The organism is Archangium minus, assembly GCF_044360475.1.
GTDB classification, from domain to species: domain Bacteria; phylum Myxococcota; class Myxococcia; order Myxococcales; family Myxococcaceae; genus Archangium; species Archangium minus.
This window is the reverse complement of the sequence record NZ_CP043494.1, coordinates 7,119,602-7,347,925: the sequence shown is the minus strand read 5'-3', so window position 1 is coordinate 7,347,925 and position 228,324 is coordinate 7,119,602. Positions and strand designations below refer to the sequence as shown.

Genomic DNA, 228,324 nt, shown 5'->3' with positions numbered 1-228,324 from the left:
ATGCATCAGCGGCAGGGAGCCCAGTGCGCGGATCCACGCGTCCGGGCTTGGGGCCTTCGGCAACTCGGGGCCGACCGCGACGCCCTGGTCGATCATGGCCTGGATGATGGGATAGTCGCCCGGTGCGAAGATGGCTCCCATGCCCATGCGCAGCGTCAGCAGATCGCTGACGAGGATTGGGCGGTGGGCGGGGATGGTGTCATCCACCGGGCCGTCGAGGCGCTTGAGCACCTTGCGGTTGGCGAGCTCGGGCAACAGCCGGTCCACCGGCTCGTCGAGGCGGAGCTTTCCGTCCTCCACCAGCATCATCGTCGCGGCCCCCGCGACCGGCTTGGTCAGCGAGGCGATCCGGAAGAGGGTATCGCGCTGCATCGGGGCCGCGCCGCCGAAGGTCAGCAGGCCATACGCGTCCGCGTGCACCTCATCGCCCCGGCTGAGCAGCGTGACGAGGCCCGGCAGTTCGCCGCGTTCGACATGAGCGGCCATGATCGAGCGCATGCGGTCGAGCCCTTCCTGGGAAAACCCATCCTCGGCCACCGCGTCCCTCTTTCCCGACCGGGTGCAACCCCACACAACCGACGCCCCGAGCGCCGCGGCGCCCATGAGTACGCTCCGGCGGCCGACCCTCGCGTGCGCCGCATCATTCTCATGATGTTGCATCGTCCGCTCCTCTTCCATGTCAGCGGTTACGAACTACAAGGGGTTGCAGGCCAGGAGCGCTACGTGCGCTTACCTGCCGAATAGATGGCGAACACACCGCCCTGCGGATCCATGCACTGGGCGATGCGGTCTCCGCCGGGGACGTCCATCGGGCCGTTGAGCACCTTTCCGCCCTTTTCCGGGATGCGCCTGGCGGTCTCGTCGGCGTTCTTCACGTTGATGTAGTGCAGCCAGTGAGCAGGGGCCTTCATGATGTTGGCGGCATTCGACATCCCGCCCATCGACTGCTTGGGGTCGGTGCCGAACATGAAGTACTCGCCGAACTGGGGGCCCATGTTCATGGACGAGGTGGCCTTCCAGCCAAAGAGCGCGGAGTAGAATTTCCAGGCGCTCTGCCAATCGGTGGTGTTGAGTTCGGCCCAGCTGAAGTTGCCGGGCAGCTCGCGAGGAGCGAGCTCGCCTTCGCGGGGCATCGGCTTGAAGACGGCGAACACGGCCCCCTGCGGATCCGCGAGGACGGCGAAGCGGCCGACGGTGGGGATGTTGGAGGGAGGAGACATCACCTTGCCGCCCAGCTTCTGCGCCTCCTGCGCGGTGGCATCGACGTTGTCGGCGTGGATGTAGCCCATCCAGTGCTGCGGAACGCCAGCACGCTTCATCTCGTCAGGCAGCGCCATGATGCCCCCGACGCCTTTGTCGCCGGCTTTCAGGAGCTCGTAGTCGCCACCCGGAAACTTCTCGGTCTTCCAGCCGATGATGTCCGAATAGAAAGCCTTTGCACCGGCGAGGTCGGAGCACATCAGGTCGTACCAAATGAATCGGCTCATCGCGTTCCTCCAAAGAGGTGGAAAGCGTCTCTCTCTTACACGAGAGGTCGCTGCAAGCTGAACGATTCGAATGCGTTCGGCTCAGCACGGTGTCTGAGCTCAGACGAGCGCTGCGCTTCTTGCGTCACTTCGATTACACCTCCCCCTGCCTTGGAGGGCCATTGCGCTCTTGCACCCTGTGTCGGCTATGTACAGGCCATAGATGAAGCGAGAGTCTGCTCTCGAACGGCTCTCTCATCCAAACGTGCTGATTCGGGCTCTGACCACCAGGCGTATCGTCCCCGCTCCCTCTTGCCGCGGAACGGGGTACGAAACCCATGCTTGGATTCGAGACCATCGGAAATGCCACCCTCATTGCCATTGACGGCAAGCCCATATTGGCTACGGATCCGTGGATCAGCGACGCGGCCTACTTCGGGAGCTGGGGGCTGAGCTACTCCATTCCACCGGAGCAGCTCAACCACATCCAGGAGTGTGAATACGTCTGGTTCTCGCACGGTCATCCGGACCACCTGAACGGCGACTCCCTGCCCGCGCTCTCCGGCAAGAAGATCCTCATCGGCGATCATGTGGGCGGCCGGATCCACAAGGAGCTGACGGCCCAGGGCTTCAACGTGACCATCCTCGCGGAGCGGACCTGGACGCGCATCTCCGACAACATCGAAGTGATGTGCCTGACGGACTACTTCCAGGACTCCATCTTGCTGGTGAAGCTTGGCAAGCGGCTCGTCATCAACCTCAATGATGCGGTCGATCGCGGCTGGGGTGCGGAGGTGGCGCGGGTGGCCTCCCAGTACGAGGGGAACTTCCTCCTGAAGCTGAGCGGCTACGGCGACGCGGACATGATCAACCTGTTCGACGAGGACGGGGAACGCATCGAGCCCTGGGCCGCGAAGAAGTACCCGGTGGGCCGGACGCTGATCGCCCCCATGCGCCGGTACAATGCGCGGTTCTTCATTCCCTTCAGCTCATTCCACTGCTACCGCCGCCAGGACAGTCTCTGGGGGGAGGCCTACACCACCCCCATCAACGCCTACGCCGAGGGCTTCGAGCTGCCTGGCTCCGAGGTGTTGCCGGCCTTCGTTCGGGTGGATTGTGAGACGGGCGAGGTGACCGAGCTCCGACCGCCCCCCGCCGACAGGAGCCCCCGCGATCCCAAGGCGTTCGGCGACGACTGGAGCGAGCCGCTCGACAAGGAAGATCGTAAGAAGCTCGTCGCCTACTTCAAGAACAAAGAGGTCCTGGCGAGCAAGCTCGACTTCGTGCGCTTGAGAGTGGGTGGGAGCGAGCTCACCATCGATCTGAACAACAAGCGCTCGAAGTACGGTGTCACCTTCGAGGTTCCGCGGGGCTCGTTGATGACCGCGGTCGAGTACGAGATCTTCGACGACCTGTTGATCGGCAACTTCATGAAGACCACGCTGCACGGGCTCGACAGCCTGTACCCGTGGTTCACGCCGATCGTCGCCAAGTACGCCGACAACGGGCGCGCGTATTCGAAGGCCGAGGTCCTGGAGTACTTCACCGAGTACCTCCGGCGGCAGCCCAAGAGCTTCCTGCTGCACCAGCTCGAGAACCAGGCGACCGGCTTGTTCCGGGCGATGGTCCCCAAGGATGCGAAGTTCTATGGGGCGGCGAAGCGGTTCTACTACGTCCTCAAGGGCAGCCCGCCGCCGCTCGATGTGTAGCGGCTCCTTGCCAGGCGCAGTGAGGCGAGTCACGGAGCGTTGAGGGAAACCGTGCGCCAGCTCGCGATGGCCTGTGTCAGTGTTTTGAGCAGGCCACCACGACCCACACCTGGGAGGCGCACCGTGTCATCACACTCGGACCTCGAAGTCTCGTCACTCCATTGCTACCGCCGCCTCATTGGAGCCGTGGGGCTCCTCCTGCTGGGCGCCTGCGGTGGCTCCGATGCCAATCCCCAGGCGTCCGGCTCTGAGGATCTCGGAGTCTCCCGTGCGGCGCTGGCCACGACCGTCACGGTCGATACCGCGTCGAACGCGGGCCCCGTCAACCCGTTCTCCTGGGCCGTTGGCGCCCCGGACAAGTACGTGGGGCACTGGCCCGGAAACGCCGTCCTCAAGCAGCGAATCAGCGACGCGAAGGTGAAGCTCGTCCGCGTTGGCGTCACGCAGTGGGGCCTGTACAACGGGCAGGACGTCTACCCGGCCCACAACACGTGGAACTGGGCAACCCTCGACGCGCTGCTGAACACCATCTGGGACGCAGGGGCTGAGCCGCTCATCGTCGTGTGCGGCTTCCCCGGAGGCGTCAACAAGACGCTCAACGCGGACAAGGTCATCCTCTCCGCCGACTGGGCCGAGTACGGCACCTTCATGGCGGGCCTCGTGCAGCGCTACAACGTCGACCAGGCGCTGGGGGCCTCGAAGCGCGTCCGGTACTTCGAGATGTGGAACGAGGCCACCAACGAGTGGGACGGGAAGTTCGCGTCGAAGGAGGACTACAACACCTTCTTCACCACCGTCGCCTCGGCCATGCGCGCCAAGGATGCGACGCTCAAGCTCATCGGTCCGGCGGACTCGCACTCGGGAGATTTGGACAAGGGGCCCGCCGAGAGCTGGCTGTCCAACGCAGCGAAGAACCTGGAAGCGAACCTGGACATCCTGAGCTGGCACAACTACGGCCCCCATGCCAGCGACACGGCGACGGATGCCCAGCGCATGGCCTGGACGCCGCCGAACTACCGGGACGACGTTATCAAGGTGAAGAACGGCGGCCTTAACGGCGTCCTCACCGGCCCCTCGGGCAAGAAGTTCGGTGCGGCCATCACCGAGTACAACATCGCCCAGGGGGACTTCGCTGCCTTCAATGCGAAGTACCACAGCGAGGTCAACGCGACGTGGACGGCCAGCGCCATCATCAACGCGATGAAGGCAAACATCGACATCTTCAGCTTCTACAACCTCGCCGAGGCCGGACAGAACCACCTGGGCCTGCTGAACACCACGGACTTCGCGCCGCACAAGCCGTACTTCACGCTGTTCCTCTTCGGCAACTACACGGGCGACCAGAAGCTGACCACCACCGGCGGAACGGCGAACCTCGAGGCCTTCGCCAGCCGGGCCACGGCGACGGGAAGGACGTTCGTCACCGTGGTGAACAAGGACACGGCGGGGAATGCGTATGACGTCACCGTCTCGCTCGCCGGAAGCTCCAGTGCCACGGGCACCGTGAATGTGCGCACGGTCAACGCGGCGACGACGGCGAACCCCACGGCGTACACGACGGTTCCGTATGCGGGCTCCGCCTTCACCTACACCGTGCCGCCGTACCATGTCGTGTCGTTCGAGGTCATCCCCGCCACGGGAGGGAGCGTGCTGTTCCAGTCCGGCTTCGAGAGCGCCGACATCCAGCCGACGTGGCTGGACACGATGGAGGCCAGCCAGAACGTCACCGCCAATACGTGGGCGACGCAGGTGGAGTGCTCGCCCCGTCAGGAGTCACCGCACACGGGCCTTGCCGTGCTCATGTACTCGGGCAAGGACACCAGCGCGACGGTGTCCTACGCCAATGCCCGCGTCTTCGACGTGAACATCCCCATCACCGCCGCCACGAAGCTGAGCTACTGGATTCACCCCCAGCAGGACAACGCCCGGTATGTCGCGGTGGACTTCGTCTGCACCGACGGCTCGACGCTCCGGGACAGCGGCGCCACGGACCTCAATGGCTTCAGCATGCACGCCCATGCGGGCCACGGCGGGGCGATTCCGCTCAACACCTGGACGCAGATCCGCAGCAACGTGGGCCAGTGGCTGAGCGGGAAGACCCTCGACCGCATCCTCGTGAGCTACGACCGGCCCGCCAGCACGGGGGACTACCGGGGGTACATCGACGACATCGTCATCACCAACGGCGCCCTGCCATAGGTCCCTGGGCGAGCCACCCGCACTGATGCTCGCCGTGAAACGCGGGAGACGGACCGTAACTCCTGGACACGCGGCCGCATGTCGCGCTTGCGAGTGGCGGGGAATTGGAGCACGAGGGGCTGGCCGTGATCGTCCGTCCCCGCCCTGGCTTCCTCCGTCTGCTGTTCGTCGTGCGCGGTACCATCCTGCCTCGCGTGCTGCCGCACGTGCTGGTCATCGCGGGGCTCTCCTGCCTCGTCGTCTGGACGCTCCAGCGGGGGCTCCTGCGGCTGCCCGTCACCTCGCCCGCGCCCCTGTCCCTGCTCGGCATCGCCCTGTCCATCTTCCTCGGGTTCCGGAACAACGCCTGCTACGACCGCTGGTGGGAGGCCCGGAAGCAGTGGGGCGCGCTGCTCATCGAGCTGCGTGCGTTCACCCACACGGCCATCGCGCTGCTGGATGACGGGCGCGCGGAGCTGCCCGTCGTGGGACGCGAGACGGCGCGGCGGCTCGTTTACCGCAACATCGCCTTCGCGCACGCGCTCGCCGCGCACCTGCGGGGGCATGACGCCCGGGCGGACATCTCCCGCTTCGTGTCCGAGCCGGAGTGCTCCCGCGTGCTCACCAGCGGGAACCGGCCCAACGCGCTGCTGCGCGAGCAGGAGCGGGAGCTGGCCACGCTGCGGCGGGAGGGCCGGCTCTCCGACATCACCTGGGGCGCGCTGAGCGGGCGGGTGCACGGGTTGATGAGCGTTTTCGCGGCCTGCGAGCGCATCCGCACCACCCCGGTGCCATTCGCATACACCGTGCTGCTCCACCGCACCGCGTACATCTTCTGCCTGCTGCTGCCCTTTGGCCTCGCCGAGGCACTGGGCTGGTTCACACCGGTGCTCGCGGCCATGATTGCCTATACGTTCTTCGGCCTGGACCGGCTGAGCGACGAGCTGGAGGAGCCCTTCGGGGATGCCCCCAATGACTTGCCCCTGCTCGCGCTCGCTCGCACGGGGGAAATCAACCTGCTGGAGGCCCTGGGCGAGCCCCAGCCCGAGCCGCTGCGCCCCCGGGACTTCATCCTCGAGTAGGAGTCCGGCTCAGGGCCCCGCGTCGGGCCAGTCCGCCACGCACACCCCCTGCCGGCAGCGGGGTGGACCGTGTCAGGGAGTTGGCGCGCTCGTCGAGTGCGTATGCCCCACTTCCCAGCAGCGCCTGCGCCACCAGGGCGAGGAGGAGGAACGCGACGTACTCCCAGCCACCACCCGAGTTGGTGAACATCCACCCGTTGGCGAGGTGAGGCTTGAGCGCGCCGAGCATCACCGGCACCAGCCCGAGCGCCACCCACCGCGTGCGGAAGCCCGCCACCAACGCGAGCCCGCCGAGCAGCTCCGCGAGGAACACGGGCCACGCCGTCCACCCGGGGAAGCCGTGGGCCTCGAAGAATTGCGCGGTACCCGCGAACGTGAAGATGAAGGCCTTGGCCCCCGCGTGCGCGAGGAACACCGCGCCCAGCGCCACGCGCAGCACGGTGGGCCCCACGTCGCGGGCGGCGGGAGAGGACTGGACGGACTCGATGCGGCTCATGACGGCGACTCCTTGAACGGGAGGGGATGCGTTCCCCTCACACGCTCTATGGAATGCCTTCCGCATCGGCCCGCCGGAAGGCGTGCGCCGAGAACGAATCGTTCTGCGTGCCGGACAATCACCCCCAGCGCGCGGAGCGGAACTCCGCGGCCAGCACGTCGAGCAGGGCGCGCAGGCGCGGGGCGGGAGTCCGGCCGGCCGCATGGATGGCGTGGATGCCCACGGGTCGGGGCGCGAAGTCGTCGAGCACGGTGACGAGCCGCCCCGAGCGCAGGTCCTCGTCCACCATGAAGCGCGGCAGCATGGCGAGGCCGATGCCCTGGGCCACGGCCTCGCGAAGCATGGTGCCATTGCCGGTGGACAGCGAGCCGGACACCGGCACGCGGATGCGGCCCTGTGGGCCATAGAAGCGCCACTCGTCCTCGGCGCGCAGGTGCGTGTAGCGCAGGCAGTCGTGGTGGAGCAGGTCCTCGGGCCGCTCCGGAGTGCCCCGGTGCTTCAGGTACACGGGCGCCGCGCACACGTGCAGCGATGTGGTGGCCAGCTTGCGCGCCACGAGGTTGGAGTCGCGCAGGCGCGTGATCCGGATGGCCACGTCCACGCGCTCCTCGACGAGGTCCACCAGCCGGTCGCTCAGCACGAGCTCCACGTGGGTGTCCGGGTGCGTGGTGAGGAAGCGGGCCATGGGCCCGGCGAGGTACATCTGCGCGAAGCTCACGGGCGCGTTGATGCGCAGCGTGCCCCGACCCGCGTCGGTCGCCCCGCGCGTGGCGGCCCCGGCCTCCTGGAGCATCCGCGCGCAATGCGCGTACACGCCCAGGCCCGCGTCGGTGACGGTGAGCTTGCGCGTGGTGCGGATGAGCAGCGGTTCGCCCACGCGGGCTTCCAGTCGGGCTACCCGCGCGCTGACCACGGACTTGGACACGCCGAGCGCCTGGGCCGCCTGGGTGATCGAGCGATGCTCGACGACGCGCGCGAAGCACGCGAGGCCGAGCAGGTCATCGAAGAGGGGTTCGCTCACCCGTGGGAGGCTGCCACGGCGATGTATAGGAAGGACAGCCCTGTGCAGCGGGCTGTTCGAACTCGGAGAGGCTCAGTTGCGATTCCAGATGCCGGGACCACGGATCAGGCAAGCAAGGGCGCCGCGACTCTGCTGAGATGGACCCTGATGGCATCATCGAAGGTCGGTAATAGTGGCGGAGAGATCCAGTGAGCGTCGCAACCATCGAAGAAGGTCCCTTGCTGGGTCCGAGCTTCTTCCTTTCCCGGACGGCGCTCCGTGCGCTCGCGCTGGCCCATCGTGGCTCCTACGGCGCCGCACGGCCCTATCCTCACGTCGTCATCGACGGCTTCCTGGGAGAGCGGCTTGCGTCCGGACTGGCAGCGGTCTTCCCGGGCGCCTCCGAGGCCGACTGGAAGCGACGGGATCACCAGGAACAGGCCGCGCGCCTGGGACAGCTTCAGCGCAAGGCGTTCGAAGGTGTGCACGGAGCGCTCCGACACCTGCTCTCGGAGTTCTCGAGCATGTCGTTCCTCGATTTCCTGGAGACCCTCACCGGAGTCCAGGGGCTCATCGCGGATCCGCATTTCCGGGGCGCCGGGCTGCACCTCACGCTGCGGGGGGGCCATCTCGCGCTTCACGCGGACTTCAACCGCGATCGCTTCCGTGCGCTCACGCGGCGGCTCACCGTCCTCTACTACTTGAACCCTGGCTGGGAACCCGCCTGGGGCGGCGACCTCGAGCTGTGGAATGCCGACCTCTCCAGGTGCGAGACCCGAATCGCTCCGCTGCTCGATCGGCTGGTCGTGATGGCTCATGGCGATGACTACTGGCATGGCCACCCATCCCCGCTGGAGTGTCCCGAGGGGCGCGGTCGAGCCGCGGTCGCGGCCTATTTCTACACGGCGGAAGTGTCTCCGGACGCGCCGGAGGCCCACAGTGCCATCTGGGCGACAGTGCGTTGACTGGCCGAGTACGGGCCGATCCGCGCTGACCGTTGAGCCGAGCTGACACGCCAGCAGCCCACTGACACGTCAAGCTGACATGTCAGTGAGTCCTCCACCTGGTGCCACGGGTGAATCCAAGGCGTCCCTTCCTCTGAGCGATGGATTGGGGAGGGGTGGCACGACAGATGCTAGCAGCCGCTGGCTGTCGCCTCTCCAACACCCCACTGAGAGCCGACAAGGTGCAACCATGACCGCGGCGCCAGTCAAACAACCCTTTGAATTGCCAGACTTCTATGTCCCCTGGCCGGCGCGCCTGAATCCCTCTCTCGAGGGGGCCCGGGTGCACTCCAAGGCGTGGGCGCGTGAGATGGGGATCCTGGATCCGCCCAAGGACGGGAAGACCCCCGATGTCTGGGATGAGGTGAAGTTCGATGCCATGGATTACGCGCTGCTCTGTGCGTACACCCATCCCGAAGCGCCCGGCCCGGAGCTCGACCTGGTGACGGACTGGTATGTCTGGGTTTTCTACTTCGATGATCACTTCCTCGAGGTCTACAAGCGCTCCAAGGATCTGACGGGCGCGAAGGCATACCTCGACAGGCTTCCCGCGTTCATGCCCGTCGAGCTCTCCGTCTCCCCACCGACGCCCACCAATCCGGTGGAGCGGGGCCTGGCCGACTTGTGGGCTCGCACGGTGCCGAGCAAATCCGTGGAGTGGCGGCGCCGGTTCTTCGAGAGCACCAAGAATCTGCTCGATGAATCGATGTGGGAGCTGGCCAACATCAGCGAGCGCCGTGTCGCCAACCCCATCGAGTACATCGAGATGCGCCGCAAGGTGGGTGGGGCCCCCTGGTCGGCGGATCTCGTGGAGCACGCTGTCTTCGCGGAGATCCCCGCCCGCATCGCCGACTCCCGTCCGATGCGTGTCCTCAAGGACACGTTCTCCGATGGGGTGCACCTGCGCAACGACCTGTTCTCCTACGAGCGGGAGATCCTGGAGGAGGGCGAGCTCTCCAACTGCGTCCTGGTCCTCGAGCGCTTCCTGAATGTCGATACGCAGCGCGCAGCCGATCTGACCAACGAGATCCTCACGTCCCGGCTCCAGCAGTTCGAGAACACCGCCCTGACCGAACTGCCGTCCCTCTTCGAGGAGTACGGCCTCAACCCGGTCGAGCGGATGCACGTCCTCTCCTATATCCGAGGACTCCAGGACTGGCAGTCCGGCGGCCACGAGTGGCACATGCGCTCGAGCCGCTACATGAACAAGGCGGCCGGGAGAGCGGGGCACTCGTTGGGAGGTCTTCCCCTCGGCCCCACGGGTCTGGGGACCTCGGCGGCTCGGCTCCACCTGTCGCCTGGCGCCCTGGGGTTGGGACGGTTCAAGAGCTACACCCACGTTCCCTATACGGCCGTGGGTCCGGTCAAGCTGCCCCCGTTCTACATGCCGTACTCGACACGGCAGAACGCCCACCTGGACGCCGCGCGGCGCAGCTCCAAGGAATGGGCGCGCCAGATGGGAATGCTGGACACCCTGCCTGGCCTGCCAGGCGTCTACATCTGGGATGACCACACGTTCGATGTCGCCGACGTGGCCCTGTGCGGTGCGTTGATCCACCCGGCGGCCTCTGGTCCTCAGCTGGATCTCACTGCCGGCTGGCTCGTCTGGGGAACCTACGCCGACGACTACTTCCCGGCGCTCTACGGTCATAGCCGCGATATGGCGGGCGCGAAGGTGTTCAACGCGAGGCTGACGGCGTTCATGCCGGATGACCCGGCCACGCTCACCACCGTCCCCACCAATCCGGTGGAGCGGGGCCTGGCCGACCTGTGGGCTCGCACAGCGGGCCCCCTGTCCGCCGATGCGCGCAATCAGTTCCGCCGGGCCATCCAGGACATGACGGAGAGCTGGTTGTGGGAGCTCGCCAATCAAATCCAGAACCGGATTCCGGACCCGGTCGACTATGTGGAGATGCGCCGCAAGACGTTTGGATCGGATCTCACGATGAGCTTGTCGCGGCTGGCCCAGGGCCACGGACTCCCGCGCGAGCTCTTCCGGACCCGGACGATGCGTGCGCTTGAGAACTCCGCCGCTGACTACGCCTGCCTCACCAACGACGTCTTCTCCTACCAGAAGGAGATCGAGTTCGAGGGGGAGCTCCACAACGGCGTGCTGGTCGTTCAGCGCTTCCTTGAGCTCGACAAGCAGCGGGGCGTCGAGGTCGTCAACGATCTGATGACCGCGCGGATGCGCCAGTTCGAGCACATCGTCGCCACCGAGCTGCCGGCCCTCATCACCCACTGGGGTTTGGATGGGAAGGCCCAGGAGCGGCTGCGCGCCTACGTCGAGCAGCTCCAGCAATGGATGGCCGGCGTGCTCATCTGGCACCAGACGGTGGACCGCTACAAGGAATTCGAGTTGCGCAAGAGCCGGACGCCCGGGCGGTACATGCACCAGCTCAGGGGGCCCACCGGGCTGGGCACGTCGGCGGCGCGCATCGCGTCGCTGCTGTCAGGTGGCAACCGGCCCGTGCCGGCTGGCCGTGAAAAGGATCCTGTTCTTCTGACTGAAGGAAAGAGGTGAGTGTCATGGCGAATATCGAGAAGCTGATTGAGGAAGCCAGGAAGCAGCAGATGAGCCTCGGGACGGAAGCGGCGCGCCAGCTGGCGACGACGACCAAGTCCGCCCCGCAGATGCAGGGAATCTCCACCCGGTGGTTGCTCAAGCTGCTGCCCTGGGTGCAGGTCAACGGCGGCGTGTTCCGTCTCAACCGGCGCTTGAGCTACAACGTGGGCGATGGCCGCGTGTCCTTCACCAGCACTGGCGCGCGGGTGCAGGTCATCCCCCAGGAGCTCCGTGAGCTGCCGCTGCTGCGCGGCTTCGATGACCCCGAGGTGCTGCTCGCCCTGGCCAACCGCTTCGAACAGAAGGAGTACAAGGTCGGTGAGGTCATCACCCAGGCCGGCCAGGAGGCCGACTCGATCGTCCTCATCGCTCACGGCAAGGTGAACAAGATCGGCACCAGCAAGTATGGCGAGCAGACGGTGCTCGAGGTGCTGGCCGATGGCGACCACTACAGCTACGAGGTGCTGCTGGAGTCGAATGACCAGTGGAAGTTCACGACCAAGGCCGTCACCCCGGTCACCGTGCTGGTCCTCCAGCAGTCCGCGTTCGAGGCGGTGCTCGCCCAGTCCCCGACGCTGCAGAAGCACATCGAGGACTTCAAGGCGCTCGCCAAGAAGAAGAAGGACCCGTCGGGCCAGGCGGACATCGAGCTGGCCGCCGGACACCACGGCGAGCCCGTGCTGCCGGGCACCTACGTGGACTACGAGACGTCGCCCCGCGAGTACGAGCTGAGCGTGGCGCAGACGGTGCTGCAGATCCACACGCGCGTCGCCGACCTGTTCAACGACCCGATGAACCAGACCCAGGAGCAGCTGCGTCTGACCGTCGAGGCGCTGAAGGAGCGCAAGGAGCACGAGCTCGTCAACAACCGTGAGTACGGCCTGCTGCACAACGCCGATCTCAAGCAGCGCATCCACACCCGCAGCGGTCCCCCGACGCCGGATGACATGGACGAGCTGCTGGCCACCGTGTGGAAGGATCCGTCCTTCTTCCTGGCCCACCCGCGTGCCATCGCCGCGTTCGGGCAGGAGTGCAACCGCCGCGGGATCTACCCGGGCAGCGTTGACGTGAACGGTCGCGCCGTCACCGCCTGGCGCGGCATCCCCATCTTCCCCTGCAACAAGATTCCCATCAGCGAGACGCGGACCAGCTCCATCATGCTGATGCGCACGGGCGCGGAGAACCAGGGCGTCATCGGCCTGCACCAGGCCGGCATCCCCGACGAGATCGAGCCCAGCCTGAACGTTCGCTACATGGGCATCAACGACAAGGCCATCATTTCCTACCTCGTCAGCACCTACTTCTCCGCGGCGGTCCTCATCCCCGACGCGCTCGGCATCCTCGAGAACGTGGAGATCGGCCGCGTCTAGCACGTGGGCGGTTGAGGCAGTCCAGACCTAGCTGAGGCACAGCTCATGGCGAATACGATGAACACGGGCAGCGGTGGTGGTGGTGGTGAAGTAGAACAGCGGCAGATGAGCCTGGGGACGGACGCGGCCCGTCAGTTGGCGACGACGACCAAGTCGCGGCCGCAGATGTTGGGAATCACCCCCCGGTGGCTGCTGCGCATGCTGCCCTGGGTCGAGGTGCCGGGTGGCGTGTACCGCGTCAACCGTCGCCTGACGTACTCCGTGGGTGATGGGCGCCTCAGCTTCTCCAACGTTGGCGCCCGGATAGAGGTCATTCCCCAGGAGCTGCGGGAGCTGCCGCTGCTGCGCGAGGTCGAGGACGTCGAGGTGTTGTCCGCCCTGGCATCGCGGTTCGTCCAGCGGGAGTTCAAGCCGGGCGAGCGGATCGTCGAGGCGGGCCAGCCCGCCGAGCATGTGATCCTGCTCGCCCACGGCAGGGCCCAGAAGGTGGGCCGCGGCCAGTATGGCGACGAGGTCCTGCTCGAGGTGCTCGCCGATGGCGATCACTTCGGGGACATGTCGGTGGTGGAGTCGAACGACCGGTGGAAGTTCACGGTCAAGGCGCTCACCCCGTGCACGGTGATGATGCTGCCGCAGCGGGTGTTCGAGGAGCTGATCAAACAGTCCGCGGTGCTGTCCGCTCACATCGATCGGATCAAGGAGCGGTTGAGCAAGCCTCAGGACAAGGCGGGACAGGCCGCCATCCAGCTCGCGGCGGGACACCACGGCGAGCCGGAGCTGCCGGGGACCTTCGTCGACTACGAGCTCAAGCCCCGCGAGTATGAGCTGAGCCTGGCGCAGACCCTGCTCAAGGTGCATACCCGCGTGGCGGACGTGTTCAACGGCCCGATGAACCAGGTCGGGGAGCAGGTCCGGTTGACCATCGAGGCCCTGCGCGAGCGGCAGGAAGACGAGATGATCAACAACCGGGACTTCGGGCTGCTGCACAACGCGGACCTCAAGCAGCGCATCCACGCGCGCAGCGGGCCGCCCACGCCCGACGACCTGGACGAGCTGCTCAGCCGACGCAAGAAGTCGCGGTTCTTCCTGGCCCATCCCCGCGCCATCGCCGCGTTTGGTCAGGAGTGCACCCGCCGCGGGATCTACCCGTCCGTCGTCGAGGTGGAGGGCAGGAAGTTCATCGGCTGGCGCAACGTCCCCATCCTTCCCTGCGACAAGCTTCCCATCTCCGACGACCTCACGACCTCCATCCTCGTGCTCCGGACCGGGAAGGACGATCAAGGAGTCGTCGGTCTGCGGCAGACCGGCATCCCGGATGAGGTCGAGCCCGGTCTCTCCGTGCGGCACATGGGCGTCAACGAGAAGGCCATCTCCTCGTATCTCGTCAGCACCTACTACTCCGCGGCTGTGCTCATCCCCGACGCGCTCGGAGTCCTGGAGAACATCCAGCTCGGGCGCTGACGGACTCGCATGCGACTCATGCTTCGCCGCCCCGCCTGATGGCGGGTGGGGTGAGCTCCCACGCTCCGTCGTGCCAGAAGTGGGTGGACAGTACGTTCTCCACCTCTGGCTCCTCGATTCCATCGGACAGTGGCAGCCCGAGCGTCTCGGCGAAGGCGAGGTCGTAGTCGAGGAACACGGACTGCAGGGGTTGTGGGCAGGACTCCGGGTACACCTTGAAGGGCACCAGCGTGTCGTCGTCGGAGATGGCGAGCAGCTGCCGCGCGAGGACCAGCCCTCGGGTATCCCTCGCGTAGAGGACGCGCTTGTTGACGTCGAGCACCACTGCCGCCGCCGAGTAATCACAGAGGCCATTGAGGCCCAGGCAGCTTCCCACGTGCGTTCCCAGCCGGAGCGCCTCCAGCGTGTCCTGCTCGAGCGACAGCGTGACCTCGCCCATCCCTGGCACCTCGCGGCGCAGCATCAGGCCTTCGAGCCATTTCGCTTGTTCGACTCGCGGGTGCCGCTCGAACCAGGCGCGTGAGACGGGGTGCCGCACGATGAAGTCCCGCTCTCCCTCGAAGTAGCGGGCCAGCAGCCGGCGCAGCGCACGCCGGTTGTGATGGACGAGGTTCGCCATCTGCAAGGCGTGGCGGACGCGTGTATCCCGGGTGTCGGCTCGCATCCGGCCTCGCAGCCGCTCCATCACACTCCGGGCGAGCACCTGGAGCCGGAGGCGCGTCCGTTGCGCTGAGGCTATGCGCAGGGCCCGCGCCCACTGGCCGGGGGAGAGCTCCCGATTATTCTCCAACGCGAGCCGCGCCTTTCTCGGCAACGGGCTCTCCACTCCGTCCACGCAGTGCTCCCGCAGCAGGGCGGCCATCCGCGCGGGAGGCAGTTGAAAGGGATCCTCGCGCACCAGCGGGTGCCGGGCGAACTCCGTCAGCAACGGCAGGGCCTCATGCTTCCACAGCGTGCCCAGCAGCCGCGCAGTCCTCGCGAGCGTCTCGGGACACGACTCGAAGGCGTCGAGCACCATGCGCACGTCGTGCTCCACCAGCCACTCCATCCCCATCCCCGCCAGGATGGCCAGGTCCTCCCGGGCGCAGCAGTCGTCGAAGCGTAGGAAGCCGCGCTCGGGCGCCGCCAGGAAGCGTTCCCGCACCTGCGCGTCCGGGTGTTTCACCAATGCCTCGAGCACGTAGGAGAGCCGGTTCTCCCGGGAGAAGGGCGGTCTGCAGATGCGTTCAGCCAGGACCAGGGTGCTGGTCACCAGGTACGCGGGGATCTCCCACGGCGTCTCCCCGAGCGCCACCAGGCGGCACATCATCTCGACGCACCGCTGCTGATGGCTGGCCGGTGTATGGCTCAGCCGCAGAAGCAGCGGCGGCAGGAGGCGACGGGCCACACTCCACCAGCGCAGGCGCACCGGGCGCTCCACCGTGTCGTCCCACCCCAACGTGTTCAGCAGCTTCACCAGCGCGTAGGCGGCCGCCGGGGTCAGGCTCGTCCAGGGTGTGGAGGAGAGGACCTCGGCGAAGCCCGGCAGCTCTCCGCACAGGGACCACAACGAGGCCAGCTCCGAGTGCCCGGACGTCTCCGGCAACAGGTGGACGAAGAGCGCGCCAAGGCACTCCTCCGGCACGGGGCCCGAGGCCGAGGGCAACCGTGTTCCCAGCGAATCCTTCAGGCCATGCGCGGCCAGCAGCCGGAAGCCGCTCAGCAGGTAGTCACTGGAGAGGTTCGCCGCGAGGCCCCGCAGGTAGTCCACCCGCCAGGAGGCCCGATGCGAGGCGAAGGGTTCAAACTGGAGGTCATAGCCTTCCGCGCTGAACGGGCGCAGGTCCGCCTTCACGAGCGCCGTGAGCAGCTCCCCCTGCGCCTCGGGCACGAGCCGCGCGGCCACCTCCAACCAGGAGAGTCCATGCTCTGGGCCCCAGCGATTCAACAGTCGCGCCGCCGCCGTCAGCACGCCCGGGTGGGTGTCGATCGCCAGCCTTCCGCGCAGCGCCAGCAACCGGTTGAAGCCTCGTTCCGGGCCCCGGGCCAGGAGGAAACCGAGCCGGATGAAGCTGGCGGGCAGCTCGGCTCCACGGGTCTCCAGCAGACCATGGTGGTAGGCCAGGGCCACGTCGGCCCGGGCGGGTGAGGCCAGCGCCAGGGCCACGCGCTCCAGCCGCTCCCGCGAGTGTCCTTGCGCCTCGAGCTGGCGAAGCGCCTGCGCCACGTGGGGACGCAGCGGCTCAAGCAAGGCTCCCAGGGTACGCCGGTGCAGGAGGTGGGGACGGAGGTCGAACACGGTGGGCCGCGGACGTTTCGGCGGCTGGTACAGGGTGCCTCGATACCCACGGGGATGGGCCGCCGTCCTCCGGTGAGGGGAGGGTGGTGGCTCTAACCAGGGGTGCTCCAAGCCACGCGGGGGCGTCCCATCTCCGGGCACAGTGGCCAGGAGAACCTGGAGAAGGCGCGTGAGCGTTTCCGCGGTTGCCCCATGGGCCTGGGACAGACCCTCCCACGCGCTCAGCAGGGATGCTCGTTCGGGGACCTCTCTCTCGGAGAGAGTGTGCAATGGCAGCCGGAGCAATCCGGCGTCCTCCCCCTTCTCGGAGAGGGCGAGCGCCATGAGCCCCTCGGGCTCTCGCAGAACGCACACCACCCGGACTTGAGACACGTTTCGCCACCTCGGTGGCAGCTACCCTACGCCCTCAACGTGCGGCGGAGAAGCCGCCGTGGAACGTGACGGGGATGGCGTGGTCGAAGTGGACGGTCGCCACGGGGCCGTCCTCGAGGTGCTGCCCGTCCAACACCGCGACGTAGGAATGGTCGCTCGTGCTGTCGTAGACGAGGTCGAGCACGAAGGCGTCGTCCTCCGCCTCCCCGCGCGGTACGAGCACGGGCTCGCTCGGCACATGCCCGGCCGGCACGGCCCACTCCGCGGAGTCCCCGCGCTCGAGTCCGATGCGCGTAATCCCCGGGTACTTCCGGTCCGTGCCACGGCGCTCGGTCTGCGCGAAGAGGGTGCCGTAACGCGCTCCGTGCATCCGCGGGTGCAGCTGCGGGAAATCGCAGGGGACGTCGAAGAGCTTCGTCTCGCGCGTCTTGCCTGTGCTCATGTCGAGGTGCAGGCGCGTCAGCAGCGGGGGTGGTCCGCTCTCTTCGAGCTCGCCGATGTCGCTGAGCGAGAACTCGGGGTAACGGCACAGGTCGACGCACGGACCGTCGCCTTCCTCGAAGGCGTTCGCGAAGTGCCAGGTCCAGAAGGCATCGAGCTCGAAGGTTCGTGGCGACTGGATGTCGTCCAGGGGGACGACGATGAGCCGTGCTCCGAGCTCGGGCTTCCACTGGAAGAGCTTCGTGAAGTCTGCGAGGCCGAGCATCGCGCGCAGGAGGTTCAGCTTCACTGGCCCCACGAAGAGGATGAGGTGCCGCTCGGTCGCGATGAAGTCGTGCATCATGCTCTGCCAGGGTGCTTCGATGGTGCCGAGCTTCGACGCGCCCCCCTCGTCGGGCAGGGCGTAGAGGTCGATGAGCATCTTCGGGCCGTAACGCACGCCGAAGTTGAAGGTTGTACGAAGCGAGGCGACGCGGTGCGGGTGCGCGGAGAAGGCGCCTGAAACCACGTCCAGGTCGGTGGCCTCGAGCGTGTTCAGCGTGCCCGGATCCATCTCCTGCAACAGTCCGCCCTCCATGAGCGCGAAGAGCCGGTCCTGCCACAAGAAGGTCGAGGTGTTCCCGGTGCTCTTCGCCGAGTTCTTGCGAGCGGCGCGCATGCGATCGAGCCACGAGGCCGCCGAGTTGTAGAGGAACCGCCCCGCGGCCTCCTCCTCGCGGTAGCCGGCGCTCTCGACGATTCGGCAGGCGCCCTGCGCGCCACCGCCGTCGAAGCGCACCGCCGTGATCGCCCCGTCCGCCTCGAAGGCGTGCGAGAGGCTTGCTCCGAAGCGCTCGAAGAGGCCCGGTCCGGCACGGAAGAGCGTGCCCCGGAGCGACTCGGGGAGCCGTCCCTCGACCCGCAGCGGCTCGAAGCCGTGGGGGCGAGAGACGGACCGCAACAGGGGGCTGACGGCGTTCTTGCTGCTCATCGACTGCACCTCGGAAGGGTGGACCTGCGCCGGAGTTCTAAGTAAGTTAATCTCACTTACTTTGCAACGAGCTTCGTTTCCGTTTCAATCTAGTGACGCCCCATGACCCGAAAGACGCAAACGCGCCCCTACCACCACGGAGACCTTAAGCGCGCACTGGTGGAGGCGAGCATCGAGCTCATCCAGGAGGAAGGCGTGGACGCGCTCACCGTGGCCGAGGTGGGCCGCCGCGTCGGCGTGTCCTCCGCCGCCCCCTACAAGCACTTCGCGGATCGCCAGGCGCTGTTGCGTGCGATCGCCGAGGAAGGGAACCGGCGGCTCGCTGAGGCGCTCGTCGCGGCGGCGGGGGAGAGCAGCGACCCGCGTGAGGCGTTCCGTCGCTCGGGAGTGGCCTACATTCGCTGGGCGGCGGAGAACCCGGCCCTCTACCGCATCGCGACGGATCCCGCGAACATCGACTACACGTCGACCACGTCGGAAGCCGAGGCACCGGAGGCACTCAAGGGCTCGATGGAGACGTTCTGGCCGGAGCTGGCGGCGCTGGTCCGCTCGGGTGCGGCCCTCCCCGCTGCGCATCCGCTGGTGGAGCAGTTGCGAGGTCGCGCCTTGGCACAGGGGGTGGCCAGTCTCTTCGTGAGTGGAGTCTTCGCCTCGCTGGGCATCACCACCTCGGACGCGGAGCGGATTGCCCGGGCGGTGACAGGGGAAGATGTCCCGGCCACGTCGCGCCGGAGCAAATCCTCGCGCAGCGGCTGAGCCTGGGGCGCACGCCGGATTGTGCCTGGGCGTCGCCGGGTGATAGGTCGGGGCCACTGCCATGCCTGCACCCGGCCCCCTGCTCGCATCCATCTTCGGCCTGTACCTGCTCGCGGTCATCTCTCCCGGGCCCAACACGTTCATCGTCACGCGCCTGGCGCTGTCCGCCTCGCGCCGGCACGCGGCCTGGGCCGTGCTGGGGATTGCCCTGGGGAACGCGGTGTGGCTCTGCGTCATCCTGGGGGGGGTCGCCGTGCTCTTGCAGCAGCTCCCGGGAGGGATGCGCGCCGTGCGCTACGTGGGCGGGCTGTACCTGCTCTACCTGGGCGTGAAGGGGTGGCGAGCCGCGCGTACGGTCTCACAGGCTTCCGGGGCTGCTCCGGCCGTGGCTCCGGAGAGGGTATCCGTGGAGCGGGCGCTGACGGGGGAGGAAGAGCGGCCGTTTCGCAGCGGGCTGTTCGCCAGCCTGTCCAATCCGAACACGATGCCGTTCTACCTGAGCATCCTCGCTCCCACGGTGGCGCCGGGCATCCCTTTGTGGGTACGCGTGGCGGCAGGGGCGGGCATCGTGACGATCGCCATGGCGTGGTACGGGACGCTGGGGTGGGGCCTGTCCACCGGGCACGTGCGGCGGGCGTACACCCGGCGGGAGTCGCTCATCCGCCGGGTGCTCGCATTGGTGCTGGTGGCCTACGGGATTCGGCTGCTGGTTTTGGGGTAGGGCGGGGCCGACGACCTGGAGGCGTCCAGCTCTCCGAGCCAGCGGTCCCGCGTGCAGACCACCAGCCACCGAGGGTAGCCGCTCCGTCACGTAGAGCCGCTCCACCGAGGGCAGATGTGTCTGCGACGTTTGGACATGGTTAGGAGATGTGCCGAGCCACCTCCAGGCGAGGGCTCTCCGGACTTGTGACCAGATTCACAGGTCAACGGTGAACCCGCACACCGCGCTACCCGGCTACGAGCGGTATACCTGCGCTCACCACGACTGAACGATTTCGTAACAGGAGACGCGCCGTGGATGAAGTTCCCTCAATGCCCAGGAGGAGGGCAGGGATCGACTTCTACTGCACGCTCAGCCAGGAACTTCGTGGACAATCCAATCGCTGGAGGACTTCCCTTTGCAAATCTTCAGGGGTTTCTGCACCGAGTCATCGGGTACCAGTCCGCCGCTCGCAAGAGAGTCCCCATCCCGACTATGCTTCCGATGCGGAGAACCTGTCGCGCAGCGCGTTCCTATGAGGGCCTGTCCCCATGCACGGTGACTACGAGACGGAGATCTGGATTGCCCTTGAGGAGGGTGTTCTCACCCGGCAGGAGGCGGACTCTGTGCGAGAAGAGGCCCACCGCCTGGAACGCAGCCCCCTCGATCTCCTCCGGGAGCGCGGCCGAATCACGGAGGAGACCCTTGCCCCGCTGCGGCGGCGAGCCTCGGATCCAGAAGAGCGGCACGCCAGATTTGTTGAGGAATCCCCCCGCGAGCAGGCCAATGACAGACAGGCGCCCCCCGTGGCGCAGGTCTCCCCTCTGGATGAGACGGCCTCCCTGGTGCCGGCCAACGCAAGCCCCCAACCCGAGCCACCACCGGGGAAGGGTGCGGATGGCTCGGCGTTCCCGGTCCCAGGATGGGACCGGTACCAGCACGTGCGGTTCCTCGGTCAGGGTGGCATGGGGCGAGTGTTCCTCGCCTATGACCCCAGGCTGCGCCGCCAGGTGGCCCTCAAGTTTGTCCGAGACGACCACCCCGAGCTTACCCACCGCTTCCTCTCCGAGGCCCGCGCCCAGGCCAAGGTGAACCACGAGCGCGTCTGCAAGGTGTATGAGGTCGGCCAGGTCGACGGAAAGGTCTTCATCGCCATGCAGTACGTGGACGGCCGGCCCCTGAGCGCTTTCGTGCACGAACTCACCGTCGAGCGGAAGGCCCTGGTGCTCCGGGAGACAGCCCTGGGCGTGCACGAAGCCCACCGCGCTGGCCTCATCCATCGCGATATCAAGCCCTCCAACATCATGGTGGAGCGCGGAGAGGACGGTGTCCCCAGGCCCTACGTCATGGACTTCGGACTGGCGCGCGATTGGAACGAGGGCGTGACGGTCACTGGTACCGTGCTGGGGACTCCCCACTACATGGCCCCCGAGCAGGCCCGTGGAGAAGTCTCCCGGCTGGATCGCCGGGCGGATGTCTACAGCCTGGGTGCTACGTTCTACGCCCTCCTTACCGGACAACCCCCCATCCAGGGCGGCAACGGCTTGGAGGTGCTCAACAACCTCGCGACCGTGGATCCGCAGCCGCTGCGTGCTCTGAACCAGAACATCCCGCCTGATGTGGAGGCCATCACTCTCAAGTGCCTGGAGAAGGAGCCCTTTGCCCGCTACGACTCGGCACGAGCCTTGGCAGAGGACCTGGACCGTTTTCTCGCGGGCGAGCCCGTGTTGGCGCGCACGGGCCCTGGGTACCGGTTGCGTAAGCTGCTGCGCAAGCACCGGCTGTTCCTCTCCATGGCCACCGCAACGCTCCTCGCCGTGGCAGTGGCCGTAGGCTGGGTTGCTTTGGTCCGCCGCGAGGCCTCCGAGCGCGAGCGCCTCGCTCGTCGCTTCACCGAAAAGGTGGAGCGCATTGAGTCTATAGCCCGCTTCTCAGCACTTTCCCCTCTCCACGATGTGAGGGAGGATCGCCAAGCCATCCAGGCACGCATGGAGGAGTTGAAGGCGGAGATTCGTCAGGGTGGCGAGCAGGCGCTGGGACCGGGGCACTACGCGCTGGGGCGTGGCGCTCTTGCCCTCGGAGATATCGATAAGGCCCGTGAGCACCTTGAGTTTGCATGGCAGAAAGGCTTCCACGAGCCAAGGGTCGCCTACGCGATTGCCCTTGTCATGGGGCAACTTTATCAACAGCAACGCCTGGAGGTGGCGCCGAGCGACGACGGCAAAATGCTGGAGGTGGCAGGGAGCGACCACAGCAAGGTGCCGGAGTTCCTGCTGCGGGACATCGAGCAGCGTTATCGAGACCCGGCGCTCGCGTACCTCAAACAAAGTCAGGGAGTAGAGGCTCCCTCGGCCGAATACGTCGCGGCACTTGTCGCTTTCCATGAGGGCCGCCTCGATGATGCCTTGGCGCAACTGGACGCAATGAGCGGCAAGCTGCCCTGGTTTTACGAGGCCCCAATGCTGCGCGGGGACATCCTCTTGGCCCGGGTCTACAAGCACGAGAGAAACGTCGATGAGAAAAAGGCCGATTTGGATGCTGGAAGGAAAGCCTACGCCGCCGCCATTACCATCGCCGAAAGCGTCCCCGCTGTGCATCTTGCCTTGGCGCGCCTCGAACGCGTCGAGATGGACAGGCAGCGCTCCCTTCGGGGAGACGTGATGCCTTCCTATACCCGGGCCCATGATGCGCTCATGAGGTGTCTCGCCGTTGCTCCTGACGATTACATGTGCTGGGTGGAGTTGGCTCGTCTGCACGCCCATCTGGCCCGAGGCCAATTCGACCAAGCCAGTGATGTGCAGGCCAGTGACGTGGAAGGGGCCCTCAAGAAGGCTATGGAGGTCGCCGAGCGCGCATTGGCCTTCGCTCCGGCACGGCGCGAGGCCCGGATGGTCCTGGCGAACTGCACCTTGCTGCTGGCAATCCGCCGCCTGTCTAGTGGAGGGGATCCGCGCGAGCAACTTCGCAAAGCCGCCGACCTGTTAGAGAGTGTTCGCCCGGAGGATCGGAACCCTTCATTCCACTACTTGTTCGGTGCGGTCTTCATGAACTGGGCCGACTACGAGGAGCGCATCGGCGAGAACTCGCTGGGTCTCTGGGGCAGGGAGATCCAAGAGTTACAGGCGCTTCTTGCCATCAATGATCTCTCGGCAGCTGACTGGGTCAGCCTCGGTAGGGCTTACCTCGCCCGAGCGTCCAACCGCCGCAACTCCGAGCCGGAGCGTGATCTTGAGCAGGCCATGTCCGCGTCCGACAAGGTTCGGCGCCTCGATTCCAAGAATTTTTATGCGTATCTCATAATGGGTGAGGTCTACGAGCAGCGGGCCCGCCGGCTGCGCAATCGTGGTGGGGATCCCACGCCAGACCTGATGCGTGCTCTGGAGCAGTACCGGCAGGGTTTAGCCAATGTTCCCGAAGCAGCGACATGGATGCACAGCAGCATGGCGTGGGCACTCTTGGAACTGGCGCGGGGGGCCAGGGAGCGGGGAGGAAACCCATTCCCTGTGCTGGACGAAGCCCGAGCGTCCATCGAATTAACCATGAGCGGCTGGCCGAGGTCTGGCGCGCCCTACGCTATGCTTGGGACTTTGCTCGCCCAGCGAGCTCGCTACCTGCGTGCTCGTGGAGAAGACCCGGGACCGAGTGTGCGCGAGGCCGAGGATATCGTGAAACGTGGCTTCGAACGGCAGCCGGACCTCGCCGACTTTTCGGTCATTCTAGGCTCGGTCCATGTCATCCGAGCAGGCTTCAACGTGGACTGCGGGCGAGCACCCGGACCAGACCTCGCACACGCCGAGGAGGAACTCCGCCGAGGACTGGCGCAGAGTTCTCTCGTGCGGCTGCGGATGTTCAACCTTCAGGACGTATGGCTCCAACTCGGCGAGGTTCAGACGCTCCGCGCCAAGTGGCAAGCACAAAATGGAAAGGCCCGGGCCGAGGACTTCGACGAGGCGAGGAAGTCTTATGAAAAGGCGATCGAGCTGGCACCGGATGAGTTGGAATACTCCCTACGGCTTGGCCAGCTCTACTCCACGTGGGCCACCTGGCAGAAGCAAGCGGGAGGGGTGCACGATTTGATGTTGAAGCGTGGGCTTGAGCTGGTTGACCGGATATTGAAAGTCCGGCCTGACTGGGTTGAGGCCCAGGAGCTTCGGGTCAGTCTGCTCCAGGCCAGCCAGTAAAAAAGGCCCTGGAGCGGCTCGCGCCAACTCCAGGGCCTTCGTCATGCAAGCGCTACTGTCCCCGGGTTCACTGCGCCGGGGCGGGCGCGATGGGCTCCGCCGGGGGCTCCTCGTGCGAGCGCTTAGCCTCACCCCGCAGCCGCTGCATCAGCACGTACAGGCCGGGGATGAAGACGAAGTTGACGATGGTGGACACGAGCATGCCTCCGAAGACGGCCGTGCCCAGCGAGTTGCGCGCGGCGGCGCCAGCGCCCTTCGCCAGCATCAGCGGCACCACGCCCAGGAGGAACGCGATGGACGTCATCAGGATGGGCCGCAGGCGCACCTCGGCGGCCTCCACCACCGCGTCCACGGCGCTCTTGCCGCCCTCACGCAGCTGCTCGGCGAACTCCACGATGAGGATGGCGTTCTTGCTCGCCAGACCCACCAGCATCACCAGTCCGACCTGGCAGAAGACGTCGTTGGCGAAGCCTCGTGCCATCTGAAGTCCCAAGGCGCCCATGACGGCCAGCGGCACCGACAGGATGATGACGAAGGGCAGGGTGAAGCTCTCGTACTGGGCCGCGAGCACCAGATAGACGAACAGCAGGCCCAGGGCGAAGATGATCATCGTCTGGCCGCCGCTCTCCTTCTGCTCGAGGCTGATGCCCGTCCACTCCGAGCTCATGCCCTGGGGGAGCACTTGCGAGGCGATCTGCTCCATGGCCTCCAGCGCTTGACCGGAGGACACACCCGGCGCGGCCTGGCCGTTGATCTCCGCGGCGCGGAAGAGGTTGTAGTGCCGGATGACCTGGGCGGACGCGGTGGGCGTCACCTTCACCAGCGACTCCAGGGGAATCATCGAGCCGCCGTCGCTGCGCACGTAGAAGGCCCCGATGTCCTGCGGTGTGTCACGGTACTGCTGCTCGGCCTGGACATAGACGCGGTAGGTGCGGTTCGCGTAGTTGAAGTCGTTGACGTACTGGCTGCCCATGTAGAGCTGCATCGTGCCGAACACCTGCTCGATGGGGATGCCCAGCGCCTTGGCCTTCTGGCGATCCACCTCGACGTCCAGCAGCGGCGTGTCCGCGTTGAAGGTGGAGTAGACGCCGCGCAACCGGCTCTCCTGGTTGCTGTTGGCCACCACCTCCTGGACGGCCGACGCCACCTCGTCCAGAGAGCGGCTCCCCGCGATGTCCTCGACGATGAACTGGAAGCCACCCACGCTGCCCACGCCCCGGATGGCGGGGGGCTGCAGCGGCATTACCCGGGCGCCACCAATGGCACCGAGCGGTCCGCGCAGCCGCTCCACCATCGCCGCCACGGACTGCTCCGGCCGGGTTCGCTCCTCCCACGGCTTGAGGGGCGTGAAGACGGTGGCGTAGTTGGGCCCGGTTCCCTGGAAGGAGAACCCGCCGATGGCGAACATGGTGACCACCTCAGGCTGGGCCTTCAGCACCTGCTCTATCTGGGTGAGCACCTTCTCCGTCTGCGTGAGCGACATGCCCTCGGGTCCCTGCACGGAGATGATGAGGTAGCCCTGGTCCTCGTCGGGGATGAAGCCGGTGGGCGCCGCGCGGAAGAGCAGCACCGTTCCACCGATGCACAGGAGGAAGGCCCCGAGGATCACCAGGGGGTACTTCAGCAGCGTGCGCAGTCCCCGCCCGTAGGTGTCCTTCGTCCAATCGAGCGCCCGGTCCATCCAGCGGAAGAAGATCCACTTCTCTCCGTGGTGGTGCTTGAGCAGCCGCGCGCTCAGGGCCGGCGTCAGGGTGAGGGCGCAGAAGGTGGACAGGGCCACCGACGCGGCGATGGTCAGCGCGAACTGGCGGTAGATGGAGCCCGTGGTCCCAGGGAAGAGCGCCACGGGGATGAACACCGCCACCAGCACGATGGAGATGGCTACCACCGCGCCGGCCACTTCCTTCATGCCCTCACGCGCCGCCTGCATGGCCGTCAGGTGCTTCTCCACCATCAAGCGCTCGATGTTCTCGATGACCACGATGGCGTCGTCCACCACGAGACCCGTGGCCAGTGTCAGGCCGAACAAGGTGAGCGTGTTGATGGAGAAGCCCATCAAATAGACGAAGGCGAAGGTACCCACCAGCGAGACGGGCAGGGTGATGGCGGTGATGAGCACGCTGCGCCAGCCGTGCAGGAACAGGAAGATGACGAGGATGACCAGCGCGATGGCTTCGATCAGCGTCCGCACCACCTCGTTGACGGAGGCGCGCACCGCGAGCGTGGTGTCGTTGCCCAGCGCGTACTCGAGCCCTGGCGGGAACTGCTTGGCGAGCCGGTCCATCTCCTTGATGACGCCGTCACGCACGTCGAGCGCGTTGGCGGTGGGCAGCTGCATGATGGCGAGGCCCACGCCCGTCTTTCCATTGAAGCGAAGCAGCGTTCCGTAGTTCTCCGCGCCGAGCTCCACACGGCCCACGTCCTTCACGCGCACGCTCTTTCCGTCGTTGTTGCGCATCAGGACGATCTCCCCGAACTCCTCGGGCTCGACGAGACGGCCGCGCGCGCGCACGGCGATCTGGTAGGGCTGCTCGGTGCTCGAGGGGGGCTGACCCACCTGGCCCGCGGCTACCTGGAGGTTCTGCTCCTGCAGCGCTCGCACCACGTCCTGGGGGGTGAGGTTGCGGCGCGCGAGCTCGGTGGGGTTGAGCCACAGGCGCATGGAGAACTTGCGCTCGCCGAAGATGCGCACGTCACCCACGCCGCGCACGCGCTTGATGGCGTCCTTCAGGTTCACGTCAGCGTAGTTGCTGAGGAACTGCGCGTCGTAGCGGTTGTCCGGGCTGGACAGGCCGAGCGTCAGCAGCATCTGGCTGGAGGCCTTGTTGACGACGATGCCCGTCTGGTTCACCTGCGAGGGCAGGCGCGCGGCGGCACGGCTCACGCGGTTCTGCACGTCCACGGCGGCCACTTCGATGTCGCGCGTGGGCTCGAAGGTGACGGTGATCTGGCTCGTACCGTCGTTGCTGCTGGTGGAGGTGATGTAGCGCATGCCCTCCACGCCGTTGAGCTCCTGCTCAAGCGGGATGGTGACGGCGCTCTCCACGACCTCGGCGCTCGCGCCCACGTAGGTGCCGGTGACGGTCACCTGGGGCGGCGCGAGGTCCGGGTACTGGGCAATGGGGAGGGTGGGAATGGCGATCAGCCCCACCAGCGTCAGCAAGATGGAGCAGACGGCCGCGAAGACGGGTCTGCGGATGAAGAAATCGACGAACACGGCGTTGGCGCCCTCATTCTCTGTGCTGTGGCGGGCGCCCAACCCCTCCCCGGGGCGCCCGGTGCTGCCAATGGCTAACGGCTACCCCCGGCGGCTCCACCGCCAGCGGTGCCCGCCGCCGCTCCTGCCTGAGCGGGCGCGGAAACGGACGAGCCCTTCACCTTCACCGGCGCCCCATCACGCAGCGCCTGCAGCGACGTGACGGCCACCTGCTCGCCCTCCTTGAGCCCGCCCTCCACCACGTAGGCCATCTCTCCGAGCGCCCCGAGCTTGATGGGACGGCGCTCCACCACCGACTGCCCACCCTTGTCCGTCACCACCAGGGCGAAGGGCTGGCCGCTCTGGCGCACCACCGCGAGCGCGGGGAGCTGCAGCGCGTTGCGCGTGGAGTAGACGAGGCGCGCGCGCACCAGCTCGCTGGGGCGCAGGCCCACGGTGTTGCGGAAGGCGGCCTTGACCTCGACCAGCTGGGTGCGCGGATCCGCCTGGGGCGCGATGAAGAAGACGGGGCTGGTGATGAGCACCTTCCCGTCCGCGTCGAGCACCTCGAGCGGCGTCTCCGGACGCAGCGTGCGGGCGCGCTCCGAGGGCACCGACACGCTCACCTCGAGCACGTCGGCCTGGGCAATGCTGGTCAGCGGCGTGGAGGCGCTCACGAAGTCACCCAGGCGTACCAACACGTCGCCCACGGTGCCGGCGAAGGGGGCGCGCACCGAGTGGAACTGCAGCTGCACCTCGCGCTGGGCCTCCGCGGCGGCGGCGGCGCGCGTGGATGCCTCAAGGGCATCCACCTGGGCTCGCGACTGCTCCAGCTCCTGAGCGCTCGCCAGACCCTCCTTGTAGAGGGACTCGATACGGGCCAGCGTGCGGCGCGCCTGCTCCAGGTTCACCTGCGCGGACGTGCGCTGGGCCTTGGCGCTCTCGAGCGCCGCGGTCTCCTCGCGCGAGTCCACGTCGAGGAGCGGAGCTCCCGCCTCCACCTTCTGGCCCGGGCGCACGTGGATGCGGCGCACGTAGCCACCCACCTGGGGCAGCACGGTGACGCTCTGACGCGACATCAGCGTCCCGAGGTACTCGCCCGTATCACGCACCTCGCCGGGGGCGAGCTGCACCACCTCGATCTCACGAGGAGGCGGAGGCCCCTTGGCCGCCGGCTTGCTCCCACAACCCGAGGCGCCCGCCACCAGCGCGGCGCCCCACAGTCCCACCACAATCGCCTTCAGGGGGCGTACCCTCTTTACCAGTCGCACCGGGCCTCCGTCAGAAATGCGTCCAGGCGCGCCTGGACGAGCTCAAATTCACGCAGCGCCAACGACAGCTCCGCCTGTCGCAGGGCGGCACCGCTCTGGACCAACTCGAGGCTGCTGCCGCGGCCCACCTCGAAGGCGCGGCGGGTGAGTTGGTCGGTCTTCGCGGCCAGATCCAGGGAGGAGGCCGCCGTCTTCACCAGCGACTCGGCCACGCTCACGTTGCGCTGGGCACGGGCCACCTCCACCGTCACATCGCGCCGGGTCCGCTCGAGCGTCTCGGCCGCCTGCTGCTCGATGCCCGCGCGCTCGCGCACCAGCCCTCCTCGAAGGCCTCCCTCCCAGATGGGCACCGACAGGACGGCGGCGATGCTCCAGGTGGAGAACCGCCCGGGACCGGGCTCGGTGGTGAGGGCATTGAGGGAGCTGTTGAGGCCGAGCGTGGGCAGGTAGCCGGCGGACGCCTGGCGCCTGCTTTCGCGGGCCGACTCCAGCTGGGTGCGCGCGGACTCCAGGTCCGGCCGCTCGCTCAGGGCCTTCAGCGGCGTGCAGGTGGCGCGTGTCTGGTCCACCAGTCCCTGGAGGTTGAAGGAGGGATTCACACCGACCTCCTCGGGATGGCCCAGCGCCAGCCCCAGGGCCTCGCGAGCGCGGTGCAGCTGCTCGTCACCGGAGACGAGCGACTGCCGGGCGATCTCGACGTCCTGTCTCACGCGCACCACGTCCAGTTGGGTCCCCGCGCCCAGCTCGAAGGAGCGCTGGGCGAGCGCGGCGCGCTCGAGGGCCCGGCGCAGGCCCACGCGGTTGATCTCCGCGGCCCGCTCGGCCGCCACGGTGGCCACCAGCGTCCGCGCCAGCGACAGGGTGAGGCGGCGCTGGACGTCATAGAGGTTCGCCCGGGCGCTGTCCTCAGCCGCGGAGGCCGACGACAGCCCGCGCCAGGCGCCGAAGTCCACGATCGACTGCGACAGCGACACGGCCCCGCTGGCCAGCGGCACGGTGGGCTGGCGGGCGGCACCGGGCTGCGCCATGACCGGGGCTCCCGTGAGGCCCACGGGGTTGTCGGGATTGAGCAGGTCGTAGGCGACACCCGCCGACACGCGGGCGTTGGGCAGGAGCACCGACAGGGCCTGGCGCCACCGGCCCTCAGCGCGCTGGACGTTGGCCTCCGCGGTACGGAGATCCGTGGAGCGCTCGCGCACCAGCCCGAGCGCCTCCTCCCAGGTCCCCACCTGCTTGGAGGCGGCGGGAGCGGGAACAAGCATCGGATCCTCCACGTGTGGCTGGAAGGGGGCCGGTGCCGGCACGAGCGGATCCTGGTCGGCCAGGGCAGGGGCCCCGGCGAGCGACAGGAGGAGGAGGGCGAGACGGTGGGTCATAAACAGGTAGGACCAGGAGAATCAGGAGTGACGCGTTTGCTAACCGGCTGCCCCCCGGTCCGGCCAGCTTATTAAGTGTGATTGACAACCGTTGTCAAACGCAACCATTGTTACGTGGAATGACCCTTCCTGCGCAAGTGGCTTCTGTGCGGCGCGCCATCCGACGGCTGATGACTCGTCGTCTCAGCGAGCGGACGAGCCGGCCCTTCTCACAACTCTTGGCCCTCAAAGTTATTGCCGAAGAGGACCTGCTAACCCAGGCGGCGCTCGCCGAGCATCTGTTGATGGATGCGCCAGCGGTGAGCCGGTTGGTGGACCGGTTGGAAAATGACGGGCTGGTGAAACGCTGCGCGGGGGAGAACCGGCGCTGCGTGCGGCTGCAGGCGACCGAAGCCGCCAAGGCTGAGGTAGCGGTGCTGCGCGAAGCGGCGCAGTGGGTGGACAACGAGGCGGGCCGCTACCTGACTCCCGCTGAGATGCAGGAGCTCAATCGCCTGCTGGAGAAGCTGAGGAACGGGCTAACGCAGAGCCATGAAGCCCCCGAGGGGGCTTGCGTCGAGCCGGTGGAGGCGCCGCGCTAGTTGGGCTGGAGCCCCGTGGTCGCGCCCGTCAGGTGCAGCGGCTCGAAGGTCTGCGTAGGCGCGAAGGCGATGACGCGCAGCAGCTTGTCGCCCGTCTTGTAGAGCGAGACCTCGAACAGGGATGGCCTGCCGTTACGTGTCGCGCTTCCGGTGAGGGTGGCGACGCTCGGCGCCTCGAGCGCGGTTCCATTGTCGGAGGTGTCGGTTTCTTGGAAGTCGGGGTACTGCGCCTTCAGATGGCTCAGCTCCAGCTCCCTCGCCTCCTGGAGATCCGCCGCCTGCACCTCGCTCCAGCTCCGCACGGACACCGTGAGGTGGCCGCCAAGTTCCGGTTGGGAGAGCCACAGGTCGATGTGCGCCTCCGAGAGCCGGGACACCTCCGCTTTGCGGCGAAACCAGCCCTCCGAGGGCACACGCAACGTGTAGGGGTACCGGGCTCCGACGATCGATTCACCCTCGTGGAGCAGACGCCCCTCGAGGTCCGGTCGCAGGGCGATCTTCAGTCGCTCGCTGAGGGACTGGGTGGCGGCGAGTCGAGTGAACCCGATGACCTCGACGCCCACGCCGAGCAGCACGGCGGTGAGTCCGGCGCCGGCCAGGAAGGACGAGGGATTGCCCCAGACGAGCACCAACACGCCGCAGGTGAAGGCGACCACGACGAGCGTGAAGAGGTACTGCGCCTGGTACAGGCTCATGCCTCCGAAGAGGAACATGCCGACAACCAGCCGCACGAAGGCGAGGGTGCGGAACCGGGTGCTGCCCTGGAGGAAGCTGACGCCGAGCAGGGTGTCGAGCCCCACGCCGACGAGCGTGCCCGCGAGCTGCGCCGCCCGGAGCGAGGCATCCGATGAGAATGCCGGCAGGAACAGGAACTCAAACAGGTGGAGCACCGCGTTCAGCAGCAGGATGCCGCCCCCCAGCGCAAGCGCGGAGCTCTTTTTAGTGGAAGGTTCGGCCTGGGGCGTGGGCTCGAAGGTGGGCGTGTTGACCGTGGCCGGAGTGGGCTCCAGGGACGGGATGTACTCCACGGTAGGCACGTACTCCGGAGCGCGAGCGGCCGGGGAGGGCACGCTGACATTGACCGGAGCGACGCGGGCGACGGGAGCCACGGGAGCGCTTGGGACGGCGGCGACGGCAGCGGTTTCGCGTCCGGCGGCGGAGGTTCGTCCGCAGCGTGGACAGAGCGCTTGAGCCCTCGGCCGATGCTTGAGGCCGCAGTGAGGGCAGTTGATCCAGGTGGCGTCCACGGTGTCCCCTCCCTGGGCGTCCTCGTTCTCGCGGTGGGTTGGCGGGGGGTGCCGACACCCGTCTTTTAACAGAGTGCGCTACCCCAGGGGTAGATGCCCCCCTGTCGGTGGGGATGTCCGCCCGCGGACTGGGGACTACGCCGCGTCGAAGTACACGCCACGCACCCAGCGCGAACCGGTGAACGCTGTGCGCGCGTGGAGCATGCGCCAGTTGTCGTAGACGAGGAAGTCCCCGGCCCCCAGGTGGAAGCGGTACTGGTGGCGCTCGTCCCGCACAAGTCGTGCGAAGCGGTTGTACGCGCGATACCACGCCTCCATCTCGGAGAAGGGCCGGCGGTGGGGGGCGAGGGTGAAGTAGCTGTAGCGGATGCGAAAGCCGCCGGGCGCGTCGAAGTCGAGCAAGGGAGAGACGAGCACGCGCTCGAAGGACTTCTGCTTGCGGTGGAAGGTCACCGGCACCGTGCGCAGCAGGTCGAAGGCCGGCCGGTCGATGTCGGCAAGGTGGTGGGCCGCGGCGAGTGCGTCCACCACGGCGTTGTCGCCGCCCGTGTCCGCCGGACGCTGGCAGTGCAAGAGCTGGTAGCGCGGCGGCCGTTCGAGGAAGGGCTGGTCCGTGTGGAGCTGGATGGCGCTGTCGGTGTACCCGAGCTGGTCGGTGTTGCGGTTGGTCGTGTTGTCGGTGCGCAGATCCTCGATGCGTCCGAAGTGGGTCTCAATGACGGAGAGCCCCTCGCGAGTGAAGGTCTCGATGAGGGCTTCCGTGTCCGTGCCGAAGCCGCGAACGATCAGGGCTCCGGTGTGCTCGAGCGTGCGCAGCGCCAGACGCCCCGGTGGCTCGTCCGCGCGTGCGAAGTCCACCGTGATGGAATCGACATCGGAGGGAGGCACGGGCGCCGCGGCTCGGTCGGCCGCGTAGGCGTGGGTACGAAGCCAGTTCGCCTCGTAGCGGCTCACCTTCCCATCCGCGCGGTCGCCCCAGTCGATGTCGAGCGCGGTCGCATCCTCGGAGATGCGCACGAGACGAGGACGCAGCTCGAGCGGCAGCTCGGAGGAGCAGACGATGCGCTCCCGGGTGATGGGATGTCGATCCAGCTCGGAGTTGTGCCGCAGCCAGAACCAGTGGAAGTCGGCGTGGTGGGGGGCCTTCGCCGCGGTGAAGTGGACGCGCAAGAAGTCGTCGTACGACTCAAGTCGAGCAATGGTCATGGTTGGGGATGGAGCGGGTTCGAGCGCGCGCGCCGCTAACAACACTCGCCGCGGCAACAGAGGCCGCAGGCGGTCGTCAGGGCGCTGGCACACGTGGAACGCATCGTGAAATCAGGTTAACGGCGGGTGGGCCGACGCGTCAACCCGCGCTCCTCACTTATCCAATTCCCCCAGTTGAATCTGGAGCGCCCGGATGGAGATCTGGATCTCCCAGATGGACAGCGCCAGGGACCCGAGCATCAGCAGCAGGCTGCCGATGAAGACATACTCTCCGGCCCGCTGCATTCCCGCGAAGAGCAGGAGCATGCACACGACGCAGAGGAACAGGCTGGTGACCCCCAGGAACTGCATGTCGCGGATGATCCGGACCCGGACCTTCAGATTCTCAATCTGAGGCAGGAGCACCGGATCCGGGTTGGCCTTGTACTGCGCGAACATGTTCCGGATCAGCGCGGCAATGGCGAGAAAGCGGTTGGTATAGGCGAGCAGGAGCAGCGAGATCGTTGGAAAGAGGAGCCCGGGAGTGGTGAGCGTCAATTCCATTCGTTGACCTGGCGGTCCATTCAACTCTGTCCGCTGAAGATGGCGACAGCGCGCGTGAAGCCGGCCGAGCCATTCTTGATCTTATAGGGGAAGCAGGAGACGGTGTAGCCGAAGGGCGGCAGCAGGTCGAGGTTGGTGAGCTTCTCCATCTGCCCGTAGCCGATGTCGCGGCCGGCCTTGTGGCCTTCCCAGATGATCGACGCGTCGCCGGTCTTCGCGAAGCGCTCCCGCGTGTACTTGAACGGCGCATCCCAGCTCCAGGCGTCCGTGCCGACCACGCGCACGCCTCGCTCCAGCAGGTAGAGGGTGGCCTCGCGACCCATGCCGCAGCCAGCGTCCAGATAGCCGGGCTTGCCGTAGAGCACGGCCGCGGAGGTGTTCACGAGCACGATGTCGAGGGGCTGGAGCGTATAGCCGATGCGCTTCAGCTCCGCCTCGACCTCCGCGGCCGTGACGACATGGCCGTTGGGCCTGTCTCGGAAGTCGAGCTTCACGCCTGGACGGAAGCACCAGTCGAGTGGCAGCGCTTCGATGCCATAGGCCGGCTTGCCCCCGTCCGTGGTCGAGGCATAGTGCCAGGGCGCGTCCATGTGCGTGCCGTTGTGCGCGACGAGCTTCATCCGCTCGCCCGCCCACCCCTCACGCGCTGGCAGATCGTTGGGGTTGAGGCCCGGGAACATCGTGGCCATCTCCTGCGCGCCCTCCGCATGATCCGAGTACTCGATGTGCGGCAGGAGCATGGGCGGATCCGTGTACGCGTTGTTCTCGAGCGTGACGGAGAGATCGACGAAGCGCAGTCCCTGGGTGTTCATGTCCTGGCCTTTCATGCAGGTGGCTCGCTTCCGAGCCGTATCAGTCCAGGAGGATCACGCACTTCTGCCGCGTGAGGGAACGCGGTTTTCGAGATACCAGGCATCGGCGGCGCCGATGGGTGGAATCGATACAACCGACTTCTCGGACTCCCGGCGACGGTTTATGGAGATCCGTCATGAAGCTGGGAACGCTCAAGAATGGAACCCGGGACGGTCAGTTGGTCGTCGTTTCGCGCGACCTGCTCCGGGCGGTGCACGCTCGTTCCATCGTGTCCACGATGCAGGATGCCATCGAGAACTGGGCGGAGGTTGAGCCCTCCCTGCGAGCGCTCTACGACGCGCTGAACGCCGGGACCGCGCACGACGCGTTTGACTTCGACCCGACGGCCGCGGCGGCTCCTCTGCCTCGGGCCTACCAGTGGTGCGACGGCTCGGCCTTCCTGAACCATGGCCGGCTCATGGAGAAGGCCTTCGGCATCGCCCCTGTCCCCGACTTCGAGACCGTCCCCTTGATGTACCAGGGCGCATCGGACGACTTCCTCGGGCCCCGGGACGATGTTCCGCTTCCGAGCGAGGCCCACGGCATCGACTTCGAGGGCGAGTTCGCCATCATGGTGGACGATGTGCCCATGGGCTGCACGGCCGAACAGGCCGCGGGTCACATCAAGCTGCTGCTCCAGGTGAACGATGTCAGCCTTCGCGCTTTCACCCCTGTCGAGATGAAGAAGGGCTTTGGCTTTCTCCACGCCAAGCCCTCGTCCAGCTTCGCGCCCGTCGCCGTCACGCCCGATGAGCTCGGGAGCGCCTGGAAGGAGGGACGCGTGCATCTGTCCTTGCATGTTCGCTGGAACGGCAAGGGGTTCGGGCACCCGAATGGCAGGGAGATGAACTTCAACTTCCACCAGCTCATCGCGCATGCCGCGGCGACTCGCCGGCTTCGGGCTGGGACGGTGATTGGCTCGGGGACGGTCTCGAACGCCGATTCCAGCGTTGGCTCCGCCTGCATCGCGGAGCGCCGGGCGCTGGAGATGATCGCGCACGGGAAGCCGAGCTCTGGGTTCATGCGTTTCGGTGACACCGTGCGCATGGAGGTCCTCGACGCCGACGGCCGCAGTGTCTTTGGCGCGATCGACCAGAAGGTGGTCTCCGCTTCACCCTGAGCAGGGCCGTTTCAGGCGCCCTGGCGAGCTTCCTGCTCGGCCACACACGCGTGGAAGAGCTCGCGCATCCAGCTCAGGCTTGGGTCGCCCTCGAAATAGTGGCTCCACTGAACCATTTCGATCAGGGGAGGGAAATCGATCGGTGATGGCAGGATGCGCAGCGGCAGGAGTCGCGCATAGAGCCTGGCCAGGCGGGAATGCATCGTCGCGACCAGGTCTGTGCCGACGAGCAGGTGGGGCACGGAGCAGAAGCTAGGGACGGTCACCTCGACCCGGCGCTCGTGTCCAAAACGCTCCAGGAACTGCTGATCAGCGGACGGCGCGTGCCTGCTGAGCATGACGCCGATATGTCCCAACTCCAGGTACTGCTCGAGCGATAGGGCGTCGCCGACCCGGGTATTGCCAGTCCAGACGACACAGCAGTAGCTCTCCTCGAAGAGGACTTCCTTGGGATGGACGTCCAGGGCGTGCGTGTCTGGCGTGATGACGAAGTCGAGCTCCCCCCGTTGAAGGGCCTCTCCCGTGGAGAGTCCAGGGGGAATGAGCTCCAGCGAAATCCCTGGCGCCACTCGCTTGAGCCGACGCACGACATCCGCGAGCAATACCTCTGTGATGTAATCGGAGGTGACGATCCTGAACGTGCGCTGGGCCGACGCCGGGTCGAAGCTGGGCTTCGCCTCGACCGCGGACTGGATGCGCAACAAGATGTCCCGGACCTTGTGAGCAAGGCTCTCCGCCCGGGGGGTCGGCACCATCTGGCGCCCGACCTGCACCAGGAGCTCGTCGCCGAAGAACTCGCGCAGCCGCCCGAGCGCGCCGCTCATGGCGGATTGGCTCAAATGTAGCCGAGCAGCCGCCCGAGAGACATTCCGCTCTTCGAGCAGGACGTCGAGGGCCACCAGCAGGTTCAAGTCCAGGTTCTGGAACCTCATGGCTCCATCATGCATCGACGGGAGCGATACATCGTATTGGGAAATACGGCTTCTCCGATATCTCGGACCTTCTTAAGTAGTGCTCAGGACCCCCCATGTTTCGATACTTCCCCAAGAACTACGTCTGGAACCTGTCCGTCGACCTCGCGATCGAGATGGGCGCGCGCATCGGCGAGATCGAGGAGATGTGTGCACCGCTGCTCGCCGCTTCGGAACAGCCTGACGCCGAAGGCACACGCGCCTTCATGCGGAGCTGGGTCGCGATGGGCGACAAGCTGCGTGCGCTGGCGGAGGACGATGAACGCGCCGGCCGGCTGATCTCTGCTGGCGACAAGCTGCAGCGCGCTTCGATGTACTACCTCACCGCCGAGCGCATGCAGGGCCATGGCAACCCCGAGCGCGCGTCGCTGTACGCCCGCGTGCTGGAGACCTTCAAGAAGGGCACGGCGCTGTCACATGCCAACTGCGAACGGGTGGAGATCCCGTACGAGGGAAAGCACCTCGCGGGCCTCTACGTCCGCGCCGAAGGCGTGAGTGGTCGCCAGCCCATCCTGGTGCAGGTGAACGGCTTGGACAGCACCAAGGAGATGAAATACTTCGTGGGCTTGCCTCGCTGGTTGGCGCAGCGTGGTGTGGCCTCGCTGGTGATCGACCAGCCCGGCTCCGGCGAGGCGCTCCGCCTGCACGACCTGAAGGCTGTGTACGACAGCGAACGCTGGGCCAGCAAGGTGGTCGACTGGCTGGAGACCCGTGAAGACATCGATGCCAGGCGCATCGGTCTCGAAGGTGTGTCACTCGGTGGCTACTTCTGCCCGCGGGCGGTGGCCTTCGAGTCGCGGTTTGCGATGGGCGTGGTCTGGGGTGCCAACCATGACTGGCGCGACGTGCAGAAGAAGCGGCTGCAGAAGGAAGGCAGCTTCCCGGTGCCACACTACTGGGAACACGTGCGCTGGGTCTGGGGCGCCAAGGACATGGATGACTTCATGCGCATCGCCGAGAACGTGCACCTCGACGGCGTGCTCGACCGCATCCGCGTGCCCTTCCTCGTGACCCATGGCGAGAAGGACTCGCAGATCCCCCTGAAGTGGGCCGAGCGCACCTACGAGCAGTTGGTCAACAGCCCGAAGCGAGAGCTCAAGGTGTTCACCGCGCGCGAAGGCGGCGTGCAGCACAGCAGCTTCGACAACAGCGCCAACGCCGGCGCCTTCATCGCTGACTGGGTCGCCGAAACCCTGGGCGGCCGCACGGCCTGATCCATTCCATCCACAAGGAGCCCCTCATGAACATCATTGGACCTGACGCCCTGATCTTCGGCGTCGACGACGTGGCCGCGTGCTGCCAGTACCTGCAGGACTACGGCCTGCGTGGCGTGGACGTGAACGAGCAGGGTGGGCGCTTCGAGGCCCTCGATGGCACGCACATCGTCATCAGGCACCGCGACGATCCCAGTCTGCCGCCCGCCATGGGCACCGCCAGCCAACTGCGTGAAACCGTCTACGGCGTGGCAGACAGCGCCACCCTGGAGAGCATTGCCAACGAGCTCGGCCGTGACCGGGAGGTGCGCCGTGATGCCCATGGCCGCCTGCACACGGTGGACGACCTGGGTTTCGCTCTGGCCTTCCAAGTCACGGTGCGGAGACCACTGGCGCTGGCCGGCGAAACCGTCAACGCCCCCGGCAGTGCCGCGCAGCGCCCGGTGAACGCGCTCGGTGTGGACCCGACCCGCGAGGCGTTGCCGCGTACCTTGTCGCACGTGGTGTATTTCGTGCCCGACGCCGCCAAGGCCGAGGCCTTCTACGTCAAGCGACTCGGCTTTGTCTGTACCGACCGCTTCACCGGCGTGGGCCCGTTTCTGCGTCCGGCCGGCACGAGCGACCACCACACGCTGTTCATGATCCAGACCCCGCCGCAGATGAAGGGGGTCGAGCACTTCACCTTCCACATGGGCGGTCCGACCGAGGTGATGCAGGCCGGTACTCGCTTCGTCGAGAAGGGCTATCAGTCGTTCTGGGGCCCGGGCCGGCACCGCTTCGGCTCCAACTGGTTCTGGTACTTCAACAGCCCGCTCGGCTGCCATGTGGAGTACGACGCCGACATGGACCAGCACGACCAGCGCTGGACCGCACGCGAAGCGCCGATGAGCGCCGACGCCTCGCAGCTGTTCCTCTTCCAGCACCGTGCCAGGTGGGCACCGGGCAGCCCGCCGCCGGCCGGCGCTTCCGGTAAGCACTGACACCTCTGGCCATGAGTCGCGTGGTCTTCCTGTGCCGGCTCGATGAACTGCCCGACGGGCAGTCGCGCGGTTTCGATCCGCTGGGGACCGGCAACGACACGCTGCTGGTGGTGCGCCAGGGCCGCGACCTGCACGCCTGGCGCAATGACTGTCCGCACCAGGCTGGCACGGTCATGGCCTGGCGCAAGGACGCCTACCTCAACCGTGACGGCAACCGCATCGTCTGCCATGCCCACGGCGCGCAGTTCGATATCGCCACCGGCGTCTGCACACTCGGACCCTGCCTGGGACAGGCACTGACCCGAGTGCCCCTGTTGCTGGACTCCGCTGATCACGTCCATGCCGTGATCGACGGCTGATTCCAAGCCGTTTCAACTGACATCTGGAGGAATGACAATGGGCGAGCAGGCTCGCTTTGCAATCGGTACATTCGCGGTCGCGGGAAGCCCCTCCTTTCCCGGCCTCGTCATTGACGAACAGGTCGTTGCGCTCGCGGCGCTCGAGCCACTTGCCGCCAGTCTCGGCCAGCCCCTCGTTGGCACCGCCTCCGTCCAGGAGCTCCTCCAGGAGTGGCCGCGCAACTTCGCGACGCTGAGCCGGATCGCGGAGCTGATCCGCAAGGGTGGGGCGCCTCGGGTGGCCTCGCTCCTGGTTCCAGCCAACAGGCTTCAGGTCCGAGCACCGATTCCTCAGCCGCGGCAGATCTATTGCTCCGGGGCGAACTACCGCAAGCACGTCATCGATCTCATCATCGACCAGAAGAGCCACCTCACGGAGAAGATGTCCGCCGAGGAGCGCCGGGCCCACGGTGAGAAGCTCATGGACGAGCGCGCGGCGAAGGGAAAGCCGTTCGTCTTCTTCAAGGCTTCGTCCGCGGTGGTGGGCCCCTACGACTCCGTCGTGTTGCCCCGTGACGTGAGTCAGCCTGACTGGGAACTCGAGCTGGGTGTGGTGATCGGCCGGCCAGCCCGGCGCGTGCCCCGCGCGGAGGCGCTCGATTACGTCGCCGGCTACGTGGTCGTGAACGACATCACCAGCCGCGAGCTTGTCTACCGCCCGGACGCTCCGCAGATGGGGATGGATTGGATGGCCAGCAAGAGCTCGCCGACCTTCCTGCCCATGGGTCCCTACCTCGTGCCCGCCACCTTCGTGGGCAACCCGCAGGACCTGCGCGTCACGCTCAAGCTCAATGGTGAGACGATGCAGGACGAGAGCACGGCCGACATGATCTTCGATGTCGCGCGCCTCATCGAGTTCATCTCGTCCTACGTCCAACTGCTGCCGGGAGACGTGATCTGCACGGGCTCTCCCGCTGGCAATGGCACCCACCACAACCGCTTCCTGCGCCCGGGGGATGTGATGGAGGGTTCCATCACCGGGCTCGGCACCCAGCGCAATCCCTGCATCGCGGAGGAGGGGTAACTCATGCCAAACGTTGGTACCAACCGGCGGCTCGTGGTGGACCTCCACTGCCACGCCATGAGTCTCGACGTGGAGCGGCTGGTCGCGGACCGGCCAGAGAAGAAGGCAGAGCCTCAGCTTCAGCTCCGAGCCCAAGGTGAGGCATCCACGGTGCACAACGCCACCGTCATGCTTCCCCAGGCGATGCCCAAGCTGACGTCGATCGAGCTCCGCCTGCGGGACATGGACGCCATGGGCGTGGACGTCCAGGTGGTCAGCCCTTCACCCAACCAGTACTACTACTGGGCGGATGAGGAGCTCGCCCGCGAGGTCGTGCGGGTCCAGAACGAGCACATCGCCGCCCTGGCGGACAGCCACCCGCGCCGTATCGTCGGGCTCGGCACGCTCGCGCTGCAGCACCCCAGGCTCGCCGTCGAGCAACTGGAGCACGCCGTCCGTCGCCTCGGGCTGCGCGGCGTCGAGGTGTCCTCGGCGGTGAACGGGCTCGAGCTGTCCGACAGCAGCCTGGAGTCGGTCTGGGCCAAGGCGGAGGAGCTCGGCTGTCTCGTCTTCCTGCACCCGTTGGGGACGTCGCTGGGGGCGCGCCTGGACCGCTACTACCTGTGCAACACCGTGGGTCAGCCGGTCGAGACCACGGTGGCGCTCTCGCACCTCATCTTCGGCGGGGTGCTCGATCGGTACCCGGGGCTCAAGCTCTGCGCGGCGCACGGGGGAGGTTACCTGCCGCACTACCTGGGCCGCTCCGACCACGCGTTCCGAGTCCGCCCCGAAGCTGGCCATCTCAAACGCCAGCCCTCCGAGTACCTGAAGCGCATCTGGTTCGACACCGTCGTTCATGACCCTGGGGTCCTGCAGCGCCTCATCGACGTCGTCGGGGCCTCGCAGGTGGTGATTGGTACCGACTATCCCTTCGACATGGGCGCCTACGACGTTCAGGGCCTGGTGGATGCCGTGCCGGGTCTGAGCGATGCGGAGCGCGCCCGGATCCTCGGCCTCAATGCGGCCGACCTGCTGGGCCTGAAGCCCACGCCGTCAACCTGAAGAGCCAAGGAGACATCCAAGATGACCCGTGTACGCAAGGTATTGATTGTCGGTGGTGGAATCGGCGGACTCTCGTTGGCCTCGGGCTTGCGAAACCGTGGCATCGAAGTCGACCTCGTCGAGGTCAAGAAGGAGTGGACCGTCTACGGCGTTGGCATCATCCAGCAATGCAACGTCATCCGGGCCATGGCCCAGCTGGGGCTGGCCGACCGCTTTCTCGGCGCAGGATTCGCGTATGAGAATGTTGGGCTCTACACGGCGGAGGGTCACCTTCTGCAGATGCTGCCCGGGGTGCGCGCGGCGGGGCCGGAGTACCCGGCCAACCTGGGCATCTCCCGGCTGGCCCTTCATCAGGTGCTCAGCTCCACGGCCGCGGAGAGGGGGACCTCCATCCGCCTGGGCCTCACCGTCGAGCACCTGGCGCAAGACCCCGAGGGCGTGTCGGTCACGTTCACCGATGGCACGCAGGGCCGGTATGACCTCGTCGTGGGTGCCGATGGGCTCTTCTCCAAGGTCCGGAGCATGGTCTTCGGGAAGGAGCTGAAGCCGCGCTTCACGGGACAGGCCGTCTTCCGCCACAACTTCCCGCGTCCGCCCGAGATCGACCATCTGGCGGCCTTCTATGGGCGTCATCACAACGCCGGGCTCTGCCCCCTTTCCAAGGACCTGATGTACCTGTTCGTGACCTCCTCGGAGCCCGGGAACCCGTGGATGCCAGAGGTCCGGCTCGCGGAGCTCATGAGGGATCGCATGAAGGAGTTCGGCGGGATCATCGGCCGGTTGCGAGACCAGATCACCGACCCGAAGCAGGTTGTCTACAAGCCCATGGAGGTGATCTTCGTCCCCGAGCCCTGGTACCGGGGCAGGGTGGTGTTGATCGGTGATGCCGTGCATGCGACGACGCCGCACCTCGGGCAGGGGGCGGGCATGGCCATCGAGGACGCCGTGGTGCTCTCGGAGCTGCTCGAGGAGGAGGCTCCGGTGGAGGCGCTCTTGTCCCGCTTCATGCAGCGGCGCTACGAGCGCTGCAAGTTCATCGTCGAGAGCTCGATCCAGATCGGTGATTGGGAGATGCAGGGCGCGTCCAACGCCGACAGGACCGGGATCGTGAAGAAGATGATGGAAGTCACGGCTCAGCCCATTTGAAAGGAATTGCCCATGACGTCCCCCGTCCGTCGCGTCGTGACCGGTCATGATGCACAGGGAAGATCGATCGTGGTTTCCGACGGTGCCCCTCCCGTCGTCATTCGTGCGAAGGAGATTCCGGGACTGGCCTTCCATGAGATCTGGGCGACGATGAGCACGCCCGCGGCCCTCGAGGGAGAGGGCGAGCCGACGGCGAAACGCGGAATCCCACCGCCGCCCAACGGAACCGTCATCCGCATCGTCGACATACCGCCTGACAAGCCGCTCGAGGCGGACGCGGCCAGGGCGTCGTTCGAGTCCCTGGGTTCGAGTCACAGCGCGACGGCCGAGGCGGCCTCTCCTCATCCGCTGATGCACAAGACGGAGACGGTTGATTACGGCATCGTGCTCGAAGGCGAGATCGTGCTCGTGCTCGATAACGAGGAGCGAGTTCTCGGGCCCGGGGACATCGTGGTCCAGCGCGGCACGAATCACGCGTGGGCCAATCGCAGTGGCAGATCCTGCCGGATGGCGTTCATCCTCATCGACGCTCGCGTGGAGCGGAAGGGCTGACACGTCATGAGCCAGCCGCTCATCTACAACCGCCGCATGCCGATGGGCTTCGGTCCATCGGCGGGGCCTCGCTGGATTCCGCCCCCCTTCGTCTCGGATCCATCGCGGAGCCCGAAGACCACCCTCGCGGGTGTCAACGCGCGCGCCGAGCGCTCACGCCTCGAGGCGTTGCTGCCTTCGGGCCTCCAACTCGATGGCGATGGCATCTTCACGGTCGAGGTCCACGTCCTCGAGGAGATCGAGTGGCTCGCGGGTCGCGGCTATAACATCCTCGCGCTCTACATTCCGGTCACGTATCGCCTGGGACGTAATGAAGGGCGGGGCCGCTTCGTGCCAGTCATGTGGGAGAGCCTGACGGACCCCATCCTCACCGGAAGGGACGAGCTGGGTGCGAACAAGATCTACGCGGAGATTCTGCCACCGCGGGTGCTCTCTGGGCGGACGCACTACAGCGCGAGCTGGCTCGGCTTCCGCTTCTTCTCGATGACCCTGGAGGGGCTCGCAACGCCTGGCGAAGCCTCGCCCGTGGGTTCCGCGAGGCCGCCGCTTCATGACGGCGTCGTGAGCCACAAGTTCGTTCCGCGTACCGGCTCGCCGGGAGAAGCGGACGCCGATTACCTGACGCTCTGGCCAGCACCCACCGGGCCGGTGTCACTCGAGGAGGAGTTACGAGGAACGGGCCAGTTCGCCTTCACGCGTGCCACCTGGGAAGAGCTACCTACTCAATTCCATATCGTGAACGCGTTGGCCGATCTCGGAGAGCTCGATTTCCTGGGCGCGTTTCACGCCAGGACGAGGGGCGGCGGAAATTTCTCGGACGTTCGCATTCTCAACGGGTGAGGATTGCTGTTCGTCGCGACCTGGCTCTGCTGAAGTGCCATGGTGCCTTCAACGAGCAAATGGGGGGAACACACCCTGCTCGTCAGGAGGCATCCAAAGATGGCCCGTGTACACAAGGTGTTGATTGTCGGTGGTGGAATCGGCGGACTCTCGTTGGCCTCGGGCCTGCGAAACCGTGGCATCGAGGTCGACCTCGTTGAGGTCAAGCAGGAGTGGACCGTCTACGGTGTCGGCATCATCCTGCAATGCAACGCCATCCGGGCCATGGCCCAGTTGGGCCTGGTCGACCGCATTCTCGATGCGGGGTACGCGTACGAGGGCATGGGCCACTACACGGCGGAGGGTGAGTTTCAGCGGATGCTGCCTGGGGAGCGCGCGGCGGGACCGGAGTACCCGCCCAACCTGGGCATCTCCCGGATCGCCCTCCACCAGGTGCTCAGCTCCACGGCCGCGGAGAAGGGGACCGCCATCCGACTGGGCGTCACGGTCGAGAAGCTGGCTCAAGACCCCGAGGGTGTGTCGGTCATGTTCACCGATGGCACGCAGGGCCGGTACGACCTCGTGGTGGGGGCCGACGGGCTCTACTCCAAGGTCCGGAGCATGGTCTTCGGGAAGGAGCTGAAGCCGCGCTTCACGGGACAGGCCGTCTTCCGCCATAACTTCCCGCGCCCGCCCGAACTCGACCATCTCGCGGTCTACTACGGGCACCATCACAACTCCGGGCTCTGCCCCCTCTCCAAGGACCTGATGTACATGTTCGTGACGTCCTCGGAGCCTGGCAATCCGAGAGTGCCGGAGGACCAGCTCGCGGAGCTCATGAGGGATCGCCTGAAGGAGTTCGGCGGGCTCATCGGCCAGCTGCGAGAGCAGATCACCGACCCGAAGCAGGTCGTCTACAAGCCCATGGAGGTGATCTTCGTCCCCGAGTCCTGGTACCGGGGCAGGGTGGTGCTGATCGGCGACGCGGCCCATGCGATGACGCCGCACATCTCGCAGGGGGCGGGCATGGCTGTTGAGGATGCCGTGGTGCTCTCGGAGCTCCTCGCGGAGGACGCTCCCGTGGGGGCGCTCTTGTCGCGCTTCATGCAGCGGCGTTACGAGCGCTGCAAGTTCATCGTGGAGAGTGCGATCCAGATCGGCGAGTGGGAGATGCAGGGCGCGTCCCACGCCGACCGGAGCGGAGTCGTGAAGAAGATGCTGGAAGTCATCGCCCAGCCCATCTGAACGGGTGGCGTTGACTTCTTGGGCGTCAGCATCCCCACCGAGTGAGGATGCTGTTCGTCCAGCGGTACGGCGCTGTTAGCCGAGGTTGTGGAAGACGCGCTGGACGTCCTCGTCCTGCTCGAGCGCGTCCACGACCTCGAGGACCTCGTTGGCCTTGTCCTCGGGCAGCTCGATGAGGTTCTGCGCGATGTACTCGGACTCCGAGGAGAGGGGCGTGAGCCCCCGGGCTTCGATGGCGGACTGGAGCTGCCCGAAGTCGTTGAAGGCGCAGCGGATGATGATCTGCTTCTCGCCCTTCTCGCCGGTGCCTTCCCCCATTTCCTGCAACCCATGGTCGATGAGGTCCAGCTCGAGCGCCTCCAGGTCCAACCCCTCGGGGGCCAGGCGGAAGACGCCCATGCGCTGGAAGAGGTAGTTGACGCTGCCGGTGGTGCCCAGGTTTCCGCCGCCGTCCTTGAAGTGCATGCGGACGTTGGCCACGGTCCGCACCACGTTGTCGGTCGCGGTCTCCACGAGGATGGCGATGCCGTGCGGCCCATAGCCCTCGTAGAGGACGACGTCGTAGTCCTTCGCGTCCTGGCCGCTGGCGCGCTTGATGGCGGCCTCGACCTTGTCCTTCGGCATGTTCGCGGCGCGGGCGTTCTGCAGCGCTCGGCGGAGGGCCGGGTTGTTGTCCGGGCTGGGGCCGCCGGCCTTCACGGCGATGGCGATGTCCTTGCTGATCCGCGTGAACATCTTCGCCATCTTGTTCCAGCGGGCGAACATCGTGGTCTTGCGGGTTTCGAAGATGCGTCCCATGATCAGTGTCTCTTAGCGCCTGCTCAGGAAGCCTTCCAGCACTCCGGCGACGTTGGTTCCAATGTCGTCCACCGCGTAACCGCCTTCCTGCACGAACACCGTCGGGAGCTTCAGCTCGGCCAGGCGCTGGCCGATCAGCGGGTAGTGGGAGGTGGCGAGCTTGAAGGAGCTGATCGGGTCGCCCTCGTAGGTGTCGACGCCGAGCGACACCACCAGGGCATCGGGCGAGAACCCGCCGATGACATCCATCGCCGCGGACAGGGTGGGGCCGTACTCCTTCCAGGTGGTGCCACGGGGCAGCGGGAAGTTGCGGGTGTAGCCCTCGCCCGCGCCTTCACCGCGCTCGTCTGCATAGCCGAGGAAGTAGGGGTACTCGGTCTCCGGGGAGCCGTGGATGGACACGAACAGCACGTCCGAGCGCTCCCAGAAGATGTCCTGGGTGCCGTTGCCGTGGTGGTAGTCCACGTCCAGCACCGCCACCCGCGCGAAGCCGTGATCGCGCAGGTACTGCGCCGCCAGCGCCGCGTTGTTGAGGAAGCAGTAGCCGCCGTACAGGGCGTATCCCGCATGGTGTCCGGGCGGACGGCACAGGGCATAGGCGCTCTTGTCGCCCTCGGCGACCCAGGCCGCGGCGGTCAGGGCGCACTGGGCGGCGGCGAACGCGGCCTCCCACGTGCCCTCGACGATCGGCGTGCTGGCATCGAAGGCGTAGTAGCCCATCTTGCCGTTGATGCCGGAGGGGATGTGATCACGGCGCAGGCTCCGGGCGGGGAAGCCGCTCGGCAGCATGAAGCCTTCCTTGCCGGCCGCCCGCCACTCCTCGTGAGCGGTGCGCAGGAACTCGACGAAGTGGGCGTCGTGGACACGCAGGAGCGACTCCAGCGCGAACGGGCGTGGCTCGCTCACGTTGAAGCCCGCGCGTTCCACCGCCTTCAGGATGTAGTCGGCACGCACCGGCATCTCGAAGCACGGCACCAGCTCGCCGCGATGGAGTTCCTTGCCACCGTCGTGGCGGGCATGCAGGGCAGAATGAGCGACTTTCACCGGGAAGGCTCCTCCGTTCGAAGGCGGATGGGCGGGACTCTGGCAAGCACTCCGTGGGAAGCGCAAGACCGGGCGCCTTCCGGCCGGTCGAGGCCTTCGCGGGCGAGCCGCATCCCGTGCTCAGGCTCGGCGCAGGGTGATGACCGTCAGCTCCGCCGGAGCGCCCAGGCGCGCGGGTGGACCCGTGGTGCCGGCACCGCGGTTTACGTAGAGCCACGAGCGGCCCTTTCGGTACAGCCCCGCCACCCAGACGGTGACAAACCGCCCCAGCGAGAGGCGGGGGACACCCGGGACGCCGAGCTGGCCGCCATGGGTGTGGCCCGAGAGCGTCAGCTCGACCTCGCGGGCCTGTGCCTCCGGGAAGAGGTCGGGATCGTGCGCAAGCAGGATCGTTGGGGCCCCCTCCGGTCGTGCCGCGAGGGCCCGGTCTATGTCGTCCCGCGAGGTCCAGGTGTCGTCCACGCCCGCAACGTAGAGGCGCGCGCCGCCCCGCTCGATGACTTTTCCCTCGTTGCGCAGCACGTTGAGGCCGTTGCGCCTCAGCTGGCGCACCAGGTGCTCTCCGTCCGTGAAGTAGTCGTGGTTGCCCATGCAGGCGAAGGCGCCGTTCTTCGCCCGCAAGCCGCCAAGCGCTCGAGCGACCGCCTCCACGTGTGAGGAGCCATGGGTGATCAGGTCTCCTGTGACGGTCACCAGGTCCAGGTTCTGTGCGTTGAGGCGCGCCACCCAGGAGGCGACCCGCTTCTCGGACGCGTACGGGCCACAGTGGACGTCGGAGAGCTGGCCAATGCGGTAGCCGTCCAGCTCTGGAGGCAGTCCCTCGATTCGCACCGCCCGCCGGCGCAGCCTCGGACGGCCGAGGACCGTGTCTACCCCCATGACCAGCGCGATCGCCCCGGCCAGGCCCCAGGCCACCCCGAAGGGAGTTCCTGCCCGGACCGCTAGCGCAGCGGGGAGCATGAGCACGTCAAACACCGCGCAGGCCGCCCACCAGCCCAGCGCCAGATAGGTGGACAGCGCGGGCTCCGTGGTCGCCCAGGGCGCGTGGAGTTGGCGCAGGTACGGGGGAGAGACCAGCACCGCCACCAGCGCAGGCACGGGCGTGCGGGTGTGCCAACACAGCCAGAGCACTGCTGGGAGCTGCACCACGGTGACGAGGACGGCCGCTAGGAGCTGAAAGCGGTTCCGGAATCGGGCTCGGCTGGACATCGAACCCTTCTTGTAACGGGTTCGCGCTCGTTCCGCAGGGGCGGTGACGAGTCCCTTGAACGCCGAGAGGGCCGCGGATGCGAGTCTTGTAGACCCTCACCCCGGCCCTCTCCCAGAGGGAGAGGGTGGTCCTCTCCCCGATGGTTGGCGATGGTTGGCGGATTACGCCTCGCCGCGCTCCTCACGCTTGCGATCACGCTCGGCCCGGTAACGCTCGCCCGAGCTCAGCGCCTTCTTGCGCATGCGCACCGACTTCGGCGTCACCTCCACCAGCTCGTCGTCCGCGATCCACTCCAGCGCCTTCTCCAGCCCCATCTCGCGCGGCGGCGTCAGGATGACGTTCTCGTCGCGGCCCGCGGCCCGGATGTTCGTCAGCTTCTTCTCGCGGCAGGCGTTCACGTTCAGCTCCGACGGGTGCACGTGCTCGCCGATGATCATCCCCTCGTAGATCGTCACGCCAGGACCCACGAAGAGGTGGCCACGCTCCTGAATGCTGAAGAGCGCGTAGGGCACCGTCTCGCCCAGGCGGTCCGACACGATCGCGCCGTTGGCCCGCTTCGGGATGTAGCCGAACCACGGCTCGTACCCGTCGAACTGGCTGCTCATGATGCCCTCACCACGGGTGATGGTGAGGAACTCCGAGCGGAAGCCGATCAGGCCGCGCGCCGGAATGCGGAACACCAGACGCGTGCGCCCGCCGCCCAGCTGCGACATGTCCGTCATGCGGCCCTTGCGAGGCCCCAGGCGCTCCGTCACCGCGCCCACGCTGCCCTCGGGCACGTCGCAGAACATCAGCTCCATCGGCTCGTGCAGCACGCCGTCGATCGTCTTCGTCACCGGCTCCGGGTTGGAGGCCGTCAGCTCGTAGCCCTCGCGGCGCATCGTCTCGATGATGACCGCGAGCTGGAGCTCGCCACGGCCCACCACGCGGAAGGCGTCCGGCGTCTCCGTGTCCTCCACGCGGATGGACACGTTCCGGTAGGCCTCACGGTACAGGCGCTCGCGCAGGTTGCGGCTGGTGACGTACTTGCCCTCCTTGCCCGCAAGCGGCCCATCGTTGACCTTGAAGATCATCATCATCGTGGGCTCGTCCACGGTGATGCGCGGCAGCGCCACCGGCTTCTCCGCGTCGGCGATGGTGTCGCCGATGGAGATGGACTCGATGCCTGCGATGGAGACGATCTCTCCGGGGCCGGCGTCCGCGATCTCCGTGCGCTTGAGACCCTGGAAGCCGTAGAGCTTCACGATCTTGCCCTGCTCGATCTTGCCTCCGTCACGCATCACCGCCACGGGCATGTTCGGCGCGAGGCGGCCGGCCTGCACGCGGCCCACCGCGAGGCGGCCCACGTAGTCGTCATAGTCCAGGTTGGCCACCAGCAGCTGCAGCTGCTCCTGGGTCGGCGCCGGCGGGGGCGAGATGTGCGAGAGGATGGCCTCGAACAGCGGCTCCAGGCTCTTGCCCGGCTGCTCCAGCGAGGGCGAGCTCTGGCCCTGGCGGGCGATCGTGTAGAGCACGGGGAACTCGAGCTGGTGCTCGTCCGCGCCCAGGTCGATGTAGAGCGAGTAGACCTGATCCAGGATCTCCTTGGGGCGAGCGTCCTGGCGATCGATCTTGTTGATGACGAGCACCGTCTTCAGGCCCATGCCCAGCGCCTTGCTGAGCACGAAGCGCGTCTGGGGCAGGGGGCCTTCGGCCGCGTCCACCAGGAGGATGACGCCATCCACCAGGCGCAGACCGCGCTCCACCTCACCGCCGAAGTCCGCGTGGCCCGGGGTGTCGATGATGTTGATCTGCTTGCCCTTGTAGGTGACGGCCGTGTTCTTCGCGAGAATGGTGATGCCCTTCTCGCGCTCGAGGTCGTTCGAGTCCATCACCCGCTCGGTGACGGCTTCATTGCTGCGGAAGATGCCCGCCTGGCGGAGCATGTGGTCGACGAGGGTGGTCTTGCCGTGGTCGACGTGAGCGACGATGGCGACGTTGCGGATGTTCTCTCGAGCAATCATTAGGCGAGGCGTGCCGGGGTTGAACCGGCGATGAAAATCGTGAAGGGGGCAAAGGCGCCCAGGCCCCGCGTAGGGGACCCTGTGTGAACCTCACAGGAACGCGGAGGGCGGGCGCTTATATGCCGTGGGTCTTCCACCTGCAACGTGGCTGGAAGAAAGGTACGCGGGCAGCCGGCCGGAAGCCTCAGTTGGCTCCCCGGAATTCACGCCTTCGTTGCAGCCGAAAGAGGGGCGAGCCCCTTCTTCTCCTCCTACCGGGTAGGCGGGGAGACGACATCCGGCACGCCAAGACGGTCCTCCCGGTAAGGAGCCGGCGGAGAGGCGGGCAGGTGCTCGCGGAGGAAGCGCTCCACCCGGAGCTCCACCAGGTCGCGGTGCTCCAAGGGGGCGGCGTGGGTGCCCTGGGGCACCATCATGAACTCGGCGTCGGGGATGTGGGCGGCCATGCGCCGCGAGAGCCACGCCGGGGTGAACTTGTCGTGCTCGCCCGCGATGATGAGGGTGGGCACGTCCACGTGGGGCAGGTGATCCCACGCACTGTGAGTAGAGGCGGACTCCAAGGTCCGGACGAAGACCACCGGATCCATATTGGCCAGGTGGGTGAAGTAGGGGACGAGGTCGCTCTTGGAGAGCAGCGAGCGGTTGAGCTCCACAGAGAGGGCCACCTGCATGGCCAGCTCCGTGCTCAGCAGGGCGCGGGTGAGCCGGGCAACGGGCTGAGGGAAGCGCTCCACGGTGAGGCGGATGAAGGGGAAGAGCCGCTTGAGCCAGTTGGCGTTGTGGAAGGTGTCGAGCGGGTTGCCGTAGCTGCCGCAGATGAGGACGAGCCCCTTCATGCGGTAGGCGTAGCGGCGGTGGAACTCGAGCGCCACCTGCACGCCCATGGAGTGGGCGAAGAGCACGGCCTGATCGATGCCCGCGGCGTCCATCACCCGGTTGAGATCGTCGCAGGTGTAGAGCATGCCGATGCGCTCGCGATCCCGAGGCAGGCCCGAGCGGCCATGGCCTCGGTAGTGCCAGCGCAGCACGCGGTAGCGCTGCTCCAGATAGGGCGCCAGGTACTTCCAGACGAAGCCGTCACAGCCCAGGCCGTCGCACAACACCATCCCCGGCTCGCCCTCGCCCTGCACCTGGTAGTACAGCGCCGCCCCATCAGGGACGGTGAGGTAGTCCTGCCGGAAGTAGTGGCTCATGCGCTCACGCGTCTGCCTCGGCATCGGGCGGGAGGCCCTTGTCGAGGCCGTACTTGGCGATCTTCAAGATAAGGTTGGACCGGCTGATGCCAAGCTCGCGAGCCAGCCGGCTCTTGTTGTTGCCAGTACGCAACAGACCTTGGTGGATCATCTCACGCTCCAGCGTCTCCACGGCCTCATGGAGCTTGCCGGTGGCGCGGGCGGTGAGCATGGAGATGCCGCCAGGCGTCACCGCGTCGCGGATGCGGCTGGAGATGAGCTCGGCGGGCAGGAACTCCAGATCGCCACCGAGGACGAGCAGCCGTTCAATTTCGTTCTCCAGCTCGCGCACGTTGCCCGGCCAGGCGTACATGCTGAGCAGGGCCATGGCCTCGGCGGAGAGGCTGCGGGCGCGCTGGCCTTCGCGGTGGTGCTTGCGCAGGAAGTGGTCCACCAGCAGCGGCAGATCGTCTCGGCGCTCGCGCAGCGCGGGCAGGTGCACGCGGATGACGTTGATGCGGTAGTAGAGATCCTCGCGGAACTCGCCGCGCTTGACCATCTCGCCCAGGTCCTTGTGGGTGGCGGCGATGACGCGCACGTCCACCTCGCGCGGCTCTGTGCCACCCACGGGCAGGAAGGTGCCCTCCTGCAGCACGCGCAGCAGCTTCACCTGCAGGGCAGGGGACATGTCCCCCACCTCATCGAGGAAGAAGGTGCCGCGGTCGGCCACTTCGAAGAGACCCTTCTTGTCGCGCATGGCGCCCGTGAAGGAGCCGCGCATGTGGCCAAAGAGCGCGCTCTCCAGCAGGTTGTCGTTGAAGGCCGAGCAGTTCTGCACCACGAAGGGGCCGTGACGCCGCGGGCCGTTGGCGTGGATCGCACGCGCTACCAGCTCCTTGCCCGTGCCCGACTCGCCGTTGATGAGGACCGTGGCCTCCGAGTTGGAAACCTTCTCCAGCAACTTGAAGATCTCCTGCATCGGCCCGGAGCGGCCGATGATGTCCTCGAAGCGGTAGTTCTCGCTGTCCTGCGAGAGCGACTGGAGGCTGCGCTCCTCCTTACGGACCCGCTCGGCCTCGAAAGCAGCGATCTCGTTGGCGCCATACTCGAGCAAGTCCGCCAGCTTCTCCAGGTTGTCGTCGCCCAGCACGGGCAGGCGCTCTACCGCGCGCTCCACTTCGGGGCTCGACGGCTGCAGCTCGCGCAGCCGTACCTTGAGCGCCTCGCGCTCCCGCTCCGAGAAAGGCTCGCGCAGGAAGCCCTCCACGAACAGAAAACCTTCGTACTCATCGCGGATGTAGATCGGCGCGCCCACCAGGCTGAACTGGAGGTGGCAGGGCTGGGTGAGCGCGCGGCGCAGGCGTCGGTTCGCTCGGAATTGCTCGTGGAGCTGGCGCACCGATTGGTTGCAGCGCCGCAGGCCCTCCCGCGAGTTGAGCGAGAGGCGGCAGCACTCGTTGGGAGTCGGCGGAATATCTCCGCCTCTCAACCAATCCATCACCATGCCGTTGCGATCCGCGAAGTGGAGCTCCGCCCTCCACCACTTGCGGATGATTTCCCGCAGCATGATGATGGTGTGCAGGTTCTGGTGCCTCTCGAGGTCCATCTGCCGTGCCTTGGGGATGATCAACAGGGGGGAAAAACCTTGAACCTACGAGGTTTTTGGACTCTAGCTTCTTGGCACGTCTCCGTGGAGGAGCGTTCTCACCTGAACTTTTTGTGACCACATCTCCCCACATGCATCGCGAGTCCGACCATGACCATGACCACGCGCACGAGGATGAGTGCGGGGGCCATGGGCACGCGCACGGTCACGGTAAACCCGTACGGCGCTCGTCTTCTTCCTTGAAGGAGGAGCGGAGGAAGGACCGCACGCGGCTGCTCTTCGCGCTGGCGCTGACGGGCACCATCGCCGTGGCGGAGGCGGTGGGGGGCTACATCACCAACTCCCTGGCCCTCATGTCCGACGCGGGCCACATGCTCACGGACATCAGCGCGCTGGGGTTGAGCCTGCTGGCGCTCTGGTTCGCGGGAAAGCCGGCGGATCTGAAGAAGACGTACGGCTACTACCGCATGGAGATCCTCAGCGCGCTGCTCAACGGCGTGTTGCTGCTGGGCATCACCGGGGTGATCGTGGTGGAGGCCTGGGAGCGCTTCCGCGCGCCGGCCGAGGTGCGTCTGGGGCCCATGGCCGTGGTGGCGACGATCGGCCTGCTGGCGAACCTGGGGGCGCTGGGCTTCCTGCATCAGACGCACTCGATGAACGTGCGGGGGGCCTTCCTGCACGTGCTGGGTGACGCGCTCTCCAGCGTGGGCGTGCTGGTGGGCGCCGCGGTGATGTGGCTGACGGGCTGGTACGTGATCGATCCCATCATCTCGGTGGTCATCTCGGTGGTCATCGTGGTGGGAGCCCTGAGGCTGGTGCGGGACGCCGTGGACGTGCTGCTGGAGGCGGTGCCGTCGCACGTGGACATGTCGGTGGTGAAGGAGCTGCTGCTGAAGGTGCAGGGGGTGCGCGACGTGCACGACCTGCACGTGTGGACCATTGCGAGCGGCATGTACGCGCTCTCGGCCCACCTGGTGGTGGCGGATCCGATGGTCTGCAACAACGATGAGATCCTCTCCGCCGTGAAGCACGAGCTCTTTGATCGGTTCGGCATCGACCACACGACGATCCAGATCGAGAGCGAGACCTATGCCCATTTGGGCGAGGTGCACTGAGGGGTGTGGGGCTGAACGAAATCCCCCACATCCAGCTTGCAGCCCCCCTCTGGAGCAGATGATTCTCGGCTTCGGATGAACGTGCTCGACAAGGTGCTGACGCTCAGGCCGACGAGCGTGGTGGCTCGGCTGGGGACGGCTTCGAGGCTCCCCGTGCTCAACCCCCGCGAGCTGCTGAAGGCGCTCGACAAGGTGCCGGCGGCGCTGCCGTGCCTGCCGGTGCCGATCCGGCCCATGCTGCCGGGGCTGCTGGCTGCGGCGCGGGGCGAGGACGCGGTGATGGGGCTCTTGTGCCCGCATCCGCTCGCGGACCGGGGCGCGGCCGAGCGCTTCGTGACCGCAGTGCAACAGGTGGCGGAGGCGGATGGTCACAAGCGCCCCCTCTTCCTGCAGGCGGGGCCGGTGCGGGTGCCGAAGGCGGAGCCGGAGGCGCTGGGGCTGCTCCAGGAGGGCCTCTTCCGCCTGGTGGACGCGGGCTTCTCGCTGGTGTCGCTGGACGTGACGCGGCTTCCGGCAGACGCCGCGGTGGAGGCGGTGCGGAGGCTCTCCGGGCCCGTGGTGGAGCGAGAACTGGCGCTGGAGGTGTCGCTGCCGGCGGGCTCCGAGGGCGATGAGCTGGAGGGGGGCCGCGCGTTGCTGGAGGGGCTTCAGCGGCAGGGCGTGAGCGTGCGCTTCCTGCGGATCTCCGCGGCCGTCCTGAGCGAGGAGGACCAGGACGTGCAGTTCCTCCGGAGTCTGGTGGAGCTGGCGGGCCAGTATGGGGCGGGCGTGGCGGTGGGGGAGGCGGGGCGGCGCTCGGCGCGGGTGCTGCCGACGTATGTGGCGGCGGGGGTGAAGAAGGTGGAGTGCGTGGCGCCCTTCGAGCGGTTGGCGCTGGCCTCGTACCCGGACACGGTGCGCGCGAGCTTGGAGCAGAAGGCGGAGAAGGCGGGGCTGGGGGCGGGAGAATTGCTGGGCGTCGTGGGCGAGCAGCTCGCGTCGCTGGAGGCCCAGGATGCGTCGCGGCTGGAGGCGCTGACGTTCGCCGAGGCCTCCGAGGTCCTGGCGGCGCTGGGCGCGTCGCGGACAGGGTGGAAGTCCATGCTCTTCCTGGCGGAGAACCGGGGCGACTGATGCGCATCGTGGCGGGTAGTGCGAGAGGCCGGGCCCTGGCGGGCCCCAAGGCAACGTCGAAGCACATCCGCCCCACGGCGGACCGGGTGCGGGAGACGATCTTCAACGTGCTCGGCCAGTGGCTGGAGGGGCAGAAGGTGTTGGACCTCTACGCGGGGACGGGGGCCCTGGGCCTGGAGTCCGTCTCGCGAGGGGCCTCGAGGGCGGTGCTGGTGGACTCGGATCGCGAGGCGCTGTCCCTCTGCCGGGCGAACACGGACGCCCTGGGGTTTGGCGCGAGGGTGGAGATCCTCTCCCAGCCCGTGGAGCGTGCGTTGGAGACGCTCGGGCGCCGGGGAGACCGGTTCGAGCTCATCTTCGCGGACCCTCCGTACGCGGCCCGAGTGGTGGAGACGGTGCTGGAGGGGCTGGTGCGGCACGGGGTGCTGGCGCCCGGTGGGACGGTGGTCATCGAGCACGACAAGCGGGAGGCGGCCCCTGAAACCCACGAGGGTTTCGAGCGGGTGGACCAGCGTCGGTTTGGGGACACCCTGGTCAGTCTCTTCCGCATTGCTTGACCGCATGCCGTGGTGCGTCGAGACTGGGAGTGCATGCGCATCGCCATCTACCCGGGCTCGTTCGATCCGCTCACCAACGGTCACCTCAGCATCATCCAACGCGCGCTTCAGATGTTCGATCGTGTGATCGTCGCGGTGGCCGTGAACCCCAAGAAGGTTCCGCTCTTCTCTGAGGAGGAGCGTAAGGAGTTCATCCGTGAGGCCTGTCCGGATCCCCGGGTGGAGGTGGATGCCTTCCACGGCCTGCTGGTGGAGTACGCGAACCGGCGAGGCGTGAACGTGTTGCTGCGGGGCCTGCGGGCGGTGTCGGACTTCGAGTACGAGTTCCAGCTTGCGAACATGAACCGCAAGCTGGCCCCGGGGATCGAGACCGTCTTCATGATGACGGGCGAGGACTACTTCTACGTCTCGTCGAACCTCGTCCGAGAGGTGGCCTCGTTCGGCGGCAACGTGGAGGGGCTGGTTCCGCCCAACGTGTTGAAGGTGCTGCGAGCCCGGTACGGGAAGCAGGGCTGAGCCACCTGGGTGAAGGCTGTCCGTTGGTGCAGTGAGAGAGTGAAGCGAGCGCCGTACCGTTCCCGGGAGTGTCCGCGTCCGTTCACTCCCGGCTCCGGACTTCTTGTTCGCCCATGGGGCACATCACAGGGTACCGACCATGAAACTTGCGAATCGACTCAGTGCCATCAAGCCGTCACCCACGCTCTCGCTTAGCGCGAAGGCGAAGGCGCTGGTGGCCCAGGGTGTGGACGTGGTGAGTTTCGCGGCGGGGGAGCCCGATTTCGATACGCCGGACTTCATCAAGCAGGCAGCCATCGACGCCCTGAAGCAGGGCTTCACCAAGTACACGCCTACCTCGGGTATCCAGGAGCTGCGCGAGGCCATCTGCGCGAAGTTCGAGCGGGAGAACCACCTGAAGTTCGCGCCGGACCAGGTGCTGGTGACCGTGGGGGCCAAGCAGGCCATCTACAACACCTTCCAGGCGCTGCTGAACGAGGGTGACGAGGTCGTCATCATCGCGCCGTACTGGGTGAGCTACCCGGACATGGTGCAGCTCGCGGGCGGCAAGCCGGTGTTCGTGGAGACGCGCGAGGAGGACGGCTTCGCGCCAGACCCAGAAGCCATCCGCCGGGCGCTCTCGCCGCGCACCAAGGCGCTGATCCTCAACAGCCCGAGCAACCCCTCGGGCGCGGTGTTCTCGCGCGCCGCGCTGGAGGGCATCGCCCAGGCGGTGCGGGGGCACGACTGCCTGGTGCTGAGCGACGACATCTACGAGAAGCTGCTGTACCAGGGCGAGTTCCTCAACATCGGCAACGTGGCGCCGGACCTGCTGCCGCGGCTGGTGGTCATCAACGGGATGAGCAAGGCCTTCTCCATGACGGGTTGGCGCATGGGGTACGTGGCGGGACCCAAGTGGCTCACCTCGGGCATGCAGATGATCCAGGACCAGTCCACGTCGAACGCGGCGTCCTTCGCGCAGAAGGCGGCGGTGGCTGCACTCAAGGGGCCGCCGGACATTTTCGTGCCCATGGTGGAGGAGTACCGGGCGCGGCGGGACATGGTCGTGGACGCGCTGAACTCGATGGAGGGCGTGCGCTGCCGGAGCCCCGAGGGCGCCTTCTACGTGCTGCCCAACGTGAGCGGCCTCTTCGGGCGCTCGTACAAGGGCACGCCGGTGACGGGCTCGATCCAGATGTCCGAGATCCTCCTGAACGACTTCCGGATCGCCGCGGTGCCGGGCGCTCCCTTCGGTGCGGAGGGCCACATCCGCCTGAGCTTCGCGACCTCTCGGGAGCAGCTGCGCAAGGGCCTGGAGCGTCTCCGCGAGTTCACGGCCTCCGTGCGCTGAAGCGGCACGGAAGACTCACGGTGCGGCCCAGGAGCGCTCCCGCTGGAGCAGGGCACGCAGGTCCGCCACGACGTCAGGGTGCTTGGCGGATACCTCGTGCCGCTCCTCGGGGTCCGCGTGAACGTCATAGAGCTCCACTCGCAGACCTTGGGGCGTGGGCAGCTCGAGCAGCTTCCAGCGTCCGAAATAGAGGCCGCGGTGCTTGGCTTGTTGCACCGTGTCCTCCCACTCGGGCTTGAGGGCGATGTCTCCCGTGTCCGGGTCCACGGTCACGATGTCGTAGAGCCAGGGGTAGGGGATACGGAACTGTTGGTAGGGCAGCCCGTCCCGATCCGAGAACCAGAGGTCCGTCTCGATAAGTGCGGGCAGCTCGGGCAGCTCGGGCACGGCGTCACCAGGGGCCAACAGGGAGGCCAGAGAGCGGCCCTGGAAGCTTGTGGGTGCCTCGAGGCCCAGGAGCTCCAAGAGGGTGGGTGCCACGTCGATGGCGCGCGCACGGGTTGTGAGCTCGCGGCCCTCCGCCACCTTTCCGGGCCACCGCAGGATGAAGGGCACACGCAGGGCCTCGCTGCCCCAGAGGTGTTCTCCGTGGCCCAGGCCTCGATTCCCCTCGGCCAGGTGTTCACCGTGGTCTGAGAGGATGACCACCAGCGTGGAGTCCGCGAGGCCTCGCCGCTCGAGCTCCCCCATCACCCGTCCCACGAAGGCGTCGAAGGCGAGCACGCTCGCGTCGTAGTTCGCCACCAGTGCCGCCACATCCTGGGCGCTCGGAGTCGAGCGCGGCGCCTCCATCTGCGGTGTGGCCCCAAATCGCCACGGTCCGCGTTCGCTCGGCGCGAGGAAGCGGCCCTCATAAGGGTGCGGTGCCGCGTAGGGAAAGTGCGTGACTGAGGCGAAGATGAGCAGGGCGAAGGGCTCCTCCGAATTGAAGCGGTCGAGCGCACGCCGGGTGCTCGCCGCCAGCGGCGTGGGGTCGGTGAGCTCGGGAAATTGCTGGCGCTCGGGAAAGAGCGAGGGCAGGAGCGCAGTCCATGGCAGCAACACCACCTGGGTGATGAGCATGCGCTGGCGGATGAGCTCCGGGAAGTTGAAGGCCGGTGCTTGCACCTGATCGAAGCCCAGGGGCAGGCGCGAGAAGATGTCGCCCGCGTAGTCGGAGAGGACGGCCGTCTGCCATCCCGCCTCGCGCAACGCGGTGGCGAGCGTGGGAAAGGAGCTGGTGCGCGCTTGTGGGCCCACCATCGTGTGGCGGATGGGATGCTGCCCAGCCCACTGGGAGCTCAGCAGCGTGGTCCAGGAGGGCCCCGTGCGTGGCATCTGCACGAGCGTCTCCTCGAAGTGACTGCCCTCGCGCATCAGCCGATCGATGTGGGGCGAGGTCTGGCGGGGATAGCCGTTGCCCGAGAGGTGATCCGGCCGCAGCCCATCCGAGGCGAGGATGAGCAGGTTGGGGCTCGAGGACGTGGGCGCGGGAGGCTCCGGATTCCAGGCGAGGAGCAGACCCACCACTCCCGCTCCGACGAGGGCCACGCCCAAGGGCTTCAGCAGGCCCGCGCCGAGCTGGATGCGACGCCAGACGGCCGGGATGGGCGCAGCCAGGACGAGGAGCGCGGCCATGGCATGCCAGAGCGCGGGAGGCGTCTGGCTGACGTGCAGGAGGAGCGCCCGAGTCCAACCGGCTCGCTCGTAGAGGGTCGCGGCATAGAGGTGGGGGTGGTGCGCCATGTCTCCCAGGCAGGCCAGCAGCGCGAGGAGCAGGCCGCCGCCGAAACCCCACAGGAAGGCCCCACCGCGTCGCCTCGAGCCAAGACCCCAGGCGGCGAGCCCCATCACAAGCCCCACGAGCAGTCCCAGCACGGTATGGGCCGTGAGCAGGCGACCTACCTGGAGCAATACCTCGCTGCGCCACTCCCGCCACACCAGGGTCTCGAGCTCCGGGTTCTCGTTCCCCTGGTAGCCGAGCTGCATATTGAAGACGGCGCACAGCGTATAGAGGCTCAGGAAGACACTGAGTCCTCCTCGAATCGTCCAGACGAGCACACGCACGAAGGGGAGGGGGGACGGAGGCCTCATCTCTCCGTCAGCTTGTGCATCGTGGGAGGTACCTGGCACCCCCGGAAATCGGATTTCCGAGTCGACTCAATCCGTGTAGGCGAACGCCAGCCAGCCAGCGTCGGTCTGCCGGTAGAGGAGGACCGCCGCGTGTCCCGAGAGGTTGGCCACAGCGGCGTACACCTCGGTCCCGCGCGGGACGATGGCGCCGAGCCGGGCGGGCGGCTTGCCGTACTTCTTCTCCAACTCCGCGTAGGGGAGGACCTCGATGTCGTAGAGGGTGATGAGGTCCGTCCGCTTGTTACGGAGCTGTTTCACCCAACTCACGATCAGGGACTCCGGCGTGTCGAACCTGCGCTCCTCGAGCTGGAACGGGAAGGCGAGCATCGGCACGGTGCTGCGCACATCCCCCGTGAGCAGATAGCTGATCAGGTAGCGGGCCTCGTCGCGCAGTTCTTCCTGGATGCTGCCTGGTTGGGGGGCTGGAGCCGGAGCGGATGGGGCCGGAGCGGAAGGGCTGGGTGCTGTGGCGGTGGGGGCGGGTGCCGGAGCCTCGGGGGCTGGGGCTGGCGCCTCGGCCGCTGCCGCCTGTTTCGCACGGCGGCGGCGGGACGGCTTCTGCGCCGCGGGCGCCTCTTCAGCAGCTGCGGGAGCCTGCTCGGCGGCAGGCGCAGCGGCGGCAGGGGCAGGCTCGGCCGTTGGAGCGGCGGGAGCTTCCTGGGCCTCCTGGGCGAGGACGGGAGACGCGGTAGCGAGGAGCAGGACCAGAGACCAGCGACGCATGAAACCTCCGGAAAACAGAGCCCAGACTAGCAGAGGACCCGGCGCCCGGGGCCGACACCCCCTGCCGCCGGGCAGGCTCCATTTCCGACCCTCCGGCTACCGTTTTCACACGGTTGGTGCAAGCGGAGGCGAACGTTGCTATTGGGCCCCCCTCGATGCCTAAGCGAAATGATATCCGGAAGGTTCTCGTTATCGGCTCGGGCCCGATCGTCATCGGGCAGGCGGTCGAGTTCGACTACTCTGGGACGCAAGCCACCAAGGCGCTGCGCGAGGAGGGCGTCGAAGTCGTCCTCTTGAACAGCAACCCGGCAACGGTCATGACCGACCCGGAGTTCGCGCACCGCACGTACATTGAACCCATCACGGTCGAGGTCGCCGAGCGCATCATCGCTCAGGAGCGCCCGGACTCGATCCTGCCCACCATGGGCGGCCAGACGGCGCTCAACCTGGCCAAGGCGCTCGCCGAGCAGGGCATCCTCGAGAAGTATGGCGTCCGGCTCATCGGCGCCTCGCTGGAGGCCATCAACAAGGCCGAGGACCGGCTGCTCTTCAAGCAGGCCATGGAGCGCATCGGCGTGGCGCTGCCCAAGAGCGGCTACGCCACCACCATGGAGCAGGCCCTCGCGCTATCCGACGAGATCGGCTTCCCCGCCATCATCCGGCCCTCCTTCACCCTGGGTGGCACCGGCGGCGGCATCGCCTACAACCGCGACGAGTACGAGGCCATCTGCCGCTCCGGCCTCAAGGCCAGCCCCACCTCCACCATCCTCATCGAGGAGAGCGTGCTCGGCTGGAAGGAGTACGAGCTGGAGGTGGTCCGCGACTCGGCGGACAACGTCATCATCGTCTGCTCCATCGAGAACCTGGACCCCATGGGCGTGCACACCGGTGACTCCATCACCGTGGCCCCGGCCCAGACGCTCACGGACCGCGAGTACCAGCGGCTGCGTGAGGCCTCGATGCGCATCATCCGGGAGATCGGCGTCGACACGGGCGGCTCCAACATCCAGTTCGGCGTCAACCCGCGCGACGGGCGCATCGTGGTCATCGAGATGAACCCGCGCGTGTCGCGCTCCAGCGCGCTGGCCTCGAAGGCCACGGGCTACCCCATTGCCAAGGTGGCCGCGAAGCTGGCCCTGGGCTACACGCTGGACGAGCTGCGCAACGACATCACCCGCGACACCCCGGCGTCCTTCGAGCCCACGCTCGACTACGTCGTGGTGAAGGTGCCGCGCTTCAACTTCGAGAAGTTCCCCCACGCCAACCGCACCCTCACCACCAGCATGCGCGCGGTGGGCGAGGTCATGGCCATTGGTCGCACCTTCCGCGAGGCCTACCTCAAGGCGATGCGCTCCATGGAGTCCGGCCGCACGGGCCTGGAGTCGCCCGAGCTGCCCGAGGAGAAGGAGGAGCGGCGCAAGGTGCTGCGCGACTACGTGCGCGTGCCTCGGCCGGAGCGTCCGCAGTACCTGGTGCAGGCCTTCCGTGAGGGCATGACGGTGGAGGAGGTGCACGAGCTCTCCGCCATCGATCCCTGGTTCCTCCGCCACATCCAGGCCCTGGTGCACGAGGCGCGGCAGATCCAGGAGTTCGGCAAGCTGGACAAGGTGCCGGACGAGGTGCTGCGCACGGCCAAGGCGGATGGCTTCTCCGACAAGTACCTGGCGCAGCTGCTGAGCTGCACCGAGGCCGAGGTGCGCGCGCTCCGGCACGCCAAGGGCATCCGGCCCGTGTACAAGCGGGTGGACACCTGCGCCGCCGAGTTCGAGGCCTACACGCCGTACCTGTACTCCACCTACGAGGAGGAGGACGAGGCGCCGCCCACCGAGCGTCAGAAGGTGCTCATCCTGGGCAGTGGCCCCATCCGGATCGGCCAGGGCATCGAGTTCGACTACTGCTGCGTGCACGCGGCCTTCGCGCTGCGCGATGCCGGGTACGAGACGGTGATGGTCAACTGCAACCCGGAGACGGTGTCCACGGACTACGACACGTCGGACCGCCTGTACTTCGAGCCGCTGACCATCGAGGACGTGCTGGAGGTGGCGCAGCGCGAGAAGCCGGTGGGCGCGATTGTCCAGTTCGGCGGGCAGACGCCGCTGCGCCTGTCGGTGCCGCTGGAGAAGGCCGGGCTGCCGATCCTCGGCACGTCGCCGGACGCCATCGATCGGGCCGAGGACCGTGAGCGCTTCGCGCAGCTCATTGAGAAGCTGGGACTGAAGCAGCCGGAGAACGGCGTGGCGCGCAGCCACGAGGAGGCCTACCGCGTGGCCGAGCGCATTGGCTACCCGGTGATGGTGCGGCCCTCGTACGTGCTGGGCGGCCGGGCGATGGAAGTGGTCTACGACCAGCAGAGCCTGGAGCGCTACATGCGCGAGGCGGTGAGCGCGTCGCCGGAGCACCCGGTGTTGATCGACCGCTTCCTCAAGGACGCCATCGAGGTGGACCTGGATCTGGTGGCGGACAAGACGGGCGCGGTGCTGGTGGGCGGGGTGCTGGAACACGTGGAGGAGGCGGGTGTGCACTCGGGTGACGCAGCGTGCACGCTGCCGCCGCACTCGCTGTCGCCGGACCTGGTGGAGCGCATGAAGGATCAGGCCATGGCCCTGGCGAAGGAGCTGGGCGTGGTGGGCCTGATGAACGTGCAGTTCGCCATCCAGGGGAAGACGATCTACGTGCTGGAGGTGAACCCGCGCGCGAGCCGCACGGTGCCGTTCATCTCGAAGGCCACGGGCGTGGCGCTGGCGAAGCTGGCGTCGCTGTGCATGGTGGGCAAGACGCTGGCGGAGCTGGGGGCCACGCAGGAGCCCGAGTTCCGGCACGTGGCGGTGAAGGAGTCCGTGTTCCCGTTCGCGCGCTTCGCCGGGGTGGACGTGATCCTCGGGCCGGAGATGAAGTCGACGGGCGAGGTGATGGGCATCGCGGACGACTTCCCGTCGGCCTTCGCCAAGAGCCAGCAGGCGGCGGGCGTGAAGCTGCCGAGGAGCGGCAAGGTCTTCATCTCGGTGAAGAACGACGACAAGCCGGCGGTGGTGGACCTGGCGCGGCGGCTGCGGGCGCTGGGCTTCACCCTGGTGGCGACGAGCGGCACGCACCAGTACCTGACGACGAAGGGCATCCAGACGGAGAAGGTGCTGAAGGTGACCGAGGGCCGTCCGCACATCGTGGACAAGATCGTCGACGGGCAGATCGTGTTGGTGATCAACTCGACCTTCGGCAAGCAGGAGATCGCGGACAGCTTCTCCATCCGCCGCGAGTCGCTGATGCACAGCGTGCCGTACTACACGACAGTGCAGGCGGCGCGGATGGCGGTGGGAGCGCTGGAGGCGCTGCTGCGCAAGGAGCAGACGGTGCGTCCGCTCCAGGACTACCTGGCGAAGAAGTAAAAGCCCCTCACTCCAAACTCAAAACCCCTCCCTCCCTCTCCCTCTGGGAGAGGGTCGGGGTGAGGGTATGCGGTCCCCGAGTTCCGCCAGCAGACAGAGAACTCAGGCCCGAATCGCGGTGCACTCGGTGTCGCTGTAGCCCGAGTCACCGCCCACGGAAGTGACACCAGTCCCCACGGCCTTCAGACAGGTCAGCAGGACGTTGCTGGTGTTCTCCTTGCTGGTGGAGCGAACGTGGATGCCGGGGTACTTGAGGTACCCGCTGGCGCGCCCTGCCACGAGGAGTGGGTAGTCCGTAACAGAGTGGGCGAACCCCTCAGCCACGTCCGAGGTCAACAGCAAACAACTGTTGTCGAGCAGGTTGCCACCCGCCTCGGGGGTCGCCTTGAGTCGCTCCAGCAGATAGGCGAACTGCTTCACCACCCACACCACCGAATCATGCACCTGACCCTGCGCGCTGGGCTCCGGGTCGTGGGTGAGGTCGTGGTTGCCGCGGCTCTGGCCGAGCATGTGGAACACCGTGGCGCAGACGCCGCCGGAGAACATGTAGCTGGCGACGCGGGTGAGATCGCACGCCCAGGCCAGGACGAGCAGATCCGACATGGCCTTGGACACCAGCTCCAGCGGCTCCTTCCCACCCGAGTCCTGATTCGTCTGGGTGACGGGCTGGGGATTAACGCAGGCCTGGGTGTACTGCGGGGGCAGGGCGAGGATCTGCTGTCGCAGCTCGCTGATGGAGGTGAGGTGCGCGTCCAAGCGGGCCCGGTCCGAGCTCCCCAACCGGGACTGGAGCCGCTTTGCGTCTTCGCGCACCGCGTCCAGCACACTGGCGCGCAGGGCGGCGCGAGGATCCGCTTGGGGCTCAGGAGACGACGAGAAGCCGCTGAAGAGCCGGGTGAAGAGGGCCGCCGGGTTGTACTCCGGCTGCATCGGCTGGTCCGGTCCCTTGTGGGAGATGTACTGGAGCGTGGGTCCCTCTCCGGTGACGATCCGCTTCGAGACACCCAGCTCCAGCGAGCGGAAGGCGGTGCCCTGGCCGATGTGCTGGGCCGCTACCTGATCGATGGAGGGCCCGCCGAACTTCGAGGCGTAGTTGGCGCTGGGAGCGTACAGCTCGATGAAGGGGTACCCGGAGAGGATGGCGGCCTGGCCCGTGTGGTGGCCGCGCCTGTCGGGCGTCTTCACCTGGAAGCCCGACACCACATTGACGTAGCTCTTCACGTTGGCCAGCGGAGCCAGCGCCTGGCTGAACTGCCAGTTGGCACCGGTGCTGGTGGGGTTCCATTTGCTGAGGATGACCCCGTCGCCGAAGAAGAACGTGGCGAAGCGTCTGGGCAGTGGTCCTCCCGCGGCCAGGGCAGTGCCTCGCGAGTCCAACATCGCCTCGAGGGTGGGCAGGGCCACGGCGGCGCCCACGCCCTGCAGTAGCGTCCTACGGGAAAGGCGGAAGGGCTTCACGGCTGGTCCTCCTGGGAACGGGCGTAACGGAAGGCATCACTGGCGACGAGCTCCACCAGCAGCTCCTTCATGCGGTAACCGGATGTGGCGAAGGCCTCATCGAGCTGGTGCAGGGAGACCTGCTCTCCCTCCTCGTCCACGTGGCCTGTCGCCATGCGGAACAGGTTGCGCACCAGGCAGCGCAAGACCCGATCGTCCGTACGCAGCAGGCTGCCGAGCTGTCGCGGGCCACTGAAGGTGCCGGCCTGATCGAAGGTGCTCACCGGATCAATAGGGGCGTCGTTCTCGTTGGTGCGGTAGCGGCCCACCGCGTCGAAGTTCTCCAGGCCCAGACCCAGCGGATCCATCTTGGTGTGGCAGCCAGCACAGCTCGGGTTGGAGACGTGCTGCTGGAGCCGTTGCCTCATCGTCTTGGGCGGCTCGCCGGGATTCTGGGCGGGCAGGGGAGGAATGTTGGTGGGCGGGGCGGCGATGGGCTCGCACAGCAGTCGCTCACGGATGAACCGGCCTCGCAGCGTGGGGGAGGTGGTGGTGGTGTGGGCCAGCAGCGACAGGAAGCTGGCGTGGCCGAGCAGACCGCCGCGTCCCTCCTCCGCCGGCAGCGTGACGCGGGCGAAGCCGGTGGCGGGCGCGCCGGAGACTCCGTAGAGCGTGGCGAGCTGCTTGTCCACGAAGGTGTAGCCCGCATCGAAGACGTCGCGGAAGTCGCCCTCTCGCTCCCAGATGATGTCCGCGAGCAGGCGCTGCGTCTCTTCGCGCATCGACGCCGCGAGCGAGGGGGTGAAGAAGGGGAAGGTGGTGGTGTCCTTGCCCAGCGTGGGGAGCTCGCGCAGTTGGAGCAGCTCGTCGAAGAAGTGCGCCAGCGCCGTGCGTGCCGAGGGGAGCGCGAGCAACCTCCGGGCCTGGGTGCGCACGCCCTCTGCGGTGTCCAGCTCGCCCTGAGCGGCGGCCGCGAGCAGTGCTTCGTCAGGTGTCGTGCCGGAGAGGAAGAAGGCGAGCCGCGTCGCCAGCTCATGGCCCGTGAGCTTGAGGCGCCCGGGTTGGGAAGCATCCGGCACCCCCACCTCCACCATGTAGAGGAAGTGGGGGGACTGAAGCAGACCCGCGATGAGCGCCTCCACTCCCGAGTAGAAGTTTCCAGCGGCCGCAGCCGCGGAGGTGCCGAGCGTGGTCCACGAGGTCTGCTCGGCATCCGTCAGGGGCCGGCGCCACGCGCGTGCACCGAAGCGGCCGACGAAGCTGCGCAGGCACTCCTCATCCGTGGTGGAGCGGGGCGTGCACCCGATCAGTGCATCGCGAGTCGGAGTGTGGGCCAGGGCGGCCTGGGCCGCGAGCCAAGCCGAGCTCTCGTACCGGGCAATGGCGCTGGAGGACAGGGCGAGCTGGGATGCGCCGATTCCGTCGAAGCCATTGAGCGCGGTGTCGGGTGGGGGCTGCACCACTTTGGCGGCCTCGGATCCCAGCAGGTCCGAGAGGGTGTTGCGGTACTGCCAACCCAGCAGGATGCGTGGGGAGATCGGCGCGGGCTGAAAGGCCGGGGCTGGGGTCTGCCCTCCAGAAGGGTCTTGAGCGGATGGCTTCTGACAGCCCAAGGGAACCAGGAGCACCACCCCTGCCATGACCGAAAAGGCTCGGAGACGTCTGGAGAGAGGGAGGCATCGAGCAAGCATCGTTCTGGCACCTCGGTTTGAGATGAAACTGTTGCTTATTCGACACCAAGTGCCGCTCACGCGTGGGAGCTATTCGTGGGCAACATGTCTGTTTATTCCCGGCAGGTCGGAGGGCGGATGACCAGAGAGGCCTCTGTCTGGTTATTGCCTGCACAGCCTGTGTTGTGCATCACCCAAGCGTCGACACATCGAGGTGGGGACGGTACCTTCCGGCTCATGCGCCGGTCCCCGTTCGCGACGCTCGTGCTGGCAGCCCTCGCGCTGTCGGCCTGTCTCCCCCGTGCGACGACTCGTCCGCCACCCCCTCCGACGGTGGCCTCGGTGGCGGACGCGCTCTTTGAGTCCGTCGAAGACGAGGGCACTCTGGCGAGCGTCTTCCTGGTGGACGCGACAACGGGCGCGCCGCTCTACGCGCGTCACGAGCACGTGCGACTGCTGCCCGCTTCGACGATGAAGGTGGTGTCCACCTCCGCGGCGCTCGCCGCCTTCGGCCCGGACTTCCGTTTCCACACTCCGGTGCGGCTCGAGGGCTCGCAGCTGGGCAACCTCTTCCTCGGAGACCTCGTGGTGGAGGCATCGGGAGATCCGTCGCTGGGCTCGTGGCGCTTCCCTGAGACGACCTTGGCTTGCGAGCAGCTCGCCGAGGCGCTCCAGGCTCGCGGCATTCGGCAGTGGGTCGGAGCGGTGCGCGTGAGCAACGCGGACGAGGGGCCCTACGGCCTGTTCGGTCCCGGCTGGGCGTGGGATGACGCGGCCTACGCGTACAGCGCCGCCCCGACTCCCTTCGTCTTCCGCGAGAACGTCGTGGACCTGTCGCTGGAGCGCCCCGAGGGACAGGACTGCATGTCCCAGCCTCGGCGGCCCATCACGGTGCGCTATACCCCGTCCGTTGAGCTCCCCACCGTTGTGTACCTCGAAGCGAACGCCCAGCGGGCGGGGCTCAGCTGCATCCGCGAGCGGGGTACCGGGCGCACGCGCTGCGTCTGGCGCTCGACCGCGGAGCAGTGCCCGCGCAAGGCGTCGATGCGCGTCGCCATCGACGAGCCACAGGCGCTGTTCACCGCGTGCGTAGAGGACGCTCTGGTCGCGCGTGGCATCTGGCGTGTGCCGGTTCCGCCGCAGGTAGCCGCTGTGCCAGCGGTCACCACGAGCGAGCCGCTCTTGGAGTTCGTCAGTCCCTCGCTCGCTGAGCTGGTGAAGGTGACGAACAAGGAGTCGCTCAACATCTACGCCGAGCGACTTGGTCTGCGCTTCACCCGCGAGCGGACAGGCACGGAGAGCTACTCCGCGCTGCGCGACGCGATGGCGCAGGAGCTCACCCGCAGAGGCATCTCCACGCGCCTCCTGCGGCCGGTGGATGGCAGCGGGCTGTCCCGCTACAACGTGGCCTCCGCGCGCGGGCTGGCGGAGGTCATCTACACCAGCCTGAAGGAGCCATACGCCCACGCGCTGCTGGAGAGCCTGCCCATCTCGGGAGTGGACGGCACGCTCGCGAGCACCGGAGTCTCCAATGGGACGCGAGGGCTCATCCGGGCCAAGACGGGGACGCTCTCGGGGCAGAAGGCGTACGTGGGCATCGCCGAGCGCCCCCATGATCCAGAGCATCCGCGGGTCGTCTTCGCGCTGATGCTGGGCAACATCGATGAAAAGCCGGCGCTCACGGCCAGCCAGGTGTTCGAGCGCTTCGCCGAGGCGATGGTGTCCCTGCCCCTGCGCTGAAGCAGGGGCGGGGGCTGGAGCTCAGGGCTCGCACGGGCGGGCCGCGGCTTGCCCCGCCGCTCAGCGCAGCCGCGTCTTGCAGAAGGGGCAGGCGGAGAACTTCAGGGCTAGGGAAGTCCTGTTGCGCCTCGTCACGCGCCTGGACGAGAGCGCCGCTTCGGCCGCGCCATCCTGGGTGAGGGACTCGTCACAGGCGGGGCAGCGGAGCAGCTTGAGTTGGCCGTACAGGCCGCCCCCAATGCCCAGGACGAAGAGAACCCCCCCCAGCGCTCCCCACTCCGTGGGCGCGAGTCCGAGGAGCTCGTGCCGGTGTTTGAAGGCTCCGCCGAGCAGCCACATCCACCAGCCCACGGCAACCGGGAGCTGACCGAATAGGAAGTACAGGCTCTTGCGGCGACCGTACTCGCTCCGGACGTTCCTCTCCACGGGGGCCTTGTCCACCGGCGGAAGGGCGGGCTCGGGGGGAAGGGGCGCCTGGGGCCGTGCCGTCGCGAGGGCCAGACGCTCGCTCCAGGCCTGCTCGCGAGCCGACGCCGCCAGTTGTGCGTGCTGACCCGCTGTCCGCTCGAGCGTGGACGCCACCAGCGCGAGTGCCCGGAGGGCGCGGCGGCAGGGCTCCTCCTGGACCGGGTAGCCGCTGGGCGCCACCACCTCGTTCCTCGTGAGCACGGCCTGGGGGTTGCCGGCCACGAGCGCCAGGAGCGCGTCGCGGACGCCCGGCTCGCGCAGCAGGCGGATGACGGCCGCGGGGTTGCTGCCCTGGATGACGAAGGCCGCGTCCAGGGCCGCGTCCCCCACCTGGATGTCCCGCAGGCCCCGGAGCTGGAGACGACGGCTCCCCGCCTCCTGACGGGAGAGGTGGAGATCGGGCGGCAGGTGGGCCTGGACCGTCATGCGCATCTGCGCCGTGCCATCCGAAGAGAGCAGTACCTCCACGGGGTGGCCCTGGTAGCGCCCGGACAACAACCGCTGATCGCCGCCGGCCACGAGGGAGAGCTCCAACCTAGGCGCCAGCGCGAGCCACGCACGCCGGGCCTGGCGCCGCCTCCACCAGCGCAGCGCGAAGGGGAGGGGGAGCACCAACATGCTCACCAGCAGCAGGCCGAGAAACCACGGATTCATGGCGCCATTCTAGGGCTCGGGGACCTCCACCGGGCGCTGATCAACGCCCGAGCGTGAGCCCGACCTGGTCTCCCGGGTGCACCTGCAACTCCTCGCTGCTCGACACGCCCTGAGCCCCGATGGGATCGGCCTGGAAGCCGAGCCAGTTCGTCGAGAGGAGCAGGTGGGGGGGAACGACGAAGGTGCGGGTGCTCGAGCCGGGCACCAAGCCCAATCGGACGCGATGTGTCCTGTTCGTCACGTAGAGCGTCATGTCGATGGGGTTTTGATTCCACACCTGCACCGTCGTCTTGGGCGGCGGGGGCTGGGTGGGGTCGAGCGCCGCCTTCGGAGTGCACGAGGCGAAGGCGACAAGCAGCACGAGGACCTGGACGACAGGGCGCATGGGACCTCCCAGAGCGGTGATAAGTTGAAGTAAACAAGCCAGCTGCATCCATGTGCGATGCTTCCCTGTCGTTCGCATCCGGTGCCCGACGTTTCCACCCTGCGCAGCCAGGCGACGGCGTCATGCCTGGGTGACCGCGACCACGCGGGGCGTGCCGCATCCTACGAATGTCGTTACATCAGGAACTGCCATGAAGAGCCCCATCCTCCAGACCCTGCCGCTCGGCTCGCCTCCTTGGGTGACCGCGGATCCGTTCCTCTTTTGCGTCCACCACGACGACAAGTACCCGGCTGGCAATGAGCACATGGGGCCCGAGGCCTCGCTGGAAGGCCGGAATATCGGCCAGGACTTCGGGGGCAAGGACGGCTGGAGCATGTACCACGGTGAGCAGGTGCCAGGCTTTCCGGGCCACCCGCACCGTGGCTTCGAGACGGTGACGTTGGTGCGCAATGGGCTCATCGATCACTCGGACTCGCTCGGCGCCACTGCGCGCTTCGGCCACGGTGACGTGCAGTGGCTGACCGCAGGCACGGGTATTGTGCACTCGGAGATGTTCCCGCTCGTGAAGAAGGGGGAGCCCAACCCGACCGAGCTGTTCCAGATCTGGCTGAACCTCCCGGCCGAGGACAAGCACGCGCCGCCGCACTTTTCGATGCTCTGGAGCCAGGACATCCCTCGCCTCACGTTCACCGACGCGGCGGGCCGGCACACCGTGGTGACGGTGGCCGCGGGGGAGCTCGAGGGCCGGCGCGCGCCGCCGCCTCCGCCCCGCTCGTGGGCCTCTCGTCCAGACACCGACGTGGCCATCTGGACCATCCGCCTTGAGCCCGGCGCGACATGGACGCTCCCGCCTGCGAAGAACCCACGCGCCAACCGCACGCTCTACTTCTTCGAAGGTGACGCGCTGAAGGTCGCGGACCACGCCTTCCGTGAGCACCAGATCATGGCCGTGCAGAGCGACGTCGCGTTGCAACTCGAGGCCGTGGGCAGCGCGGTCGAGGTGTTGATGCTGCAGGGGCGCCCCATTGGTCAGCCCGTCGTGCAGTATGGCCCCTTCGTGATGAACACCCGCGCGGAGATCCAGCAGGCCATCAACGACTACCAGCGCACGCGCTTCGGCGGGTGGCCTTACAAGCGGGACGACCCGGTGCACGGGCGCGAGGAGGGCCGGTTCGCGCGGCACGCGGACGGTCGCATCGAACGGCCGTCTCGCTGAACCTCGCCTGGCTCCCGGACACAGCCCGGTGAGCCTGACTGCTGCGCTCCTGGCGAAGAAGAGTCGCCAGGAGTCGTGGAGAGGGACGTTGGACTCACGTCCCAAGGTCTGCGGGCCTACTCAGGGAGCACGACACCCCGGCGGCAGATACCGCCCGGCCCACCGTCGCAGTAGTACCCCGTCGGGCACCGGCCTTCGTCGGTGCACTGATACGGCATCGCCTCGATGATCTGCCGGCGACAAACACGCCCACCGTCGCAGTAGTACCCCGCCGGGCACCGGCCGTCGTCGGTACACATGGGCAGCAGCGCCTCGACAGCGCCCGGGCGGCACGTCCCGAACGGCCCACCGACACAATAGAAGCCGGGCCCGCACTCGCCATTCTCGTCACATTGCGGCAGCTGCTGCTCGACGTTGCCCTGATCCAGCACCGTCTCTTCCGTACCGCCGCAGGCGCTCACTGCCAGTGCCACCGAGAGGACCACCGCGCTCAGCCACGCGTTCTTCATGTTCGGCTCCTTGGGTTGGGTGAGACGCGCACCATCCTAGCGTCTGTCACATGAGAAGTGCCCAGAGCCAGTGGGAGTCCCCTTCAGCAGGAAGGCCTTGGCCAGGCTCGTCTCCCACCCGAGAACGCAGCAACTCAGGAATGCAAGAAGCCGGGGACCGCGCTTCAGCTTCCTTGCCGTCCCGAAGAACGTCAAGGACCCCCTCGCGCGAGGAGAGGGGGTCCGGAGTCTTCCACGAGCTTTGGCGGCTCAGCCCAGGATGAGCTGCTCCAGCAGGGCCTTCTGGACGTGCATGCGGTTCTCCGCCTCGTCCCAGACCGCCGACTGCGCGCCGTCAACGACGCCGTCGGTGATCTCCTCGCCGCGGTGCGCCGGCAGGCAGTGCAGCACGATGGCGCCCGGGTTCGCCTTCGCCAGCAGCGCCTCGTTGAGCTGGTAGTCGTGCAGGTCCTTCTTGCGCTTCGCCGACTCGGCCTCCTGGCCCATGCTCGTCCACACGTCCGTCACCACCACGTCCGCCCCACGCACCGCCTCGGTGGCGTCCGCCGTCACGAGCACGCGCGCTCCGGCGTCAGCCAGTGCCGACGCGGCCGGCCGGTAGCCCTCGGGGCACCCCAGCCGCAGGTTGAACCCGAAGTACTTCGTGGCCTCCACGAACGACAGGCCCATGTTGCTCGCGCAGTCGCCCACGAAAGCCACCGTCTTGCCCTTCACGCTCCCCAGCCGCTCCTCCACCGTGAACAGGTCCGTCAGCACCTGCACCGGGTGCCCGCCCTCGGACAGGCCGTTGATCACCGGCACCCGCGACGCCTTCGCGAACGCCGTCAGCCGATCGTCCCCGAAGGTGCGGAACATGATGCAGTCCGCGTAGCCGGAGATGACCCGCGCCGTGTCCTCGATCGTCTCGCCGCGCGCGATCTGGCTGCTGCCCGCGGTGATCGTCGTCACCGTGCCGCCCAACTGGTACATGGCCGCCTCGAACGACAGGTGCGTGCGCGTCGAGGACTTCTCGAACACCAGCACCAGGTGCCGCCCGGCCAGCGTCGTCACCACTTCCTTGCGCTTGCGGCTCGCCTTGAGCGCGTGCGCCCGATCGAAGAGGGCGCGGTACTCGGCCTCGGTGCGGTCCGCCAGGGTGAGGAAATCGCGCTTCACAGTGCAGCCTCCTGCAACGAATCGAAGAGGGCCGCGAGCCGGGGGACGGCATCCGCCATCGTCCGGGCCCGGGCCGCGTGGGACTTCAGCTCGGAAATCTGCTTCTCCACCGACGCCGGTCCCGTGCCTCCGGCGTTGGCCTTGCGCTCCACCGCACGTCGCGGATCCGCGCTCTTCAGCACCTCGGCGTCGAAGCGGGGATCCACCGACTGTGCCAGCTCCAGCGTCACCTTGGCCAGGGGCAGGCCGCGCTCCTGGCACGCTCGCACCAGCGCTCCTGTCGCCTTGTACGCAGTGCGGAAGGGAATGCCCTTCATCGCCAGCGCCTCGGCCACGTCCGTGGCCTGCATGTAGTCCGACTCCACCGCCGCGAAGCACCGCTCCCGGTCGAAGTGCACCTTGCCCAGCGCCAGGTGCAGCATGGACAGCACGCTCGTCAGCAGCGGCCCCGTCTCCAGCAGCACCTGCCGATCCTCCTGCAGATCCCGGCTGTACCCGCCCGGCAAGCCCTTCACGAGCACCGCCAGGGTGTTGAGGTTGCCCACCGCCCGTCCGGACTTGCCGCGGATGAGCTCGAAGACGTCCGGGTTGCGCTTCTGCGGCATCATGCTCGAGCCGCAGGCGATCTCCCCGTCCAGCTTCACGAAGCCGAACTCGGGCGAGGCGAAGTCGTAGAAGTCCGTGGCCACCCGGCTCGCGTGCAGCAGCGAGCGCATGGCCGCGTAGGCGAAGTCCATGGCGAAGTCGCGATCGCCCACCGTGTCCAGCCCGTTCATCGTCAGGCGCGGGAAGCGCAGCAGCTCGCGCGTCACCTCGCGGTCGATGGGCAGCGACGTGCCGCCAATGGCTCCCACGCCCAGGGGCAGCGCGGACACCTGCTCCAGCACGAAGCCGAGCGCGTCCACGTCCCGGGTGAACATGGCCCCGTAGCCGCACAGCAGGTACGCCAGGGAGATGGGCTGCGCCCGCTGCCGGTGCGTGTACGAGGGCAGCAGGGTGCCGCGCTCCGCCTCGGCCCGAGCGGCCAGGCCCTCCAGCAGCTTCGCCAGCTCGCCCAGCGCCTCGGCCACCTTCTCACGCACGTGCAGGCGGAGGTCCAACGCGACCTGATCATTGCGCGAGCGCGCCGTGTGCAGGAGGCCCGCGCGCTCCCCGAGGATGCGGGTGATCTCCGCCTCCACGGCCATGTGCACGTCCTCCTCGTCGGCGAGCACGAGCGTGCCGGCCTGCGAGCCCTTCCAGATGGCGACGAGCTGCTCGCGGATGGCGCGCGCGTCCTCCGAGGGGATGAGGCGGGTGCGCGACAGCATGGTGAGGTGAGCGAGGCTGCCCACCAGGTCCTCCTTCAAGAGGGCCTTGTCGAGCGCCAGCGAGCTCGTGAACGCCAGCACCTCCGGGTGCAGGCCGGGCCCGCCGGAGGCGGCCGTCTTGGCAATCGTCACGGGGTTTCTTCCTTTCCGAAGAGAGCTTTCAACTTCCTGGACAGCGTACGGGCCGACTTCCCGCGGGCCGGGGCGGCGAAGATGGTGTCATCTCCGGCGATGGTCCCCAGGCTCTCCAGAAGCCGGGCCTGATCAATGGCCGACGCCACCAGGGGCGCGGAGCCCGGGCGGGTGCGGACCACCACCAACATCTCGTTGTCATCCACCGAGAGGATCATCTCCCCCAGCTCGCGCAGCCGGTCCTCTCCCGTGGGGGGCGGGGCATCCTCCAGCCCGTACACGGTGCCGCCCTCGGGCAGCGACACGCGCATGGCGCCGAGCTGAGCCAGGTCCCTCGAGAGCGTGGCCTGGGTGACGTCGAAGCCCTCGCGAGCCAGGAGCTGGCCTAGCTCCTCCTGCGTGGACACCGCGTGCGCGCGAATGATGCGGCGGATGGCCTCCTGGCGCGCCGCCTTGTCTCCATTGCTTCGATTCGGACTCACGTTCAGTGCTCCACCCCAGGCGGGTCTCAGCGGGTGACGAGCGTTCCGACACCCTTGTCGGTGAAGAGCTCGGCGATGAGGCTGTGCGGCACGCGCCCATCGATGACGTGGACGCGCTCGACACCGCCGCCCAGCGCCTTGATCGCCATCATCGCGCGCGTCCGCATGCTGCCGCTGAATGCGCCCTCCGAGAGGTGGCGATCCAGCTCCGCGGACGTGAGCTCGTTGAAGAGCTCCTCACCTCGGAGGATGCCCGGCGCGTCGTGCAGGAAGATGAGCTTGTGCGCCTTGAGGGCGTTGGCGATCTCCGCGGCCACCGCGTCCGAGCCGAGGTCGTACGTCTGCCCGTCCTCGCCCAGTCCCATGGGGGAGATGACTGGCACGTAGCCCTGGGCCAGCAGCATCTCCAGGAACTCGTGGTTGACGCGCGTCACCTCGCCGACGTGCTCCTTGGAGCGGCCGTCGTCGCCCGGAATCCGCCGGGCCCGCAGCAGCGCTCCGTCCTTGCCGGACAGGCCCACCGCCCGGTCTCCCATGTTGTTGAGGATGGTGACGAGCTCCGAGTTGACGGATCCGGAGATGACCATCTCCACCACCCGGAGACCGGAGTCGTCGGTGATGAGCCCGCCCTCCTGGCGCAGGCCGAGCTTGTCGAGCGTGCGGGTGAGCTCCGGCCCGCCGCCGTGGACGATGATGGGCTGGAGGCCCGCCGAGCGCAGCAGCTCGATGTCACGGCAGAAGGCCTGCTTGAGGGAGTCCTTCACCATGGCCGCGCCGCCGTAGCGGATGACGCAGCGCCTGCCGCGGAAGCGGGAGATGTACGAGAGCGCTTCGACGAGCAGCGTCGTCTTGAACGCGGGGCTGTAGTTGGCCAGCCGATCGTCCTTGCCCACGCCGCCGTCCGGCCTCGGGACGATGAGCGAGGTGTAGTCCGCGTTGATCTTCACGTAGTCGTACGAGAGATCGCACCCCCAGGCCACGGACGCGCCCTCGCCACCGGTGAGGTGCACCTCCACGCGAACCTCGGGCTCGCGCATGCGCGCCTTGAGCAGGACGGGATCATACGGCCGCGGCGCCCCCTGGTAGACGGAGGTGCCCTGGATGCGCACGTGGGCCGAGTACGGATCGATGTCGTAGCCCTGGGTGCCGGCACGCGCGCCCACGGTGGCGAGCACGCGGCCCCAGTTGGGATCGGCTCCGAAGACGGCGGCCTTCACCAGGGTGGAGCCCGCGACGGCGCGCGCCAGATCCTGGGCGATGGCCGTGTCGGGCGCGCCCGTCACCTCCACCTCCAGCAGCTTGGTGGCGCCCTCACCATCGGAGGCGATCTCCTTCGCCATCTCCTGGCACAGGTCCGACAGCGTGGTGGTGAGGAGGCTCAGCTCCGGCCCTGGATCCGTGATGATGGGGTTTCCAGCCCGGCCGTTGGCCAGCGCGTAGACGGTGTCGTTGGGGCTCATGTCCCCATCCACCGTCAGGCTGTTGAAGGTGGTGGACACCGCCTCGCGCAGGGCGACCGCGAGCGCCCCCGGCTGGATGGCGCAGTCCGTGGTGATGACGGCAATCACCGTGGCCAGCGACGGGTGCATCATCCCCGAGCCCTTGAAGATGGCGGAGACCGTCACGTCCCGGCCGCCCATGCGCACCGAGCGCCACGCCTGCTTGGGGCGCGTGTCGGTGGTCATGATGGCCTCGGCGGCGGCATCCGGCTCGGGGCGCAGGGCATCCTTGAGCGGACCGAGCACGGCCAGCACCTTGGGCACGGGCAGCGGGTGGCCGATCACTCCCGTGGAGGCGGCGAGCACGGCGGACGCGGGAATGGAGAGGGCGCGACCCATCGCCTCCCGCACGGTGCGCACGGCCTCCAGTCCGGCGGGGCCGGTGAGGGCGTTGGCGTTGCCCGAGTTGACGACGACGGCCTGGATGCCCGAGGCGGGCAGGCGGTCCTGCGCGTCCTGGACCGGAGCGGCCCGGGCCTTGTTGGCCGTGAAGCAGCCCGCGGCCGAGCAGGGCGTGTCGCTGTAGACGAGCGCCACGTCCTTGCGCTGGGGCTTGATGCCGGCGTGGATGCCTGCGAAGGAAAAGCCGAGGGGAACCTTCACGGAGAGAATGCCCTCAGGGTGGAGAGGCCGAGCGTCTCCTCCCAACCCATCATGAGGTTGAGGTTCTGGACGGCCTGTCCGGCCGCCCCCTTCACCAGGTTGTCGATGGCAGCCGTCACCACCACGCGGCCCGGGTCGAAGCCGGAGGTGTCGGCGGCCAGGGCGACCGTGCAGCGGTTGGTGCCCACCACGCTCTTGAGGTTCACCGCATCCGGCGAGGCCTCCACCGTCACGAAGGGACTGGAGCCATAGGCCTGCTCCAAGGCGGCGCGAGCCTCGGCGGCGGTGGCGCCCGAGCGCAGGCGCCCGTAGGCGGTGACGAGGATGCCACGCTTGAGCGGCAGCAGGTGCGCCGTGAAGGTGAGGGGCACGGTGCGGCCAGCCACGCCCGCGAGCGTCTGGGCGATCTCCGGCGTGTGTTGGTGGCGCAGCACGCGGTAGGCGCGGAAGTCCTCGTCCACCTCGCTGAAGCTCATGTCCTCCGAGCCCTTGCGGCCAGCGCCCGTGGTGCCCGAGGCGGCGTCGAAGATGACCGAGCCCTCGTCCAGCAGCCCGGCCCGCAACAGCGGCGCCACGGAGAGCGCGCAGGCGGTGGCATAGCAGCCCGGGTTGGCCACGAGCCGCGCGCTGGGAATCCGCTCGCGGAAGAGCTCTGGCAGACCATAGGCGGCCTGCTCCAGCAGCCCCGGTGACGAGTGGGTGAAGTTGTAGAAGGCCGGGTAGCTGGCCGTGTCCCGCAGCCGGAAGGCGCCCGACAGATCGATCACCCGCACGCCCGCCTCCAGCAGCCCGGGTACCATGTGGAGGGAGGACTCAGCCGGCGTGGCCAGGAAGACGACCGCGCACTCCCGAGCCAGCTCGGCGCTCTTGTCCAACGGCGCATAGCGCAGCTGACCGGTGGCGCCCGCAATGCCCAGACGGCGGCCCACGGCCTCGCCCTGCCACCTGTCGCTGGTCACCAGCCGCAGCTCCACCTTCTCGTGGGCTGCCAGGATGTGGGTCGCCTCGATGCCGGAGTACCCGGACGCGCCAATGATGCCGATCGCCGTCTTATGCATGGGAGTGCATGAATATTCGCTACCCTGCATACAAGCAAGTGACAAATGCATATTCCCGCCGCCTCCGGAAGGAGGGGCGGGAGCGAGGCCACACCGCGAGCGCGCCTCAGCGCGCGGGCAGGGTGGTGGAGTAGTTGCCGTTCTGGTCCGTCAGCGTCTGCGCGAGCAGCAGGGGGGACGGCTTGCCCTCCACCTCCACCACCCGGAAGAAGCGGATGGAGGCGTAGGGCGCGGACACGCGCGCCATCCGCCCGCCGTTGAAGTTGACCTGCCCCGTGACGCGGCGGCCCTTGGAGAGGGTGAAGGTAGTGAGCTCCAGCGGCTCGACGGAGGGCTCGTCCTCCTCGGGGCGCACCAGCACGATGCGGCTGACGATCGGGAGGTCCTCGGTGGGGATGAAGTCGAAGCGGTAGCGGCCCGGATCCAGCGCGAGCTCGAAGTTGCCCTGGTCATCCGTGGGGCGGGGGGCTTCGACGCTGACGGTGGGCCGGGGCCAGCCGGGCAGCTCCTCGATGGGCTCGGCCACCACCCTCACGCCGGCGGCCGGCTCCGAGTCGCTGGGCTTCAGGAGGGAGCCGCGCACCTTCATTCGCTCCTGGCACACCACGTCCTGTGTCTCGGTCACGCTGACGCGGGGCACGTTGACGTACCGCTGCGTGTAGCCGGCGCTCGAGCCCGATGGCGGGATGACGGAGAGGGTCATCGAGGAGCTGGGGCCGCTCGGGAGGGTGAGGAGCTCAAAGCGGCCGTTCTCGTCGGTGAGCACCGTCTGGGAGCGGTACTGGCCGCCGCCGCTCACACCGCCCGCCAGGTACACCGAGGCATGAGGGACTGGCTGCCCGGTCCGGTTCAGCACGCGGCCCAGGAAGCGCACCGGCTCGCCGTAGTCCCCCATCGACAGCGTCTGCTGGCGGTCCGGGCGGGGGCTCACGGTGAACAGCTTCTGCGGCACCAGGGACGCCGCGGAGGTGGGCAGCACCTGGAGGATGACCGTGTCCCGCTGCGCGGCCGAGGGCGGGAGCGCCAGGGTGAACTTCCCCTCCGCGAGGCGTGTCGCCAGGACGCGCTGGGACAAGGGGCGCAGCTGGTCATCCAGGGCCTGCACCTCCATATCCACGTCCATTGGCTTCCCCGCCTGGTCCACCACCGCCCCGGAGAGCCGGACGAGCTTGGAGGTGTCGGGCAGGAGGAAGTCCAGCGACACCGCGCGGCCCGGCTGGACGTCACGGGTGCTGGTGAGGGGCGGCTGCTCGGAGTTGGTGGCGAGCAGGGTCACGCTGTAGTGCCCCGAGGCCACCGGCAGCGAGTAGCCACCGTTCTGGGGCACGAAGGTGCTCTCGTGGTAGCGCCTCACCCCGGGGATGAGCAGGCTCTCGCCCGTCATGCGCAGGGTGACGGAGGCCGGGTAGCCACTGGTGGAGGACTCCCCCTGCACGAGCACCTGGCCCTGGAGGGTGGCCGGATCGAGCAGCTCGATGTTCTGCTGGCTCCGCAGGTCGTCCACCCGGAAGTCCTGAGCGTGCAGGCCCGCCTTGGGGTTGGGGACCACCTCCACGACGATGTCCTTGCCGGGGTTTCCGCACCCGTCGATGAAGCACACCTCATCCTCGTCGCACTCGCTGTCGCTCCGGCAGCCGATGAAGGTGTCGTAGTCATGACCCGGGGCGCAGCCCGCGACGAGCGCCGCCAGCAGCACGGACGTGGTGAGCCTGGGGGAGAGCTGTCTCATGGGCACTTTCCTCCTGCCTCGGTCTTCACGAACCACGCGTAGCTCGCGGTGTAGCCCCGGTCTTCGTAGACGGTGCCGTCCTCCAGGTTGATGCTGCTCTTCCCCTGAGGCTCCCGTCCCGCGAGTAGGGCGGTGTCGGTGACGACCACCTCGACCACGTGGTCTCCCGGGATGTTCAGGCGGCCGATATCGGCCGCGTTGTATCTCACGCGGAACACGGCGAACTCGTCGCGCACCGCGTCGATGGCGCCCTTATCGGGCAAGATGTTGTCCATGCTGTCCGCGCCGCGCGGTTGGTTGGGGTCGTAGTCCACGAACCAGTACGCGACGAGCGTGTCCGCGAGGTCGAGATCCTCGACGGGGATCGAGAACTCCAGCTCGCACAGCTCGGAGGTTCCGAAGCCGCGGATGATGCGATTGGAGGGTTTCGCCTGTTGCTCTACGAGTCGCAGGGGGTGGTTGAGCCGTACGGGGAGCTCGCTGAGGTACTCCTCGTTCTGGGGGATGAGGCAGCCCCCCAACGCTCCTACGGTGAGTCCAAGCCCCAGCCATTTCATGAGAGGGCTCGGTAGCAATTCACTGGCCAGTGGGCGGAGAGCGGATTTCATCGTCGGGACAGGGGTTTGGCGAGGGTGCCATAGCTCTGGAGCACAGGGAACCGCGACAGACCTGTCACGATGATTCCACGTTCACTGCACCGGGCCGACACGTGGGGCCGCTACTGTCCGTGTGAGGACAGGAGGCGGTATGCGCATCGCGGTGATTTCGGATCTCCACCTGGGCCAGCGGGATGTGGTGGACCACTTCGGTCACGAGGACACGGCGTTCCTGCGCTTCCTGCGCTTCCTCGAGGGGAACTTCGAGCGGATCGTCCTGCTGGGGGACATCTACGAGACGCTGACGTCCCGGATGCCCAGCAGGCAGGCCGCCGAGCTCGTGGCGGCGCGGGAGGCCCATCCCGAGCTGGTGCGCCGCTTCGAGCGGCCCCAGTACCACTACGTGCACGGCAACCACGATCTGATCGCCGGGCGGGTGCTGGCAGCGCCGGAGCACCTGATGCTGGAGGCGGACGGGGTGCGGATGCTCTTCACGCACGGCCACCACCACGACTGGATGATCCGCCGGGCGCGCTGGCTGTCAGAGGTGGCGGTGTGGGCAGGGGCGTGGCTGCGGCGCTGGCGCCTGGGCGCGGTGTTCCGGGCCTTCGATGCGCTGGATCAGCGGATGCGGGGCGCGGCGGAGGATCCCTCGCGGTGCACCTTCCAGCGGTGGGCGCTGGGGCGGGCGCACGAGAACGCGGCCGACATCGTGGTGACGGGGCACACGCACCTGGGCATGCGCGTGGCGCACGGGGACCGACTCTTCCTCAACAGCGGCACGTGCTCGCAGGGGCGGTTCTCGTTCCTGAGCCTGGACACGAAGGCGGGCGAGTACGCGCACCACGCCACGTGGTGAGGGTGGAACCCCCCGCCCGACTCAGGCAGTCGCGGGGCTCTGGCTGCGCTGGACCCGGCGGGGACGCAGCATCAGCAACGCGTACCCGAGCCCCAGGAAGAACAGCTCCCGAGCGCGCTTGACCAGGGCGAAGGCGGCGGCGAGGTGGAGCGCCTGGGAGCCGGACATGCCGGCGATGAAGGCGGCATAGCCCGCGTCCTGCACGCCGAGCCCGGCGGGGACGAAGAAGGCGAGCACCTTGAGCACGGACATGACGGACTCGATGGCGAGCGCATCGCTCCAGGTCACCTCGAAGCCGAACAGGCGCAGCAGCAGGAAGGTCTCGGTGGCCTCGCACAGCCACATGCCGACATAGAGCAGCGCGGGGAGTGCGAGCTGGCGGAGCGCCAGGGCTCGTCCGAGGTGACCGTCCGCCTGATCGAAGGCCGTGCGGCGCTCCTCCACCCAACGCTGGACGGCGCGGACGGGGACACGCCCCAGCAGCCGCCCGAGCCAACCGGCCAGTCCGCCGCGGATGAGCCACCTCGACACCAGGGCGATGGAGAGCAGGGCCACGGAGGCCCCGGCCGCGAGCAGCGGAAGCCCGGACACGCCGAGCACGCGGTGGGAGCCGTCGGCGAGGAACCGCCAGCCGAGCAGCACCCCGAGGCCCAGGTACAGCCCGTGGGCGAGGATGATGAAGCACTTCCGGGCGGCGATGACGCTCACGCCTTCATCGAGTGGCACGTGGTGGCGGTTCTTGAGCAGGACGGGCTTGAGCGTCTCGGCGAAGAGCGCACCGCCAGGGAGGCTGATGCACAGGGCCTCGACGGAGACGCGGAGGGCGGCGAGGCGCAGCGGCTCCACCCGGCGTCCGAGCACGGAGAGGATGCGGCTCCAGCCCAGGCCGTCCAAGCCCAGGGAGAACAGGAAGGGGATGAAGGTGAGCGGCAGCCACGGGCCGAGCAGGGCCACCGCCTCCCACGCATGCTTCAGGTCGACCGTGCGGAAGGTCCAGAACAGGCACACCCCCGCGGTGAGCAGCCCCACCGCGTAGAGCGCCATGGCTCGTGGGGTGATGCTCGCACTGGTCAGGGGGGTGGATGAATCGCTCGCCGTGGCCCTCAAGAATCCTCCTGTCGCTACGCGCGAGGGGAATCTAGGGGGGCCATGTCACGACGCCGCCAAGCGCGAGAGGCGGCGGGTGACATTTCAAGGTCGCCCGTGGGGCAGGCAGGAGGCTAGAGCAGCTCCTCGTCCTCTCCGTCGCCGGGCGGCAGGGGCGCGCCGTTCTTCTCCGCCTCCAGCTTCTCGAAGTGGCGGAAGATGGTGCGTGGATCCACGCCCAGGTCCTTGGCCGTCTTGGTCTTGTTGCGGTTGTTCCGCTCGTAGACCTCCTGGATGTACTGCTTCTGCCAGCGCTCGCGCGCCTCGGCGAGCGGCAGCACCGGCTCCAGGCTCTCTGGCCGGAGATCCAGATCGTCCGGCCCGAGCAGCGGCTTGTCCGCGAGCACCACCGCCTTCTTGATGCGGTTCTCCAGCTCGCGGATGTTGCCCGGCCAGCCGTACTTCTTCATGGCCACCGTGGCCGAGGGCGAGAAGCCCTTCGCCTTCGAGCCGAACTCCTTGGCGTACTTCTGCAGGAAGTACTTGCCCAGGACGAAGAGGTCCTCACCGCGCTCGCGCAGGGGCGGCAGCTTCAGCGTCACCACGTTGAGCCGGTAGTACAGGTCCTCGCGGAAGGTGCCCTTGCGTACCTCGTCCTCGAGCACGCGGTTGGTGGCCGTCACCACGCGGATGTCCACCGGCTCGCCGCGGTGGTCGCCCACCTTGTAGACGACCTTCTCCTGCAGCGCGCGCAGGAGCTTCACCTGGAGCTGGAGCGGCATCTCGCCGATCTCATCCAGGAAGAGCGTGCCGCCGATGGCCGCCTGGAACTTGCCCGCCTTGGTGTTCACCGCGCCGGTGAAGGCGCCGCGCACGTGGCCGAACAGCTCGCTCTCCAGCAGGTTCTCTGGAATGGCCCCGCAGTTGATGGTGACGAACGGCCCCTTCGCCCGAGGCGAGTGCCGGTGGAGCTCCCGGGCGATGAGCTCCTTGCCCGTGCCCGTCTCGCCGGTGATGAGGACGGAGATGTCCGTGGGGGCGATCTTGTCGATGCGCTTGTACACGTCGCGCATGCCCTGGCAGGTGCCGACGATCTCCCCGTAGCGCGTATCGTCCAGGCGCTTGCGCAGCTCGGTGTTGTCCAGCTTGAGGTCGTTCACCAGCAGCGCGTTCTGGATGAGCAGCAGGGCCTGCGCCGCGAAGATGGTGAGCATGTCCAGGCTCTTGGGCTCGAACCGGTTCACCAGTCGGTCATTGCCCACGTAGAGCACGCCGAACAGCTCGTCATTGCGCATCAGGGGCACGCACATGACGGACAGCAGCTTGAGGCTCACCACGGACTTGCTGGACTTGAACTCGGGGTCGTCCAGCGCGTCGCTGACGATGAGCGGTTTGCGGGAGCGGACCACCTTCTCGATGATGGAGTCGGACACCCGCTCCATGGCGTCCTCGATGTTCTCCCGGGAAAGATTGCGCGCCACCTTCACGCACAGCTCGCCGTTCTCCCGGAGGATGAGGAAGCCCTTGTCCGCCCGTGTCACCTCGATGGCCTCGTCCAGGAGGCTCTCCAGCAGCTCGTCCCGGCTGGAGCTGCCCAGCAGTCGCTCGCTGAAGGCGGTGAGGCGGCGCAAGAGGACGAGCTCGCGACCCACCACGCCTGGCATGTCGCGGGTGTGCGAGTCCGGATCCGCATCATGGGTGATGGAGACAGCAGGAGTGGGCGCGGGAGTCGGTCTGGCCGGCGCGGCGTCCTCGCGGGCGAAGACGAGCTCGGTGCCTCCCACGCGGATGACGTCGGCGGAGGCGAGCACGTGGTTGTCGCGCTTCTTGCCGTTGACTTGGAAGGTCGCGCCCAGGCTGCCGAGCTGGTAGCGCGTTCCATCGAAGAGCAGGTGCAGGGCGCTGTCCGGTACGGAAGGGTCCTCCAGCTGCACATCATTGTCGGCCGAGCGGCCGATGCTGGTGATGCGCTTGTGGAGGGGGACCGTGCGGACCTTACCATCGGGGGTGCGGACGGTGAGGCTGGCCATGTCGACGCGTTCCTAGAAGGCGAGGGAAAAGCCGGCGCCGGCTCCGCCGGAGGTGGGGAAGAGGTGGAGGCTGGCTCGGGGCGGGGCGGGGTCCGGAGTGGACTCCTTGAGCGCGGGTGGGGCGGGAAGGGTCTCGATGTGTGTCTGCACCACCCGGTCCTGGTGGTGCAGGAGGGCGTCGAGCACGCCCACCGCGTACACGGCGTAGAAGCCCGCGGCCGAGCCCCACTTGAGCCTCGTCCAGTTGTCGGCCTGCAGCCGGTCGCTGGTGGGGATGTAGCGCACGGGGACGTCCAGGGTGCCGCCGTCAATGTCGTCCACGGTCACCTTCCTCGTCTTGACGAGGGAGCTGTAGGCGAAGAAGGAGATGATGCTGGTGACGGCGAGCGCGCCCTCGGAGGCCGCGAAGAGGGTGCCCAGGCCGGTGCGGCCCTGCTGGAACTGGCCCGCGCCGAAGGGGACGAAGTTCACCAGGAAGCTGCGCGACTCCACCTCCCGCACCGTTATCTGCCGGGACAGCGTCTCCACGCGGCGGCGCTGCTCCTCGGCGGCCAGGCGCTCGCGCTCACGCCGCTCGGCCGCCGTGCGCTCCCGCTCCATCCGCAGCCGCCGCTCCTGGCGCACCAGCTCCAACTCCGCCGACATCTGCTGGCGGATATCGTCCAGGTACGTCACCACGGGCGGCGGCGTCGCGAAGGGATCCAGATTGAAGTCCGGCTCCAACCGCAGCAGCGCGCGGAAGTGGCGCGCGGCGTCGTCCATGCGTTTGAGGTGGAAGGCGCTCAGCCCGGCCAGCTTGTGCAGCTCCGCCAGATCCTTATCGGAGAGACTGCCCCGGTCGATGCGGGTCCCTGCGCGCTCCAGCACCTCGGCGTAACGGCCGTACTCGTAGCTGGCGCGCAGGGTGTTCACCTCCACGTCCGCCGGCTCGTCGGCGAGCACGGTGACGGGGGTGAGCAGTCCCAGCAGGAGCACGAGGAGGCGCAGGCGGAGGCTCATTCGGCGACGAGTGCTCCGCGCACGGTGGTGGACTTCCCGGGCTCGACGAGCGCCACGCGCTTCTCGGTGAGGTACCCGTTGTGACTCACCTCGTACTCCACCCGGTGCTGGAAGGTCGCGGGTCCCTTCGGTGACTGGATTTCGAAGGGGTGCTCCTGCGTCTCGCGCACGGTGCGGACCTCGCCACCCACGCGCACCAGCGCGTCCGCGGGCTCGAACATGAAAGACAACCGCGAGCTCTTGAGCAGGGCGCGCAGCCGGAAGACGTTCTCCGCTCCGGGTTGCACCTCAATGGTCTCCTGGGTGTCCTCGCAGTAGTCGCAGGTGATGGTGACGGTGTGTGAGCCGGGTGCCACCTCCAGCGTGTGCTGCGCGAGCGGCTGCTTGCTTCGCTCCCCGTCATCCACCCGGATGTAGCCGTAGGGCCGCACCAGGATGGAGATGGGCACGGGCGCCACACGGGCGGATTCAGCTCGAGCCGGCTCGGCATGCGCGGGCGGGCGCTTGTCGGGTGGAGGCCGCGAAGGCGCCACCTGAGCGGGCGTGGCCGGATGCGGCTCGGGTGGCGGCGTCTTCACCGAAGGGCTCACGTGCGCCTGGGCCTCAGAGGTCCGAGGAGGCTTCACCACCACCGGACTCGGTTTGGATGCAGGCGGAGCCTCCGGGGGACGTCGCTGGAGCAGGTGAAGGCCCACGCCGAGCACCGAGGCCGCCAGCAGGCCCACGGCCAGCTTCAGCCCCCGGGCACGCCACTTCTTCAGGCGGCGCTCTCGCTCCAGGCCCCCGAGCAACGCGAGCGCCCGTGCGTTGGAGCCATCAAGCGCGAGCACCTGGTTGAGGCAGGCGAGTGCCCGGGGCGTGCGCTTCTCCGCGAGCAGCCGCTCCCCACGCTCGAGCAGCGAGGCGATGATCCGCGGGCGCATCAGCCGCTGGTACGAGGCCGTGTCCGCGAAGAAGGACGTGAGCTCCTCGCCTACGCGCGCGAAGCCGAGCCCCGCGAGGTAATCACCCAGTGCGTCACGCAGCTTGCCCGCGTTCGCGTAGCGCCGGGCCGGATCCCTCGCCAGGCAGGTGGCGCAGATGTCCGCCAGCTCGTCCGAGAGTGTGGGCACCCGCTGGCGCGGATCCTCATAGGCTCCGTCGAGGATGCGCTTGAGGGTGGCGGTGGCATTGGAGGCCGTGAAGGGCAGCCGGCCCACCATGAGGCCGTAGAGGATGGTGCCCAGCGAGAAGATGTCGGTTTCGGGGCTGGCCTCGTGGCCCTCGATGATCTCCGGGGCCATGTGCGCGGGTGAGCCCACCAGCGCCCCGGTGACGGTCATCCGCTCCTCGATGTCGAGCAGCTTGGCGATCCCGAAGTCCATCAACTTGAGGACGCCGTCCTCGCGGACCATCACGTTCTCGGGCTTGATGTCGCGGTGGATGACACCGGACTCGTGCGCGTGGGCCAGCGCGGCGGCGATCTCATGGACCACCATGGCGGCCAGCTCGGGAGGCTCCAGCCGACCCAGCTCGTCCACGTACTCCTTGAGGGTTCGGCCGCGCACGTACTCGGTGACGAGGAAGGCGTCCTGCGCGCCCTCGGCCGAGAAGTCGAAGACCTCGAGGATGTTGGGGTGGTGCAGCCGGGCCACCGCCTTGGCCTCGCGCGCGAGCCGCCGGCGCGACTCGGACTTGTTGGCCAGGTGCGGGTGCAGCACCTTCACCGCCACCTCCCGGTCCAGCGCGGTGTCGAGCCCCTTGTACACGACGCTCATGCCCCCAGAGCCGAGCTCCTCGAGGATGCGGTACCGCCCGATGTTGCGGCCGATGTGCGTCATGGGTGCCGGATCCTCGGGAGAGGACATGAGGGCGCGAGTGTCAGGGTGGGGATCGCGGGTATGACAGCGACGTCGGGGTGGGATTCTAGGTTCCGACCCCATGGGGTGCAACGCGTCAGTCGCGCTTGATGCGACGTCGCGCGGCGAGCCGGTCCAACAGGGCATGAAGGAGTGGCTCGGCCTGCCGGGGCAGCTTGCGGTCCGTGGGCGAGTGGACCGGGAGGGTGCGCGCGAGCCGGTACAGCTCCTCGAGCCGCTCGCGGAAGAGCTCGTTGTCGGGGCGCTCGTGGAGGGCACGGCGGTAGGCGGCGGCGGCGCCGACGTAGTCACCCAGGGCGAAGAGTCGCTCTCCCTCGGCGGCGGGGGAGGAGGGGCCCAGGGGGATGGACTCGACGGGCTGGGGGCTGGCCTGGAGCGCCTGGAGGGCCTGGAGCTCCTCGGGTTGGAGCATCTCGCGCAGGTTGGCCAGCTTGAGGGCCAGAGCGGAGTCCTCGGGGAAGGCCCGACAGAGCGTCTCGTAGAGGCTCAAGGCCTCACTCAGCTCTCCGCGGCGCAGGGCGCGTTCGGCATGGGCGACCATTTCGGCGCGGGCTTCCGGTTTCATCTCGGTCGCAAGGTTACCGTGCGGGGCACGGATGTCACCCGGGGACTGCGGCAACCTGCTTGGGGAAAGCCCCTGGTTGCCTGCCCGCCGGATACCAGATGTTACACCCCTTCCGTGTTTTTCCGTACTAGCTGCCTGCCCGTTCCGCTCTGGAAACGAATGGGGGGCGGCGGCGAGGGTGGATCATGTCGGACATCCAGAGGGATGAAGATGCAGGTTAGTGTGTGCCCCACATGGTGACGCTTCTCCTTCTTGCCGCGCTGGCCCAGGTCCCGGATCTCCCTGATGAAGAGGAGGAGGCTCCTCCGGACGCGGGCACGGCGGACGTTGTCCCTCCGCTGCCCGTGGCCACGCTGCCCCCGGCCACCCACGAGCTCTTCGAGCGCATCAAGGGGCGAGTGGCCCAGGTGCGCATCATCGAGCGGCGCAGTGGCACCCGGTCCTCCATCGGCTCGGCGTTCTTCGTGAGCGCCGAGGGACACGCCATCACCAACTACCACGTCATCTCCAGCATCGTTCACCACCCGGAGGACTACTCGGCCGAGCTGGTCCGCGAGGGGAAGGAACAGGAGGCGGTGTCGGTCCGAGTGGTGGATGTGGACGTGGTGCACGATCTGGCCGTCATCCAGCAGGACGGGCCGGTGAAGGACTGGTTCGAGCTGGCGGCGAAGGAGCCTCCGCAGGGCACGCGGCTGTACGCCATGGGCAACCCGCATGACCTGGGCACCACCATTGTCGAGGGCACCTACAACGGGCTCATCCAGGACGCCCTCTATGACAAGGTGCACTTCAGCGGTGCCATCAACCCCGGCATGAGCGGGGGTCCCGCGGTGACGGGCGAGGGCCGGGTGGTGGGCGTCAACGTGGCCACGATGGGCAACCAGCTTGGCTTCCTGGTGCCGGTAACGCATGCCCGCGTGTTGCTGGAGCGGGCGCGGCAGGCGAAGGAGGGCAGTCCTCCAGCGCTCCTGGCCCTGGTGGGCGCGCAGTTGCTGGACAACCAGAAGCGCATCACCGAGCGCCTGTTGGCCGCGCCTCTGCCGACCCAGCGGCTCGGGGACTACCAGGTGCCCGGCCGGTGGCTGCCGTTCCTCAAGTGCTGGGGGGACACCCCGCACGAGCCGGAGAACCCGTACACCATCACCAGCCATCAGTGCTCGTCCGAGGAGGATCTCTACCTGAGCTCGGATCACCGCACGGGCGTGGTGGCCTATGACCATGCCTACGTGTCGAGCGACCAGCTCGGGGCACTGCGCTTCTCCTCGCTCTACGCGGCCACCTTCGGCAATGAGCCGAGCGGCCTGGACGCAGCGAAGGAGGACGTGACGAACTTCCGCTGCCGAGAGGAGTTCGTGAAGGTAGGCGGCATGCCGGTGCGTGCGGCACTGTGCCTGCGGGCCTACAAGAAGTTCCCCGGACTCTATGACTTGTCGCTCCGAGCGGCGACGCTCAACGCGAACACCTCGGGGGTGCAGACGGCCTTGGATCTGGCGGGCTTCTCCGCGGACAACGCACGCGCCATCGCGCGCCGCTACCTGGAGGCGCTCGCGTGGACGAAGTGATCTTCCTGGAGGTGCTGGAGGGGGACGGGGTGCACGCGCGGCACCGGTTGGAGCGCTTCCCGGTGACAGTGGGGCGCGGGTACACCAACGACGTCATCCTGGACGATCCGAAGGTGTCGGCCTCGCACCTGCGCATCGAGCGCACCGAAGAGGGGAAGCTGGTGCTGCGGGACGTGGGCAGCCAGAACGGCACGTTCCGGGTGGAGCCGTGGGCACGGCTGGCGGAGCTGGAGCTCTCGAACGACGCGCGGGTGGCGGTGGGTGACACGGTGCTGCGGTTTCGCAGCCGGGCGTACAAGGTGGAGGACACGCTCGTCACGTCGATGCAGATGGCGCCTCGGCGCCGCCTCTTCGAGCGGCCCTTCGCCTTCCCGGTGATGTTGGCCGTGGCGGTGGCGACCTTCCTCTTCTACGAGTACCAGACGAACTACCAGAAGACGGACTGGGGCATGCTGGCGCTGGCGGTGGTGGCGCCGGTGTTCGCGACCTTCGCCTGGGCGGGGCTCTGGTCCGTGGCCAACAAGGTGGCGCGGCGGCAGTTCCACTTCGGGGCGCACGGCACCATCGGGAGCCTTGGGCTATTGGGGCTGCTGACGATGCCGCTGTTGCTGGGCCTGGTGAAGTACAGCCTGGGGCTGGGGTCGTGGATGCGGTGGCTGAACCTGCTGGGGTTCCTGGGGTGGATGGGGTTCGTGCTCTTCTGGCACCTGCGCTACGTGACGCGCGCGGAGCCGAGGCGGCTCGCGACGCTGCTGGCGGTGAGCCTGGTGTGCCTCGGGGCCCTGACGCAGGCGGACTCGCTGCTGGGCGAGGAGGACTTCTCGTCCTCGCTGGAGTTCGATCGCACGCTGCTGCCACCGGCGTTCCGGGTAGCGCCCGCGAAGTCGGTGGATGCCTTCTTCGAGGAAACGAAGGAGCTCCAGGAGGACGTGGACGCGCTCGCGAAGGAGAAGTCCTGAAGGAGTAGTCCCAAGAAGCGCTCGTCGGTGGCTGTGGGAGGCCGCCGAGTCTGGTATCCTCCTCGGATTGCGCTGACTGATTGAGGGGGGGCAGCAATGGGAGCGCCCACGCAACCTGCCTTTTTGCTTCGAATCGGCTCGCAGGAGCCGGAGGTCTTGGTCGTCAGTGGCTTCACGGGACGGGAGGGGCTGAGCAGCCTCTTCGAGTTCCAGGTGGACTTCCACCCGCTGGAAGACGCGCCGCTGGACGCGAAGGAGTTGCTCGGGACCGAGGCGCTGCTGACGGTGCGGTTACCCGGGGACAAGACGCGCCATGTGCACGGACGGGTGCGGGCGCTGGACTCTCTGGGCAAGGAGGGGGGGCGCTGGCGCTACAGGGCGTGGGTGGTTCCCCAGGCGTGGTGGCTGAGCCAGGTGAAGCGCAGCCGCATCTTCCAGAGCAAGACAGTGCCGCAGATTGTCAAAGCGGTGCTGGAGGAAGGGGGCGTGCAGGTGAAGCTGTCGCTGAGCGGCAGCTACGAGGCGCGCGAGTACTGCACCCAGTACCGGGAGACGGACTTCGCCTTCGTCAGCCGGCTGATGGAGTGGGAGGGGATCTTCTACTTCTTCGAGCACACCGACGGAGGGCATGTGCTGGTGATGGGTGACAAGCCCAACGTGCACGAGGCCCTCCCGGGTGGAGCGAAGTTGCCACTGCGGGAGAACGCGGGGCAGGCGGAGGACTCGGAGTACGTGTCCTCGCTGCAGCGGGTGCACCGGTTGCGGCCGGGCAAGGTGCACCTCAAGGACTTCGACTTCGAGAAGCCCGCGGTGGACGTGTCGGGCAGGACGGAGGACTCCAGCAACGGGCAGGACGCGCTGGAGGTGTACGACTACCCGGGCGAGTACGTGGCGCCTGCGGTGGGCAAGGGCGCGGCGAAGGTCCGCCTGGAGGAGGCGGTGCAAGCGGCGCGTACGCTCGAGGGCGAGGGCGTGTGCCCCCGGCTGACGGTGGGCTACCGCTTCGAGGTGGAGGACGAGGGCACGCACGCCGGGGAGTATGTGGCGGTGGAGGTGGTGCACTCGGGTCGGCAGCCGGAGACGCGAGGGAGTCGCGAGGCGCTGGGCAAGCTGTACCGCAACCACTTCAAGTGCATGCCGGCCAGCGTCCCCTTCCGGCCGAGGCGGACGACCCCTGTGCCACACCTCACCGGGTTGCAGACGGCGACGGTGGTGGGGCCCTCGGGAGAGGAAATCCACACGGACGAGCACGGACGCATCAAGGTGCAGTTCCACTGGGACCGAGAGGGCCTGCGGGACGACAAGTCCTCGTGCTGGGTGCGCGTGAGCCAGACGTGGGGCGGTCCAGCCTGGGGTGCGTTGTACCTGCCACGCATCGGCCAGGAAGTGGTGGTGCGCTTTCTCGAGGGCAACCCCGATCGGCCCCTCATCGCTGGCACCGTCTACAACGGGGGCAACCCGACGCCATACGCCCTGCCAGACGACAAGACGAAGTCCACGCTCAAGAGCGCCTCCAGCCTGGGCAGCGACGGCTTCAACGAGTTCCGCATTGAGGACGCGGCCGGCGAGGAGGAGATCTTCACCCACGCCCAGAAGGACGAGGACCTCGTCACCGAGAACGACAAGGACCAGCAGGTGCGCGGCTACGAGGACCTGTTGGTGAAGAAGGATCGCTCGCGCACCGTCGAGGGCAACCAGCGGTTGCACGTGCACCTGGACGACGCGAGCCTGGTGGAGGGCAACCAGACGCTGAGGGTGCAGGGCAACCGCGATACCCAGGTCTCCGGCAGCCACGACGAGTCCGTGGAGGGCAATCAGTCCATCACCGTGGCGAAGAACCTCAGCGCGTCCATTGCCCAGGCGGCCTCGGAGAGCGTGGGCGCCGCCAAGGCACTCACCATTGGGGCCGGCTATGTAGTGAACGTAGCACTGGCCTCCAACGAGGCCGTCGGCGCGGCGAAGACCGTCCAGGTGGCTGGGGTCAGCACGGAGTACGTCGAGGGCAGCCGCCAGGAGATGATCGCCAAGGACAAGGACGTGAAGGTCAAGGGCGACCATCAGTCGGAGATAGCGGGCGCGCTCTCTCGGGTGACCGGCAAGGATGTGAAGGAGGACGTGAAGAAGAAGTCCGAGCTGGGTGTCACGGAGGCCACGTCCTGGCTCGCCAAGACGTTCGAGCTCAAGGCCGACAAGTTCTCCCTCATCGTCAATGAGCAGCTCATCCTCAGCATCGAGAAGTCCGGCAAGGTGCAGCTCTACCCCAAGGTGCTGACGCTCGATGGCTCGGACATCAAGATCAAGGGCTCCAAAGTCCAGATGCTCGGGTCGGGCTCCTCGAAGAGCCAGTCCACCCAGCTCTCCGACATCCAGGCCATCCAGGGCTCACCCGGTCCGGTTGACGTGGAGGTCCTGAGCAGCGACGGCAAGCCCATGGCCAACATGTCTTTCGAGCTCACCCTGCCGGATGGCAGCGTGAAGAAGGGTAAGCTCGATGCCAACGGCAAGGCCCAGGTCGAGGACGTTCCTTCCGGTGAGGGCTCGTTCCGCCTCATCGACTCGTGAGCGGGCCGGGCGCCCCGCGCCCTACAGGTTCTTGAAGAAGCGGTTCATCAAGGCCTCGGGCGTGGCCAGGCTCGCCGTCAGCAGCAGCGCGCCCGTGATGCGCTCGAACTCGGGCACCACGGGCTCGTTCACGATGACCCGCTTGGACACGCGGGGTGAGCTGAGGGTGAGGATGCGGCGCACGGTGGGATCCTCCTCGGAGGGATATTCGTCCTCCAGCCCCATCAACCCCTGGTAGTCCATCAGCTCCAGCAGCCGCAGCAAGGCCTGGGGCTCGAGCGAGCCCTCACGGTACTCGGGCTCGGCCTCGTACGAGCGGGTGCGCTTGAGCCGCACGCGGCCGTCTCCGAACAGATGGATCTCCTGCACTCCGGCCCCCATCTTGCTCGAATAGAAGCCGTAGGAGATCTCCAGCTTCTTCAAGTCCTCCCGCTGGAGCGACAGGGGCAACTCCGCGCTCTCAGTGTTCTTGGCATCCGCCATGACTCCCTCCACCGGTGGGCAGGCTCAGCTGATCTTGAAACGCTCTGGAACGATGTAAGACATGCCGTCGATCAGGGTCCAGGTCGTCAACGTGGCGCCCCGGGGTATCGAACCGGCATTGAACTGCTTGTTGCGGTTGTAGAACTCTTCCTTGTAGTCAGCCAGCGTTCCGCCGCCCGTCTTGCCGAAGGCATCGTAGAGCTCGTCGAGCTTGGTGAACTTCTTGGCCTTGGCGTCGAACTTCAGCGGAGCCTTCACCAACGCGAAGCGCTGCGTGTAGCGGTAGCCGTACTCCAGGTTGAACTTGCCGTAGGCCTCCTTGAGCTTGTCCAGGCCCGGGCACTTCAGCTCCTTCCAGTTGTCGTACAGGTCGAAGATGGTCCGGACGGTCCGCTTGCTGCGCGTGGTGAACGCCTTCCAGAAGCCAGTCTTGAAGTCCACCTTGTGGACCGCGTGCACGCGCCACAGCGCGTCCTGGATGCTGCTCTCGCAATGCGGGCCGACCTTCGTGTTGTCCGTGTCCAGCTTGAGGGTCAACAAGGTGTCGTAGCCATCGTGGTAGATGGGAGAGCTGCGCATGACGCACGCCAGGAAGGTCGCGTGGGCTTCGTTCCACGCGGACTCGTAGTGCTCCTTCGACGTCGGGCTGTGCTGACCCGTGACATCATCGTTGTAGCCGTAGCCTGGGTGGGTCAGGCCGCCCAGCACCTCGTTGCCAATGAAGTGGCCGTACTCATGGAGGATGACGGACCGGTCCTTGAGGTCATCCTTGAGCAGGTACAGCTCGCCCGCACGGTGGTACGACGTGGTGGTCGACGGGTAGTTCACCGCGCACAGGTGCAGGTTGTAGCCCGTCAGCACCTTGATGCGCAGGTGCCCCGTCCAGATGGATTTGTACGCGTCGCAGAGGTCGACGAAGAGGGGCTTCTTGATCTCCACCTCGCCGAAGTTGGCGTCATTGCCGGCCTTGGCGACCTTGGACATGTCCAGCGTGAGCTGGTGCCAGACGACGGCACCCCTCTTCACCTCGAAGTCCGCGTCGGCGGCTACGTTGGAGGCGCCCTTGATGAGCGTTACCCGGTCACGGTTCTCCAGGAAGATCTTCAGCGCCATCTGCGTGCACTCGGGCACGTTCTTGAAGCTGAACTCCCCGTTGCGGCTTAGATGGCCGCTGGCATGGAGCGAGAGCGCCGCCGCTCCCTTCTTCTGGATGTGGAGCTCCACCTTGGCACCGGGGAGGAACTCCTTGACGGGTTTGGCCAGGGGCTTGGTCGAGTCGTCATAGTTCCAGGTCCGGTTCCAGAAGAGCTGGCCCCGGTGCACCTTGTCGATGACGACCTTGACGGGCCCGCCCGTGGCGACCTTGTGAGCGGACGCGGAGGGCGGTGGAGGCACCTTGAGCGTGTCCCCTGGTTCGATATGGCTCGGGCTGGGCTTCTTCGCGCGCAGCTCGGCGTTCGCCGGATGGGTGTAGAGCTCCAACCAGTCCGCGTAGCCATACTCGCCCGCGATGTTCTCTAGATTCTCTCCTTCCTGCACAGTGTGGATCTTCACGCCATTTCCCCCCAGGCCTCAGAGTGGAGGCCCCATGGTGACGAGTTCGACATCGTGGAGGGGGAGCGCGGTGGTCTGTTTGGACGTGACGCGCACGGTGAGCCGGCGCCGCTGCCCCTCTTCCAGCTTGTTCAAGTCTTCGCGCGAGGGTGCGAAGACGATGAGCTCCTGCTCTCCCAGCGTGCCGTAGCCTTCGAAGGGGCCGGGCTTGTCCGAGAGGATGAGATGGTCACCCATGCACGGCTTGCACTCGGCCCCAGCGGGACAGGGAGGGCAGGGCGCCAGCCTCCGGATGTAGCCCTCGAGGGTGTGTGTGCCGGAAGCCGGTTGCAGCTGTCGGAACCGCGCGACGGTGAGCACGGGGGCCGTGGCGTCGGGTGTGGCCCTCGAGGCGGCAGCCGGCGTCGTGGGCGCCGCCGCGGCCGGCTCGGGCGTGGGCCGACGACAGGCGCACACCGTGGCCAAGAACAATCCCATGAGTGCCGCGGTGGCTCGGCCGCGGATGTGGAAGGTTCGGAGAGCCGTGGGCGCGAGGGGGAGCAGAGCGATTCCTCCAGTCCTCCGAGTCTACAACAGGCTCCAGAGGCCGGAGCATGAGGAGGCTACATTCCGCGCACGGCGTGGGGCTGGTAGGGCGCTTCGAGCGCTTTCACCTCGTTCGTCCCGGGTCCTATGGTTCCCGTGAGTGAATCGAACCAGAAGGACGTGAGCATGGACACGGAGCTTGCTGACAAGCTGGAGCGACATGCCTTGTGGCTCGAGTCAATGGGAAAGCAGGGCGAGCGTATCCTGCTCCAGGATGGAGATCTCTCTGGGATGGAGTTGTGTTCCGAAAACCTCACGGAGGCTGTTCTCCCCGGCACATGCTTCGATGGGGGAAACCTGGTCATGGCGAAGCTTCACGGCGCAAATCTCGCCTCAGCCTCCTTCGTCCAGGCCAATCTTTCTAGCGCCCAGATGACCAAGGCCAATCTGGATTATGCCTCTCTGAGGAAGGCCAATCTGCGTGAGGCCAATGCCCTACGGGCGAGCTTCTACGAGGCGGATCTCCAAGGCGCGGACCTTTCCGGCGCTGATCTCCGTGGCGTTTTTCTCGTCAACGCCAACCTGGAATCCACTTGCTTGCGAGGTGCTCAACTGGAAGGGGCCAGCCTCGAGGGCGCCAAACTCACGGGAGCGCAGCTGGGCGGTAAGGAGTTGAGCGGTGCATTGGATCTCGCCTCCATTCGTGCATCCTGGATTTCGCTGGGCCCTGAGCAGTCCCCGACCAGACTCGAGGGCGAGGCGTTGCGGAACTGGCTGAATGCAGCAGGTGCCGCGAAGTGAGGCCACGGGCAGAGCCAGCGCCGCCCGGATGCGGCGGAGCGAGAAGATCCTGCCCGCTCCCGCCACAGGAGGAGGCTACATTCCGCGCACGGCGTGGGGCTGGTAGGGCGCCTCGAGCGCTTTCACCTCATCCGGGGTGAGCGTCACGTCTACCGAGCGGATGGCCGCGTCCAGGTGCTCCAGCTTCGTGGCGCCGATGATGGGGGCCACCACGGCGGGCTTGGACAGCAGCCACGCCAGGGACACCTCGGCGGGCGTGTGGCCCTTGGCCGAGGCCACCTTCTTCACCGCCTCCACCACGTCCCAGTCGTGCGGGTTGTCGTAGAGCGCCGACGCGTACGCGTCCGAGCTGGCGCGTGTCGTGGACTGCTTGTCATCCAGTGCCTTGCGCGTGCCGGCGAGCAGTCCGCGCGCCAGGGGGGACCACGGAATCACGCCGATGCCCTCCGCCTCGCACAGGGGCATCATCTCCCGCTCCTCCTCGCGGTAGAGGAGGTTGTAGTGGTTCTGCATTGACACGAAGCGCGCCCAACCGTTGCGCTCGGAGAGGCTTAGCGCCTTGGCGAACTTCCACGCCTGGGACGAGCTCGCACCGATGTAGCGAACCTTTCCCTGCCGCACGAGCAGATCCAACGCGGACAGCGTCTCCTCCATCGGCGTCTCCGGATCCATCCGATGGATCTGGTACAGGTCGATCGTCTCCACCCCGAGCCGCCTCAGGCTCGCCTCGCACGCCTGCACCACGTTCTTGCGCGACAGTCCGCCCATGTTGGGCCGGTCGTTCATGGGGAAGTAGACCTTGGTGGCGATCACCACCTCCTCTATCCGCGCGTAGTTGCGCAGCGCGCGGCCGGTGACCTCCTCGCTCACCCCGAGTGAGTACATGTTCGCGGTGTCGAAGAAGTTGATGCCCGCTTCCACCGCTCGGCGGAAGAAGGGCTGCGAGGCCTCCTCGTCCAGCACCCACGGGCGCCACGTAGGGGTGCCGTAGCTCATGCACCCCAGGCAGATGCGAGACACCTTCAGTCCGGTATGGCCCAGGTTGACGTATTTCATCGGGTGGTCACTCCTTTGGTTGGAATGGCGCTTACCCGTGCGGGAGCCAGCGCGTCCACCACTCCTTGCGCTACCGCCGCGGCGAAGGCCTCCAGGGTCCGCTCCTCACGCCAGCGCGCCACCTCCTCGAAGTCCAGCGCGTGGTGCGTCTCGATGATGACCGAGGGCATGGGCGGCTTGCGCAGCACGAAGATGCGCTGCCCCGGCAGGTGCCGGCTCACGAATGTCCCCGGTTGCTCGGGATCGGGCGCGTACAGGCCCACGTAGTCCTCGCCTCCGTAGGGGAGGAATCCCGCCTCACCCATGCGCCGGGCCAGTGCCCGGGCCAGTGCCAACCTCCGGGACAGCAGGGGCTCGTCGATGTCGTCCGCGTAGAGCACGCTGTACCCGGGGGCCGCGTCGTTTCGCAGGCACCACTGGTCCGGCCCCGCCATCCACCAGCTCGTCTCGCCCCGCGCGTCCGAGTGAAGACTCAAGAAGAGCTCCGCCCGCCAGCGCTTCGCCTCCTCGAGCCGGTCCGGGTACGCGGTCCGTTGCCCCGACTTCCGGCTCAGCTTCACCTGGAAGTGCCCCGTGGCCTCCAGTCGCCCCGCCAGATCCTCCGCGACCCGCAGCGTGAAGGACTCCTCCTGCTCGCAGGTGGCCGACGTGTTCCCCGTGTTCCCCGGCGCGCCGTGCCCCGCGTCCAGGTAGATGCGCTTGCGTCCGAAGCCTTGGGGGAACTCCACCTGCGCCACCGTGAGCGGGGCGCTCGCAGCCGGCCAGACGGGTGGGGCCACCACGGTGGGCTCGCGGAGCGGGAGGGCGGCGGGGGTAGGGTGGGGCTCGGGAGCGAGCGGGGCAGCCCGGGCCTGTTCCTCGCATCCAGCGGCGAGCAGGAGCAGGGAGAGGAGCAGCGGCCAGGTGGACGTCTTCGGCATGTGTCCTCGGACCCCGGCCGACGGCCTGGGGTTCCCAGGACAAGGTGGGGGGAGGGGAAATGACAACGGGCAGGTCCCCGCGAGGGAACCTGCCCGCCATCATCCTTCAACGTTGCCTCAGAGCGCTAGGCGCGGACCTCGGGGGTCGGCTCGGGCTGGGGAGGAACCGTCTTCTCCCCACCCTCGGGCGGAGCCACCGGCGTCTTGAACGGCGACTTCTCCAGCGCCGCGTCGAGCACCTCGTCCATGCGGGTGGCGAAGATGAACTCGATGTCGTTCTTCGCCTGCTCCGGCACGTCCTGCAGGTCCTTCCGGCAGCGCTCCGGGAGGATGACGCGCTTGATGCCCGCGCGGTGAGCCGCCAGCACCTTCTCCTTGATGCCGCCCACCGGCAGCACCAGGCCACGCAGCGTCGCCTCGCCCGTCATCGCCGTGTCGCCGCGCACGCGGACGCCCGTCAGCAGGCTGGTGAGCGCCGTGAGGATCGTCACGCCCGCCGAAGGCCCGTCCTTCGGGATGGAGCCCGCGGGGAAGTGCAGGTGCAGGTCCGTCTTCTCGAGGAAGTTCGGGTTGATGCCGAGCGCCTCCGCCTTGCTGCGCAGGTAGCTCAGCGCCGCCGTGGCGCTCTCCTTCATCACGTCGCCCAGCTGGCCGGTGAGCGTCATGCCGCCCTTGCCCGCCATCTTGGTCGCCTCGATGAAGAGCAGGTCGCCGCCCGCCGCGGTCCACGCCAGACCCGTGGCCACGCCCGGAACCTCCGTGCGCTCGGCCACCTCGGAGTAGAACATCTCGGGCCCGAGGATCTCCTTGACCCGGTTCCCATCGATGTTCTGCTTGTCGGTCTTCCCGCCGGCCACCTCGACCGCCACCGCGCGGCAGATGTCCGCGATGCGGCGCTCCAGGTTACGCACACCGGCCTCACGCGTGTACGAGGTCGTCAGCGTCAGCAACGCCTCGTCCGTGATGGTGATGTGGTCCGGGCTCAACCCGTGCTCCTTGAGCTGCTTGGGCACCAGGTGGATGCGCGCGATGCTCTGCTTCTCCTCGAAGGTGTAGCCGGACAGCTCGATGATCTCCATACGGTCACGGAGCGGGCCAGGGATCGGATCCAGCTGGTTCGCCGTGGCGATGAAGAGCACCTTGGACAGGTCGAACGGCACGTCCAGGTAGTGGTCGCTGAACGTGTTGTTCTGCTCCGGATCCAGCACCTCCAGAAGCGCCGCGCTCGGGTCGCCGCGGAAGTCCGCGCCGAGCTTGTCGATCTCATCGAGCATCATCACCGGGTTCTTCGTCCCGGCCTTCTTCATGCTCTGGATGAACCGGCCCGGCAGCGCGCCGACGTAGGTACGCCGGTGGCCACGGATCTCCGCCTCGTCACGCACGCCACCGAGCGACAGGCGCACGAACTTGCGGCCCACCGCCTTGGCGATGCTCTGACCCAGCGACGTCTTACCGACACCCGGCGGCCCCACCAGGCAGAGGATGGGCCCACGCATGTCGTTCTTGAGCTTGCGCACCGCCAGGTACTCCAGGATGCGCTTCTTCACCTTCTTGATGCCGTAGTGGTCCTTGTCGAGCGTCTGCCGCGCGTTCTCGATGTCGAGGTTGTCCTCGCTGAGCTTGGCCCAGGGCAGGTCGGCGATCCAATCGAGGTAGGTGCGCGCGACGGTGTACTCGCTGGAGGCCGCCGGAATCGTCTTCAGGCGGTTGAGCTCCTTGTTGGCCACCTTCTCCACGTCGGGCGGCAGGCCGGCCTTCTTCAGGCGCTCCTGCAGCTCGTCGAGCTCCTCCTCCTCCTCGCCCATCTCGCCGAGCTCTTCCTTGATCGCCTTGAGCTGCTGGCGCAGGTAGTACTCGCGCTGGGTCTTCGACATCTCGCCCTTCACGGCGGAGTCGATCTTGTTGGAGAGCTTGAGGATCTCGCGCTTGCGGTTGAGCAGCTCGAGCACGAGCTTCATCCGCGCCTTGAGGTCCACCGTCTCGAGGACGGCCTGCTTCTCCTCGATGGGCACGTCCACGTTGGCGGCGATGAGGTCCGCCAGGTGGCCGGGGTGGGTGATGGACTCGACCAGCTCGGTCGCGGCGGCCGGCAGCTCCGGCATCAGCTCGATGACCTCGCGGGCCAGCTTCTTGAGGTTGATGCCCAGGGCCTCGACCTCGACGTTCTCCGCGGACGTCCTGTCCTCCACGGCGTCCACGCGGGCCTTGAGGTAGGGGGCCTCCTGGACCAGGTCGAGCACGCGGAAGCGCGCCAGGCCCTGGACGACGAGCGAGTAGTTGTCCTCGCCCATCTTCAGGAGCTTCACGATGCGGGCGACGGTGCCCATGGTGTAGAGGTCGGACGCACCCGGGTCCTCCTCCTCAGCGCGGCGCTGGGTGACGACGCCGATCACCTGGTCGTCACGGACCGCGTCCTTGATGAGGGCGATCGTCTTCTGCCGCCCCACCGCGAGCGGCAGCACGCCGCCCGGAAAGAAAACTGAATTGCGCAAGGGGAGAATGGGGAGGACCTGCGGGATGTCCTCCTTGTTGATCATCCCCGGGGGTGCCATGGCCGCCGGCATGGCTGCAGCGGCGGAACCCTTCTTCTTGTCGTCGGACATGTAGTCGGTGCCTCGGTTTCCAGCCCGGCCGGACAGCGTCCGGGCCGGTTGAACTGCGTACCAGTTGTCGATCTTCTGTGGGAGTTGACTCAACGTAGCAACCAAAACGGACATGGCAAACGCGGTCGGCGTTTTTCGTGTTGGCAGTCGGCTGCCGGACGGTTGCTCGCACATCCTACGGGGGTGGGGCATGTTAGATGGGCCCCCCTATGTCGCGGCGCGGCGCGCTTTCCGCCGGGCCGCCTTCCTTCAGGAGACACCCTCGATGCATCCCCTTCGTTCGAGCGCGCTGTTGACCCTGGCCCTTTGGGGCTCGGCCTGTACCTCACCCGTAGAGGAGCCTGGCTCCAACCTACCTGGGCGCTGCCAGGCGGAAGCCCCCGTGATCTCACCCCAGAAGACGGACCTGCTCTTCGTCATCGACAATTCGGGGTCGATGAAGGATGAGCAGGAGGCCATCGCCCGGGAGCTCCCCGCCTTCCTGGACGAGCTCCGTCAGGGAAACGGCCTGGAGCAGGACTTCCGCGTGGGGGTCATCACCACGACGGTCTATCTGCGCGCGTTCCTGGATAACAACGACTTCGTGACCAACTATCCCGATCAGGCCGGGCGGCTGCAGCCGGTGAGGGACGCAGCGGGCCGGCCCACGGGCGAGCGCTACCTGGACGAGGCGGACCCGGACCTGCTGGAGAAGTTCCGCCTGCTGGTGCAGCAGGGCATCCAGGGCAGCGGCCAGGAGTCCCCGCTCGAGGCGGTGCGGCTGGCCGTGACGCCGCCCCTGTCCACGACGGCGATCGCGGACGGAGGCAACGGGGGCTTCCTGCGGGATGGCTCCCGGCTGGTGGTGGTGGTGGTCTCGGACGAGGAGGATTGCAGCTCCACCGAGCGGCCGCCGCCGGTCCGGCTGACGGGAGAAACCACCCGGGACATCTGCAGCGAGGAGGCAGAGAAGCTGACGCCGGTGCGGGACTACGCCCAGCTCATGCGCAACCTGCGGGATGGGACAGGAAAAGCGCGCGAGGTGCTGTGGGCGACAATCGGCCCCGTGGCGCTGTCGGACAAGCGGGCCGGGTTGGTGCTGGACACGGCGGCGCCCGAGGGGCCGGTCGTGCGCAACGTGGATTGTCCCACCTCCTATGGGCCCGGGTTTCGTCAGAGGGAGATGGCGTCGCTGTTCGATTCAGGGCTGAAGAACCTGGACTCCATCTGCCGGCCGAGCTTCCGGGACACGCTGGTGTCCATCGCCACAATGGCCAAGACGTCGCAGAGCATCGAGGTGGTGAACCTGCCGGATCCGCGGTTGGTGCAGGTGCTGGTGACGCGGGAGGACGGCTCGGTGCAGACGTGCAGCGTGGCGGGGGGCGATCTGACGTACGAGCCGTCCACCGAGCAACTGCCGGCGCGCCTGTTCTTCCAGTCCTCGTGTGCGAGGATGCCGACCGACAAGAAGATCGAAGTGAAGCTGCTCTGCGCCAACTAACCTCTCCTCTCCTCCCTCTCCCTCTGGGAGAGGGTCGGGGTGAGGGTATGTAGCCCCGCCTGCGCACCCACCCGGGTCCATGGCCCAAAAGGGCAACCCGCCCGCCCATCAAGCAACATTTCCTGGCGCATGTCAGATCGCTCGGCATACTGAACCCGTTTTCAGGTCCAGTGTCTGACGAGGGGTCGTGATGAGTGGGGCGGCTGAGAAGCTGTCGGTGACGGTCGAGGCGCTGAGAGAGCAGATCCGCCGGTTGCAGGCGGCGCCGCGCAAGTACCTGGCGGCGCTGCGCACGGGGGTGGAGGCCTTCGATGCGCTGCTGCCAGGGGGCGGGCTGCCGTTGGGTCAGGTGGTGGAGCTGTGGGGCGAGGCAGCCTCAGGGCGGACGAGCCTGGCGCTGAGGGCGGTGGCGTCGGCGCACCGGGAAGGCCGGCTGTGCGCGTACGTGGACGGACCGGGGGAGCTCTACCCGCCGGCGGCGGTGGCCGCGGGGGTGGATCCGTCCCGGCTGCTGATCGTTCGACCCAAGACGGCGGAGCAGCTCGCGTGGTCGGCAGTACAGCTCGTGCGGAGCGGGGCGTTCGCATGCGTGGTGCTGGATTTGACGCGGGGCCCGGCAGGCAAGGCCGAGGGGGGCGTGAGGCTGTCTCCGGCGGAAGGTAAGCGGCTGATGGACGCGGCGGGGCGAGGGGGGAGCCTGCTGCTGCTGCTGACTGCGCCGGAAGCTCCAGCGGACGGGATGATGCGCCTGCGCACGGAGGCGCGCGGTGACTCGGGTCTGTCGGTGGAGGTGGTGCGCAGCCGACAGGGGGGGATTGGCTCGCGGGCACTGGTTCCCTGGCGGGCGCTCCATCCGGCGCTGGCCGACGCGGAGTCCCCATGGGGCTCGGAGCTGCTGCCAACTGAGGGCGTGACGGTGCCGGAGCTCGAGCAGGAGAGGGCCCCGCGAGAGGGACACCGGGGAATCCTAGGTCAGCGTCCGGGGCGGGACGCGCCGATGCCGTCGTTGCGTCCGAGCCTGGACGCGGGTTCTGCCCTGCACTGAGGCGAGGGGAGGGGTACGGACATGCGATTGGGGTATCTGCACTTTTCGCGCTTCCCGGTGCAGCGCAAGGTCATCGAGCTGCCGGAGCTTGCGGGCAAGCCCTTCGTGTTGGTGGAGGAGGTGCGGGGTCAGCAGCGGGTGGCGTGCGCGTCCACGAGCGCGCTGAAGGCCGGCGTGCGGCCGGGGATGACGCTCACTGCGGCGAACGCGCTGGAGCCGTCGCTGCGGCACTTCCCGTACCGGCCCGAGGAGGAGCGACGGGCGCTGGTGGGAATCGGCGAGATGCTGATGGCGCTGGCCCCGGGCTTCCAGCTGTCGGAGCCGGATGGGCTGTGGTTCGACGCAGGGGCGGCGAACCTGGTGAAGGGGGAGGAGGGGCTGTGCGCGAAGGTGCTGGCCCTGTGCTCGGAGTTGGGCTGGCGGGGGCGGGTGGTGGTGGCCTCCGACAAGTTCACCGCGCGGACGCTGGCCCGGTATGGGGCGCGGCGGATGGACGTGGTGCCGGAAGGGGAGAGCGCGCAGGCGCTGGCCCCATTGCCATTGAGTGCCCTGGAGGGCCCGGAGCAGACGGCGTTCGCGGCGCTCGGGCTGACCACGCTGGGCGAGGTGGCGGCGCTGCCCGTGGGGGCCGTGACAGCCCGAGGCGGCTCCGCGGGTATGCGGGCGCACGCGCGCTGCCGGGGTGGGGATGAGACGCCCTTCATCGCCGAGGTGTTGGAGGAGGTGCTGGAGGAGCGGCTGACGCTGGAGTGGCCGGCCGAGTCGTTGGAGCCGCTCCAGTTCGCGCTCAAGACGGTGCTGGACCGGCTCTGCGGACGGCTGGGGGGACGGCGCCGCGCGGCGGTGCGGCTGAACCTCACGTTGAAGTTGGACCCTTCGGGACAGGCGGTGGTGCCGCTCACCCTGGCGAGGCCGACGGCGCAGTCGAAGATGCTGTTGGACCTGACGAGACACCGGCTGTCGGACGTGCGGCTCGAGGGGCCGGTGGCGGGGCTGATCCTCCGGGTGGAGGAGGACTGCGAGGACCGGGGCCAGCAACTCTCGCTGGGGGATGCGCCCGCGGGAGACGCGGCGTTGGAGGTGGTGCTCTCGCGGTTGGCGACGGCGCTGGGCGAGGACTCGCTCTTCATGGCCTCGCTGGAGGACACGCACCGTCCGGAGGACGCGTATGCGGCGCGGACCTTCCGGCCACCACCGATGCGCCGGGGTCTGGAGGGCGAACTGCTCCAGTCGGTGGAGGCGGCGGAGCCGGTGCCCGAGGTGCTGCACGAGCGGCCCTCGCGGATGTTGGGGTCGCCGACGACGATCGACGTGGAGATGACAGCCTCGGGGGAGTTGTTGGCGGCGAGGCTCGGGGGACGCAAGCGGCGGGTGACGGCGTTGGTGGGCCCGGAGCGGCTGAGCGGTGATTGGTGGGACGAGCGCCCGTACAGCCGGGACTACTACCGGGTGCATTTCGAGGGGCTGGGGCAGGCGTGGGTGTTCCGGGACGCGCGGGACGGCCGCTTCTACCTGCAGGGCCTCTTCGACTGAGGCTGTTGCTCGCCCAGGTGGCGACCATCCTGGGCCAGGGAGAACTGCCCTAATGTCTCGGTTTGGGGCCCGAGGGATGCACCCACGGGCCCTACTTGGAGCCGGACATGAGCACTGAATCGAAGAAGCCGTCGCTGTACGAGCGGCTGGGGGGCATCTATGCCATCGCCGCGGTGGTGGACACCTTCATCGACCGCATCATGGTCGACCCCACGCTGAACGCGAACCCGCTGGTGGACGAGGCGCACCACCGCGTGTCCAAGGCCGGCTTCAAGTACCTGGTCACGGAGATGGTGGGCCAGGTGACGGGCGGTCCCCAGCGCTACACGGGGCGCTCGATGCTGGAGTCGCACAGTCACCTGAACATCTCCGCCGCCGAGTGGGAGGTGTTCGCGGCCCACTTCAAGGCGGTGTTGGATCAGTACAACGTCCCGGCCGCCGAGCAGCAGGAACTCTTCGCGATTGTAGGCAGCACTCGCCCGGACATCGTAGTGGAGCGCCCGGTGGCCAAGGCCAGCTGAGTCTGTTTCGTCCCCGACGGGTTCGAATCCCGTCGGGGACACTGGAGCCAGGACTAGGGCAGCCGAAACACCTTGATAAATTCGTTAGCTATGATGTCTGGAGCGCCGTCAGTCTCAATATTGGTCATACGAGCGTAGTAGCCATGCTCCTCTATTAGCTCGGCAGCTTCCTCGATGGTATCGACCCATGTGTAGTTGGCTTCACGCTTCCTTTCGTCGGAAGTTAGATTGGGAGCTGTGAGCTGAAATTGGCCACGTCCCTTCATGGGCTCTAGTTTGTGTATAGTCCCCGTCCTACTCGACACCCCGAGCACCACTATCTTTGTCATTGATTCCTCTTCGAGATACGGTTCATCCGACACGACCGTAGTGTGCTTGCAACGCTGGCCGTTTGCCAACGCAGGTTTAGGGCACCTCTCCTCCACGGGGGCTGCAGAACGCTGATGGGGTGCAGGTTCCCGTCGAGGAACTCGCCCGGCCGGCCGCGACGCTTGCCGTGCGTGAGGCGCAGGTGCTCGACGAGTGGGAGGAGCGGGAAGAGGCGGAGATTCAGGCGCAGACGGAGGTGCCGGAGACGGAGCGAGCTGCGCTCGTGAAGGCGCGCCGGGGCCAGGGCATCTTCCGAGAGAACGTGTCGAAGGTGGAGAGGGCCTGCCGGATTACCGGCGTGGCTGTCCCCAACTTCCTCGTGGCCAGCCACATCAAGCCGTGGCGGCACAGCTCCAACCAGGAGCGGTTGGACGGCCACAACGGGCTGCTGCTGAGCCCCAGTCGGCGGGCACCCCCATGTCCCAGGAGCGCAGATGTTGGGCGCGCTCAGTGTTCTTCGGGCGTGGCCGAGCGCGGCGATACGCGCTGCTCGTTGCGTGGCCGATGACCGAAGGCCGTCCCGTACGCGACGCCTGCCACCCCCAGTAGCACGCCCACGAGTCCCAGTGCTGACAACGCTACACCCGCGGTGGCCAGCAACACCGCGCCCAGCAGGTGCGGGGTGGGCCGCTCGCCGAAGGTGAAGAAGGACATCACCGTGGCGATGACGGGGAAGAGGTTGTAGAGGAGGCTCGCCTCGCCTGTGGGGATGCGCTCGAGCGCAGTGAAGTAGAGCACCACCACCACGCCTCCCGACAGCCCGCGCGTGATGAGCAGCCGGTAATTGACGGGACGGTAGAGGCCGGGTCGCAGCCAGAAGACGACGAGGCTCACCAGCACGCCCACCACGAAGCGCACCACGGTGAGCTGCCCCGCGTCGAAACCCGCGTCCGGGCGCGACAGCCGACGCGCCAGCACCGCCATCAGGGCGAAGGCCACGTCCGAGCCGAGCAACTGCAGTCGTGCCGCCCACCTGCGGGCTCCCGGCGAAGCGAGGGCGAGCGTCATACGGCGTCCGCCGGACCTGCCAGACGCTCGGCCGCGAGGTGGGTCTGGCTCGCCACGGAGCAGGAGTGGGGGCGATGTGGGCTCATGAGCAGCTGCGCCTCAGCCGGGGTTCAAAAGGATGGGGGCGTCCTGGTGGCAGCCGAGTTAATGGCGGATGTCGACCATGACGCAACCGCGCAATCCGGCTGCCAGGAGGGTCCGGGCGTGAGCCGGCGCTTGCGTCAATCCTGGATTCCACGGCCTCGAAAAAAGCCGATAGTCTCCCCCTCTTCGAGCCAGGCGAGGGCCCATCCATGGAAACCACATCTCTGCAAGAAATCGTCGCGCCAGAAGGCATCTGTTACGGCTGTGGCTGCGACAATCCGCATGGTCTACACATCAAGAGCTACTGGCATGACGACGGCATTCACGTCATGGCCCAGCACACCCCCGAGGCCCAATACAGTGGTTGGCCCGAGCTGGTGTATGGAGGCCTGATCGCAATGCTGGTCGATTGTCACTCGAACTGGACCGCCATGGCCTACCACTACCGGGCCGAGGGTCGCCAACCTGGCAGTCTGCCGCGGATCGAATGCGTCACCGGCAACCTCGGCGTCAAGTTCATCAAACCCACGCCCATGGGGGTGCCGCTCACCCTTCGCGCGCGTGTCGAAGGAGAGGTCGGCCGCAAGAGCCGGGTCATCTGTGAGGTCCATGCCGGCGATGTGCTGACGGCGATGGGCGATTCGATCTTCGTCCGCGTCGATACCGCGCAACTGAAAGCGGCGGCGCACGGCCGCGAAGGCTGAATCGGGCGAAATGCACGTGGGCCCGGATGCCTGGCATGCGGCCAGCTTCGCCATTCTGAGGGGTCGGCGGTGGCCCCGCTTCACCCGGTGCATGTTCCAGGCATGGGGAGTTCGACGCGGGCGATGGGTCTGCTCGCGAGGAGGAAGCCATGGCTCAGCCCATCCACCGCATCCTGGTTCCCACCGACTTCTCGGAGCACTCGCGGAGGGCCCTGGAGTACGCCCTCTCCCTCGCCCAGCGAATGGGCGCCTCCGTCGAGCTGCTCCACGTGTGGGAGCCTCCTGTGCACGTCGCTCCCGATGCCTTGATGATGATGCCCGGCTGGCAGGATGTCTCGGTGGAGAAGTACGGGCTCGCGCAGGCGGGGCACCGCCTGCACGACTGGGCCGAGCCATACCGCTCAGGCCCCGTGCCGCTGCAGGTCCACCTCGAGCGTGGCATCCCCGCCGACGCCATCCTCCGCGCCGCGGAACGCGGGTATGACCTGGTGGTGATGGGCACTCACGGACGTACCGGGCTCGCCCGCCTCATGATGGGGAGCGTCGCGCAGAAGGTCTCGGCTCGGGCCTCGTGTCCGGTGATGACGGTGCACGGGGCCGAGCCGGAAAGGGTGGCGCAGCCCGCGGGGTGAGGACTCTGGGGAGCGGGCGCCCAGTTCAGTTCCATACCTCCGAGGGGGCGACGAGCTGCTCGCAAAGCAGTGCCAGCGGAGTCTCCCAGTGGTCCTCCCAGTGGAAGCTGGCGATCTGACGGGAGTCGGCGCCGCGCCGGAACGCGGCCCACATCCGCCGCGCAAACACAGCGGTATCGAAGTCAGGGATATGCTGGGACAGAGAACCCACTGACTTGAGGAGGATGAGCAGCGACGTGCGCAGGTGGAGGTTGCCCAGGGTGAACGCCTGCAACTCCATCTCGCCCATGACATCGATGTTGTAGCCCGTCACCAGATGGATGAAGTCGTGCGTCTCACGCAGACGCTTCGCGATGTACTGGGCGTCGTTCTTCGGCGGGCTGAGCGTCTCGATCGGCTGCAGGTTCTTTTCCCGGTAGTAACGCGCGAACTCGTAGCCAAACGTCCCCGGCGGCAGCTTTCCCAGCGCCTCCAGGTCCAATTCCTCGGCACTCAACGAGGGTTTCTCGGCGAGCAATCGGCGGCCCTCCGCATGGCGGGAGAACTGGTGGGCGAGCTCCTCGCATCTGCCAATCTCGACGCTGTCATAGAACACGGCGCCGTAGGCTGGATTCGTGGGTGCGACCTGCAGCACCTTGAGGGTCTGCAAGCCGGCCCGTAGGCGGGTGATCAGCGAGGGGTTCTCGGGGAGGACGGGGGGAGGGGGAAAGCTTGTCGGGGTCTGGCTTTGCATGGCAGGTATTTTACATAGGAAAGTACCTGTTTGCCAGTGCTTCGTCGTCATGCCTGCCTGGGCAGGCTTCAAGGCACTGCGCCCTTACGCCCCGTGGACTGGCAACTCGCAGACAGGCTCCAGCTGGAGCAGGGCTCCCAGGCGCTGCGCGGCACTGATGAAGGAGATATAGGCGCACAGCTCCGACACCTGCGCCTCGGTGAAGTGCTCCCGGAGGCGGTTGAAGGCTTCGTCGGGGACGGCTCGCGGGTCCTTGGCGGCCTGTCGGGTGAAGTCCACAGCGGCGGCCTCTCTCGGGTCCGGGTGCTCGGTGGCGGGGGCGCCCTTCGCCATGCAGTAGGCGCAGCCATTGATGAAGGCCAGGGTGCGGCGAAGCTCCTCCCTCAGACGAGGCGGGAGACCGGGTGCCGTGGAGAAGGCCTCCTCCAGCGCGCTCCAGCGCTCGAGGATGAGGGCGTTGTGGCCGAGCAGCTGCTCGAACGGGGTGTGACCGTGAGGGCCGGGGGCGAGTCGGGACATGGTGTGGCTCCAATCGGGTGTAGGGTGCTGCACTGATGCGAGCCAAAGTAGCGAAGGTGTCCCGGCGGATTGAAGGCAGGAACCCAGGTCGAACGGCGCTCCGGCGCTCGGAAACGAAGGTGGCGGAGCCAGTTCGGCTTCGAAACGAAAGCGGGCTCGATGCGACGGACTGGAGGCTGCTGCGCGAGCTGGAGCATGACGGACGGGCCAGTCTGGCCGAGCTGGGGCGGCGGGTGGGCCTGAGCGCGCCGGCGGTGTCCGAGCGGATGCGGCGCCTGGAGGAGGCGGGCGTCATCACGGGCTACAGGGTCCAGATTCATCTGCCGAGCGTGGGCTTGCCCGTGCTGGCCTTCATCCGGCTCACCACCACACCGAGCCGCCGCGTGGAGGAAGTCCTGGAAGTGCTCGACGCCATGCCCGAGGTGCACGAGTGCCATCGGGTGACGGGCAACGAGTGCTTCGTGCTCAAGGTGGCGCTCCCGGATATGGCGCACCTCGAGACCGTCATCGATCGGCTCCGCCCGTACGGCCAGACGGTCACCTCCGTCGTACTCTCCACGCCCGTGCCGTACCGCATGGTCTCGCGCCGCTGAGGAGAGGACAGGGCAGGCGCTCTTCAGAGCACGCTGGCCTGACTCGCGGACTGACGGCAGCATGGAGCGGCTCGCCACGACACGCGCTGGATTCCTTATGCCCACCGACTCCCTGACAGACGAATACGCTGACCTGCCGCCCTCGGTGCGCTGGGGGATTCGGAATGCAGGGCTCCTGTTCTTCGTCACCCTGGCCTGGGTGCCGCTCTTCAACCAGAGCCGCTTCGCCGATCTGTCGAGCTGGTACACCGACCACCTGCACCACTCGTTCGCCACGTGGGTCGCGTTCTTCAGAGGCTTGGAGATCTACACGCGGCCCTTCGCGGAGGTCCGCGGCGGCACGGGCTGGCCGTACCCTGTGGAGGCCTGGGGCGACATGCCGGGCTTCGCCTACCCACCGGGGGTGATGGTGCTGTTCCTGCCCCTCACGTTGGTAGGGCGGTTCGTCGGGCTGTCGTTCCACGGCTTCGCTGTCGTGTCGCTGCTCTACATCCTGGCGCTCACAGCGTGGGCCTTTCATCAGGCGGTCCAGGCTCTCGTGGTCCTGCCGCGAGGCTCGCGCGCGGCCACGCTCGGGCTCACCTGGCTGATTCTGGCGCAAATGGGGTTGCAGGGGTTCTTTGACTCCGCCTTCGTGGGGGCGGGGCTGGCGGCCCTCGTCGCCTGGCGGCGGCGCAAGCCTGACGTGGCGCTTCTCTGGTTGGCCGCCGCGGCCTTCCTTCACTTCCGAGCGGTCGTCTTCGCCCCGCTGGGGGTGCTGGCCCTGCACCAGTGTTGGAAGGAGCGAGCCCGGATTCGCCACTTCGCCCCCAAGCTGGCGGTGACGGCAGGGGTGGTGGTCCTCGGGCTGGTGTCCTTCGTGCTGATGTACCCCGCGACTCAGGCGTTCCGCGAGAAGGCCCTGCGCGTCCTCTCCCATCCGAACGCCATGGGGGTCGTGGTCATCGCGTCGTTGGCGCTGGCTGGCGTGCTGATGGTGTTCCGGCAGTGGCTGGCGCTGGCGGCACAGGGGCTCGTGGTGGCGCTGGCATTCGTGGAGCTGCAGAACTTCTGGTGGCACGGGGCGATCGTGCTGGCCGTGCCTTATTTCATCGGGGCGCTGCGCGATGAGTCCTTCAAGGGCGAGGTCTCGCTGGCCCGAGGCGCCTGGCTCCTCTGGGCCCTGGCGATCCATCCCGTGGTGTGGCGAGACCACCCTGGGCAGCTCTTCATCGAGTTCGTGAAGTTCCTCCGCGTGGGCTGAGGCTGCCTGCTGAGGTGGGGCGCTCAGGGAGTGGGCGCTTCCAGTCGCTTCAGCTTCTTCTCCAGCCCGGGCGACACCCGCACCTGATTGTCCGCTGTCACCACCACGGCGGAGGCGCCGTGTTTCTCCGCGAGCGCCAGCCCCTCTTGGCCTCCGAGGATGAACACGGACTTCGTCAGTACCTCCGCGTCCACGGCGCTTGGCGCGAGAACGGTCGCCGAGCGTGAGGCTGTTGCCGGGTAGCACGTCCGTGGATCGATGATGTGGTGGTAGCGCTTGCCGTCCAGGACGAAGAAGTTCTCGTAGTCCCCGCTGGTCGAGAACGCCGCGTCGGAGACCTCGAGCACCGCGAAGATGCTGTAGGGCTCGCCGCGTGGGTTCCGAATGCCCACCTTCCACGGGTGGCCCGCCTTCTTCCCTGCCGCGTAGAAGTCTCCTCCGGCTTGCACGAAGAAGTTCTTGAAGCCGAGCCCTCGCAGCTTCTTCACCGCCTGGTCCACTCCCCAGCCCTTCGCCAGCCCGCCCAGCCCGAGCTGCATCCCCGCTCGCTTCAGTCGCACCTGGCACCCGCGCTCCCCACCGTTCGTTGACGGAGCGAACTCCAGGTCCTTGTACGAGATGAGCGCGCACCGCTTCTTCACCTCCGCCTCATCCGGCAGGGCAGGGGTCAGGTCCGTCCCGAAGCGCCACATCCCTCGCAGCGCTGCCCACGTTGGATCGAACAGCCCTCCCGTCTGCTCTGCTCCCTGCACTCCACGCCGCAGCGCCGCGCACAGGTCTTCGGGGATGGCCACGAACTCCCCGTCTCCTGCCTTGCGGTTCACCGCCGACAGCTCGCTGTCCGGGCGCCACTCGTTCATCACCTGGTTAACGCGCTCGAAGGCGCTGAAGGCCGCGTCGAAGCCTTCGCGCGCCTTCTTCGGCGTGCCTCCCACCAGCGTCACCGTCACCGTCGTTCCCATCATCGGGCGCGTCTCGGTGCGGACTTGTGGCGCGGGTGCAGCGGCCAGGATCACGAGCAGGGCACTCAGCATCATGGGGGTCCTCTGTCACATGAGAAGCGTTGCTGCACCAGTGCCCCCCCTCAGCTTGACCGCGTGGCTTGGCGCGTAGTACGCCGTCGCACCTATCCGCTGAGAATGAGTTTCAACATCACCCATCCGTCCGTCGGCACACCCGAGGCCGCGGGGCAGGGGAGGATGCATCCCCACGCCTTCGCCGCCGTGCTGGCGTTGTGGGTAGGTGCTGGCGTGGCGGTGCGTCTGCTCGCGCTGCCCCGGCTCCTGCCAGACTTGGATGCGGTCAACTTCGCGCGCTCGCTCAACGGCTTTGATCTGGCGGCGCAGGCTCCGCACTTCCCGGGCTACCCGGTGTACGTGGCGATGGCTCGGCTGGCTTCGGCCGCGGGTGCCTCCGAAGTGGGGGCGCTGGCATTGCCTGGACTGGTCCTCGGTGCGCTGGCGATAGGTGCGCTGGGCTTCGTTCTTCGGCCGTACCTCGGGGAGGTTGGTGCGCTGGTGGCCTCGGCCCTGCTGGCGCTGCTGCCTCTGCCAGTCCTCTTCGGGGCGACTCCTGGCTCGGATGGGGCGGGACTCGCGCTCCTGGCACTCGCGGCCTGTGCCGTGCTGGTGGCGGGTGACTCCGCACCTCGGGTGGCGGTGCTGGCGGGGGCGCTGGTGGGAGTGGCGCTGGGGGCCCGGCCCTCGTTCCTCCCGGCACTGCTCGGACTGGCGCTCGTGGTGCCTCGCGGTCGAAGGGGGTCGGCGCTCGTGGGCTGTGGGCTCGGCGTGTTGGCCTGGCTCGTCCCCCTGGTGATCCTCACGGGCCCGGCGCAGTTCCTGCGCATCGGCTCGGGCTTCTTGCTCGGCCACGCGGGCAAGTGGGGTGGCACCGTGGCCGTGCGCCCGGAGCTCGGCTGGCGGTTGGAGAACTTCGGTTTCGACATCCTGGCCGCGGGCCTCGGGCTCCCCTGGCCTGGCGTAGACGGTGACGCTGTGGGCCTGCGAGTCGCGCGGCTGCTCCTGGCGTTAGGCTTTGCCTGGGCGCTCGGAGTGCTCGTCCACGCGGCGCTTCGCCGGACGCTGACCTCCACCGAGCGCCGGGTGGCGCTGCTGGCTCTGGCGATCGGTGTTCCGTACGGCACGTGGATGTTCCTTGGGCAGAACTTGCTCAAGGCCCGCCATGCCCTGCCCGTGGTGCTCGCGCTGGCGCTGCTCGTGGCGGTGGGCGTGGCGGTGCTCGCCCGCGCCTGGCCTTCTCGAGTGTTGCCCCTGGCCGGAGCCCTGACCGTGGCCACAGCGGCTGTCATGTTGCCGGTGGCGCTCGAGCAAGGCCGCGAGCCGTCGCCCGCGGTGCGCCTGGTGTCGCATGTGTCCCGCACGCTGTCTCCGTCCGGCACTCTGCTCTTCACTGGCGAGGAGGCGCGGCTCTTCGAGCACTACGTGCCCCACTATCGCGCCGGTCGTCCGGCCACGGGCGAGCAGCTTCGCCGCGAGGTGGAGCGCGTGGCCGCCGCGGGCGCGGACGTCTACGTCACCTCCACCGCGCCTGGGGTCGAGGCGCTCGCGCCCCACCTGGAGCCCGTCTCGCGCTTCGCGTGTGACCGGCGCGTGCGCTCGCACGCTCACGACATGGTTCTCTTCCACTATCGGCCCGCGCCGCCGGCCGTTTCGGACAAGGTGCTCTGAATGCGCGCCCGTCTCCTTTGCTTCGTGCTCTGTCTCTCCGCCTGCAAGGGCCCTCTCCCCGAGGACTTCCGGCCCGTCCAGGAGTCGGCGACGGGCGAGCCGCGCTTCCTGGTCTCGCTCAACCGCATCACCGCCGGCCGTTACCGCGCCATCGCGCCTACGTGCATCGGGCAGCGGTATTTTGTGAACGCACCGGGGACTCCCATCGGGCCGGTGCCAGGCAGCACGCCCGTCAGGCCGGGGCAGATCGTCGAGTTCCGCAACTACCAGCCGGATGTGCCGACCAACGTCACCTCGCTGTCGGCGCCAGCGTCGCTCTTCAGCCCCAACCTGGTGCGGCCCTACAACATCCGCATCGAGGGCAAGGAGACGTTCTCCTACTGGCGCTACGCGTTCCCGGAGCCGGGAACCTACGAGTACTTCGACACCAACATGGGGCAGCCGGGCCGCCAGATCGTGGACTCGTACTACGGCACGGTCACGTACATCGGCGAGTCGAACGCGCCCAAGGCGGTGGTCTGCGTGGATCCGCAGGGCTGCGTTGCATCCGCCGAGTGTCTGGCCGGCACCGCGCCCGCGGGCACCGTCTGCTGCTCGTGCGTGGGCGTGTGCTGCGATGGGCCGGAGGACGGACACTGCGCCGAGGATAAGATCTGTCTGCGCGGTCGCTGCGTGGATGAAGAGACGGGCGAGTGAGCCGTGAATCCCAGCCGGAGACCTGCTCGCGAGTCCCCGGTTCAACCTTCTTTCTCCGCGTGATTTCCGGAGCCATCGTGCCGCGCCGCCACTCTCTGATCCTCCTGTCCCTGCTGCTCGCGCCCCTCTCTGGCCTGGCGCAAGACGAGGGCTCCACGCCCGCGAAGCCCGCGCAGGACGCTCCCCTGAAGCCCGAGACGGAACAACCCAAGCAGGGCGATGGCCCACGCCTGGACCTGGAGGGGCTGGAGGATCCAGCCGGTACGGGAACGGCGGCTCCGTCGCCCGACGCCGTGACCCCGGGCCAGGACGCGCGGGAGACCTTCACCGAGCGGCTCCAGCCCACGACGACACTGGCGCAGCGGGCGGCGGCGATCCTCGACCGGACGACGCTGGGCGGCTACGCCGAGCACGACTTCCTCTGGCCCGAGCAGGGGACGGCGACGTTCCGCAATCACCGGTACGTGCTCTTCGTCTACAGCCACATCTCCGAGCGCATCTCGACGGCGACAGAGATTGAGTTCGAGTTCGCGGGCAGCCCGCTCAAGCGCGATGGCATCCTGACCACGGGCGAGGTGCTGCTCGAGTTCTCGGTGGTGGACCTGATGCTGACGGACTGGGCCACCTTCCGAGCGGGCGTCATCCTGGTGCCAGTAGGCGGGTACAACCTGCGGCATGACGCGCCGGCGCAGGAACTGCCCGAGCGGCCCATTGCGTACACCACCATTGTCCCCACCACCTGGTTCGAGTCCGGTGCGGGTTTCCTGGGAGGCTTCGATCTGGGGCGGGACTGGCGGCTGTCCTATGAGGTGTACGCGGTCAACGGACTCGACGCGAGGATCCTGGATGGCCAGGGCTTCCGAGCGGCGCGCGGCAGCCACCTGCAGGACAACAATGATGACAAGGCCCTCACCGGCCGCGTCGCCATCTCGCCCTTCCTGGGTTTGGAGGCGGCCCTGTCCGGCTACACGGGGGCGTACGATCTCGAGGGCCGCCGGGTGAACATGGTGAACGCCGATCTCTTCTGGCGGCTCGGCGCGTTGGATCTGACGGGCGAGGTGGTGCGGGCCTTCATCGATCCCGGATTCGTGCAGGGCTTCCCGGAGGGCTCGACGGCCAACACCCGGGACCGAGTGCCGACGGGGATGTTCGGCTACTACGCCCAGGCCAACTACCGCTTCCGCATCGATCCCTTCTTCCGGGCGCTGCCGGACGAGTGGCATGACGGTCACTTCACGGCGTCACTCCGCTACGAGGAGAAGGACACGGACACGGAGTTCATCACCACGGGAGACGTGGCTCGACTGACGCTCGGGCTGAACTTCCGGCCGCTGCCGCCCTACGTGATCAAGACCAGCTTCTTCTGGGAGAAGAGCGGCGGTGATGGCCTGAAGCCGCACCTGTGGACGGGTGACTTCTGGAGCGAAGGCCATTGGCAGGCCATTGCCAGCGTGGCCTACCTCTTCTGAATGCCGGAGACCCGATGCGTGCCTTCTTGCTCGCCACCGTCGTGATGCTCACCGCTGCCTGTGTCGGGATGCCCAAGCGTCCGGAGGGGGCTCCTTCGCGCGTGGTGGTGGTAGGCGCGTCCGTGGTGCAGAAGCCCGCGCCGCGAGGACTCGTCGGGGACGTGTTCGGCGATGACGAGCCGCGAGACGTGGTGGCCCGAGAAGGCGCCGAGGCCTTGCGCTCGCGCGGCTACCAGGTCCTGGGCGTGGAGCTGACGCCGGGGCCCGCGCCCACGGTGGAGCAGTGCGCGGCGTTGGCTCGCCAGTACCGGGCGGACGCGGTGGTGGTGCTGGAGCTGACCCGGTTGGATTTGTCCGCGGTGCAGCCGCTTGGCCGGGCCGAGGTGCAGTTGGAGTCGATGATGGTGGATCCACAGGGACAGGTCCTGTCGAGCGATGAGCACCGGAGCACCACCTCGGAGACGCTCTATCGAGCTCGGACGGATTGGCGCTCGCACGTCAGGCAGGCCGTCATCCAGGCGATTCGGGAGTTGCCATGAGCATGGTAAGGGGAATGCCCGTGAAGCACTTCTCACTGGCGCTGGCGGTGTGGCTGTGGGTCGGGGTATCGCTGCCCGCGGAGGCGGCGGGCACGTACTTCACCACCCCGCAGATCCTCAAGGAGTTCTTCCCCAAGAGCGAGCGCGTCAGCTACCGCAAGGTGAAGCTCGCCGGGGCCGAGCTGGCCGCGGTGCAGGGGAGGCTCGGGTACAAGCCGGCGAAGCCCGAGTACGTCATCTTCGTGGCCACCACGGGCGAGCGTGTGGATGGCTACGCCGTCATCGACGAGGAGCTCGGCCAGCACGAGCAGATCACCTTCGCGGTGAAGCTGTCGCCAACGGGCGTGGTCGAGCGTCACGAGGTGATGGTGTACCGGGAGAAGTACGGTGGGGAGATCACCGATGCGCGCTTCCGGCGCCAGTTTCAGGGAAAGACGGCGAAGGACGCGGTGCGAGCGGGAGAGGACATCGACGTGGTGACGGGGGCGACCATCTCGTCGCGGTCGATGGCCATCGGGGTGCGCCGCGCGCTCGTGCTGCTGGACGAGCTCATTCTCAAGCCCGGGGCGAGTGCCCAAAAGGGGTAGCCTTCTCGTGCGTCAGTTCGCCCGGCCGTTTCCCATCACCCGACTTTCGCTCGAGGCCCGCGTCCTCTACACCGGGTTCCTGCTGTTCCTGGTGTTGGGCTTTGTGTCCTCGGCGTGGTTGTACGCGGACTCGTTCGGGGGGCTGTCCGGGCAAGGCGCGTCGGAGTACTACCGGGGAGGGGCTTCGGCCCCCGAGCCCGCGGCCAGGGCGGAAGAGGCGGGAGGGCCGGCACTGGAGCTGCCCTCGGAAGGCCCAGCGCTGGAGCTGCCCGGCGAGGAGGTCGCCGCTGCACCCATGCGGCTGGAGAAGCCGGCGCGGCAGGTGATGGAGACGTTCCACTTCCACCTGTTCACAGTGCCGGTGGTGCTGCTCATCGTGGGGCACCTGTTCATGCTGACGGCGCTGTCCACGCGGCTGAAGGTGGGCGTCATCACGCTGGCCTCGGTGGCGACGTTCGTCCACCTGCTGGCGCCGTTGCTGGTGCGCTTCGTGGGGCCGCAGTGGGGCTGGCTGATGCCGATGTCGGTGGTGGGCGCAGCGGTGGGGTGGCTGCCCATGCTGCTGTGGCCGCTGTGGGAGATGTGGCGGCCCGTCTCGGCCTCGGAGGTAGCGACGGGATGATCAGCGTCGTCATCCCCGCTCGTGACGAGGTTCGCGCCATCGCCGGGGTGGTGCGGCGGGTGGGTGAGGCGTTGGCGGGGGAGGCGCACGAGATCCTCGTGGTGGACGATGGCTCGCGGGACGGCACGGGCGCGGTGGCGCGCGAGGCTGGGGCGCGGGTGCTGACGTTGAACGGCGTGGGCTACGGCGCGGCGATCAAGGCCGGAGCTGCCCGGGCAACTGGCTCGCTGCTGGCGCTCATCGACGCGGACGGGACGTACCCGGAGTCAGCGCTGCCGGAGCTGGTGGCGGCGGTGCGGGGTGGCGCTCGGCAGGCGATTGGCGCCCGGCCGAAGCTCGGGGCCGCCGAGCCCTTCGCGCGTTCGGCGGTGAAGGCGCTCTTCCGGGGTGCGGTGAGATACCTGGGAGGCTTCAAGGCGCCGGACTTGAACTCGGGCCTGCGGGTGCTTCGCACGGAGGATCTGCTGTCACTCGCGCCGGTGCTGCCGGATCGGTTCTCGCTCACCACGACGCTGACGCTGGCGTTGGCGGCGGCGGGAGACCCCATCGTCTTCCTACCGATCGCGTACCACGCGCGAGTGGGCCGCTCGAAGTGGAGGCCCGTGCGGGACACGTGGCTGATGGGCCGCACGGTGGCGCGAGGTATCGGGTGGTTGCGTGCGGGCCGTGCGCCCAGGGCGCTCGCGGCGCTGGAGCTGCCGGCCGTGGGAGGCACGGGGTGAGCGCACCGGTGGTTGTGATTGGCGCGGGGCCTTCGGGGCTGGCGGCGGCGCACGCACTCCTCCGGGCGGGCAAGCGGGTCGTGGTGCTCGAGGCGGCGGAGCAGGTGGGTGGCCTCTCGGGCTCGTTCGACTTCGCGGGCTTCAAGGTGGACTACGGCCCGCACCGGCTGCATCAGGCGGCGGGGCCGGAGGTGCTGGAGCTGTATCGGTTGGCCCTGGGCGGCGCGCTCCACGTGAGGGCGCGCAGCGGCATGGTGCACGTGGGAGGGAGGCAGTTGCCCTATCCCTTGTCTCTGCTCGGCATCGCCCGAGGGCTGGGGCTCGCTGAGGTGGCGAGGCATGGGCTGTCAGCGGTGATGGCACGACTCCGCCCGCCGGAGGGGAGCCACTTCGGAGCGGAGGCGGCGCGGCGGTTGGGACGGCACGCGGCGCGGGTGCTGTACGAGCCCGCGGCGAGGAAGGTCTGGGGCCTGCCACCAGAGGAGCTGGACGCCTCGCTCGGCCGAGCGCGGGTGCAGAAGGGAGGCCCGCTGGCGGTGGTGCGAGCGGCACTCGGGCGTGGGGGGGCATCAGCGGGGCGGCGCTACTTCTACCCAGCGGCCGGTTTCGGATCGCTAGCCGAGGGCCTGGCAGAGGGCATCCGGCGGGCCGGTGGAGAGGTGCGCTGCGGTGCGGCGGCCGAGGGCCTGGTGCTGGAGCGGGGGCGGGTAAGGGCCGTGAGCGTAGCGGGACGGGAGTTACCGGCGGAGTCCGTGGTGGCGACGGTTCCGCTCCCGCTGTTGTGCGATTGGGTGGGGCGGCACGAGGTGGCCGAGGGCCTGGGTTACCGTGCGCTGACACTGCTGTACCTGTTGCTCGCGAAGGAGCGTGGCACGTCGCGGGACGTGCACTACTTCGCGGACGAGCACCTTCCGGCGAATCGACTCTTCGAGGCCCGGAACTTCCTGGGCGGCGAGGGCCCTGCGGGGCAGACGGTGGTGGGCTTCGACCTTCCGTGCGCGGTGGGAGACGCGATCTGGAGCGCCTCGCCCGAGGAGCTCACGGAGCGCGTGCGTCCGGCGCTGGAGCGGACCGGGCTGGCGGGGGTGGAGCTCCTCGGAGCGCGGGTGCGACGCATGGCCTCGGCCTATCCCCTGTACCGCCGAGGCTTCGCGGCGGTGCGAGCGCGGGCATTGAATGCATTGAGTGAGGTGAACGGACTCTACCCGTTGGGGCGGAACGCGCTGTTCGTCCACGACAACGTACATCACGCCTGCGCGGCGGGATTGGCGGTAGGAAGACTGGTCGCGGAGGGCGCGAGTTCCCGGGACTGGCGTGGCCGGCAGAAACCCTTCCTCGAAACGCAGATCGAGGACTGACTGGTGGTATGTCTCCTCCCTCTCTCTGGGAGAATGAGAGGGTGAGGTTCTTCCCCAGGGTGTTCGGAGATCCTCGCCTGCGATGGGAGTCGAGTCATGAGGGTGCTCGTCACGGGCGCTGCGGGTTTCATCGGATACCACGTGTGTGAGCGGCTGCTCGCGCGCGGGGATACGGTCATCGGCGTGGACAACCTGGACACGTCGGGAGACGTGACGCTGAAGGCCACGCGGCTGTCGCGGCTGAAGGCGGCGCCGAACTTTGGATTCCACCGGATGGACATCCGTGACGCGAAGTCCTGCCGGGAGCTCTTCGAGGGAGCGCGGCCCGAGCGCGTGGTGCACCTGGCGGCGCGGGTGGGCGTGAGGGCGCCGACGTCAGAGGCGACGGACTACGCGGAGACGAACATCACGGGCTTCCTGCAGGTATTGGAGCTGAGCCGACAGACGGGGGTGGGGCACCTGGTGTTCGCCTCGTCGAGCTCGGTGTACGGGGCGGGGACGCCGCTGCCCTTCTCGGAGCAGGCCGCGGCGGATCGTCCGCTGAACGTCTACGCGGTGACGAAGCGCGCGGACGAGATGATGGCGCACGTCTTCAGCCACCAGTACGGGCTGCCGGTGACGGGACTGCGGCTGTTCACGGTGTATGGCCCATGGGGCCGGCCGGACATGGCGCCGATGCTGTTCCTCCGGCTGATGCTGGAGGGCCGTCCCATCGTGCTGCACGCCGAGGGGATGATGCGGCGCGACTTCACGTACGTGGACGACGTCGTGGAGGCGCTGGTGCGGGTGCTGGACAAGCCGCCCGCGGGGCCACCGCCGTACCGCGTGCTGAACGTAGGCCGGGGCACGTCGGTGGCGATGGCGCGGTTCGTGGACCTGCTGGAGGAGCGGCTGCGGATGAAGGCCTGGGTCGAGCTGCGGCCTGCGCAGCCTGGGGAGCTGGAGGTGACGTGCGCGGACGTGACGGCGCTCGAGCGAGAGACGGGCTTCCGTCCCTCGATTCCGCTGGAGCAGGGGCTCGCCAGGCTGGTGGCGTGGTACCGGGGCCGCGAGGGCTGAGCGACTACTGGCTCGCGGCGGGGCTCTCGCCGTCTTGGAGGGTGTCCAGCTCTCCGCGCTCGTCGAGCTCGGCCAGCTCGGTGAAGCCGCCGATGTGCCGCCCGGCGATGAAGATCTGCGGCACCGTCGTCCCGCCGCCGGTGCGCTCCACCATCTCGGTGAAGCGCGCCTCATCTTCCGTCACGTCGATGTCCTCGAAGTCCACGCCCTTGTCGGACAGGAGAGCCTTGGCCCGCTTCGAGTAGCCGCAGTACGTCTTCGTATAGAGAGTCACAGGAGCCATGGGCGACAAGCTATCCACGCGCTTTGGGGGCGCGCGGGTGCCCTGGCCTCTTGCCTGCTCCCGAGACGTGCGGCCCCGCCACTGTCCTAGAAGGTCACCGTGGCGCTCACCGCGAGCGAGGTGTCGGTGGGCACCTTCCCCTCGGCGGGCGAGCTGTCGTACTGGAGAAGGAAGGTGGTGGTGACCGCCAGCGCCTTCGTGAGCTTCACGGAGAGCTGCGTCTGGTTGCCGACGAGCAGACGCGAGCCCTCGATGAGGCTGGGCAGCACGCTGATCTCTTCCAGCAGGGCGACGTCCTGGTTGATGGAGTAGCGGAAGGTCGCGCCGAAGCGAGGACCGCCGAGCGACACATCCGGCAGATCCATGCGCGTGGGGTAGTACTGGAAGCGCGTCTCGCGGGCGTAGCGGAAGGCCAGGTCCGTGCGCAGGAAGGAGTCACCGCCGTCCTTCCGCTTCAAGTCCCACCAGATGAGGCCGATACCCGCCTCGCCGATGCCACGCGCCTCCACGCTCTTCACGTGGTCCGTTTCCGCGCCGGCCAGCAGGTAGCCGCTGATTTTCTCGTTGAAGCGGCGGTCCCCGCGAAGCTGGATGGCCGCGTTGAGCGCCACCACCTGGGACGTCTCCGGTGCTCCCTCCACCTCGGGGGGACGGCTCTCGCCATAAACGCCCGTGGCCCTGACGGCGTAGATCCAGTCCTCCGTCTTGCGCTCCGCCGTGACCAGTCCGTTGAACGTGACGGTGGAGGCATTGCCGGTGATGAAGATGAGGCCCAGGCCCACCGTGACGTCCCAGACGTCCTTCTTTGCCTCCTCCTTCTTCTCGGCGGGCGTCGCGGGAGGAGGAGGGGCGGGCTGCTCGGCGGGAGCCGCCGTGCGGGCAATCCCCTTGGCGAGCAGCTCGATGGCCTCCGCCATGCGGGCATTGGCCTCGGCGGCGCGCTCGGCCGCGGCGGCGGCGCGCTCGGCGGAAGAGGCGGCGCGCTCGGCCGCGGCGGCGGACTGCTCGGGGGTGGTGGCCTGCGCCGGGGTGGCAGGCTTCGCGGGAGCGGGCGTTTGGAACGTCAGGAAGGCGGACAGAAGGGTGTGAACAGGAAGCACGTCGGACTCGCGGGATGGATGAAGGGCTTCAGCGACCGCGGGGTCTTCTACCAAGAGAGCCCCGGGCGCAATGTTCTGTTTTCACCACTTGCTTGCACGGGCCGGGCCAGCGCCATCCCGCGTACAACCCCGCGAGAAGACAGGCCTCGGGCCCGGGAATTGGCACGAGGAACCCGTGCTGACACTCCGGATGACATGTCAGCCCGGTGGTTTGACGCGTCAACGCGCGGGTTCTCGCTCAGCGGTAGGTGATGAGCGCGCGCCGCGAGCCCTCGAAGTGGCCGTGCTCGTTCAGCGAGGAGAGGTAGCGGCCCCGCTCGCTGTAGATGACCTTCGTGACGCCGCAGTTGGCGAGCGTCCAGTTGAGTCGGAACGCGTGGGGCACGGGGATCTGCAACAGCTCCCGGCTGATGGCGGTGATGGGCCCCCCGGAGGTGAAGACGAGCGCTGTCTTTCCCGGGCCGAGCTGCCGGAGGAGCTCTTCGAGCCCCTGGAGGCAGCGAGCCTGGAAGGTGGGCCAGGGCTCCGTGTAGTCGGTGTCGTGTCCACCGCCAGTCCAGCGCGCGACGGCCTGCGTGAACATCTCCTGGAAGGCCCGGCGGGGATCCGGCGTCCCGGCGAGCGCCTCCACCAGGCGTGCGTGGTTCGCGAACCGCGGATCGAAGCGAGCGATGACCTCGTTGTGGTCAAACTCATCGAACCCGGGCAGCCGCTGAGGCGACAGGGAGAGGCCCATCGAGGCGAGGCACCCCTCCGCCGTTTGCGCGTGGCGCTTCATCGTCCCGGTGAAGACCGCGTCCACCTGAGGGATGCGCGCGCGCAACGCCTCGCCGAGCACCCGGGCCTGCTCGACTCCCACGTCCGAGAGCTGATCGTAGTCCTCCGCACCGAAGGAGGCCTGTCCGTGGCGGACGAGATACAGGGCCCCCATCAGCGACCTCCCTTCTTCTTGATGATGCTCCGGCAACGCCAGTCGAAGGAGTTGACGAGGATCCAGAAGTTCTTGAACGCCGGGTTGCGGGTCTGCTTGTGGTGGTAGCGGTAGTAGATCTGCTGGGCGATGACGGCGAGGCGGAACAGGCCGTAGACCTCGTAGAAGGCCCAGTTGGCCGGCTTCAACCCGGTGCGCTCAAGGTAGTACGCGACCACCTCCTCGCGCCGGAGCATGCCGGGCAGGTGTGTCGGCTGACGACGGGTCATGCGCATCAGCAGGTTGTCGTCGGCGTGCACCCAGTAGGCGAGCGTGTTGCCGAGGTCCATCAGCGGATCGCCGAGGGTGGCCATCTCCCAGTCGAGCACGCCGATGACCTCCGTGGGACGCTCCGCGCTGAGCACCACGTTGTCGAAGCGCCAGTCGTTGTGGATGACGCAGGTGGCGATGTCGTCCGGGGTGTTGGCCTTGAGCCAGTCGCGCACGTACCGGAAGCTGGGGACGTTCCAGGTGCGGGCCTTCTCATAGCGATCCGACCAGCCCTCGATCTGTCGCCGAGGGTAGCCGGTGCCCTTGCCGAGCGACTCGAGCCCCACCGCCCGGTAGTCCACTCGGTGCAGCTCGATGAGCTTGTCGATGACGTTGAGGCACAGCTGCCGGGTCTGCGCCGTGTCCAGACGCAGCCCGGTAGGCAGACGCGAGCGGGGAATGAGACCGGGGACCCGCTCCATCACATAGAACTCGGAGCCGATGACGCTCGTGTCCTGGCAGAGCCCGACCATGGTGGGCACGGTGGGGTAGGCGGACTTCAGCGCCTTCTGCACCGTGAACTCGCGCGCCATGTCGTGCGCCGACTTGGCCTTGGTGCCCGCGGGGGGGCGACGAAGGATGAGGTCGCGATTGGCGTACTCGAGGCGGTAGGTCCAGTTGGAGGCACCGCCCGAGTACTGGGTGACCTTGGGGGTACCTTCCAGGGTTGGCACCTGGGCCTTGAGCCAGGTGTCCACGGCGGTGACGTCGAGCTCCTCGCCCGCGCGCACCGCCTTGGCCTCATCGAGAGGGGGAGTGGATGACATGGGTTCGGGTCTCAGGTCTGCGCCACCCCAGTGCGCCCGCGCAGCCGCCGGGTGCGCTTCTGGATCATCGAGGAGTAGATGTCACGAGGGAGGAGCTTCTTCATCAACCAGGCCCGGCGGCCCTCCTTGTGGGGCAGGACGTAGAACTCGCGCTGCTCGACCGCCCGGAAGATCTGGTCGGCGATGTCGTCCGCGGTGATGGGCGAGCGCTCGAGCAACTTGGTCAGGGCCGTTCTCATCCCAGGGTCCGAGGTGCGCAGCGAGTCACCGAGGTTGGTCTTGAAGAAGGACGGACAGACGAGGCTGACCCCGATGCGGTCATCGGCGAGCTCGTTCTGCAGCGTCTCCGACAGCGAGACGACGGCGGCCTTGGTCGCGTTGTAGCTGCTCATCCTCGGCATATCGAGCAGGCCGGCCATGGAGGCCACGTTGACGAAGTGCCCACGGCCCTGACGTTTGAACAGGGGCGTGAAGACCTTGCAGCCGCGCACGACGCCCAGGAGGTTGATGTCCACAATCCACTGCCAGTCGGAGAGCGGGACGTCCTCGATGCCGCCGGCCTGGGCGACGCCGGCGTTGTTGACCACCACATCGACGCCCCCCCAGTTGGCCGTAAGCCACTCGGAGGCGGCGGTCAGCTCCTCCTCGCGAGTCACGTCGCAGCGGAGGTAGTGGGTGTGAGAGGTGAGGGGAGCGAGCGCCTGCAGGGTCTCCGCGCCCCGGGTGTCGTTGACGTCGGCGATGCAGACCCGCCAGCCCGCCCGGCCGAAACGCAGGGCGATGGCACGTCCGAGTCCACTTGCTCCACCGGTGATGAAGATGCGTTGTGTGCTCATGATTCGCGGCTCTTGGAGAACCCGCGCTTGGCGAGCTCGATACGGGTGATGAGGCCCTTATGCACTTCGTCCGGTCCATCCGCCAGCCGCAGGGTCCGCGCCTGGGCGAAGAAGCTCGCGAGCTGCGTGTCGTCGCCCGACACCCCGGCTCCGCCGTGGAGCTGGATCGCGTCATCCACGACCTTCTGCAGCACGTTGGGCGCGACGACCTTGATCGCGGAGATCTCCGTCATGGCCCCCAGGGCGCCCAGCTCGTCCAGCTTCCAGGCGGCGTAGAGCGTGAGCAGACGCGCCTGATCGATGGCGATGCGCGCCTCGGCGACGCGCTCTCGGTTGCCACCGAGGTTGAGCAGCGGCTTGCCGAAGGCGGTGCGATTCATCCCGCGGTGGATCATCAGGTCCAGCGCCTCCTCCGCCGCGCCGATGCAGCGCATGCAGTGGTGGATGCGGCCGGGACCCAGACGTCCCTGGGCAATCTCGAAGCCCATTCCCGGTCCCCCGATGATGTTGGCGCGAGGCACCCGCACGTCGCGGAAGTGCACCTCACCGTGGCCGTGTGGCGCGTCGTAGTCGCCAAACACCGGGAGCATGCGCTTGATCTCCACGCCCTTCGTGTCCAGCGGGACCAGCACCATCGAGTGTTGGTGGTGGCGGTCCGTCCCCGCGTCGGGCGTGCGGGCCATGAAGATGGCGATCTTCGCCCGCGGGTCGCCGATGCCACTCGACCACCACTTCTTCCCGTTGAGCACCACCTCGTCGCCTTCAACGACGGCCGTGGCCTGCATGTTGGTCGCGTCCGAGGAGGCCACGTCGGGCTCGGTCATGCAGAAGACGGAGCGGATCTCCCCGGCGAGCAGCGGCGTGAGCCAGCGTGCCTTCTGCTCCTCGGAGCCGTACCTGTAGAGCACCTCCATGTTGCCGGTGTCCGGGGCGTTGCAGTTGAAGACCTCCGGCGCGATGAAGCTGTGGCCCGTCTCCTCGGCGATGGGCGCATACTCCAGGGTGCTGAGGCCGGCGCCGAGCTTCGCGTCCGGCAGGAACAGGTTCCACAGACCTTCGGCCCGAGCGCGCGCCTTGAGCTCCTCCACGATGGGGGGAACCTGCCAGCGTCGCCAGTCACCGCCGTGGGCCGCCGCGCGGGCGTACGTCCAGTACTGCCCCTCCACCGGTCGGATGTGTTCGCGGATGAAGCGCTGTACTCGCTCGCGGTAATCCTTGGAACGGTCACTTGGCTCGAAGTTCATGGGGGCCTCTCCAGTCAGGGCGGCGATCCTGCGGTGGAGGACCTTGATGAATCCAGTGAATGTTGGTCATGTGTTGCCATGAAGGCAGCTCATGAATCGGCACGGCTGGCCCAGCTCGACCTGAACCTCTTCCGGGTGTTCGACGTCATCTACCGGGAGCGGAACCTCACGCGGGCCGCGGAGGTCCTGTTCCTGAGCCAGTCGGCGGTGAGCCACGCCCTGGCGCGCCTGCGTGAGCAGCTTGATGATCCGCTCTTCGTGCGTCAGGGGCGCGGTGTGATGCCGACCCCGCTCGCTGAGCGCCTGGCGCCTGGAATCCAGGAGGCGCTCGCGCTGCTCCAGCAGGCCGTGCACCGTACCCGGCACTTCGACGCCCGGCGCGACGTCGGCCAAGTCACCCTCGCGATGAACGATGTGCTCGAACCGTCGCTCCTGCCTCAGCTTGTCTCGCGACTAGGCGAGCGCGCCCCGAACGTCCGAGTCGCGAGCGTGAGGCTCGAGCGGGCCAGGTTGGAGAGGGACCTGGCGTCAGGGCGGTTGGATCTGGCCATCGACGTGGCGCAGCCGACCGGCGCCGACCTGCACCACACGCTGCTGCTGCGTGACACGTTCTGCGTGGTGAGCGCGCGGAAGCGGAAGCTGGATGTGTCGGCCTACCTGGCCGCGCGGCACGTCACCGTGTCCTCCCGGCGCACGGGCCTGACCCTCGAGGAGTTGGTGCTCAGCCAACGGGGTTACCAGCGAGAGGTCGCCGTGCGCTGTCAGCACTACGAAGCGGCATGCCGGGTCGTCGCTGGCTCCGACCTGCTCCTCACGATGCCACGGCGCCACGCGGAGGCGCACAAAGCCTCTCTAGGCATCCGGCTCCTGCCGATGCCGGTGGAGCTCCCTCCAGTGGATCTCCACCTGTATTGGCATCGTCAGGTGGACGGAGATCCCCGCAGCCAATGGTTGCGCACGGAACTCCTGGCACTCGCGGGGAGACTGCTCAACAGTTCAAAGCAGTGAAGAGCGAGGCCCCCTCTCTGGCCTCTTCCTCTCCATTCGCCTATAAATTCCCCAGTTTTCCTGGGGGGAATCACATGAAGCCGTTGGCCGTCCTCATCATCCATGGTGTGGAGATACAGGATGAGAATTTCCACCTGACTCCCATGCGGCTGCTTCAGAAGCACTTCGCCCGGCAGTTCAAGGGCCAAGCCCATGCGCCAGATCCAGAGAAGGCGATCATCGTCGAGCCGGTGCATTGGGCGCCTGTGCTGGAGGACGCGGAGCGTCGACTCTTCGAGCAGCACTTCGAGGACAAGGCGGGGGGGTTCTTCGAGGAGCTCCGCAGGCTGGTGGTGCGTGTCAATGGCGGTTCGGAGCTGTGGCTCGCGCCCCTAACGGCCTTGCTCTCCCGGCGCAAGGACAAGCGCCTTGGGCGATTGCATTACCCGGGCGCACGTTGGCTGATCATGCACTTCGTGGGGGATGCCATTGCCTACCAGCCCGGGATTGGGAAGAGCGAGGTGTATGACAACATCCATGCCAGTGTGACGGAGGCGCTTGCGCGCCTGCGGCAGCGGGCCGGAGACGATGCGCCGCTGTGCGTGATGGCACACAGCCTCGGAAGCGTCATCGCGAGCAACTACTTCTACGACATGCAGGTGGCACGGGCCTCGATGTCGGATCAGGAGCAGATCGCGACGCGGCTGCTGGAGAATCCTGAGGACCCCATGACGCGCTCGCCGCTGGAGCGGGGGGAGACGTTGGCGCACCTGTACACCATGGGCAGTCCGCTGGCGCTCTGGAGCTTGCGCTACCCTCAGCAGAAGGAGCTGGACCGTCCTGTGAATGTACCGGCCGCCGAGCTCATGCAGCACCATCCGGGGGCGGGTGGCGAATGGGTCAACTTCTACGATGATGACGATGTCATCGCGTACCCGCTTCAGCCGCTGGGGGAGGCCTATCGCAAGAGCGTGCGGGATGTCTGCGTGAAGCTGAACGGGCTCTTCACCTGGACACCGATGGTGCATCCCTTCTACTGGGCGGATGATCGGGTCATGGAGCCCATCGCGAAATCACTGGCGGCGACCTGGCGGCAGGTGAATGCCTCCGGGTTCCGCAAGACGGGCACCTGAGCCCGTGGGGAGACCGGCTGCGAGGAGGGCTGGGCAAGCCCCGGGCCCTCGCAGCCGTCGTCGAGCTTCAGGCCGTGTCCTGGGAGGCCGCTCCAGCCGCGGAAGGCTTCTTCACCTGGATGACGACCTTGCCCACCGCTCGCCCGGACTGGCTGTACTCCAGCGCCTCCTTCGTCTGCTCGAAGGGGAAGACCCGGTCGATGAGGGGCTTGATATGGCCATCCGTGAGCAGCCTGCCAATCTCGGCGAGCTGTTGGCCATCCGGGCGCATGAACAGGTATTCGAAGCGCACCTGGTGCTTCCGCGCGAGCGCGGTCGTCTTGCGCGACAAGAGCCCCAGGACCATCACCAGCAGGGGATTGAGCCCCCACTTCCGCGCGAACTTCGCATCCGGCTTGCCCGCGATGGAGACCATCACGCCGCCTGGCTTGAGGACACGGAACGAGCGCTGCTGCGTCTCGCCGGCCTGGGTGTCGAAGACGAGGTCGTAGTCATGCAGCACCTCGTCGAAGCGCTGCTTGCGGTAGTCGATGACCACGTCCGCACCCAGTCGCTTCACGAGCTCGATATTGCGCTCGCTGACGGTGGTCGCCACGGTGGCCCCCAGATACTTCGCGAGCTGGATGGCGAAGGTGCCCACGCCGCCTGAGCCCGCGTGGATGAGCACCTTCTGGCCCTTCTGGAGTCCACCCAACTCGAGGAGGGCCTGCCAGGTGGTGGTTCCCACCAAGGGGATGGAGGCCGCCTCCTCGTGGGTGAGGTTCTTTGGCTTGGGGGCCGCTTCGGCTTCGCCCACCACCGCGTACTCAGCGAAGGCGCCGATGCGGCTCTTGTCCAGACGGGCGAAGATTTCATCGCCCGGCTTGAACTTCGTCACCGCCGAGCCCACCTCCACCACCACGCCGGACAGATCGCTGCCCAGGATGAGGGGAAAGTCGTTGGGCACCAGGATCTTCACCCCACCTTCGCGGATCTTGAAGTCCACCGGGTTGACGCTGGCCGCGTGCACTTCCACCAGCAGGTCCTTGGGTTGCAGGGCGGGCTTGGGTTGCTCGCCGAACTGGACCACCTCATTGCCGCCGTATTTTTGGATGAAGAAGGCTTTCATAATCTTGAGCTCCGGAGCGTATCACGGCGAAGGCGCAAGCCTCCCTGTGGCCGCTGTTGCCGCCTGCTTGCGTCGAATGAGGCGCACTCCCACGCTTGTGAGCATCGCCACGGTCATCGCGATACCCAAGCCACGGACGACACCGTGTTTGATGATGACCGCGGAGACGAAGAAGGTGACGGGAATGTAGACGTGCGCGGCGATGCGCTGGATCTTGATCCATTTCGCCTCCGAGCGCACAAACCAGGCCAACACCAGATCGAACGCCCACCACGCGGTGTCCAGCAGGTTGCTGGTGGCGATGATCGGACCCTGCTTCGCGTACACCTCGGCGAGGCTTCCATGGAAGATGACGCCGACTGTGAAATAGAAGTGGACCATGTAGGCCAGGAAGCCGGCGGTCCAGCACAGCAGCCAGTAATTGTTCTTCCGGTCCGAGCTTCCGGGCCAGAAGAACAGGAACAGGGCCGGGGTCATGAAGAGGATGGTGACCCAGATGGAGTAGACGGCGCGCCAGTACACCATCTTCGGGCGCAGCTCCGGGCGAAGCATCGCGGCGCACAGCAGCAGGGCGAACGGTATGAACACGTTGCTGAACTGAGCGAATGTCAGCCGGCCACGGGATTCGTGGAGCTCTACTTCGGGCTCGTGAGGGGTGCCACGGGGGCGTCAGAGGGAAGGGTGCTCATCTCGTGTGTCCTCAGTCCAGGGTCTTGAGGAACTCCAACAGGTCCCTCAGCTGGGCCTCATCGCGCTCAGGCGAGTTGTAGGCCCAAGGGTAGTCGTGGCCCTTGTTGGAGTTGCCTCTCAGCCGGGTATCAAATTGGTAGTAGTTGCGCGCGTCCGGTGCCTGGGGGACGACGAGCCCCATGTCCACCGGATCGTAGAGGTTGCGGCCGCGGTAGAAGAGCTCGCGGCGCGGTTTGAGGTTGATGAGCTCGGCCAGGGTGGCCACGCTTCCGTTGTGCAGATAGGGAGCGCGTGACCAGACCGTCTCGATGGGCGCGTTGATGTACCCCTGGGTGGTGCCCGCCGGGCCGGGCCGGATGTCCTCACGCTTGGGCTTGAGCGGGTTGTCATCCGGGAACATGTTGTAGAGGATGTCCGGCAGCCGCTCGAAGTGGCGGAAGCTCACCCGCTCCGCGTCCGTGCCGAGCTTCTCCACCGGTACCACCTCGCCGGTGTACTTGCCCTTCTCCCAGTTGCCCGTCTTTGGATCTCGGATGCCATGGCAGTCATGGCAGTGCTTCATGTAGACCTCGCGCCCTCGCTCCACCCGGTTTGGATCCAACGCGGCGCCGTGCTCCTTGAAGACCTCGGCATACGGGGGCCCGCGGAGCCCGACGGTGTAGTCCACCGCCTGGATGACGCTCCTGGAGATCTCCGGCTCGTTGAGGTTGTCGATGTTGGCGCCCACCGCGATGGCGGCCATCACGCTGCGCGTCAGCCGGTTGCCCACGCTGCCGTCGTACTGTCCCCACTGGCGGTTGCCCTGCTCGTAGAGCGTGGGAATCTTGCAATAGGCGTAGTCACCCAGGGTGGCCGGCCGATCCATCACGTTGCGCACCAGGTTGCGGAACGGCTGCGTTCGAGAGGGCCCGTTGGGCATCTTGCTGGCGTCGAGCAGATCCTTGCCGCCAAAGGGCTCATCGAAGCGGGGCAGGTTGCGCTGGAGCGTCTTGCGGATCTGCGGCAGCCAGATGTTGATCATCGCCCGCTCGGCCAGGGTCAGCTCCCGCTGGAACTTCTTCTGGTAGGTCTCGCTCACGGTGTCCACCGTGAGGCGCTGCTCGTCGAGCACGGCATCCTTGAAGGCATCCACCCAGGCGATGAAGTCCAGGTGGGGGCTGCCCATGCCAATCACCAGGACACCCGGGTCCGCGTCCGATGTCTGCACGCGCGCGGTGTGGCACATCCCGCAGGTGAAGCCCACGTAGGGCACCGGCGAGGGCGAGCCCGAGCCCGGACGGTGATTGCTGAGGGCGAATCCAATTGGCAATCCCTCGTTGGTGCCCTCGGGTGCGCGGGTGAAGCCGAACTGTTGGATCCAATCCCCGTACTCGGGGCCGCGAGGCTGGAAGTGTTCCGGAAACATGTCCGGCAGCACCTGCATCACGACCAGCGGGACGTTCTCGGTCCCGGTGGATCGATAGAGATAGGAATGCAGGCCGTCGGGTGGCTGAGGCTTCACCCAGGTGGATTCCAGGGCGATCAACCCAAAGGTCGCCACCAGCAACAGGGCGCAGAGCACCACTGCGACGATGCGAATCACACGCATCGCCCGGGTGAGGGACGAAAGGCTTGGCATGATGCTTCTCGTGAAAGGAGGGAAGGCCGACGAGCGGGAGCCCGTCGGCCAGAACCGCTACCGGCGGCCGTGCCAGAGCTCCTCGTGGCGGGCCTGCGTCTCCGAGTAGCCGTTGGAGAAGAGCTGATCGTAGTAGTCGAGATCCAGGTGGTGCATCTGGATCCAGACGCCCGGCACGAACATCGCGTCGGCATGGGCCGGGAAGCGGTCATACGTCTCGTAGATGTAGTTGCACACGTCCTTGGCGCAGGCGATGACCTCCTCCGAGTAGTGAGGCACCTCGGAGATGAACTTCTGGGCCAGACCTGGCTTGAAGACCTGCTCGAAGTCCTTGGGGTTGTTGTAGAGCCCGTTAGGCCCGTACTTGTGGGCGATGAGGGCATCGACCGCTTCGTCCATGCTGCCGTAGTAGGGCGGGCAATAACCCTGCATCAGGCCGTCCAGGCCCACCGGGTTGGGCCGCCAGCTGGGCAGCGGGGAGATGAACTTGAGCGCCTGCCGTACCAGGTTGCGTGGGGTGTGGTAGCGGAAGCGCAGGCTGTTGCCGGCGTTGCGGTACTCAGGATCTCCCAGCAGCACGGGGCCAATAAAGGCCGCGTGGATCCACGCACCCAACCCCATGGCTTCCGCCACGAGGAAGATGTTCTGCATCAGGAAGTCCGCCTCGTAGGGGATGCGCGCCGTGCCCAGCACTCCGAGGGGAATCTTCTGATCCTTGTTGAGGAAGCCGTTGCGGACCCACTTCTGCACGCCGGCCACTCGGTAGAAGTTCCAGTCGTCGATGAAGGTGGGGCGGTGCCCGGCGTCCTGCGTCAGCAGGAACATGATGCCGTTGATGTACTGGCGGGTGAGGTCCACCACCGGGACGAGAATGGTGCTGCCCGGCACGTTGGACATGTACCGGTTGCGGCCCATGTAATAGGGGTATTGGCGCGGGAACTCGATGCGCTTGTCTGACACCTTGACCTTGCACTTCTCCGCGTAGGCGATGAGCCGCGCGGCCGTCAGCTGACCCCCGGCCAGCATGAGCGCATCGTCTCCCTGGGGACGGCGCAGGAAGTAGGTCCCTGAGTCATTGATGAGGAAGAAGGAGGTGGCCTGGGCATTGTCGGGGCTGCCGGCGGTGCGGCCAATGACATCCACCATGGGCGAGCCCACCAGGGGCTTGCCGTCCTCGGTGAGGAATGGCTGGTCGGGCAGGGTGACGCCGGTGATGCCCGTGGAGGCAATCAGCAATGCCTCCTCCAACGGCGTGAGCGGCTCCGGCTCGTGCTTGGAGGTGTAGCTGAGGCTGCCCGCGGGGATGGACTGGATGCCCTTGGCCACTCGCCGGGTGCGCCGGTTGCGCAACGCATCGAACAGCGGGTAGCGCAGGGTTTCCTGAAGCCCTCGCTCCTCGTCGTGCTCGGGGTGCGGTTGGGCGGAGGGATTCTGGGACATGGAAGGTGGCTCCTGAGAGAGGTGAATGGGGCGCGGACGGCGCGCGTTAGCGGGCCTGCGCCTGCTTCACGAGGGAGTACGCGTCGCGGACGTTGCTCTCGGACGTGGCCCAGGTGAGCTGGTTGTCGTGGAACGAGGGCAGGATGCCCAGCCCCCACTTGGAGATCTCGTCATTGAACTGCTTCGCGAGCTGCTGCTCGTCGAGGCCCTGCTGGAGCCCCTCCTTCACTCGGTCCTGGAGGAACTGGAGGTAGTCGGCGTAGCGGGCCAGGTCGGAGGTGCGAGCGATCGGCCCATGGCCGGGCACCACCATCGCGTCCGGGTAGGTCGCCACCAGCTTGCGAGCCGCCCGGATGAGCCCCTCGAGGTTGGCTCCGCCCTGCTTCAGATCGAAGAAGGGGTAGTAGGTGAAGAAGAACAGGTCCCCCGTCATCAGGATCTTCTCCTTGGGGAGCCAGACGCACAGGTCTCCGCCGGTGTGGGCGGTGCCAGGATGGAAGAGCACGACCTCCCGCTCTCCCAGGTCCATGCGCATGGGCTCGTCACCCACGAGCACATTGGCCATGCCCAGCGGATGCAGCTTCGCCTGGAGGGCCTCGTTGCGGCGCATCAGCTCCGGCACGGCCTTGTGGGCGATGCGGTTGGCACCCGGGTACATGTCGTTCCCCAGGGTGTGATCGTAGTGATAGTGCGTGCTGACGACGTGCTTCACCGGCTTCTGCACGTTCTCAGAGACCCACTTGCGCAGCTGGTTGGCACCGGGAGGAAACTTGGTGTCCACCAGCAAGGCCTCGCGGGTGCCCTCCACCACCAGCGTGTTGCCTCCGCCTCCCATGACCATCCGTACGCCGGGAGCCAATTCCACCACCTCCTGACGCAGGAAGGAGGCATAGAACCAGGTTCCAACTCCGGCTGCGCCCAGGGCCAGCGACGCGGCCATGGGCATGGCGAGCCCGCGCGCCGTCCGGCTGGGATCTCCGCGAACAGTGGTCTCGTCCAGCCTTCCCGTCTCGCGGTAGATGGGCTCGAGTGTCTTGGCGCCCTCCAGGGAGCGGTCCTTCACGAAGGTGAAGTGGGCAATCCAGAAGGACTTCATCAGGTTGAAGCTCCACCCCATGGCCTTCTCATACGAGCCGAAGCGGGTGCGCCCGTTGCCCAGGTCTTCCATGTGGTAGGTGTGCCGCGCGTAGAAGCCGGGCAGCACGGTGACTTCCCATGTCACCTTGCGCTCCGGGCCCTTCGGCTCCAGCTCCACAATCTTGGCCATGGCTGGCATGTAATAGGGGTACCACCAGCGAATGGGGTGGAAGGCCCAGACGAGCTGGTGGCCCCATTTCAGGTCGCGGTTCTTCGCCCAGAGGAAGCACTCGTTCCATCGGGGCCACAGGTCGGCTCGGGTGAAGAAAGACCAGAGGACGTCGATGGGGATGTCCACCTCCACCGTGCCCTTCACCGGCTCCATCGAGGGGGCAGCCGCCAGCTCTTCCTTCCTGTCCTTGTCAGTGTCCGTTTCAGCCATAGGTGTGAAGTCTCTTGGTTGGGGTTGCGGCGCTAGTCCGCTGTGCACAGCGTGTGAGAGGTGTGGTAGGCGCCCATCAGCGGTGGGCGCGAGTCGCTGCCGTGGTAGTCGTGCCACCACCGCGCGGATTGCCAGATGGCCTCGGGACTGCTGGAGCGGCTGGCCACGTTGGGGGTGAGCTCGAAGCCCGCGGCGCCGAGGATGACCTCCACCATGGCGGCACACGGAAGTCCGTGGCCCTCCAGCAGCGGGTTGATGCTGCGGCCAACTCCCCAGATGTAAGGGAGCCACTCGGTGACGAGCCCGACCGCATCCACCACCGCCCGCTGGCGCATGAAGCGCTCCCGGGCCGTCTTCACCTTGTGCAGCTCCAGCGGCACGTTCACCAGCGCCACGTTGGGGTAGCGCTCCTCGTTCTTGTAGTCGTTGAGGTCGATCCGCTGGATGCCGTTGGTCTTGGGTGGGTACCCGAAGCCGTGCGTGGGGGTGAGGCTGATTTCCCACGCCTCGACAGAGGACAGCCCGCGCCCGTCCCGCTCCAAGAGCACCACATGGGACCAATGGCTCGGAGTGAGATCATGCCGGACGTGCGATTGGGCCACCCGGAGCCGGAAGGAGATGGGATCTCGTCCCCCCAGGAGCAGCAGGGAGGGTCCACCTTGCTGCTTGTCCTCGAGCTGCTCCAAGGACTTCTCGAGCCAGGCGAGGTTGCTCTGACCGTGGGCGCGGGGCTCCTCGTGGAGCTTGCCGTTGGGCGTTTGGGCATTCGACGTGCGGATTCCAGACATGAGGACTCACTCTCCGTGGCGCAAGAGGAAGGGCTTGACGGTGACGGGGGCCGCACCCTGATCCAGTGGGAAGTAGCGCGGGGTGACTTCGACGTTGCCGCCCCGGCGTTGGAAGGACAGCAGGCACACCTGGTTGCCACGCTGGAGATGCTCGGTGTGGACTTGGAAGCGGCTCTGCAGTCCCGGTGGGGCGAAGAGAGGAGGGGCCTCGCACGCCTCGGGGTGTCGCTCCCAGGCATTGCCAGAGAAGCGCTGCCGTAGCCGGGCGAAGAAGTCCGAGCCAACCGTCGTCACCAGCGAAGAAGGGGAGGAGATGACCTCATAGGCCTGCCGACCGCTGAGGAGCGAATCCGTTGGCACCAGGCTGGTGACGCGGCCCCAGTGCACGTCTCCGGTGAGCAGCAGCAGGTCTCCCGCCTCCCGCATGAGCCGCTCCAGCTCCTTCATCAACACGCCGAAGTCCTCGTAGTTGGGGAGCTCGGTGTCCTCCGTGGTGCGTCCGAAGAGGCTCGGCTTCTCCATGAGGAGCGACTGCCCGGTGGAGAAGATGCCAATCCGTCCATGCTTGGCACAGTGAGACACCCAGGCCGTGAGCGCCTGGAGGGTCTCCTCCGTCATCATGTGCTTGAGGTCCGGGGTACGGAAGGTGCGGGTATCCGCGATGAAAAAGGAGAGGGGTTCCACGTCGAACTGGAGCGGCGCCCCGAACGGCGTGGAGTCGTAGTGCTGGAAGGCCTCGCACATCCGGCGCGCGGCGAGCGCCCACTGGCCGCGCCCTTCCTCGCTCCACGTGTTCTGCAAGTGGGGGGCGGGCAGCGGGTAGTTGTTCCAGTAGTCGTGGTCGTCTGGAATGCAGAGCAAGGGGCCTGCGGACAGCACCTGGGCGTAGGCGCTCTCCTCGGTCCAGTTGCGGCGGTAGTCCTGCTCGAATTTATCGGCGAGCCACGGCAGATCATCTTGAAAGTTTTTCAGGGTGGGCAGGTCCAGGTAGACCTGATCGCCCGCGGCCAGCACCAGATCCGGCTGGTAGACCTTCCGGATGTCATCGACCATTCTTCCCACAACGCCGCCCGTGTCCTCCTCCCAATGGAAGCAAGAGGTGAGCAGCACGTTGAAGGACGCATCCAGCCCCTCGGGAACCTCCCGGGGCATGATGCGCAGCTCGGCGGAGATGGGGTTGCCCCCGTCGAGCCTGACTTCCACCCGGGCTCTTCGGGAGGCGTTGCTCGTCTGCGGAAGGGGGAGATCAAAGACGCCACTGAATGCACGCCCAGGATTCTCTTTGAGCATCGCAGGCGTACGTGCGCTCTCCAGAGGACGCACGGTATGGACAGCGTCTGGTGCCAGCGGAACGCCATTTAGACTCCATCCAAGGGATGGGGCCGAGGTCCTGCCAAAAACTCCCAGCCATACTCGTAATCGTCCCGGTGGCGCAGCAGCGCACGACCGCAGGACGGCCTCTGCACTCATATTTTCCCCCCCCTTGAATGCAACAAGGGTCCTGCCGCGACGCGTAATAACTAACAGAACCCTTCAGTCCTGACAAGTACGCCCCGTGCGTATGCCCTCACGGAGGAGCCAAGCTGTGTTGGAGGGAGCGATCTCGTACTCCAGTCTGATGGAAGTGTCCGATACGACACACTGGCTGAGATGCAATTCTATTACGCCATTTTGGCGGGGGTGAAATGAGCAGGGCTCTACAAAAGACAAGCCTGTCATGATAGATGCAGTGCAGCAGAGAGGCGGCCCACGGTCGCTGCGTTTCAGGGGGGAACCATACAGATGAATCGGATTTCGTCTTCTATCGAGGACATCCAGGGCCATTACACGGTCGTGGTGGTGGGCTCGGGTTATGGAGGAGCCATCACGGCTTCTCGCCTGGCCCGCGCGGGACAGAAGGTGTGCGTTCTGGAGCGCGGCCGGGAGTTCCAGCCCGGCGAGTTCCCAGACACACCGCTGGAGGCGACTGCCGAACTCCAGATTGAGAAGCCCGAGGGCCGCACGGGTCCTCGCTCGGCCTTGTTCAATCTGCATCTGGGCCATGACATCAACGTGCTCGTGGGCTGTGGACTGGGAGGGACCTCGCTCATCAATGCCAACGTGTCCATCCGTCCAGACCCTCGGGTGTTCGAGGATTCGAGCTGGCCGGCCGCCCTTCGCTCCGAGGGCATGAAGAGGTTGGAGCATGGCTTCAACCTCGCGGAGCGGATGCTGGGGGCCAAACCGTACCCCGACACTCTTCCCGCCCTGCCCAAGCTGAAGGCCCTCCAGAAGTCGGCCGAGGCCATGGGGCAGAAGTTCTATCGCCCCGCCATCAACGTCACCTTCCAGGATGGTGTTAACGAAGCGGGCGTGGTGCAGAAGGGGTGCAATCTGTGCGGTGATTGCTGCTCCGGCTGCAACAACGGTTCGAAGAACACTGTGTTGATGAACTACCTGCCGGACGCCAAGCGTCACGGGGCGGAGGTCTTCACCACGGTGGACGTGCGTTACATCGAGCGAGCCCAGGATGGTCGCTGGCGGATTCACTACCAGGTGCTGGGCACGGGCCGCGAGGCGTTCGAGGCGCCGACCCTGTTCGTCACCGCGGAGCTGGTCATCCTCGCGGCGGGCACGCTCGGGTCCACGGAGATCCTCATGCGCTCGCGAGCCCGCGGCCTGAAGATGTCGGAGCGGCTGGGCCGCGCCTTCAGTGGCAACGGGGACGTGCTCGGGTTCGGCTACAACACCGAGCAGGAGATCCATGGCATCGGCTCGGGCAATCTCCCGGCGAAGGATCTGCCACCGGTGGGGCCCTGCATCAGCGGCATCGTCGACATGCGCGACACCCCCGAGCTGCGCGACGGGATGATCCTCGAGGAGGGCTCCATCCCCGGTGCCCTGGGAGAGATATTGCCCGCCGCCTTCGAGGCCGTGGCGGATCTACACGGCCTCAACACCGCGCCGGACCAGCACCTCGCCCAGAAGGCCCGCGAGGCGGACACCCTGGTGCATGGCCCTCGCCACGGTGCCATGCTCAACACCCAGACGTACCTTGTCATGGCGCATGATGGGGCGGATGGGCGGATGGAGCTGGTGAACGATCGGCTCCAGGTCCTCTGGCCGGGGGTGGGCACCAAGGCCATCTTCCAGCAGGTGGACGCTCGCATGACGGAGGCCACCCGAGCGCTGAAGGGCATCGGGGTGCGCAACCCGCTCTGGAACAAGATGCATGGCAACCGGCTCATCTCCGTCCATCCGCTGGGCGGCTGCGTCATGGCGGACTCGGCGGAGGCCGGCGTGGTGGATCACACCGGCCGCGTGTTCTCATCCGAGCAGGGCTCCGAGGCCTATGACGGGCTGTATGTCTGCGATGGTTCCATCGTGCCCACCTCCCTGGGCGTCAACCCGCTGCTGACCATCTCCGCGTTGGCTGAGCGCTGCGCGATGATCATCAGCGAGGAGCGCGGCTGGCAGATCGACTACTCGTACAAGGGGCCCATCTCCGAGCTGCCTGTCCCGGTGACACCCGGCATCCGCTTCACCGAGCGGATGAAGGGCCACCTCGCTCTCGAGGGAGGGAAGGCCACCCGGCCCGAGGAGTTCGAGGCCGCGGAGCAGCGTGGAGCGCAGGAGGGCTCCACCTTCGAGTTCGTGCTGACCATCGTGTCCAATGATGTGGACAAGCTCATCGATGAGCCGGAGCACGAGGCCCGCATGATGGGCACAGTGAACGCGCCGGCGCTCTCGCCCCATCCGCTGACGGTGACGGACGGCACCTTCAACCTGTTCGTGGAGGATCGGGAGTCCGTCGAGACGCGGTTGATGAAGTACAGCATGCGGCTGACCGCCCAGGACGGACGCACCTTCTTCTTCTACGGCTACAAGGTCGTCCGCGAGGGCCCCATCTGGCAGGTGTGGCACGACACCTCCACGCTCTACATCACGCTTCACGAGGGCGTGAATGACACGGGGCCCGTGGTGGGCAAGGGCGTGCTGCGGATCGCCCCGGAGGACTTCATCAAGCAGCTGGGCACGCTCGAGGTCTCCAACGCCAAAAACCCCGAGGAGCGCCTGGCCGCCACGGTGCGCTTCGGCCGCTACTTCGCGGGCGTGGTGTACGACTACTACGGCGGGGCCGTGGGGAAGGGCACGCTGCTCGATCCCAACGCGCCGCCGCGCAAGAAGCGCCCTCTGCGTGCGCCGGCGCCCAAGCTCTTCCCGTTCAAGGCCCGCGACGGGGTGGAGTTGCTGCTCACGCGCTACCAGGCTGGCACCAAGGGACCCGTCATCCTCTCCCATGGTCTGGGCGTCTCCAGCCGCATCTTCTCCATCGACACCATCGAGACGAACCTGCTCGAGTACCTGTGCGCGAACGGCTACGACGTGTGGCTGCTGGACTACCGCTCCAGCATCCTGGTGCCCGCCGCCAACACCCAGTACTCCGCCGATGATGTGGCGATGAAGGACTACCCGGCGGCAGTGGCCAAGGTGCTCGAGGTGACGGGTGTACCCTCCGTGCAGATGGTGGCCCACTGCTACGGTGCCACCACCTTCAGCATGGCCTTGCTGGGCGGGCTCCAGGGCGTGCGCTCCGCGGTTTGCTCGCAGATCTCCACCGAGTTCGTGGTCCCCAAGCTGGTGGAGCTCAAGGCCGGGTTGCACACGCCCAACCTGCTCGAGCGGCTGGGCATCAAGTCGATGACGGCCTACACGGACTCGAAGGCGGAGTGGATGTCGCGCCTCTACAACCAGGCGGTGGAGCTCTACCCCGTGGATGCGGACGAGGAGTGCGACAACCCGGTGTGCCACCGCATCACCTTCATGTACTCGCTGCTGTACGAGCATGCGCAGCTCAACCAGGCCACGCACGCCGCCCTGCACGAGATGTTCGGTGTGGCCACCATCAAGGCCTTCGACGGGTTGGCGGACATGATCCGCGCGGGCCATATTGTCGATGCCCGGGAGAAGGACACGTACCGTCCCCACCTGAAGCGCATGGCCCTCCCCATCCGCTTCATTCATGGTGAGCGCAACGGGTGCTTCCTGCCGGAGAGCACACAGCGGACCTACGAGGCGCTCGTCAAGGCCAACGGGCCGGCGCTGTACTCCCGTCGGCTCATCCCCGAGTACGGTCACATCGACTGCATCTTCGGCAAGAACGCGGCGAGAGACGTGTTCCCGCATATCCTCGAGCACCTCGAGGCCACGCAGAAGGTGTGAGCCCCATTTCCCTCTCCCTTCGGGAGAGGGACGGGGTGAGGGTAGCGGGTGAATCCGGGTTGAACACCGTGTCCACATGGAGGGCCATGGGTTGAAGAACGGACCTGGATACCCTCACCCCAACCCTCTCCCAAGGGGCTGAAGAATGCACACGCAGAGGGAGAGAGGGAGCAAGGGGTGGGCAAGCAGGAAGGCGCATGACTTGAGCGGTAGGGTCCGATAGGGAGGCAGCCCATGGACGCTGCCGCATTGTATCTGACGTACGAGGTTCTCTATCCGGCCGGGAGTTTCGGTCCCCAGGACGAGGTGTGGCTGAGGGACAGGCTGCTGCACACCCTTCACCTGATGGAGGGGCAGCCTGGGGTCACCCTCAATCGATTGGGCACCAGCCGGGCGGAGCGAATGGGGGCCTACCGGATGGTGGAGAATGAAGACGTCAGCTTCCAGAGGCTGCTGGAGCCGGCGGCCCAGACAGTGGGCAAGGCGGTGGCACAAGGGCTGGCGGGAGAAGTGGCGCTGTGCGTGCACGACCGGACCGAGGTGGAACTCAGTCACCTGTCCATGAGCGGGGTAGGACAGGTGGGCAACCCCGTCTGTCAGGGCTTCTTCGTGCAGACGGCGTTGGTGGTGCAGACGGACGGCGCCGCCTTTGGAGTGCTGGGAGCGTGCACCTGGGAGCGCCCGGCCGCGCAAAGGGGCAAGGCCAAGAGCAGAAAGCAGCGGCCCTTCGAGCAGAAGGAGAGCGTCTTGTGGTGGCGGGCCCTGGTGGAGGCCGAAGAGCGCGTGGGAGAGCCAGGGCGGCTGCTGCACATCATCGACGCCGAAGGAGACATTTTCGAGTTGCTCTCCCGCGCGACCGGCGAGGGCTTTCAGCTGCTGGTGCGCGCCGGCCAGGACAGGCGAGTGGAGGGGGAAGGGGGGAAGCTGTGGGCCACCCTGGAAGGGTTACCCGTGGTGGGCAGCCGGCCGTTGCACGTGTCGGCCCAGCCAGCCCGGGCCGACAGGGTGGCGCGCACGGCACGCGACGCCACGCTGTCGCTGCGCTATGCCCCCCTCACGCTGCTGCCCCCGGGCGCCAGGGTGGGCAGCCGGTGCGGGTGTGGGGCGTACTGGTGCGCGAAGAGGCGCCGCCACAGGGACAGAAAGCCGTGGAGTGGCTGCTGCTGAGCAACGCGCCCATTGAAAGTGAGGAGGCGGCCTGGGGCGCAGTGACGGCCTACCAGAAGAGGTGGGGCATTGAGGAATTGCACAAGGCCCTGAAGACGGGCTGCCGACTGGAGGGGCGTCAGCACGAGGCACGCGAGCACCTGGAGAACCTGCTCGCCCTCACCCTGCTGACCTCCGTCAAGTTGCTGCGCCTGCGCACCCTGAGCCGTACCCTCCCGGATGAGCCCGCCGACGCAGTGCTGGCTCCGGCCGAGGTGCAAGTGCTCCAAGCCATGGCACCCCAACTCTCTCCACGCATGCCCTTGCAAGGGGCGCTGACGCTTCGTCAGGCCCTGCTGCTCATCGCCGCCCTGGGCGGTTACATGGCCAACCCGCAGAAGCGCCCTCCGGGCTGGCTCGTCCTCTGGCGCGGCTACGAACGGCTGCGCGACTACGTCGCGGGCTTCTCCCTTGCCCAGTTCCTTTCCGCCGCCCCCCCGCCTGCCTAGCGTGTGCAATCCTCAGCCCAAGGGGAGAGGGAGCATCTCAGTCCGAGGTGACGTCCACGCGCCGCTCCCGCACGCACCAGCGCTCCGTCGTGCACTGCCGCGCGAAGTGGGTGTCATGCGTCACCATCAGCAGCGCTCCGGGGTAGTCGCGTAGGGCTTCTTCCAGGTGCTCGATGGATGGCAGATCCAGGTGGTTGGTGGGCTCGTCGAGCACCAATGCCCAGGCATGTTGTCCGAGCCCCCGCGCGATGAGCAGCTTGCGCGCCTCGCCCGGAGAGGGTTGCTCCGAGGCGAGCAGGCGATCCGGCTCCACCCCGAGCGCCGCCACCAGCGACAGCACACGGCCCTTCTCCGCGGGAGGTAGCTCGCGCACCGAGTCGAGCGCCTCCTCGGCCTCCTCCGCGCTCACGTCCTGCGGCAGGTACAGCACGCGCTCCAGTGGCACGCGCGCCTGGCTGAGCAGGGCTCGTAGCAAGGTGCTCTTCCCGGCACCATTGGGACCCTCGATGCGGATACGGGCATCCCGGTGTACGTCGAGCCGCAGCGGGCCGAACAGCTCCACCTCGCCCGCGTGCAGTCCGGGCACGTCGAGGCTGAACAGCAGCGGGTTGGGTGGGCGGACGTAGTCGACGAAGATGGAGCGGCCGAGCGTCTTCTCCACCTCGATGGACTCGACGGCGGAGGCGGCGCGCTCGACCTCGCGGCGGGTCTTGGTCACGGCGCGTCCGAGCTTCTCATCCGCCCAGCTCACGAGGTTCTTGGCGCCCAGGGTGCGCGCGTCGCTGTCGTATTTGTCCCTCATGCGGGCGCCAGCGTTGCGCGACGCGGAGGTGGCCTCCTGCTCCCGTCGCGTCTGCGCGAGCCGCTGCTGGAGCCGGCGGTGCTCCTCCTGGGCCTGCTGCCGGGTGGCTCGGCGGGCCTCCAGCTCCGCCTCCCAGGACTCGCGGGCGGCGGAGTAGGCGCCGGGCCACAGCCGCACCGTGCCCGCGTGGACGCGCAGCGTGGAAGTGGTGAGGGCCTCGAGCAGCTCCCGGTCGTGCGAGACGAGCACCCCCACACCCCGGAAGCGGCGCAGGGCGGAGATGAGCCACTCCCGGGCCTCGGCGTCGAGGTGGTTGGTGGGCTCGTCGAGCAGCAGCACGTCGGGCTCGCGCGCGAGGGCGGCGCCAATTTGCCACCGCTTGCGCTCACCGGGAGAGAGCGTGCTCCACCGCTCGAGGGCGGTGGGATCCAACGCGAGCTGTCCGAGCAGCCGCCGGGAGCGCGAGTCATACGCCTCGGCGAGCGCGGTGATGTCGGGGGTGATCTCCTCGACCCGTTGTGGGCAGAGATGGACGAGGGCCGAGGGCGGCTCGAAGCGGAGGTGTCCGTCCGAGGGCTGGAGCTCGCCGGAGATCAGCCGCAGCAGTGTGGATTTGCCGGCCCCATTGGCACCGACGAGGCCGGACCAACCTGGTGGCAGGTGGAACTCGGCATCGGAGAAGAGGGGAATGGCGTCGGAAAACGCGAAGGAGACGCGGTGGGCGCGAACGAGTGACACAAGGAACTCCGGAATCGTTCCGGGCACGCACGAGGGGCCCGGTGGGTGGCTGAGAGACAGCGCTGACGATTCAGGAGTGGATCTTCAATGGAGTACGAAGCCTCGTGTGCGAGGGACCCGAAACTCAGGGTTCGGAACTTTTAACCCTAGACGGGCCCCCGCGCAATCCCTGACAAGCCTGGCCCTAGCGAGTCTGTACGACGGTGGACGCGGCGGCGGCCTGCACCTGCCGGGCGAGCCGCCACGCACCGACAGAGGCGGCGATGGCGGAGACCGTGGTCATCAGGAGCGCCAGGGCGATGTTGTGCAGCGCCTCCTGGACCCCCACGTAAAGGACGGCGGGACCCTCGCTGGCCAAGGGCCCGGTGTAGGCCTGCAGCATGTTCCGCGAAAGGTTCCCGAAGCTTCATCGGGAACCTGAGCCGCGCGGCGACGGCCCCCAGGATTATTCCTCCGAGGGAAGGATCGGGCGGGTGCGAACCGGCACGGCGGGCGGCTGGTTGCTCACGGTGCGAGTGAGGGCCTGGGCGCTCAGGGCCGCGGCGCTGGGGGCGGGCTGCGGCCGGGGAGTGTTCTCCTTGGTGAACACCTCCTTGAGTGTCGCGATGCTGCCCAGCGCGGCCGTGGCCTCGTAGGGGACGAACATCTTGTTGTCGCCCTTGCCCAGCTCCTGCAGCGTCTCCATGTAGCGCAGCGCCAGCACCTCGGGCGTGGCACCGCCTCCGGAGTTGATGGCATCAAAGACGAGCCGGGTCGCCTCGGCCTTGGCCTCGGCATCCAGCAGCGTGGCGCGCTTGCGACCCTCGGCGCGGGCGACCTCCGCGTCGCGCTCGGCCTCGGCGCGCAGGATGCGCGAGATCTTCTCGCCTTCGGCGGAGAGGATGGCCGCCGCCTTGTCACCCTCTGCCTTGGTGACCTCGGCGCGGCGCTCGCGCTCGGCCGTCATCTGCTTGGCCATGGCCTCCTTGATGGCGTTGGGCGGCTCGATCTCGCGCAGCTCCACGCGCGTCACCTTCACGCCCCATTTCTCCGTGGCCTCGTCCAGCACCGCGCGCAGCTTGCTGTTGACCGTCTCGCGGCTGGTGAGCGTCTGATCCAACGTCAGCCCACCCATGATGTTGCGCAGGTTCGTCATCGTGAGCTGCTCGATGGCTAGCGCCAGGTTCTCCACCGCGTAGAGCGCCTTCGCCGGATCGACGATCTGGTAGTAGATGACCGAGCCCACCTCCATGGTGACGTTGTCATGGGTGATGACCTGCACGGTATCGAAGCCCATGACCTGCTCGCGCAGATCCACCAGGTAGGAGCGGAAGAAGCGGTTGTCCACGCGCATCTCCATGGCGCGGGGCGAGTCGAAGAAGGGGATGAGGATGTTCAACCCGCTGCTGGCCACGTGGTGGAACCTTCCCAGGCGCTCCACCACCATCACCTTGGCCTGAGGCACGATGCGCAGGCCCTTGACGAGGGCGAACCCCACGGCCGCCGCGAGGATGACGAAGATTGCGGTACCCATCTAACGACCTTCCTTCTTCTTCAAGGGAACTTCCAGCGACGCGGCGGGACGCCGCACCCACAGCTTCAAACCTTCCACCTGCTCGACGATGACGCGCTCACCCTCGGCCACAGGGCCTCCGAGCGGGCGTGCGGACCAGAGCTCTCCGTTGATGCGCACCGTGCCCCCGTACCCCTCAACGAGGGACTCGGTGACCACGGCCTCCTGGCCCACCATCGCCTCGACACCCGTCTTCACGGTGGACGCGTTGCGCATGAAGGCTTTCTTGAAGAGGGTGCGCGACGCGGCGAAGAGCGTCACCGAGATGAGCGTGAAGAGCGCGAGCTGGACGTTGATATCCAACCCCACCGCGGCTGCCAGGCTGGCGACCACCGCCCCCACACAGAACCAGAGCATGACGAAACCCGGGAGGGCCATCTCCAGCGAGCCCGCGATGATGGCAGCGAGGATCCACAATTGCCAGGCATGGATGTCCATGAATGCTCCTGTCTGACCCGGAGCTTGCCACCGTGCCGACGCTCGGCGCCACAACAGTGGCCGCATGACCGACATTCCGGAGTAGAACAGCGCTCAACCCTGGAGTGCAACATGCCCTTCCTGAACGTCAACGGTACTCGCCTCTATTACGAAGACACGGGCGGCTCGGGAGAGCCCCTCGTGTTCAGTCACGGCCTGCTGTGGAACTGCCGGATGTTCGACAAGCAGGTGGCGGCGCTGAAGGACCGCTACCGCTGCATCGCCTACGATCATCGGGGCCAGGGCCAGAGTGACGTGTGGAAGGTGGACACCGTGGATATGGAGACGGTGTACGCGGACGCGGTGGGCCTCATCGAGCAACTGGGCGCGGGGCCGTGCCACTTCGCGGGGCTGTCCATGGGCGGCTTCGTGGGGATGCGGATGGCGGTGCAGCGGCCGGACCTGCTGCGTTCGCTGATCCTGTTGGAAACCTCGGCGGACCCCGAGCCGGAGCAGAACGTGCCGCGCTACAAGGCGCTCAACTTCACCGCCCGCTGGTTCGGGCTGAGGCTGGTAGCGGACCGGGTGATGCGCATCATGTTTGGCCGCACGTTCCTGGAGGATCCGGCACGCTCGGAGGAGCGGGCCGAGTGGCGGCGCCGGCTGATGGGAAATCGGCGTGACATCTGGCGCGCGGTGAACGGCGTCATCCGCCGGCGTGGGGTGTACGAGGAGCTGTCTCGCATCAAGACGCCGACGCTGGTGCTGGTGGGCGCGGAGGACGTGGCCACGGTGCCGGCCAAGGCCGAGCGCATTCACGCGGCCATCGCGGGCTCGAAGCTGGTGAAGCTGCCGCGTGGTGGGCACACCTCGTCGGTGGAGGAGCCGGAGTTGATGAACGCCGCGCTGGTGAGCTTCCTGGAGGAGGTGTCCTCCACGCCGCGTCAGGTGGGTTGAATCCAGAGCACCACGGTCCGAAAGAAGGGGAGGGCGGAATGAGCACGCCAGACTGGATGGACCGGACGAGGGCGGTGCGTCCGGGCGAGGAGCTGGATGTCGCGTGGCTGGAGAAGTATCTGGCCGAGAAGGTGCCGGGGCTGACGGGGCCGCTGGTGGTGGAGCAGTTCCCGGGCGGGCACTCGAACCTGACGTACCTGCTGCGTATGGGCGAGAAGGAGCTGGTGTTGCGCCGGCCGCCCTTTGGCGCGAAGGCGATCAAGGCCGGGCACGACATGGGGCGCGAGTACCGGATCCTCAGCGGGCTCCTGCCGGTGTTCCCGAAGGTGCCTCGGCCGCTGGTGTTCTGTGGCGAGAACGAGTCACCCATGGGGGCCACCTTCTACGTGATGGAGCGGGTGAGCGGGGTCATCCTCCGCGCGAAGCCTCCGAAGGGACTGGAGCTCACGCCGGAGCTGATGCGCAAGTTGTCGGAGAACTTCGTGGACAACCTGGTCGACCTGCACGCGGTGGATTGGCGCGCAGCGGGGCTGGGGGAGATCGGGAAGCCGGAGGGGTACTTGGGCCGGCAGGTGGCGGGGTGGACGGAGCGCTATGGCAAGGCGAAGACAGACGACATCCCCGAGATGGAGCAGGTGGCGAAGTGGCTGGCCGGACATCTCCCGGCGGAGCTGGCGCCGACGCTGATCCACAATGACTACAAGTACGACAACCTGGTGTTGGATCCGGAGCGGCTCCCGAGCATCCGGGCGGTGCTGGACTGGGAGATGGCGACGATCGGCGATCCGCTGTCGGACCTGGGGATGGCGCTGGCGTACTGGGTCGAGGCCGCGGACCCCGAGGAGCGGCTCGCGTTGCCGTTCGGACTGACGATGCTGCCGGGCAACCTGACTCGCGAGGAGCTGGTGGCGCGGTACGCCCAGAAGAGCGGGCGGGACACGCGTGGAATCGCGTTCCACTACGTGCTGTCGCTCTTCAAGGTGGCGGTGATCGCCCAGCAGATCTACTTCCGGTTCAAGCAGGGCCTGACGAAGGACGAGCGCTTCGCGGCGATGATCGTCGCGGTACGCGTCCTCAGCCGCGCGGCTGCACGGGCGATCGAGACGGGAAGCATCCGCTGAGCGCTGGGGCTACTGTCCGCCGCCCTGGCTCTTCGTCTCCCGCCGCCTGCGGCGCACGAAGAAGAAGGCGCCCGCCACGGGCAGTAGCATCCCGCCTCCCACCATTGCCAGCGTGCTCAGCCGCCGAGCCGGCCACTGCAGGGTGAGCTTCTGGTTTCGCACCCGCTCGAAGTCCGGCTCCGGGCAGCTCTGGCCAAACTGAAAGACCCCGGGGATGTTGGCTCCCCGCTTCACATACGTGCGCCAGAGCCGCTGGACACGCTCCGGGTCGGTGCTCGAGACGAACCGCGCGGCATGGCAGAGGAGCGCCGCGTAGGCCTGGCTCCGGGGAGGCACCAGCTCCGCGGCCTTCTCGGCCAGGTCCGCTGCTGTAGAGCGGTAGTGGAAGCGCAGCGGATGGGGCGGCGCGTGGGTGGTGAATCGCACCTTCTCGGCCTCCGTGGTGACCGGAACATCCTTCAGCACGCTCCGCGCCGCGGTGGGCTCGATGTACGGCTCCCATTCCTTGTGCCAGGCATCCAGGTCGAACCGTCCGTCCATGAAGCCCCAGTCCGGTGTGACCTCGGTCCCCAGGATCTCGAGGCCCTGGGTGCGCGCGAGCTGCGCCGCGGAGTAGAGCGCCTGCGCCTCATCCACGTCGCTCCAGGCCGACTGGGCCCGGTCGAGCGCCTCCACGTACTTTCGCGCGGGCTCCTCCCAGCGCGTGCCCCTGAAGAACTCCAGCGCCTCCTGGCCACGCCCGTTCCGCAACAGCCTCCGCCCGAGCAGCACGCGCAGGCGCGTGTTCAGGTCCGCGTCCGTCTTGTCGTGGGCCTCGTTCCACAGGAAGAACGCGAGCTCGGGAGCGCACCGGCCCGCTGGGTCTGAGGCGTGGGCCCGCAGGAGCCGCTGGAGCTCGTCCACCGTCAGCACGCGCTCGGCCAGGTAGGCGAGATCCGGCCAGGAGCAGCTCGCCAGGGCGTGCTCCGCCGCCGGGTAGAAGTCGCCTCGCGCGAGCTCGAGCAGGGCCCGCTCTCCCTCCACTCGCGCCCGTGGCCGTCGGGGATGCTCGTCGATCCCTATGCGCGACCAGTCTTCCGCCTCAGGGAACCCCTGCGCGGCTTCCGCGAGGCACTGCTCCGCCGACGACCGGTCCCCACGCCGCAGCGCCAGCTTCGCCCTGACCCATGCGTCCAGCGCGGTCTTCTCCTGCCCGGCGAAGCGCTCGGCCAGATCGAAGCGTCCCGAGTGCCAGGCACTCGCCGCGAGCCGGTCCGCCCCCGCCAGTCCAGGCACCGCCGCGAGCGCTTCCAACAGCCGTGGCATCGGGGAGCTTTGCGCCTCGCCGTCCACCCACACCGTCTCCTTCGCACGTGTCCAGGCGTAGGTCGTGAGCAGGCGCTGCGCCAGGGGCTCCCGCAGTGCTTTTCTCAGGCGTGCCTCGTCGAGGGCGAGCATCCGGGCTACGAACAGCAGCGAGGCCTGTCCGCTCACGCTCCCGTGGGCTGCTTGTTCCACGTAGAGCCGGATGGCTCCCGCGTCATCGTCCTCCTTCAGGAGCACCCGTGCTTCCTCGCCCAGGCTCGCCACCGCCAGGCCGAGTGGATCCTCGAAACCCTGGCGGACCAGCTCACGCACCTGGCTGAAGTGCAACCGCGCCTCGGTTGCTGAGTCCGCTGTTCGTCCCAACATGAAGGCTGCGAAGGTGGAGAAGCGCCGGCGCTCCTCGATTGGCAGTGTGAGCACTTCGAGAAAGCGGGCTCGGGCCTCTTGCCAGTTCCCCGTGTGGAAGGCCTTCGCACCGGACTCGTACAGCGCCGTCTCGCGGGCTCCGCCCCCTGTCCGGGCCCCCTCTGGCTCTTGGACGCTCTCAACGACGAGGAAGGCATCCGCCGGCTTGGGCATCAGCCGCGACACCTCGAGCATGAAGACGCCGTCTGGCAGCTCCGCCATCGTCCCCAGCCGGTCGCTCAGCAGCTCGGGTGGGAAGTCGGGGCCACAGGCGCGCGCGCGGCGCACCGGGGTCAGCAGCACCAAGACAGCCAGGCATGTCGATACGCTACGGAGCAGCAAGAGTCACCTCAGATCCCCGCACGAAGCCAATGACGCGGCGCTCGCCCACGCGCAGGCGGGGAGGCGTGCGCGCCACGAGCGAGGTCCCCTGCGGGGTATAGCCACCCACGCCATCAAGGACCTCGAGGTTGCCGGAAAGGGAGAGGCGCGCGGGAGCCACGGCATCCACGCGGCCGGTGTTCTCGATAACGATGTCCAGAGCGCCTCCCCCTGCATCCACCAGGCGGGAGACGAACTGTGGGGCAAGAGATTCACCTCGCACCACCGCCGCGAGCGTGGGGAGGCTCCAGGCGTCTGGATCCCCTCGGTGGCCGAGCCGGAACCAGATGAGACCGGCGACGCCTTTCACGGGGCGCTCGCGCAGCTCGGTGAGGAAGCGGGCCACGTCTTGCGGCTCCACGGACAGGCGCGTCCCACTGCGCAGCCGCACGCGGTAGGTGGGGAGCGCCACGAGGAAGGGGCGGTCTGTGGCGCGGGCCCAGGCTTCGATAAAGCCCCGGGCCTCCTCGGGCGTGAAGAGCGTGGGGGCGCGCACGGCGTGCACCTGGAGGACAATGCCGTCGGGAATGGAGACCAGACGGGTGAGCGCTGACGAGGTACTCCACGTGGGCAGCGCCGTGATGGAGAGCGCCAGATCCCCGAGCGCTGTCCGCTCGCGCGCCAGCCAGTCCGCGTAATCAGCCAGCGCAGCGGTGGCACAGTCATGATCGAGCTCGATGCCTCGGACGCGAACTCCCTTGGCCCGCCAGGCTCTTGCGTGCGCGGCGACCTCCTGAAGGGAAATGCCCTCAAGCGGAGCCGTGCCGTCCACCCGCATCACCGCCACCACCTCGCGGCCACTGCGTGCCAGGGCCTCCACGTCCACCGCCACATCCACCGGAGTCCGAGAGGCTCCCGAGCGCTCACGAGCCAACACGCGGAGCGCACCCAGCTCCGCAGGAGCCTCCGCGATGGCCTGGACCAGCTCCGGGCTCCAGTCACGCTGCCAGACGTACGTTTCGTGAGCGAGGGCGCGAGGTGACGACGGGTCTCCCCGCGTGCAGGAGAGGCCGAGCACGAGGACGAGCACGCAGACCCACCCCCAAGCGCGTCGCGGTATCGAGGACACGGTCGGACCTTATCAACGATCGAACATTCACCCGAGCGCCTTCGCATCAACGAGCAACGATCCTCCCTCTCCCTCTGGGAGAGGGTCTGGATCAGACGTCTCGGGTTCCCGCCTGCGCGATCACTTCACGAGAAGGTCACGCGGTTGGATCTCACCTCCAAAGTGACGAGACACAGCGGGTAGGCAGAACATACCTACCGGGGCGGACCTTCCGCCTGAACGGCTGCTCAGTAGGGTGGCGGGCGTGTACGCGGAGCTGGTCTGCCGGTCGAACTTCTCGTTTCTGCGCGGGGCCTCGCACCCCGAGGAATTGATCCAGGCCGCTGCGGAGCGGGGACTGGCCGCGGTGGCGCTCGCGGATGCGGATGGGCTGTACGGGGCGGTGAAGGCGCACCTGGCGGCGAGGGACGCGGGCATCAAGTTCCTGCTGGCCAGCGAGCTGACGCTGATGGATGGCCCGCGAGTGGTGTTGTACGCGCAGGACGCGAGGGGCTACGCGAACCTCAGCCGGCTCATCTCGAAGAGCCGGATGCTGCACCCCAAGGGGGAGGCGGGCCTGCCCTGGCGCGAGCTGGCCGAGGGCAACGAAGGCCTTCTGGCACTGCTTCCGCACCCGGTGCCCGTGGAGCGAGTGGCGCCACTGGCTGAGGCCTTCTCAGAGCGCTTCTACGTGGGCGTCTCCCGCTCACTGTCCTCGGGAGATGAGGCGCGGGTGGCGCAGACGAAGGCTCTGGCGAGGGACCTCGGAGCGCCTCTGTGCGCGCACAACGACGTGCATACGCACGACCGAAGCCGCCAGCCGCTGCAGGACGTGCTCACGGCCATCCGGTACAAGACAACCCTGGGGCAGCTCGGGACGCGACGGTTGCCCAACGCGGAGCGGACGCTGAAGGGGCCGGAGGAGATGGCGCGGCTGTTCGCGGACTGCCCGGAGGCGCTCGAGCGCACGCTGGAGCTGGCAAGCCGCTGCCACGCGACGCTGGACGGACTGCGCTACCACTTCTCGGAGCAGGATCTGCCGCCGGGACAGTCGACGTCGAGCTGGCTGCGCGAGCTGACGTACCAGGGGCTCCAGGTGCGCTACCCGGGAGGCGTTCCGCCTGAGGTGGTGAAGCAGATCGAGCACGAGCTAAAGCTCATCGCGGCCCTGGACTTCGCGGGGTACTTCCTGGCCATCTGGGACATCGTCCGGTTCGCGCGCTCGCGGGGGATTCTGTGCCAGGGACGGGGAAGCGCGGCGAACTCGGCCGTTTGCTACGCGCTGGGCGTCACGGCGATTGATCCCGTGCGAATGGGGCTGCTCTTCGAGCGCTTCCTGAGCATGGAGCGCAAGGAGCCGCCGGACATCGACGTGGACTTCGAGCACGAGCGGCGCGAGGAGGTGCTGCAGTACGTCTACGAGAAGCACGGCCGGGACCGAGCGGGGATGGTGTGTGAGGTCATCTGCTACCGAGGGCGGCTGGCGCTGCGCGAGGTGGGCAAGGCGCTTGGGCTGTCGCTGGACCAGGTGGACCGGCTGGCGAAGACGGCGGGCTCCTACGGCGGCGAGATGGGGCCGGAGCTGCTGAAGGAGGTAGGGCTGTCAGCGGATGACCGGCGCGTGAGGCAGACGCTCGCGCTGGCGACGGAGATCGAGGGCTTCCCGAGGCACCTCTCCATCCACGTGGGCGGGTTTGTCATCACCCGCGAGCCGCTGGTGGAGATGATCCCCGTGGAGAACGCGGCGATGAAGGGCCGCACGGTGGTGCAGTGGGAGAAGGACGACCTGGAGGCGGTGGGCGTCCTGAAGGTGGATCTGCTGGGGCTCGGGATGCTGACGGCCCTGGCGAAGTGCCTGGCGCTGATCAAAGAGCACCACGGGCGCGAGCTGTCGCTGGCCACGATTCCCGCGGAGGACCCGGCCGTCTACGAGATGCTGTGCAACGCGGACTCGATCGGGGTGTTCCAGATCGAGAGCCGGGCGCAGATGAACATGCTGCCGAGGCTGAAGCCTCAGTGCTTCTACGATCTGGTGGTGGAGATTGCCCTCATCCGGCCGGGACCGATCGTGGGGGACATGGTGCACCCGTACCTGCGAAGGCGCGAGGGGCGGGAGCCGGTGGAGTACCCGTCGGAGGACGTGAAGCGGATTCTGCAGAAGACGCTGGGGGTGCCGCTCTTCCAGGAGCAGGCGATGAAGTTGGCGATGGCGGTGGCGGGCTTCACGCCAGCAGAGGCGGACGGACTGCGGCGGGCGCTGTCTCACAAGCGCGCGGAGGAGCGGCTGGGGCCGTTCCACAAGCGCTTCGTGGAGGGCGGCGTGGCACGGGGGTACACGCCCGAGTACGTGGACACGCTGTTCCGCCAGTTCCGCGGGTTCGCGCACTACGGCTTCCCGGAGAGCCACTCGGCGAGCTTCGCGCTGCTGGCGTATGCCTCGGCATGGCTGAAGTGCCACTACCCGGCGGCGTTCACGGCGGCGCTGCTGAACTCGCAGCCGATGGGCTTCTACGCACCGCACACGCTGGTGGCGGATGCGCAGCGGCATGGCGTGAAGGTGCTGGGCGTGGACGTGAACTACTCGGGGTGGGACTGCACGATGGAGGAGGGCGGGGCGCTGCGGCTGGGCCTGCGGATGGTGCGAGGGCTCCAGGAGGCAGCGGGACGGCGGGTGGAGTCGGCGCGGCAGGGCGTGCGCTACGCGAGCATTGGAGAGCTGGCTCGGCGGACGAGGGCGCCTCGGCACGAACTGGCGCGACTGGCGCTGTCGGGGGCGCTGGGGAGCCTCAGCGGCTCACGGCGGGACGCGCTGTGGGAGATCCAGGCACTGGGCCCGCTGGAAGAGACGGACCTGTTCTTCGGGATGGCAATGGACGGGACGACGGTGGAGCTGCCGCAGATGAACGTGGCGGAGCGGGTGAGCAAGGACTTCGAGACGGTGGGCGTGTCGCTGGAGAAGCACCCGCTGGAACTGCTGCGGCCGGTGCTGCGCAAGCGAGGCGCGGTGACAGCAGCGGGGCTGGAGCGGGTGCGAGCGGGGGCCCGAGTGGCAGTGGGAGGGATGCTCATCTGCCGGCAGATGCCGCCGACGGCGAAGGGGTTCTGCTTCCTGTCACTCGAGGACGAGACGGGGATCGCGAACCTGGTTGTGCCACCGGACGCGTACGCGCGATTCCGCAAGGACATCCACGGCGCGCTGTTCCTGGTGGGACAGGGGACCCTGGAGAAGACAGGGAAGGTCACGAATGTGAAGGTGCAGCAACTGGAGCCGCTCGCCTCCGCACTCCCGGGGTAGTGTTGGAGGGTGACGTCTGAGGAGCTCATCGCGCTCGCGCATCGCTTCTACCCCTCGGGTCTTGAGGGCAACGATCCCCGTTACGATGCCTCGGAGGCGTTCCAGCGGTTGATCGCCGCGCGAGAGTCCGCCATGGCAGATTCCCAGGTTTGGGACTCCTTCTTCCAGCGCCTACGCGACGCATTGCCTGGATGCCATACCGAGAACTGGTCGACGCTTCGCTATGACGCATGCCGGAGGTGCCGTGTTTACCTTCCTGGCACCACTCCGACGTCGACGGAGGTAAAGGCCGTTGTCGGCCTCGTGAGCATTCTCGCGCCGGTATACGCCATCTACGCATCCCACCAGTTCCAGACCTCCAGGTCGGTAATAAGGCGCCTGAGAAAGTGCAGCTCATCGACTGCCTCTTCACGGACAACCGTTGGTAGCGACTTCGAAACCGCTCAGCGAACGACGAGCCGGGCGCGCTGGGTGGCCGGACGCACCCGGGCGGTGGTGCCGGCGTTGAAGGCGAGGAAGTCTTCCTCGACGCCGTCGCTGAAGATGACGCCCCCCGAGGGCATCCGTGACTCCACCTCCAGCTCTTGCTGCGCGCTGACGAACCCGGCCACCACGCTGGCCGCCGAGTGCCGGCTGATGAAGGGCTCGCGCACCACGAAGGCCAGCCGCGGATCCTCCCAGGAGAACCGCCACGGCTGGCCCGGCTGCCCCCCCGTCGCCTCCGTGAGTCCCTGGGCGAGCGTGAACACCGAGGACAGCCAACCGCTCGAACCCGCCCCCGTGGAGACGATGATGCCGCTGGAGGACTGGGACTCGGCGTGGCGCTCGTAGTGCAGGGTGTACCGGGCGGAGACGTGGGTGCGCGCTCCGAGGAACAGGTCATTGAACCCAAGCAGCCGCTGGCCATCGCTCAGCACCACCTCAGCGAGCGTCACTTCGCGGAAGCGAGCCTGATCCTCCAACACATGACGCACCGCCACCCGCGCCTTGTCGACACCGAAGGGCAGGAGCACGCCGTCGAAGCGCTCCGGGTCCGGGTTGACGCCGACGATCGGCTGCGAGCCCACGTACTTGGCAACGTTGGCCACCAGGCCGTCCTGGCCCACCGTCACCACCAGTTCCTTGCCGGTGAAGAGGAAGGTGGGCACCAGCGAGCGGTCCACCTGTTGCACCGGTAACCCGAGCTCCAGCAGCTTGTGAAGTGCGTCCAACGAGCGGCGATAGGTGTCGTCCTCCCGCGCGTAGTCCTCGAAGTCCTGGCCGGCGTGCTCCAGATAGAAGCGCGCCTGCGAGCGCGTGTTGAAGCGCTCCACCAGCTCGGCGAGCCTCGTCCGGCGGGTGACGAGGACGATCTTCTCGTACTCAGCCATGGCGTGCCTGGTTCCCCGACGGGCCCGAGAGCAGCGAGCGCAGCAGGTCTGGAGACACGTTCAGCTCGCCAATCTTCCCCGCGTTCTCCGCCATCTCACGGAAGGCGAGCGCGATGTTCAGCTTGGGATCGTTCCCTCCACCGGCCGCTGCCATGAGCACCTTCCAGTCCACGTCCCGCACCGGGGCGAGCGTCTTCTCCAACGCGTAGGCCTTGGCCTCGGCGGCCTTGCGCTCGTTCTCGCTCCAGCGCTCCATGAAGGCGGCGCGCTGCTCCTCCACGGCGATGTCCGCGGCGATCTGCGCCTCGCGGATCTGCCGCTTGCCGGCCTCGACGGACAGCTCGGTGGCGATCTCGCTCTCCTTGATGCGCCGCTCCTGCTCCACGGCGGCGTTGCGGCGGGCGTAGATGGCCTCGTCCGCGCGCCGCTGGAGGGCCTCACGTGCCTCGGCCTCAAGGGCCCGCGCCATCTCCGGAGTGGGGCGCGTCGAGAGGAGCGCGAAGCCCTGCACCTCCACACCGAGCATCCGTACCGCCTCGGTCTCGCGCAGCGCCGCGAGCACCTTGCCTTCAATGGTTGCCGCCTGCACGAGCACCTCGCGCAGGGGCATGGACTGCACCACCGTGCGGGCGCGCACCTGGACGATCTGGACGAGCCGCTCCTCCAGCTTCGAGGGATCTTCCGAGGCGTACTCGCCCGAGGGCTTCACCGAGTAGTCCAGCAGCCCAGCGAGCAACTTGGGGTCCGCGACGCGATAGGTGAGCTGACCCTGGAGGGTGACGGCCTGGAAGTCCTGAGTGATTTCATTGAAGACGAAGGGCACGTCCGAGCTGGAGAGCGGCACGGCGACCACGGTGGTCGTGGGAGCCCAGTAGAAGAAGGAGAGGCCGGGCCCCTCGCGCTTCACCCGCCCGTCCTTGAACTGCATCACGTACTTCGTTGGCGGCGCCTTCATGTACCGGATACTCATGACCCAACCCCCTCATCTTCGTGTTTTGACAACACCAACATAGTGTCAAAACAACACTGATGCAACCAGAAGTGGAGCCGCTGCCTCCCTCTCCCTCTGGGAGAGGGCTGGGGTGAGGGTCTTCCCCACGATGTGGGTAGCGCGTGGGGCCAACTGATTGTGCACAAGAGCCGACGACCTGACAGGGGCTGAAAGTCAAGGGAGTTGACTCGTGGAGTCATCTCCGGGCAAACCACTTCGGAGGGAGCTGTCGTGAACATCGGGAGTGGGACTTGGCGCATTCAGAAATGAGCCTCGGAGAGCTTGTTGAGGCATTCGCCCAGCATGTAGCGGCACAGACCGACGCAATCTCTCGTGGCGATGCCAGGACGGGAAACAAGCACGCAAAGCGTTATGTTGCTCTTTTCGAAAGGCTGCGTAGTCATGGTGATGCTGGGCGGGCCGCACTTGCCGATTTGTTCACGCACCCTCGTATGGATGTTCGGGTTGCGGCTGCCGCGCACTTATTCCGTTATCGGACATCAGAGGCCCAGGCCGTTCTGCAAGAGATAGCAAAGGGAGAGGGGCTTGCGGCTTTTGAAGCATCAGAGTCGTTGATGCGGTGGGCAGATGGCACCTGGGAGCTGGACCCTGCGTAAACTGGTTACTGGTACCTGTTCCATGAGGAAGACAGAGGTAAAGAAGCTCTTAACGGAGCAACTCATCGAGAAGGCCAGGAGCCTTTCGGCCGAGAGGTGGCGTGCCATTTACGCAGGCAAACCCAAAGAAGGAAATCGCATGTTCGATCTTCTCGTTGCGATTCGCAGAGAGTTACGAAAGCGAGGCATGGAAGCCCAGAGCCAGTTGTTAGCGTTGCTCGATGATCCAGATCCAGGGACTCGTTGCTGGGCTGCGGTATCCGTTTTGGAGTTTGCACCGGACGAGGCGGAACGAGTGCTTACCGAACTCGCGAGAAGCGCTGGCGGTCTGGTTGGCTTCTCGGCGGAGTGGACACTTGAGGAGTGGAAAGCAGGTACCTTGAAGCCTCTTTGATGTCGCTGAACAAACCGACGCCATTTGGTGGGGCTTCCCTCAGCAGGAGGCCTGGCCTGTACGTGGGTGATACGGGCGGATATGGCCTCCACCTGGACGCAGCGCTCAAGGCCGCCTTCACGTGTCGAAGCGAAAGGGGGTCTGGCCGATGGAGGCTCGCGTTGCGAACTGCTGACAGAACTTATTCAGTTCAGAGTAGGGGGCAGTCGGCAAAACGTCCCGGAACTCCAAATGGGTCACCAAGCAGAAGAGCGTGACCTCCAGATAGCTCAGGTCCCGATGTGGCGGGAGTGCGGCGAGCGTGGACCTCGCGTTTTCCTCCAGCCAGGACATCATGTTGACCAGCCCCTTCCTCATCTTCGCGTGGTGAGCATTACTGTCGTTGACGCCGGCCGCCTTAGACATGATCAGCGTCACTTCTGTCGCCATGGCCTGGAGAACGAGCTCCTGCGCATTGGCAAGCAACGGCTCGTCGAGCTCTTCCGGCCATACCACGCGGGGTCTGTGACTCGACTGCCGCCAGAGCTCGCGACAGATATTGAGAGCGCCGAACCAGATACCTCGGGGCGTCTGCAACGAGGGTATTCTTAGCGCGGGGTTGCCGCCGTAGTCCTCCGGAGCGGAGGACATGAGATCGCGCACCACCCGAAAGGAGTAGTCGATGCGCATCTCCGCAGCGAAGATCCGCGTGACGCGCGTAAAGTGTGAGCTCGAGCGGCCAATGAGAACTGGTTTCGGGAGTTCTTCGTGCGCAGTTTGCATACTTGCTCCTCCGATCCGGGGCGACTGTAAGAGTGTCCCTTCATCGTGCACAAGCCGGAAGCGCTGCGGGCACGAGGCATTGAAGCGCAGCGACCGTCATTGGGAATTCAGTATTGGACGAAGCGGCAGGACGCAGGCAATTCGTGTAGGTTCGAGGGATGCCACGCGCTTCGAGTGACCTCGTTCGGCAGATCCGCAGGCGGCCCGGCATGTACGTAGGAGGTACGGGCGGCTACGGCCTTCACCGGTTGCCGCTGCTCCTGCTTCAAGCGGGGACCCTTGCTGCGAGCGAAGGTCGCGGTGACGAAGTGAGACTCCACTTCGGGCTCGGCGGCTCCTGCTCGTTCTCCTTCAATGGGCCCTTGTGGCCGTCACGCCTGATGTCCGAGCCTCCCCCAGGGGACTCGTTGGCTCGCCTGTTCACGCCGGCTGACGCCGACCTTCGTGCTCCCCGTCCGGACGGTGCATCTGAGACATCCCTCTTGGTGTCTCCCTACGAAGACCTCGCGATCGTCAATGCGCTCGCTTCGGAACTCGAGGTCTCCCTTTGTTCTGAAGGGAGGACCTGGCGGCAGGTCTTTCGATGCGGAGAGCCGGTGGGCCTGGTCCAAGATCTTCCTCACACGAAGAATGGGCGTCCGTCATCCAAAGGTACGCACATCCACTTCGTGCCGGATTCCTCCATCTTCGAGCGGCCCCGGTTTTCCATCCCGGGGTTGTCTTTGCGGATGGAGGAACTGGCCGCTCTGCACGAGTGTGTCTCCTTCCGGCTGCGCGACGACGTGCACCAGGTTGAGACGCACCACCGTTTCGAGCGAGGACTCGTGGACTACACCGCACGGATCTCCGAGCCGGCCCTCCCACTCCATGCTCCCTGGAGCTTCGAGGGGCGCCACGAATCGACCCGGGTCCGGCTCTCGATCCAGTGGTGTGGAGCACCGGGGAATCGGGCGCTGTCTTGGGTGAACCAGCTCCGAGCGAGCGGGGGATCGCATCTCGAGGGGCTGGTCCAGGGGCTTCATGGTGCGCTCTATCACTACGCCGAGACGGTGGGACGCACGTTGGAGCTCTCGGTCTACATTCCTGCCGTGCTCCTGGAGGGGCTCACGGTGTTGCTCGATGTCACGGTGCCGCGGCCGGTGTGGCTCGGCCCTGTGAAGGGGGTGCTCGCCGATGAGGAGTGTGAGTTCGCCGTGGCCCGTCTGGTTGAAACGTGGCTGAGCAAGCGATTCGAGGAGGAGCCGGTGGTCGCAGAACGGATTCTGGATCACGTCATCGCGCGCTACGTCGCACGCGGGTAGTACGTTAAGGTTCCGCCATGGGTCTTCTTCAAAGGGCGAGGCGGATGTTGCTCCTGGTTCTGGCGGCACTCGTCATCGCGTACGTGGGACTCTGCGTGTTGGTGTTCGTCAACCAGCGGCGGTTGGTGTTCCCGGTGCCACTGGGGGCTCGCGAGCCGATGCTGCCTGGAGCCTCGCTCCTGCGTATCCCCGGGCCGGAGGGCTCGACGGTGTACGCGCTGCACGTGTCCGCGCCTGCCGGGGCCCCGACGGTGGTGCACTTCCACGGCAACGGTGAGCAGCTCGCGGACGAGCAGTGGCTGGCGCAGCGCTTCCAGGAGGCGGGGCTCGGCTTCTACGCGGTGGAGTACCCGGGTTACGGGCTCGCGGTGGGGCAGGGGCCTTCCGAAGTAGGCATCTACGCGGCGGCCGAGACCGCATTGGAGCACCTGTATCGCGAGCTGGGCGTGCCTCGGGAGCGCACGGTGCTTCAGGGACAATCGCTCGGCTCAGGTGTTGCGGTGGAGATGGCGAAGCGGGGCCATGGTGCGCGGCTGGTCCTCATCACGCCCTACACCTCGATCGTGGACGTGGGCGCGCGGCTCTTCCCGTGGCTCCCCGCGAGCCTGCTCGTGAAGGATCCGTTCGACAGCGCAGCCAAGGCTCCTGGTCTGAAGCTGCCGGTGCTCATCATTCACGGGACTCAAGATGAGGTCGTTCCCGTGGACATGGGGCAGCGGATGGGGACCCTTTTCCCGAATGCCACCACGCGCATCCTCGAGGGAAAGCGCCACAATGACGTGCTCGACCGGCCGGCCATTCTCCAGGAGATGATGGAGTTCGTGCGCGACGGAGTACGGCCGGCGGCAACGCTTCAGCCTACGCCTTGAGAGGCGCGGCTCAGCTCACCAGCAGCCGTGCGTCGTCCAGGTCCATGTCGGCGATCAGGTCCACGCCGTTGCGCATGAGCCTCCGCGCCGCCGCCATGGCCCTCGGGCCGTGCGCGTTGTCCAGGCACCACTGTGCGTGCTCCACCAGCAGCGCCAGCTCGTAGGTGCGGCCCAGCGTCAGTGAGAACCGCCTCGCCCCGGCCTCCACCCCCGCCGGGTTCTCCATCGCCTTCATCACCCACGTCCGCGCCTTCTCCAGCGCGTCCTGCGCCGCCGCTACGCACGGTCTCAGGCCCGCGTCCTTCGCCGTCCCCAGCCGCCGCTCCGCGTCCGTGTACAGCGCCTCCAGCGCTCCGCCCTTCGCCATCGCCCGCAGCGTGTCCAGCGAGAGCACGTTCGTCGTCCCCTCCCAGATGGACAGCACCTGCGCGTCCGCCAGCACCCTCGGCAGCCCCGTGTCCTCCACGTAGCCCGCTCCGCCGAAGCTCTCCACCACCTCCGACGTCACGTGCACCACCTGCCGCCCTGTCGTCAGCTTCGCCAGCGGCGTCACCAGTCGCTGCAGCAACAGCTCTTCCTCTGTCGCCGTCCTCGCCTCCAGCTTCCCCAGCAGCTCCACCGCCCGGAACGCCAGCAGGAAGCCTCCGTGGAACTCGGCCTCCAGCCCCGCCAGCGTGTCCACGTGCAGCGGCTTCTCCGACAGCGGCGCTCCGAACTGCACTCGCCGCTTCGCGTAGTCCCTCGCCAGCGCCAGGGCCCGTCTCATGGTCCACGCGGAGCCCATCGCGTTCCACGTCCGCGTCACGTTCAGCATGGACGCCATGTTCCGGATGCCGTCCGTCAGCCCTGCCACCGGCACCGCCAGCGTCCCGTCCAGCGTCAGCTCCGCCGTCGGTACCTTCCTCGTCCCCAGCTTGTCCTTCAGCCGGTTGATCTGAATCCCGTTCAGCTTCCCGTCCGCCCCTCTCGTCTCCACGTAGAAGATGGCCAGCCCCTTGCCCCCGGGCCCGTTCCCCTCTGGCCTCCCCAGCGTCAGCGCCATCTGCGCCGTCGTCGCCGAGGTGAACCACTTCGTCCCGTACAGCCTCCACCCCTCGGGCGACTGCCTCGCCACCGTCTGCGTCAGCCCCACGTCCGAGCCGCCCGTCCGCTCCGTCATCCACTGTCCCGACGTCCAGAACGTCTTCGGGTCCCTCGATGTCAGGTGGGACAGGGCGCGTTGAATCAGCTCCTGATTCCCCAGGGCGAGCAGCGTCCTCGCCGCCCCATCCGTCATCGCCAGTGGGCACGAGTAGACGTCCAGCGACGGCTGCACCAGGTAGTTCAGCGCGAACTGGTGGATGCGCGAGCGGTCCCCGTTCTTCTGCTCGTACGCCACCGCCACCAGGCCCCGCTTCGCCGTCAGCGTCTCCGCCTCCTTCCACAGCGGAGACACCTCGATGTGGTCCACCCGGTGGCCCCAGGGGTCCCACTGGGTGAGCACCGGCTCGTTCAGCCGATCCCTGAGCTGGTACTCGTAAAAGTACCCGCCTCCCAGCTCGCCCAGCTCCTGGAGCTCATCCTCGAGCCCGACCCGCATGTCCCGCGGGAGCACTCGGTCCAGATAGCTCCGAAGCAGCGCATCGTCGTCGTACTGGTTTCCAAGCCTCGGGGGTTCCTGGAAGAAGCTCATACCAGGCAAGCTAGCATCGAGCGGGTTCGGGGCGGCACTTCCTGCTAGACTCGCCTGCCTCAACCCGGAGCGAGCATGGCCGAGCAGCGGAGGCCGGGGGCGAATCCCCCTCCATTCGAGTCCCCCGAATTCGAGACGGACAGCGGTCGTGCCGTCACCCCTCGAGAGGTCCCCACCTACCCTCCTGGAAACGTGCTCTCCGCGCCTCCCCGGCCTCGCGTGCCCCCTGGGCAAGCTCCCGCGGCTCCCGGTGGTCCGGCGCGGCCCCCCTCGGCCCCCTCGGCTCCCGAGCGCCGGCCCATCGGTCCCAGCCCGTTCCTCGAGCGTCGCGCCCCGAGCTCTCCGAGCCCCGAGGCCCGCCGCGTCATCGCCAACCTCCCCACAGAGCAGCTGCCGCCCGTTCCCGGGGAGCTGCGTCGCCCGGCCCCGCAGGTGCCCAGCATGGACCTGGCCGCGGTGCCCCTGGAGAAGCGCACGGCCCCGCCGGTGCCGACCATGGATCTGCCTTCCGTGATCGTCGATCAGCGCCGCACGGCCCCGCCGGTGCCCACGTCGGAGCTGCCTCCCGTCCCCGTCGAGCCGCGCCGTCCCACGTCCGGAGCCCCGGTCCCCGAGCGCCGCATGACGGGCACGATGCGCCGCGCTGCCGTGGGCGAGGGTGGGGGCGTGGCTGGCTCCGCGGCGTTCTGGCCCGCTCAGCCGCGCACGCTCGCCGACACGGGCCTCACCGCCACCATGGTGGAGGAGCTTGTCCTCAAGGCCATCTTCTTCGCTGGCGAGATGCGGGGCATGGACATCGCCAACCGCCTCAAGCTGCCCTCCGCCATCATTGATGAGGTCGTCGAGGGGCTGCGCCGCCAGAAGTACATCGACATCCGCGGCGGTGGCGGCTCGGGCGTGGGCAAGTCCACGATGATCTACCAGCTCACCACGTTCGCTACGGACGTGCTGCGGCAGATCCTCGATCGCAACCGCTACAACGGCCCCGCTCCCGTCTCGCTCCAGGAGTGGATCGAGGTCGTGAAGAAGCAGACCGTCCGCAGCAACCGCATCACCCGCCAGCGGATGGAGGACAAGTTCGGCGACCTCATCATCCGCGACTACATCTTCGACGGCATCGGCCCTGCCATGAACTCGGGCCGCGCCATCTTCTTCTACGGGCCCCCCGGCAACGGCAAGACGGCCATCTGCCAGGGCATGGTCAACTGCTTCGATGGGGAGATCTTCATTCCCCACGCCATCCTCATCGACGACTTCGTCGTCCGCATCTTCGACAGCATCCTGCACAAGCCCATCGAGGATGATGAGAGCACCCAGCCCTATGATCGGCGTTGGGTCCGCTGCCGCCGGCCGCTCGTCGTCGTCGGTGGTGAGCTCACCCTCGAGATGCTCGACCTCGTGTACTCACCCGAGGTCAAGTACTACGAGGCGCCCTTCCAGATGAAGGCCACCAACGGGATGCTGCTCATTGACGACTTCGGGCGACAGAAGGTCTCCCCGAAGGAGCTGCTCAACCGGTGGATTGTCCCGCTCGAGAGCGATGTGGACATGCTCACGCTCCACACCGGCAAGAAGGTCCAGGTCCCCTTCGACGTCTTCGCCGCCTTCTCCACCAACCTCGAGCCGAGCGACCTTGTCGACGACGCCTTCCTGCGCCGTGTTCGCTACAAGCTCGAGGTCCAGCCTCCCGACGAGGATCTGTTCCATCAGATCTTCGAGGTCATGTGCCGCAAGCGGGGCGTGGCCTACGACGCGGACATGGTGCAGTACCTCATCGACACCCACTACAAGCCCATGGGCCGCCGCTTCGCCGCGTGCCAGCCGCGCGATCTGCTCGATCAGGTGATCGACATGGCCCACTACCGCGGCATGGCGCCGCAGTTGGATCAGGATCTGATCGACTCGGCGGTTCGCAGCTACTTCGTCCGGTTCGACAAGGAGCAGCAGCGCTGAGCGGGGTGGGGCGAGTCCGTCTTCACGGCGGGCCCGCCCCGGTTCGTCTCAGGGATCCACGACGCGCCCGAGGAAGAGCACGCTCTTCGTCTCCACGTCCTCGATGAGGAAGAGGAACGGGCGGTCCACCGTGGTGGGCTCGGGAATGGTGACCGGACCGGCAGCGACCGCGGTGGCGGCGGCGGCCTCGGTGCCCAACTCATCCACGGACACGACGGCCTGGTGCTGCGCGCCCGTGAGCTTGAGGGCCATCTGCTGCGTCATGCCCGACAGGTTGGCGCTATCAGTGAAGGCGTCCACCATGCCGAGCGCCCGCAGGGGCTCGGGGAGGGGGAGCTCCTGGCTCACCTGGAACTTCGGAAACCTGAGGGCGGTGTAGCGGTCCTGAAGCCCTGCCCGGACGCTGTCCAGGAAGCTCGCCGAGAGCCTTGACTCGAGCTCCGTGAACCGGCCCTGGTCGGGCACGATGACGAGCATGCGGAAGGCCTGCCCTACGTACGGGAGCGCGATGGCCTCGAAGCCATCACCTGTCGTGTGCGGGAACGACATCGAGACACTCATCATGGGAATCTGCTTCGTGCTTCCGTCCAGCAAGTGGAAGGGGGCGGGCTGGGTTCCATCGAGAGAGAAGCGCGAGCGCCACGAGCCCTTGAAATAGAGCGCGTTGGCGAGCAGCAGGCTCGTGTCGTGGGTCACCATGTCGGGGGGGAGCAGCTTCGGGATGCGGCCCTCCGTCCGGCGATGGGCCCAGTCGTTGATGCTGTCGCGGATGGAGTCGGGGTCGGCGGAGAAGTCCACCACGCGCATCCCGGAGCCGTAGTTCTGGGCGAGCACGTCGAGGAACGGAGGTTCGAACGTGAGCCCCTTCTGGCCCCAGGCGGCGTTCACCACGCGGAGCGTGGGGGGCATGCCCTGGTCCTCTCCCGCGCGCCCAGCGTGGGACTGGATTGTCAGATCCAGTGCGTTCATGGCGGGGTGGAGTCGCTCCTGGGGCAGGGAGAAGTGGAGCGCCTGGGCCATCTGCGTCTCGGTGTTACCGCGGGCGCCCGCGTACACCATGGCGAAGGCCTGGGTGATACTGTACGGCGAGAAGAAGAGGTTCTTTCCCGGCTCGGCGAGCTCCCGATACAGGGAGGCACCGAAGTTGGTGTTTCCGGTGACGAGCGCCGCGAAGTCCGCGTCCGGGACGTTGGGTGTCGTCACCCGCTCCTTGTCCGAGGCGATGAGCTCTCCCGGTGCATCGAGTACCTCGTACTCCGGCCAAGTGGAGGAAGGAGAGCAGCCCGTGAGTCCCAGCACGGCGGCGAGTGAGGGGGCCAGCCAACGACGAAGTGGAGTCATGTGTTGATCCTCGACTGCGTGTTCGCGCGGCCAGTAAGCAAGGCCCATGCACATGCACGCAGCGAGGGACTTCAAGGACTTGGGGGGTTGCGCTCCGGGTGCGGGCCTCGGATTTCCGAGGGCGGTGCATCCTCTTTGTGAGGCCTACTTCGAGAAGGGTCCCCAGGGGTTGGGCTCGAGCCACCTGCGCACCTCCTCGACGGGAACGTTCGACAGGACATCCACGATGGACAGGCCCACCACGAAGCGCTCTCCCTTCCGGCCCTGGTCGTAGGAGGGGTAGCGGAACTTCTGCCACAGCAGCCGCACCCCCGCGTCCCGGAAGGGGCCCGGCCGGAGGTACAGCGAGCCCACCGCCGAGTAGTACGTGTCCATCCCCAGCTGCGTGCAGTACGACGCCAGCCGCCCCGTCTTGTCCGGGTGAGAGCGGTCCAGCGTCGACGCCAGCACCACCCGTGGCTTGAGTCCCAGTGGCTCGTGGAAGAGCGCCATGCTTGCCAGCAGCGTGCGCAGCAGCGAGCCCGGACCCCGCTCCTTCGCCGCCTCTTCGTAGAAGCCCTCCAGTCGCGGCAACACCTGGCTCCGGAAGTAGGGCCGCCTCCCGTACAGCATCGTCAGTGTGGCCAGGTGTTTGCGCGTCCACGGTTGGCTCGTGTCTACCGCCAGCTCGGAGATCCGCGTGTCCCGGTGCGCTCCTTCCAGAGGAATGGTCAGCCACTGGAAGGCGGGCTCCGACGGAGGGGGCAGGGGAGTGCCTGGCGGCAAGGCCACGCGCGCCCTCCGCTGCCAGCCCCGCCTCAGCCACTGCACGTTGTCCAGCACCAACAACGTGTCTGCCCTTGCTACCTGCTCGTAGAAGTCCAGCCATGGCAGGTAGTGCGGTTGCTCGGCAACCAGGACTCCAGACGGGGCGCTCACGGAGGGGACTGTAGTCAGGGACGTCCCTCGCGGCGTCACAAAACGCGCGAGCCCGCTCAGTCTCATAGGAACCAGAGGGGGAGCGTTTGGGGGACACACCGATGGCGGCCAAGAAGAAGCGACAGGCAGGGCAGGGGAAGCCAGCACGCCAGGGGACTGCGGCCGAGGCCAAGGCGTACCGCATCCCCCCGCTCGAGTTTGATCCGTTTACCCCTGGCCTCGAGCATCCGGAGTGGGTGCGTCAGGAGTTTCCCACCTACGTCGAGCACCAGCACGAGAGCCTCGCGCGCAGCGTGCGCACGCTCGAGCACCAGGGGCGCACCATCTCCATCACCACCACGTACGAGGTGCGCGTCGGTGAGCGCCTCATCACCCTCCACATCATGGTGGATGAGGAGGGGCAGCTCTGGTCCCACCTGTGTCCCTACCTGACCTTCGCGTCGGCCCTGGAGCTCGTGCGCCACCTCCTCACGCGCATGCCTCACCTGTTCGAGGCGGCGCCGTCGGGTCCGTCCACGGACCCTGACCACTCCGATCATGAGCACACGCACGGAGGTGCGCGATGATTCGCCGGAACATCCTCTCGGACGAGGGCGTCAGGCAGCAGTTCATCAACGGAGTGCTGGCGCTCAAGGATCCGGCGCGCTTCCCCTGGCCGGGTCAGCAGGGGCTCTCCATCTATGACTTCTTCGTGGCGTGGCACCACCAGTCGATGATGCTCTTCACGCCCCCCACGCAGCGCGATCGCAACTCGGCCCACTCGGGTCCCGCCTTCCTGCCATGGCACCGGTACTTCCTGCTCCGGTTCGAGGGGTACATGATCTCCGCGCTCGGCGCTCCCGACTTCCGGCTGCCCTACTGGGACTGGTCCGCGGATGCGGCGCTCTCCGATCCCAGGCAGTCCCCCATCTGGAGCCAGGACGCCATGGGACGCTTCACGAATCCGAGCGTCTGGCAGGTCCGTATCGTCCCCTCGGAGCGCGGACTCACGCGATTGGCGCAGCCGCGGCCTCTTGAGCGCTCCCTTGGAATATTGGGCGGCCCGCTGCCAGCGCGCGACGCGGTCCGCACGGTCCTGCGCGATCAGCCCCTGTATGACGCCCCTCCGTACAACAGCTTCTCCTCGGGCTTTCGCAACTTCCTGGAGGGCTGGGAGGGGCCGGCGCGGATCCACAATGTCGTGCATGTCTGGATTGGCGGCGACATGGCGGACAGCACCTCGCCCAACGATCCCATGTTCTACCTGCACCACTGCAACGTGGATCGCATCTGGCGCGCGTGGCAGCTCCGCTACCCGAATGCCCCCTACGTCCCCGCCCAGAGTGCCTCCAACAACCTGGCCTTCCACCGGATCGACGACACTCTCTACTCGGTGTTCCGCGAGACCACTCCCGTCACTCCGCGCCGCGTGCTCGACCCACTCTCCCTCGGTGCTCCCTTCAGCGCCGCCAACCACTACGACTACGACTCGATGGCGGACCTGCAGGGCTGAAGGGCGTCACATCCTCAGGCGTGCCACCACTCCGGTCTGCTTCGGTGTTCCTCCCACCCCGTACGCTTGCACGGGGCCGACCCTCCGGAGCCCCGGTGTGACGGGGTTACGTACCAGCACCAGGTTGAGGCGCTCCGCCAGCGAGGGCAGCTCGAGCGGTATGTCTCCGCCGGCCGCGAGCGCAGTCCCTGGGCGGCGCGTCCACACGTCCACGTAGCCGGCCAACAGCAGCTCCCGGTAGGTGGGGGCCCCCATCAGTCCCAGGTTCGCCGGCGTGTTGAAGTCCCCCACCAGCACCACGGGCAGCGGCTCGCCCCTCAGGGCGCCAATCAGCTCTTCGGCCTGCGCCAACTGCACGCGCAGTCCCTCGTCGTCCGGTGCCTGCTGCAGGTGCGTGCTGACGAACCGGTACTTGCGGCCCTCCACTGTCGCCGCCACCGAGGCCCAGCCTCTGCGCAGCTCCACTGGCTCCAGTCCAGGAAGGGACACCTCCCGGCGTGCCTGGTAGTTGCCCGTCCGGACTCCGCTCACCTCCACGTCCGCCCGCGCGAGGATGATGTCGAAGTCCGTCAGCCGCACATCGTCGAACGTGGGTCCGGCGCTGGTGAGCAGGGGGACCTCCACGTCCGCGTTGCGCACCCGCGCCACCTCCCGGTAGTGCAGCCCGCGCGCCTCCAGCTCGCCCAGCAACACGGGCAGGACGTCTTGGTACACCGCCAGCGCGGGCCGCGTGCCTCCGAAGATGGCGTCCCCCGGGCTCTGCCGTCGTACCTGGGTGACCTGCTGCAGCCCGATGAGGTGCGGCCGGGCGTACTGGATTTCATCCGCCAGCTTCCGCACCCGGACGGAGACGTCCTCCTGGCGCAGCGCGCCAAGTACCTCCGCGGTCCGTGCCGGCAGCTCCGCCGCGGTGGGGGCCTCCAGGACGCGCTCCAGGAGCCTCTCCGGGGAGAGGTCTCGCGTCATGACCGTGAGGGCCCCCGGGTCAAAGAGCTCGGAGGTCGACACGGCCTTCGGCCCGTCCACCTCCTGGGGCAACGTCGCTACCTGACAGGCGCCGAGCGCCACCATCCACAGCCCCACCGCGATGCCGAACCTCATCTGTGACCTACCCCCGGACCCACCCCGCCCCGAGCACCCGTCTCCTGCCCGCTCACGAGCGGGCAACCCGGGTGAAATAGGACTCCTCTGCTTGGATGCCAGGGGCCCCGGCGTGCGATCTGTTCCCGGCGCCCACCATTGAGCACGTCGAGGTCGCACAAACGTTGGACACGTGGCAATAATGCGGGTCACCCGCCGCCCCCTCGACCAGCCATGGCACCCCCTTCGCCCCTCCCAGCTCTCCCCCATGAGGCGCGAACGGGGGTAGGCTTTCGTCCAACAGGAGTGCGGGTCTCCCGGTATCGGGTGCTCCTGGTGGACCGGAAGGGCCTCGATCTAGCAATCTTCTGTTTCCTAAGAATCCGCTCCAGCCTCCATGCGCTTCCTCCTCCTCAGTCGCGACGGTGACCACCCCATCGGGGCGGAGCTCACCCGGATGGGTCACGAGGTCGTTGTTGCCTCGGGTCCCGAGGTGACGGCCGCCACCATCTCCCTGGTGGACGTGCTGGTCGTCGGGGCCGAGCAAGTCCGAGAGAAATCCGACTGGTTCAACCGGCTGCGCGCGCAGATTCGCGCCGCCGAGGTGTCCGTGCTCGGCATGGTGGCCAACCTGACGGACGAGGAGCTCGCCCCGCTGATGGAGATCGGCGTGGACGACTACCTGGTGGCGCCCTTCCACCCCGTGGACGTGCGCGCCCGCATCGCCCTCTTCGAGCGTCGCTGCTACGCCTTCATGCGCCGGCAGTCGCACGAGGAGTCCGCGCGCGGAGAGATCGAGCGGCTGGCGGCCATCATCCAGACGCAGAACGACATCGCGCTGGCGGGCTTGGACCTGGACGTGGTGATGCGGCTCATCGCCGAGCGGGCGATGATCCTCTGCGGCGCGGGTGGCGCGGCCGTGGGCATCATCGAGGGCGAGGAGATGTTCTACCGCGTCTGCACGGGCTACTCGAAGCAGTTCGAGGGCGGGCGCATCCCCATCAGCAGCACCATGGCCGGCTCCAGCGTGCTGCGTGGCGAGGTGATGCGCACCGACGACACCGAGCGGGATCCGCGCGTCAACGTGGAGGTGGCGCGCCGCAACAAGGTCCGCTCGATGCTCAACGTGCCCCTCAAGCGCGACAACCAGACGGTGGGGTTGCTGAGCATCGCCTCGCAGGTGCCGTATGCGTTCGTGGACTCGGACGAGCGCACGCTGGAGCTGATGGCCGGGCTGCTCGGGGCCGCCATGGGCAATGCCGCCGAGCACGCGGCGAAGCAGGCGCTGATGACGGAGGTGGCCTCCATCGTCACCGCGCTCCAGGAGAGCCAGCACCTCTTCGACTCCTTCCTCAACAACAACCCGGCCCTGGCCTACATGAAGGACGAGTCGGGTCGGCGCGTCTTCGTCAACGAGCCCTTCCGGCGCTTCTTCGGGTTGTCGCCCGGCGCGGATGTGAGCACCATCCCCGACGATCAGCTCATGCCGGCGGAGACGGTCGCCCACCTGCAGGAGCAGGATGATCAGGCCTTCAAGTCCGGTCAGCCCACGGTTTCCGAGAGCATGATCCCCACGCCGGACGGTGAGCCGCGTCAGTTCCTCACCTACCGGTTCATCGCCCGCGACAGCTCGGGCCGGCGCTTCCTGGGAGGCGTGTCCTTCGACATCACCGAGCGCAAGGCCGCCGAGGAGGCGCTGCGCCGCTCCGAGGAGAGCTTCCGCGCCCTCATCGAGGGCTCGCCCGAGGCCATCTTCGTGCACCGCGGCGGGCCGCTGCTCTACGTCAACCCGTCGGCGTGCTCCTTCCTGCGCCTCAAGGCCAACGAGCTGGTGGGCCGCTCGCTGCTGGACTTCGTCCACCCGGAGGATCGCGCCGCCGCCGTGGGCATGTTGGATGGTCTGCCCGGCCGGGGTGCCCACCGCGTTCGGGAGATCCGCTTCCTGCCTCCGGATGGAGGCGTGCTGACGGCGGAGATCAGCGGCCTGCGGCTCGTATTTGCCGGCCAGCCCGCCACGCTGGTGAGTGCGCGCGACCTGACGGAGCGCAGGCAAATTCAGGCGCGGCTCGTGGTCGCCGACAGGCTGGCCTCGGTGGGTACGCTCGCCGCGGGCGTGGCGCACGAGATCAACAACCCGCTCGCGTTCGTCATCTCCAACCTGTCCTTCCTCACCGAGGAGCTGCACGCGATCGCCGGGCTGCTGCCTGCGGGGCGTCTGGACGAGCTGGAGGAGGTGCTGGAGGAGACGAACGAGGGCGTCAACCGCGTGCGGCTCATCGTCCAGGATCTGAAGACCTTCTCGCGAGGCGACGAGGAGCAGCCCACGGCGGTGGATCTGCGGCGCGTCATCGACTCGGCGCTGGCGCTGGCCCGCGGCGAGCTGCGTCACCGGGCCACCGTGGTGAAGGAGCTGTACGACGTGCCGCTCGTGGAGGGCAGCGAGGCTCGGTTCGGCCAGGTGGTGCTCAACCTGCTCATCAACGCCGCGCACGCCATCAGCGCCGGGCAGCCGGACAAGAACGAGATCCGCGTCGTCCTGCGCTCCGAGAGCAACCACGCCATCATCGAGGTGAAGGACACCGGGTGCGGCATGTCCCCGGAGGTGCTCAGCCGCATCTTCGATCCCTTCTACACGACCAAGCCGGTGGGCGTGGGCACGGGACTCGGCCTCTCTATCTGCCACGGCATCATCACTGGCTTCGGCGGGGAGATCTCCGCCACCAGCGAGATGGGCAAGGGCAGCGTCTTCCGCATCAGCCTCCCCGCCATCCGTCAGAAGCTGAAGGCGGTGTAGCAGGGCGCCTCAGCGCGAGGCGCGACGGAAGAGCGGGAAGAAGTCGCGCGGGGCCTTCTTCTTGCGCACGCAGCGCGTGTCCGCGCTCATGTAGCAGGCCGAGAAGCCTCGTCGGCGTTGGCCCGTGCGGCTGGGCTTCGAGCGGTGCCACACGTAGTTGTGGAGCAGCAGCACCTCACCGGCCTCCACGGGCAGCGGCACCGCCAGGCTGTCCGCCCCGCGCGCCGCCACCTGGTCCGGCGGGACCACCCCTCCGAGCGGCGTAGCCAGCCCCCAGCGATGGCTCCCGGGCACCACCTCCACGCAGCCCCCGTCCAGGGGCGCATCGTCTAGCGCGGTCCACAGCTGCAGCTCGGGATCCTTCGTGAGGCCCCACAGCTTGCCCCCATCCTGGTGCCATGGCAGCTCGCTCCCGCCGCGCTGACCCTTGTGGAAGAGGATGGCCCGGTAGAGGGTGATGTCCCCCGGGATGCTCGCCCGAGCGAGGCGCTCGAAGAGCGGGTTCTCCATCCACGCGAGGAAGCGCGGATCCTTCTCCAGCTTCTCCAGCTTGCGGTAGTCCAGCGACGGCCCCTGCCAGCCCAGGCCCAGCGGCGCGTCCTCGTAGCGGCCCGTGGGCGCGTCCATCTGCCAGAAGAAGCCTGGGTAGCTCACCCGGCCCATCATCAGATCATCCGCGCGCTCACGCAGCGCCTCCAGGCCCTCCGCGCTGAGCAGCCGGCCCAGGCGGGCGTAGCCGTGCTCGGCGTAGTGCGCCAGCGGCCCGGTGATATCGAAGGTCTCCGCGTCCACCGTCAGCATGCTCACCTCGCGTACGTGGCATCTGTGCCGAGCCACTCCCGATACATCTCGTCCACGCGCGTGGCGACCTCGGGAGGAAGGGGCTTCGCGCAGGCGTCCAGCGCCGCGTCCAAGTGCTCCACCGTCCCCGGGCCCGCCAGCACCGAGTCCACCCCAGGGCGGCTCGCCAGCCACCCGTAGGCGAGCTCCACCAGCGTGAGGCCCGCCGCCTCCGCCACGTCGCGCAGGCTCCCGGCCAGCTCGAAGAGGCGCTCGGACCAGTAGCGGCGCTGGTAGAGGCGGTTGCCGTCGAAGCGCGAGCCCGGGGGAATGGGCCCTCCCGGGGTGTGACGTCCGGAGAGCAGTCCTCCGGCGAGTGGGTTGTAGACGGTGGTGTGGATGGGGTAGCGCCTCGTGAAGGGCAGGTACTCCACCTCGATCTGGCGCACCAGCGGGTTGTAGAGCACCTGGGACAGCTTCGGGTGGGGCATGCCGCGCGCGTCACACAGGCCTCGCAGCTCCAGCAACTGCCAGGCTGCGTGGTTGGACACGCCCCAGTGCCGCGCCTTGCCCGCGCGCAGCAGCCCATGCACGGCCTCCAGGGTCTCCTCCACCGGCGTGGCGGCATCCGGCGCGTGCAGGTAGAGCACGTCCACGTACTCCGTCCCAAGACGCTTCAGGCTGTCCTCCACCGCTCGAGTCACCTGTGCTCCGGACAGGCCCTCGGGTTTCCCCCGGATGCGCGCCAGCCCCACCTTGGTGGCGATGCCCACTTCGGCCCGTCGGCCGCGCAGCGCCTGGCCGAGGAGGCGCTCGGCCTCACCGTTGCCGTACGAGTTGGCCGTATCGAAGAAGCGCACGCCGCGCTCCAGGGCCCGGGCCACGAGTCGCGAGGCCTCGGGCGCCGGGGTACGTGCCCCGAAGTTCATCGTGCCCACGGCCACCACAGCGGGAGGCGTTCCTGGCTCCGAGGGGCGCGGGTCCAGCCAGCGTGCGAGGGAAGGGGAGGAGTCCGAGAGAGTCATGGGGAGGGGGAGAATGCGCCAGGGCGACGCCGCGCCCGGAAGAAATCGGACAGGGAACAACAGCGGGGGCGAGGGCTTCATCGGCACCGAATGGTCAACATTTGAGCTTGCACCCGCCAGCGAGCGACCGAATGGTGGGCGGGTATGCCCTACCGCCGGCTCACCCGCTTCGTCACCGCACCCGATGGCACCCGCATCGCGTACCACACGCATGTGGGTCATGCCCCGGAGGGTGAGGCGGAGCCGGCGCTCGCCTCCCGCCCAGGGGTGCTGCTCACCAATGGGATTGGCACTTCGGAGAACTTCTGGCGGTACATCATCTCGGACCTGGAGCAGGACCACCGGGTGGTGCACTGGGACTACCGCGGCCATGGCCGGAGCGAGCTGTCCTCCACGGGTGACTACGCCCTGCGCGCCCATGTGGATGACCTCGAGCGTGTCACCGAGCAGATGATGACCCGCGGAGACGGCCGACCGCCTCATCATGTGGGCTTCTCCATGGGCGTCCGGGTGGTGCTGGAGCTCTACCGGCGTCGGCCAGAGCTGGTGCCCGCCATGACGTTCATTGCCGGGAGCCCTGCTTCCCCGGATCCGAGCGCCTGGATCATTCCTCTGCCAGGTGCGCATGCCACCCTGGCTCGCACCTTGCGGACCCTGACTCCGCTGGTGCCCCGGTTGGCGCCGCTCGTCCACGAGTTCCTCTCCTCGCGGCTGGCGTATCCGTTCGGGCGTGCCACGGGACTGTTACGGGCCCGTGCTCCGCGCGCGGACATCCTGGAGTTCATGCTGGCCCTGCGCCGGATGGATCCGCTGGCCTTCTGGATGATGATGCGCGGCCTGATGGAGGCCCCGCCGTCCTGGGACGTGCTGCCCTCTGTCCGGGTACCCACGCAGATCATCGCCGCGAAGAACGATCTCCTGGTGACGCTGCGCGAAATGGAGCGGATGCGCGAGCGGCTCCCGGCCGCGGAGTGGCTGTTGGTGGAGGACGCGGGGCACGCGGGGCTGGTGGAGGCGGGCACGGAGATCGCCGAGGCCGTGCGCGCCTTCCGTCAACGCTGCGGCGTGGGCCCGGCGTACCCGGAGACGCCCAGTCCGCCCGAGTCTTGAAGCGGGCAGGCGGTCGGCGCGCCTCGGGACTGGACCCACGCGCGCCGGTCAGGCAATGAAAGCAGTACCGTGCGGATTGTCTCCTGGAACGTGAACGGACTGAGGTCGGCCCACAAGAAGGGCTTCCTGGACTGGCTGGCGGCCGAGAAGGCCGATGTGGTGGGCGTGCAGGAGGTGCGGGCCCGCGAGGAGCAGCTCCCGGAGGAGGTGCGTGCCCCTAGGGGCTGGCGCGCCACCCACTTCGTGTCAGCCGTGCGCCCTGGCTACAGCGGGGTGGGCCTCTTCGCGCGCAAGGCCCCGGACGACGTGGAGACGGTGCTGGGCGTGAAGGACATGGACGACGAGGGCCGGCTGCAGGTGGCCCGCTTCGGGCGCCTCATGGTGGTTAACTGCTACTTTCCCAACGGTAACGGCAAGGAGCGGGACAACAGCCGCGTGCCCTTCAAGCTGGACTTCTACCGGCGCCTCTTCGAGCGGCTGGAGAAGGGCCTGCGCGACGGTGAGCGCGTCCTGGTGATGGGGGACTTCAACACCGCCCACCAGGAGATTGACCTGGCGCGCCCCAAGGACAACCGGGAGACGAGCGGCTTCCTCGCCGAGGAACGCGAGGAGTTCGACCGGTGGATTCGCGCCGGCTGGGTGGACACCTTCCGCCACTTCGAGAAGGGGACGGGGCACTACAGCTGGTGGAGCCAGCGCTTCGGGGTGCGCGAGCGCAACGTGGGCTGGCGGCTGGACTACGTGCTGGCCTCGCCCGGGGCCATGCCCTACGTGAAACGCGCGGCCATCCACCCGCACATCCTCGGCTCAGATCACTGTCCTGTCAGCGTGGATCTGGACCCCAAGGTCCGCCGCTGATAGGCCGGGAGGGACCTCATGAACGCACTGCTCTCCATGTACGCGTGGCTGGAAACCGGTGTGGTGGCCCTGACGGGCTTCTGCATCCAGGCCCCCCTGGTCGTCACCTGGCCCTTCGACAAGCGCAAGGTGGTGACGGGGCGAGCCTTTCGGCTCATCGGCGTCACCGCGGCTCGGCTCAACCCCTTCTGGAAGTTCGGCGTGCACGGCAAGCCCGTGCGCCCCGCGGGACGCACGGTGGTGGTGAGCAACCACGAGTCCAACGCGGACCCATTCCTCATCTCCTACCTGCCCTGGGAGATGAAGTGGTTGGGCAAGGCCTCGCTCTTCAAGATTCCCGTGGTGGGCTGGAGCATGTGGCTGGCCGGGGACATCCCCGTGCGCCGAGGCGAGAAGGACTCGGCCCAGGAGGCCATGGCCACCTGCGCCCGCTGGCTGGACAAGGGCATGCCAGTGATGATCTTCCCCGAGGGCACGCGCTCGAAGACGGATGAGCTGCTGCCCTTCAAGGATGGCGCCTTCCGCCTGGCCATCGAGACGGGGGCGGACGTGCTGCCCGTGGCGGTGAGCGGGACGCGCCGGGCGCTGCCCAAGCACTCGTGGCGCTTCGCCACGGCACGCGCGCTGGTGACGGTGGGCACGCCCATCTCCACCAAGGGCATGACGCTCGCGGACGTGGAGCGGCTCAAGAACATGGCCCGGGAGCAGATCCTCTCGCTTCGGGCCTCGCTGATGCCACACACGAGCGCCGGGCTCTCGGCCTCCACCGAGCCGGAGCGGGAAGTCAGTTCTCGCTGAGCCGCACCTGGCAGTGGGTGGTGCCCTTGCCGGAGAAGATGTGGCCCACCAGATTGCGGAACAGGTTCTCCCCATTGATGTTGAGGGAGAGCTCGTTCTTGTCGCCGGCGATGGAGGCCCCCTCGTCGGCCTGAATCTGGCCCCCGATGGCGCTCACATCTCCCGCGATGGTGGCCCCCTTGTGGATGTGGACGTCCCCGCCGATGGCGCTCACGTCTCCCGCCACCCGAGCGCCGGACTCGACCGTCACCTTGCCGCGCAGAGACACCACGTCGTTGACGGAGGTGCCCGCGCGGACCACCACGTCACCGTCGATGGCCACCGCGTCTCGGACCGCGTCCTTGCCCTCGACGATCAGGTCCTTGCCCTGGGCGAACAGGTCTCCCTTCTTGACGCTGATGGTGCACGTGGGCCGCTCGTCCTTGTCCGCCTTGCCAGCCTTGTCCTCCGCGCGGGCAGAGGTGGGCACGGCGGCGAGCAGGCTGAGGATGGCGAGCGTGGCGGACAGCAGGGACTTGGACATGGTTCGTGGACCCCAGGAGAGCGGCCGCTCGGAGCGGCGCATCCGGCTCTACGAAGGTCCGCCGGACTCATTGCCGGGCTCCACTCACAATCGAAATCAGGTGTCGAGCCCGATCCATGGTGCGGTGCGTCGCAATTCTCGGACTCCGTGGTATCAGAGCCGCGTGCCCGCACATAGAGTGTCGGCCCCTCGCGTCCAGCCGTAACCCGGCAGGGCGCGAACCTTCCAAGGAGGATGCATGGATGCTGTCACGTCGTTCCGTCTGAACCCGAAGGACCCTTCCATCAGCGCTCGCTACGGCGCCGGGAAGGTTCCCATGGCGACCCTCATCGAGGATTACATCCACCAGCGGCTCGACATCGAAGGTGACTTCCTCGCGTTCATCCGCGAGCGGCAGAAGGTCGTCGACTACAAGCCGGTCGCCGAGCACTTCAAGTTCCTGTTCACCCGCTTCCTGCCCGAGGTGGTCATCCACTCGCAGGAGCAGGACGTGCGCATCGCCCGCGAGCACTACGACCGCGGCAACGACTTCTTCAGCTGGTTCCTCGGGCCGAGGATGATCTACACCTCGGGCTTCTTCACCTCGCCCAACCAGACGCTCGAGGAGGCGCAGGACCAGAAGATGAAGCTGGTCGGCGAGAAGCTGCAGCTCAAGAAGGGCGAGCGCTACCTGGACATCGGCTGTGGCTGGGGAACGCTCGTGGCGACCGCCGCGAAGGACTACGGCGTCGATTCGACGGGCGTCACCATCGCGCAGAAGGGCGCCGCGTACGCCACGGAGCAGATCGCGCGCATGGGCGTGAGCGACCGCGCCCGTATCCTCACCGTGGACTACCGCGACATTCCCCGGGGCCCGTACGACAAGATCTCCTGCCTGGAGATGGCCGAGCACGTGGGCGTGAAGAACTTCCAGGGCTTCATGCGGCAGGTCTACGACATGCTCACGGATGACGGCCTCTTCTACCTGCAGATCGCCGGGTTGCGCGCCAAGCAGGGCCTGCTGGGCTACCACCTGGAGGATCTGGTGTGGGGCCTGTTCATGAACAAGTACATCTTCCCGGGCGCGGATGCGTCCATGCCGCTCTCGTTCGTGGTCAGCAACCTGGAGAGCGCCGGGTTCGAGATCCACAGCGTGGAGAACGTGGGCATCCACTACTCGCTGACCATCTCGCGCTGGTACGACAACTGGATGGCCAACCGCGCCGAGGTCGTGAAGACCTACGGTGAGTGGTGGTTCCGGCTGTGGCAGATGTTCCTCGGCTGGTCCGTGGAGATCGCCGCCCAGGGCTCGTCGACCTGCTTCCAGGTCGTCGCCAACAAGAACCTCGACAAGTTCAACCGCATGCGGTGGGTCGGGACGAAGAACCTCGGCGAGCGCGACCTCTAAGCGCCCGCCCGAGGTCTGACCGGACGGGCGCGGCTCAGCCGCCCACCAGCTCGCGCAGTCGGTGGGCGAAGCCGCGCACGTCCTCCTCGGTGGTGTCGAAGGACGTCATCAAGCGCACCTCGGAGGTGCGCTCGTCCCAGACGTAGAAGAACGCGTGCTCCTGCATCCGGGGGATGAGCTCCGCGGGCAGGGCGGCGAAGACGGCGTTGGCCTGGGTGGTCTGGGTGACGCGCACCTTGGGGATGGAGGAGACCTCCCGGGCCAGCAACGCCGCCATGTCGTTGGCGTGGCGCGCGTTCTTCAGCCAGAGGTCATCGGTAAGGAGCGCCTCGAACTGGGCGGCCACGAAGCGCATCTTCGAGGCGAGCTGCATGCCCTGCTTGCGCAGGAACTTGAAATCAGTGGCCAGCTTCGGATCGAAGACGACGACGGCCTCGCCGATCATCAGGCCAATCTTGGTGCCGCCGAACGAGAGGATATCCACGCCGCAGTCGGTGGTGATGGCGCGCAGGGGCACGTTGAGCGCGGCGGCGGCGTTGGAGATGCGGGCGCCGTCCATGTGCAGGTACATGCCGTGGCGGTGCGCCAGGTCCGCGAGCGCGCGGATCTCCTCGGGGGTGTAGACAGTGCCCTGCTCGGTGGTCTGGGAGATGGAGATGACGCGGGGCTGCACGTGGTGCTGATCCCCCAGGCCGCGGATGCGTGGCTCCACCAGCGCTGGGGTCAGCTTGCCGTCTGGGGTGGGGATGTCCACGAGCTTGCTGCCGCCGGTGATCTTCTCCGGCGCGCCGCACTCGTCCACGTTGATGTGGGCGCTCTCGGCGCAGAGGATGGCCTGGTACGGCCGCAGGAGCGCGCTCAGCCCCAGCACGTTGGCGCCGGTGCCGTTGAAGACGAAGTGCACGTTCACGTGTGAGCCCAGGTGCTCACGGAACTTCGCCACCGCGCGCTCGGTCCACGGATCGTCTCCGTAGGCCTTGGTGTGGCCTACGTTGGCCCGGGCGATGGCCTCGAGCAGGGTGGGGTGGATTCCCGCGTTGTTGTCGCTGGCAAAGCTTCGCTTCGGATTCATGGCTGGATTGCTCCTAGATCGCTGCTCTGGCGAGCGCCTCCTCTACCCGCGATTCCACTGCCTTGTCGAATGCTCTCTCAGGGCTTCCCCTTGCCCTCGGCGTCACTCTTGCAACACATGCCAGCTGGACTTCGAGGAGGAACCCCTTTGGAGCTGATGAACCACCGACGCGATCTCGCCATCTGGGGGTATGCCTTCGGTTACTTCGCCTGCTACGCGCCGTACAGCGCGCTCACCAAGGCGCTTTCACAGGGGGCGTTGGACGGCATGACGCGCGTGCTGCCGTGGAGCACGCTCGCGTCCGGGGTGGGCATGTTCCTCTTCCTCACCGCCCGGGGCTGGTGGCAGTACGCGAGCACCCGCACGGTGCTCGGTGTGCGCGTCCCGTTCTCGGCTACTTCATCCGCCTGCGCTTCATGAGCCACCTGGCCAAGGGGCAGGACGCCTCGGCCAGCATCCGCTACTTCGTCGAGGAGCAGATGGTGGCTACGCCTGCCCTCGTGGTCGTCCTGGTGGGGGCGGCGCTCCTCGGCGAGGGGCCCGTGCTCTCCGACATTCGTCACGGCTTCACGGACCTGCTCACGCGCGGACGGGTGCTCGAGGAGCTGCTCGTGGGGGTGCTGTCACAGGGGACGGGCGTCTTTGGGGGCCTCATCCTGCTGGATCACCGGGAGAACTCCTTCTGCGTCCCGGTGAACCGTGCCTCGAGCATCGTCGCGGGCGTGGTGGCCACCGGGCTCCTGTCGGTGCTGCTCGGCATGCCGGGGGCGGGGAGACGAGAGCTGCTGGGGGCGGCCTTGGTGATGGGCGCGATGCTGGTGCTCTGCCTGCCCACCGTGCTGAAGGCCCGCCAGGCGGCGAAGCAGGCCGCTCCTGTCACGGGCTCGGAGGCAGGGGGGCGCGCTCCGGGGCGGTGAGGGCGCGGAGGAGTGGCGCGTGACCACCCCCCGCGCCCGCTATGGTTACTTCTCTTCGGTCACATGCAGGGTGAGGACAGGGCAGTGCGCTCGAGCGATGACCTTCTGGGCCACGCTGCCGAGCAGCAGCCTGGGCAGGCCTCGGCGACCGTGAGTGCCCATGACGATCAAATCGTACCCGCCCGTCTCGGCAACACGGAGGATGGCCGAGGCCGGCTCACCCACCTCCATCCGCTGGGAGAGGGGGCCTGCGCCCTTGAACGCGCCGATGAGCGTCTCCAGCTCCTTGCGTGCCGCATCGAGCGCCGTCTTCTCCAGCGACTGAGGATTCCATCCCGGCGCAGCCACCAGGAGATCTGGCGCCACGTACTGGGGCGGCTCCCAGGTGTGGAGCACCTCGATGGAGGCGTTGAACGGCCTAGCGAGCTGGACCGCGTAATCGATGATGGCTCGGGACCCCTCCATCAGGTCCACGGGCACGAGGATGCGAGTAGGCGTGGGCATCGCTGTTCCCTCCGTTACCGCCCGGCTTCCGAAGTGGAGCGGGCTTCTTCTCCCTTCATCTCTGGAAGATGCGTGCCAGGGGAGTCTCTTGGGAGGAGGGATGTCCGCATGCAAACTCTTGCGTGTGGCGGCGGGGCGAGCGCAAGCCTTGCGCCGGGCGGGGGCGCCCAAAAAACAAACGGCGACCCCGTGAGGAGCCGCCGTTTGAGTGGGGGTGGGGGTACTGCTTGGGGGTACTGCCTGGGGGACTGACTGGGGACTACAGACCGATGCTCGACAGGCGCGCCTTGATGGCGGAGGCCTCAACGCCCCGGTTGTAGGCGCTGGAGCTGTAGTTGGAGCCGACGCCCACGTGGTGCAGGCCGATCACCTGGTGCGCGTAGGTGGTGCCCGCGCCGCCCAGCACCGGCGAGCCCGACGATCCGCCCAGCGTGTCCGCGTTGTACGACAGCTCGTTGCTGGTCGCGTTGGTGTTGAGCACCGTGCCGGGCGAGTACTTCTTCGTGGGCACGCAGCTCGGGGTCGCGTTGTAGTCGCAGTTCTGGTGGACGATGTACATCGCGGAGTTGTTCGCGGCGTTGCCGCTGGCCACGGTGAGCTTCCCGTACACCTGGCCGGGGAGGTAGCCGTTGAGCGCCTTGCACTGGATGACCGTCATGTCCTCGGCCGTCCAGGTCCGCACGAACGTGGAGCAGTCGTACCAGATGCGGCTGGTGGAGGCGACGCCGTCCTCGTAGTTGAAGGACACCTTGGCGCCCACCGCGTCCGCGCTGCTGCCGATGCAGTGGTTGTTGGTGATGACCTTGTCATCAGCCACGAGCCACGCGGTGCAGCGGCTGCCCACGGCGGGGATCGACAGGTAACCCACCGCCTTGGACCGGGCCCGCTCGGTGCTGGTGGAGCTCAGCGAGGTGGCGGCAGTCCAGTTCACTGAACCGACGATCACGTTGGACTCGTTGGAGCCCAACTCCGCGTCCGGAACGTCCATCGGCAGCTCGGATGCACCGCAGCCGGTCAGACCGACCACCAGAAACGCACGAACAATCTTCAGGTTCATAGGGAGGAGGGGGTGTTCTCTCGCGCGGGAGTGCGCGGGCAATGCCGCATGGCACGTGTCGTGCCAACGGCTCCGCTCCCCGTTGTCCCTCTGGAGGCGTTTCCGTGTCGTGACGCGGATGGAGCACGGGCGCGCCTGTCTCTGGGTTGCAAATGTAAAAGGACTGCACAACCCCGGATAAAACCTGAGTCTGTTCCAGCGCTTGCCGAAGGGCGCTCCCTGTCCTGGATTAGAACACGGGAATTCTTGGATTCGTAGTGAAACGAGACGGTGGGGCGGTGTGGGGTGGCCCGGAGGGCGTCCGGCCCGGCGCGTCATGTGGGGGGAGGAGCGGGTACCTAGCTTCCGGTGTTGTCGAGGCAAGGAGGAGTCCATGCGTCCACCCATTGATTCCGGCACCATCCTCATTACGGGAGCCTCCTCGGGGATTGGCCGGGAGCTCGCACGTCAGCTCGCCCGGCGGGCCCGGACGCTGGTGCTGGTGGCGCGCCGAGAGGAGCGCCTGGAGGCCCTGCGCGACGAGCTGCTCGAGCGCAACCCCACGCTGGGGGTGCTGGTGGAGCGGTGCGATCTGGCCCACCCGGACGACGTGGATTCGCTGTTGGACTCGTTGTCCCGGCACCTCGTTCGGGTGGACGTGCTGGTGAACAACGCGGGCCTGGGGGACTACAGCCTCTATGAGCAGGAGAGCTGGTCGCACATCCACCAGATGTTGCAGGTGAACGTGACGGCGCCCCTGCTGCTCACGCACCGGCTGTTGCGACACATGGTGGAGCGCAAGCGCGGCGGCATCCTCAACATCAGCTCCGGAGGGGCGCGGACGTTCGTCCCGGGGCTGGCCGTCTACGCCGCCACCAAGCACTTCCTCGATGGCTTCACGGAATCGTTGCGGTTGGAGCTACTCGGGACGGGGGTGGTGGTGACACAAGTGGCACCTGGGCCCGTGGACACCGAGTTCAGCGAGGTGGCGGGGACGCGAGAGCGCGTCGGTGGTCCTCCGGCGTGGCTGCGCATCAGCGCGGCCCAGTGCGCCCGCGAGGCCATTGACGGCTTCGATCGCGCCGCGCCGCTCGTGTACCCGGGTTTGGCCTACCGGTGGATGATGCACTTCTCGTCGCTGCTGCCGCGCGGGGTGCTGAGGGCCGCAGGTCTGCCGGCCGCGAAACAGCTCCGCTACGGCACCTCGCTGCTGGAGCCCGCGCACCCGGACCGTGGACAACACGTGCTGCTGGCGGGCGGACCCGAGTAGCCTCAGGCCTTTCTATTCCAGGGAGGCCCTATGGCTGTTGATCCACGTGGTTCGGACCTCAAGCGCTACCTCCAGGAGGATCCGGGAGGCCCCGTCGTCATGTTGAACCTGCTGCGCTTCAAGGAGGGCGGCAGGAAGTCCTACGCGGAGTATGGGCGCGCCATCCAGCCCTTCCTTGAGAAGGTGGGTGGTGAGGTGGTGTACGCGGGGGATGGCTCGACGGCGCTGGTGGCCGAGTCGGGACAGGCCTGGGACGCGGTGTTGCTGGTTCGCTACCCGAACCGCGCCGCCTTCAGCCAGATGGTGGCCGATCCGGGCTACCAGGCCATCACCCACCTGCGCACCGACGCGTTGCAGGAGGCGGTGCTACAGGCCACGACGCCGTGGCCGAGCCGCCAGAAGTAACGGGAGTTCATCTGGAGTGTGAGGGAATTCGACGGTGGGTGAAGATATCCCTGATGGGGGCTCTTCCCTATGAAGCCATACACTGTCTGGCTGTGATCCTGTTCACAGCGGGACAGTGCCTGGTTTCGTAGAAAAGCACCTGTCGGGCTTTGGCGCCATCCAACGGCGGCCGGTCAGCGCGCGGATGGATGGACCCGGGGCCCGATGGACGAACGACGTCATTGACTGACAATTATTGGCGGCACTGCCTGATGGAAACCGTCACTCTGGCGTCCATGGGGCGCCTGTCTGCTTGGTCTCCGAGGAACTGGTGGCATGTGTTGAGTGGCATGCATCATGCCCCGCGCCGTTGATGCTCAGCTGTAGTTCCTGGCGCGTTCAGAGCGGTCGGTGACCGCCGGTGTATTGCTTTGTCTGGGTGATTCACGGTTGTGAGTGTTTGACGTCTTCGAGACGAGTGTTGTTCAACGGGAGAACGCATGTACAAGGGAAGTATGTCGTTGAAGGTGCTGGCGTCGGTGAGCGTGGGAGTCATGTGGGTGGCGGGCTGCGGTGGCGCCGAAGTGAATGGGGGGAGCGTACCGGCCCAGGTGAAGCAGCGCGTGACGAGCGCGGTCTCCCCGGTGGCCGCCGGGCGGTATCACGGCCTGGCGGTGCGCAACGGCTCCGTGTGGTCCTGGGGCCACAATGTCTATTACCAGCTCGGGGATGGTACGACCCCGAAGACCGAGGATCGCACCCTGCCCGCGCAACTGCAGGTGCAGAGTGGAGGATTGCCCGTCAGCTTCGCGAGTGTCGCGGCGGGCGAGTATCACTCCATGGCCCTGGATTCCACGGGTCACGTGTGGACCTGGGGCGCCCCGACAACCGGCCGGCTCGGGTTGGGACTCAAGACGACCGAATTGCCGTCTGAACTGACGTGCAATGCCGACCCGACGCTGCTGGGCTGCGGCCGTCTCCCGGCCCAGGTGCCGAGCCTGTCCAATGTGGTGGCCATCTCGGCGCACGGTTACAGCTCATTGTCCATGGCCCTGAAATCCACCGGGGAAGTGTACGCCTGGGGGTTCAATACGTCGGGTCAGAGCGGCAATGGCACGACTTCTACTGAGACGCCGAGCCCGGTACAGGTGTTGAGGGAGGACACCTCGCAACCTCTGACCGATGTGGTGGCCATCGCGGCGGGTGGGGTGCACGGTGCGGCGGTGCGAGCCGATGGCTCTCTGTGGGTCTGGGGAGGTAACGGTGCCGGCCAGCTAGGGGAGGCGGGCTATGTGAATGGAACGAAGGTCAGTTATCGGACCAAGGCCGTCCAGGTCAGTCTGCCCGTGGGCACGACGGCGGTGGATGTCTCGGCGGGCCTCCAGGTCACCCTGGCCCTGCTCTCGGATGGCACTGTCTACGGCTTCGGGAGCACGACCTCCGGTCAGCTGGGCACTTCCACGAGCCCGGGTAGGGTGTCCGCGGGCTCGGGCTCGACCTCGGGTTCTCCCTATCTCACGGGCGTGAGCCGGCTCGCCAGCGGCCATTCGCACTCGCTGGCCGTGACGTCCTCTGGGCTCTGGGGTTGGGGCACCAATTCGTCCTACCAGCTCGGGGTCGGTAGTACTTTGTCGAGGTTCACTCCGGTGCAGCCGGTCGTCGTCATCCCGGGTTGGAGCTATGTGGCCGGGGGAGAGGACTTCTCCATGGCCATGGACGGCAACGGAGACGTCTGGACCTGGGGCAGCAACAATCATGGGAAGCTCGGGCGCATCACCGCGGCAACCTCCAACGGCACGCCGACTCAGCTGAGCTTCTCCACGTCGACGCCGTAATCCGTCTTTCCTGAGAGGAATCCGGGCCCGAAATAACTCCGGGGGGCGGACCGAAGCGTCTCGCGCCTCGTGCCACCCCCCGGAGGAGTTCTTCTTGTTTCAGGGCCGCCCGCGCTCAGGCCGGCATGCGGTCGGAGATGATGGGCTCCGGCATGCCCCGTGGGCGGTGCCCGAAGCGGGTGCGGATGACCGCGCCCAGCGCCACCAGCGTCGCCAGTGTCAGCACGAGGGCCCCCAGCACCGGGATCTGGCCCACCACCAAGAGGATCAGCAGTCCCAGGGCCAGCACCATCGCCTGCGTCTTGCGGCTGCTCGGAATCGGCAACCGCGCGCCGAGCTCACTCGCCACCGCCGCGAAGCCTATCGCCGTCACCAGGGGCACCACGACGAGCAGGGCGAGCACCAGGGGGATGCCGATGATCGTCACGGTCAGGATCAGCAGGGTGGGAATCAACGCCAGCGCCCCCAGCAGCCCCACCATGCCGTTCTTCACCGGCTGCGCCCGAACCTCCGCACCCAGTTCCTTCATCCGCGCCGGGAAGAAGAGCTGACCCAGGAAGCCCATGCCGAAGAGCATGGCGAACGTCAGCAGGAAGCCCGCGAAGCTGTTGCCGTTCCGCTCCTCGCGCTCATTGTCCTCGTCCCCGTCCGAGGAGGCCTGCCGCCGGGACTGCTTGATGTTCTCTTTGATCTCTCCGGCCACCATCCGGCCGATGTTGGCGCCGCCGAAGGACTCGGTGCTGCCCTCCACCCTCGCACCGTCCTGCTTGAGGACCTCGCCGCCGAAGGACGACACGTCGCCCTCCACCGAGGCACCCGGGCCGAGCACCACGTTGCCACCGAAGGCGTGCACGTCACCCTCCACATGGCCGGTGACCTCCAGGTTGCCGCCGAAGACGACCGCGTCGTCCTCCACGTTGCCCCTCACCACCAGGTTGCCGCCGTAGACGACCGCGCTGTCCACCGTCTCGCCCTCCTTCACCTCTAGCGAGCGGCCGCGGGCCACCACGTCGCGCGAGCCCCGGCTGGAACGCCGCACCTGCTTCATCTTCTCGCGCACGCGCTCCTTCACCTCGTCCTCGTCCAGGGCGCTCTGTGCCACCTCGTCCGCCACGTCCGGGGGCACCGGAGGCAGCGGCGCGACAGCGGGAGCCCGCGGGGTTGGCGGCGTGGGTGGCGTGGGGGCCGCGCTGACCTGGGCCTTCTCCTCGGCCGTCATCGGACGCAGGGTGTAGATGCCGTTGTCCTGATCAATCTTCAGCGAGTAGGCGCGAGCCACCGTGCGCAGGGCCTGCTCGGCGCTGACGTTCTTCAGGCGGACCTCGGCGGGGGAGTCCAGGTCGCCGGTGACGACCACGTTGATGCCTCCTTCCTCGGCGATCTCCTGGATGGCATCCCGCAGCGAGCCGCGGAACTGGATGTCGACGGTGTCCTGGGCGCGGGCCTCGGCGTTGGGCGTGGGGGCCGGCGTCTGTGCAAGAGCGAGAGGCGAGGCGAGCAGGAGGGTGGGGAGCAACAGGCGCTTGGAGATCTTCATGGCGACACTCACGCTTCAGAAGGGGTAGGGCCGTCGCCGGCCAGCCGCTTGATTCCGAACAAGGAGGTGAACAGGAGGAAGGCGAGCACGCCGGCGACAGGAGCCGCCGCGGTGTTCCACAGGGCGCGCGCTCCACTCAGCAGCGCCTCGAGGAAGGCCTTGCCATCCACCAGGAAGCGGGCCAGGCCGGTGCCGGCTCCGCTCAGGGCTGCGTCGTTGGAGAGCAGCACCCCGAGTCCCGCCAGGATGGAGACGGCGAGGATGGACACGCCCGTCCATAGCTCGCTGCGCAGGGGCGGGGGCTCGGCGGCCACCCGCGCCATCACCTTGTGCACCAGGTCCGGTGGAGGGAGCGGATCCGCCATTCGGTACAGATCCTTCTCCAACAGCCGGTGCTCCTCGATGATGGCGGTGCACAGCGGGCAACCCTTCGCGTGCTCCAGGGCAGGGCCTTCACCTACCTCCAGCTCGGTGAAGAGCTCCTCGAGGTCCGGGCACTCACAAGTGGTGGGGGTCATGTGGGTTCCTCCGGGCTCATCTTCTTGCGGAGCTTCTCCCGGGCGCGGAACAGGCGCGCCATGATGGTACCGGGCGCGCAGCCCAGCACCTGGGCGATCTCCTTCGTGGTGCGCTTCTGCACGTAGTAGAGCGCGAGCACCTCCCGGTCGTCGGCGGACAGGGTGGCGAGCGCCGCCTCCAGGGATTGGCGCTCCTGGCGGGCGATGGCGCCCTCCTCGAGCGAGGCCTCGCCACTGGGGAGGACCTCCTTCATCGGCTCGAGCTCCTCCGTCTTCACCTTGGTGCGCCGGCGCAGCAGGTCCAGGCACAGGTTGCGGGTGATGGCCATCACCCAGAGATCAAAGGGCCGCGACTCGTCGTACTTGTGCAGGTTCTGGTAGGCGCGCAGGAAGGCCTCCTGGGCGATTTCAGAAGCTTCGGCTTCGTTGCCGAGCAGGCGCAGCGCCAGGCCGTACACCGGGCGCTGGACACTGCGGACGAGCGACTCGAAGGCCGAGGGATCCCCCCTTCGGGCGGCCACCACATCGGCCTTCCAAGGGGGGGCGGCGGCGTCATCGGCCGTCAGCATGCCGATGGCTCGGGCGAGGTCCGCGACGTCTGCTGCGTTGAGGGCGAGAGCATTCACGCCCTGGTCTACGGAGCATGGTGTCCCCCATTGCACCGCCGGGAAAATCAGCGGGCCCTGTCACTTCTTCTTCCGTGATTCCGGGCGCTTGGCCGCCTGCTCGCGACGGGCCTGTTCCTTGGCGGCTTTTTTCTGACGCTGGCGCTCGCGGAAGCTGGGGGAGGGCTGGGAGGGGCGGGTATCGACCGCCTCGCGGACCTGGGGACGCCTGCCCGGGGTGGGGGAGGACTCGGTGGCCGGGGAGCGCCGGGCTGCCTTCGCGACCGGCCTGCCGGCGGGGAGGGGAGGCGTGGGCGCGGGGGCCTTCCGGGGACCTCGGGGGGCGTAGGCCGTGTCCGCGGCCTCTCCATCCCGGTCCTCCACGGGGGCTCGCCAGGAGTCGCGGATCTGCTGGGGGCTCTCCTCCTGGTAGGAGAAGTGGAAGAGCCGCTTGATGACGAGCGTGGCGTAGGCACCCGGGGGCAGGGTGAAGGCGATGTTGACCTTGAGGAAGCCCCGGTTCAGGTCGTCATTCTGGACGCGGCCGATGACGAGCTTGTGGGGGACGACGATCGTGGGACGCTCCTCATGCTTGAAGTAGAGCATCCGAGGGGCCTCCTCGACGCGGAGGTCCGACAGGGACAGCTTCTCCCGGCCGAGCACCCAGTCCACAGCCTGCTTCACCGTCGGATCCTCGAAATGGCTGTCCGGGGCGAGCAGGGGGAAGGTGGACTCGCGCAGGGTGTGGAGCACCTCGGGGTCCGCGTCTCTGTGGAAGAGCAGGGTGCCCGCCTGGTACTTCATGGGGAAGAGGTTCTCGCGCGGCAGCAGCAGCTGGAGGTAGCGCCGCACGCCCTCGTTCCACAGGTAGCTCTGGTAGGTGAAGAGCAGCATGGCGCGGTAGGACGCGTCGATCTGCAGGAAGGCGCGCAGGTAGTCCCCGGGGTGCTCGCGCAGGGACTTGAGGATGCGGTGGTACTTCTTGGTGCCCTCGAAGGGCACGCGCGCGTCCCACCGGCCCCAGTTCTCGCGCCAGAAGGCCTTCACCTTGGCGTCCTCGGTCCTATCCAGCTCCGAGGGTTGGGCCAGGTAGTTGCGCAGCGCGGCCTCGAAGTCGCCGCGGATGAGATCCTTGGCGATGAAGCCCTGGCCATGCTTGAGCGAGCCAAAGCGCTGGCTGTCGAAGTAGTTCACCACGCCCAGGCGGTTGATCTCCGCGGCGGCCTGGTTGAGGGGGCCGATCGACGCCTCCGTCAGCATGCGCACGGTGACGGCGAAGCGGTTGGAGGTGATGTTGGCGGCCGACAGGGGCTTGTCCGTGCGCCCCAGGTACTTCAGGCGCAGATCGGGGTCCTGCATGTCCACGTCCGCGCCGTCCACCGCGATGAGCTGCTCGGTACGGCCCTGCTTGTCCTTCAAGCCGCAGTACGAGATAGAGCCCGGTTTGAGACCGAACGCCTCGCGGATGCGGTCCGCCGCGTCGAAGGTGGACAGCTTCTGCTTGTCCATCAGGTAGACGCGGTGGCGACCACTCGCCACCTCGTCGAAGCGGTAGGACTCCTTGACGGAGAAATCCTCGGGTTTCTGCTTGATTCGCACGAGGCTCCCTTAACAGCCAGAGCGGCCTCAGAGGAAGGAACGAATGGCCGGGGGCCTGACAACCGGACATCTAGCGGCGTAACGTTCCGTCCCGTCATGAGATTCTTCCTCTTGCTCGCCCTGCTGGTCACGACCGGCTGTGCCTCCACGCTCTCCACCCTGCAGACGGCGAAGCCGCTCGCCCGGGGCCAGTTCCAGGTGTCCGGTGCGGTGGGCGTCTTCGCCCCGGTGGGTCAGCTCGGCACGCTGATCGACGAGGGCATTGACCAGGGCAAGGCCATCAAGGAGAGCGTCGAATCGGGTCAGCCCTATGACTTGCCCGAGGCGGAGGCCCAGAGGCTGCTCGGTGTGGGCATGGCGCTCGCGGTGGCCCCGCCGGGCCCCGCCAATGAGCTGATGATCCGCGCCGGCCTGCTGGAGTCCAGCACCCTGGACGTGGGCCTGCGCCTGAGCACCACCTCTGTCCGGTTCGACGGCAAGCTGCGCCTGGCGCACGGCGGCGATGCGGAGGACTCGCGCCTGCCCGATTACCGGCGCAAGTCCTACGATCTGGCGCTCGGCGTGGGCTTCTCCCGGCACGTCTTCAAGAGCCCCGTGCTGGACGCTCTGGAGATTGTGACGATCGACGAGTTCTCCCGCTGGGATCTCGAGGTCCCCGTCTACCTGAGCATGGACCTGGGGGACATCTTCAAGCTGTACGCGGCGCCCAAGTACATCTTCAGCCGCACCTCGCTCGACGCGAAGCTGGTGGACTACTCGCAGTCCGGCAAGGACGTGACGGGCTTCGACCTGGGGCTACCGGCTCAGGTGTCCAGCCACTTCTATGGCGCCAGCCTGGGCTTCGCCCTGGGCTACAGGTACGTCCACCTCTATGCCGAGCTCACCGCCGGCTATACCGACTGCCGTCCGGTTGTTTTCGGCCAGCAGCGCGATCTGGGCGGGGTCTCCCTGTACCCCTCTGTGGGTCTCGCCATCAAGAATCCCCTGTCCCGGGGGCCTCGGGCCAGCTCGCCGGATTCTCGGCCAAATCCGGAAAGACCGGTGCCGAGCACCTGAGCCTGCTCCCCAGGCGGGCGTGCCTGACGGTTCCGGGACTCGCTCGCCTTTGGTAGTGTCCCGCCGGTGATGTCGGTGTTCGGACCTTCGAGGTCTCGCGCGTGAGTCAAGGCCCCACCCAATCCTCAAAACCCGCTGGCCCTCGGGGGCCGCACCTCAAGGGGCGGTTCCCGGATGGGACGACAGGGGAGTTCCAGCTCGGGGATCTGACGACCCTGGGCCGCCATCCCTCCAACACGCTGCGGTTGGTGGACCGAGAGGTCTCCAAAGAGCATGCCACCATCGAGCGCATGGGGCGGGACTTCATCCTGCGTGACTTGGGCTCCTCCAACGGCACGTTCGTCAATGGACGGCGCGTCGCGGAGCTGCGGCTGCGCGACGGGGATGAGATCAGCCTGGGGGCCTCCAAGCTCGTCTTCTACTCCGGGGAGGTAACGGGAGGGGCCGCGGCCCAGGTGACCGCTCCGACGGGGGCGGTGGGGAGCCCGGGGCGCGCCGCTCCGCGGGTGACGGTGGTGGCGCAGTCGCACTCCATCCCCGCGTTCCTCGCGCAGATGGATCAGCAGGTGCCGCAGAACTTCCGGCCCGCCGAGCAGATCCAGGAGCTCGCCACCCTCAAGCGCGAGTACGAGAAGCTGCGCATCGCCTACGAGTTCCACCGTCAGGTGAGCCAGCAGGGAAAGCAGGCGGATCTCTTCGAGCAGATCCTCTCGGTGGCCTTCCAGCTGCTGGCGGCGGACCACGGTGTCGTGCTCAAGCCGGGGACGGACGGCCAGTTCACCGCGGTGGCCATGAAGCACCGGCAGGGCAGCCCGCCCAACGTGATGGTGTCCGACACCGTGCTGCAGAAGGTGGCCGAGACGCGCAAGGCGGTGCTCACCGCGGACGCCATCATCGACGAGCGCTTCTCCTCCTCGGAGAGCATCGTGGCGCAGGGCATCCGCTCGGCCATGGCGGTGCCGCTGATGTGCAAGGGCCAGCTGGAGGCGGTGCTGTTCCTGGACTCGCGCCAGCAGACCAACGCCTTCTCGGAGAAGGACCTGACCATCCTCTCGGGCATCGCGGCGCAGGCGGCGATCGCCCTGGAGAACGCGGCGCTGGCCGCGCAGATTCAAGCCGAGGCCGTCACCCGCGCCGAGCTCAGCCGCTTCCTGTCGCGCGCGGTGGCCGAGGCGGTGATCCGCGGCGAGACCGAGGACCTGCGGCAGAGCCGGCTGGCGGAAGTGACGTGCCTGTTCGCGGACATCCGCGGCTTCACCACCCTGTCGGAGAACGAGTCTCCGCAGGAGGTGGTGTCGATGCTCAACGAGTTCTTCACCCTGATGGCGGGCGTGGTGTTCCGCCACGAGGGGAACCTGGACAAGTTCATCGGCGACTGCGTGATGGCCGTGTGGGGTCCGCCGCTGTCGCATCCGGATGATCCGGCGCGGGCGCTGCGCGCGGCGCTGGAGATGCAGGACGCGGTGGAGGTCCTCAACGGCTCGCGCATGGCCGCGGGCAAGCCGCCCATCGAGGTGGGCATCGGCGTGAACACCGGTCAGGCCGTTGTGGGCTACATGGGCAGCACTGAGCGCCATGAGTTCACCGCCATTGGCGACACGGTGAACACGGCCTCGCGCCTGTGTGGGCTGGCCAGGGGCGGGGAGGTGGTGGCCAACCAGACCACCATCCAGAAGGCCGGCAACGGCTTCGACGCGGAGCCCCTGCCCGTCACGCAGGTGAAGGGCAAGGAGAAGGGCGTTCTGGCGTATCGGGTGCACGGGCTGGAGATCACCAACTCGCGGCGATGAACACATTGAACTGCCCCAGCTGTGCGCGTGCGCACGACGTGAGCGCTCTCCCGGACGGTCACCAGGTGACGTGTGCCTGCGGGGCCCGCTTTCCGGTGCGGATGGGGCCGGTCTCCTTCCAGGAGGAGCCCGAGCTGTCCGCTCCCACGCTGGTGCGCCCCTCGTTGCCCTCGGCGGGGACGGCGCTGGAGCAGCGGACGCCCGACGGGGAGGGCACGTTCGTCAGCGCGTCGGTGGAGTTGCCGGGCTACGCGCTGGAGCGCGTGCTGGGTCGGGGCGGGATGGGCGAGGTGTGGCTGGCACGGCAGAAGTCGCTGGGCCGCAGGGTGGCGGTGAAGGTGCTGCCGCCGCGGCTGGCGAAGGATCCCGAGTTCGTCACGCGCTTCGACAAGGAGGCCACGGCACTCGCGGCGCTCAACCACCCCAACATCGTCCAGATCATCGACCGCGGGGTGGCCGGGGAGCACTACTACTTCGTCATGGAGTACGTGGAGGGGCGCTCGCTGCGCGAGGTGATGCGCGAGCTGTCGCCTCCCGAGGCCCTGCGCATGGCGCTGCAGGTGGCGCGGGCCATCGAGTGCGCGCACGACAAGGACATCATCCACCGCGACCTCAAGCCGGAGAACATCCTGCTGGACGGGCGCGGGCACGTGAAGGTGGCGGACTTCGGCCTGGCGGGCATCCGCCGTCCAGACTCGCGGCTGCAGCTCACCGCCACGGCGGTGGCTATGGGGACGCTCAACTACATGGCCCCGGAGCAGCGCCGGGACGCGAAGAACGTGGACGGGCGCGCGGACCTGTTCTCCTTTGGCGTGGTGCTCTACGAGATGCTCACCGGCGAGCTGCCGGTGGGGCGCTTCAAGCTTCCGTCCGAGCGCGTGCCGGGGTTGGACGCGCGGGTGGACGAGATCGTGGCGCGGCTGCTGGAGAACGAGCCCGAGGCACGCTACGCGCGGGCCGCCGAGGTGTGCCAGGCGCTCGAGGCGCTCGTGTCGAGCGTCTCGCTGCCACCAGGTCAGGCTCAGGCCGAGTCGCTCAGCCCGGTACGCCGTCGGCTGCGGTGGGGCTGGCGCACGGTGCGGGTGGCGCTGACGGTGTTGGGCGGGATGGTGGTGATCTTCGCCGGAGCGAGAAGGATGCTGGGCCGGGTCGTCCTCTTCGAGTGGGGCGACACCCAGGTGGTGCTCGGCTCGTGGGGTCCGCGGTTCGTGCCGGTGCCGGTGGACAAGCCGTGGCCGGCCAACACCGATGCGGACCTCTTCGTGTCCTCGACACTGGAGGACCTGCCGGACGGACGGGTGCGCCTGGGCGTGGACTTCGTGGAGGGCAAGGCGGAGCTGAGCGCCCGTGCGGGGACGTGGACGCTGCAGGACGGCCAGCTCCATGTAATTCAGGGAGGCAATGAAGCAAGCGGCGGACAGTTGATCCCCCGTGCCTACCTGTCCGACTACTACTTCTCCAGCGACGACTTCTCCGCCGAGGTGTGGATGAGCACGAGCCCGCTGGGCAAGGGCTACGCCGAGGAGCCGGACGCGCAGCACTTCTCCGAGCTGTCCTACCGGGTCAAGGGCGTGCAGGTGTCCGTCTTCGCCATCCCGGAAACCGGCATGCGGCTGGGCTGGAAGTACACCACCGCGGACGGCCAGGAGGTGGCGGGCAACAGCTCGCAGGATGTGGAGAACCTGCTCCAGGACGAGACGCCGGTGCCCCAGGGTCCCTTCCGCGTGAAGCTTCAGTTGAAGAAGAAGAAGAACGGCGTGGAGGTGAGTGCCTACCTCAACGGTGGCGACGAGCCCTTCGTGCACAAGTTCCTGGAGGGTCTCCAGGGGCGCTCGGCGAAGGTGGCGCTGGGCTGCCGCAACCTGGTCTGCACCTTCGATGACGTGGTGGTGCGCGGCATCAAGACCGAGAAGTCCAACAAGGTGGCGGATACCCAACAGGAGTGAGGGGAGCTCCTGTCCGAAAGCGGGTGCACGTCCGGTAGTCCACGGGCGCACGGCCCTGGCGTGCCCTTGCGGCTGCACGGAGGCGAGCGCACCTTTGCCGGGCTGGGGCCCGTGCCGAGTTCACGGGCCACCGGGCAGGGGGAGCCATGGATTTGCGGTGGGCATTTGCCCCGCTGTACGCGGCGGGCCTTGGGGCGCTGGTGATCGCGGCGTTCTCCTTCGGACGGAAGGACGCCCGGACCTTCGCGCCTCAATGGCCACTGGCCTGGTTTGGGCTGCTGGCGGTGCTCTTCGCGATCGTCGCGCTGCGTTACCGGGCCGGTCCCTTCATGTGGTTGTCGCCCGGAGCGGTGGGTGACGGGGTGGGCTTCGCGCTGTTGGTGGCGGCAGCGGGGTTGGCGGTGGCGGGCTCAAGGGTGAGGGTTCGCGCGGATACGCTGCGAGCCCAGGCGCCCCAGAGCATCGACGAAGGCGTAGCGGCCTTGCGCCAAGGAAAGTCGCCGGGGTGGGGCGTGTACCGAGGCCGGCTGTCGTCGAGTGATCAGGTGACGTCGCCGGGCGGTGTGGTGTGTGCCTTCTACGAGGCGGAGTTGCGCGGCGTGATGCCGGACGGGAGCAAGGGGCCCCTGCTGTCGGTGGAGCGAGCCTACGCGCCGGTGCTGCAGGTGCGAGGGGAGCATGCGGAAGCCGCGGTGAGCTTCTCGCCGAAGCTGCTGCTGGCGCCGATGCGCATCCGCCGCTGCCACATGGGCAAGCCGCTGGCGGAGACGGGGACGGGAGTGCCGGCGGAGGGCTCGGAGGTAGAGGAGGCGCTGTCGTACGAGCGAGTGGGAAAGCTCGGCGAGGAGTGCCTGGTGGTGGGGGAGCTGAGGAAGGGGCCGGTGCCAGGGGTCTACGAGCTACGCGGGAAGCAGGGTGGACCGGCGATGGTCATCCTGGACAACGCGGGTGAGGGGACGGGCATGGTGCTGGCACGCCGGGCGTGGAGGATGTTCGCGGTGGCCGGAGGACTCACGGTGGCCGCGGCCTGGGTGCTCGCGGGCTGAACACTTTCCCTCTCCCTCTGGGAGAGGGACGGGGTGAGGGTATCGGGGTCCCAGGTTCGGATCGTGTACTGTGCCCAGCCATGCGCACTGCTCCGCTCCCTGTCGATCTCCTTGGCCTTATCGGCAACACCCCCATGGTGAAGGTGACCCAGCTCGACACGGGCCCGTGCGAGCTGTTCCTCAAGCTCGAGAACCACAACCCGGGCGGCTCCATCAAGGATCGCATCGGCCTGTCGATGATCACGGCGGCGGAGAAGTCGGGCCAGCTTGGGCCGCACCAGATGCACCTGGTGGAGGCCACGGCGGGAAACACGGGCCTGGGCCTGGCGCTGGTCGCGGCGCAGAAGGGCTACCGGCTCACGCTCGTCATCCCGGACAAGATGAGCCAGGAGAAGGTCCTGCACCTCAAGGCGCTTGGCGCCGAGGTGGTGATGACGCGCTCGGACGTGGAGAAGGGCCACCCCGACTACTACCAGGACATGGCCGAGCGCATCTCCCGTGAGCTGGGGGCCTTCTACGTCAACCAGTTCGCCAACCCGGCCAACCCGCTGGCGCACGAGACCACCACGGGCCCGGAGATCGCCGCCCAGCTCGATAACCGGCTGGACGCGATGGTGTGCGGCGTCGGCTCGGGCGGAACCATCGCGGGCCTGTCGCGCTACTTCGCCAAGGCCATTCCCGGGTGCGAGATGGTGCTCGCGGATCCCGCGGGCTCGGTGCTCGCGGACTACGTGAAGACGGGCACGATGGGCAAGGCGGGCTCCTGGGTTGTCGAGGGCATCGGCGAGGACTTCCTTCCGCCCAACGCAGACCTCTCTCGGGTGAAGAAGGCCTACTCGATTCCCGACGTGGAGAGCCTCGAGACGGCGCGCATGCTGCTGAAGAAGGCGGGGATCCTCGGGGGCTCGTCCACGGGGACGCTGCTCGCAGCGGCGCTGCGCTACTGCCGCGAGCAGACCACGCCCAAGCGCGTGTGCACGCTCGTGTGCGACAGCGGCAACAAGTACCTGTCGAAGATGTTCAACGAGTTCTGGATGGCGGACCAGGGCTTCCTGCCGCGCCAGGCCCATGGAGACCTGCGCGACGTCATCACCCGCCGCTACGCGGACCGAGCGGTCGTGACGTTGTCACCCACGGACACGCTGCTCGTCGCCTACGCGCGGATGAAGCTCTACGACGTCTCCCAGCTCCCAGTGCTCGAGGGCAACAAGGTGGTGGGGATGATCGACGAGTCGGATCTGCTGCTCGCGGCCATCAACGACGAGACGCGCCTGCGCCTGCCGGTGCGCGACTTCATGTCCACGCGGCTCCAGACCGTGGATGTGCGCACCCCGTTGCCCGAACTGCTCACGCTCCTCGACAAGGGCTTCGTGCCCATCGTCATGGCGGGCGAGGAGTTCATTGGCCTCATCACCCGCATCGATCTGCTGAACCACCTGCGGCGTAAGCTGCGCTAAGGCAGTCCAGAATCGTTTAAAATCCCACACCGTTAGCCGTTCTCATTCATACGGAAAGTGGAGTTGCCTCCTCGGCGAGGGATAAACCGCATTCCCAGCGAGACGAGGAATGCCCGTCTCGTGGGAATCCGCTTGAGGAAGTACCCACCGCAGAGGAGCACTGTATGGGAACGACGAAGTTCGCCGCAGTTGCGTTGTGGTTGGCGTGCACCACGCCCGCGTTCGCGGGAGCACCGGACAAGGAGGTGTGGATCACCATCGGTACGGACGCGCTGGAGCCGGCACGCGCCTCGTTCCGAGGGCGGGGACAGGAGTTGCCGGCTGTCGCGCGCGAGAAGGATGGAGTGGCGATGTTGCGCGTGCGTGAGTCCCAGCTCGAGCAGCTGGCCGAGGTAATGCATTCCAAGCTCAACCGGTGCGCGGGCTTCATTGCCCACGAAACGGAGGAGCAAGCGTTGACGGCGGTGGAGGCCCGCAACACCGCGCAGGCTGTTGAGCCCCGGATCACCTACACCATCGACAACGCCACGACAGCGAACGCGCTGCTGTCCGGCGTCCAGGAGTCGTACATCCGCAGCACCATCACCTCGCTGTCCACGAAGTGGACCTCGCGCCGCCACAACCTGCAGTCGGGCAAGGACGCGGCCAATTGGCTGAAGACCCAGTGGGCGACGCTCGCCAACGGGCGCAGCGACGTCACGGTGGAACTCTTCACGCACGCCAGCACCGTCACCCCGCAGCCGTCCGTCATCCTCACCATCAAGGGCACCACGCTGCCCAACGAGGTGGTGGTGCTCGGCGGTCACCTGGACTCCATCAACGGCAGTAGCTCCTCCGCCAGCGCGCCGGGCGCGGACGATGACGCCTCGGGCGTGGCCTCGCTCACCGAGGTCATCCGCGTGGCCATGGCCAAGGGCTACAAGCCGGCGAGGACGGTGAAGTTTATGGCCTATGCCGCCGAGGAGGTGGGGCTTAAGGGCTCGGGGGCGATCGCCGCCCAGCACAAGAGCACCGGCGTCAACGTGGTGGGCGTGCTGCAACTGGACATGACCAACTACCGTGGCTCCAGCTACGACATCGTCCTGGTGTCCGACTACACCAGTGCCGCCCAGAACACCTTCCTCTCGAATCTTATCAAGACGTACCTACCGGGGGTGACCTCGACCACCACGCGCTGCGGCTATGGGTGCTCGGACCACGCCTCCTGGTACAACCAGGGCTTTGCGGCTTCCATCCCCTTCGAGGCGCTGATGGGCCAGGACAACCCATACATCCACACCTCGAGCGACACCCTCATGCAGTCGGCCGGGAGCGCGCAGAACTCGGTCAAGTTCGTGAAGCTCGCGGCGGCCTACGTGGCTGAGCTGGCCAAGGGCAAGACGTCCACCAGCCTGCAGCCCGCGGACGCCGACACCGGCCGGTAAGCCGGCGTGAAGGGGCCTCGTTCAGGCCCCTTCCTTCCTGGTGGCGAGGAGCCGTTTCGGGGCCAGACTCCGCCAGGCCGTTTCAAGCAGACCGCTCAGCGGCTCGCGCCGGACGGTCGCGAGCCGCACGAGCATGTATGGGTAGTCCTGGTAGTGGTCCGTGATGAAGAAGGTGTCCGGGTCGGCCACCAGAAGGGAGTCGCGTACGAGGAGGTCCACCTTGAGGACGAGCGTCTCACCGTCCTCGTGCAGGCGGGCCAGGAGCTTCTTGCCGACCCGGAACGCGGGCGTCCCATACGAAAGGCCTTCCTCTACGCCGGGCAGTGCCAGGGCGAGCTCTCGCACTGTGTCGAGAGTTACTGCGCTGCTTCGGCGGGGGCTTTTTCGTGTGGGAGATCTGCCTGACTTTCTGCTCATGGATGGAGCATCACCGAGTCCTTCTCCGCGCGCCATCACGCTGTCTCCTTCGCCAGAATCTGGCGTTCGTTCAGAAACATGCAAGCCTTCCTGGGCGGAGGTAGTTGATTCTGACGTGTTCCGACGAGAGCAATCTCGTTGGGAAAGGGGGAACATGAGCTGTTCAAATTGCGGAGAGCCTCTCAATCGATCGCAATGGACCTCAACGGAGGATCTCAAGTCCTGTCCGGGCTGTTCGCAAAAGACCGGCGTCATCGAGCATATCTTTTACAAATATCCAGAGGGATTCGGGACGACGGACGCTCGTCATTCAAATGTGCATCCTGAGGGACCACAGAGCCACTGCACCAGGTGTCGAGATCGAGGTGCCACGGCTTCTCCTTCGTTCCTTTGCCATAACGTCATCAAAGGCAATCTCTACAAGCCAGCTTCGGTTGCTCCGCAGATCAGACGCCGAAAGGCTTGAGCCGGAGTACACGCGGATTCAAACCGAGGGGGTCGATATCCTCACCCCGTCCCTCTCCCAGAGGGAGAGGGACGGGTTACCCCTCGTCCGCGATGCCGTACTCCTTGAGCTTCCGGCCCAAGGTGTTGCGGCCGATCTGCAACACCTTCGCCGCCGCTGTCCGGTTTCCCTTCACCGAGTCCAGCACCCTCAGGATGTGTCGCCTCTCCACCTCGGCGAGCGGTAGCAGCTCGCCGGTGAGACCCTCGGGTATCGCCATGTCTCCGCTCTGCGCCGGAGCCGGCGTCGCGCCTACCACCTTCGGCAACGGCAGGTGCTCCTCGAGGATCTCCCCCTCGCTCAGCACCACCGCGCTCTCGATGCAGTTCTCCAGCTCGCGCACGTTGCCCGGCCACCGGTAGCGCTTCAGCCGCTCCAGCGCTCCCGTGCTCAGCCTCGGCAACGGCAGCCGGTGCCGCTTCGCCGCCGCCGCGATGAAGTGCCGCGTCAGCCGCTCGATGTCCTCTCCACCGCGCTCCCTCAGCGGCGGCAGCACCAGCTCCACCACCTTGATGCGGTAGTACAGGTCCTCCCGGAACTTCCCCTCCGCCACCATCTTCGCCAGGTCCCGGTTCGTCGCCGCCACGATCCGCACGTCCACCTTCAGCGTCTGCGTGCCGCCCACCCGCTCGAACTCACGGTCCTGCAGCACCCGCAGCAGCTTGCCCTGCACCGGCAGCGGCAGCTCTCCCATCTCGTCGATGAACACCGTGCCGCCATCCGCCGCCTCGAACTTGCCCGGCACTCGGTGGTCCGCCCCGGTGAAGGCTCCCTTCTCGTGGCCGAACAGCTCGTTCTCAATCAGCGTCGCCGGCAGCGCCGCGCAGTCCACCTTCACGAACGGCTTGTCTCGCCTCGGGCCGTTGACGTGCACCGCCCTCGCGAACAGTTCCTTGCCGCACCCGCTCTCGCCCCGCAGCAGCACCGTCGCGTCCGTGGGCGCTGCCTTCTGGATGAGCCGGTAGATGACCTTGAGCGGCTCGGACTCGCCGATGATCCGGTTGAAGAAGTAGCCCACCGGCGCGTGCGGCTGCTCCTTCGCGCGCTGGAGCTCCTGGTACAGGCTCGTGCTCTGCAGCGCCTGGCTCACCTGCGCCGCGATGGCCATCAGCCGCTCCACGTCGTCGTCCGTGAAGCGCCCACCCCCGCGCCGGTTCAGCACCTGCAGCACGCCGTAGAGCGCCCCGCCCGCGTCGCGCAGCGGCACCGCGAGGATCGTCGACGTGCGATAGCCCGTCATCCGATCGATGTCCGCGAAGAAGCGGCTCTCGCCCCGCGGGTCCGGCATGTTGACGGGCTCGCCGTGCTCGGCCACGTAGCCCGCTACACCTTGACCCAGCTTCACCCGGATCTGCGACACCTCTGGCAGGTGCGCCGCGCGCGAGAAGAGCTCGCCCCGTGCTGCATCCAACAACCACAGCGTGCCCCGATCCGCCTGCATCGTCACCGCGATGCGATCCATCAACGTCTGCAGGAACGCGTCGAGCTCGACCTCGCGTCCGACGAGCCCGCCGATGGGCAGCAGCACCTGACTGACATCCGAGGAAGTAGCCATGACGGGCAGGGGAGGCAGCGTGAAGTCTGGGGGAAGACTATCGCAGTGTGGGCCCATGCGCCCCTCCCCCTCACGCGCAGACGGCCCCGAGCACGATCCGCTTGCCTTCGCGCGCCGGCTCGGTGGCGGCGAAGTGGTTGCGAGCCTCCTCGGCCATGTTCTCCACCATGTCGTCGTTGTGGGCAGGGTCGTGGTGGAACAGGAACAGTCGCCGCGCGTTCACCGCCGCGGCCACCTGGGCCGCGTCCACCATGGTGGAGTGTCCCCAGCCCTTCTTCGGGATGCCCTTCTTCCCGGCGTACTCGTCCGGGGTGTACTGCGCGTCCAGGCACAGCGCGTCCGCGCCCTCCATCAGCCGTGCCACACGGGGATCCAACGTGGCCAGGGAGATCTCCATGTCCGTGGCGTAGACGAACGAGTGGCCGTCCGCCTCCACGCGGTAGGCCAGGCACCCCTGAGGATGCGGTGCGTCGAAGGGCGTCACCCGGAAGGGCCCCACCTCCACCGTCCGCCCGTGCAGCGCTGACTCGAACGTCATCCGCGAGCGCATGGTGGACAGCGGTACTGGGAAGTGGGGGGGCTCCATCTGCCGTGCCAGCACCGACTGCAATGCCTGGGCCCCGTCCGGCCCCGGGCCGTACAGTGTCAGCTCCGTCGTGGGCAGGTAGCCCGGCGTGAAGAAGGGGAAGCCCTGCACGTGATCCCAGTGCAGGTGCGAGAAGAAGAGCGTGGCCTTCTGCGCTCCGCCCTCGCGCATCATCGCCTCGCCCAACGCGCGGATGCCCGTGCCGGCGTCCAGGATGAGCCGGTGCCCCTGGCTCGTCACCTCCAGGCACGAGGTGTTGCCCCCAATCCGCGCCGCGTGCGCCCCCGACACCGCGATGCTCCCCCTCACTCCGTAGAAACGCACTTCCATGGCTGCTCCTCCTCGAAGGCTGGGGCGGTCCCTGTCGGTCCGCCCTTCATGCCCAGGCGGTAGAGCAAGGACATTGCCAACGCCAACTGGCCGGATTTGCTAGGAATCCGGGGCGATAATGGAGCTCGGCCGATCCATTCCGGCGCACCTGGATGGAGCGTCCGGTCCGATCCGGATCGCCCGGGAGCGCGAGGGGCGGCCGGGCATTGTGGGGGAAAGGGCGCACATGGAAGACTCGGCACGCCGCCATCGCCGCGGCATGGAGGGGGAATCCCTGCGTGTATCCCGATCGTTTCCGGCTGCCCCAGGTCACCGAGCATGTCCTGGCGTGGCTCGAGCGGCGCCGGCCCGGGTTCGGAGAGTGGGACGCGGAGGTGGAGGCCCAGCTGTCGGCCGAGGCGCGGCTGGCCCTGGCTGACGTGTCCCGGCGCTTCGCCGAGGTGGCGGAGGATCCCGGCTACTGGGAGCGCCTGGCGCGCAGCATCTTCACGGTGGCGCTGCCGCGCTATTTCCAGCTGGCCCGCGAGCACCACGCGCTGCAGCGCCGCAAGTACGGCCTGTGGCGTGGGGGAGATCTGCTCTCGCGCGCGGTCTACACGGGAGGGGGCCTCGTCGTGGCGGTGGTGATCGCGCTGTCGCGGGTGCCGGACTGGCTCGAGCCGCTGCCCCTGGCGTTCGTCCTCTTCGGGCCCTTCCTGCCGGACATGCAGGAATCCTTTTACGAGCGCCGCTACCGGCGGCAGCTCGCCACGCTGGTGCGGGAGATGGGCGTGGAGCAGCAGCAGCTCGAGGCCTACCGGCCGCTGGACGAGTCCGTCCCGCCGGCGCTCGAGCCCACCTCGAGGAATTCGAAGGAGAAGGTATGAGCAAGGCAGGAGATCAGATCCTCGCGGCGCTGAAGCAGCCGCGGACACGGGCGCTCTGGCCCATTGGCGTGGCGCTCTTCGCGGGCCTCTTTGCGTACAACGCGTGCACCGTCTACGTGCGGCCGTATGAGATGGGGGTGAAGCAGGTCATCCTCGGTGGCGAGAAGGGCATCCGAGAGAAGGTGTACGGGCCGGGTCTTCACTGGGTAACACCCGGGGCGGAGCGGATGCACCTGTTCCCCGCGGACCTGCAGGTGCTGGAGATGGCGGACAACCCCGCCGAGGTGGGCGAGGGCGCGGATCACCGCGTCGTGCGAGCCATCAAGATCCAGACGTCCGAGGGCTACACGGTGTCGGCGGACGTCACGGTGCTCTACCGCATCGAGAACCCGTACAAGGTGATCACGCAGATTGGACCGGGGCGGCTGTACGAGGACTCGGCGGTGATTCCGCGCGCGGAGCAGGTGCTGCGACGGACGCTGGGCGTGCTGGACTCGGACGACTTCTACAAGGGGGACCGGCGGGACAAGGCGATGGAGCAGGCGCAGAAGCTGCTGGTCACGGAGCTGGAGCCCCGGGGCATCAAGGTGACGCACGTGCTGCTGCGCCAGTACCGGTACGACACGCGCTACCAGCAGGCCATTGAACAGCGGAAGATCCAGGACCAGTCGGTCTTCAAGAACATGGCGGAGGCCGCGGCGGCACAGGCCGAGGCGGAGAAGAACCGGATCATCGCCGAGGGCCAGGCCACGGTGCAGGTGGAGCTGGCACGCGGAGACGCGGAGGTGGCCAAGCTGCGCTCGGAGGCGGAGCTGTACCGGCGCACCAAGGCGGCCGAGGGTGACCTGGTGGTGAAGCTGGCTCGGGCCAAGGGGATCGAGCTGGAGAACGTGGCGCTGCGGGGCTCGGGCAGCGAGAACATGGTGGGCCTGAAGATGGCGGACGTGCTCGGGGGCACGCAGGTCATCGTGGTGCCCACGGACGGGGAGGGTGGGGTGAACCCGTTGGACTTGAACTCGGCGCTCAAGCGCTTCGACGTGAAGGGGATGTGAGGCCATGAAGCGCATGGATTTGCGGATGCTGGGGCTGTTCGTGGTGCTGGCGTTGTCGGTGGTGCAGGGGTGCGCGTGCCACTCGACGGACGCGAACGAGGTGGGTGTGCTCACGCGGAAGTTCACGCTGCTGGGCTCGCGGGGTGTGCAGTCGGAGACGTACGCGCCAGGCGCGACGTACTTCTTCTTCCCGCCGTTCTCCACGGACTGGACCACCTTCGAGACGAAGCTGCAGAACCTGCGGATGCGGGCGAAGGCCGAGAACGAGAAGGGCCGCACGGACGACATCGAGTTCAAGACGGTGGACGGCAACGACATCGCCGTGGACGTGACGGTGGCGTGGCGGATCGATCCGGCGAAGGCGCCGCACCTGGTGCAGAAGGTGGCGCGCTCCACGCTGGACGTGGAGAACCGGCTGGTGCGGCCGGCGACGCGGGCGCTGGTGCGCGACGCGCTGAACGTGCTGCGCTCGGAGGACTTCTACACGGCGGACAAGCGCTTCGCGGCGGCGGAGAACGCGCGCAAGCTGCTGGAGGACGCGCTCAAGCCCGAGGGCGTCATCGTGGAGCAGGTGATTCTGCAGGAGCACCGCTTCAACCCCGAGTACGAGAAGGTGATCCGCGAGAAGAAGCTGGCGGAGCAGATGGCGGAGAAGCTGCGCTCGGAGGCGCAGGCAGCGGCGGAGGAATCCAAGCGCAACCTGGAGTCAGCCAAGGGCACGGTGTCGCAGAAGCTTGCTCAGGCGCAGGGTGAGCTGGAGCAGACGAAGCTGACGGCGGACGCGGAGCTGGTGCGAGCCACCAATGAAGCGACGGCGATCCTCAAGGAAGCCGAGGCGAAGTCGAAGGGCATCGCCAAGGAGAACGAGGCCCTGGCGGGAGCGGGTGGCCGGACGATGGTGAAGCTGCGGATCGCCGAGGCGTTGCAAGGCAAGCAGATCATCTTCATGCCCAGCGGGCGCAGCGGGGCCACGCTCCAGACGATGGACATGAACCAGATCCTCACCCAGTACTCGGCGGCCAAGGTCACACAGAACGCGAGCGCTTCGAACAGTGGGCAGTAATCGCTGATCGCGGAGCGGCTCCTCCCCATGCCGTGAGCCGTCACTCCGCCGTCACGCTTTCCAGGGTACCGAGCCTCCCGCATGCATGTCAGAACTCAGCATATGAATCCTGTTCACAGTGTGTTGTTGGTGGTCATGGTCTTCGGAGTGGGGTGTGCAGGGCTGCGGACGCGGGCGACGTGTCCCGCCGAGGGCGGTAAACCCTGGCGTGAGGTGAAGTCGACGCACTTCCGTGTGCAGACGAACCTGAGTACCGAGGCCGCGGAGAAGACGGCGCTGGAGCTGGAGAAGTTCCGGCGAGCCCTGCTGCTCGCCTGGGACAACGAGTTCGACCCGCCGGGCGAGGTCGAGGCCATCATCCTGCGCAGCCCCGATCAGCTCGAGGAGTTCACGGATGCCAGGATCGCCGGCTTCGCGAGCAGGGGGGAGAACGGCCCGCTGTTGGTCATGAGCGGGGACAGCTTCCTGATGGGCGAATCATCCGCGGACCAGCGCATCCAGGCGCACGAGTTGGCGCACTACCTCAGCAGCTTCGTGCTGCTGCGCCAGCCCCGGTGGATCGCCGAGGGCTTCGCCTCCTACCTTGAATCCCTCTACTTCAAGGGCGCCTCGGCGGAGGTCATCCTCGGCAGGCCTGTCCGTTGGATGCTCGGCTACGTGCGGGCGCACGGTTGGATGAGCCTGGAGGAGCTCTGGGCCTGGCAGACCATCAACGGCATGAGCGAGAGCGACCTGAGGCGCCACTACGCGTCCTCCTGGCTGTGGGTGCACTACTTGATGAACGTGCACGGGGAGCAGTTCGCGGACTTCCAGGGGCGGCTCGCGCGCGCCGAGGAGCCACGCCGGGCCTTCGAGGCGTCCTTCCAGGGCGTGAAGGATCTCGCGGGGGGCCTGCGGACCTATGTCGACACCGGCCGCTACGCCATTCTCACCATTCCGTTGCCCGAGGTGCCCTCGAAGGTGGAGACGCGGGAGCTCGACGGCGCGGAGGTCCATGCCATTCGCGCGCGGCTGCGCTTGATGACCCCGGGGTCCGCGACGCGGGAGCAGCGCCGCCAGCAGGCCGAGCAGGAGATCGCCCAGGCGCTCCGTGAGGATCCGACGAATGTCAGCGCCGTCTACCTCCAGTCGATGTTCAGCGAGGACGCGTCTCAGCGGCTCGCGCTTGCGCGGGAGTTGGTGAAGGCACGGCCCGACAGTGGGAAGGCGTGGGCGATGTTGGCGGATGCACTCAGGCAGTCGGGCGGTTCGGCGGTGGAGCAGGAGCAGGCATTGCTGCGCGCGATGGAACTCCAGCCCCAGAACGCGACCGTGCTCAACAACCTCGCATGGTTCTACGTGGGCTCGGAGAACCCTCAGAAGGCCTTCGAGCTGGCGAAGCGGGCCGTCGCGCTGGCGCCCGCCGATGCGGCCATCCTCGACACCTACGCGGCGGTGCTCTTCCAGTCCGGCCACTGTCCTGACAGTCTCCGGATCCAGCGGCGTGCCCTGGACGTGTTGCACGAGAGTACGCCGGAGTCGCAGCGGCGGATTCTTCAGGACAGGCTCGACAAGTACGAGCGGGCCTGCCAGCGGACGTCGGGCCAGAAGCCCTAAGCAACCCTGTCGTCCTCAGGAGCACCGGATACGCTGGCGCCAACCCACTCGAGCTGGCGCCAGGCTATCCGCTCAGAATTCCAACTTGCAGGTGGCGCTGCATCCGTCGTGGCTGGTGGTGTTGCCGTCATCGCACTGCTCGCCATTTCCGGTCTGGACGATGCTGTCGCCGCAGCGGGCGTCGAGCACGCAGCCGGGGGCGCACTGGCCGTAACCTCCGTCGTTGACGCCATCGTCGCACTGCTCGCCGGCGTCGATGATGCCGTTGCCGCAGTTGGACTGGCATTCGGTACGGCGCGTGCTGAAGTTGTTGAGCGTGAGCTTGTACGAGGAGCCTGTCGTGTGGCGTTCGGCCTGGAACACCACGGCCTCGTAGATGCGCCCTGGCAGCAGGCCGAGCTCAGCGGCTTTCTGGGCGAGGGAGATGCTTCCCGTCATCGGCCCATGCACGCCGCCGAGATCCAGCGCCAGGCGACCGTTGATGAACACCCACACATCATCGTCACCGCTGAAGGCGAGGACCTCGTTTCCCTTGTACTCGAACCAATAGCGCACCTCGCTCGTGAAGCTGAAGTTGCGGCCATCCATGCGTAGGGGCTCCAGGCCCCGGGCCACCCAGCCCGCGGCGTCGAGCGGGAAGAAGGTCTGGTCATCGAACAGGTAGGAGCCATCGGACTGGCGCATCAAGGAGAGCGTCTGGACCACCGTCATATTGACGTTCCACACGTCGCGGTACCACTGGTCGAACGCGGCCCTGCCGTGGGTGGTGGCGGAGCTGACGCCGTCCTTCGCGTACACGGGCTTACCGTCTGCTCCCAGGGTTCTGGCCACGATACCCATCTCCTGGCCGTTGGCGTTCTCGAAGTCGACGTGTCCGCGAGGAAGGCTCCCGCTGGCCGGCAGGTCGTAGCCGCGGAAGTCGCGGTAGACGATCGGGACTTCCACCGTGTTCGGCGGGGACTCCTCGATGGAGCGACAGATGAAGCCCTCCTCGAGTTGGCACTCCGGAGAGCAACCGTCGTTGGCGCGGGTGTTCCCGTCGTCGCACTCCTCGCTCGTGTCGCTGGGGATCATCATGCCGTCGCCGCACACGGCCTGGCACGTCCCGTTGGTGCACCGGGGCTCGCGCACGCACAGGGGCGAGCACCCATCACCCATGTCGTTGTTCCCGTCGTCGCACTGCTCCGTCCCCTCGACGACCTTGTCTCCGCAGACGGTGCGGGTGCAGGGCTTCCCGATGGTGTCGCACTTGTACCCGGGCTCGAGGCGGCACACGGCGCTGCAGCCATCGCCCGCGCTGGAATTGCCGTCCTCGCACTCCTCGTCGCCAGCGATGATGCGGTCACCACACATCGCGGCACGGCAAGGCCCGCCGTTCGATGGGCAGTTCCAGCCCGGCTCCACGGTGCAGGTGGCCGCGCAGCCATCGCCAGAGGTCGTGTTCCCGTCGTCGCAGGTCTCGGGGCTCTCGAGCTCCCCGTTGCCACACGTGGCCTCCCGAACGCAGGGCGCGCCCGGAACCTCGCATACCCATCCGGGCTCTACCTGGTGACAGGTCTCCGTGCAGCCGTCGCCGCCCACCGTGTTTCCGTCGTCACAGGCTTCTCCGGTCTGAATCAGGCCATCACCACATTGGACGGAGCCGCCATCAGTAGGGGTGGATGCATCCGGGGTGTCCGGAGTCGTACCGGCGTCCGGGTCCGTGGTGCCGCCATCGTCAGGCGTGGACGCATCCGGGTCGTCCGGCGTCGTACCGGCGTCTATGTCCGTGGAGCCGCCATCGTCAGGCGTGGATGCATCCGGGGTGTCCGGAGTCGTGCCGGCGTCCGGGTCCGTGGCGCCGCCATCGATTGCCGTGGCCGCGTCCGGGTCGTCCGGAGTCGTACCGGAATCCGGGTCCGTGGTGCCGCCTCCTCCGCAAGCCACAAGTGACAAGAACAGGGATGTGAGGACGAGATTCGCGAGCCGCGCTCGGATTGGAGCTCTCAATGGGGTGACTCCTGGGAGTGAAAAGGGTTGATACGGAGAGTGTATCAGCCCCTCTGACTTTCACTCCTTCCAGAGCACCTTCCATGGGTGCTTGCGCAGGTCGGACAGAAGGCCTCGCAGATCCTCGTAGACCTGTTTGTCTTTCTGCAGGGCACCCACCGTGCCTTCTCCGGCCTCGATGCGCGTGAGCAGCCGGTCTGCTCGCGCGGCCATCTGGTCAAGCTTCTCGCCGGCCGCCGTGTAGTGCTCCAGCGCCAGCTTCAGCCGCTCGCCATCCTTCGCGTCGAGCCCGCCCGTCATCATCGACAAGCCATTGAGCGTCTTCGCCGCCGAGCCGGAGATGCCGGGCAGCTCCCGCTTCATCAGCGCCGCCGTCTCCGCTGCGTCGCCCAACAGCTGCGCTCCCTTGCCTCCGGGCTGCATGGCCTCGCGCGCGAGCTTCGCGAGGGCCCGCAGGTCCTTCGACGCCGCGGTCAGCTCCACCGTCAGCGTCTTCAGGTCACCCCGGTTCTCGTTCAGCACGCCGTCCAGCGTTCCCGTCAGCCGTGACACGTTGCTCGCCAGTGTCTGGAGCCCCTGCGGATCCTCCGCGAGCGCGCCGCTCGCCACGTCCAGGAAGGCGGAGAGCTGTTGTGCCACCAGGTCCAGCCGCGGTGCATCCGTGCCGCGCAGCGCGCCTCCAGTGGGCAGGGGAGGCGCGGACGCGGAGCCCGGGTTCAGCTCCAGGTAGGGCTCGCCCAGCGGCCCCACCGTGGCCACGGTCACCCGCGTGTCCTCCCGCAGCGCCGCCAGCGCCTCGGGCTTCACGGACAGCCCCATCCGGACTGGCAGCGGCTGGCCCCGCGCGTCCCTGCGGTCCGGCTCCAGGTGGATCTCCTCCACCCGGCCCACCACCACCCCCCCCAGCTTCACCGGCGCGCCCTTCACCACGTTGCCCGTGTGGCTGAAGTCCACCGAGAGCACCGTGTCGCGGCCCACCCGAAGCTCGCCCATCAGCCACAGCAGCCCGAGCACCCCCGCCAGCGCCGCGAGCACGAGCCCGCCCACCTTCATCTCCAAGCGACGCTCATCCATCCGATGCGGCCTCCAGAAAGGGCGCCGTCAGGGCCCGCAACTCCGGCTCGGAGGATGCCAGGAATGCCTCGGGTGTGCCCAGGAAGGCGCAGCGCCCCCCGCCCACCACCAGCACCCGGTCCGCCAGCGTCCGCAGCAGCCGGTAGTCGTGAGACACCACCAGCGCGCCCAGCCCTCGCGCCTGCAGCGAGGCGAGCACCTCCTCCACCTGGGCCGCCGCTCTCCGGTCCAGCCCCGTGGTGGGCTCGTCCAGCAGCAGGTACTCCGGACGCAGGGCCAGCGCCCGGGCGATGGCCGCCCGCTTCTTCGCCCCGGGCCCCAGCTCGGTGGGCAGCCGATCAGCCGCCGCTTCCAGCCCCACCTGGGCCAGCGCTTCGTGCACCGCCTCCGGTGGGAGGTCCGGTGCTGCCATCGCCACGTTCTCCCGCAGCGTCCGCCAGTCCAGCAGCGCTGGGCCCTGCACCAGATAGGGCGCACGCTGGCGCAGGGGGCGCAGGGCCCGCTCAGGCAGCGTGTCCACCCGCTCGCCGAAGAGCTCCACCCGGCCCGCGTCCGGTCGCAGCAGTCCCACCGCCAACCGGCACAGCCGTAAGCGCTCGGTGGACCACACCTTCCGCGTGAGGGAGGAGCCGTTCAGCGTCGCGTTCCAGGAGGTGTAGACATGGGACGCAACACGGAAAGAGTGGACGCAACGCTGGCGAGGGCGGCGGCAAGCAACTACTGGACGGAGGCCGAAGCGCAGGCGGTGCTGGAGGCCTACGAGGCGAGCGGGCTGTCGGTGGCGGAGTTCGCCCGCCGCCATGGGCTTACGCCACAGCGGCTGAGGTGGTGGAAGAAGCGGCGGGCCGGGGAGGCGGGCCCGGCGCTCTCGTTCGTCCCGGTGCACGTCACGGCGCCGCCCTCGCCAGAAGCACGTGGGGCACCGGGCACAGCCAGCATGGAGGTGCTACTGGCCAGGGGCCGGCGCATCCGAGTGGAGCCGGGCTTCGACGCGCACGCGCTGGCGCGGCTGGTGAGGGCGCTGGAGGAAGCATGCTGACACTACCCTCCTCGGTGCGCATCCACCTGGCGAGCCAGCCGGTGGACATGCGCAAGTCCTTCGACGGGCTGTCCTTGCTGGCACGACAGGTCCTGCGAGAGGACCCGCTGAGTGGACACCTCTTCGTCTTCTTCAACCGCACGCGCGACATGGTGAAGGTGTTGTGGTGGCACTCCGGTGGCTTCTGCCTCTTCTCCAAGCGCCTGGAGAAGGGCAGCTTCCGCCTGCCGCGCCCGCTACCGGAGGACACGGGCGCCGTCATCCTGGAAGCGGTGGAGCTCACCCTGCTGCTGGAGGGGATTGATTTGAAGGCCAGTGTCCGCCGGCCTCGCTGGCAGCCCCCACCTGAGAAGTCGGTTGCTTGAGAATACCTCTTGCGTCCTGGGTCCGGGTCATGGCTCATGTCCCGGGACATGAGCGGCGCGGCTCCCGGCAAGAAGACGACGGACGTACACGGCGTGGCGGCGCTGCTGCGCACGCTGCTGGCCGAGGGCCAGGACGAGCAGGTGATTGAGCTGGTGGTGGGCCTGCTCTCGCAATTGGTGGAGAAGAACACCGAGTTGGAGTTGCGGCTGCGCAAGGCGCTGCGCCAGCGGTTTGGCCGCCAAAGCGAGAAGCTCTCCGCCGAGCAACTGTCGCTGTTCCTGGAGCAACTGGGCCAGCAGAACGCCGGGGCCCAAGAGGCGGCGCCGCCCCAGGCCGGGGACGCAGGCGTCGCGGCGGGCTCCACGCCGCCCTCCAAGCCACCCCACAAGGAATCGCGAAAGAAGGAGCGCAAGGGCACGGGCGCCGCCCGCTGCCCTCCAGCCTGCCGCGCGAGCAGCGCGTCCACCAGCCCCCGCCCGAGGCGCTGCGGTGCGAGGCATGCGGGCGGGACAAGACGTGCTGTGGCCAGGAGAAGAGTGAGACATTGGAGTGGGTGCCTGGCCACTTCAAGGTGATTGAGGAGGTACGGCCCAAGTACGCCTGCCGGCCGTGTGGTGACGGGCTGGTGGTGGCGCCTCCCGCCGACAGGGTGATTGAGGGGGGATTGCCCGGACCGGGCCTGGTGGCCCACGTCCTCGTCTCCAAATTCAAGGACCACCTGCCGCTGCACCGGCTGAGCGGCATCTACGCGCGCCATGGCGTGCAGCTGCGTACCTCGACGCTCTCGGACTGGGTGGCCGCGGGCGCCGACACCCTCCAGCCGCTGGCCCGGGAGGTGGCCCAACGGGCGCTGGCCTCGCACGTGCTGCAGAGCGACGATACGCACCTGAAGGTGCTCGACAGAGAGCACCCCAACGGACTCAAGCGCGGGCACATGTGGGTGTACTTGGGGGACACCACCTGGGCGGCCTTCGTCTACACGCCGGACTGGAAGGAAGAAGGGCCCCTGTCCTTCCTGGACAAGCGTGAGGGCTGGCTGCTGGTGGACGGGTACAAGGGCTACGACAAGCTGTTTACCCGCCAGGGCGCCACCGCGGTGGAGGTGGGGTGCTGGAGCCATGCCCGTCGCTACTTCGTCGAGGCCTTGGACGCCGGTGACACACGAGCGGCGCTGCCGCTCTCTCTCATCGGCCGGCTCTTCGAGGTGGAGCGCGAAGCCGACGAGCAGCAGGTGGAGGAGACCGAGCGGCTGCGCAGGCGTGACACGCTCTCACGCGCTGTCACGGAGCAACTGGGGCGCTGGATGGCCGAAGTCTACAACCGGGAGCCGCCGAAGAGTCCGCTGGCACGGGCGTGCCGCTACGCCATCAACCAGTGGAAGTCGCTGACGCGCTTCATGGAGGACGCGCGCCTGCCGCTGCACAACAACGCCTCGGAGCTGCGGCTGCGGGAGATTGCCGTCGGCAGGAAGAACTACCTTTTCGCCGGCAGCGACGCGGGAGCCGAGCGCGCCGCGTGCGTGTACACGCTGGTGGCCACGTGCGTGCTGGCCGGGGTGGAGCCGTGGGCGTACCTGGCTGACGTGCTGGAGAAGCTCGCCCAGGGCTGGCCGCAGCGCCGTCTCGAGGAACTGCTGCCGCCCATGTGGAAGGCCGCGCGCGCGGCTGCCTCGCAGACGCCCTCCACCTCTTCTGCCGCGACCTGAGCACCGCCCATCCCCGTCGGCAGACCGGCGGGCGGCGCACCCGTTATCACATCTGCGCCGCCCCCCTGCACCGCTCTGCCGAGTGGATACGCACAGCACGCTCTTGCCCGCACCGCTCGCCCCGGCCACGAAGGTCAGCTCGCGCGTGGACAGCTCCGCGCTCAGCCCCGCCAGCACCCGCCGGCCGGACTCGAATGTCACCTCCACCTCCGAGAAGCGCAGCATCCCCGCTCACACCCCCAGCGCCTGGAAGCCGAGCGCCACCACGAAGTCGATCAGCAGGCAGCCGAAGCACGCCGCCACCACCCCCCGCGTGGTGGCCTCGCCCACCGCCTCGGCGCCTCCGCGCGCGGACAGGCCCGCCACCGCCGCCGCCAGGGGAATGTAGAGGCCGCAGCCCGCTCCCTTCGCCAGCCCCGCCAGCAGATCCCACCCGTCCACGTACCGCGCATCCATGAAGGCCGTCCCGTCCACCCCGAACGCCCAGCTCGCGGTGGCCACCGCCGACAGCGTCGCCGCCATCGTCCCCACCACGCACAAGAGCGGCACGCCCAGCAGCCCCGCCACCACCCTCGGCGCCACCAGGTCCGCGTACGGATCTCCCGCCGACATCTCCAGCGCCTCCACCTGCTCGTTCACGCTCATGGTGGACAGCTCGGCGCTGTGGCTCGCGCCCGCACGCGCCGCCGCGAGCAGCGCCGACACCACCGGGCCGAACTCGCGCACCAGCAGCTCAAAGTAGGGCGGGCCCACCACCGTCAGGTTCCCCGTCACCTTGCGTGCCTGGCTGTCCGCGAATGTCACCAGCACCGCCCCGAAGAAGGCCATGCCCGACGCCACCAGCCACGTGCTGCGCGCCCCCAGCTCGTGCAACTGCTGCACGCACTCGCGCCAGGACAGCCCGTCGCGCACGCTCGCCCTCACCGTGCGCGCGAGCATCAACGTCGGGGCTCCGAGGAAGGCGAGGAGGTTCATGGGGGGGCGCAGAGATGTCGTCCAGATGGTACCAGCGTGAGCAAAATCTATTCCGAGGAACCGTTACTTTTCTGGTTCTTGAATTACGAATTTGTCGTCGCCGATGGGTAACTTGACCTGTGGAGTACATACCGCAGCGGGCTTTTCGTCTTGAGCCAACAATGGCAAGGGCCTCACGTCGAGGGATACGAATTTTCGAGGAAGTGCCAATTGAGGAGGTGAAAGTACGTAGGTCTGAATGTTCTCCTCGGCTTCTTTGGGGGATTCATAAAAATGAACCGTCTTCATCGTTTCTTCACGGCCATCTCTCCCCGCCAAAACACCGTATCTCATCTTTCGAACATCGAAATACGCACGAAGAATTCGAATATCAACAACAGGGACCCCTCTCACAACCAAGCCAGCTCCGATGGGGGTACTGGTCAGGACGATTGGAATGACCTTGATCCTTTCGGGTTCCCATCCGTCTTTTCGTGGGATGCGAACCAGCGATTCGGTAATGTTGCTTTTGAATTTATTGACCTTGCGTTCGATTTGTGCGACCGCACCAATCAAAGTGTTGTAATAGTGGTATTTTCCGTTTGGGCTCGAGGGAATCAGTATGCATTTGGCTTCTCCCAAAACCAAGGAGTTGCCAATCCAAAAGGCCAGATCGATTTGCTCGTCACCATTTTTGTGTGGAATCACCAGATCGTCACGAACCACATCTGCATGTTTCGTCAATGGAGAGCGTTCTATAGCGCCAGCCAACTCTTTTCTTGCGTATGACTCGAAGTGAGTTCCTCTGTCTTCCAAGTCCAAGCCGCCACGTTTCGTCCAAAACTCGATGCTGCGAACCAAGTTGGGTCTATTGAGCGCAGCAAGAATCGGCACATATTTGCTGTCCTGAAGTCTCAGGATGGGTTTGTGCCAGAACTCTTCCCCTGAGTCATCGTCTTCCGCCATGACTCCTTCAAAACCTCCTCGCACAAAATAACTCAAAACCGAGCGAGAAAGGGGAACTGGGCAATCAAGAGCACGGCGAATGACCTCGATCAAATCGCCAGCGGATAGTGTTGGACTGTACTCGTTTAGTTTTTGAAGCGAAAAAACTCCAGAATTGGATGGCAAGCGCGAAAACAAAGCTTCGCTCAAGTAGTAGAGCGCCTTCCAGGCGTTGAGTAGGGTTCGTAGCGTGACTCCTGGGGTCGTGGGCAAGTCTATATCCAGCATCGCTGAGAAATACAGTTCTTCCGTGATGATTGTTTTCGCAAACGGAAGCGAAGGTTTGTCGCCGTCCATCGGTTCTGGTCCGAAGTGGATTTTTCGGTGTTTCCCGGATCCTGAAATGGACTGAACGTACATCCCGCGGCTTGCCCTGCGCTTCAGGGGGGCTGGGATTTCACTCCAGGTTTCTACTACGTGAAAGCTGATTTCGTTTGTTAGTGTCGAAAGTCGATATCTTGATATCGCGTCGGCAAGATGGATTTCGCTTCGTTCCCCGGTGTATGGGGTTACGAGGTCGGTTTCTCCTGATGACAGCACGTGCCAATCATTCCATACGCATTCGTTCCATAGGTCGACAAGCGCATCGTAAAGAGAGCCGAAGTTCAGGTGGAGACGTAGTCTCCCCAATATGACATCTTGGGGGATTGATTCTTTCTGGGGGAAAGAAGAGGAAGGGTGTTTTTGTTTTAGAATGAGTTTTACTGAATCCAGTGCGAATCTGAGTCCATCAACGGCGGCTTCATCTAGATCTTCAGGGGTGGCTGCGTTGAATGAATTTTCCGATTGATATTTTGACTGAATAATTTTTTCTGCTATCAAAATGTCGTTTTCGCGAGCGGACTCAAGTGTCATCGCGTTGACGAGTTTTGCATCCCGATTTACTGTTCCGCAGTGGAGTCGAGTCAATTTGTCCTGGTCGGACATGCCGAATTCGATAGCGGACGACCTCTGGGCGATTGTCTGGAAGCGGTGTGAAAACCATTTTCCCGCTTCGTACAGTCGCTTGTCAGCATCGGTGGGGTTCGGTGTTGATGTGAATGCTTTTTCCCATTGCTCTATTGAAAATTTGAAGGTTTGACTGGGTTGCGGGATTTTGTTTTTCCTGACCCTGGAGATAAAAGAATTGCTTTCGGTGGTGTTTTTTTTGTTCATCGCATGCTCTTTCGTGGGCGAAATTGTTGGTTTGATGCGGTGAAATCAACATGGTTCTCGGGAATGAATGCGCGAATGAGTGCAGAAAGCTGGTTGGCTGCTCATGGCGCAGCGAACTTCAAATCCCAGCTGCCGACTGTGATCAATTGACTATAGGCCACCTCGCCAGTGTGGTGGTGAGCAGGAAGTCCAAGAGGAAGATGGCCGCGCACCCCATCACGACCGCGCCCGCGGCCGCCTGGCCTACCGCCCTCGCGCCTCCCCGCGCCCTCAGCCCCACCGCTGTCGATACCAACGCGATCGCCAGCCCGAAGGCGCTCGCCTTGACCATGCCGCCGAGCACGTCTGTCACGTGCAGCATGTGCTCGAAGCTGTCGAAGAAGGCGCGCACCGGCAGCCCGAGCGTGAAGAAGGCCGCCACCGACTCGAAGAGTACCGCCACCAGGAAGGTGAGGGCGGATAGGCCGGACACGCTCACCGTCATCGCCACCACCCGCGGCGCCACCAGCACCGCGAAGGGATCCAACCCAATGCCTCGCAGGCCCTCGAGCTGCCCGCCCACCTGCATCGTCGCCAGCTCCGCCGCGTTGCGCGCCCCCAGCCGTGCCGCCATCACCAGTCCCAACAGCAGCGGGCCGAACTCCCACAGCACCGCGTACCCCGCTGCCCACCCGAGCACGGCTCGTGCCCCGAAGCGCTGCACGTACAGGGATGTCTGGACCACCACGGTCGCCCCTGTCAGGGCTGCCGTCGCCAGCGCCAGCGGGAGTGAGCCCCAGCCGAACTGCACCAGCCCGCGCAGCAGCTCGCGGCGATCCATCCGCGCCAGCCCCAGCACCGTTCGCGCGAGCACCAGCACCAGCGCGCCCACGGCTCGCACCGCGCCCAGCGTCTCCTGTCCGACCCATGCCAGCGCCGCGCTCATGCGAGCGCCTCGTCCGTCAGCGTCTCCACTTCTGGGGCGGGGGGACCGTCGTATCGGAGCTGTCCGTCGCGCAGGTACAGCCAGCGCGCGAGTGGCAGCTCTGGGGGCGCATCCGGTGCGGCGACGATCAGCGAGCCGCTCCCGGCCACCTCCAGCAGCACCCGCGCCACCTGTCGCGCGGTGCCTGGATCCAACCCTGCGAAGGGATCATCCGCCAGCAGCACCGAGGGCCTGGCTGCCAGCGCGCGCGCGATGCCAGCACGTTTGCGCATGCCTCCGGACAGCCGCTCGGGCATTGCGTCCGCGGCGTCCGCGAGGCCCACCGCGCGCAACACCTCGTCCGCGCGCGCCTCCGCCTCCTCGCGGGGCACGCGCCGGCGCTCCAGTGGCAGCAGCACGTTGTGGCGCACCGTCATCGAATCGAAGAGGGCATCCGTCTGGAACACCATGCCGAACGCCGCCTGCCGCTCGCGCTTCTGCGCGGGTGCCATCCTGGCCACGTCCTCGCCGCTCCAGAGAACCTGTCCGCTGGCAGGTGCCACCAGCCCCGCGAGCGCCTTCAACAGCGTCGTCTTGCCCGCGCCCGAGCGCCCCAGCACGAGCACGTGGCTGCCGGGAGGAAGGGAGCAGGTCACGTCGAGGAGGACGGCTCTTTCGTCCCTTCTCACTGAGAGCCTGTCCGCGCGCAGCTCCATGTCACTCCGGGTTCAGGGAGAGCCCCAGCGCACCGCCCTGTCCTGCATCCGCGCCCCGACAACCCGCCACCACCCACATTCCCACCGCCAGCAGGAATAAACGCATCGCTCGAACATTCCCGGGCGCGCCGCGCCCGACGTGAAAAGTCTCCGTCCTCCCAGTTAGCCCGATGTGTGATGCAGCGTCCAGACAGGTGGGTTCCCGTGGCTGTGATCGACTGGGTCCGATATATGAGCCTGCCGTCCTCCCCCCGGATCGCCCTCCTTCAAGCTCGACCATGCACTTGATCCGCCCCGCCGTTGTCCTCCCCGTGTGTGCCTGGCTGGCTCTATGTGTGCCCGAGGCGCGCGCGCAGGAGCAGCAGCCCGCTCCCGCCTCGGGGCAGTCCACGCAGGAGCCGCTGACGCTGGAGCGCGCGGTGTCGCTCGCGAGCGAGCGCAACGAGACCACGCTGTCGGCCCAGGCCCGCGCCGAGGCGGCCGAGGCCCGCGTGGCCCAGGCTCGCGCCTTCTTCTTTCCGAGGCTCGTCGTCAACGGTGGCTACACCCGCCGCCCGCAGGAGAGGACGCGGCAGGTGGGGGAGGAGACGGTGGTGCTCCAGCGCGCCAATGCACTGGACGCCAATGCCATCGCCAGCGTCACCCTCTTCGACGCGCGCGGCTTTCCGCTCTACCAGGCGGCGAAGCGGGACAGCGAGGCCACGGCACTGGATGCCAAGGAGGCGCGCCGTCAGGTGGCCTTCCAGGCGGCCACGGCCTTCCTGTCCACGCTGGGGCTGCAGCAGGTGGCGGATGCGGCCGAGCGCCGGCTCGCCTATGCCCGGCAGTCGCTCGAGGAGGCACAGGCCCGGGCCCAGGCGGGCCTGGCCAGCACCAACGATGTGACGCGCGCGCAGCTGGACGTGGCCACGGCGGAGGCGGAGCTGGCTGACGCAGTGGGTCAAGCCGAGACGAGCCGCTTGCAGTTGGGCTACCTGCTGGTGGTGCCCGAGGTGGGAGCGTTGGCCCCGCCCGAGACGCTGCTCGGCGAGGCCTCCCGTCCCGTGGACTCCTTCGCAGGGCTGGCCGACAAGGCGCTGGAGCGCCGCCCGGACATTCTTTCTTCGAAGCTGCGGATAGAGCAGCAGCGGGCCCTGGCGCGCGAGCCCCTGGCGCGGCTGTTCCCCTCGCTGACCGCCTCCGCGCAGGGCAGCGTCACCAACGAAGCGGGCCTCAATGGCCAGACCTTCAACGGCTTCTTGTCGGTGGACCTCACCTGGACCCTCTTCGATGGCGGGACGCGTTACGCCGAGCGCCGTGAGCGGCTCGCCCTGACGCGCATCCAGGAGTTGGACACAGCGGCGCGGGTCCGGGGGGTGGACGTGTCCGTGGAGAGCGCGCACGTGTCGCTGCGCACCGCGCAGGCCGCCTTGAGCCGCAGCCAGGTAGCCTTCGACGCCGCCCGCCAGAACGCGGAGGAGACGACCATCCTGTATCGCCAGGGGCTCGCCTCCTCTCTGGCGTTGAGTGATGCGCAGGTGAGGCAGTTCGAGGCCGAGGTGTCGCTCGCTCAGGCTCGCTATGCATTGGGGACTGCGCTGCTGGAGTTGCGGTCCGCTGTGGGTCTCGATCCGCTGGGGAAGGAGCCGTAAGTGAAGATCCGTGTGGTGACGATGGCACTGGGCGCCGCGCTCGCCCTGGGGACGGGGTGTGGCAAGGGCTCGGACGGCCCTAGCGCGCAGGCGGCCCAGGGCGGGAAGGGGGGCAGGGGAGGAGGCCCGGGTGGCCGAGGGCCCATCCAATTCCCGGTCGAGGTGGCGAAGGTGGAGGCGCGGGACGTGGAGTACGTCATCTCCGCGGTGGGCTCGGTGGAGGCCTTTGAGCAGGTGCAGATCACCGCGCGCGTGGCGGGCGTGGTGGAGCAGGTGCGCTTCATGGAGGGCCAGTCGGTGAAGAAGGGCGAGGTGCTCGCGGAGATCGAGCCCACGCGCTACAGCATCGCGGTGCGCTCGGCGCAGGCGGCGCTGGAGAAGGCCCTGGCGACGAAGGCGGAGGCGGAGTCGGCGGCCGGGCGGCGCACGGCGGCCAATGAGGTGAAGCCGGGGCTGCTGCCGGCCGAGCAGATCGACACCGCCGAGGCCCGGGCGCGCAGTGCCGCGGCGGACGCGAGCGCGGCGAAGGCGGCGTTGGATCAAGCCGAGCTGAACCTGCGCGACGCGTACGTGAAGGCGCCCATGGAGGGCGTGCTGCAGACGCGCACGGTGCAGACGGGACAGTACGTGCAGCCGGGCACGGTGCTGGCCACGCTGCTGCGGAGGGAGCCGCTGCTCCTGCGCTTCACCGTGGCCGAGTCGGACGTGGGCCGGCTGAAGACGGGCATGCCGGCGCGCTTCACGGTGCGCTCGGACGGGCGCACGTACACGGGCCGCATCAGCTACGTGGCGGACGCGGCGGATCCCGCCAGCCGCATGGTGAAGGTGACGGCGGAGGTGAGCGGGCCGGAGGCCAAGACGCTGCGTCCGGGGGCCTTCGCCACGGTGTCGGTGCCGGTGGAGACGGCGCAGGGCGCTCCGGTCATCCCGCAGACGTCGGTGCGTCCCAGCGAGCGCGGCTTCCTGGCCTTCGTGGTGCAGGACGGCAAGGCGCGCGAGCGCGTGGTGGAGCTTGGCCTGCGCACGGCGGATGGGCTCGTGGAGGTGCGCGAGGGCGTCAAGCCGGGCGAGCAGCTGGTGGTGCGTGGCGGGGAGGCGCTCAAGGACGGCGCCGCGGTGCGTATCGCCGAGGGCCCCAAGCCCGCCGTCACCGGAGAGCCTCGCCTTGAGACGGACGGCAGCAATGGAGGCGCGGCGCGATGAACATCACCGAGGTGTGCATCAAGAAGCCCGTCTTCGCCTGGATGCTGATGGCGGCCACCATCGTCTTCGGACTGGTGGCGGCCCAGCGCATTGGCATCAGCCAGTTCCCGGACGTGGACTACCCCGTCATCAGCATCAGCGTGTCGTGGGAGGGAGCCTCGCCGGAGGCGGTGGAGAGCGACATCATCGAGCCGCTCGAGGAAGCGGCGATGCAGGTGGAGGGTGTCAAGGCCATCACCTCCAAGTCGAGCATGGGCGGTGGCAGCATCTCCGTGGAGCTGGATCTCTCGCGCAACGTGGATCAGGCGCTGCAGGACGTGACGTCCAAGGTGAGCCAGGCGCAGAACCGCCTGCCGCGTGACATCGACCCGCCGGTCATCTCCAAGAGCAACCCGGAGGATCAGCCCATCATCCAGGTGGGCGTGTCGGGGCCTTTCTCGCGGCAGTTCATCTCCGACTTCGCTCGTTACCGGTTGAAGGAGTCGCTGCAGACGGTGCCGGGCGTGGGAGAGGTGACGCTGGGTGGCTCGCTGGAGCGCAACGTTCGCATCTGGGTGGACGCGCAGAAGCTGGACGCGCGCGGGCTCACCGTCACCGACGTCATTTCCGCGCTGCAGCGCGAGCACGTGGAGCTGCCCGCGGGCCGCATCGAGACGGAGGGCCGCGAGGTCAACGTCCGCGTCATGGGCGAGGCGTTGAACCTGGAGACGCTGCGCCACCTGGTGGTGCGCGAGGGCGATGGTTCTCCCGTCTACCTGTCCGACGTGGCGCTGGTGGAGGACGGCTTCGAGGACGAGCGCCGCATTGCCCGCGTCGACGGCCAGCCGGCCCAGGGGCTCGGCATCCGCAAGCAGCGCGGCGCCAACGCGGTGGCCGTGGCTCAAGGCGTGCGCGCGAAGCTGGCGGAGGTGCAGAAGGACGCGCCCGAGGGCCTCGAGGTGGGCGTCAACTTCGACGCCACCCGGTTCATCGAGGAGAGCGTCCACGAGATCGAGTTCGAGCTGCTCTTGGCCTGCATCCTGACGGCGCTGGTGTGTTGGGCGTTCCTCGGCTCACTCTCCAGCACGTTCAACGTGATCCTCGCCATCCCCATGTCGCTGCTGGGCACGGTGGCCGTCATCTACTTCCTGGGCTTCACCCTCAACACCTTCACACTGCTAGGCCTATCACTGGCAGTGGGCATCGTGGTGGATGACGCCATCATGGTGATGGAGAACATCTTCCGGCACGCGGAAGAGGGGAAGGACCGGGTGAGCGCGGCGCGCGAGGGCACACACGAGATCACCTTCGCGGCCCTGGCAGCCACGCTGGCCGTGGTGGCCATCTTCCTCCCCGTCGTCTTCATGACCGGGGTCATCGGCAAATTCTTCCTCCAGTTCGGCGTGACGCTGTGCGTGGCGGTGCTGCTGTCCTACGTGGAAGCCATCACCCTGGCACCGGCGCGGTGCGCGCAGCTGCTCAAGACGGGCCGCGAGGGCCGCAGCAAGGTGGGCGTGCTCGTGGACCGGGCCTTCACCTGGCTGGAGCACCGCTACGGGAAGGTGCTGGCCCAGGGGCTGAAGCGGCCCTGGTGGGTGCTGGGCGCCGCGGTGGTGCTGCTGGCGCTGTCCGGCTTTGCCTTCAAGAGCCTGTCGAGCGAGTTCGTCCCCTCGCAGGATCAGGGCCGCGTCATGGTGCGCATGCAGACGGCGGTGGGCAGCACCGTGGATGAGACGAACCGGCTCTTCCTCCGGGCCGAGGAGTTCCTGCGCAACCGGCCCGAGGTGACTCGCTTGTTCTCGGTGGTGGGCGGAGGTGGCAGCGGGGTGAACGGTGGCATGCTGTTCATCACCCTGGTGCCGCCGGAGCAGCGCATGCCGATGGCCGAGTTCAACCAGGTGGTGCGCAAGGAACTCAACTCGTACCCGGGCCTGCGCGCGGTGGTGATGGACCTGTCACAGAGCGGCTTCACCGCCTCGCGTGGCTTCCCGGTGGAGTTCAGCGTGCGCGGCTCGGACTGGGAGCGGCTCATCGAGTCCAGCACGGAGATGCGCGAAAAGCTCCAGGCGAGCGGCACGGTGGTGGACGTGGACACGGACTACCAGCTCGGCATGCCGGAGCTGCGGATTACACCGGACCGGGCGCGCGCCGCGGACCTGGGCGTATCCATGCAGGACGTGGGCTCCACCCTCAACGCCCTGGTGGGCGGGGTGCGCGTGGGCAAGTACAGCACGGGCGGGCGCCGCATCGACGTGCGGCTGCGCCTGCTCAAGGATCAGCGCTCGCGGCCGGAGGACCTGGCGATGCTGAAGGTGCGCACCGGCACGGGCGAGCTGGTGCCGCTGGCTTCGCTGGTGACGCAGGAGGAGCGTCCGGCGCTCCAGGCCATTACCCGCAAGGATCGTGAGCGCGCCATCAGCATCTTCGCCAACGTGGCACCCGGCGCCACCCAGCAGCAGGCGCTGGAGAGCGTGGAGCGGCTGGCCCGGGAGCTGCCCGGCGGCACGCGCGTGGTGTTTGGCGGCTCCAGCGTGGCCTTCCAGGAGTCCATGAGCAGCCTCCTGTTCGCCCTCTTCCTGGGCATCGGGGTGGCGTACATGGTGCTCGCCTCGCAGTTCAACTCGTTCCTGCACCCCGTCACGGTGCTCACCATCCTTCCGTTGTCGGTGGCGGGAGCGGCCTTCGCGATGTGGGCCACCGGCACGACGCTCAACATCTTCAGCATGATTGGCCTGCTGCTGCTGATGGGCATCGTGAAGAAGAACTCCATCATCCTGGTGGATTACGCGCTGCTGCAACGCGAGCAGGGCGCGGACGCGGTGGAGGCGATGCAGCGGGCGGGTCCGGTGCGCTTGAGGCCCATCCTCATGACGTCACTGGCCACGATGATGGCGGCGGTGCCGGCGGTGTTGGCGCTGGGGGCGGGCAGCGAGACGCGTGCTCCCATGTCGGTGGCCGTGCTGGGAGGCCTCTCCGTCTCCACCGTGCTCAGCCTCCTGGTGGTGCCCGCCTTCTATGTGGTGGCGGACCGGATGAAGACGCGGCTGGACCAGCGGCTCCACCGCCGCTCCGGTGGCCCCGGTGAGCATGGCTCAGGTCCCGGTGGCCACGGCGCGCCCGTCGCCGAGGGAGAGAAGCCTCGACTCGCCGGGAGCTGAAGCAAGTGAGGCCGTGCAGCCGTCCACGGCCTGCGTGACGCCGCGGGCCTCGACGTCGAGTCGCGGGCGGCGAGTCGGAGCTCGCCGTCCGCGCCGAAAAAGAAAAGGCCCTTCGCTGGAAGCGCTACCTCAGCACCGCTTTGGCGCACGCCCGCACGGAGGAAGTGCACCCTCCACTGGGCAGGGGCACCGGCCATCTGCTAAGAATCTCCCCATGCACTCGCCTCTCTCTCCTCCGACCGCTCGCTGAGACGCGCCTCCGGGCGCACTCGCTGAGCGTTGCCGCCGCAGCCGTCTTCCGACGGGCGTGGCGGCGTGTCCGAAACAGCCCCTGCTGGCCAGGGGCGTCGATGGAGAGATTTCGTGAAAACGTCGAAGGGTTCCGCCCTCGCGTGGGGCGGTGTTCTGTCTGCGGGAATATTGTGGGGTGGCGGTGCTGTCGTCGGTCAGTCACTGCTCACCGAGGGGATGTCACCGTACAGCCTGGCGCTGGCACGCTTCACCCTCGGGTTGCCGTTGTTGTGGTGGTGGCACCTGCGCGAGCCACGGCGTGGTGCGCCAACGACATGGAGGGAGCGAGGGCTCGTCATCGGCACGGGCCTGATGATGGCCCTCAGCGTCGTGTCCTGGTTCGCGGGGATCTCCGTGCTCGGCGCGGCGCTGCCCACCGTCATCGCCATCTGCTGTGCGCCCGTCCTCGTCGCGCTCGTCTCGGTCGTCCGCGGCTTCGAGCGCATGACCCGGCACACCCTGCTCGCGCTGTGCATGGCGTTGGCGGGTGTCGCGGTGATGGTCTACCCGGCCACGGACGAGGTCCTCGCTCCGGGGTATGGCGCAGGCATCGCCTGGTCCTTCGCGGCCGCGGTCTTCCAGGCCGGTGTCGTCCTCGGAAACGCGAGGATGCCGGCGCATGTGCCGGCGTCGACGGCCTCCGCCTGGGGTATGACGGCGGCAGCCGCGTGCATGGCGCTCGTCGCGTTCCCACGGGGATTGACGTGGCCAGGTGACGCGATGGGTTGGCTCGGGGTGGCCTACACGGGGATTGTCACGACCTCTGTCGCCTACCTGCTGTTCGCGTGGGGGGCACGGCGACTGACACCGACGGCGGCGGTCATCGGCATCATGGTCGAACCGTTGGTGGCGACGCTGCTGGAGGCCTGGCTGTTCGGAAGGCCCCTGGCCCCGCGCCAGTGGCTCGGCGCACTCACGCTCGTCGCTGCCCTGGTACCCCTGACCGGGCGCGCAGCGCAGCGTCACACCTCCGCGAACGAGGCCTCAGGTCTGCCCTGAGTTCCTGCCCCCCCTTGAGTGGGGACGCATTCCCTCCTCGCGTTCAGCCGGCGCGAGGAGGGATGGCGGTGCGGCGGAAAGGACCGCCCGAATGGCTGAGCGTCAGTCGTTGGAGAACATCGGAAAGCGGCAGAGCGTCTCGAAGCCGAGTCGCTCCAGGAGCGGGGCGGAGGTGCTCGCGCGGGCGTGGCTGGTGGCGAAGGGAATGCCTCGCCCGGCGGCGTAGCGGAGTCGCGCGGTGACGAGGGCCCGGTACAGCCCTCGTTCGCGGAAGGCTGGGAGCACGACGCCGCCGAGCAGGTACACGGAGCGCTCGAAGGCGACCAGTCCCGCCGTGCCCGCCGGTGAGCCCCGGTACCGCGCCAGGAAGAGGCGATGGCGGTCGTTGGGGTCGGCGAGGACCAGTCGGTTGAACGCGAGGAGCGGCGCCGGGTCGTCCATCTCCCAGCCCTCGACCATGGTTCGCGAGTACTCCTCCACCGTGCGCTCGTCCACCTGCTCCACGGTGACGTCCCCCTCGGGGCTCGCCGGTGCCTCCGCGGTCCCGCGGATCATGCCCAGCGTCTCGCTCCGACGCAGGCCACGGCGCTCGAGCCGCTCGGCGAGATCCGCGGGTCGGCTGTCGGGCCCCACGCTCCACCGGAAGCGCAGCCCGAGGCGCCGGTAGACCTCGAGCGTCTCGTCGATGACGGCGTCGGCTTCCTTCTCATCCAGGGCCGAGTAGGCCACCTCGTTGAGGCCGCCCTGGCGCAGCGAGGGCGTGATGAGCTGTAGCCAGCCGGGACGCTCGATGACCTGTGTATCCGGTAGCGGGATGAAGGCTCTCCGGGGAGGCTCCAGCACCTCGCGGAGGCGCTCGCTCCAGGTCTCGAGGTCACCGGTCGGCATGGGTGGAGGCTAGTCCCGTTCGTCCGTTCTAAAAAGCGGTCCCATCTCTTGTGCTCCCTTCACGTACGCCACCAGGATGAGCTTGCGTTCGGATCCGTTGTCGTCATCGCGGGGGTGGCTTTCTATGTTGCCGCCTGTAGTGGAGGCATCGTGCTGATCGCTCCCGTCTTGCTCTTCGCCGAGGTGTCACAATGAAGATAGGGGAGGTTCTCAGCTTCGAGGCTCCACGGCTCATCGGAAGGTATCTGACGGAGCAGACCTCTCCCGAGGAGAGAGAACTACTGCTGGCGGCGAGAGATGCCTTGTTGTTCATCTCCGAGTTGGGTCAGGACTACCGCTTCGAGGATTATCGCCGGAGCCCCGACTCCCCTCTCTCGTCCTCCGGGGGAGGGACTTTCATCAAGACGCTCCTGGGTGAAGCGGCAGGGCTCATGCTCCGGATCCGAGGCGAACTCCACTCACCGGAGGAGAAGGAACTGGCGTCGGTCCTCATCGACGCTCTCAACTTCATTGCCTCGACTGGCCAGCACACGGCGTTTGAGGCGTTTCGCCGCGATGCTCTCGCCGCCAAGCCGCCGCACGTCGTCGCATCGTTCAGGACGCGCGAGGAGGCGGAGGCCTGGCTCGACAATCAACCCGAGCCGCCGGCTCAAGGACAGGTGTTGGTCGCGGGTGAATACTATCAGTTCTACTATTTCCGTGAGCTGAACCGCAGAGGGCTCCGACCGCAGTTCACCTTGGAGATGCTCATCCGGCAATTGATGGAAGAGGGGCCTCCTTCCGCAGTGGCCTCCTTTGTCTCTCATGAGGAAGCAGAGGACTGGCTGGCGAAGCAACTCGCGCCACCGACACATGCCTTCATCTTGATTGCCGGGGAGTACCACCTCGCAGTCTTCCACGAGAACATCCACCACCGGGCCATCCACCCCATCTCGATCGTCGAGAGGCTCGAGAAATGGGAGCGGGAGCAGGGGATGTGAGATGGTCCGGGAGACGGGGAGGGCCTCCCTGTCTCCTCTCTGTCCTGTCGGGACGGCGTGCTCGTGCGCCAGGCAGGGAGGCGCGGGCCTGGACAGACTTCCCTTCGCGGGTGAGCCGTCACGACATTCTCCCGGAGCCCCTCTAGGAGGAGTGTCGCCATGGCGAGCAATCGAGGAGTCGTCTATCTAGGCCCTGGGAAGGTGGAGGTGCGGGACATCGAGTATCCACTCGGCAGAGCGGTGCAGGGGGGCGGCGCAGATGTGATAACGGGTGCGCCGCCCGCCGGTCTGCCGACGGGGATGGGCGGTGCTCAGGTCGCGGCAGAAGAGGTGGAGGGCGTCTGCGAGGCAGCCGCGCGCGCGGCCTTCCACATGGGCGGCAGCAGTTCCTCGAGACGGCGCTGCGGCCAGCCCTGGGCGAGCTTCTCCAGCACGTCAGCCAGGTACGCCCACGGCTCCACCCCGGCCAGCACGCACGTGGCCACCAGCGTGTACACGCACGCGGCGCGCTCGGCTCCCGCGTCGCTGCCGGCGAAAAGGTAGTTCTTCCTGCCGACGGCAATCTCCCGCAGCCGCAGCTCCGAGGCGTTGTTGTGCAGCGGCAGGCGCGCGTCCTCCATGAAGCGCGTCAGCGACTTCCACTGGTTGATGGCGTAGCGGCACGCCCGTGCCAGCGGACTCTTCGGCGGCTCCCGGTTGTAGACTTCGGCCATCCAGCGCCCCAGTTGCTCCGTGACAGCGCGTGAGAGCGTGTCACGCCTGCGCAGCCGCTCGGTCTCCTCCACCTGCTGCTCGTCGGCTTCGCGCTCCACCTCGAAGAGCCGGCCGATGAGAGAGAGCGGCAGCGCCGCTCGTGTGTCACCGGCGTCCAAGGCCTCGACGAAGTAGCGACGGGCATGGCTCCAGCACCCCACCTCCACCGCGGTGGCGCCCTGGCGGGTAAACAGCTTGTCGTAGCCCTTGTACCCGTCCACCAGCAGCCAGCCCTCACGCTTGTCCAGGAAGGACAGGGGCCCTTCTTCCTTCCAGTCCGGCGTGTAGACGAAGGCCGCCCAGGTGGTGTCCCCCAAGTACACCCACATGTGCCCGCGCTTGAGTCCGTTGGGGTGCTCTCTGTCGAGCACCTTCAGGTGCGTATCGTCGCTCTGCAGCACGTGCGAGGCCAGCGCCCGTTGGGCCACCTCCCGGGCCAGCGGCTGGAGGGTGTCGGCGCCCGCGGCCACCCAGTCCGAGAGCGTCGAGGTACGCAGCTGCACGCCATGGCGCGCGTAGATGCCGCTCAGCCGGTGCAGCGGCAGGTGGTCCTTGAATTTGGAGACGAGGACGTGGGCCACCAGGCCCGGTCCGGGCAATCCCCCCTCAATCACCCTGTCGGCGGGAGGCGCCACCACCAGCCCGTCACCACACGGCCGGCAGGCGTACTTGGGCCGTACCTCCTCAATCACCTTGAAGTGGCCAGGCACCCACTCCAATGTCTCACTCTTCTCCTGGCCACAGCACGTCTTGTCCCGCCCGCATGCCTCGCACCGCAGCGCCTCGGGCGGGGGCTGGTGGACGCGCTGCTCGCGCGGCAGGCTGGAGGGCAGCGGGCGGCGCCCGTGCCCTTGCGCTCCTTCTTTCGCGATTCCTTGTGGGGTGGCTTGGAGGGCGGCGTGGAGCCCGCCGCGACGCCTGCGTCCCCGGCCTGGGGCGGCGCCGCCTCTTGGGCCCCGGCGTTCTGCTGGCCCAGTTGCTCCAGGAACAGCGACAGTTGCTCGGCGGAGAGCTTCTCGCTTTGGCGGCCAAACCGCTGGCGCAGCGCCTTGCGCAGCCGCAACTCCAACTCGGTGTTCTTCTCCACCAATTGCGAGAGCAGGCCCACCACCAGCTCAATCACCTGCTCGTCCTGGCCCT

Annotated in this window: 196 protein-coding genes and 2 pseudogenes (2 of these 198 only partly in view); 97 read left to right on the top strand and 101 right to left on the bottom strand. The window is 67.4% G+C overall.

The window, feature by feature from the left end:
• Together F0U60_RS29790 and F0U60_RS29785 are read right to left on the bottom strand one after the other, a co-directional pair.
• A protein-coding gene (locus tag F0U60_RS29790) for a serine hydrolase domain-containing protein (protein WP_395804685.1) crosses the window boundary here: on the bottom strand, positions 1-660 show its 5' portion. 663 nt of this gene lie to the left of the window's left edge; only the first 660 of its 1,323 coding nucleotides appear in the window; it begins with the start codon at positions 658-660; the stop codon falls past the left edge of the window.
• Positions 661-719: 59 nt separating this feature from the next.
• Complete coding sequence (locus F0U60_RS29785; protein WP_395804683.1) at positions 720-1,487, bottom strand: VOC family protein; 768 nt, start codon at positions 1,485-1,487, stop codon at positions 720-722.
• A gap of 317 nt (positions 1,488-1,804) precedes the next feature.
• Between F0U60_RS29785 and F0U60_RS29780 the strand changes: the two genes are divergently transcribed.
• The 3 genes from F0U60_RS29780 to F0U60_RS29770 all read left to right on the top strand — a co-directional run bounded on the left by F0U60_RS29780 (position 1,805) and on the right by F0U60_RS29770 (position 6,435).
• A complete protein-coding gene (locus F0U60_RS29780) occupies positions 1,805-3,175 on the top strand; it encodes an MBL fold metallo-hydrolase (protein WP_395804681.1) in 1,371 nt (456 codons plus the stop codon).
• A 123-nt stretch (positions 3,176-3,298) separates the two neighbouring features.
• Positions 3,299-5,374: a hypothetical protein gene (locus tag F0U60_RS29775; RefSeq protein ID WP_395804679.1), complete on the top strand. Its 2,076-nt coding sequence runs from the start codon at positions 3,299-3,301 to the stop codon at positions 5,372-5,374.
• Positions 5,375-5,499: 125 nt separating this feature from the next.
• Positions 5,500-6,435, top strand: a complete 936-nt coding sequence (locus tag F0U60_RS29770; protein ID WP_395804677.1) for a bestrophin family protein — start codon at positions 5,500-5,502, stop codon at positions 6,433-6,435.
• On the opposite strand, the gene F0U60_RS29765 is transcribed toward F0U60_RS29770, so the two are convergent.
• Both F0U60_RS29765 and F0U60_RS29760 read right to left on the bottom strand, forming a co-directional pair.
• The gene (locus tag F0U60_RS29765; protein ID WP_395804675.1) at positions 6,422-6,931 is read right to left on the bottom strand and encodes a DoxX family protein; all 510 of its coding nucleotides are present in this window, start codon (positions 6,929-6,931) and stop codon (positions 6,422-6,424) included. The genes F0U60_RS29770 and F0U60_RS29765 overlap by 14 nt on opposite strands.
• Positions 6,932-7,049: 118 nt before the next feature.
• The gene (locus tag F0U60_RS29760) at positions 7,050-7,952 is read right to left on the bottom strand and encodes a LysR family transcriptional regulator (protein WP_395804673.1); all 903 of its coding nucleotides are present in this window, start codon (positions 7,950-7,952) and stop codon (positions 7,050-7,052) included.
• Positions 7,953-8,140: 188 nt separating this feature from the next.
• Between F0U60_RS29760 and F0U60_RS29755 the strand changes: the two genes are divergently transcribed.
• From F0U60_RS29755 to F0U60_RS29740, 4 genes are all read left to right on the top strand, one after another.
• Positions 8,141-8,896, top strand: coding sequence for a 2OG-Fe(II) oxygenase (locus F0U60_RS29755; RefSeq protein ID WP_395804671.1), 756 nt, complete (start codon positions 8,141-8,143; stop codon positions 8,894-8,896).
• Between the two features lie 229 nt (positions 8,897-9,125).
• Positions 9,126-11,459, top strand: a complete 2,334-nt coding sequence (locus tag F0U60_RS29750; protein ID WP_395804669.1) for a family 2 encapsulin nanocompartment cargo protein terpene cyclase — start codon at positions 9,126-9,128, stop codon at positions 11,457-11,459.
• A gap of 5 nt (positions 11,460-11,464) precedes the next feature.
• Complete coding sequence (locus F0U60_RS29745) at positions 11,465-12,871, top strand: family 2B encapsulin nanocompartment shell protein (protein ID WP_395804667.1); 1,407 nt, start codon at positions 11,465-11,467, stop codon at positions 12,869-12,871.
• 45 nt (positions 12,872-12,916) lie between these two features.
• Positions 12,917-14,332, top strand: coding sequence for a family 2B encapsulin nanocompartment shell protein (locus tag F0U60_RS29740; protein ID WP_395804665.1), 1,416 nt, complete (start codon positions 12,917-12,919; stop codon positions 14,330-14,332).
• Between the two features lie 16 nt (positions 14,333-14,348).
• On the opposite strand, the gene F0U60_RS29735 is transcribed toward F0U60_RS29740, so the two are convergent.
• Together F0U60_RS29735 and F0U60_RS29730 are read right to left on the bottom strand one after the other, a co-directional pair.
• Complete coding sequence (locus F0U60_RS29735; protein WP_395804663.1) at positions 14,349-16,610, bottom strand: hypothetical protein; 2,262 nt, start codon at positions 16,608-16,610, stop codon at positions 14,349-14,351.
• 406 nt (positions 16,611-17,016) lie between these two features.
• On the bottom strand, positions 17,017-18,393 hold the full coding sequence (locus F0U60_RS29730; protein ID WP_395804661.1) for a carotenoid oxygenase family protein: 1,377 nt from the start codon (positions 18,391-18,393) through the stop codon (positions 17,017-17,019).
• A gap of 102 nt (positions 18,394-18,495) precedes the next feature.
• Between F0U60_RS29730 and F0U60_RS29725 the strand changes: the two genes are divergently transcribed.
• The gene (locus tag F0U60_RS29725; protein ID WP_395804659.1) at positions 18,496-19,149 is read left to right on the top strand and encodes a TetR/AcrR family transcriptional regulator; all 654 of its coding nucleotides are present in this window, start codon (positions 18,496-18,498) and stop codon (positions 19,147-19,149) included.
• A 61-nt stretch (positions 19,150-19,210) separates the two neighbouring features.
• Positions 19,211-19,870, top strand: coding sequence for a LysE family translocator (locus tag F0U60_RS29720; protein ID WP_395804657.1), 660 nt, complete (start codon positions 19,211-19,213; stop codon positions 19,868-19,870).
• A 512-nt stretch (positions 19,871-20,382) separates the two neighbouring features.
• Here the strand turns inward: F0U60_RS29720 and F0U60_RS29715 are convergent.
• Entirely contained in the window at positions 20,383-20,790 is a 408-nt protein-coding gene (locus F0U60_RS29715; RefSeq protein ID WP_395826020.1) for a hypothetical protein, read from the bottom strand.
• Here F0U60_RS29715 and F0U60_RS29710 point away from each other — a divergent pair.
• A complete protein-coding gene (locus tag F0U60_RS29710) occupies positions 20,695-24,030 on the top strand; it encodes a protein kinase (protein ID WP_395825514.1) in 3,336 nt (1,111 codons plus the stop codon). The two genes, F0U60_RS29715 and F0U60_RS29710, sit on opposite strands and share 96 nt — an antisense overlap.
• Positions 24,031-24,097: 67 nt before the next feature.
• Here the strand turns inward: F0U60_RS29710 and F0U60_RS29705 are convergent, their stop codons facing one another.
• The 3 genes from F0U60_RS29705 to F0U60_RS29695 form a co-directional block, all read right to left on the bottom strand.
• A complete protein-coding gene (locus F0U60_RS29705; protein WP_395804655.1) occupies positions 24,098-27,247 on the bottom strand; it encodes an efflux RND transporter permease subunit in 3,150 nt (1,049 codons plus the stop codon).
• 74 nt (positions 27,248-27,321) lie between these two features.
• Positions 27,322-28,497 carry an efflux RND transporter periplasmic adaptor subunit gene (locus F0U60_RS29700; protein ID WP_395804652.1) on the bottom strand — a complete coding sequence of 392 codons (1,176 nt, stop codon included), beginning with the start codon at positions 28,495-28,497 and terminating at the stop codon, positions 27,322-27,324.
• Positions 28,485-29,873, bottom strand: coding sequence for a TolC family protein (locus F0U60_RS29695; protein ID WP_395804649.1), 1,389 nt, complete (start codon positions 29,871-29,873; stop codon positions 28,485-28,487). Before F0U60_RS29695 ends, F0U60_RS29700 begins: the two co-directional genes overlap by 13 nt.
• Positions 29,874-30,043: 170 nt before the next feature.
• On the opposite strand from F0U60_RS29695, the gene F0U60_RS29690 reads away from it, so the two are divergent.
• Positions 30,044-30,454 carry a MarR family winged helix-turn-helix transcriptional regulator gene (locus F0U60_RS29690; RefSeq protein WP_395804647.1) on the top strand — a complete coding sequence of 137 codons (411 nt, stop codon included), beginning with the start codon at positions 30,044-30,046 and terminating at the stop codon, positions 30,452-30,454.
• On the opposite strand, the gene F0U60_RS29685 is transcribed toward F0U60_RS29690, so the two are convergent.
• From F0U60_RS29685 to F0U60_RS29670, 4 genes are all read right to left on the bottom strand, one after another.
• On the bottom strand, positions 30,451-31,563 hold the full coding sequence (locus F0U60_RS29685) for a hypothetical protein (RefSeq protein WP_395804645.1): 1,113 nt from the start codon (positions 31,561-31,563) through the stop codon (positions 30,451-30,453). The genes F0U60_RS29690 and F0U60_RS29685 overlap by 4 nt on opposite strands.
• Before the next feature lie 273 nt (positions 31,564-31,836).
• Positions 31,837-32,907, bottom strand: coding sequence for a TauD/TfdA family dioxygenase (locus tag F0U60_RS29680; protein ID WP_395804643.1), 1,071 nt, complete (start codon positions 32,905-32,907; stop codon positions 31,837-31,839).
• A 153-nt stretch (positions 32,908-33,060) separates the two neighbouring features.
• A complete protein-coding gene (locus F0U60_RS29675; protein ID WP_395804641.1) occupies positions 33,061-33,450 on the bottom strand; it encodes a DUF2721 domain-containing protein in 390 nt (129 codons plus the stop codon).
• A 20-nt stretch (positions 33,451-33,470) separates the two neighbouring features.
• Entirely contained in the window at positions 33,471-34,277 is an 807-nt protein-coding gene (locus tag F0U60_RS29670) for a cyclase family protein (RefSeq protein WP_395804639.1), read from the bottom strand.
• Positions 34,278-34,438: 161 nt separating this feature from the next.
• Between F0U60_RS29670 and F0U60_RS29665 the strand changes: the two genes are divergently transcribed.
• Positions 34,439-35,422 carry a fumarylacetoacetate hydrolase family protein gene (locus F0U60_RS29665; RefSeq protein WP_395804637.1) on the top strand — a complete coding sequence of 328 codons (984 nt, stop codon included), beginning with the start codon at positions 34,439-34,441 and terminating at the stop codon, positions 35,420-35,422.
• Between the two features lie 11 nt (positions 35,423-35,433).
• Here F0U60_RS29665 and F0U60_RS29660 read toward each other — a convergent pair whose 3' ends face one another.
• Positions 35,434-36,354, bottom strand: coding sequence for a LysR family transcriptional regulator (locus F0U60_RS29660; RefSeq protein ID WP_395804635.1), 921 nt, complete (start codon positions 36,352-36,354; stop codon positions 35,434-35,436).
• A 95-nt stretch (positions 36,355-36,449) separates the two neighbouring features.
• On the opposite strand from F0U60_RS29660, the gene F0U60_RS29655 reads away from it, so the two are divergent.
• The 9 genes from F0U60_RS29655 to F0U60_RS29615 all read left to right on the top strand — a co-directional run bounded on the left by F0U60_RS29655 (position 36,450) and on the right by F0U60_RS29615 (position 44,812).
• Positions 36,450-37,607 carry an alpha/beta hydrolase family protein gene (locus F0U60_RS29655; RefSeq protein ID WP_395804633.1) on the top strand — a complete coding sequence of 386 codons (1,158 nt, stop codon included), beginning with the start codon at positions 36,450-36,452 and terminating at the stop codon, positions 37,605-37,607.
• A gap of 26 nt (positions 37,608-37,633) precedes the next feature.
• Entirely contained in the window at positions 37,634-38,587 is a 954-nt protein-coding gene (locus F0U60_RS29650) for a VOC family protein (RefSeq protein WP_395804631.1), read from the top strand.
• Positions 38,588-38,598: 11 nt separating this feature from the next.
• Positions 38,599-38,946 carry a Rieske (2Fe-2S) protein gene (locus tag F0U60_RS29645; RefSeq protein WP_395804629.1) on the top strand — a complete coding sequence of 116 codons (348 nt, stop codon included), beginning with the start codon at positions 38,599-38,601 and terminating at the stop codon, positions 38,944-38,946.
• 37 nt (positions 38,947-38,983) lie between these two features.
• The gene (locus F0U60_RS29640; protein WP_395804627.1) at positions 38,984-40,009 is read left to right on the top strand and encodes a fumarylacetoacetate hydrolase family protein; all 1,026 of its coding nucleotides are present in this window, start codon (positions 38,984-38,986) and stop codon (positions 40,007-40,009) included.
• Between the two features lie 3 nt (positions 40,010-40,012).
• A complete protein-coding gene (locus F0U60_RS29635) occupies positions 40,013-41,050 on the top strand; it encodes an amidohydrolase family protein (protein WP_395804625.1) in 1,038 nt (345 codons plus the stop codon).
• Between the two features lie 21 nt (positions 41,051-41,071).
• Positions 41,072-42,196 (top strand): FAD-dependent oxidoreductase, encoded by a 1,125-nt coding sequence (locus F0U60_RS29630; protein ID WP_395804623.1) that lies wholly within the window; start codon positions 41,072-41,074, stop codon positions 42,194-42,196.
• Between the two features lie 12 nt (positions 42,197-42,208).
• Complete coding sequence (locus F0U60_RS29625; protein ID WP_395804621.1) at positions 42,209-42,748, top strand: cupin domain-containing protein; 540 nt, start codon at positions 42,209-42,211, stop codon at positions 42,746-42,748.
• Between the two features lie 6 nt (positions 42,749-42,754).
• Positions 42,755-43,588 carry an acetoacetate decarboxylase family protein gene (locus tag F0U60_RS29620; protein ID WP_395804619.1) on the top strand — a complete coding sequence of 278 codons (834 nt, stop codon included), beginning with the start codon at positions 42,755-42,757 and terminating at the stop codon, positions 43,586-43,588.
• A 99-nt stretch (positions 43,589-43,687) separates the two neighbouring features.
• Positions 43,688-44,812 carry an FAD-dependent oxidoreductase gene (locus F0U60_RS29615; RefSeq protein ID WP_395804617.1) on the top strand — a complete coding sequence of 375 codons (1,125 nt, stop codon included), beginning with the start codon at positions 43,688-43,690 and terminating at the stop codon, positions 44,810-44,812.
• Between the two features lie 75 nt (positions 44,813-44,887).
• Here the strand turns inward: F0U60_RS29615 and F0U60_RS29610 are convergent, their stop codons facing one another.
• From F0U60_RS29610 to F0U60_RS29585, 6 genes are all read right to left on the bottom strand, one after another.
• Entirely contained in the window at positions 44,888-45,610 is a 723-nt protein-coding gene (locus F0U60_RS29610) for a YebC/PmpR family DNA-binding transcriptional regulator (RefSeq protein WP_203405289.1), read from the bottom strand.
• A 12-nt stretch (positions 45,611-45,622) separates the two neighbouring features.
• On the bottom strand, positions 45,623-46,654 hold the full coding sequence (locus tag F0U60_RS29605) for a histone deacetylase family protein (protein WP_395804614.1): 1,032 nt from the start codon (positions 46,652-46,654) through the stop codon (positions 45,623-45,625).
• Positions 46,655-46,774: 120 nt separating this feature from the next.
• Positions 46,775-47,863: a metallophosphoesterase gene (locus tag F0U60_RS29600; RefSeq protein ID WP_395804612.1), complete on the bottom strand. Its 1,089-nt coding sequence runs from the start codon at positions 47,861-47,863 to the stop codon at positions 46,775-46,777.
• Positions 47,864-48,025: 162 nt separating this feature from the next.
• On the bottom strand, positions 48,026-49,867 hold the full coding sequence (gene typA, locus F0U60_RS29595; RefSeq protein WP_395804609.1) for a translational GTPase TypA: 1,842 nt from the start codon (positions 49,865-49,867) through the stop codon (positions 48,026-48,028).
• Between the two features lie 251 nt (positions 49,868-50,118).
• Entirely contained in the window at positions 50,119-51,060 is a 942-nt protein-coding gene (locus F0U60_RS29590) for an alpha/beta fold hydrolase (RefSeq protein WP_395804607.1), read from the bottom strand.
• A gap of 4 nt (positions 51,061-51,064) precedes the next feature.
• Positions 51,065-52,645 (bottom strand): sigma 54-interacting transcriptional regulator, encoded by a 1,581-nt coding sequence (locus tag F0U60_RS29585; protein WP_395825510.1) that lies wholly within the window; start codon positions 52,643-52,645, stop codon positions 51,065-51,067.
• 113 nt (positions 52,646-52,758) lie between these two features.
• Here F0U60_RS29585 and F0U60_RS29580 point away from each other — a divergent pair, with 113 nt between their 5' ends.
• The 5 genes from F0U60_RS29580 (at position 52,759) to F0U60_RS29560 (ending at position 57,276) form a co-directional block, all read left to right on the top strand.
• Complete coding sequence (locus F0U60_RS29580; protein WP_395804605.1) at positions 52,759-53,760, top strand: cation diffusion facilitator family transporter; 1,002 nt, start codon at positions 52,759-52,761, stop codon at positions 53,758-53,760.
• A 75-nt stretch (positions 53,761-53,835) separates the two neighbouring features.
• The gene (locus tag F0U60_RS29575; RefSeq protein ID WP_395804603.1) at positions 53,836-54,873 is read left to right on the top strand and encodes a hypothetical protein; all 1,038 of its coding nucleotides are present in this window, start codon (positions 53,836-53,838) and stop codon (positions 54,871-54,873) included.
• A complete protein-coding gene (rsmD, locus tag F0U60_RS29570) occupies positions 54,873-55,430 on the top strand; it encodes a 16S rRNA (guanine(966)-N(2))-methyltransferase RsmD (RefSeq protein WP_395804601.1) in 558 nt (185 codons plus the stop codon). The genes F0U60_RS29575 and rsmD overlap by 1 nt, the downstream gene beginning before the upstream one ends.
• Positions 55,431-55,463: 33 nt before the next feature.
• Entirely contained in the window at positions 55,464-55,946 is a 483-nt protein-coding gene (gene coaD / locus F0U60_RS29565) for a pantetheine-phosphate adenylyltransferase (protein ID WP_395804599.1), read from the top strand.
• A gap of 139 nt (positions 55,947-56,085) precedes the next feature.
• Entirely contained in the window at positions 56,086-57,276 is a 1,191-nt protein-coding gene (locus F0U60_RS29560) for a pyridoxal phosphate-dependent aminotransferase (RefSeq protein WP_395804597.1), read from the top strand.
• A 15-nt stretch (positions 57,277-57,291) separates the two neighbouring features.
• Here F0U60_RS29560 and F0U60_RS29555 read toward each other — a convergent pair whose 3' ends face one another.
• Positions 57,292-59,349 (bottom strand): sulfatase, encoded by a 2,058-nt coding sequence (locus F0U60_RS29555; protein WP_395804595.1) that lies wholly within the window; start codon positions 59,347-59,349, stop codon positions 57,292-57,294.
• Positions 59,350-59,415: 66 nt separating this feature from the next.
• Positions 59,416-60,111, bottom strand: a complete 696-nt coding sequence (locus tag F0U60_RS29550; protein ID WP_395804593.1) for a hypothetical protein — start codon at positions 60,109-60,111, stop codon at positions 59,416-59,418.
• A gap of 155 nt (positions 60,112-60,266) precedes the next feature.
• On the opposite strand from F0U60_RS29550, the gene carB reads away from it, so the two are divergent.
• Positions 60,267-63,494: a carbamoyl-phosphate synthase large subunit gene (gene carB / locus F0U60_RS29545; RefSeq protein ID WP_395804591.1), complete on the top strand. Its 3,228-nt coding sequence runs from the start codon at positions 60,267-60,269 to the stop codon at positions 63,492-63,494.
• A gap of 102 nt (positions 63,495-63,596) precedes the next feature.
• Here carB and F0U60_RS29540 read toward each other — a convergent pair whose 3' ends face one another.
• Positions 63,597-64,952: a DUF1552 domain-containing protein gene (locus tag F0U60_RS29540; protein WP_395804589.1), complete on the bottom strand. Its 1,356-nt coding sequence runs from the start codon at positions 64,950-64,952 to the stop codon at positions 63,597-63,599.
• Entirely contained in the window at positions 64,949-66,571 is a 1,623-nt protein-coding gene (locus F0U60_RS29535) for a DUF1592 domain-containing protein (protein WP_395804587.1), read from the bottom strand. The genes F0U60_RS29540 and F0U60_RS29535 overlap by 4 nt, the downstream gene beginning before the upstream one ends.
• Before the next feature lie 267 nt (positions 66,572-66,838).
• Here F0U60_RS29535 and dacB point away from each other — a divergent pair, with 267 nt between their 5' ends.
• On the top strand, positions 66,839-68,341 hold the full coding sequence (gene dacB / locus F0U60_RS29530) for a D-alanyl-D-alanine carboxypeptidase/D-alanyl-D-alanine-endopeptidase (RefSeq protein WP_395804585.1): 1,503 nt from the start codon (positions 66,839-66,841) through the stop codon (positions 68,339-68,341).
• 60 nt (positions 68,342-68,401) lie between these two features.
• Here the strand turns inward: dacB and F0U60_RS29525 are convergent, their stop codons facing one another.
• Positions 68,402-69,463, bottom strand: a complete 1,062-nt coding sequence (locus F0U60_RS29525; protein ID WP_395804583.1) for a hypothetical protein — start codon at positions 69,461-69,463, stop codon at positions 68,402-68,404.
• A gap of 40 nt (positions 69,464-69,503) precedes the next feature.
• Positions 69,504-69,848 (bottom strand): hypothetical protein, encoded by a 345-nt coding sequence (locus F0U60_RS29520; RefSeq protein WP_395804582.1) that lies wholly within the window; start codon positions 69,846-69,848, stop codon positions 69,504-69,506.
• A 190-nt stretch (positions 69,849-70,038) separates the two neighbouring features.
• On the opposite strand from F0U60_RS29520, the gene F0U60_RS29515 reads away from it, so the two are divergent.
• Positions 70,039-71,064 carry a pirin family protein gene (locus F0U60_RS29515; protein WP_395804581.1) on the top strand — a complete coding sequence of 342 codons (1,026 nt, stop codon included), beginning with the start codon at positions 70,039-70,041 and terminating at the stop codon, positions 71,062-71,064.
• A 116-nt stretch (positions 71,065-71,180) separates the two neighbouring features.
• On the opposite strand, the gene F0U60_RS29510 is transcribed toward F0U60_RS29515, so the two are convergent.
• The 8 genes from F0U60_RS29510 to F0U60_RS29475 form a co-directional block, all read right to left on the bottom strand.
• Entirely contained in the window at positions 71,181-71,573 is a 393-nt protein-coding gene (locus F0U60_RS29510) for a hypothetical protein (protein ID WP_395804580.1), read from the bottom strand.
• Between the two features lie 249 nt (positions 71,574-71,822).
• The gene (gene argF / locus F0U60_RS29505) at positions 71,823-72,728 is read right to left on the bottom strand and encodes an ornithine carbamoyltransferase (RefSeq protein ID WP_395804578.1); all 906 of its coding nucleotides are present in this window, start codon (positions 72,726-72,728) and stop codon (positions 71,823-71,825) included.
• A complete protein-coding gene (gene argH, locus F0U60_RS29500; protein ID WP_395804576.1) occupies positions 72,725-74,170 on the bottom strand; it encodes an argininosuccinate lyase in 1,446 nt (481 codons plus the stop codon). The genes argF and argH overlap by 4 nt, the downstream gene beginning before the upstream one ends.
• Positions 74,167-74,652, bottom strand: a complete 486-nt coding sequence (argR, locus tag F0U60_RS29495; protein ID WP_395804574.1) for an arginine repressor — start codon at positions 74,650-74,652, stop codon at positions 74,167-74,169. The genes argH and argR overlap by 4 nt, the downstream gene beginning before the upstream one ends.
• Positions 74,653-74,678: 26 nt before the next feature.
• Positions 74,679-76,754, bottom strand: coding sequence for a bifunctional glutamate N-acetyltransferase/amino-acid acetyltransferase ArgJ (gene argJ / locus F0U60_RS29490; protein ID WP_395804572.1), 2,076 nt, complete (start codon positions 76,752-76,754; stop codon positions 74,679-74,681).
• Positions 76,751-77,812 (bottom strand): N-acetyl-gamma-glutamyl-phosphate reductase, encoded by a 1,062-nt coding sequence (gene argC, locus F0U60_RS29485; protein ID WP_395804570.1) that lies wholly within the window; start codon positions 77,810-77,812, stop codon positions 76,751-76,753. The genes argJ and argC overlap by 4 nt, the downstream gene beginning before the upstream one ends.
• A gap of 106 nt (positions 77,813-77,918) precedes the next feature.
• Positions 77,919-79,541, bottom strand: coding sequence for a carboxypeptidase-like regulatory domain-containing protein (locus F0U60_RS29480; protein WP_395804568.1), 1,623 nt, complete (start codon positions 79,539-79,541; stop codon positions 77,919-77,921).
• On the bottom strand, positions 79,538-80,098 hold the full coding sequence (locus tag F0U60_RS29475; RefSeq protein ID WP_395804566.1) for a hypothetical protein: 561 nt from the start codon (positions 80,096-80,098) through the stop codon (positions 79,538-79,540). Before F0U60_RS29475 ends, F0U60_RS29480 begins: the two co-directional genes overlap by 4 nt.
• A gap of 190 nt (positions 80,099-80,288) precedes the next feature.
• Here F0U60_RS29475 and F0U60_RS29470 point away from each other — a divergent pair, with 190 nt between their 5' ends.
• Entirely contained in the window at positions 80,289-80,996 is a 708-nt protein-coding gene (locus tag F0U60_RS29470; RefSeq protein ID WP_395804564.1) for a metallophosphoesterase family protein, read from the top strand.
• Positions 80,997-81,017: 21 nt separating this feature from the next.
• Here the strand turns inward: F0U60_RS29470 and F0U60_RS29465 are convergent, their stop codons facing one another.
• The 5 genes from F0U60_RS29465 to F0U60_RS29445 form a co-directional block, all read right to left on the bottom strand.
• A complete protein-coding gene (locus tag F0U60_RS29465) occupies positions 81,018-82,103 on the bottom strand; it encodes a lysylphosphatidylglycerol synthase transmembrane domain-containing protein (RefSeq protein WP_395804562.1) in 1,086 nt (361 codons plus the stop codon).
• A 113-nt stretch (positions 82,104-82,216) separates the two neighbouring features.
• Complete coding sequence (locus F0U60_RS29460) at positions 82,217-84,112, bottom strand: sigma 54-interacting transcriptional regulator (protein ID WP_395804560.1); 1,896 nt, start codon at positions 84,110-84,112, stop codon at positions 82,217-82,219.
• A gap of 12 nt (positions 84,113-84,124) precedes the next feature.
• Complete coding sequence (locus F0U60_RS29455) at positions 84,125-85,111, bottom strand: tetratricopeptide repeat protein (RefSeq protein ID WP_395804558.1); 987 nt, start codon at positions 85,109-85,111, stop codon at positions 84,125-84,127.
• A complete protein-coding gene (locus F0U60_RS29450; RefSeq protein ID WP_395804556.1) occupies positions 85,108-86,931 on the bottom strand; it encodes a protein kinase in 1,824 nt (607 codons plus the stop codon). Before F0U60_RS29450 ends, F0U60_RS29455 begins: the two co-directional genes overlap by 4 nt.
• A gap of 115 nt (positions 86,932-87,046) precedes the next feature.
• The gene (locus tag F0U60_RS29445; RefSeq protein ID WP_395804554.1) at positions 87,047-87,535 is read right to left on the bottom strand and encodes a tetratricopeptide repeat protein; all 489 of its coding nucleotides are present in this window, start codon (positions 87,533-87,535) and stop codon (positions 87,047-87,049) included.
• Between the two features lie 233 nt (positions 87,536-87,768).
• Between F0U60_RS29445 and F0U60_RS29440 the strand changes: the two genes are divergently transcribed.
• From F0U60_RS29440 to F0U60_RS29430, 3 genes are all read left to right on the top strand, one after another.
• Positions 87,769-89,097 carry a trypsin-like peptidase domain-containing protein gene (locus F0U60_RS29440; RefSeq protein ID WP_395804552.1) on the top strand — a complete coding sequence of 443 codons (1,329 nt, stop codon included), beginning with the start codon at positions 87,769-87,771 and terminating at the stop codon, positions 89,095-89,097.
• A complete protein-coding gene (locus F0U60_RS29435; RefSeq protein ID WP_395804550.1) occupies positions 89,085-90,056 on the top strand; it encodes an FHA domain-containing protein in 972 nt (323 codons plus the stop codon). Before F0U60_RS29440 ends, F0U60_RS29435 begins: the two co-directional genes overlap by 13 nt.
• Before the next feature lie 96 nt (positions 90,057-90,152).
• Positions 90,153-92,618 carry a type VI secretion system Vgr family protein gene (locus F0U60_RS29430; RefSeq protein ID WP_395804548.1) on the top strand — a complete coding sequence of 822 codons (2,466 nt, stop codon included), beginning with the start codon at positions 90,153-90,155 and terminating at the stop codon, positions 92,616-92,618.
• Positions 92,619-92,639: 21 nt separating this feature from the next.
• Here the strand turns inward: F0U60_RS29430 and F0U60_RS29425 are convergent, their stop codons facing one another.
• Genes F0U60_RS29425 through F0U60_RS29415 form a run of 3 tightly spaced genes read right to left on the bottom strand, consistent with a single transcriptional unit; the run spans position 92,640 to position 95,132 of the window.
• Positions 92,640-93,101 (bottom strand): hypothetical protein, encoded by a 462-nt coding sequence (locus F0U60_RS29425; protein ID WP_395804546.1) that lies wholly within the window; start codon positions 93,099-93,101, stop codon positions 92,640-92,642.
• 24 nt (positions 93,102-93,125) lie between these two features.
• Complete coding sequence (locus F0U60_RS29420) at positions 93,126-94,655, bottom strand: LysM peptidoglycan-binding domain-containing protein (RefSeq protein WP_395804544.1); 1,530 nt, start codon at positions 94,653-94,655, stop codon at positions 93,126-93,128.
• An 18-nt stretch (positions 94,656-94,673) separates the two neighbouring features.
• Positions 94,674-95,132: a hypothetical protein gene (locus tag F0U60_RS29415; protein ID WP_395804542.1), complete on the bottom strand. Its 459-nt coding sequence runs from the start codon at positions 95,130-95,132 to the stop codon at positions 94,674-94,676.
• Positions 95,133-95,366: 234 nt separating this feature from the next.
• Between F0U60_RS29415 and F0U60_RS29410 the strand changes: the two genes are divergently transcribed.
• Positions 95,367-95,981, top strand: coding sequence for a pentapeptide repeat-containing protein (locus tag F0U60_RS29410; RefSeq protein WP_395804540.1), 615 nt, complete (start codon positions 95,367-95,369; stop codon positions 95,979-95,981).
• A gap of 75 nt (positions 95,982-96,056) precedes the next feature.
• Here the strand turns inward: F0U60_RS29410 and F0U60_RS29405 are convergent, their stop codons facing one another.
• The 3 genes from F0U60_RS29405 to lon form a co-directional block, all read right to left on the bottom strand.
• A complete protein-coding gene (locus tag F0U60_RS29405; RefSeq protein WP_395804538.1) occupies positions 96,057-97,037 on the bottom strand; it encodes an aldo/keto reductase in 981 nt (326 codons plus the stop codon).
• Positions 97,034-97,957: an N-acetylmuramoyl-L-alanine amidase gene (locus tag F0U60_RS29400; protein WP_395804536.1), complete on the bottom strand. Its 924-nt coding sequence runs from the start codon at positions 97,955-97,957 to the stop codon at positions 97,034-97,036. The genes F0U60_RS29405 and F0U60_RS29400 overlap by 4 nt, the downstream gene beginning before the upstream one ends.
• A gap of 125 nt (positions 97,958-98,082) precedes the next feature.
• The gene (lon, locus tag F0U60_RS29395; RefSeq protein ID WP_395825507.1) at positions 98,083-100,560 is read right to left on the bottom strand and encodes an endopeptidase La; all 2,478 of its coding nucleotides are present in this window, start codon (positions 100,558-100,560) and stop codon (positions 98,083-98,085) included.
• Between the two features lie 265 nt (positions 100,561-100,825).
• Here lon and F0U60_RS29390 point away from each other — a divergent pair, with 265 nt between their 5' ends.
• The 4 genes from F0U60_RS29390 to F0U60_RS29375 all read left to right on the top strand — a co-directional run bounded on the left by F0U60_RS29390 (position 100,826) and on the right by F0U60_RS29375 (position 105,139).
• Positions 100,826-102,040, top strand: coding sequence for a VWA domain-containing protein (locus tag F0U60_RS29390; RefSeq protein ID WP_395804534.1), 1,215 nt, complete (start codon positions 100,826-100,828; stop codon positions 102,038-102,040).
• Positions 102,041-102,230: 190 nt separating this feature from the next.
• Positions 102,231-103,085: an ImuA family protein gene (locus tag F0U60_RS29385; RefSeq protein ID WP_395804532.1), complete on the top strand. Its 855-nt coding sequence runs from the start codon at positions 102,231-102,233 to the stop codon at positions 103,083-103,085.
• 21 nt (positions 103,086-103,106) lie between these two features.
• Positions 103,107-104,618 carry a Y-family DNA polymerase gene (locus F0U60_RS29380; protein WP_395804530.1) on the top strand — a complete coding sequence of 504 codons (1,512 nt, stop codon included), beginning with the start codon at positions 103,107-103,109 and terminating at the stop codon, positions 104,616-104,618.
• 107 nt (positions 104,619-104,725) lie between these two features.
• The gene (locus F0U60_RS29375; protein ID WP_395804528.1) at positions 104,726-105,139 is read left to right on the top strand and encodes a group 1 truncated hemoglobin; all 414 of its coding nucleotides are present in this window, start codon (positions 104,726-104,728) and stop codon (positions 105,137-105,139) included.
• Between the two features lie 53 nt (positions 105,140-105,192).
• Here the strand turns inward: F0U60_RS29375 and F0U60_RS29370 are convergent, their stop codons facing one another.
• Complete coding sequence (locus F0U60_RS29370) at positions 105,193-105,501, bottom strand: hypothetical protein (protein ID WP_395804526.1); 309 nt, start codon at positions 105,499-105,501, stop codon at positions 105,193-105,195.
• Between the two features lie 86 nt (positions 105,502-105,587).
• Here F0U60_RS29370 and F0U60_RS29365 point away from each other — a divergent pair, with 86 nt between their 5' ends.
• A complete protein-coding gene (locus tag F0U60_RS29365) occupies positions 105,588-106,016 on the top strand; it encodes an HNH endonuclease (RefSeq protein ID WP_395804524.1) in 429 nt (142 codons plus the stop codon).
• Here the strand turns inward: F0U60_RS29365 and F0U60_RS29360 are convergent.
• Complete coding sequence (locus F0U60_RS29360) at positions 105,956-106,516, bottom strand: EamA family transporter (RefSeq protein WP_395804522.1); 561 nt, start codon at positions 106,514-106,516, stop codon at positions 105,956-105,958. The two genes, F0U60_RS29365 and F0U60_RS29360, sit on opposite strands and share 61 nt — an antisense overlap.
• 293 nt (positions 106,517-106,809) lie before the next feature.
• On the opposite strand from F0U60_RS29360, the gene F0U60_RS29355 reads away from it, so the two are divergent.
• A complete protein-coding gene (locus F0U60_RS29355; RefSeq protein ID WP_395804520.1) occupies positions 106,810-107,304 on the top strand; it encodes a PaaI family thioesterase in 495 nt (164 codons plus the stop codon).
• Positions 107,305-107,453: 149 nt separating this feature from the next.
• Complete coding sequence (locus F0U60_RS29350) at positions 107,454-107,936, top strand: universal stress protein (RefSeq protein ID WP_395804518.1); 483 nt, start codon at positions 107,454-107,456, stop codon at positions 107,934-107,936.
• Positions 107,937-107,961: 25 nt separating this feature from the next.
• On the opposite strand, the gene F0U60_RS29345 is transcribed toward F0U60_RS29350, so the two are convergent.
• Together F0U60_RS29345 and F0U60_RS29340 are read right to left on the bottom strand one after the other, a co-directional pair.
• The gene (locus F0U60_RS29345; RefSeq protein WP_395804516.1) at positions 107,962-108,669 is read right to left on the bottom strand and encodes a Coq4 family protein; all 708 of its coding nucleotides are present in this window, start codon (positions 108,667-108,669) and stop codon (positions 107,962-107,964) included.
• A gap of 84 nt (positions 108,670-108,753) precedes the next feature.
• Entirely contained in the window at positions 108,754-109,188 is a 435-nt protein-coding gene (locus tag F0U60_RS29340) for a carboxymuconolactone decarboxylase family protein (protein WP_395804514.1), read from the bottom strand.
• Positions 109,189-109,307: 119 nt separating this feature from the next.
• Here F0U60_RS29340 and F0U60_RS29335 point away from each other — a divergent pair, with 119 nt between their 5' ends.
• Entirely contained in the window at positions 109,308-109,781 is a 474-nt protein-coding gene (locus F0U60_RS29335) for an Lrp/AsnC family transcriptional regulator (RefSeq protein WP_395804512.1), read from the top strand.
• Between the two features lie 97 nt (positions 109,782-109,878).
• On the top strand, positions 109,879-111,024 hold the full coding sequence (locus F0U60_RS29330; protein WP_395804510.1) for a hypothetical protein: 1,146 nt from the start codon (positions 109,879-109,881) through the stop codon (positions 111,022-111,024).
• A gap of 23 nt (positions 111,025-111,047) precedes the next feature.
• On the opposite strand, the gene F0U60_RS29325 is transcribed toward F0U60_RS29330, so the two are convergent.
• Positions 111,048-112,061, bottom strand: a complete 1,014-nt coding sequence (locus F0U60_RS29325; protein ID WP_395804508.1) for an FAD:protein FMN transferase — start codon at positions 112,059-112,061, stop codon at positions 111,048-111,050.
• Positions 112,062-112,163: 102 nt separating this feature from the next.
• Between F0U60_RS29325 and F0U60_RS29320 the strand changes: the two genes are divergently transcribed.
• The 9 genes from F0U60_RS29320 to F0U60_RS29280 all read left to right on the top strand — a co-directional run bounded on the left by F0U60_RS29320 (position 112,164) and on the right by F0U60_RS29280 (position 120,763).
• On the top strand, positions 112,164-113,711 hold the full coding sequence (locus F0U60_RS29320) for a hypothetical protein (RefSeq protein ID WP_395804506.1): 1,548 nt from the start codon (positions 112,164-112,166) through the stop codon (positions 113,709-113,711).
• Entirely contained in the window at positions 113,712-114,407 is a 696-nt protein-coding gene (locus tag F0U60_RS29315) for a hypothetical protein (RefSeq protein ID WP_395804504.1), read from the top strand.
• Complete coding sequence (locus tag F0U60_RS29310) at positions 114,404-115,876, top strand: hypothetical protein (protein ID WP_395804502.1); 1,473 nt, start codon at positions 114,404-114,406, stop codon at positions 115,874-115,876. Before F0U60_RS29315 ends, F0U60_RS29310 begins: the two co-directional genes overlap by 4 nt.
• A gap of 14 nt (positions 115,877-115,890) precedes the next feature.
• Positions 115,891-116,415: a hypothetical protein gene (locus F0U60_RS29305; RefSeq protein ID WP_395804500.1), complete on the top strand. Its 525-nt coding sequence runs from the start codon at positions 115,891-115,893 to the stop codon at positions 116,413-116,415.
• Positions 116,412-117,002 carry an FMN-binding protein gene (locus F0U60_RS29300; RefSeq protein WP_395804498.1) on the top strand — a complete coding sequence of 197 codons (591 nt, stop codon included), beginning with the start codon at positions 116,412-116,414 and terminating at the stop codon, positions 117,000-117,002. Before F0U60_RS29305 ends, F0U60_RS29300 begins: the two co-directional genes overlap by 4 nt.
• Before the next feature lie 7 nt (positions 117,003-117,009).
• Positions 117,010-117,624, top strand: coding sequence for a hypothetical protein (locus F0U60_RS29295; RefSeq protein ID WP_395804496.1), 615 nt, complete (start codon positions 117,010-117,012; stop codon positions 117,622-117,624).
• On the top strand, positions 117,621-118,346 hold the full coding sequence (locus F0U60_RS29290; protein ID WP_395804494.1) for a glycosyltransferase family 2 protein: 726 nt from the start codon (positions 117,621-117,623) through the stop codon (positions 118,344-118,346). Before F0U60_RS29295 ends, F0U60_RS29290 begins: the two co-directional genes overlap by 4 nt.
• Positions 118,343-119,704 (top strand): protoporphyrinogen/coproporphyrinogen oxidase, encoded by a 1,362-nt coding sequence (locus F0U60_RS29285; protein ID WP_395804492.1) that lies wholly within the window; start codon positions 118,343-118,345, stop codon positions 119,702-119,704. The genes F0U60_RS29290 and F0U60_RS29285 overlap by 4 nt, the downstream gene beginning before the upstream one ends.
• Positions 119,705-119,800: 96 nt before the next feature.
• Positions 119,801-120,763, top strand: a complete 963-nt coding sequence (locus F0U60_RS29280) for an SDR family NAD(P)-dependent oxidoreductase (protein WP_395804490.1) — start codon at positions 119,801-119,803, stop codon at positions 120,761-120,763.
• A gap of 4 nt (positions 120,764-120,767) precedes the next feature.
• Here F0U60_RS29280 and grxC read toward each other — a convergent pair whose 3' ends face one another.
• The 6 genes from grxC to F0U60_RS29250 form a co-directional block, all read right to left on the bottom strand.
• The gene (gene grxC / locus F0U60_RS29275; protein ID WP_395804488.1) at positions 120,768-121,046 is read right to left on the bottom strand and encodes a glutaredoxin 3; all 279 of its coding nucleotides are present in this window, start codon (positions 121,044-121,046) and stop codon (positions 120,768-120,770) included.
• Positions 121,047-121,132: 86 nt separating this feature from the next.
• Positions 121,133-122,146, bottom strand: coding sequence for a DUF481 domain-containing protein (locus tag F0U60_RS29270; protein WP_395804486.1), 1,014 nt, complete (start codon positions 122,144-122,146; stop codon positions 121,133-121,135).
• A gap of 238 nt (positions 122,147-122,384) precedes the next feature.
• A complete protein-coding gene (locus F0U60_RS29265; RefSeq protein ID WP_395804484.1) occupies positions 122,385-123,077 on the bottom strand; it encodes a histidine phosphatase family protein in 693 nt (230 codons plus the stop codon).
• Positions 123,077-124,153 (bottom strand): phosphotransferase family protein, encoded by a 1,077-nt coding sequence (locus tag F0U60_RS29260; protein ID WP_395804482.1) that lies wholly within the window; start codon positions 124,151-124,153, stop codon positions 123,077-123,079. The genes F0U60_RS29265 and F0U60_RS29260 overlap by 1 nt, the downstream gene beginning before the upstream one ends.
• 11 nt (positions 124,154-124,164) lie before the next feature.
• The gene (locus F0U60_RS29255; protein ID WP_395804480.1) at positions 124,165-124,989 is read right to left on the bottom strand and encodes an SDR family oxidoreductase; all 825 of its coding nucleotides are present in this window, start codon (positions 124,987-124,989) and stop codon (positions 124,165-124,167) included.
• Positions 124,986-126,233, bottom strand: a complete 1,248-nt coding sequence (locus F0U60_RS29250; protein ID WP_395804478.1) for an acyl-CoA dehydrogenase family protein — start codon at positions 126,231-126,233, stop codon at positions 124,986-124,988. Before F0U60_RS29250 ends, F0U60_RS29255 begins: the two co-directional genes overlap by 4 nt.
• Before the next feature lie 78 nt (positions 126,234-126,311).
• Here F0U60_RS29250 and F0U60_RS29245 point away from each other — a divergent pair, with 78 nt between their 5' ends.
• Positions 126,312-127,241 carry a LysR family transcriptional regulator gene (locus tag F0U60_RS29245; protein WP_395804476.1) on the top strand — a complete coding sequence of 310 codons (930 nt, stop codon included), beginning with the start codon at positions 126,312-126,314 and terminating at the stop codon, positions 127,239-127,241.
• Positions 127,242-127,315: 74 nt separating this feature from the next.
• Entirely contained in the window at positions 127,316-128,353 is a 1,038-nt protein-coding gene (locus F0U60_RS29240; RefSeq protein ID WP_395804474.1) for a hypothetical protein, read from the top strand.
• 67 nt (positions 128,354-128,420) lie between these two features.
• Here the strand turns inward: F0U60_RS29240 and F0U60_RS29235 are convergent, their stop codons facing one another.
• The 7 genes from F0U60_RS29235 to F0U60_RS29205 form a co-directional block, all read right to left on the bottom strand.
• Positions 128,421-129,461, bottom strand: coding sequence for an NADP-dependent oxidoreductase (locus F0U60_RS29235; protein WP_395804472.1), 1,041 nt, complete (start codon positions 129,459-129,461; stop codon positions 128,421-128,423).
• Between the two features lie 21 nt (positions 129,462-129,482).
• Positions 129,483-130,049, bottom strand: a complete 567-nt coding sequence (locus tag F0U60_RS29230) for a hypothetical protein (protein WP_395804470.1) — start codon at positions 130,047-130,049, stop codon at positions 129,483-129,485.
• A 112-nt stretch (positions 130,050-130,161) separates the two neighbouring features.
• Positions 130,162-131,769, bottom strand: coding sequence for a hypothetical protein (locus tag F0U60_RS29225; RefSeq protein ID WP_395804468.1), 1,608 nt, complete (start codon positions 131,767-131,769; stop codon positions 130,162-130,164).
• Positions 131,770-131,826: 57 nt separating this feature from the next.
• Positions 131,827-133,209 carry a hypothetical protein gene (locus F0U60_RS29220; RefSeq protein WP_395804466.1) on the bottom strand — a complete coding sequence of 461 codons (1,383 nt, stop codon included), beginning with the start codon at positions 133,207-133,209 and terminating at the stop codon, positions 131,827-131,829.
• Positions 133,210-133,255: 46 nt separating this feature from the next.
• Entirely contained in the window at positions 133,256-134,728 is a 1,473-nt protein-coding gene (locus F0U60_RS29215) for an MBL fold metallo-hydrolase (protein WP_395804464.1), read from the bottom strand.
• Positions 134,729-134,760: 32 nt separating this feature from the next.
• Positions 134,761-135,516, bottom strand: a complete 756-nt coding sequence (locus F0U60_RS29210) for a hypothetical protein (protein ID WP_395804462.1) — start codon at positions 135,514-135,516, stop codon at positions 134,761-134,763.
• Between the two features lie 6 nt (positions 135,517-135,522).
• On the bottom strand, positions 135,523-136,719 hold the full coding sequence (locus F0U60_RS29205) for an alkaline phosphatase D family protein (protein WP_395804460.1): 1,197 nt from the start codon (positions 136,717-136,719) through the stop codon (positions 135,523-135,525).
• 579 nt (positions 136,720-137,298) lie between these two features.
• Here F0U60_RS29205 and F0U60_RS29200 point away from each other — a divergent pair.
• The 3 genes from F0U60_RS29200 (at position 137,299) to F0U60_RS29190 (ending at position 142,373) form a co-directional block, all read left to right on the top strand.
• Positions 137,299-140,718: a GMC family oxidoreductase N-terminal domain-containing protein gene (locus tag F0U60_RS29200; RefSeq protein ID WP_395804458.1), complete on the top strand. Its 3,420-nt coding sequence runs from the start codon at positions 137,299-137,301 to the stop codon at positions 140,716-140,718.
• A gap of 234 nt (positions 140,719-140,952) precedes the next feature.
• Positions 140,953-141,885 (top strand): hypothetical protein, encoded by a 933-nt coding sequence (locus F0U60_RS29195; RefSeq protein WP_395804456.1) that lies wholly within the window; start codon positions 140,953-140,955, stop codon positions 141,883-141,885.
• Complete coding sequence (locus tag F0U60_RS29190) at positions 141,867-142,373, top strand: hypothetical protein (protein ID WP_395804454.1); 507 nt, start codon at positions 141,867-141,869, stop codon at positions 142,371-142,373. Before F0U60_RS29195 ends, F0U60_RS29190 begins: the two co-directional genes overlap by 19 nt.
• Before the next feature lie 37 nt (positions 142,374-142,410).
• Here the strand turns inward: F0U60_RS29190 and F0U60_RS29185 are convergent, their stop codons facing one another.
• From F0U60_RS29185 to F0U60_RS29170, 4 genes are all read right to left on the bottom strand, one after another.
• Positions 142,411-143,913 (bottom strand): ATP-binding cassette domain-containing protein, encoded by a 1,503-nt coding sequence (locus F0U60_RS29185; protein WP_395804452.1) that lies wholly within the window; start codon positions 143,911-143,913, stop codon positions 142,411-142,413.
• Positions 143,914-144,097: 184 nt separating this feature from the next.
• Positions 144,098-144,295 carry a hypothetical protein gene (locus F0U60_RS29180; protein WP_395804450.1) on the bottom strand — a complete coding sequence of 66 codons (198 nt, stop codon included), beginning with the start codon at positions 144,293-144,295 and terminating at the stop codon, positions 144,098-144,100.
• Between the two features lie 63 nt (positions 144,296-144,358).
• Positions 144,359-145,426 carry an SPFH domain-containing protein gene (locus F0U60_RS29175; RefSeq protein WP_395804448.1) on the bottom strand — a complete coding sequence of 356 codons (1,068 nt, stop codon included), beginning with the start codon at positions 145,424-145,426 and terminating at the stop codon, positions 144,359-144,361.
• Positions 145,427-145,903, bottom strand: a complete 477-nt coding sequence (locus F0U60_RS29170) for an NfeD family protein (protein WP_395804446.1) — start codon at positions 145,901-145,903, stop codon at positions 145,427-145,429. It lies immediately after the preceding gene.
• A 111-nt stretch (positions 145,904-146,014) separates the two neighbouring features.
• On the opposite strand from F0U60_RS29170, the gene F0U60_RS29165 reads away from it, so the two are divergent.
• Positions 146,015-146,839, top strand: coding sequence for an alpha/beta fold hydrolase (locus tag F0U60_RS29165; RefSeq protein WP_395804444.1), 825 nt, complete (start codon positions 146,015-146,017; stop codon positions 146,837-146,839).
• Between the two features lie 38 nt (positions 146,840-146,877).
• Positions 146,878-147,960, top strand: a complete 1,083-nt coding sequence (locus F0U60_RS29160; RefSeq protein WP_395804442.1) for a phosphotransferase family protein — start codon at positions 146,878-146,880, stop codon at positions 147,958-147,960.
• A gap of 9 nt (positions 147,961-147,969) precedes the next feature.
• On the opposite strand, the gene F0U60_RS29155 is transcribed toward F0U60_RS29160, so the two are convergent.
• Complete coding sequence (locus F0U60_RS29155; protein WP_395804441.1) at positions 147,970-149,973, bottom strand: hypothetical protein; 2,004 nt, start codon at positions 149,971-149,973, stop codon at positions 147,970-147,972.
• A 25-nt stretch (positions 149,974-149,998) separates the two neighbouring features.
• On the bottom strand, positions 149,999-151,081 hold the full coding sequence (locus F0U60_RS29150; protein ID WP_395804439.1) for a DUF3142 domain-containing protein: 1,083 nt from the start codon (positions 151,079-151,081) through the stop codon (positions 149,999-150,001).
• 274 nt (positions 151,082-151,355) lie between these two features.
• Between F0U60_RS29150 and F0U60_RS29145 the strand changes: the two genes are divergently transcribed.
• Positions 151,356-154,394, top strand: coding sequence for an error-prone DNA polymerase (locus F0U60_RS29145; protein WP_395804437.1), 3,039 nt, complete (start codon positions 151,356-151,358; stop codon positions 154,392-154,394).
• 443 nt (positions 154,395-154,837) lie between these two features.
• On the opposite strand, the gene F0U60_RS29140 is transcribed toward F0U60_RS29145, so the two are convergent.
• Both F0U60_RS29140 and F0U60_RS29135 read right to left on the bottom strand, forming a co-directional pair.
• Positions 154,838-155,764, bottom strand: a complete 927-nt coding sequence (locus tag F0U60_RS29140; protein WP_395804435.1) for an NAD+ kinase — start codon at positions 155,762-155,764, stop codon at positions 154,838-154,840.
• Positions 155,757-156,734: an SPFH domain-containing protein gene (locus F0U60_RS29135; RefSeq protein ID WP_395804433.1), complete on the bottom strand. Its 978-nt coding sequence runs from the start codon at positions 156,732-156,734 to the stop codon at positions 155,757-155,759. Before F0U60_RS29135 ends, F0U60_RS29140 begins: the two co-directional genes overlap by 8 nt.
• A gap of 287 nt (positions 156,735-157,021) precedes the next feature.
• Between F0U60_RS29135 and F0U60_RS29130 the strand changes: the two genes are divergently transcribed.
• Complete coding sequence (locus F0U60_RS29130) at positions 157,022-157,372, top strand: DUF2019 domain-containing protein (RefSeq protein WP_395825505.1); 351 nt, start codon at positions 157,022-157,024, stop codon at positions 157,370-157,372.
• Between the two features lie 22 nt (positions 157,373-157,394).
• The gene (locus F0U60_RS29125) at positions 157,395-157,766 is read left to right on the top strand and encodes a DUF2019 domain-containing protein (protein WP_395804431.1); all 372 of its coding nucleotides are present in this window, start codon (positions 157,395-157,397) and stop codon (positions 157,764-157,766) included.
• A 117-nt stretch (positions 157,767-157,883) separates the two neighbouring features.
• Here F0U60_RS29125 and F0U60_RS29120 read toward each other — a convergent pair whose 3' ends face one another.
• Positions 157,884-158,528: a glutathione S-transferase N-terminal domain-containing protein gene (locus F0U60_RS29120; protein ID WP_395804429.1), complete on the bottom strand. Its 645-nt coding sequence runs from the start codon at positions 158,526-158,528 to the stop codon at positions 157,884-157,886.
• A 668-nt stretch (positions 158,529-159,196) separates the two neighbouring features.
• Between F0U60_RS29120 and F0U60_RS29115 the strand changes: the two genes are divergently transcribed.
• Together F0U60_RS29115 and F0U60_RS29110 are read left to right on the top strand one after the other, a co-directional pair.
• Positions 159,197-159,829: a hypothetical protein gene (locus F0U60_RS29115; protein ID WP_395804427.1), complete on the top strand. Its 633-nt coding sequence runs from the start codon at positions 159,197-159,199 to the stop codon at positions 159,827-159,829.
• Between the two features lie 44 nt (positions 159,830-159,873).
• Positions 159,874-160,698, top strand: a complete 825-nt coding sequence (locus F0U60_RS29110; RefSeq protein WP_395804425.1) for an alpha/beta hydrolase — start codon at positions 159,874-159,876, stop codon at positions 160,696-160,698.
• A 10-nt stretch (positions 160,699-160,708) separates the two neighbouring features.
• On the opposite strand, the gene F0U60_RS29105 is transcribed toward F0U60_RS29110, so the two are convergent.
• Positions 160,709-162,370, bottom strand: a complete 1,662-nt coding sequence (locus F0U60_RS29105; protein WP_395804423.1) for an acyl-CoA dehydrogenase family protein — start codon at positions 162,368-162,370, stop codon at positions 160,709-160,711.
• Between the two features lie 75 nt (positions 162,371-162,445).
• Between F0U60_RS29105 and F0U60_RS29100 the strand changes: the two genes are divergently transcribed.
• Complete coding sequence (locus tag F0U60_RS29100) at positions 162,446-164,323, top strand: ATPase (protein WP_395804421.1); 1,878 nt, start codon at positions 162,446-162,448, stop codon at positions 164,321-164,323.
• Positions 164,324-164,371: 48 nt separating this feature from the next.
• On the opposite strand, the gene F0U60_RS29095 is transcribed toward F0U60_RS29100, so the two are convergent.
• Both F0U60_RS29095 and F0U60_RS29090 read right to left on the bottom strand, forming a co-directional pair.
• The gene (locus F0U60_RS29095; protein WP_395804419.1) at positions 164,372-165,664 is read right to left on the bottom strand and encodes a serpin family protein; all 1,293 of its coding nucleotides are present in this window, start codon (positions 165,662-165,664) and stop codon (positions 164,372-164,374) included.
• A gap of 144 nt (positions 165,665-165,808) precedes the next feature.
• Positions 165,809-166,582: a WbqC family protein gene (locus F0U60_RS29090; protein WP_395804417.1), complete on the bottom strand. Its 774-nt coding sequence runs from the start codon at positions 166,580-166,582 to the stop codon at positions 165,809-165,811.
• A 101-nt stretch (positions 166,583-166,683) separates the two neighbouring features.
• Here F0U60_RS29090 and F0U60_RS29085 point away from each other — a divergent pair, with 101 nt between their 5' ends.
• On the top strand, positions 166,684-167,148 hold the full coding sequence (locus tag F0U60_RS29085) for a hypothetical protein (RefSeq protein ID WP_395804415.1): 465 nt from the start codon (positions 166,684-166,686) through the stop codon (positions 167,146-167,148).
• Positions 167,145-168,074: a tyrosinase family protein gene (locus F0U60_RS29080; RefSeq protein WP_395804413.1), complete on the top strand. Its 930-nt coding sequence runs from the start codon at positions 167,145-167,147 to the stop codon at positions 168,072-168,074. The genes F0U60_RS29085 and F0U60_RS29080 overlap by 4 nt, the downstream gene beginning before the upstream one ends.
• 6 nt (positions 168,075-168,080) lie before the next feature.
• Here the strand turns inward: F0U60_RS29080 and F0U60_RS29075 are convergent, their stop codons facing one another.
• The gene (locus tag F0U60_RS29075) at positions 168,081-169,175 is read right to left on the bottom strand and encodes an endonuclease/exonuclease/phosphatase family protein (protein WP_395804411.1); all 1,095 of its coding nucleotides are present in this window, start codon (positions 169,173-169,175) and stop codon (positions 168,081-168,083) included.
• Positions 169,176-169,551: 376 nt separating this feature from the next.
• Here F0U60_RS29075 and F0U60_RS29070 point away from each other — a divergent pair, with 376 nt between their 5' ends.
• The gene (locus tag F0U60_RS29070; protein WP_395804409.1) at positions 169,552-171,948 is read left to right on the top strand and encodes a PAS domain S-box protein; all 2,397 of its coding nucleotides are present in this window, start codon (positions 169,552-169,554) and stop codon (positions 171,946-171,948) included.
• Between the two features lie 9 nt (positions 171,949-171,957).
• Here the strand turns inward: F0U60_RS29070 and F0U60_RS29065 are convergent, their stop codons facing one another.
• Positions 171,958-172,749 carry a phytanoyl-CoA dioxygenase family protein gene (locus tag F0U60_RS29065; protein WP_395804407.1) on the bottom strand — a complete coding sequence of 264 codons (792 nt, stop codon included), beginning with the start codon at positions 172,747-172,749 and terminating at the stop codon, positions 171,958-171,960.
• Between the two features lie 2 nt (positions 172,750-172,751).
• Positions 172,752-173,753 carry an aldo/keto reductase gene (locus F0U60_RS29060; protein WP_395804405.1) on the bottom strand — a complete coding sequence of 334 codons (1,002 nt, stop codon included), beginning with the start codon at positions 173,751-173,753 and terminating at the stop codon, positions 172,752-172,754.
• A 144-nt stretch (positions 173,754-173,897) separates the two neighbouring features.
• Here F0U60_RS29060 and F0U60_RS29055 point away from each other — a divergent pair, with 144 nt between their 5' ends.
• The 3 genes from F0U60_RS29055 (at position 173,898) to F0U60_RS29045 (ending at position 176,519) form a co-directional block, all read left to right on the top strand.
• Positions 173,898-174,863 carry an alpha/beta fold hydrolase gene (locus F0U60_RS29055; protein WP_395804403.1) on the top strand — a complete coding sequence of 322 codons (966 nt, stop codon included), beginning with the start codon at positions 173,898-173,900 and terminating at the stop codon, positions 174,861-174,863.
• A 69-nt stretch (positions 174,864-174,932) separates the two neighbouring features.
• Positions 174,933-175,721, top strand: coding sequence for an exodeoxyribonuclease III (locus F0U60_RS29050; protein ID WP_395804401.1), 789 nt, complete (start codon positions 174,933-174,935; stop codon positions 175,719-175,721).
• 18 nt (positions 175,722-175,739) lie between these two features.
• Positions 175,740-176,519 (top strand): lysophospholipid acyltransferase family protein, encoded by a 780-nt coding sequence (locus tag F0U60_RS29045; RefSeq protein ID WP_395804399.1) that lies wholly within the window; start codon positions 175,740-175,742, stop codon positions 176,517-176,519.
• Here the strand turns inward: F0U60_RS29045 and F0U60_RS29040 are convergent.
• Positions 176,506-177,042, bottom strand: coding sequence for a hypothetical protein (locus tag F0U60_RS29040; protein WP_395804397.1), 537 nt, complete (start codon positions 177,040-177,042; stop codon positions 176,506-176,508). The two genes, F0U60_RS29045 and F0U60_RS29040, sit on opposite strands and share 14 nt — an antisense overlap.
• Positions 177,043-177,280: 238 nt before the next feature.
• On the opposite strand from F0U60_RS29040, the gene F0U60_RS29035 reads away from it, so the two are divergent.
• Positions 177,281-178,429: a class I SAM-dependent methyltransferase gene (locus F0U60_RS29035; protein WP_395804395.1), complete on the top strand. Its 1,149-nt coding sequence runs from the start codon at positions 177,281-177,283 to the stop codon at positions 178,427-178,429.
• Positions 178,430-178,463: 34 nt separating this feature from the next.
• Here F0U60_RS29035 and F0U60_RS29030 read toward each other — a convergent pair whose 3' ends face one another.
• Positions 178,464-179,501 carry a threonine aldolase family protein gene (locus F0U60_RS29030; RefSeq protein WP_395804393.1) on the bottom strand — a complete coding sequence of 346 codons (1,038 nt, stop codon included), beginning with the start codon at positions 179,499-179,501 and terminating at the stop codon, positions 178,464-178,466.
• A 156-nt stretch (positions 179,502-179,657) separates the two neighbouring features.
• On the opposite strand from F0U60_RS29030, the gene F0U60_RS29025 reads away from it, so the two are divergent.
• Together F0U60_RS29025 and F0U60_RS29020 are read left to right on the top strand one after the other, a co-directional pair.
• Positions 179,658-179,921, top strand: a complete 264-nt coding sequence (locus F0U60_RS29025; RefSeq protein WP_395804391.1) for a hypothetical protein — start codon at positions 179,658-179,660, stop codon at positions 179,919-179,921.
• The gene (locus F0U60_RS29020) at positions 179,918-180,418 is read left to right on the top strand and encodes a hypothetical protein (RefSeq protein WP_395804389.1); all 501 of its coding nucleotides are present in this window, start codon (positions 179,918-179,920) and stop codon (positions 180,416-180,418) included. The genes F0U60_RS29025 and F0U60_RS29020 overlap by 4 nt, the downstream gene beginning before the upstream one ends.
• A 45-nt stretch (positions 180,419-180,463) precedes the next feature.
• Here the strand turns inward: F0U60_RS29020 and F0U60_RS29015 are convergent, their stop codons facing one another.
• The gene (locus F0U60_RS29015) at positions 180,464-180,922 is read right to left on the bottom strand and encodes a universal stress protein (protein WP_395804387.1); all 459 of its coding nucleotides are present in this window, start codon (positions 180,920-180,922) and stop codon (positions 180,464-180,466) included.
• 259 nt (positions 180,923-181,181) lie between these two features.
• On the bottom strand, positions 181,182-181,979 hold the full coding sequence (locus F0U60_RS29010; protein WP_395804385.1) for a trypsin-like serine peptidase: 798 nt from the start codon (positions 181,977-181,979) through the stop codon (positions 181,182-181,184).
• Between the two features lie 373 nt (positions 181,980-182,352).
• Between F0U60_RS29010 and F0U60_RS29005 the strand changes: the two genes are divergently transcribed.
• The 3 genes from F0U60_RS29005 to F0U60_RS28995 all read left to right on the top strand — a co-directional run bounded on the left by F0U60_RS29005 (position 182,353) and on the right by F0U60_RS28995 (position 185,447).
• Entirely contained in the window at positions 182,353-183,228 is an 876-nt protein-coding gene (locus tag F0U60_RS29005; protein WP_395804383.1) for an SDR family NAD(P)-dependent oxidoreductase, read from the top strand.
• A 30-nt stretch (positions 183,229-183,258) separates the two neighbouring features.
• The gene (locus F0U60_RS29000) at positions 183,259-183,633 is read left to right on the top strand and encodes a DUF1330 domain-containing protein (protein ID WP_395804381.1); all 375 of its coding nucleotides are present in this window, start codon (positions 183,259-183,261) and stop codon (positions 183,631-183,633) included.
• A gap of 479 nt (positions 183,634-184,112) precedes the next feature.
• Positions 184,113-185,447 (top strand): RCC1 domain-containing protein, encoded by a 1,335-nt coding sequence (locus F0U60_RS28995; protein WP_395804379.1) that lies wholly within the window; start codon positions 184,113-184,115, stop codon positions 185,445-185,447.
• A gap of 115 nt (positions 185,448-185,562) precedes the next feature.
• On the opposite strand, the gene F0U60_RS28990 is transcribed toward F0U60_RS28995, so the two are convergent.
• The 4 genes from F0U60_RS28990 to truD form a co-directional block, all read right to left on the bottom strand.
• Positions 185,563-186,984, bottom strand: a complete 1,422-nt coding sequence (locus tag F0U60_RS28990; protein WP_395804377.1) for a hypothetical protein — start codon at positions 186,982-186,984, stop codon at positions 185,563-185,565.
• Between the two features lie 8 nt (positions 186,985-186,992).
• A complete protein-coding gene (locus tag F0U60_RS28985; RefSeq protein WP_395804375.1) occupies positions 186,993-187,502 on the bottom strand; it encodes a hypothetical protein in 510 nt (169 codons plus the stop codon).
• Positions 187,499-188,071, bottom strand: coding sequence for an RNA polymerase sigma factor (locus F0U60_RS28980; RefSeq protein WP_395825502.1), 573 nt, complete (start codon positions 188,069-188,071; stop codon positions 187,499-187,501). Before F0U60_RS28980 ends, F0U60_RS28985 begins: the two co-directional genes overlap by 4 nt.
• A 117-nt stretch (positions 188,072-188,188) precedes the next feature.
• Positions 188,189-189,706, bottom strand: coding sequence for a tRNA pseudouridine(13) synthase TruD (truD, locus tag F0U60_RS28975; protein ID WP_395804373.1), 1,518 nt, complete (start codon positions 189,704-189,706; stop codon positions 188,189-188,191).
• Between the two features lie 96 nt (positions 189,707-189,802).
• Between truD and F0U60_RS28970 the strand changes: the two genes are divergently transcribed.
• The 6 genes from F0U60_RS28970 to F0U60_RS28945 all read left to right on the top strand — a co-directional run bounded on the left by F0U60_RS28970 (position 189,803) and on the right by F0U60_RS28945 (position 198,425).
• Complete coding sequence (locus F0U60_RS28970) at positions 189,803-190,762, top strand: hypothetical protein (RefSeq protein ID WP_395804371.1); 960 nt, start codon at positions 189,803-189,805, stop codon at positions 190,760-190,762.
• A 101-nt stretch (positions 190,763-190,863) separates the two neighbouring features.
• The gene (locus F0U60_RS28965) at positions 190,864-192,552 is read left to right on the top strand and encodes an adenylate/guanylate cyclase domain-containing protein (RefSeq protein ID WP_395804369.1); all 1,689 of its coding nucleotides are present in this window, start codon (positions 190,864-190,866) and stop codon (positions 192,550-192,552) included.
• 38 nt (positions 192,553-192,590) lie between these two features.
• Positions 192,591-194,498, top strand: coding sequence for a serine/threonine-protein kinase (locus F0U60_RS28960; RefSeq protein ID WP_395804367.1), 1,908 nt, complete (start codon positions 192,591-192,593; stop codon positions 194,496-194,498).
• 146 nt (positions 194,499-194,644) lie between these two features.
• Complete coding sequence (locus F0U60_RS28955) at positions 194,645-195,544, top strand: hypothetical protein (protein WP_395804365.1); 900 nt, start codon at positions 194,645-194,647, stop codon at positions 195,542-195,544.
• A gap of 80 nt (positions 195,545-195,624) precedes the next feature.
• Complete coding sequence (locus F0U60_RS28950) at positions 195,625-197,001, top strand: pyridoxal-phosphate dependent enzyme (RefSeq protein ID WP_395804363.1); 1,377 nt, start codon at positions 195,625-195,627, stop codon at positions 196,999-197,001.
• Between the two features lie 164 nt (positions 197,002-197,165).
• Positions 197,166-198,425, top strand: coding sequence for a M20/M25/M40 family metallo-hydrolase (locus F0U60_RS28945; RefSeq protein WP_395804361.1), 1,260 nt, complete (start codon positions 197,166-197,168; stop codon positions 198,423-198,425).
• A 21-nt stretch (positions 198,426-198,446) separates the two neighbouring features.
• On the opposite strand, the gene F0U60_RS28940 is transcribed toward F0U60_RS28945, so the two are convergent.
• The 3 genes from F0U60_RS28940 to F0U60_RS28930 form a co-directional block, all read right to left on the bottom strand.
• A complete protein-coding gene (locus F0U60_RS28940) occupies positions 198,447-198,770 on the bottom strand; it encodes an MmcQ/YjbR family DNA-binding protein (RefSeq protein ID WP_395804359.1) in 324 nt (107 codons plus the stop codon).
• Positions 198,771-199,384: 614 nt separating this feature from the next.
• On the bottom strand, positions 199,385-200,959 hold the full coding sequence (locus F0U60_RS28935; protein WP_395804357.1) for a sigma 54-interacting transcriptional regulator: 1,575 nt from the start codon (positions 200,957-200,959) through the stop codon (positions 199,385-199,387).
• Positions 200,960-200,972: 13 nt separating this feature from the next.
• Entirely contained in the window at positions 200,973-201,818 is an 846-nt protein-coding gene (locus F0U60_RS28930; protein WP_395804355.1) for an MBL fold metallo-hydrolase, read from the bottom strand.
• 278 nt (positions 201,819-202,096) lie between these two features.
• On the opposite strand from F0U60_RS28930, the gene F0U60_RS28925 reads away from it, so the two are divergent.
• The 4 genes from F0U60_RS28925 (at position 202,097) to F0U60_RS28910 (ending at position 206,395) form a co-directional block, all read left to right on the top strand.
• Entirely contained in the window at positions 202,097-202,684 is a 588-nt protein-coding gene (locus tag F0U60_RS28925; protein WP_395804353.1) for a hypothetical protein, read from the top strand.
• Entirely contained in the window at positions 202,681-203,736 is a 1,056-nt protein-coding gene (locus tag F0U60_RS28920; protein WP_395804351.1) for an SPFH domain-containing protein, read from the top strand. The genes F0U60_RS28925 and F0U60_RS28920 overlap by 4 nt, the downstream gene beginning before the upstream one ends.
• 4 nt (positions 203,737-203,740) lie before the next feature.
• A complete protein-coding gene (locus tag F0U60_RS28915; protein WP_395804349.1) occupies positions 203,741-204,799 on the top strand; it encodes an SPFH domain-containing protein in 1,059 nt (352 codons plus the stop codon).
• A gap of 102 nt (positions 204,800-204,901) precedes the next feature.
• Positions 204,902-206,395 carry a hypothetical protein gene (locus F0U60_RS28910; RefSeq protein ID WP_395804347.1) on the top strand — a complete coding sequence of 498 codons (1,494 nt, stop codon included), beginning with the start codon at positions 204,902-204,904 and terminating at the stop codon, positions 206,393-206,395.
• A gap of 72 nt (positions 206,396-206,467) precedes the next feature.
• Here F0U60_RS28910 and F0U60_RS28905 read toward each other — a convergent pair whose 3' ends face one another.
• Genes F0U60_RS28905 through F0U60_RS28895 form a run of 3 tightly spaced genes read right to left on the bottom strand, consistent with a single transcriptional unit; the run spans position 206,468 to position 210,068 of the window.
• On the bottom strand, positions 206,468-208,384 hold the full coding sequence (locus F0U60_RS28905) for a DUF4215 domain-containing protein (RefSeq protein ID WP_395804345.1): 1,917 nt from the start codon (positions 208,382-208,384) through the stop codon (positions 206,468-206,470).
• 60 nt (positions 208,385-208,444) lie between these two features.
• A complete protein-coding gene (locus F0U60_RS28900) occupies positions 208,445-209,458 on the bottom strand; it encodes an MlaD family protein (RefSeq protein WP_395804343.1) in 1,014 nt (337 codons plus the stop codon).
• The gene (locus F0U60_RS28895) at positions 209,451-210,068 is read right to left on the bottom strand and encodes an ATP-binding cassette domain-containing protein (protein WP_395804341.1); all 618 of its coding nucleotides are present in this window, start codon (positions 210,066-210,068) and stop codon (positions 209,451-209,453) included. Before F0U60_RS28895 ends, F0U60_RS28900 begins: the two co-directional genes overlap by 8 nt.
• Positions 210,069-210,119: 51 nt before the next feature.
• Between F0U60_RS28895 and tnpA the strand changes: the two genes are divergently transcribed.
• The 5 genes and pseudogenes from tnpA to F0U60_RS28870 all read left to right on the top strand — a co-directional run bounded on the left by tnpA (position 210,120) and on the right by F0U60_RS28870 (position 212,568).
• Positions 210,120-210,497 (top strand): IS66 family insertion sequence element accessory protein TnpA, encoded by a 378-nt coding sequence (tnpA, locus tag F0U60_RS28890; protein ID WP_395804338.1) that lies wholly within the window; start codon positions 210,120-210,122, stop codon positions 210,495-210,497.
• Positions 210,491-210,862 carry an IS66 family insertion sequence element accessory protein TnpB gene (tnpB, locus tag F0U60_RS28885; protein ID WP_395804316.1) on the top strand — a complete coding sequence of 124 codons (372 nt, stop codon included), beginning with the start codon at positions 210,491-210,493 and terminating at the stop codon, positions 210,860-210,862. The genes tnpA and tnpB overlap by 7 nt, the downstream gene beginning before the upstream one ends.
• Positions 210,863-210,898: 36 nt before the next feature.
• On the top strand, positions 210,899-211,438 hold the full coding sequence (locus F0U60_RS28880) for a transposase (RefSeq protein WP_395804336.1): 540 nt from the start codon (positions 210,899-210,901) through the stop codon (positions 211,436-211,438).
• Positions 211,324-212,397: pseudogene (gene tnpC, locus F0U60_RS28875) on the top strand (IS66 family transposase); the annotation flags it as partial. The gene F0U60_RS28880 and the pseudogene tnpC (F0U60_RS28875), both read left to right, overlap by 115 nt.
• Entirely contained in the window at positions 212,383-212,568 is a 186-nt protein-coding gene (locus F0U60_RS28870; RefSeq protein WP_395825499.1) for a transposase domain-containing protein, read from the top strand. The pseudogene tnpC (F0U60_RS28875) and the gene F0U60_RS28870, both read left to right, overlap by 15 nt.
• A gap of 231 nt (positions 212,569-212,799) precedes the next feature.
• Here F0U60_RS28870 and F0U60_RS28865 read toward each other — a convergent pair whose 3' ends face one another.
• From F0U60_RS28865 to F0U60_RS28850, 4 genes are all read right to left on the bottom strand, one after another.
• Entirely contained in the window at positions 212,800-213,543 is a 744-nt protein-coding gene (locus tag F0U60_RS28865) for an MlaE family ABC transporter permease (RefSeq protein WP_395804334.1), read from the bottom strand.
• A 63-nt stretch (positions 213,544-213,606) separates the two neighbouring features.
• Complete coding sequence (locus tag F0U60_RS28860) at positions 213,607-215,682, bottom strand: hypothetical protein (protein WP_395804332.1); 2,076 nt, start codon at positions 215,680-215,682, stop codon at positions 213,607-213,609.
• Positions 215,683-215,824: 142 nt separating this feature from the next.
• A complete protein-coding gene (locus F0U60_RS28855; RefSeq protein WP_395804330.1) occupies positions 215,825-216,607 on the bottom strand; it encodes an MlaE family ABC transporter permease in 783 nt (260 codons plus the stop codon).
• Positions 216,604-217,242 carry an ABC transporter ATP-binding protein gene (locus tag F0U60_RS28850; protein ID WP_395804328.1) on the bottom strand — a complete coding sequence of 213 codons (639 nt, stop codon included), beginning with the start codon at positions 217,240-217,242 and terminating at the stop codon, positions 216,604-216,606. Before F0U60_RS28850 ends, F0U60_RS28855 begins: the two co-directional genes overlap by 4 nt.
• A 338-nt stretch (positions 217,243-217,580) precedes the next feature.
• On the opposite strand from F0U60_RS28850, the gene F0U60_RS28845 reads away from it, so the two are divergent.
• The 4 genes from F0U60_RS28845 (at position 217,581) to F0U60_RS28830 (ending at position 224,563) form a co-directional block, all read left to right on the top strand.
• On the top strand, positions 217,581-218,933 hold the full coding sequence (locus tag F0U60_RS28845) for a TolC family protein (RefSeq protein ID WP_395804326.1): 1,353 nt from the start codon (positions 217,581-217,583) through the stop codon (positions 218,931-218,933).
• 21 nt (positions 218,934-218,954) lie between these two features.
• The gene (locus F0U60_RS28840) at positions 218,955-220,136 is read left to right on the top strand and encodes an efflux RND transporter periplasmic adaptor subunit (RefSeq protein WP_395825496.1); all 1,182 of its coding nucleotides are present in this window, start codon (positions 218,955-218,957) and stop codon (positions 220,134-220,136) included.
• The gene (locus F0U60_RS28835; RefSeq protein WP_395804324.1) at positions 220,133-223,273 is read left to right on the top strand and encodes an efflux RND transporter permease subunit; all 3,141 of its coding nucleotides are present in this window, start codon (positions 220,133-220,135) and stop codon (positions 223,271-223,273) included. Before F0U60_RS28840 ends, F0U60_RS28835 begins: the two co-directional genes overlap by 4 nt.
• Positions 223,274-223,636: 363 nt before the next feature.
• On the top strand, positions 223,637-224,563 hold the full coding sequence (locus F0U60_RS28830) for a DMT family transporter (RefSeq protein ID WP_395804322.1): 927 nt from the start codon (positions 223,637-223,639) through the stop codon (positions 224,561-224,563).
• Between the two features lie 102 nt (positions 224,564-224,665).
• On the opposite strand, the gene F0U60_RS28825 is transcribed toward F0U60_RS28830, so the two are convergent.
• A complete protein-coding gene (locus F0U60_RS28825) occupies positions 224,666-225,451 on the bottom strand; it encodes a GNAT family N-acetyltransferase (RefSeq protein ID WP_395804320.1) in 786 nt (261 codons plus the stop codon).
• Positions 225,452-225,642: 191 nt separating this feature from the next.
• Between F0U60_RS28825 and F0U60_RS28820 the strand changes: the two genes are divergently transcribed.
• Positions 225,643-226,431: a hypothetical protein gene (locus F0U60_RS28820; RefSeq protein WP_395804318.1), complete on the top strand. Its 789-nt coding sequence runs from the start codon at positions 225,643-225,645 to the stop codon at positions 226,429-226,431.
• 311 nt (positions 226,432-226,742) lie between these two features.
• On the opposite strand, the gene F0U60_RS28815 is transcribed toward F0U60_RS28820, so the two are convergent.
• The 3 genes and pseudogenes from F0U60_RS28815 to F0U60_RS28805 form a co-directional block, all read right to left on the bottom strand.
• A complete protein-coding gene (locus tag F0U60_RS28815; RefSeq protein ID WP_395825494.1) occupies positions 226,743-226,916 on the bottom strand; it encodes a transposase domain-containing protein in 174 nt (57 codons plus the stop codon).
• A pseudogene (gene tnpC, locus F0U60_RS28810) lies at positions 226,914-227,987 on the bottom strand (IS66 family transposase); the annotation flags it as partial. The pseudogene tnpC (F0U60_RS28810) and the gene F0U60_RS28815, both read right to left, overlap by 3 nt.
• Positions 227,873-228,324: the 3' portion of a transposase gene (locus tag F0U60_RS28805; RefSeq protein WP_395825491.1), read on the bottom strand. The gene runs 76 nt beyond the window's last position; 452 of the gene's 528 nt are visible here — the last part of the coding sequence; the start codon falls outside the window, past its right edge; it ends in the stop codon at positions 227,873-227,875. The gene F0U60_RS28805 and the pseudogene tnpC (F0U60_RS28810), both read right to left, overlap by 115 nt.

What these genes read in the sequence shown, in the direction of transcription:
- F0U60_RS29785 (WP_395804683.1), bottom strand. Translation starts at nt 1,487, where the DNA reads ATGAGCCGATTCATTTGGTACGACCTGATGTGCTCCGACCTCGCCGGT.
- F0U60_RS29780 (WP_395804681.1), top strand. Translation starts at nt 1,805, where the DNA reads ATGCTTGGATTCGAGACCATCGGAAATGCCACCCTCATTGCCATTGAC.
- F0U60_RS29765 (WP_395804675.1), bottom strand. Translation starts at nt 6,931, where the DNA reads ATGAGCCGCATCGAGTCCGTCCAGTCCTCTCCCGCCGCCCGCGACGTG.
- F0U60_RS29750 (WP_395804669.1), top strand. Translation starts at nt 9,126, where the DNA reads ATGACCGCGGCGCCAGTCAAACAACCCTTTGAATTGCCAGACTTCTAT.
- F0U60_RS29745 (WP_395804667.1), top strand. Translation starts at nt 11,465, where the DNA reads ATGGCGAATATCGAGAAGCTGATTGAGGAAGCCAGGAAGCAGCAGATG.
- F0U60_RS29740 (WP_395804665.1), top strand. Translation starts at nt 12,917, where the DNA reads ATGGCGAATACGATGAACACGGGCAGCGGTGGTGGTGGTGGTGAAGTA.
- F0U60_RS29730 (WP_395804661.1), bottom strand. Translation starts at nt 18,393, where the DNA reads ATGAGCAGCAAGAACGCCGTCAGCCCCCTGTTGCGGTCCGTCTCTCGC.
- F0U60_RS29725 (WP_395804659.1), top strand. Translation starts at nt 18,496, where the DNA reads ATGACCCGAAAGACGCAAACGCGCCCCTACCACCACGGAGACCTTAAG.
- F0U60_RS29720 (WP_395804657.1), top strand. Translation starts at nt 19,211, where the DNA reads ATGCCTGCACCCGGCCCCCTGCTCGCATCCATCTTCGGCCTGTACCTG.
- F0U60_RS29695 (WP_395804649.1), bottom strand. Translation starts at nt 29,873, where the DNA reads ATGACCCACCGTCTCGCCCTCCTCCTCCTGTCGCTCGCCGGGGCCCCT.
- F0U60_RS29690 (WP_395804647.1), top strand. Translation starts at nt 30,044, where the DNA reads ATGACTCGTCGTCTCAGCGAGCGGACGAGCCGGCCCTTCTCACAACTC.
- F0U60_RS29680 (WP_395804643.1), bottom strand. Translation starts at nt 32,907, where the DNA reads ATGACCATTGCTCGACTTGAGTCGTACGACGACTTCTTGCGCGTCCAC.
- F0U60_RS29675 (WP_395804641.1), bottom strand. Translation starts at nt 33,450, where the DNA reads ATGGAATTGACGCTCACCACTCCCGGGCTCCTCTTTCCAACGATCTCG.
- F0U60_RS29670 (WP_395804639.1), bottom strand. Translation starts at nt 34,277, where the DNA reads ATGAAAGGCCAGGACATGAACACCCAGGGACTGCGCTTCGTCGATCTC.
- F0U60_RS29665 (WP_395804637.1), top strand. Translation starts at nt 34,439, where the DNA reads ATGAAGCTGGGAACGCTCAAGAATGGAACCCGGGACGGTCAGTTGGTC.
- F0U60_RS29660 (WP_395804635.1), bottom strand. Translation starts at nt 36,354, where the DNA reads ATGAGGTTCCAGAACCTGGACTTGAACCTGCTGGTGGCCCTCGACGTC.
- F0U60_RS29655 (WP_395804633.1), top strand. Translation starts at nt 36,450, where the DNA reads ATGTTTCGATACTTCCCCAAGAACTACGTCTGGAACCTGTCCGTCGAC.
- F0U60_RS29650 (WP_395804631.1), top strand. Translation starts at nt 37,634, where the DNA reads ATGAACATCATTGGACCTGACGCCCTGATCTTCGGCGTCGACGACGTG.
- F0U60_RS29645 (WP_395804629.1), top strand. Translation starts at nt 38,599, where the DNA reads ATGAGTCGCGTGGTCTTCCTGTGCCGGCTCGATGAACTGCCCGACGGG.
- F0U60_RS29640 (WP_395804627.1), top strand. Translation starts at nt 38,984, where the DNA reads ATGGGCGAGCAGGCTCGCTTTGCAATCGGTACATTCGCGGTCGCGGGA.
- F0U60_RS29635 (WP_395804625.1), top strand. Translation starts at nt 40,013, where the DNA reads ATGCCAAACGTTGGTACCAACCGGCGGCTCGTGGTGGACCTCCACTGC.
- F0U60_RS29630 (WP_395804623.1), top strand. Translation starts at nt 41,072, where the DNA reads ATGACCCGTGTACGCAAGGTATTGATTGTCGGTGGTGGAATCGGCGGA.
- F0U60_RS29625 (WP_395804621.1), top strand. Translation starts at nt 42,209, where the DNA reads ATGACGTCCCCCGTCCGTCGCGTCGTGACCGGTCATGATGCACAGGGA.
- F0U60_RS29620 (WP_395804619.1), top strand. Translation starts at nt 42,755, where the DNA reads ATGAGCCAGCCGCTCATCTACAACCGCCGCATGCCGATGGGCTTCGGT.
- F0U60_RS29615 (WP_395804617.1), top strand. Translation starts at nt 43,688, where the DNA reads ATGGCCCGTGTACACAAGGTGTTGATTGTCGGTGGTGGAATCGGCGGA.
- F0U60_RS29610 (WP_203405289.1), bottom strand. Translation starts at nt 45,610, where the DNA reads ATGGGACGCATCTTCGAAACCCGCAAGACCACGATGTTCGCCCGCTGG.
- F0U60_RS29600 (WP_395804612.1), bottom strand. Translation starts at nt 47,863, where the DNA reads ATGTCCAGCCGAGCCCGATTCCGGAACCGCTTTCAGCTCCTAGCGGCC.
- typA (WP_395804609.1), bottom strand. Translation starts at nt 49,867, where the DNA reads ATGATTGCTCGAGAGAACATCCGCAACGTCGCCATCGTCGCTCACGTC.
- F0U60_RS29590 (WP_395804607.1), bottom strand. Translation starts at nt 51,060, where the DNA reads ATGAGCCACTACTTCCGGCAGGACTACCTCACCGTCCCTGATGGGGCG.
- F0U60_RS29585 (WP_395825510.1), bottom strand. Translation starts at nt 52,645, where the DNA reads ATGGACCTCGAGAGGCACCAGAACCTGCACACCATCATCATGCTGCGG.
- F0U60_RS29575 (WP_395804603.1), top strand. Translation starts at nt 53,836, where the DNA reads ATGAACGTGCTCGACAAGGTGCTGACGCTCAGGCCGACGAGCGTGGTG.
- rsmD (WP_395804601.1), top strand. Translation starts at nt 54,873, where the DNA reads ATGCGCATCGTGGCGGGTAGTGCGAGAGGCCGGGCCCTGGCGGGCCCC.
- coaD (WP_395804599.1), top strand. Translation starts at nt 55,464, where the DNA reads ATGCGCATCGCCATCTACCCGGGCTCGTTCGATCCGCTCACCAACGGT.
- F0U60_RS29560 (WP_395804597.1), top strand. Translation starts at nt 56,086, where the DNA reads ATGAAACTTGCGAATCGACTCAGTGCCATCAAGCCGTCACCCACGCTC.
- F0U60_RS29555 (WP_395804595.1), bottom strand. Translation starts at nt 59,349, where the DNA reads ATGAGGCCTCCGTCCCCCCTCCCCTTCGTGCGTGTGCTCGTCTGGACG.
- F0U60_RS29550 (WP_395804593.1), bottom strand. Translation starts at nt 60,111, where the DNA reads ATGCGTCGCTGGTCTCTGGTCCTGCTCCTCGCTACCGCGTCTCCCGTC.
- carB (WP_395804591.1), top strand. Translation starts at nt 60,267, where the DNA reads ATGCCTAAGCGAAATGATATCCGGAAGGTTCTCGTTATCGGCTCGGGC.
- F0U60_RS29535 (WP_395804587.1), bottom strand. Translation starts at nt 66,571, where the DNA reads ATGGCAGGGGTGGTGCTCCTGGTTCCCTTGGGCTGTCAGAAGCCATCC.
- dacB (WP_395804585.1), top strand. Translation starts at nt 66,839, where the DNA reads ATGCGCCGGTCCCCGTTCGCGACGCTCGTGCTGGCAGCCCTCGCGCTG.
- F0U60_RS29525 (WP_395804583.1), bottom strand. Translation starts at nt 69,463, where the DNA reads ATGAATCCGTGGTTTCTCGGCCTGCTGCTGGTGAGCATGTTGGTGCTC.
- F0U60_RS29520 (WP_395804582.1), bottom strand. Translation starts at nt 69,848, where the DNA reads ATGCGCCCTGTCGTCCAGGTCCTCGTGCTGCTTGTCGCCTTCGCCTCG.
- F0U60_RS29515 (WP_395804581.1), top strand. Translation starts at nt 70,039, where the DNA reads ATGAAGAGCCCCATCCTCCAGACCCTGCCGCTCGGCTCGCCTCCTTGG.
- F0U60_RS29510 (WP_395804580.1), bottom strand. Translation starts at nt 71,573, where the DNA reads ATGAAGAACGCGTGGCTGAGCGCGGTGGTCCTCTCGGTGGCACTGGCA.
- argC (WP_395804570.1), bottom strand. Translation starts at nt 77,812, where the DNA reads ATGCATAAGACGGCGATCGGCATCATTGGCGCGTCCGGGTACTCCGGC.
- F0U60_RS29480 (WP_395804568.1), bottom strand. Translation starts at nt 79,541, where the DNA reads ATGAGACAGCTCTCCCCCAGGCTCACCACGTCCGTGCTGCTGGCGGCG.
- F0U60_RS29475 (WP_395804566.1), bottom strand. Translation starts at nt 80,098, where the DNA reads ATGAAATGGCTGGGGCTTGGACTCACCGTAGGAGCGTTGGGGGGCTGC.
- F0U60_RS29470 (WP_395804564.1), top strand. Translation starts at nt 80,289, where the DNA reads ATGCGCATCGCGGTGATTTCGGATCTCCACCTGGGCCAGCGGGATGTG.
- F0U60_RS29460 (WP_395804560.1), bottom strand. Translation starts at nt 84,112, where the DNA reads ATGGCCAGCCTCACCGTCCGCACCCCCGATGGTAAGGTCCGCACGGTC.
- F0U60_RS29455 (WP_395804558.1), bottom strand. Translation starts at nt 85,111, where the DNA reads ATGAGCCTCCGCCTGCGCCTCCTCGTGCTCCTGCTGGGACTGCTCACC.
- F0U60_RS29450 (WP_395804556.1), bottom strand. Translation starts at nt 86,931, where the DNA reads ATGACGCACATCGGCCGCAACATCGGGCGGTACCGCATCCTCGAGGAG.
- F0U60_RS29445 (WP_395804554.1), bottom strand. Translation starts at nt 87,535, where the DNA reads ATGAAACCGGAAGCCCGCGCCGAAATGGTCGCCCATGCCGAACGCGCC.
- F0U60_RS29440 (WP_395804552.1), top strand. Translation starts at nt 87,769, where the DNA reads ATGGTGACGCTTCTCCTTCTTGCCGCGCTGGCCCAGGTCCCGGATCTC.
- F0U60_RS29430 (WP_395804548.1), top strand. Translation starts at nt 90,153, where the DNA reads ATGGGAGCGCCCACGCAACCTGCCTTTTTGCTTCGAATCGGCTCGCAG.
- F0U60_RS29425 (WP_395804546.1), bottom strand. Translation starts at nt 93,101, where the DNA reads ATGGCGGATGCCAAGAACACTGAGAGCGCGGAGTTGCCCCTGTCGCTC.
- F0U60_RS29415 (WP_395804542.1), bottom strand. Translation starts at nt 95,132, where the DNA reads ATGGGATTGTTCTTGGCCACGGTGTGCGCCTGTCGTCGGCCCACGCCC.
- F0U60_RS29410 (WP_395804540.1), top strand. Translation starts at nt 95,367, where the DNA reads ATGGACACGGAGCTTGCTGACAAGCTGGAGCGACATGCCTTGTGGCTC.
- F0U60_RS29405 (WP_395804538.1), bottom strand. Translation starts at nt 97,037, where the DNA reads ATGAAATACGTCAACCTGGGCCATACCGGACTGAAGGTGTCTCGCATC.
- F0U60_RS29400 (WP_395804536.1), bottom strand. Translation starts at nt 97,957, where the DNA reads ATGCCGAAGACGTCCACCTGGCCGCTGCTCCTCTCCCTGCTCCTGCTC.
- lon (WP_395825507.1), bottom strand. Translation starts at nt 100,560, where the DNA reads ATGTCCGACGACAAGAAGAAGGGTTCCGCCGCTGCAGCCATGCCGGCG.
- F0U60_RS29390 (WP_395804534.1), top strand. Translation starts at nt 100,826, where the DNA reads ATGCATCCCCTTCGTTCGAGCGCGCTGTTGACCCTGGCCCTTTGGGGC.
- F0U60_RS29385 (WP_395804532.1), top strand. Translation starts at nt 102,231, where the DNA reads ATGAGTGGGGCGGCTGAGAAGCTGTCGGTGACGGTCGAGGCGCTGAGA.
- F0U60_RS29380 (WP_395804530.1), top strand. Translation starts at nt 103,107, where the DNA reads ATGCGATTGGGGTATCTGCACTTTTCGCGCTTCCCGGTGCAGCGCAAG.
- F0U60_RS29375 (WP_395804528.1), top strand. Translation starts at nt 104,726, where the DNA reads ATGAGCACTGAATCGAAGAAGCCGTCGCTGTACGAGCGGCTGGGGGGC.
- F0U60_RS29360 (WP_395804522.1), bottom strand. Translation starts at nt 106,516, where the DNA reads ATGACGCTCGCCCTCGCTTCGCCGGGAGCCCGCAGGTGGGCGGCACGA.
- F0U60_RS29355 (WP_395804520.1), top strand. Translation starts at nt 106,810, where the DNA reads ATGGAAACCACATCTCTGCAAGAAATCGTCGCGCCAGAAGGCATCTGT.
- F0U60_RS29350 (WP_395804518.1), top strand. Translation starts at nt 107,454, where the DNA reads ATGGCTCAGCCCATCCACCGCATCCTGGTTCCCACCGACTTCTCGGAG.
- F0U60_RS29345 (WP_395804516.1), bottom strand. Translation starts at nt 108,669, where the DNA reads ATGCAAAGCCAGACCCCGACAAGCTTTCCCCCTCCCCCCGTCCTCCCC.
- F0U60_RS29340 (WP_395804514.1), bottom strand. Translation starts at nt 109,188, where the DNA reads ATGTCCCGACTCGCCCCCGGCCCTCACGGTCACACCCCGTTCGAGCAG.
- F0U60_RS29330 (WP_395804510.1), top strand. Translation starts at nt 109,879, where the DNA reads ATGCCCACCGACTCCCTGACAGACGAATACGCTGACCTGCCGCCCTCG.
- F0U60_RS29325 (WP_395804508.1), bottom strand. Translation starts at nt 112,061, where the DNA reads ATGATGCTGAGTGCCCTGCTCGTGATCCTGGCCGCTGCACCCGCGCCA.
- F0U60_RS29320 (WP_395804506.1), top strand. Translation starts at nt 112,164, where the DNA reads ATGAGTTTCAACATCACCCATCCGTCCGTCGGCACACCCGAGGCCGCG.
- F0U60_RS29315 (WP_395804504.1), top strand. Translation starts at nt 113,712, where the DNA reads ATGCGCGCCCGTCTCCTTTGCTTCGTGCTCTGTCTCTCCGCCTGCAAG.
- F0U60_RS29305 (WP_395804500.1), top strand. Translation starts at nt 115,891, where the DNA reads ATGCGTGCCTTCTTGCTCGCCACCGTCGTGATGCTCACCGCTGCCTGT.
- F0U60_RS29300 (WP_395804498.1), top strand. Translation starts at nt 116,412, where the DNA reads ATGAGCATGGTAAGGGGAATGCCCGTGAAGCACTTCTCACTGGCGCTG.
- F0U60_RS29290 (WP_395804494.1), top strand. Translation starts at nt 117,621, where the DNA reads ATGATCAGCGTCGTCATCCCCGCTCGTGACGAGGTTCGCGCCATCGCC.
- F0U60_RS29280 (WP_395804490.1), top strand. Translation starts at nt 119,801, where the DNA reads ATGAGGGTGCTCGTCACGGGCGCTGCGGGTTTCATCGGATACCACGTG.
- grxC (WP_395804488.1), bottom strand. Translation starts at nt 121,046, where the DNA reads ATGGCTCCTGTGACTCTCTATACGAAGACGTACTGCGGCTACTCGAAG.
- F0U60_RS29265 (WP_395804484.1), bottom strand. Translation starts at nt 123,077, where the DNA reads ATGGGGGCCCTGTATCTCGTCCGCCACGGACAGGCCTCCTTCGGTGCG.
- F0U60_RS29260 (WP_395804482.1), bottom strand. Translation starts at nt 124,153, where the DNA reads ATGTCATCCACTCCCCCTCTCGATGAGGCCAAGGCGGTGCGCGCGGGC.
- F0U60_RS29255 (WP_395804480.1), bottom strand. Translation starts at nt 124,989, where the DNA reads ATGAGCACACAACGCATCTTCATCACCGGTGGAGCAAGTGGACTCGGA.
- F0U60_RS29250 (WP_395804478.1), bottom strand. Translation starts at nt 126,233, where the DNA reads ATGAACTTCGAGCCAAGTGACCGTTCCAAGGATTACCGCGAGCGAGTA.
- F0U60_RS29245 (WP_395804476.1), top strand. Translation starts at nt 126,312, where the DNA reads ATGAAGGCAGCTCATGAATCGGCACGGCTGGCCCAGCTCGACCTGAAC.
- F0U60_RS29240 (WP_395804474.1), top strand. Translation starts at nt 127,316, where the DNA reads ATGAAGCCGTTGGCCGTCCTCATCATCCATGGTGTGGAGATACAGGAT.
- F0U60_RS29235 (WP_395804472.1), bottom strand. Translation starts at nt 129,461, where the DNA reads ATGAAAGCCTTCTTCATCCAAAAATACGGCGGCAATGAGGTGGTCCAG.
- F0U60_RS29225 (WP_395804468.1), bottom strand. Translation starts at nt 131,769, where the DNA reads ATGCCAAGCCTTTCGTCCCTCACCCGGGCGATGCGTGTGATTCGCATC.
- F0U60_RS29220 (WP_395804466.1), bottom strand. Translation starts at nt 133,209, where the DNA reads ATGTCCCAGAATCCCTCCGCCCAACCGCACCCCGAGCACGACGAGGAG.
- F0U60_RS29215 (WP_395804464.1), bottom strand. Translation starts at nt 134,728, where the DNA reads ATGGCTGAAACGGACACTGACAAGGACAGGAAGGAAGAGCTGGCGGCT.
- F0U60_RS29210 (WP_395804462.1), bottom strand. Translation starts at nt 135,516, where the DNA reads ATGTCTGGAATCCGCACGTCGAATGCCCAAACGCCCAACGGCAAGCTC.
- F0U60_RS29200 (WP_395804458.1), top strand. Translation starts at nt 137,299, where the DNA reads ATGAATCGGATTTCGTCTTCTATCGAGGACATCCAGGGCCATTACACG.
- F0U60_RS29195 (WP_395804456.1), top strand. Translation starts at nt 140,953, where the DNA reads ATGGACGCTGCCGCATTGTATCTGACGTACGAGGTTCTCTATCCGGCC.
- F0U60_RS29180 (WP_395804450.1), bottom strand. Translation starts at nt 144,295, where the DNA reads ATGCTGCAGGCCTACACCGGGCCCTTGGCCAGCGAGGGTCCCGCCGTC.
- F0U60_RS29175 (WP_395804448.1), bottom strand. Translation starts at nt 145,426, where the DNA reads ATGGGTACCGCAATCTTCGTCATCCTCGCGGCGGCCGTGGGGTTCGCC.
- F0U60_RS29170 (WP_395804446.1), bottom strand. Translation starts at nt 145,903, where the DNA reads ATGGACATCCATGCCTGGCAATTGTGGATCCTCGCTGCCATCATCGCG.
- F0U60_RS29165 (WP_395804444.1), top strand. Translation starts at nt 146,015, where the DNA reads ATGCCCTTCCTGAACGTCAACGGTACTCGCCTCTATTACGAAGACACG.
- F0U60_RS29160 (WP_395804442.1), top strand. Translation starts at nt 146,878, where the DNA reads ATGAGCACGCCAGACTGGATGGACCGGACGAGGGCGGTGCGTCCGGGC.
- F0U60_RS29140 (WP_395804435.1), bottom strand. Translation starts at nt 155,764, where the DNA reads ATGGCTGAGTACGAGAAGATCGTCCTCGTCACCCGCCGGACGAGGCTC.
- F0U60_RS29135 (WP_395804433.1), bottom strand. Translation starts at nt 156,734, where the DNA reads ATGAGTATCCGGTACATGAAGGCGCCGCCAACGAAGTACGTGATGCAG.
- F0U60_RS29130 (WP_395825505.1), top strand. Translation starts at nt 157,022, where the DNA reads ATGAGCCTCGGAGAGCTTGTTGAGGCATTCGCCCAGCATGTAGCGGCA.
- F0U60_RS29125 (WP_395804431.1), top strand. Translation starts at nt 157,395, where the DNA reads ATGAGGAAGACAGAGGTAAAGAAGCTCTTAACGGAGCAACTCATCGAG.
- F0U60_RS29120 (WP_395804429.1), bottom strand. Translation starts at nt 158,528, where the DNA reads ATGCAAACTGCGCACGAAGAACTCCCGAAACCAGTTCTCATTGGCCGC.
- F0U60_RS29110 (WP_395804425.1), top strand. Translation starts at nt 159,874, where the DNA reads ATGTTGCTCCTGGTTCTGGCGGCACTCGTCATCGCGTACGTGGGACTC.
- F0U60_RS29105 (WP_395804423.1), bottom strand. Translation starts at nt 162,370, where the DNA reads ATGAGCTTCTTCCAGGAACCCCCGAGGCTTGGAAACCAGTACGACGAC.
- F0U60_RS29100 (WP_395804421.1), top strand. Translation starts at nt 162,446, where the DNA reads ATGGCCGAGCAGCGGAGGCCGGGGGCGAATCCCCCTCCATTCGAGTCC.
- F0U60_RS29095 (WP_395804419.1), bottom strand. Translation starts at nt 165,664, where the DNA reads ATGACTCCACTTCGTCGTTGGCTGGCCCCCTCACTCGCCGCCGTGCTG.
- F0U60_RS29085 (WP_395804415.1), top strand. Translation starts at nt 166,684, where the DNA reads ATGGCGGCCAAGAAGAAGCGACAGGCAGGGCAGGGGAAGCCAGCACGC.
- F0U60_RS29080 (WP_395804413.1), top strand. Translation starts at nt 167,145, where the DNA reads ATGATTCGCCGGAACATCCTCTCGGACGAGGGCGTCAGGCAGCAGTTC.
- F0U60_RS29075 (WP_395804411.1), bottom strand. Translation starts at nt 169,175, where the DNA reads ATGAGGTTCGGCATCGCGGTGGGGCTGTGGATGGTGGCGCTCGGCGCC.
- F0U60_RS29070 (WP_395804409.1), top strand. Translation starts at nt 169,552, where the DNA reads ATGCGCTTCCTCCTCCTCAGTCGCGACGGTGACCACCCCATCGGGGCG.
- F0U60_RS29065 (WP_395804407.1), bottom strand. Translation starts at nt 172,749, where the DNA reads ATGCTGACGGTGGACGCGGAGACCTTCGATATCACCGGGCCGCTGGCG.
- F0U60_RS29060 (WP_395804405.1), bottom strand. Translation starts at nt 173,753, where the DNA reads ATGACTCTCTCGGACTCCTCCCCTTCCCTCGCACGCTGGCTGGACCCG.
- F0U60_RS29055 (WP_395804403.1), top strand. Translation starts at nt 173,898, where the DNA reads ATGCCCTACCGCCGGCTCACCCGCTTCGTCACCGCACCCGATGGCACC.
- F0U60_RS29045 (WP_395804399.1), top strand. Translation starts at nt 175,740, where the DNA reads ATGAACGCACTGCTCTCCATGTACGCGTGGCTGGAAACCGGTGTGGTG.
- F0U60_RS29040 (WP_395804397.1), bottom strand. Translation starts at nt 177,042, where the DNA reads ATGTCCAAGTCCCTGCTGTCCGCCACGCTCGCCATCCTCAGCCTGCTC.
- F0U60_RS29035 (WP_395804395.1), top strand. Translation starts at nt 177,281, where the DNA reads ATGGATGCTGTCACGTCGTTCCGTCTGAACCCGAAGGACCCTTCCATC.
- F0U60_RS29030 (WP_395804393.1), bottom strand. Translation starts at nt 179,501, where the DNA reads ATGAATCCGAAGCGAAGCTTTGCCAGCGACAACAACGCGGGAATCCAC.
- F0U60_RS29025 (WP_395804391.1), top strand. Translation starts at nt 179,658, where the DNA reads ATGAACCACCGACGCGATCTCGCCATCTGGGGGTATGCCTTCGGTTAC.
- F0U60_RS29020 (WP_395804389.1), top strand. Translation starts at nt 179,918, where the DNA reads ATGAGCCACCTGGCCAAGGGGCAGGACGCCTCGGCCAGCATCCGCTAC.
- F0U60_RS29015 (WP_395804387.1), bottom strand. Translation starts at nt 180,922, where the DNA reads ATGCCCACGCCTACTCGCATCCTCGTGCCCGTGGACCTGATGGAGGGG.
- F0U60_RS29010 (WP_395804385.1), bottom strand. Translation starts at nt 181,979, where the DNA reads ATGAACCTGAAGATTGTTCGTGCGTTTCTGGTGGTCGGTCTGACCGGC.
- F0U60_RS29005 (WP_395804383.1), top strand. Translation starts at nt 182,353, where the DNA reads ATGCGTCCACCCATTGATTCCGGCACCATCCTCATTACGGGAGCCTCC.
- F0U60_RS29000 (WP_395804381.1), top strand. Translation starts at nt 183,259, where the DNA reads ATGGCTGTTGATCCACGTGGTTCGGACCTCAAGCGCTACCTCCAGGAG.
- F0U60_RS28995 (WP_395804379.1), top strand. Translation starts at nt 184,113, where the DNA reads ATGTACAAGGGAAGTATGTCGTTGAAGGTGCTGGCGTCGGTGAGCGTG.
- F0U60_RS28990 (WP_395804377.1), bottom strand. Translation starts at nt 186,984, where the DNA reads ATGAAGATCTCCAAGCGCCTGTTGCTCCCCACCCTCCTGCTCGCCTCG.
- F0U60_RS28985 (WP_395804375.1), bottom strand. Translation starts at nt 187,502, where the DNA reads ATGACCCCCACCACTTGTGAGTGCCCGGACCTCGAGGAGCTCTTCACC.
- F0U60_RS28980 (WP_395825502.1), bottom strand. Translation starts at nt 188,071, where the DNA reads ATGCTGACGGCCGATGACGCCGCCGCCCCCCCTTGGAAGGCCGATGTG.
- F0U60_RS28970 (WP_395804371.1), top strand. Translation starts at nt 189,803, where the DNA reads ATGAGATTCTTCCTCTTGCTCGCCCTGCTGGTCACGACCGGCTGTGCC.
- F0U60_RS28955 (WP_395804365.1), top strand. Translation starts at nt 194,645, where the DNA reads ATGGATTTGCGGTGGGCATTTGCCCCGCTGTACGCGGCGGGCCTTGGG.
- F0U60_RS28950 (WP_395804363.1), top strand. Translation starts at nt 195,625, where the DNA reads ATGCGCACTGCTCCGCTCCCTGTCGATCTCCTTGGCCTTATCGGCAAC.
- F0U60_RS28945 (WP_395804361.1), top strand. Translation starts at nt 197,166, where the DNA reads ATGGGAACGACGAAGTTCGCCGCAGTTGCGTTGTGGTTGGCGTGCACC.
- F0U60_RS28935 (WP_395804357.1), bottom strand. Translation starts at nt 200,959, where the DNA reads ATGGGCCCACACTGCGATAGTCTTCCCCCAGACTTCACGCTGCCTCCC.
- F0U60_RS28930 (WP_395804355.1), bottom strand. Translation starts at nt 201,818, where the DNA reads ATGGAAGTGCGTTTCTACGGAGTGAGGGGGAGCATCGCGGTGTCGGGG.
- F0U60_RS28920 (WP_395804351.1), top strand. Translation starts at nt 202,681, where the DNA reads ATGAGCAAGGCAGGAGATCAGATCCTCGCGGCGCTGAAGCAGCCGCGG.
- F0U60_RS28915 (WP_395804349.1), top strand. Translation starts at nt 203,741, where the DNA reads ATGAAGCGCATGGATTTGCGGATGCTGGGGCTGTTCGTGGTGCTGGCG.
- F0U60_RS28910 (WP_395804347.1), top strand. Translation starts at nt 204,902, where the DNA reads ATGAATCCTGTTCACAGTGTGTTGTTGGTGGTCATGGTCTTCGGAGTG.
- F0U60_RS28900 (WP_395804343.1), bottom strand. Translation starts at nt 209,458, where the DNA reads ATGGATGAGCGTCGCTTGGAGATGAAGGTGGGCGGGCTCGTGCTCGCG.
- tnpA (WP_395804338.1), top strand. Translation starts at nt 210,120, where the DNA reads ATGGGACGCAACACGGAAAGAGTGGACGCAACGCTGGCGAGGGCGGCG.
- tnpB (WP_395804316.1), top strand. Translation starts at nt 210,491, where the DNA reads ATGCTGACACTACCCTCCTCGGTGCGCATCCACCTGGCGAGCCAGCCG.
- F0U60_RS28880 (WP_395804336.1), top strand. Translation starts at nt 210,899, where the DNA reads ATGTCCCGGGACATGAGCGGCGCGGCTCCCGGCAAGAAGACGACGGAC.
- F0U60_RS28865 (WP_395804334.1), bottom strand. Translation starts at nt 213,543, where the DNA reads ATGAACCTCCTCGCCTTCCTCGGAGCCCCGACGTTGATGCTCGCGCGC.
- F0U60_RS28860 (WP_395804332.1), bottom strand. Translation starts at nt 215,682, where the DNA reads ATGAACAAAAAAAACACCACCGAAAGCAATTCTTTTATCTCCAGGGTC.
- F0U60_RS28855 (WP_395804330.1), bottom strand. Translation starts at nt 216,607, where the DNA reads ATGAGCGCGGCGCTGGCATGGGTCGGACAGGAGACGCTGGGCGCGGTG.
- F0U60_RS28845 (WP_395804326.1), top strand. Translation starts at nt 217,581, where the DNA reads ATGCACTTGATCCGCCCCGCCGTTGTCCTCCCCGTGTGTGCCTGGCTG.
- F0U60_RS28840 (WP_395825496.1), top strand. Translation starts at nt 218,955, where the DNA reads ATGGCACTGGGCGCCGCGCTCGCCCTGGGGACGGGGTGTGGCAAGGGC.
- F0U60_RS28835 (WP_395804324.1), top strand. Translation starts at nt 220,133, where the DNA reads ATGAACATCACCGAGGTGTGCATCAAGAAGCCCGTCTTCGCCTGGATG.
- F0U60_RS28825 (WP_395804320.1), bottom strand. Translation starts at nt 225,451, where the DNA reads ATGCCGACCGGTGACCTCGAGACCTGGAGCGAGCGCCTCCGCGAGGTG.
- F0U60_RS28820 (WP_395804318.1), top strand. Translation starts at nt 225,643, where the DNA reads ATGAAGATAGGGGAGGTTCTCAGCTTCGAGGCTCCACGGCTCATCGGA.